The following is a 223123-nucleotide window of genomic DNA, read 5'->3' on the forward strand; positions in this document are numbered from 1 at the left end:
TGACGTCGGTCAGCATGCCGTGCAGGGCATGGCCGAATTCATGGAACAAGGTCTTCGCCTCGTCCACCGACAGCAGCGCCGGCTCGCCCAGGGGCGGCTTGGCGAAATTCATGATGTTGTAGATGATCGGGCTCGCGCCGGGGCCCAGGCGGTAGCCTGATTTCAGTGCGCTCATCCAGGCCCCGGAGCGTTTCGACGGCCGCGCGAAATAGTCGGCCAGGAACAGGCCGCGCTCGCTGCCATCGGCATTCTTCACCACGAACACACGCGCGTCCGGATGCCAGGCGGCAATGCCTTTCCTCTCTTCGAAGGTGATGCCGAACAGTCTTGTCGCGACGTCGAAACAGGCATCGATGATCCGGTCGAGCTGGAGATAGGGCTTCAATTCCGCCTCGTCGAAGGCGAATTTCTCCGCGCGCAGCTTCTCCTGGTAGAAACGCCAATCCCAGGCGGCGAATTTTTCGTTGCTGCCGGCTTCCGCCGCCAGCCGTTCCAGCTCCTTTTGGTCGGCGGCGGCCTTTTCCAACGCCTTTTCCCAGACGGGATCGAGCAGGTCGTGCACCGCCTTGGGCGTCTTGGCCATGGTGTCGTCGAGCTTCAGCGCCGCGAAGGAGCCGTAGCCGAGCAGCTTCGCCTTCTCGGCGCGCAGCTTCAGCATGTCGCGCACCACGGCCGTATTGTCGGTCGCGCCGCCATTCTGGCCGCGCATGGTGAAGGCGCGGAAGGCGATCTCTCGCAAGTCGCGGCGCTCCGAGAAGGTCGAGAACGGCTCGTAGATCGAGCGCGACAAGGTGACGGCGTAGCGGCCTTTCTGGCCGCGCATCTCGGCGGCTTCGGCCATCGAGCTCTTCACGAAATCCGGCAGGCCGGCCAGGTCGGCCTCGTCGAGGAACAGCGCCCAGTCGCGTTCGTCGGCAAGCACGTTCTGGCCGAAGCTGGTGCCGAGCGACGACAGCTCCTCGTTGATCCCTGCCAGCCGCTTCTTGCCCTCGGCGTCGAGTTTCGCGCCCGAGCGGACAAAAGCCTTCCAGGTCTTTTCCAGAACCCGCAGCGTCTCGGCATCGAGCTTGAGCGTCTCGCGGCGCTGGTAAAGATCGTCGATGCGGGCAAAGAGCCTTTCATTCATCGAGATCGCCGAGAAATGCCTCGACATCCTTGGCGAGATGTCGCGCTCCAGCGCCTGGATGTCCTCGTTGGTGTGGGCCCCGGCACGGCACCAGAAGATCGACGAGACATGGTCGAGCGCTTCGCCGGCGAGCTCCAGGGCTTGAAGCGTGTTCTCGATGGTCGGCGTATCCTCGTTCGCGGCGATGGCCTCGATCTCGGCCTCATGCGCCTTCAGCGCCGCGTCGAAGACGCGTGCGAACTCATCGTCGCCAAATCGGGCGAAATCGGGCAGGCCGAGTGGCCCTTGCCACGTGGTCAGCGGATGGGCGGCGAGGTCGACGGCTTTCGTGGCGGGCATGGATTGTCTTTCGGGCTGGCAGGTCGGGAGGGGCTGAAATCACCGATGTAGGGCGCTCGTCAGGCGCGCGCAACAGCGCCGCTGGTCAGTAGGCTTCGCAGCTTTCCGCAAGCGCTTTCTGCGTGCTGGCCGTGATGCGGTCGCCCGCTATGGCGAAGGTCTCATGCATCAGCATGTCATTGTCGGGGAAGTCGTAGCAGGCGATCACCGTGGTGACGCCGCCTTCGTTCTTCTCGATCCGGTGTCGGATCGCGGCACCCGCAACCGCACCTTTCCATTCGTCGAGCGAGGCGATGAACTCCTGCTTTCCCTGCACGATGCCGAGGTCGTCGAGTTCGATGCGCACATTGTCGGCGAGCAGGTCGGAAAGTTCGGTACGGTCGGCGACCAGCAGGGCCGAATACCAGCGGCTGATGATGGCGCCGTCATCGGCGCGGGCGGCCATGATCGCCATCAGCAGTGCGGCGACGGTGAACATGACCGGCCGGATGTTCATTGCCTGGCGTGCCGTTTCGGTCACTCCAGCACCGGGCGCTCGAAATCGCCGGTTTCCTTGTTCATCACCCAGAGCTCGCCGGTCGAAATGTCGAACCAGGCACCGTGCAGCGACAGCCGCCCCTTGCCCTCAAGGATCGAGACGCAGGGAAAGGTCCTGAGATTGGCGAGGGAATAGCGGATCGAGATGCGCTCCAGCGCCGTCTGGCGCTCCGTCGCAGTCATGAAGGTGCTGGCCGACACGGTCTCGGCGGCCGGCGCGATCAGGCTCATCCATTTGCCGATGAAATCGCCCGGCGACAGTGGCGCGGAATTGGCGTCGAGCGCGGCACGGATACCGCCGCAGCGGCCATGGCCCATGACAACGATGTTCTTGACCTTGAGGCTCTGCACCGCGAATTCGAGCGCGGCCGAGGTCGAGTGGAACTCGCCGTCGGGCTCGTAAGGCGGCACCAGATTGCCGACATTACGCAGCACGAAGAGTTCGCCGGGCCCTGCGTCGAAGATCGCCTCGGGAGCCGAGCGGGAATCGCAGCACGCGACGATCATGGTTTCCGGCGCTTGCCCCTCCCGGGCGAGCTCGCGATAGCGGCCGCTCTCGGTGAGATAGCGACCGTTCATGAAATTGCGGTAGCCGGCAAGAAGGTGGTCGGGAAGGTGAAGCATGGGCGGCTTTCCGGGTTGGAGGCGGCAGCTCGTTGCGGTCGAGAAAACGCTCTAGCGGTAAAAGCCCGTCGCGAGCAATGCAGAATTGTGGGGTTGGTGAGAAATGCCCTGCGTCAGGCGCAAAGCTGGGCAATGTTGTCACGCCCAGATGGCGACCGGTATGCCAAAGCCGTCGGTAAGTGGCGGGTCGGGAAACGGCCGTGCCGTGCCGGCGGCGATGCGGCCGGCGATCAGCATCATCGCCGCCGCATCGAGGAAATCGTCGGCGGCCGCACCGCGCGGCGGCGCCTGATCGAGGAAGTCTATGGCATAGCCGTGCCGGCTAAGCAGCGCCTTGCGTTCCGCCATGCCGGCCGGATTGATGCTGCCCTTGACCTTCTTCGGCAGCAGCATGGCCTGCCCGCCGTTGAGCCGACAGAAAGCCACTTCCGGATGCGATTCGAAGACGCGGCCACGCAGTTCGGGCCGTGAGATCAGCAACGTATCGATCTCGCGTATTTTGCCAAAAATGCCGAATGCCTGGATCGAAACGCCGCGCCGCGGATCGGATGTCGTCCTGGCCACGTCGCTCGCCCGGCGATGCGCGGCGTACCAGGCTTCGATCGAAGTGAACTCGGCGGTATCGGCGTAAAGTGCCGCACGAGACGGGATCGAGAAGACGCTGGATTGGCGTGGCCCGAGCAGCCGCCTGACCTGTGCCTCCGGCCCGCGCCCGCCCTTGCTCGAAAATTCAGGCAGGCCGATCGGCATGTCGACGGCGACGATCGCGTCGTCGGGAACCGCCGACAGCAGCGCGGCGAAGCTGGCGAAGACCTCGACCGAAGGGGCCGCGTTCGGAGCCCCCCCAACGGCGACCCAGCCGGCCTTGCAGCCGTCCGCGCCGACCAGCACCCGTGCCGATGTCACGCGCGGCGGTCCCGCCCCGGATGCGTGAGATGGCGAAGCTGCACCATCGCCATCGGGTGCGACAGGCTCTGCGCATCGGTTTCGAGCTGCAATTCGTCGCCGCCGCGTTTGGCCGTGCGCGCCAGGATCTCGTAGACCGCCGCCGTCGTCGATTGCAGCGCCTTGATCGCCGGCTGGCCGGAGAGGATGCGCGCCAGGTAGACCGCCGCTGTCAGGTCGCCCAAACCGTTCGGCGGCTTGTCTATGACGCGGTGCTCGGCGAGCAGCGCCTGGCTGGCGTCGAGCAGAAGATTCCCAGTGCCGCCTGAAATCATCGACGGCGCCGAGGTGACCAGCATGGTTGAAGGCCCCGCATGGAGCGCCGCGGCCATCACCGACTTCAGGTCGGGCAACGGCACGCCGGCCATCCATTCCAGCTCATAGCGGTTAGGGGTGGCAATGTCGGCGATCGGCATCAGCCGGTCGCGCATGGCGATCGCCGTCGGCTCCGGCACATAGAGCCCGCCCGAATCGCCCATTACCGGATCGCAGATATAGACGGCGTCGGGCGTCCTCGCCTTGACCGCGGCGACCAGCGAGGCGACGGCTTCGGCCTGGCCGGCCTCGCCGAGATAGCCCGACAGCACCGCCCCGACCTCGCCCAGCCACGGCGCGCGCTCCAGATCGGCCATCAATGCCTTGAACTGATCGAGCGGCGGCACGATGCGGGTCGCGCGCCCATGGCCGGGATGCCACGGCAGGAGGATTGTCGGCACCGCCCATACCGGGAAACCCAGCGATTCCAGCGCAAAGACGGCGGCGCGATTGCCGACCGAGCCGCGTGCGACATGGCTGGAAATGACGATGACCGCGCGCGGCGCGTCGGCTTGCTCGGTGCTCATTGGAATCCTAACTGCCCCGGGTGAGGAAGAGCACGAGCCAGACCATCAGGCCCAGCGCCAGCAGCAGCCCAATTATCCTGCCAATGCGCGTGCCCCAGACTTCGATCGGATCGGCGCGGTCGGCATCGGCCGCCGCGACGTGGTCGCGCACGGCCTTCGCGGTCCGCGCCGCGAGCGAAGTGGCGGCCGGATCGGTTTCGCGCGCGACGCGCTCGAGGATACGGCGCGATTCGGTGTCGCTGTCCTGGCGCTGCGCCATGATGCTGTCCTGTTTTCGTGGCGAGCTTACCGCGTTCGCCCCGTCAATTACAGCGCCTTGCGACCGACCGTGATCCCATCGACAACCGTCTGCGCCGAGGTCGTTTTCTTGTGCGCCGATTGTGGTAATGCTTCGCATGCAACTTCTACCGAGGGGACCGATCATGTTTGCCCAGCGCCTTGCTTTCCCGACATTCCGCACGCTGCCCGCCTTGCTGGTGATGGCCGTCATGCTGCCGCTGCTTGCCGGCTGCGGCTACAACACCATCCCGACGGCGGAGGAGAACGCCAAGGCGGCGTGGAGCGAGGTGCTGAACCAGTATCAACGCCGCGCCGACCTCATCCCCAACCTGGTCGAGACGGTCAAGGGCTACGCCTCGCACGAAAAGGACACGCTCGACGCTGTGGTCGAGGCGCGCGCCAAGGCGACGCAGGTCACGGTAACGCCAGAAACGTTGAAGGATCCCGAAGCCCTCAAGAGGTTTCAGGACGCCCAGGCAGGGCTGACCAGCGCGCTGTCGCGGCTGCTCGCTGTGTCGGAGGCATACCCGGACCTGAAGGCCAACCAGAACTTCCTGGCGCTGCAGGCGCAGCTCGAAGGCACCGAGAACCGCATCGCGGTGGCGCGGCGTGACTACATCCAGGCGGTCAGGGACTACAATCTGACGCTGCGGACCTTCCCCTCGGTGCTGTGGGCGACGTTCTGGTTCCGCGGCAACGAGCCCTTCGCCAATTTCACGGTCGAGGAGGACAAATTGCAGACGCCGAAGGTCGATTTCGGCACGAAACAGGGCGGATGATTGCCGGATTCCGACGTGGTGATCCTGCTCGCCAATGAGGGACGACGCGCCATGTATCGCGTCGCTGTCCTGCTCCTCGTTCTTGTGCTGCCATTTGCGGCCCTCGCCGCCGAGCTCCCGGCGCTGACCGGCCGTGTCGTCGACAATGCAGGCATCATCGATGCGGCGACCAGGGCGGCACTGACGCAGAAGCTTGCCGATTTCGAGACGAAAGGCTCCGATCAAATCGTCGTCGCCACCATTCCCAGTCTCGGCGGCGAGGAGATCGAGCCCTATGCCAACCGGCTGTACCGGTTCTGGAAACTCGGCCAGGCGAAGGAGAACAACGGCGTGCTGCTTCTGGTCGCGCCGAACGACCGCAAGATGCGCATCGAGGTCGGCTACGGGCTGGAAGGCACGCTGACCGACCTGCACACCAAGCTGATCATCGAAAACGACATGGTGCCGGCCTTCCGTGCCGGCGATTTCTCCGGCGGCATCACCAAGGCCGTCGACGACATGATCATGGTGCTCAACGGTAATCCCGAGGAGCTGGAAGCACGCGGCAAGCGCAACCAGCAGGCGCCGTTCAATTCCGACGATTTGTTCTTCGCCATCTTCATCGGCATCTGGGCGCTCATCTTCTTCGGCAGCATAGCGGCCTCGGTGTTGCCGCCGATCTTCGGCCAGAAGATCGGTCCCGGCCGTTACCGCTGGCTCGGCATGACGTTCGAGCCGAGCCGGCGATCGTCAGGTGGCGGCTGGTCGTCAGGTGGCGGCGGCTGGTCGGGCGGCGGTGGCTGGTCCTCGGGCGGTAGCGGCGGTGGTTTCTCCGGCGGTGGGGGCTCTTCCGGCGGCGGCGGCTCTTCGGGAAGCTGGTGAGAGGGATCATGGCGATACGACCGATCAGTCCGCAGGACCATGAACGCATCGCCGGGGCGATCCGCGCCGCCGAATCAAGGACCGACGGCGAAATCTACTGCGTGGTGGCGCATGCCAGCGGCAACTACTTCTTTCCGGCTGCCTTCGTGGCGGCTCTCGCCACGCTGCTGGTCAGCCTCGCCGTCGCCTATGGGCTCGAGGCCTGGTGGCTCACCATCCGCCTGCCGCACTTCGTCATTGCCCAGCTTCTGGCGCTGGCCTGCTTTCTTTTGCTGTTATGGGCCTTTCCGGGGCTGCGCATCCATATGGTGCCGAGACGGCTGCGCTATCAGACCGCGCATGACAACGCACTGAAGCAGTTCCTGGCCCGCAACGTCCACCGCACGACCGCGCGCACCGGCGTGCTGGTCTTCGTCTCGGTCACCGAGCGCTACGCCGAGGTGGTCGCCGATTCAGGCATCGACGCCAAGGTCGGCCAGCATGTCTGGGACGATGTGGTGCGCGAGCTTACCGCACATGCCGGCGACGACCGGCTTGCCGACGGCTTCGTCAAGGCGATCCAATCGGTTGGAGCGGTGCTCGCCGAGCACTTCCCGGTGACGTCGGGCGACACCAACGAACTCGACGATCATCTGGTCGAGATTTGAGCTCCACCGACAGCCTCGAACGCGCATCGCGCAGGCGATGACGGCCTGTGAGAAAGCGTCCTCCGGACTGCCCGGACTCTTGCATTCGAGCGATGCGGGTTTATGGTTAACAAATCATGAATACGCTGAGCATCGATATCCGCAAAGCCGAATCGCGCGACGCCGCGGCGATCGCCGACGTGCATTTGCAGGCTTGGCGCGGCGCCTATAGCGGCATCATCCCGCACCGCACCCTGACATCGATGATCAACCGTCGCGGCGCCGACTGGTGGGCCAATGCCATCCGCCGCGCCGCTACCGTCCTGGTGATCGAGATCGGCGGCACGGTTGCCGGCTACGCCACGATCGGCAAGAACCGGGCCCGCGAACTCAAGCAGCAGGGCGAGATCTATGAATTGTACCTGCGGCCGGAATATCAGGGCATCGGGCTCGGCAGCCGGCTTTTCAAGGCGGCACGGGCGCGGCTTGCCGACCACGGATTGAAGGGCACGGTGGTGTGGGCGCTGGAAGACAATCAGAACGCGCTCGCCTTCTATTCCGGCGCCGGCGGCCGCGATATCGCCGAAGGCGTCGAGATATTCGAGCAGAAGGCGCTGAAGAAGGTTGCTTTCGTCTGGGAATGACCGGCGAGGAACGATCGCGTAAGCGGCGCGAAGCGCAACCTACGCAATCACGACACTGAAACATCTTCTGCTAATGATTGAACGCATTGAATGCCATTGCGTCTTGCTGGGCGTTCTTGAGCACCATTCGCCGCATTGCACCATTTTGCGCCGCCCGCTATCGGTCTGCCAATCGAGAGAGGGATAAGTCATGCGTATTGAAGCCATCGCCACCGGAAAGAATCCGCCCGAGGACGTCAACGTCATCATCGAGGTGCCGATCGGCGGCGAGCCGATCAAATACGAGATGGACAAGGAGGCCGGCACGCTGTTCGTCGACCGTTTCCTGCACACCTCGATGCGCTATCCCGGCAATTACGGCTTCGTTCCGCACACGCTGTCTGGCGACGGCGATCCGATCGACGTGCTGGTCTGCAACACGCGCGCGCTGGTGCCCGGCTGCGTCATCAATGTTCGGCCGATCGGCGTGCTGATCATGGAAGACAATGCCGGCCAGGACGAGAAGGTCATCGCCGTGCCGTCGCCGAAGCTGACGTTGCGTTACGAGAACGTCACCGAATACACGCAGCTGCCCGAGATCACCCGCGATCAGGTGCAGCACTTCTTCGAGCACTACAAGGATCTCGAACCCGGCAAATGGGTCAAGATCGAGGGCTGGCACGATTCCAAATACGCCAAGAAGATGATCGTCGACGCGATCGAGCGGGCCAAGGCAAGCAAGTAGGCCGGCCGGTCACCTCAGTTCGGCGCGGCCAGCGCCTTCTCGATCTGCGGCAACAGCAGCGTCCGAGCCGTCTCGGCCGTCAGCGGGCCGACATGCTTGTAGGCTATTTTGCCGTCCTTGCCGATGACGAAGGTTTCCGGCACGCCATAGACGCCCCAGTCGATCGCCGTGCGGCCGGCCTCGTCGACGCCGATCGCCTGGAACGGATTGCCGAGATCGCCGAGGAATCGGCGGGCGTTTTCCGGCCGGTCCTTGTAGTTCAGCGCCGCCATGGTGAAGCGCCTGTCCTGCGCCAGCCCCAAAAGCACCGGGTGCTCTTCGCGGCAAGGCGCGCACCATGAGGCGAAGACGTTGACCAGCGTCACCTTGCCGGCAAACGATTTCGAATCGAGTCCCGGCAGGTTCGTGCCGTCCAGCGGGGGCAGGTTGGTCGGCGGCGCCGGCAGGCCGATCAGCGCCGACGGCACCTCCGAAGTGTCGCGCCCCGACAGGAGCTGCGCCAGGAACAGCCCCGCCAGCCCGAGGAAGATCAGCAGCGGCAACAGCACGAACAGGCGGCGCCGGGCCGGCGCCGGCGTTGGCATATCCGTGCTCATGACACGCGCTCCCCGCCCTTGTCGGAGCGTCGGCGCACGCCCGCCGCCTCGAGTTCGGCCAGTTCGCGCTTGCGGGCCCGTTGATCGAGCAGGATCCAGCCGATCAGCCCGGCCAGCGCAATCGCCGTGACGGCATAGGCGGCGGTGACGTAGAGCGCATGCGGGCTCATGCCGGCTGCCTCGTCGGCATGCCGCCCGCCAATTCGATCCTTCCGCCGTGCTCGATCATGCCTTCCCTTAGCCCCGCGCCGGTGACCGCGCAATTGACCGCCGCGCCGCAGCCCTTGCCGGTCATGGCCGCCTCAATCCGTGCCATGGCGCAGCGCCAGCGCCGCCGCCAGCGGTCCGAGCACGGCAAGAAACAACGTCAGCGCGGCAAGAATGAGGAAAGGTTGCAGGAACGGGTCGGGATTGGCCGTCGCGCCATAACTCGCCGAAACCCCGAAGATCAGCACCGGGATGGTCAGCGGCAGCACCAGCACCGAAATCAGGAGCCCGCCGCGCGGCAGCGCCACCGCCACCGCCGCGCCGACGGCGCCGATGAAGGTGATCGCCGGCGTGCCGACCAGCAGCGTAAGCGCCGTGGCGCCGATGGCGATCGGCTCCATGTTCATGAACAGGCCGAGCAGCGGCGCGGCGACCACCAGCGGCAGCACGCTGCCCGCCCAATGGGCCAGGCATTTGGTGAGCACCGTCAGCGCCAGCATGTGGCGGTCGTTGCCAAGCACCAGGAGATCGAGCGAGCCGTCCTCGCGGTCGGCCTGGAACAACCGGTCGAGGCCGAGCAAGCAAGAGAGCAGTGCTCCGATCCACAGGATCGCCGGGCCGATGCGGGCTAGCAGTCTCAGGTCCGGCCCGACGCCGAAGGGAATGGTGGCGATCACGGCGAGGAAGAAGATCACGCCCGTCAGCGCCCCGCCGCCGGCCCGAATCGAAAGGCGGATATCGCGGAGGAGGAGGGCTAGCATGATATGAGATACTCGCGCTTGAGCGCCCCCCTCTGTCCTGCCGGACACCTCCTCCGCAAGGGGGGAGATCGGATGTCACCCCGGCCTTCGCCGATTTTCAACGTTGGAAAGCGGGCGAGGCGCCGAAGCTGCCAATCTCCCCCCTCGAGGGGGAGATGTCCGGCAGGACAGAGGGGGGCGCCGTAGAGTGCCGTCATCAAAAGGCCTGCCCCATCCTCAACGTCTGCGCTCCCTCGATCCCGAGCGGCAGATGCGTTGCCGCGACGACAATCCCACCATCCGCACAATGCCCCCTCATCAATCCCGCGAATCGCGCCTCCGAATCCTTGTCCAGACCCGCCGTCGGCTCGTCGAGCAGCCAGATCGGCCGTTGGCTGACCAGCAGTTTCGCGATCCCCGCGCGTCGTCTTTGCCCGGTCGAGAGATAGCCGAACGGCAGATGGCCGATGCCGCCCAGTCCGACCGTCTCCAGCGCCTCCTCGACGCCGACGGATCCACCGCCGTTGAAGTCGCGCCAGAAGCGCAGGTTTTCCGTCACGCTGAGCGCCGTTTTCATTGCGTTCTGATGGCCGAGATAGTGGCAGGCCGAAGCGATCGACGGAAATTCATCGCCGCCGCCCTCGATCAGCAAATTGCCTTCAGCCTTCGGCAGCAGTCCGGCGACGATCCTGAGCAAGGTCGATTTGCCTGATCCGTTCGGCCCGGTGACGACAAGCGCCTGGCCTTGATCGAGGTCAAAGCCAATGCCCGAAAACACCGTCTCGCCGCCGCGTTCGCCGCCCAGATTTTCGGCGATAAGCCGCATCCCTCGCCCGCCCTGAAACAATCCGCCTCGGCCCCTGCCGCATCGCACAAATTTGCTTTTTAACTGTCTAGAACTATTCCAGAAAATTCTCTATATGCGGTGCATCCGTGCCAGCGGTCGGCGCGGGAACAGAACTAGCGCCGAACCAGCGCACGCGCCGCCTTGAACGGCTCGGGTTGCTTGGGAGCGGACAGCGGAAATGGCCGTACCCGCACCTTTGCGCGTGATTGCATGCCATCGGCGTCCGTTCCCTTTCAGGCTGAACAGACAAGGACGGATCGCACGTGTCAAAATCCCTCGACAGTTTCAATTGCCGCCGCACGCTGAAAGCGGGCGACGCCGAATATACCTATTTCGACCTCGTCGAGGCCGAGAAGAACGGCCTCATCGGCATCGCCCAGTTGCCTTATTCGATGAAGGTTCTGCTGGAGAACCTTCTGCGCAACGAGGACGGCCGCTCCGTCACCAAGGACTCGATCAAGGCCGTCGCCGGCTGGCTGACCGACAAGGGGACGGCCGGCGTCGAGATTGCCTATCGCCCTGCCCGTGTCCTGATGCAGGATTTCACCGGCGTTCCGGCGGTGGTCGACCTGGCGGCGATGCGCGACGCCATGGCCTCGCTCGGCGGCGACCCGCAAAAGATCAACCCGCTGGTGCCGGTCGACCTCGTCATCGACCATTCCGTCATTGTCGACGAGTTCGGCTCGCCGATGGCCTTCGCGCGCAATGTCGAGCTCGAATATGAGCGCAACGAGGAACGCTACAAGTTCCTGAAATGGGGCCAGCAGGCGTTCCGCAATTTCCGCGTCGTGCCACCCGGTACCGGCATCTGCCATCAGGTCAACCTCGAATATCTCGGCCAGGTGGTGTGGACCAACACCGAGGACGGCGAAACGACCGCTTATCCCGACACCTGCGTCGGTACCGATTCGCACACCACAATGATCAACGGCCTCGGCGTGCTCGGCTGGGGCGTCGGCGGCATCGAAGCCGAGGCGGCCATGCTCGGCCAGCCCGTCTCCATGCTTTTGCCCGAGGTCATCGGCTTCCGTCTCACCGGCAAGCTGAAGGAGGGCGTCACCGCCACCGACCTCGTGCTCACCGTCACCCAGATGCTGCGCAAGAAGGGCGTCGTCGGCAAGTTCGTCGAATTCTTCGGCCCCGGTCTCTCCAATATGACGCTGGCCGACCGCGCCACCATAGGCAATATGGCGCCTGAATATGGCGCCACCTGCGGCTTCTTCCCGGTCGATAGCGAGACCATCCGCTACCTCACAATGTCGGGCCGCGAGGAAAGCCGCATCGCGCTGGTCGAAGCCTACTCCAAGGCGCAAGGCATGTGGCGTGACGCAGGCTCCGCCGACCCGGTCTTCACCGACTTGCTGGAGCTCGATCTCGGCGACGTCGTGCCGTCGATGGCCGGCCCGAAGCGCCCAGAGGGCCGCGTCGCGCTGGAAGGCATCCCGGCCGGCTTCGTCAAGGCTATGGACACCGAATACAAGAAGGGGGCTGAAATCTCGAAGCGCTACGCCGTCGAAGGAACCGGCCATGATCTCGGCCATGGCGACGTCGTCATCGCCGCCATCACCTCCTGCACCAACACCTCGAACCCGAGCGTGCTGATCGGCGCCGGCCTGCTCGCCCGCAACGCCAATTGCCTCGGCCTCAAGCAGAAGCCCTGGGTGAAGACCTCGCTGGCGCCAGGCAGCCAGGTGGTCGCCGAATATCTCGAGAAATCCGGCCTGCAGAAGGAGCTCGACCAGATCGGCTTCAACCTGGTCGGCTTTGGCTGCACCACCTGCATCGGCAATTCCGGCCCGCTGCCGGCGCCGATCTCCAAGACCATCAACGATAAGGGTTTGATTGCCGCCGCGGTGCTTTCCGGCAACCGCAACTTCGAGGGCCGTGTCTCGCCCGACGTGCAGGCCAACTATCTCGCCTCGCCGCCGCTGGTCGTGGCGCACGCGCTGGCCGGCACGGTGACGAAAGACTTGACTACCGAGCCGCTCGGCGAGGACAGGAACGGCAAGCCGGTCTACCTCAAGGATATCTGGCCGAGCTCGGCGGAAATCCAGGAATTCATCGAGAAGAACGTGACGCGCGAGCTGTTCGCCCGCAAATATGCCGACGTCTTCAAGGGCGATGAGAACTGGCAGAACGTCAAGGCGCCGGAAGGCCAGACCTATGCCTGGGACGACAATTCCACCTATGTGCAGAACCCGCCCTATTTCGCCGGCATGACCACGGGCTTCGGCAAGATCGGCGACATCAAGGGCGCCCGCGTGCTGGGCTTGTTCGGCGACAAGATCACCACCGACCACATTTCGCCAGCGGGCTCGATCAAGGCCGCCTCGCCGGCCGGCAAATACCTTACTGAGCATGGCGTCGGCGTTGCCGACTTCAACCAGTACGGCACGCGCCGCGGCAACCATGAGGTGATGATGCGCGGCACCTTCGCTAACATCCGCATCCGCAACCACATGCTGGGCGAGAACGGCAGGGAAGGCGGCTACACCATCCATTACCCGTCGAAGGAAGAGGAATCGATCTACGACGCGGCGATGCAATACAAGAAGGAAGGCGTGCCGCTGGTCATCTTCGCCGGCGTCGAATACGGCAACGGCTCGTCGCGCGACTGGGCGGCCAAGGGAACGAACCTCCTTGGTGTCCGCGCGGTCATCGCCCAGTCCTTCGAGCGCATCCACCGCTCCAACCTGGTCGGCATGGGCGTCATCCCCTTCGTCTTCGAGGAAGGCACCTCATGGGCTTCGCTCAACCTGAAAGGGGATGAGCTGGTCGAGATCGACGGCCTGGACGCCCTCAAGCCGCGCCAGAAGATGGAAGCCAGGATCACCTATGGCGACGGCACGGTGAAGAAGGTGCCGATCATTTGCCGCATCGATACGCTTGACGAACTCGACTACTTCAAGAACGGCGGCATTTTGCAGTACGTGTTGCGCGATCTTGCCGCGTAGCGGCAAGGGAGTAGGGCTTAGGCAGTAGGAAATAGGACCTACTGCCTACTGCCTCGCTGTGGCGCGCCGTAGCGCGCCGCGGCGGCCAGCAGCACGCCCAGCATCAGCCCGTTGAGCAGGTGCCAGAGGAAGTGCGTGCCGAGCGGGAAGCTGGTGCAGACCAGCGGATCGACCATGCGGCAGATGACCGACAGCACGAAGATCGCCGATCCGGCCAGATTATACCAGCCGGCGCGATTGCCGCTGGCCGTCACCCAGACACCGAAGAAGGCGAGCGCCAGGAACGGCGGCAGGTAGCCTGTGGTGCCGTTCGACGCCTGGCGCAGCCAATCCGGCACGGCCAGAGTTATCGCTCCGACAACGGCATAGAAAACGACGAAGATCGCGATCGCCTTGCCCCATTCCAGGCGCAGGAAGCGGCGCAGGTTGAACAGCGTGTAGGCCAGCGTGAAGCCGGCGATCGGCACCACGTCGGCCCAGACCGTTCCCTTGGTGGCGAAGATGTGAAAGATCGTCGAGCCGACGCCGATCGCCACCACCCACCAGGCCAGGACCTCGGCGAAAATGCCGGTCCTGCATCGCCGCACTTCGCGGACGCCCCATAGTCCCGCGGCAATGAAAGCCAGGTTGGTCAAAGCATTCACCGGCTCGGCCCAAAGTTCAGGACCCGTTCGCTCGCAATAAAGATCGACTGGAGCCAGGAAACTTTGCCACATGATGATGATCCCGCCCCCGAATCGAACCGCCGGTTGAAATGCAGTGGCTTCTCCTATTGCCGCCCTACCCAGGCTTGCAATGGCAAAATTTCACCGCAACGTGACTTCCCGTTGACTTCCGGTTCTGCCACATATTTCAGCCAATCAAAACAAAGCCGGCATCACCGGCGGGAATTGGAATGGTCATGGCCTCGCGTAGATCATTGTGGCTGGCAGCGTTTGCGCTGGCCATCTCGGCGTTCGCCGGTGCCGGGCACGCCGGCGAATCCGGCGGGCTCCTGGCCGACAAGCCCCAGGGCGACAGGCCCGTGGGCGTGGTCGAGCTGTTCACCAGTCAAGGCTGCAGTTCCTGCCCGCCTGCCGACGCCTTCTTCTCCGAACTTGCCGCCAGGCAGGATCTTGTCGCGCTCTCCTATCACGTCGGCTACTGGGATTATCTCGGCTGGCGGGACACGCTGAGCAGCAAGGAAAACACCGAGCGGCAATATGAGTATATGCGGGCCTTCGGCAACCGCTCAGTCTATACGCCGCAGGCGGTCATCAACGGCCGGGTCCATGTCAACGGCGCCAATCGCGGCGAGGTCGATGGCCAACTCGCCCGCATGGCAAGGATCGGCGAAGACATGCGGGTCGCCATCAAGATCAGCCGGACCAGCGACCGCGTCATGATCGATACCGGCGATGGCGGGACCGGTCCCAGCGATGCCCATGTCGTCATCGTCTATTTCGAGCCGCCGCAGACGGTCACGATCGGCCAGGGCGAGAACACGGGCCGCAAGATGACCTATTGGAACGCGGTGACCGGCATCCAGACAGCGGGCATCTGGCACGGCAAGGCGCAGCGCTACGAATTGCCGATGAGTGAGATTTCCAAGAAGGGCGGCTGCGCCGTGCTTTTGCAGTCCGTCGGCAAGGACGGCCTGCCAGGGCCCATCCTGGGCGCCGCCTTCATTCACCGCCCCGGTTCCGATGCGCCGTTCGATCGAAGGCTCTGAAGCGCGCCGCCGAAAACGGAAATGATGCGACGCGCTGTCGGTCTCCATTCATGCCTGTCGACCAAACGGAATCGCGTTTGAGTGACCTGCCTCAATGGCCGGTCAGGCGATCAGCGAAAGCGGCGAGGCGCGACGTCCGCCCCAGGCCGTTTGCCTCCCGCCGGTCGGCGATGCGGTAGAGCTGGTACATGGCGTGGACGCCGAGCCAGCGCAGCGGCTCCGGCTCCCATTTCTTCACCGTGCGGTTGACCCAGGGCAACCGGGTCAGCTCCGTGTCGTGTCCGAGCACCAGGTCGCGCAAGGTGCGGCCGGACAGGTTCGAACTGGAAACGCCGAGCCCGACATAGCCGCCGGCCCAGCCCATGCCGCTTTCGCGATCGAAGCCGCACGTCGTGCACCAGTCGCGCGGCACGCCGAGCGTGCCGCACCAGGCATGGTCGAGCCGCACGCCTTTGGTCTGCGGCAGCAGCCTGGTCAGGATCTCGTGCAGCTGGTCGATGGTCGCCTGTTGTGTCTTGCCGCGCGTGTCGGTGCGCGATCCGAAGCGGTAGGGCACGCCCCGGCCGCCCATGGCGATCCGGCCTTCCCGCGTGCGCTGCGCATAGCAGTAGGTATGCGCGGCATCGCCCAGCACCTCGTAGCCGCTCCAGCCGATTTCGTCCCAGAGCTTCTGCGGCAGCTTCTCGGTCACCACGATGGCGCTGTTCAGCGGCAGCCAGAGACGCTCGTAGCCGGCAATGCCGGCGGTGAAGCCCTCGGTGGCGCGCACGATCTTTTCGGCGCGCACGACGCCGCGGTCGGTGGTGACCTTGCCCTTCTCGAGCGCCAGCACCTGCGTCTGTTCGTAGATGGCGACGCCGAGCCGCGCGACCGCCGCCGCCAGACCCTGCACCAGCTTGGCCGGCTGCACGCGCGCGACGTCGCGCACGACGAAGGCGCCCAATACATTGTCGATGGCGATGCGCTCGCGCGCTTCCTGCGCACCGAGGAAGGCCAGCCGCTCGGGCGGCATTTCCCAGTGCCGGGCCTCTTCGTACTCGGCTTTGGCGCGCTCAAGCTGCGCGGCGTTTGTTGCGACGGTGATGTTGTCGACGCGGCGGATATCGGCGTCGATCGCTTCGGCAGCGGCAATCGCGATCACCTCGTCGACCGTGCCGGACATGGCGCGCTGCATGTCGATCACCGCCCCGCGCGAGGAGGTTTTTGCATATTTCTCGCGCGACCAGCTGAAGCCGCCGGACAGCCATCCGCCATTGCGGCCCGAGGCGCCGAAGCCGGCGAACTCCTTTTCGACGATGGCGATGCGCAGCGCGGGCTTCGCCTTCTTCAGATAGTAGGCCGCCCAAAGTCCGGTATAGCCGGCGCCGACGATGCAGACATCGGCCTCGATGTCGCCGGGCAAGGGTGGGCGGCTGGCCGGCGGGCCACCTATGTCGGCATACCAGAACGACACGTCGCCATTGCGCTGGGCTTGCATCTTGTGATCCGTTCTCCGTGCGATTCCAGGAAAAGTGTGGAGCGGTTTCCCGTCCGGAACTGCGTTAAACACCAAGAGAGGAAGCGGCCCCGTCGTTTTCCATGGAAAGGCGAGGCCGCTTTGTTTCAGGTAAGCGTCAGGTCGGCCTTGTCGTCATCGGCGAGCAGCTTCACGTCGCCGCCGGCGAAGAGGACGTCGACCTCGTCTCCAATGGCAAAAGTGTCCGCCTCGAGCGTCGAGCGCACGATGGCTTTCGAGCCGTCGGCGAGCTCCACCTCGTATTTGGAGCCGGAGCCGAGATAGATGGCCTCGCCGATACGCCCGGCGAGCCGGTTGCGGCCATCCCCGCCGCCGCCGCGACGAGCAAGCGCCAGCTTTTCGGGACGCAGCAACATCACCGGCTTGCCGCCATCGGCGAGACGCTTGGCGGTCGCCACTCTCTGGCCTGATATCTCGATCGCCGTCTCGTTGCCCGAGGTGGCGGCGGGGCCGCGCAGCACGGTGGAATCGCCGATGAACTTGCCGACGAAAAGCGTCGCCGGCTCGTCGTAGAGTTCGCGGCCGGTACCGATCTGCTCGATGCCGCCGCGGTTGAACACGGCGATGCGGTCGGAGAGCACCAACGCCTCCTCCTGGTCGTGCGTCACATAGACGAAGGTGGTGCCGAGTTCGCGGTGGATGCGCTTGATCTCGAGCTGCAGCCATTCGCGCAGTTTCTTGTCCAGCGCGCCGAGCGGCTCGTCCATCAGCAGCAGCGGCGGATCGAAGACGATGGCGCGGGCCAGCGCCACGCGCTGCTGCTGGCCGCCCGAAAGCTCGTTTGGGAAGCGGTGGGCGAAATCGGCCATCTTGACCATGTCGAGCGCGTGGCGGACGCGGCGTTCGCGTTCTGCCCCGGTGACGCCGCGCAGCTTCAGCGGATAGGCGACATTGCGGCCGACCGTCATGTGCGGGAATAGTGCATAATGCTGGAAGACCACGCCGATGTTGCGCTTGTGCGCCGGCACGCCGACCACGCTCTTTTCTCCGACCAGCAGCTTGCCGCTGGTCAGGTCGGTAAAGCCGGCGATCACGTTCAGCGTCGTCGTCTTGCCTGAGCCGCTCGGGCCCAACAGCGTCATGAATTCACCCGGCTCGATTCGCAGCGACACGCCGTCGAGCGCCTTGAAGGAACCATAGGCCTTGCTTACCGACTCCAGGTCGATCGCCGCACCGCGATTTTCCGCTTTCTGATTCATAAGCCTCCCTTCCGCTCACGGCCAAGAAGCAGCATGCCGCCGCCGATCAGCAGTGTCGTTGCGCATAAGAGGATCGTGCCGACGGCCGCGACCGTCGGGTCGGCGTCGCGCGTGATGGAAGCGAAGATCTGCACCGGCAACGTCTTGAGATAGGGATTGGTGATGAACAGCGACACGACGATCTCGTCGAAGGAGGTGGCGAAGGCGAACAGCAGGCCTGACAGTACCCCGGGGGCAATCAGCGGCAGCGTCACCGTGCGGAACGTGGTGAGCGAACCTGCGCCCAGGCTCGCCGCGGCTGTCTCCAGCCGCTTGTCGAACACTTCGAGATTGGCCGAAACGGCGATCAACACGAAAGGCAGCGCAAGGATGGTGTGGGCCAGAACGAAGCCGAGCAGCGTGCCGACAAGCCGCGTGTCGAGATAGACGGCGTAGATGCCGATGGCCAGGACCACGCCCGGCACCACCATCGGCGTCAGCATCAGCATGCGCAGGAGATTTGCCGGCCGCGCCTGCATGCGGTCGAGGCCGAAGGCGGCAAGGGTGCCGAGCACGGTTGCCAGAACCGCAACGATCGATGCGACCTTCAGCGAATTGAGGAAGCTGGTCGACCAATCCGGATTGGTGACGAAATTTTCGTACCATTGCCAGGAGAAGCCCTGGGGTGGAAATGCCAGCGATTTATTCTCGTTGAATGACATCGGCACCACGACGAGCGTCGGTGCCACCAACCATATGGCTACCAGCAGGCAGACAAGGCCCAGCACGACGCGGGTAAGCGGCTTCATCTCCATCAGGGCCGCCCCGCTTGCCGATGGCTGGACCGCATCACGGGCGCGGCAAGCGCCAGCAGCACGAAGGTCGTGACCAGCAGAACCACGCCCATGGCGCCGCCCCTGCCCCATTGCAGGAGGCTGAGCACCTGTGTCTGAACCAGCGTGGACAGCATCGTCGAGCGCGGTCCGCCGAGCAGGGCCGGCGTGATGTAGAAGCCGAGCGCCAGGATGAAGACGATGATCGCGCCGGCATAGACGCCAGGCAGAGACAGCGGCAGATACACCGTGAGGAACGCGCGCGAGGGTCTTGCCCCGAGGCTCCGCGCGGCTTGCACCAGCCTGAGGTCGATGCCTTTCATGACCGAATAGAGCGGCAGGATCATGAAAGGCAAAAGCACCTGCGCCATGCCAATGACCACGCCCGTCTGGGTGCGGATCAGCCTGATGCCGCCGAACCCGAGCGCCCGCAGGATCGAGTTGATAACCCCCGAATCCTGCAGCAGTATCACCCAGGACAAAGTGCGCACCACGCCGCTTACCCAAAACGGGATCAGCACACAGAGCAGCAGCACCAAGCGCACGCGTGGTCGGACCGCGGTCATCAGATAGGCATAGGGATAGGCGCAAACCACGCAGACCAGCGTGACCCACGCTGAAATGAGGAAGGTCCGCTGGAGCACGGCTAGGTTGATGGGCGCGCCGAAGAACCAGATATAGTTCTGCAGGCCCCACTGCGGTTCCGACAGGCTGCGCACGACGATGGTGAGCAGCGGATAGCCAATCACCGCGAAGAGCAGGACCAGCGCCGGCAGCGCGAGCGCGAACGGCCGCCACGCCCGGCGCCTTTCGGCGGCCGGAATGGTTGGCTGGGACGCGCTCACGGCTTTTGGTCTCCCTCAGCCGGTCAGTTGCCGGACATCAGCGCGGACCACTTCTCCTGCGCCACCGCGAAGTTCGGGACCCAGAACTTGAAGTTCTGCTTGTAGCCCTGCTTCTGGCGTTCGGGCGTGTTGGTCAGGAAAGCGGAGACGGAAGCGTCGACCTTGGGCTGCGCTTCACTGTTGATCGGCGTGTAAGACGTTTGCTCCGTCAACACCTCCTGCGCGTGCTTGCCAAGATAGGCGTTGAGCAGCGCGTAGGATGCCTCCGTGTCCTTGGCGCCGACGGGGATCGTCATCTGATCCATCACCACCAGCCAGTCCTGCCAGGCCGGTGCGTATTTGGCGCCGTTCTTGACCGCGGTCATGGCGCGGCCTGTCCACATCATCAGCATGTCGGCCTCGCCGGATTCGGCGAGTTGCTGCGATTCTGCACCCGTCTTCCAGAAGATGGTATCGGGGCCGAGCTTGCGAACCACATCGATGGCCTTGTCGATATCGGCCACCGTCATCGCCTTGGGGTCCCCGCCGGCAACCTTGAACGCCTGTTCCAGCAAGCCACCGGTCGGGCTGCCGGAGCCGTCGATTCCGCGCACGCCGGGGAATTTCTGCGTGTCGAAGAAGTCGGCCCAGCTCTTGGGCGGATTGTCCTTGTACTTTTCGGTGTTGTACATCAGCACGACGCCGTAGTTCATCGCCGGCACCGAGCACTCGCCGACCTGGCCCTCGGGAATTTTCGAGACGTCGAGTTTGGTGAAGTCCAGCTTCTGGAACAGTTTGCCGCAATAGACATAAGGCGGCAGATCGTCGGTATCGACAACGTCCCATGTCACATTGCCGGACTCGACCTGCGCCTGCAGCTTGGCGATCTCGGTCGGGCCGTCATTGAGCAGCTTGACGCCCGACTTGTCCACGAACTCCTTGAGCGCCGCCGCCTGGCCATCCTGGTAGATGCCGCCATAGGACACGAAAGTCAGGGTCTTGCCCTTCAGCGAGCCTTCGGCCACCTCTCCGGCAACCGGCTTCGATTGCGCGAGCGCGGCCGTCGCCGCCAGAAGCACGCCCAGGCACGCCGCATGTGCAAATTTCACTCTCATGTTCAACTCTCCCATTCCAGAACTCGCATTTGTTCTCATTCACCCGGATGCGAGCGGTTTCCGGGCCTGTACTGATCGAGTTCCAGCGCGCCGGCGGTCGGCGGCGCGATGATCCAGAGCACCTCCGCCGGTGTGTCGCCGACATTGACCGTGCGGTGCGGCACCGAAGTCGCGTATTCGACGCTGTCGCCTTCGCGCATCAGATGGCGCTCGTCGGCAAGCGTCAGTTCGACGGTTCCCTTGAGCACCATGAACATCTCATGCTCGCCGCCATGCACATAGGCGTCGTCGCCGGTCGAGCCGCCGACCTCGAAATGCCCCGCATAAACCTCGAACTGATGGATCGGCCGCCGCGACAAAAGCATCTTGCGGCCTCGCACGCCGACGGGAACGACAGGCCGTTCCTCGCGCCTCAGCACCTTGTGCAACGGACGGCTGCTGCCCTCGAACAGGTCGTTGATGCCGAGATCGAGAGCGGCGGCGATCCTGAGCAGCGTGCCTGTGTTGGCGCCGCACAGATTGCGCTCGAGCTGGCTGATGAAGCTCGCCGTCGTGCCGGTCATGTCGGCCAACCGGCGCAGCGACACGCGCCTTGCCATGCGCAGCGCCTTGATGCGGGGACCGACGCCGCCGGCCTCAGGGGTGGCCGCGACCGTGCCATTCACCTCTTTCACCGTGGAGTCCGATACGCGTGGCATTGCCGCTCCCGTTTCACTTAACACCTTATTAAGTGGTGATGGCGTTGGCAAGCGCGGACGGCATGCCAAGATTTCGGCGCCCATCGATCCTGCCGGTCGCACCGGATCGGGCTGAAAACCGTCCATACGGCGGGAAATCCGCATTAGCGGCGATCCAGGCATGAAAAAACCGACGTCAGCTTGCTTCTGACGTCGGTCATTTAGGTTTTGGGATCGTCGCACCCGGTCTTTCCGAGGAAAAACCGAGGTTGGTTCGATCCGACGCAGACCCGTGGGCGGGGGGCTTGGGGTTTACGAGCCGGTGCCGGACCGAACCGTCTCAGGCAACGCCGGTAAATTCGTCGGACATTGGGGCATGAGCGCGGATAAAAAATGGCGAGAATGTGGCGGAGCATCACCAATTCCAACATGTCGTTTGCAAACGTGACTGGACGCGACGGAAATGGCGCGGGTCCGCACCGCTTCGCCGGCACTTGCAATTCGATGGCGAAAGCGCCAACTTTGGTTGGCAAAGATTCATTTTTGAAGGATCGAGGCATGACCGATCACGGCGGCGGGACGGAGGATGGCGACGCATCCGCGATACTGATCCCGCTCCACGAGGCACGCCGTGCGCGCCTCGACCAGCCGGTGCGCTTCGAGCGGCGCGAACTGGACCAGATCCTGAAACTCTACGGGCGCATGGTTGCCGCCAATGAATGGCGCGACTACGCTATCGATCATCTCACCGACAGGGCCGTGTTTTCAGTGTTCCGCCGGGCCAGCGAGGTGCCGCTGTTCCAGATCGTCAAGGACCCGAAACTGGCACGCAAACAAGGCGCCTTCGCCGTCATCGCCGCGGGCGGCCGTATCCTCAAGCGCGGGCAGGAGCTTGGCCGTGTGCTCGGCGTCTTCGACAGCAAGTTGAAGCTGGTCGAGGCCTGAAACAGCGGCGCAATTGCTTCGGTTGGCCTCAGTCTTGGGCTCATCTAAGCCATTACTTTTCTTGACGGAATTTCCGCTCCGGCAATGATTCCGGATCGGGCGGGGCGGATGCCCCGCCGTTCAGCGCCAGTTGCATGAACACCGTGTCCAGCCAGCGGCCGTGCTTGTAGCCGGAGCCTTCGAGGCGGCCGGAATGACGAAAGCCGAGCTTTTCGTGCAGCTTGACGGAAGCGCTGTCGGGATGGCCATCGCCGATCACCGCGACGATCTGGCAAAAGCCCGCAGCCTCGGCGGCCGCGATCAGGCTTTGCATCAGTTTGAGGCCGACACCCTGGCCCTTGGCATCAGGCGCGACATAGACGGAGTCCTCGACGACAAAGCGATAGGCCGGGCGCGGCCGGAAGGGACCGGCATAGGCATAGCCGAGCACGGCGCCATCCTTTTCCGCCACAAGGTAAGGGAAGCCGCCGGCCTGGAGCGTGTCGAATCGCGTGCCCATTTCGGCGCGACCTGGCGGCTCCAGCTCGTAGCTCGCCGTGCCGCGGGTCACAGCGTCGGCATAGATTTGCGTAATGGTGTCGAGGTCGGCCGCGCGTGCGGCCCGTATAACGATAGTGCTCATTCTTTATGCAGGCCTCTTTGTCTGCCTGCAATAACAGCAAAGGTCGGCGCAAAAGAAAAGGGCGGCCGTTGGGCCGCCCCTTCCAAACCCGATGGTCCAGTCAGACCATGACGCGGACCAGCCCTCAGCGGCGGTCGCCCATGAACTGGAGCAGGAACATGAACAGGTTGATGAAGTCGAGATAGAGCGTCAGCGCGCCCATGATGGCCTTGCGGCCAGCGACGTCGGAGGCGTCGCCCTCGAAATACATCTCCTTGATCTTCTGCGTGTCGTAGGCGGTGAGGCCGGCGAAGACCAGCACGCCGATCGCCGAGACGGCGAAGGACAGCGCCGACGACTGCAGGAAGATGTTGATGACCATCGCGATGATGATGCCGAACACGCCCATGATCAGGAACGAGCCCATCGCCGTCAGGTCGCGCTTGGTCGTGTAGCCGAACAGCGACAGCGCGCCGAAGGCCGCGGCGGTGGCGAAGAAGGTCTGCGAGATGCTGGCGGTGGTGTAGACCAGGAAGATCGACGACAGCGACAGGCCGACCAGGCCCGCATAGACCCAGAACGTCGTCTGCGCCGCCGACACGCTCATCGACTGGACGCGGAACGACAGGAACAGAACGGCGGCCAGCGGGGCCAGCATCACCAGCCAGCGCAGCGGCGAGCCGAAGATCGCGTAGCCGAACGAGGTCAGCATCTCGCCGCTCGGCAGCGTCGCGACAGCCGAGGCCGGATCGGTGGTTGTGGCCAGCATGATCGTGCCGACGGCGGCAAGACCAGTGATGAGGAGACCAAGCCCCATCAAATTGTAGACCTTGATCATATAGGCGCGCAGGCCCTGATCGATGTCGACGGCGGCGCCGGGCACGGCGCGCGTCTGATAGTTGCGAATGGGTTCAGCCATTGTGGTCCTCTATTGCTTCTGCCCCGTCCGGTGTCGGGTCCACCCGGACCCAGGCGCCGCTGGCGGGACTCCAGCATGCGTGCGGCGAAATATGATGGTTATTCGCGTCAAGAACAAGACCGTAACCGGGTGTAATGCTTCGTGAGGCACGCATGGCGCGGTTTTCCAGCCCTTTGGCCGCGAAACATTACGTCGATTTAACCAAATGCCGGCCGTCGGCGGGGTGGAACCGATGCGGACTCAGAGGTTTCGCAGCACGGGCGCTGCCTTGTGGCCGAGCACCCGCCAGGTGCCGGCGAGACCGATGCCGACGGTGATGACCAGCGCAAAGAGAATGGTCGCCACCGCCACTTCCGGCATGAAATGCGACGGCAATGTCATGATGCGGGCGACGACGAACCATGCGGCGGCACTGCCGGCGGCGAGCGCGAAGACCGCCGTGGCGAGGCCGATCAGCATGTATTCGAGCGAGAAGGCCGATATCAGCGTCAGCCGCGTCGCACCGAGCGTCTTCAGCACCACCGCGTCATGGATGCGCGCCCGGTTGCCGGCGGCGAGTGCGCCGGCCAGCACAAGCACCGACGCGATCAGTGCCACGCCGGCCGCCGCCCTGATCGCCGCGCCGAGCTGTCCGACCAGACGGTTGACGATGTCGAGCGCGTCCTTGACGCGGACCGTAGTGACTGCCGGGAAGGCGCGGGTGACGGCATTGAGGATGCGGGCGTCATCAGCCGCGGTGGCGCTCTTTTCGGTCAGCGTCGCCACCCAGCCATGCGGCGCGCCGGCAAATGTGTTGGGCGAGAACACCATGACGAAGTTGATGCCCATCGTCTCCCATTCGACCTGGCGGAAATTGGCGATCCTGGCCGTGACATTGCGGCCGAGCACGTTGACGGTGACGGTATCGCCGAGCTTCAGCCCGATTTCCTTGCCTTCCTTGTCGGAAAACGAGACGAGCGGCTCGCCGGTATAATCGGCCGGCCACCAGTTCCCCTCGGTCAGCGTCGCGTTGTCCGGCTGCTTGGCCTCATAAGTCAGGCCGCGGTCGCCGCGCAGCACCCAGGCGCCCTCCGCCGGCACCTTGACCTTGTCGACGGCGACGCCGTTGAGCGCCATCACCCGGCCGCGCAGCATCGGCACCTTGGCCAGCGTCCCCTGCGGGGCCTCCTTGCTGATCAGACTGGAGAAGCCGTCGACATCGCTGCTCTGGATATCGACGAAGAAGAAGTTCGGCGCCCGCTCAGGCAGGCTGCCGGAGATCTGCCGCCGCAGATTGCCGTCGATCAGCGCCAGCGTCACCAGCAGCGTCAGGCCAAGCCCCAGCGACAGCACCACCGACGGCGTCAGCGCGCCTGGCCGATGGATGTTGCCGACGGCGAGCCTGAGCGCCACGAAGCGCACGCGCGGGCTCTTCCTTGCCGCCCATTGCACCAGCGCACCGACCAGGCGCAGCACCAGGAAGGCGAAGATGGTGGCCCCGACGAAGATCGAAGCGATGCGCTGGTCGCCCGAAAACAGGATGGCGAGCGCTGCAAGAAGCACTGCGATGCCGAGCGCCGAAACGACATAGATAGCGCGTGGAAAACCGCGGCCTTCCAGTCCCATCTCGCGGAACAGCGCGGTCGCCGGCACATCGCGGGCGCGACCGAGCGGCAGCAGCGCGAAGGCCAGCGTCACCAGCAATCCGAACAGCGCCGCCATGCCGAGCGCGCCGGGATAAAAGCCGCCTTGCGCCGGCACCGGAATGACGGACTGAAGCGCGGCGCTCGCGGCGAAGGGCATCAGCGCACCGAGCACCAGACCGGCGGCGATGCCGAGGGCCGCGATCATCAGGATCTGCACGAGGTAAACGGCAAAGACGAAGCCGCCCGATGCGCCCAGGCTCTTGAAGGTGGCGATGACGCCGCGCTTGCCGTCGAGATAGGCGCGCACCGCGTTGGCGACGCCGACGCCGCCGACCACCAGCGCCGTCAGCCCGACCAAAGTCAGGAATTGCGAAAAGCGTTCGATGTTGGAAGAGAGCGCCGGGGCCGCATTGCTGCGCGTGCGGATTGACCAGCCGGACTCCGGGAAATCCTTGGCAGCCTTGTCCTGGATGGCCTTGAGCCGCGCCTCGTCGGCGTCGAGGGCCAGCCGGATCTTGTAGGAATTCTCGACGAGGCTGCCCGGCTGAACCAGCCCTGTCGCGACCAGGCCCTCGGTCGAGATCATCAGGCGCGGCGCGAAACCGAAACCTTCGGACACGGCATCGGGCTCGGTGACCAGCCTGGCGCGCAGTTCGAAGGTGGCGGTTCCGAGCTTCAGCCGATCGCCGAGCTTCACATGCAGCCGCTCGAACAGCAAGTCGGGCGCGGCCGCGCCGAAAACACCGAACTGCTCGCCGAACAGTTCCTGCTTCGTCAGCGCCGGCTCGGTTTCCAGCGCACCGTAAAGCGGATAGGCCTCGTCGACGGCCTTGGCCTCGACCAGCGCCTGATCGGAGCCGTCGGCAAGCCGCGCCATCGAGCGCATGCTGGCGGTTCTCGACACCGTGCCCAGCCCATCGAGGAAGCCGCGTTCGGCTTCGCTTGCGTCGCGCTGGTTAAGCTGGAAGCGCAGATCGCCGCCAAGCAGCGTCTGGCCCTGGTTGGCAACGCCGCCACTGATCGAGCGGGCCACGGAATTCACGCCGCCGATCGCCGCGACGCCGAGCGCGATGCAGGCAAGAAAAATCAGAAAACCGGACAGGCCGCCGCGCATCTCGCGCAAGGAGAAGCGGACGGCGAGCTTCAACGTCCGCGCCGGTGACATCAGGCGATGGCCTTGGTCGGCGCCGGTGCCTCGATCCTGCCGGAGCGCATGGAGACCTGGCGCGAACAGCGCGCCGCGAGCGCCTGATCATGCGTGACCAGCACCAGCGTCATGCCGCGCTCGGCCGCCTTGGCGAACAAAAGGTCGGCGACCTGCTTGCCGGTCGCCTGGTCGAGATTGCCGGTCGGCTCGTCGGCGATGAGGATGCGCGGCGACGGCGCCAGCGCCCGGGCCATCGCGACGCGCTGCTGCTCGCCGCCCGAAAGTTCGCCGGGATAGTGCGTGACGCGGTCGCTCAAACCCATGGCCGCCAGCTCGCGTTCCGCCACCGAGAACGGATCGGCATGGCCGGCCAGCTCCAGCGGCACGGCGACATTTTCGAGCGCCGTCATATTGGGGATGAGATGGAAGGACTGGAACACGATGCCGATGTTTCGTCCCCGAAACGATGCGATCTGATCCTCGCTCTTGCCGTTGAGCAGCTCGCCGGCGATTCGTACCGTGCCCGAATCGACCCTTTCCAGACCGGCGAGAACCATGAGCAGCGTCGACTTGCCCGACCCCGACGGCCCGACGATGCCGGTCGCCTCGCCGCGCGCCACATCGAGGCTGACGCCCTTCAGCACATGGACGGACGAGGCGCCTTCGCCCAATGTCAGCGATACGTCTTTCAGCTCGATGACGGCTTCTGTCAAAATGAAAGCGTCCTATATGGAGATGAGGGCTTCGCCTGCCGGGCCGTCGCCGGAAGAATTCTCTGTCATATGGGACCTGCCGCATGTCTTTCCAACGCAGAATTGCCGCAGGCCTGATCGTTTTCCTCGCCATTTGCGGCGCCATTTCGTCGGCACGCGCCGAGCCTTTCAAGATCGTCGGTTTCGGCGACAGCCTGATGGCCGGCTTCGGCCTCGGACCCGACGAAGGTTTTACCGACAGGCTGCAGGCGGCGCTGCGCGCCAGGGGCAGGGATGTGACCGTCGCCAATGCCGGCGTTTCCGGCGACACCTCCAGCGGCGGGCTGGCGCGGCTCGACTGGTCGGTGCCGGACGGCACACAGCTTGTCATCCTCGAACTCGGCGCCAACGACATGCTGCGCGGCGTTTCCCCCGACATCACCCGCAAGAACCTGGATACGATGCTGGCCAAGCTGAAACAGCGCAAGATCGCCGTTCTGCTGGCCGGCATGCGCGCAGCGCCCAATCTCGGCGCCGATTATCAGAACGCCTTCGACGCCATCTTTCCGGAACTGGCCGCAAAATACGGCGTTACCTTGTACCCGTTCTTTCTCGACGGCGTAGCCGGCCGGTCCGCCCTGCAGCTTGAGGATGGCTTGCATCCGAACGCCAAGGGGGTCGCCCAGATGGTCGAGCGCATCCTGCCTGCGGTCGAGAAGGCCATCGCGGCGGTGCCGGGAGGATCGTGAGACGGGATAGGCCCTTTCCGTTGGGGAAATCTTTTTGACGAGACCTGTGACCAACAAACCTCTTGCCCCGTTTGATTATCGATGATTCGCTGGGGGCACAGTTCGATTCGAGGAAGGGAGGCTCTTCATGCCGCGTCTTTTCACCGCCCTCGAAATTCCGCGTGACGCCGCCCTTTCGCTGTCCCTGCTCAGGGGCGGCCTGCCCGGGGCCCGCTGGATCGACGTCGAGAACTATCATCTGACGCTGCGCTTCATCGGCGATGTCGAAGGCCATGTCGCCGACGAGATCGCCAACGCGCTCGACCGCGTCCACCGCCCCTCCTTCCCGCTGACGCTGTCGGGCGTCGGCGCTTTCGGCCAGAAGAAACCGCATGCCGTATGGGCCGGGGTCTCTGCCTCGCCGGATCTCTCGGCGCTTCAGGCTGAAATCGAGCGCATCTGCCAGCGGCTCGGCATTCCGGCCGATCCGCGCAAGTTCATGCCGCATGTCACACTGGCCCGCCTGCGCAATTCGAGCCCGCTGGACGTCGCCCAATATCTTTCGGCGCGCGGCAATTTTTCGACATTGCCGTTCCGCATCAGCCGGTTCGTCTTGATGTCGTCGCGCGATTCGGTCGGCGGCGGCCCCTACATCGTCGAGGAAGCCTGGCCGCTGTCGGGCGCCGATACGCGCGCGGCAAGCCGCGTCGCCAGCGCCTCCGACGCTTCGCGGATCATGCGGTAGACCTCGGCGAAGGCTTCCTCGCCGTCGTGATAGGGATCCGGCACGTCGCGCGCCTTTCCCTGCGCAAATTCCAGGAACAGGTGGATGCGGTCGCGCACGCCGGCGGGCGCCAGCGTCTTCAGGTCGGCGACGTTCGACCTGTCCATGCCGAAGATCAGGTCGAAACGCGAGAAATCCTCGGGCGCGATCTTGCGTGCCCGCAGTTCCGATATGTCGATGCCGTGGCGCGACGCGATGGCGATCGAACGCCGATCAGGGGCGGAGCCCGCCTCCCAGTCGCTGGTTGCGGCCGAATCGAGCACTATGTCCCGGCCCAGTCCACGTTCCGTCAGCACGGAACGAAGCACGCCTTCCGCCAGCGGCGAGCGGCAGATGTTGCCCAGGCAGACGAACAGAATGGATTTTATGGGCTTCGTGCTCATCGATCCGGCGCTATGGTGAAAGTCATCTTCGAAATAGCACAGGAACCGGACATGACGAGAGAGAAACTTGGCAAGGAAGCCATCGTCGCGGCGCTGACAGACCTCGAAGGCTGGTCGCTGGCTGCGGATGGCGCTTCCATCAAACGGACGTTCACCTTCAGGAATTTCTCCGAAGCCTTCGCCTTCATGACCCGCGTCGCGCTTGCGGCCGAGAAGATGGACCATCATCCCGACTGGTCGAATGTCTACAAAACCGTCGACGTGACGCTGAACACGCACGATGCCGGCGGAGTCACGGCGCTTGACATCGAGTTGGCGAAGAAAATGGACCGCTTTGTTGGCTAGGGTAATTCATAGGTGCGGCAACCCCGGCTTCGTCAGCCACGGGCGGAGCGGGAGCGAAGCGGACGCGCAGACCCGAGGATCCATGCCGCGACGTTGACCAAGGGGTGCAGTCGAGCAGAATTCAGCACCGCTGCGTCGCTCTTGAGTCGCGGCATGGATTCTAGGGTCTGCGCCGTGTCGCTTCGCTCCTTGCTTCGCCCTAGAATGACGACGGGAGGTGCGTTTGCCGCCGAACTCCAAGGGAGGACGACTGCCAGTGGAGTGTCCGCTAGGCCGACATCACCTGATCCGCAGGACAGCACGGTAAAGATTGATCCGATTTTCAGGCCAGCGATCTCCCAAGCTCTTGCAGCAAGCGTCGGGTTTCACCACATTTTGCCCCGCGGCCATGCGCAGGCAAGCGCATGAGCCGCAAGGAGAAATTGATGGCGCAAAAATCCGGTTTTGATTTCTTCGGCTTTGGCGACAGGCTGGGCGGTGAGGGCGAGGTGCGCGAGAAATTCTGGCGCACGGCCAAGAAGGCCGCGCGGCAGATCCCGTTCATGGAAGATGTCGTCGCGGCCTATTACTGCGCCATGGACAAGAACACGCCGCTGCGCGCAAAAGGCATCCTGGTGGCGGCACTCGGTTATTTCGTCCTGCCGGTGGATATGGTCCCCGACTTCATCCTCGGCCTCGGCTTCACCGACGATATCGCCGTGCTCACCGCCGCGATCACCGCCGTCAGCGCCCATATCACGCCGGCGCACCGGCAGGCCGCCAAGGACGCCATATCGGACAAGGGCTGAGCCCTGGAACCGGCCTTCGCGCGCGCTGGACACCAGCGTTCAGGGGGCTTGTGGAAAAGTCAAACTCTTGCCGCTTTCATGCCCTCCAAGTCGCCGAAGGGACATCGCGCCAGCCGCTTGAAAGGCGGCGGCGCGAAGACGGCGGCGGTTTCCTGGGGTGAGCGTCCTTTTCTCAGAGGTAATTCACCGTTTGGTAACCCAGATTAAATCAAAATGAAGCGACGGCAGGACGCCACGCGGCCCGCCTCCGCACCATTTGGAATACGGGAAAAACGATGCGCGGATTGATTGCTACAGTTTCGAGCCTGGTCCTGGTGGCCTTCGCAGCGCCGGCGATGGCGCAGCAGGCGACCAAGATCGGCCAGCACAATGCCTGGGGCACCTACAGCTACCAGGCATCGGGCGGCAAGGTCTGCTATGTCCTCACCGTGCCGACCGACAAGCAGCCGCCGACGCTCGACCATGGCGACATGTTCTTCTTCGTCAGCCAGCGGCCCGGCCAGCAGGTATCCTACGAGCCGCAATTCATCGCCGGCTACACTTTCCAGGAAAACTCCAAGGCCACCGTCACAATCGACAAGAAGACGTTTTCGATGTTCACGCGCGGCAAGTCGGCCTGGGTCGAGAACGCCGCCGAGGAGCCGGTGCTGATCGCCGCCATGAAATCCGGCACCGACATGAAGGTGCAGGCCAAGTCCGGCCGCGGCAACACCACCTCCTACGTCTTCTCGCTGAAAGGCATCTCGGCGGCGCTGTCGTCGATCGCCAACTGCAAATAGTCGAAATTTCGCTTTGAACAGAGAGGCCGGACCGCTGGGTCCGGCCTTTGTTTTTCACGCCGGACCTGGTTCCGGCGCCGCCTCCGCCCTGCGCCGGCGGATCGCTTCCGCGATGAAGACGCGCGACAGCGCATGATAGAGCGGCTCGCGCGAGATCATGCGCGCCGTGCCGTAGCCCAGCATCGAGGCCAGCATCAGCGCGATGACATTGTCGTGATTGCCGGTCATCTCCAGGATGATGACGAAGGCCGTCATCGGCGCCTGCACGACGCCGGCGAAATAACCGGCCATGCCGAGCAACGCGGCCGCACCCGTGCTGGCGCCGAAGACGAGGCCGAGCGAGCTGCCGATGCCGGCGCCGACCGAAAGCGAAGGCGCAAAGATGCCGCCCGGAATGCCCGAGACCATCGACAGCAGCCCGGCAAGGAACTTCTCGGCGAAGAAGAACCAGGGCAGCGGCGTGCCTTCAACGGCGCCGCGCGCCTGCGCGTAGCCGGTGCCGAAGGTCAGGCCGCCCGAGGCGATGCCGATCGCCGCGACGCCGAGCCCACAGATGGCGGCGACCAGCAGGACGCGCCGCAAGGGCTGCCCCGTGTTCCAGCGCCGGATCCGGCGCGTCGCCTTCAGCGCCAGGAGCGAGAACAGCGCGCCGAGGCCGCCGCCGATGACGCCGCAGGCAATCACAAGCGGCCACTCGGCGGCAAACGAGATCGTCTCCTTCGAGACACCGAAATAGGTGTAGTTGCCAAGCAGGCCGAGCGAGGCGATGCCGGCCAGGATCACCGCCGTCAGCACCAGCCCGTTGGTCCGCGCTTCGTAGGTGCGGCCCATTTCCTCGATGGCGAAGACGATGCCGGCCAGCGGCGTGTTGAAGGCGGCCGCGATGCCGGCGGCCGAGCCGGCCAGGATCAGGCCGCGCGCCTGCGCCATGCCGCCCCAGCGTGCCGCCTGCAGCATCAACGACGCGCCGACCTGCACGGTCGGTCCCTCACGGCCGATCGAAGCGCCGCAGAACAGGCCGACCAGGGTGAGCGCGATCTTGCCCGCGACCAGCTTCAGCGACAGGATGTGGCCACGGTCGTCGTCGTCGCGCAGATGCCGCGCCGCGATCGCCTGCGGAATGCCGCTGCCTTGCGAGCCCGGGAAGAAGGCTTGCGCCAGCCAGGCACACAGCACGAAGCCGAGCGGCGTGATCGCCAGCGGCAGATAGAAACGCCAGCCGCCGTCATCGCCGGTCATGGCATGGAACAGCGCCTGCGCCTTGTCGGCGAGCACCGCGAACAGCACGCTGATCACGCCGATGCAGATCGCGCCGGCCCAGAACACCAGCCGCGGCTGCCACACCCGGCGAGAGCCCCACATCGCGCGCGAACGCCGCAGCAAGGGGTATTTTCGCACTGTACCGTTCATGTGTGTCCTCTCGACGGAGCCCCAGCCCTAACACAGGCATGGCCTCGATCAAGCGTTCGCATCAAACGTGAAATGGAAGACGGACGTGGAGCAAAAGTCCATGGCTGCGGTTTGGCACCATGAACAAGGAACCATGAGTTATGCCGGTTCGGCGCAATGATCGTCGTCTCCGCATTGATCATGAGACACCCTCAACACCGACAGGTGGATATCTCGACCTGCGTGTGCTGAGTGGTCTGCGGGAACAAGGCTCGGATGGGCTCCCGCCGACCTTCGAGCCGGCGGGAATATCGATCGACGGCAGGCCTCACATGGCCATTTTTTCGCATTCCGCCTGAGCCTTCTTGGTCGACGTGTCGATCATGAAGGCTTTGCCCTTGGCGTCGGTCATCATCATCATGCAGTGCTTGATCGGCTTTGCCATCTTCATCATCTCGGCACTCATTTTCGCGTCCGGCGTCATGGTGCCCATATGCCCGTCCGGCATGATTGCCGTGACTTGCCCTGCCTTCATCATGGTCATTGTGCCCATCGCGTCTTCGGCAAATGCCTGCGAGGCTGAAAGGCCGACGAAGCCGGCAATGACGGCGAGCTTGATAGAGTTCATCGTGCGTACTCCCATTTGTCAGGGCATGGTTGCCCCATTCAGGGTTCGAACACGCGGTGAGAACCGTTACTTCAACACGATCAAGTGATCCGTTTTCGGGCGAAAAGCACGGACCGCAGGTCTGACCGGCCGGCGCATCTGTCAATCGGTCGGCACACGGATCGCCTCGCCATCGCATGACTCCGCCGCCAAGCTGTGCTATGGGCCGCGCTTCATATCCGGCCGATGGATGAAATCGGCAGCAAACCGCTTATATCAGTGCAACCATGACCCTTTCATTCGACCTCACCGCCGAAGGCGCCCGCGACGCGTTGCGCGCCCGCGCGATACAGCCGGAAAAGCCGTCGCTGATCGGCCTGACGCGCGCCGAACTGGGCGAGGCGCTCGTCGCGTCCGGCATCGTGCCGGAGCGCCAGGCAAAAATGCGTGCACAGCAGCTCTGGCACTGGATGTATGTGCGCGGCGTCTCCGATTTCGCCGGCATGTTCAACATCTCCAAGGATCTTCGCGCCGAACTCGACAAGCATTTCACCGTGGCGCGGCCCGAGATCGTCGAGGAGCAGGTCTCCGCCGACGGCACGCGCAAATGGCTGTTCCGCTTCCCGCCGCGCGGCGCCGGCCGCCCGGTCGAGATCGAGACCGTCTACATCCCCGAGGAAGGCCGCGGCACGCTCTGCATCTCCTCGCAGGTCGGCTGCACGCTGACCTGCTCCTTCTGCCACACGGGCACGCAGAAGCTGGTGCGCAACCTGACTGCCGAGGAAATCCTCGCCCAGTTGCTCACCGCGCGCGACCGGCTCGGCGATTTCCCCGACCGCGACACGCCCGACGGCGCCATCGTGCCGGCCGAGGGCCGCAAAGTGTCCAACATCGTCATGATGGGTATGGGCGAGCCGCTCTACAATTTCGAGGCGGTCAAGAAGGCGCTGCTGATTGCTTCCGACGGCGACGGCCTTTCGCTGTCGAAGCGCCGCACTACCCTGTCGACCTCAGGCGTGGTGCCGGAGATTTTCCGCACCGGCGAGGAGATCGGCGTCATGCTCGCCATCTCGCTGCACGCCACCAATGACGATCTGCGCGACCTTCTGGTGCCGATCAACAAGAAATATCCGCTCAAGGAGCTGATCGCCGCCTGCCGCGCCTATCCCGGCCTGTCGAACGCCAGGCGCATCACCTTCGAATATGTGATGCTGAAGGACGTCAACGATTCCCTCGACGACGCCAAGGCGCTGGTCAAGCTGCTCAGGGGCATTCCGGCCAAGATCAACCTGATCCCGTTCAACCCCTGGCCCGGCACCAACTACCAGTGCTCGGACTGGGAGACGATCGAGAAATTCGCCGACTACATAAATAACGCCGGCTATGCCTCGCCGATCCGCACGCCGCGCGGCCGCGACATCCTCGCCGCCTGCGGCCAGCTCAAATCGGAATCGGAGCGCATGCGCAAAGTCGACCGGCTGGCGCTGGAAGCCATGATGATCGCGGGGCACGGCGAGGCGTGAGGCGTCTCGTCGCCGGGCTCAAGCGCTTCGTCTTCATAGCAGTCGGCTATATCGCCGCCGTGCTGACCTCGATCCTGGTGCCTGTGCTGCTGATCGCTCTTCTGGAAGGGCTCGAATATGGCAACTGGTCCATCGTTTTCGCATTCGACTGGCTGGTTTCCTTCCCGCTCGCGGTAGCGACGGTGGCGGTCTGCGCGCTGTTGATCGTCGGCCCCGCGATCTTCATGGCCGAACGCTTGTCGCTTCGGGGCTGGTTCTACTTCGCGGCCACGGGCGCGATCACGTCCATCGCATTCGGGGTTCTTGTCCCGGGCTCGGCCGGAGGGTTTGTTTTCAACCCGGGCTTTCTCGGGTTCCTGGCCACCGCCGGCATTGCCGCCGGTTCGGTCTACTGGTTTCTGGCCGGGCGCAAGTCCGGCCATCCCTTACGCCGGGATTCGCAATGACCCGTCTCGTCGCCTATATCGTGCGCCTTGCCGTCATCCTGTTCGGCTATGCCGTCGCCGCGCTGGCGGCCAGCGCGTTCCTCAATGTCCTGTTCCTGGCCTCCCTCGGCTACACGCCGGCGCATGCGGAGCCGGCGGCGACCGCCTCGCTCTATTTCTCGATCCCCTTCGTCGCGCTGTTTGCCGCCTATTTCGCCTTCATGCCGGCGGCCCTCGTGATTCTGATCGCCGAGATTCTCGGCCGGCGCGATTGGCTGTTCTATGCGCTGGCCGGTGCGATCGTCGCCGCCGTCTTCGTCGGCTTCGCCGACCAGATGGGCGACACGCCATTCGCCGTCACCGAGCCGCGCGCCATGGCCGCCGTCATCGGCGGCGGCATGGTCGGGGGCATCTTCTATTGGCTCAGCGCCGGGCGCTGGGCCGGAACCTGGTGGAAAGCCGAACCCTGACCTCGAACCGAGCGCCCACGTAAGCAGGGAGCTTTGCTGACCTCCGGTTCGGAAGAGATCAGCAGCGAACAGCAAAATCCTACTTCGCCTGGGCAGTCAGGATTTTGAGCGCGAACGCGGAAAACACGCCGGCGAAGAGATAGTCGACCACCCGCGTCACGCGCGGGCTGGCCTTCATCGCCGCCGAGAATTTCTCCGCCGCCAGCACCATCGGGGTCGTCACCGGGGTCGAGAGCACGACGAACATGGCGCCGAGGAAGAACAGCTTTCCCGGCGCGTGCGGATCATGCGCGGAGACGAATTGCGGCAGGAAGGTCATGAAGAACAGGATGATCTTCGGGTTGAGCAGGTTGACGCCCAGCCCCACCATCCAGCTCCGGAACAGCGAGATTTGCGGGCCCGTCTTCTTCTCCGGCGAGAAGGCCGAACCCTTGGTGATCGCCTGCCAGGCCAGGAAGACGAGATAGCCGGCGCCGAAGATCTTCAGCACGAAGAAGGCCATCGGCGAGGCGACGATCAGCGCCGAGACACCGACCACCACCAAGGTGGTGTGGATCAGCGTGCCGCACAGCGCCCCCGCCATCGAGGCGAAGCCGGCGGCGCGGCCCTGGCTCAGTGTGCGCGAGACGAACAGCGTCATGTCCGGTCCGGGCGTGATCGCCAGGATGAACGTGGCGATGGCGAACTGGATCAGCGTTGCGGTGTTGGGAATGAAGGACATGGGCAGTCCGTTGGCTCTAAAGACGCTGCTATAACGAATGGCTACTGCCGTTGCCAGCGGCTGTGCGACGGAAAGAATGATCCAGCTGTCCCGGATGCCTGTTTCTCCGCGCCTTGCCCCGTTCATCCCTTGCAGTGACCGGAAACGGCGTGATACCTCGCCGGCCGAGAACTCTTGTCGCGGAAACAGCAAATGTCGAAAACAAAAGACGTCAAGAAGGTCGTGCTCGCCTATTCCGGCGGCCTCGACACATCCATTATCCTGAAATGGCTGCAGACCGAACTCGGCGCCGAGGTCGTCACCTTCACCGCCGACCTCGGCCAAGGCGGCGAATTGGAGCCGGCGCGCCGCAAGGCCGAGATGATGGGCATCAAGGACATTCGCATCGTCGACGTGCGCGAGGAATTCGTTGCCGACTTCGTCTTCCCGATGTTCCGCGCCAACGCCGTCTACGAAGGGACCTATCTGCTCGGCACCTCGATCGCCCGGCCGCTGATCTCGAAACACCTCGTCGAGATCGCAAAGGAGACCGGCGCCGACGCGATCGCCCACGGCGCCACCGGCAAGGGCAATGACCAGGTGCGCTTCGAGCTTTCGGCCTATGCGCTCAATCCCGATATCAAGGTCATCGCGCCCTGGCGCGACTGGTCGTTCAAGTCGCGCACCGACCTCATCAACTTCGCCGAGCAGCACCAGATTCCGGTGCCGAAGGACAAGAAGGGTGACGCGCCGTTCTCGGTCGACGCCAATCTCCTGCATTCCTCTTCCGAGGGCAAGGTGCTTGAGGACCCGTGGAGCGAGCCGCCGGAATTCGTCCATCAGCGCACCGTCTCGCCCATGGACGCGCCGGACAAGGTCACCGAGATCGAGATCGAGTTCCTGAAGGGCGATCCGGTCGCGCTCGACGGCAAGAAGCTGTCGCCGGCAACCATGCTCGCCGCCCTCAACGATCTCGGCCGCGACAACGGCATCGGCCGGCTCGACCTCGTCGAGAACCGCTTCGTCGGCATGAAGTCGCGCGGCGTCTACGAGACCCCCGGCGGCACCATCCTTATCGCTGCCCACCGAGCCATCGAATCGATCACGCTCGACAGGGGAGCTGCCCACCTCAAGGACGAGTTCATGCCGCGCTACGCCGAACTCATCTACAACGGCTTCTGGTTCGCGCCCGAGCGGCTGATGCTGCAGACGATGATCGACAAGAGCCAGGAGGATGTCGAAGGTACGGTGCGTCTGAAGCTCTACAAGGGCAATGTCATCGTTACCGGCCGCAAGTCGAAGAAGACGCTCTATTCCGACGCGCTGGTGACCTTCGAGGACGACCGCGGCGCCTACGACCAGAAGGACGCCGCCGGCTTCATCCGCCTCAATGCGCTGAGGCTGCGGACCTTGGCGGCGCGCAACCGCCGGGACTGACCGCTCTACCGGTCAGCGAACAGGAAACCCGGCAACGCGGCCGGGCTTTCTGCTGAAAAGCAATTCCAGGAAAGTGTGTACGGTTTTCCCGAGAAAAGCGCGCAGCGCTTTCCCTTGGGAATTGCGCAAAAACAAAGACATGAGCGGTTCGCCGTTTCCGTGAAACGGTGAACTGCCCTAACGATCACTCGCCATCGATCGCCGTGGCGATACGGGCGATGGCCTGTTGATAGACACTCGCCGAGTTCCAGCCGGCAATTGCACCCATATTCGACTGAGCACTCGCGCCGGCCTGCCAACCGTGCGCCTTGAGGAAGTTGGCCGTGGATGCCAGCGCGGTGCTCTTGTCGCGCAGGTTTCCGCTGCCCACCCCATATTTCAGGACATTTCCGGGCAGGAACTGCGTGTGGCCGATCTCGCCATGCATGGCCCCGACCGACGAGGCGGTCAACGTTCCGCGATCGACCAGCTTCAGCGCCGCAATGGCATGCGGCTGAAAGTAATCCGGACGGCGGCAGTCATAGGCAAGCGTCAAAATGGCGGACACCGTGTTCTGGTTGCCCATGGAGGCGCCGAAGCCCGTCTCCATGCCCCAGATGGCAAGCAGCACGCCCGGCGAGACGCCGTAGGTCCGTTCGATCTTGTCGAACAGCGCCGCATTCGATTTCTTCAGCGCCCGGCCCCTGGAAATGATCGCCGCCCCGCCGCGGCGCTTCATGAAGGCTTCCACCGAGCCGCTGAAAGCCTTGTGGATGGCGCGGTCCGCGGAAATGGTCCTGGTCGCGTAGGTCGCGCCGGCCAGGGCGGCCAGTCCTCTCGAACCCACGCCCTCGGCCCTGGCCTCCGCTGCGAAGTCCTGCTTCCAGGCATCGAAGCCGGCTCCGGTCTTGCCACAGCTGGCCGCCGCCTGTGCGCCCGTCGCCAGCGCAAGCATCGCCACCACAGTGGCCGCTGCAAACATCTTACCTTTGGCAAGAAATGCCATGTTGTTCTCTCCTGGTTGCCTGAATCACGTCCCGGCCGGAATTTGCCAGTGAAACGCGCACTTGTCACTGTCGCGCGCGCAAGCTGGCCAATGGAAGGGAATTTGCCTACGATCAAGCAAATATTGTGGCAAGAACCACCCATGGCCTGACGATCCTTGCGCCATGTTGCTCAATGACGTCACAGTCGGGAACGACGTCTGTCGGCCGGCGTTTTGCACGACGCGCCTTCCCCTGTTCCCTGGTCCGAGACCGAGATGAAACTCTTCGACTGTCCTCATTGCGGCCATCGTCTCTATTTCGAGAACGCCCGGTGCCTGAACTGCTCCAGTGCCGTGCTCTATGATCCGCAGCGCGCCTGCTTTGCCCTGTCCGGTGCCGACGGCGGCTCCCCATGCGCCAACGCCGACGAATGCGCCTGCAACTGGATGGCCGAGCCGGGACAGCCCTTCTGCCGCGCCTGCGCGCTCAACCAGCTGATCCCGGACCTCTCCGTCGACGGCAACCGCCGCCGCTGGATACGCGTCGAGGCGGCGAAGAAGCGCGCGGTCTATTCGCTGCTGGCTTTCGGACTGCCGGTGACGCCCAAGCGGAACCCCGCCGACGAGGCCGGCCTTGCCTTCGACTTCCTTGCCGATCCGATCGGCGGCGGCCCGGGCGGCGAGCGCATCCTGACCGGCCACGACAATGGCCTGATCACCCTCAACGTCGCCGAAGCCGACTCCGCCGAGCGCGAAAGGCGGCGCGTTGAAATGGGCGAGAATTATCGCACCTTGCTCGGCCATTTCCGCCACGAACTCGGCCACTACTACTGGGACCGGCTGATCCGCGACGATCCGCAAAGGCTTGACGCCTTCCGCGCGCTGTTCGGCGACGAGCGCACCGGCTACGAGCAGGCATTGAAGAACCACTATGCCAATGGTGCCCCACCCGACTGGCAGCAACGCCACATCTCGCCCTATGCCACCTCCCATCCCTGGGAGGATTGGGCCGAAAGCTGGGCCCACCATTTGCACATCACCGACACGCTGGAAATGGTCCATGCGCTGAACTTCCCGCTCGGCCGGCTGGAGACGGTGGAAGCCAACGAATTGCCCCAGGGCGACACCGGGGGCATGCTGCAACCAGCGCCGTCCGAACCGACACCCGCTCCCGAACCGTTCGAAAAGATCCTGTCGCGCTGGCTGGTGCTGTCGGAAGCCTCCAATTCCATCAATCGCTGCATGGGTCTGCCCGACCTTTACCCCTTCGTCATCTCGGATGTCGCGGCGCGCAAACTGGCCTTCGTTCACGACCTTCTGACCGGCCTGCCGCAAGAAACGGGAACAAATCGTGAGTTGGCTTCAACATTTTAGCTGGAACGCATGCGCCGCTCTCCCGTTTTCGCTGCCGAGGGACCATGAAACGGAGAGAAACCATGAAATCCGTATTGTTTCCCGCGGTCGCCGGAATGCTCGCGCTCTTCTCGGGCGCCGCCATGGCCGACACCCCCGTCTCCGCGATCACCGATCTCAATGTCCGCGCTGGCCCGGGCCCGCAATATCCTGTCATCGGCGTGCTCGCCGCCGGCCAGTCGGCGACGCTCAATGGCTGTATCGAAAACAGCAAATGGTGCACCATCGCCGAAGCCGGTGGCCAGGGCTGGGTCTATTCGGACTATGTGACGGCTGATTTCGGCGGCAACCGGGTCGTGTTGACGCGACGTCCGCTCGGCTCCAGCGTCGCCGTCGTGTCGCCGCCCGAGGGCTATTCCACCGACTACACCGGCTCGATCATCGCCGGCGAACCGGTCGAGGACGCCATCCCGCAGCCTCCCGCCGAAGTCAGGACCTATGTCGACACGCATCGCGTCGACCCTGTCTATCTTGAGGGCGAGGTGGTCACCGGGGCCGTTTTGCCCGAGAGTGTCGAACTGCGCGAGATCCCCGATTACGATTACCGCTACGTCTATGTGAACGGCCAGCCGGCGCTGATCGACCCGCAGACGCGGCGCATCGTGTATGTGGTGCGTTGAGGCGGATAGGACACGGGGTTAATCATCGGAGCATGCCTTTCGCCTGCCGGCAGGCAGGCGAGGGCGGCGCGAATGCGCCGAAGGCTGGCGGGGCGTATCGAACAGGAATGATTGCGCAGAACCGCCCGATCCCATAGATCATGCGACGCGAAGCACCAGCTTGCGAGAGAGCGTGATATCGGACCCTGCCGCCTTCGAGCACTATCGAAACACAGCCAACGAAAAGACGACCCTGCCGCGCCTGCTTCTCGGGACCGGGATCGTCGTCCTGTTCTGGGCCGCGTCGACGGGGGTCGTGCTGCTGGGCGGCACCTATGCCTTTTTCGCCTGGCGGACAGCGCAAGGCGCGGCTGCGCCCGCCGGCGGCATGCAGGGTTTCCTTGCGTCGCCAGTCGGCATTCTCACCGCGCTCGCGTCTTTCGCCGGCATCTGGATCGGCTTGTGGATCGCCATGCGCTGGGTGCATGGCGAGAAGCTGTCGGCGCTCCTCGGCAACAGCCGTCGCATTTCGCGCTCGGGCTTCGTCAAGGGGCTGGTCGCGGTGTTGGTCACTTCGCTCGTGTCCGAGGTCCTGCTCTACCTGATGCAGCCCGAGATCGCGCGCGGCTCGATTGCCCTGTCGTCCTGGCTGCTGTTCCTGATCCCGATCCTCGCGCTCACTTTTCTGCAGACATCATCGGAAGAGGTACTGTTCCGAGGCTACCTGCTGCGCGGTCTTGCCTACCGGTTCAGGAGCCCGTTCGTCTGGGCGCTGCTGCCGGGCCTGCTGTTCACCTCGCTGCACTGGAGCGCGAGCGCCTCGGCCGCCATCAATGCCTGCGTGCTGGTCTCGATCGCCGCTTTTGCACTGCTTTTGACACTTGTCGTCTATGCCACCGGCAACCTCGGCGCGGCCCTTGGCGCCCATCTCGGCAACAATCTGACCGGCTTCCTGCTGATCTCGCATCAGGAGAGCTACAATTCCTTCGCCCTGTTTACCGCCAGACCACTCGAAGGGCCGGGCTGGGCGACGTCGGATGCGGTCCTCATCGCCACGATCGGCATCGCCTGCAGCCTGCTGACGATACTGCTGCTTTTGCATCCGCGCTCGCCGCTGAGCGTCTCGGCCGAACCTGCAGACGCAACGAAGGCGACTTGATTGCTGCGCAGGGAGACCGGCGGAACGGTCCTTGTCTTGACTCCGCGGCCGTTTTCCTGTCTACAGCCCCGAATTCCGCGACGAGTATCCCTCCGAGCAAGCCGACCAGGACGCCGAAGCCTCTTTGAGGCCAAGTGCTGTAAACAGATTCTGGAGGCCAACACCCGGCAGCGCTGTGCGCCCCCGGGTGCTTTTTGGTTTTGGCTTTTGCTTGCCACGAGACTTGGACACTTGGCGCGAACGCATTACCTCTCGGGCACCATCCGGTTGCCAGGGAAAAGGAAACAGAATGTTTGAATCACTTCAGGAGCGCCTTGGCTCCATCCTGAACGGCCTGACAGGCCGCGGCGCGCTGTCGGAGGCGGATGTCTCGGCGGCACTCCGCGAGGTGCGCCGTGCGCTGCTCGAGGCCGACGTGGCGCTGGAAGTGGTGCGCTCCTTCACGGACAAGGTGCGCGAGAAGGCGGTCGGCGCGGCGGTGCTGAAGTCGATCAAGCCCGGCCAGATGGTAGTCAAGATCGTGCATGACGAGCTGGTCGACATGCTCGGCGCCGAAGGCGTCGCCGTCGACCTCAACGCACCGGCGCCCGTCGTCGTCATGATGGTCGGCCTGCAGGGTTCCGGCAAGACGACGACCTCGGCCAAGATCGCCAAGCGGCTCACCGAGCGTCAGAACAAGAAGGTCCTGATGGCCTCGCTCGACACGCGGCGCCCCGCCGCGCAGGAGCAGTTGCGCCAGCTCGGCGAGCAGGTCAAGGTGGCGACGCTGCCTGTCGTGGCCGGCCAGAACCCGGTCGATATCGCCAAACGCGCCGTGCAAGCGGCCAGGCTCGGCGGTCACGACGTGGTCATCCTCGACACTGCCGGCCGCACCCATATCGACGAGCCGCTGATGGTCGAGATGGCCGACATCAAGAAGGTGTCGGGCCCGCACGAGATCCTGCTGGTCGCCGACTCCTTGACCGGCCAGGACGCCGTCAACCTCGCCAAGAGCTTCGACGAGCGCGTCGGCATCACCGGGCTGGTACTGACCCGCATGGACGGCGACGGCCGTGGCGGCGCCGCGCTGTCGATGCGCGCCGTCACCGGCAAGCCGATCAAGCTGATCGGCACCGGCGAGAAGATGGACGGGCTGGAGGAATTCCACCCCAAGCGTATCGCCGACCGCATCCTGGGCATGGGCGACATCGTTTCGCTTGTCGAAAAAGCCGCCGAGAACATCGACGCCGAGCAGGCGGCGGCGATGGCCAAAAAGATGCAGTCGGGCAAGTTCGACCTGAACGACCTCGCCCAGCAGCTTCAGCAGATGTCGAAAATGGGCGGCATGGGCGGCATCATGGGCATGATGCCCGGCATGGGCAAGATGAAGGACCAGATGGCCGCCGCCGGTCTCGACGACAAGATGTTCGGCCGCCAGCTCGCCATCATCTCCTCGATGACCAAGGCCGAGCGCGCCAACCCCGACATTCTCAAGCACTCGCGCAAGAAGCGCATCGCCGCCGGCTCCGGCACCGACGCGGCCGAGATCAACAAGCTCTTGAAGATGCATCGCGGCATGGCCGACATGATGAAGGCGATGGGCGGCAAGGGCAAAGGCGGCGGCCTGATGCGCGGCATGATGGGCGGGCTCGCCTCCAAAATGGGCCTCGGCGGCATGATGCCCGGTGGCATGGGCGGCATGCCTGACCTCTCCAAGATGGATCCCAAGCAGCTCGAAGCCTTGCAGAAGCAGGCGCAGGCCGCCGGCATGAAGGGCCTGCCCAGCGGCCTTACCGGCGGCGGTGGCCTGCCCGGCTTGCCCGGCGGCATGAAGCTTCCCGGGCTTCCCGGTCTCGGCGGCGGTGGCCTGCCTGGCCTCGGCAAGAAGAAGTGAGGACGCGATGAACGAGGAAAAGGACATGGCGGACGCCCGCACCATCCTGGCCGGCTACCGTGCTTCGATCGACAACATCGATGCCGCCCTCATCCACATGCTGGCCGAGCGCTTCCGCTGCACCAAGGCGGTCGGCCTGCTCAAGGCCGAGCATGGCTTGCCGCCGGCCGACCCGGCGCGCGAACAGCAGCAGATCGCCCGTCTTCGCCAGCTGGCGGACGATGCGCATCTCGATCCGGATTTCGCGGAGAAATTTCTCAATTTCGTCGTCCGCGAAGTGATCCGCCACCACGAACAGATCGCCGCTGCCAACGGCGTGACGAAAACCGGCTGAAGACAAAGGTTTAGCCGCAACCCCACCAACGAAATCAGAGCTTTTAGGAGATAAGAAATGGCACTGAAGATCAGACTGGCCCGCGCTGGCTCGAAGAAGCGTCCCTACTACCACGTCGTCGTCGCCGACGCGCGCTCGCCGCGCGACGGCCGTTTCATCGAGTCGCTCGGCTCGTGGAACCCGCTGCTGCCGAAGGACGGCGAGCGCGTCAAGGTTGACGCCGAGCGCGTCAAGCACTGGCTGTCGCACGGCGCCCAGCCGACCGACCGCGTGCTGCGCTTCCTCGATGAGGCCGGCCTCGCCAAGCGCGACGCCCGTTCCAATCCGAAAAAGGCCGAGCCCGGCAAGAAGGCACAGGAGCGCGCCGCGCTTCTGAAGAAGGCGCAGGACGACGCCGCTGCCGCCGTCGCGGCGGCTGCGGCCGCGCCGGCCGAGGCGGAGCCTGCCACGGCCGAGTAATCGATCACCGATTGTCTTTTTCGAACGGCGGGCCCTTAGCCCGCCGTTTTCTATTTCGAATTCATTGGGCGGATGCTGCCGCTCAATAGCCGCTCGGGCAGCGATCGACATAGACGTGGCCGCGGCTGTCGCGATAACGGCAGCGGCCCGGTTCGCTGGCCCGCCCGATCAGCGCGCCGGCTACGGCACCGACCGCGCCGCCGACCACGGCGCCCTGGACGGGATCGCCCGCCACCGCCGCGCCGACCGCTGCTCCGCCCAGGCCGCCGACGGCCGCGCCTTTTTCCGTCTGCGAACAGGCGCCAAGCGCTGCCGTCAGCACCAGAATGGTCATGATTTTCTTCATTGTCGTTCCTCTCTCACGGGGATCGCCGTCCTCGCCGCCATGTTCCTAACTCCCAGGCGGCCGATTTGATCCCTAGACATTGAAGGCCGGTGCTTCGCCGCGCCTGCCAAGGCCATGCCGATCTCTGGCAAGCATTTGAAATCGTTGATGTTCTCACGTCGCAGCGCAGTTCTCTCGCCGGGTTGTCCGTGCAGCGCGCCGGCGTGGCTATCGGCCCGCTTCGGTCGCGTATATGAAGAGCCGGCGGGCGTGGCCCCTCAGACCAAGAGCAGGCAATATGGCCGGAGAGACAGATCTGAAGACATTGCTGGCGTCGATGACGCCGCAATTGATTGCCGGCATCCATGTCTTCGCCACGCTGCCGGCGGGTGTATCGGTTCCGGAAGGACTCGAAGCGGTCATGCTGTTTCGCGAACGCGAAGGCACGACACTGATTCTGCTCGAAGACGAGGCGCAGGCAGCCGGACTGGAAGCCGTTTTCCGCTGCCGCATGATAACGCTGAACATCCATTCGTCGCTGGAAGCCGTCGGCTTCCTCGCCGCCATCACCGCACGCCTCGCCGCCGCCGGCATGGGCGTCAATCCCGTTTCCGCTTTCTATCACGACCATCTGTTCGTGCCGGCCGACCGGGCAGAGGAAGCGATGAGGTTGCTGCGGGAACTGGCGGCGGAAAATCGGACATAGGCCAGCGCCCCCCTCATCCGCCTGCCGGCACCTTCTCCCCGTATAAGGACGGGGGGAAGGTGAGCTAACGGCCGAAGGCCGAGCCCGCGACTGCGGGCCGCCGGTCGTCCGGCGCCTCGCGGAGGGCCAGCCGCGTAAGCGGCGGTGCGGCCCGCGAGCGAAAGCCAAACAGCCGTCAGGCCGCCTTCTTCTTCGGCTGGATCAGGCCGCGCTCGACCAGCAGCTCGGCGATCTGCACCGCGTTGAGGGCGGCGCCCTTGCGCAGATTGTCGGAAACGATCCACATCGACAGGCCGTTGTCGATGGTCGAATCCTCGCGGATGCGCGAGATGAAGGTGGCGTCCTCGCCGGCCGATTCCAGCGGCGTGATGTAGCCGCCGTCCTCGCGCTTGTCCAAGACCTGACAGCCCGGCGCCTCGCGCAGGATGTCACGCGCCTCGTCGGCGGTGATCGGCTTTTCGAACTCGATGTTGACCGCTTCTGAATGGCCGATGAACACCGGCACGCGCACGCAGGTCGCCGTCAGCTTGATCTTGGGATCGAGCATCTTCTTGGTCTCGGCGACCATCTTCCACTCTTCCTTGGTGAAGCCGTCATCGAGGAAAACGTCGATATGCGGGATCACGTTGAAGGCGATGCGCTTGGTGAACTTCTTGACGTCGACCTGGTCGGCGACGAACACGGCGCGGGTCTGCGTGAACAGCTCGTCCATGCCTTCCTTGCCGGCGCCCGACACCGACTGGTAGGTGGCCACGACGATGCGCTTGATGGTGGCCGCGTCATGCAGCGGCTTCAGCGCCACGACGAGCTGCGCCGTCGAGCAGTTCGGGTTGGCGATGATGTTCTTGCGGGTGAACAGCGAGATCGCATCCGGGTTCACTTCCGGGACGATCAGCGGCACGTCGGCGTCGTAGCGGAAGGCCGAGGAATTGTCGATGACGACGCAGCCCTGCTTGCCGATCTTGGGTGACCATTCCTTCGAGACATTGCCGCCGGCCGACATGATGCAGATGTCGGTGTCGGAAAAGTCGTAGGTGTCGAGTGCGCGGACCTTCAGCGTGCGGTCGCCGAACGACACTTCCGTGCCCTGGCTGCGGCGCGAGGCAAGCGCCACCACTTCGCTGACCGGAAAACCGCGCTCTTCCAGTATGTTGAGCATTTCGCGGCCCACATTGCCCGTGGCGCCAACTACCGCAACCTTGAAACTCATAAAGATCTCCTATCCCTCTCCGCTTGGTTGTTGGAGAAAACCCGCCGGCCAGGTGCGGGTTCCGTCCCCCGGGCCGAACCCGGGAGAGGGTGGTCAGGCCAAGGGAATCACACCGTTTTGGTGGTGGTTTTGGCCGTTACTTTGCTGGAACGGGGGGACGCGCCGAAACGCCCGGCGCAATGATGCTCATTGCGGCTGGGGGCATCGAATGCAAGAAGAGCCATCAAAAGGCCGCGCATCGAAAAACGATCCCGTTCGAAGCGGGCTTTTACGCGGTTTGCGGCAGGAGTCAATCAGTGGTGTTTCTTCCTTCCCTCCTTGCGGGAGAAGGGAAGGCGGTGCCGCCTGCCCTGTACAAGAGCGGCGCCAGCAAGTACGAACGGGCGAGATCGTCTGGCTGGCGCTGCGCCAGCCCTGTATGTGCTCCATGATGAGCGCAAGCCCTGAATTCCGAAAGAGCGAGATGTCCAACTTCGAAGCACTTGTTCCTGCGCTGGCAAAGGCGCTGGAAAAACGCGGCTATGCCGAACTGACGCCGGTGCAGAAGGCGGTCCTGGAACTTGGCCAGGCCGACGCGCTGGTGTCGGCGCAGACCGGCTCCGGCAAGACGGTGGCCTTCGGCCTTGCCATGGCGCCGACGCTCCTCGGCGGCGCCGACCGCTTTGCCCATGCCGCGGCCCCGCTGGCGCTGGCGGTGGCGCCGACGCGCGAGCTGGCGCTGCAGGTGACGCGCGAACTGGAATGGCTCTACGAGCTGACCGGCGCCACGGTCGCCTCCTGCGTCGGCGGCATGGACATGCGCACCGAACGGCGCGCGCTGGAGCGCGGCGCCCATATCGTCGTCGGCACCCCCGGTCGGCTGCGCGACCACATCACGCGGAACTCGCTCGACATGTCGGCGCTGAAGGCGGTGGTGCTGGACGAAGCCGACGAGATGCTCGATCTCGGTTTTCGCGAGGACCTGGAATTCATCCTCGACGCCGCCCCCGCCGAGCGCCGCACGCTGATGTTTTCGGCCACCGTGCCGCGCTCCATCGCAACCCTCGCCCAGGGCTATCAACGTGACGCCGTGCGCATCTCGGCCGCCGGCGAGGAGAAGCAGCATCTCGACATCGAATACCGGGCGCTCAGCGTCGCCCAGGCCGATCGCGAGAACGCCATCATCAATGTGCTGCGTTTCTACGAGGCGAAAAACGCGCTGGTGTTCTGCAACACCCGTGCCGCCGTCAACCATCTCACCGCACGCTTCAACAACCGCAATTTTTCAGTCGTCGCGCTCTCGGGCGAGCTCAGCCAGAACGAACGCAGCCACGCGCTGCAGGCGATGCGCGATGGCCGCGCCAAGGTCTGCATCGCCACCGACGTCGCGGCGCGCGGCATCGACCTGCCCAATCTGGAGCTGGTCATCCATGCCGACCTGCCGACCAACCCGGAAACGCTGCTGCACCGAAGCGGCCGCACCGGACGCGCGGGTCGCAAGGGCGTCAGCGCGCTGATCGTGCCCAACAGCGCCCGCAGGCGAACCGAACGCCTGCTGGCGAGCGCAAAGCTGACCGCGACATGGGCAAGTCCGCCATCCGCCGACGACGTGATCCGCCGCGATGACGAGCGCATCCTTGCCGATCCCACCTTCGATGAACCGGTGAAGGACGACGAACGCGGCTTCATCGACGCGCTTCTCGCCAAGCACGGCGCCGAGCAGGTGACGGCCGCCTTCGTGCGGCTGTGCCGCTCGAGCCGCTCGGCGCCAGAGGATCTGATGGACGTCGCGCCGTTCACGCCGTCGCGTGAAAGACCGGCGGGCGAAAACTTCGCGCGCCGCGACGAGGCGCCCAGCCGCCGCGACGATTTCGGCGCCAGCGTCTGGTTTTCGCTGTCGGTCGGGCGCCGGCAGAATGCCGAGCCACGCTGGCTGATTCCGATGCTGTGCCGCACCGGCAGCATCACCAAGCGCGAGATCGGCGCCATCAAGATGCAGCCGGAAGAGACCTTCGTGCAGATCGCCGCCGACTGGGCCGACCGTTTCCTCGCCGCCGTTGGTCCCGACCGCAAATTGCAGGGTAACATCGTGGTGAAACGGCTGGACGGCATGCCGGACCTGTCGCGCGCCGGCTACCAGCCGCCAGGTCCGGACAAGAAACCGCATCGCGGCAAGGCGCCGTTCGACCCGAACGCGCCGAAGCGCAAATTCGAGAAGCGCGCGCCGGCTGGCGACCAGCGCCCCGCCGCATCTGACGCGAAGCCCTGGGCGAAAAAGCCGGGCAAGCCGAAATTCGACAACGCCGGACCGCCGAAACCCAAGAAGGCGAAGAAGCGGCCGAGCTGAGATCTCCCGGCCATGTCGTCACGATGGCTGCCGCGCCAGCCGTCGCATTTTCATGCTGCCCCTTGCGATCCGCCGGAACTTTGAACAGTCTGGTCGGGCGTTCGGGGGATCGGGGCATGCGCGGCGAAGTTCTTCACTATGACGAGACCCAGGGCTTCGGCTTCATCACCGGGGCGGATGGTGAGCGCTATACTTTCGCGCGTGAGGATCTGCGCCGCGAAATCGCAATTGCCCGAGGCACGGCCGTTGAATTCCAGCCCGGCGGCGGCCAGGCGCGCGACATCTTCCCGGCCGGCGCCCAATCCGCGCCTCCAACCGGCGTGGCCGCCGGCGCCCATGCGCGAACCGGCGCGTCCGTCTCTTCCGCTGCTCAAATCGCACAGCCGCGGCATTTTGGCCGCGCCGCCAGCACCGGGCCGGCCGAGCCCGGCCTGTGGGGTTATTTCTGGCGCGGCATCACCGAGAATTATTTCAACTTCACCGGCCGCGCCCGCCGCAAGGAATACTGGGCCTATTGCCTGTTCTGGTTCGTCGCGCTGCTGGCAGTGACCGGCATCGGCATTTTCGCCGATGCCGCGATGGGCAATCTCGACGACGCTGAAATGCCGGCGGTGACGATTGGCCTGTTCGGCCTTTTCCTACTTGCGACCTTTCTGCCTGGCCTCGGCATGACCGTGCGTCGCCTGCACGATATCGGCCTGACCGGCTGGCTTTTCCTGGTGATCCTGATCCCCACCATCGACAGCCTGATCATCCTGGTCTTCGCGCTCATCCCGACCCAGGCCCGGGAGAACCAGTGGGGACCGGTGCCGGCGGGCGCCAGAACGTAGCCCTGCGTGCGTATTGCAATTACATGCAACTTTAAGTAGCGTCTCGCGACGCAATGTGAAATGGGGCAGAGCATGCGCGGGACGGTGTTCCACTATGACGAAGGCCAGGACTACGGTTACATCAACGGAACCGACGGCAAACGCTACATCTTTTCCCGTATCGATTTCAGCCTGGAACTGCCCCTGGGCAGGGGTACCCTCGTCGAGTTCCAGCCGGGCGACGGCACGGCGCACCACATTGTCGCCACGGCCTCGGCCGCATCGTCGTCAACCACCAGTCAGCCACGGCAGACCAGCCGTTCTGCCCGAAGCCGGCCCGCCTACTCCACGGGGCTGTGGGCTTATTTCTGGCGCGCGGTGATCGCGGATTATGGCAATTTCACCGGACGCTCCCGCCGCAAGGAATTCTGGGCCTTCTGGCTATTCTACACCCTCGGGGTGCTCGCGCTTTTCGGCTTCGGGATACTTGTTGAACTGGCGATCAACGGCTTCGAAACCAACGCGGACAGGACGCCGATGGGGTTCATAGGGTTCATACCCCTACTGGTGTTCTTTTCGGGATTGATCCTGCCTTGCATTGCGCTCCTCGTACGGCGTGCGCATGACGCCGGCCTGAGCGGCTGGTTTGCCCTGCTTTGCTTCATCCCGCTCATTGGCGGCATCGCCGTGCTAGTCTTCGGGCTTATGCCGCCTCAGCTGGGCGAAAATCCTTGGGGACCGGTGCCGGCGGGCGTCAGGGTCTGACCGCCCCCAGCGCCTCGCCCGAAAGCCTGAGAAAGATCTTCTGGCCGTGGCGTTCGGCGCCAAGCCGGTCGTAGAAGCGCAGCGCGCCTTCGTTCCAGTCCTCGGTGGTCAGGTCGATGCGGCCGATGCCGTTGCGCCGGCAATGGTCGGCGAGAAAGCCGACCAGCGCCCGGCCGACGCCGGCGTTGCGAGCCTTGTCGTGCACGAACAGATCCTTGAGGAACAATAGCCGCTCGAGGTCGATGCCGGGATGCGCGATCGCTACCGACGCCAGGCCGCTGATCTCGGCCCCGACGAAAGCCAGCGCGAAATGCGGATAGGCCGGGCTTTCCTCGCCCAGCCATTTGCGTGCCGCCGACAAGGCGCGCTCGTGGTCGAGCGGCGGCTGCCGGTAATGCACCGCCATGTCGCACAGCATTGTGGCGAGCGCCGTCGCGTCGCCGGCCGTCGCCCAGCGGACGTCGACCGTCATTGGGGTCAGCCCAGGAACTTGGCGATGATCGCGTCGCCCATCTCGACGGTGCCGACCTCGGTCATGCCAGCCGAGAGGATGTCCTTGGTGCGCAGCCCGTCGTCGAGCACGGCGGCGATTGCCGCTTCGAGCTTGTCGGCTTCATCGACCATGGCGAAGGAATAGCGCAGGCACATGGCGAAGGAAGCGATCATGGCGATCGGGTTGGCGATGCCCTTGCCGGCGATATCGGGCGCCGAACCGTGCACCGGCTCGTAAAGCGCCTTGCGCTTCTTGGTCTTGGCATCAGGCGCGCCGAGCGAGGCGGAAGGCAGCATGCCGATCGAGCCGGTCAGCATGGCGGCGATATCGGACAGCATGTCGCCGAACAGGTTATCGGTGACGATGACGTCGAACTGCTTTGGCCAGCGCACCAGTTGCATGCCGCCGGCATCGGCCAGCATGTGGTCGAGCTTGACGTCGGAATATCGGGCCTTGTGGGTCTGGGTGACGACCTCGTTCCACAACACGCCGGACTTCATGACGTTGCGCTTTTCCATCGAGGTGACATGGTTCTTGCGCGTGCGCGCCAATTCGAAGGCGACGCCCGAAATGCGCTCGATCTCGAATGTGTCGTAGACCTGGGTGTCGATGCCGCGCTTCTGGCCGTTGCCGAGATCGATGATCTGCTTGGGCTCGCCGAAATAGACGCCGCCGGTCAGTTCGCGCACGATCAATATGTCGAGGCCTTCGACCACCTCTTGCTTCAGCGAGGAGGACGCCGCCAGCGCCGGATAGCAGATCGCGGGCCTGAGATTGGCAAACAGCTCCATGTCCTTGCGCAGGCGCAGCAGGCCGGCCTCGGGGCGAACCTCGTAAGGCACGGCATCCCATTTCGGACCGCCGACGGCCCCGAACAGCACGGCGTCGGCGGCAACAGCCTTTTCCATGTCGGCATCGGAAATCGCGGCACCATGTGCATCGTAGGCGCAGCCGCCGACCAGCCCCTCGTCGGTGGCGAAGCCGCTGCCGAGCTTCTCGTTCATGGCCGCTATCAGCTTCTTGACCTCGGCCATGGCCTCGGGGCCGATGCCGTCGCCGGGAAGCAGGAAGAGATGTTTCGAAGCCATGGAGAGCCGTCCCAGAAAGAATGCGTTTCGATTTGCACAGCATCCTTCGCGCGCCAATGAGGCGCGCGGCGCTGTGCGACCGCGGCCTTGCTAACCGCCAAGCGGTTGCGACGCAAGGAAGAACAATTGGCGAAGGCGGCTAAGTGCGTAATCTCCCCCCCTTGAGGGGGAGATGGCCGCCAGGCCAGAGGGGGGCGCTGTCCCGCCAGCATGTCCAGGTCAGCAGTCGCCTCGGCGCTTTGCAGATGTTTCACCGATGCGAGAGAATGTTGACCAGCCGGTTGAAAGGGTCGCGCACATAGAAGCGCCGCACGCCCCAGGGCTCGTCGGCCGGCCCGTATTCGATGGCGAAGCCGGCTGCCTTCATGGCGTCGAGTGCGGCATCAACGTCGTCGACCTCGATCGACAGGTCCGGCACCGGCGTGCCCGACCCGCCTTGCGCCATGAAGCTGACCTGTACCTGCATCCTTTCCTCGGACCCGTAGGTGACGATCCAGCCTTGATCCATGAGCACATCGAGGCCGAGCACGTCATGGTAGAAGCGCCTCGCCGATGCCGCGTCCTTTGTTTCGATATTGGCTACGATACGCCGCACTGCCATGGCATTGGCCTCCTCAGTCTGTGCGCCGAAGCGCCGTCACCTCGATTTCGATCTTCATCTCCGGTCTGTTGAGCTGGCACACGATCATCGTTGCCGCCGGCCTGATCTCGCCGAACGCTTCGCCGAGAATGGGGAACACCACGTCGACGAAGGCCTGGTCGGTGATATAGTAATGCGCGCGCACCACATCTTCCATGTCGAAGCCGCCGTCCCGCAAGGCACTGGCGATGGTTGCCAGGCAATTGCGCGTCTGCGCCTCGACCGTTTCCGGCATCGTCATCGAGGCATAGTCATAGCCGGTCGTTCCGGACACGAAACACCAGTCGCCCTGCACCACGGCGCGCGAATAGCCGGCGGTCTTCTCGAAGGGCGAACCGGTGGAGATCAGCTTTCGCATGGCATCCTCGCAAGGGGTGTTCGCAACCACTTTGCGGGCAAAGGCCTCGCACGGCCATAGGCCAGACGGAGCTGGCCGTTGTCCCGAGGGCCTTGGCCGTCCGCTGGGGCGCGTCAGCTCGCCAGCCGGCTGACCATCTCGTGCTGGGCGTAGGCACGGCCGAAGCGGTTGGCGAGGAAGGCGTCGAGCGCGATGTCCTCCTGCTTGACGAAGCCGGTCGCCGGCAAGGTGCCGTCGGCCAGCATGTCGAGCACGGCGCAGATTCCCGATGCCGTGGTGATCTGGATGGCGCTGCGCACCGTCTGGCCGACCCGCTTCGAATAGATCTTGTTGGCGTAGGTCTCCTGCAGCAGGCGGCCGTTCTTGCGCCCCGAGACGGTGACGAAGACGATGACCACGTCCTGCAGCGTCGCTGGCAGCGCGCTTTCGAAAATGTCCTTCAGCACCTCGCGGCGGTGGCGCAGGCCGAGGTCGTTGAGCAGCGCCTTCATGATGGCGGCGTGGCCGGGATAGCGGATGGTGCGATAGTTGAGCGTGCGCACCTTGCCCTTCAGCGTCTCGGCCAGCGTGCCGAGCCCGCCGGAGGTGTTGAAGGCCTCGTAGGTCACCCCGTCGAGCGAGAATTCCTCACGCTCCTCCAGCGGCGGCACCTCGACCAGCTCGCCCTCGACGATCGCCTCGCAGGGCTCGCAATATTCGTTGATGACGCCGTCGGTGCTCCAGGTCAGATTGTAGTTCAGCGCGTTCGAAGGATATTGCGGCAGCGCGCCGACCCGCATGCGCACGCTCTCCAGCGTATCGAAACGGCTGGCGAGGTCGTTGGCGACGATCGAGATGAAGCCCGGCGCCAGCCCGCATTGCGGGATGAAGGCGTTGTTGGCCGAACGCGCCAGTTCCTTCACGCGCCGGGTCGAGACGACGTCCTCGGTGAGGTCGAGATAATGCACGTCGGCGCTTGCGGCGGCTTCGGCGATGCGCGTGGTCAGATGGAAGGGAGCGGCGCTGAGCACCGCGAATTTTCCGGCGAGCGCAGCTTCCAGCGTGCCCGCGGCCGCGATGTCGAGTTCCAGCGTCTCGACCCCGTCAGGCAGTTCGGCCGCGGCAAGCTGCGCGGCCGAGCGGTCAACGAGAGTGACGTGATAGTCCCCGGTTGAAAGCAGCATCTCGGCAATGGTCGAGCCGATCTTGCCGGCGCCGACGACAACAATTTTCTTCATGACCCGGTTCCCTCGCCCGACAGTTGATTTGTCCCGCTACAATCGCGGCTTGCCGGACGAAAGGAAGCGTGGAATTGTACGAAATGAAGTACCCTTTTTGCCGATATGCCGACCAGGTTCGTTGAAATGCTGAGTGATGCCGACCAGGCCCTGCTTGTCCTGTTGCGCGAGAACGCCCGCGCCTCGACCGCCGCTCTGGCGCGCCGGCTCGGCGTGTCGCGCACCACGGTGCAGAGCCGCATCGAACGGCTGGAGCAGCGCGGCATCATAGCCGGCTACGGCGTCAAGCTTGCGCCCGATTATGAACAGGGACTGGTGCGGGCGCATGTGCTGCTCACCGTAACGCCCAAGCTCGCCGACAAGGTGGTGCGCAGCCTGCGAGCCCTGGCGCCGGTCAGGACGCTGCATTCGGTGAGCGGCAATTTCGACATGATCGTCATCGCCGACGCGCCGTCGATCAAGGACCTGGACACGCTGCTCGACCAGATCGGCGCCCTCGAAGGCGTCGAACGGACGTCGTCATCGATCATCCTGTCGACGCGGATCGATCGGTGATCACCGGTGAAAAACCGGGCCGCAGGCGGACCGGTCGTGCCGCCTTTACTTGGCAGGCTGGATGTTCGAGACCAGCGATTTGCCGGATTTCGTCGAATAGGTGACGATCACCTTCTTGCCGGGCTTCAGCGTCTCGACCTCTATGCCCTCCGGCAGGTTCAGCGTCTTGCCGTCGGCCAGCGTGATGGCGTCGCCCTTTGCATCGACATTGACGATGGTGCTGGTAACCGTCCTTGCAAGGGCTGCCGTCGAGGATGCGGCCGCCAGCACTGTCGCGGCGGCGATGACGAATTTCCTCATGGTCTTTTCTCCTAACGCTTGTTGTGGTGCCGAAGTGGTTCGGCATCGAGGGGTCGGAACGATTACAGTTGCCGCCCCGCTTCCCCCGGATCGAGAGAAGATCGGTCGATCCTAGCGAGGCGAGTTGTCGGGCAGCTGGCCGGCGCCTTACGGATCCGTAAGACCGGGATGACGGACAGAGGATCCAGGTCTATCGCCGGCTAACCCGACGCCAGCGGGAAACTCACCATCACGGCGAGACCCGGCCGGCAGTCCTCAAGCGTGATCGATGCGCCGTGCAGGTCGGCGATGGCCCTAACGAGGCTGAGGCCGAGGCCGCTGCCTGGCGTCGAGCGGCTGTGGTCCAGCCGGTAGAGCCGCTGGAACACTTTTTCACGCTCGTACGCCGGGATGCCAGGACCGTTGTCGGCGACTCTGGCCAGGATATGCTCGTCCCGGCGTTCGGCCGACAATTTGATCGCGGTGCCGGGCGGGCAATGGCGCAGCGCATTCTCGACCAGGTTGGCGAACATCTGCATCAGCAGCTCGCGATCGCCATGGACCCGGTCCGTCGTCCCGTCCAGCCGCTGCGACGACAGCGACTTGCAGTCGTCCTCTGCCACCTCGGTGTAGATCTCGGCGATGGTTTGCAGAATCTCGCCGAGATCGACATCGGTAAAGCGCGCCTTGCGCGCGCCAGCCTCGATCTGTGCAATTCTAAGCAGCGCGTCAAAGGTCTCGTTGATCTGGTGACCCTCCGCGCGCGCGTCGGCCAGGTCGCCGGAGACATCCTGATCCTGCGCCGCCTTGTCGGCCGCGCCCTCCAGAATCATCTGCAGCCGATTGAGCGGCGTCTTCAGATCGTGCGCAATGTCGGCGCTGACCTGCTTCATGCCTTCGACCAGCGCCGACAGACGATCAAGAGCCGCATTGACCTGATTGGACACGACGTCGATGTCGTCGCCATTGCCGGTCAGTGGAATGCGGGTATCCAGCCGGCCATGCGAGACATCCACCATAGTGGCGGCAATGCCGTCGAGCCGGCGCTGAACGCGCGAGGCGAGCAAGGCGCCGCCGGCCACCGCCAGCCCGGCGATGATCAGCGTCGCCCAGCCGAAGCTCATCAGTATGATAGTTTCCAGTTCCTCCGTCTCGGACAGGCTGAAGGCGATCGTCAGATTGTTGCCGCCAATCGAGCCGGAATAGGCACGGTATTGGGCACCGGCCGGCACACCGGGCATTTTTGCGTCGAGCATCGAGAACCCGTCGGGAACTCCAGCCGCGGTGAAGTTGCCGGCCAGACGGTTGCCGGCCGCGTCGGTCAGCGAAAAGAGCTGTTCCTTCTTGGAGCTGAGCTGCGAATGACTCTCGACCGTGGCGATCAGGTCCTCGAGGTCGCTCTCGGTATACGTTGCGGCGACGACCGAGTAGGTTTCCCTGATGGTTTCGTCGAGCCGTCCCGCAAGATCGGCGCTCATCATCCGGTAGACGATGGCGCCGGACAGCACGAAAGCCAGCATGAACAGGAAGGCGAACGTCAAGGCGAGCCGGAACGGCGTGCTGCGCGGCAGCCGGGACCATGTCGCGGTCATGGTGAAAGCGGTGCGTGCAGGCTGTAGCCGGTATTGCGGACCGTATGGATGAGCTGGGTTTCGAAAGGCCTGTCGATCTTGGCCCGCAAGCGGCTGATATGGGTCTCGACGACGCTGGTCCTGGGATCGAAATGGAAATCCCAGACGCGCTCCAGGAGCATGGTGCGGGTGATCACCCGGCCCTCGCCGCGCATCAGCACTTCCAACAGGCTGAACTCACGCGGTTGCAGGTCGATCGGCTGGCCCTGCCTGGCAACGCGGCGCATGATCAGGTCCATTTCGAGGTCGGCTACCCGCAGAACGGTCTTCTGCTCCAGTGCGGCCGGCCTGCGGCCGAGCGCATTGATGCGGGCAAGCAATTCGGAAAAGGCGAAAGGCTTGACCAGATAGTCGTCGCCGCCAGCCTCGAGGCCCTCGACACGGTCGTCGATGCCGCCGACGGACGTGAGAAAGATCGCCGGCGTGCGCACGCCCGCCGCACGGACCGCCTTAACCATCGACAGGCCGTCGAGGCCTGGGATCATCCGGTCGGCCACGATCACGTCATAGCCGCCGCTGGTCGCGGCGAAGAGCGCGTCGTGCCCGTTGCGCAATAGGTCGCAGACATGGCCGGCCTCGGTCAGGCCCCTGACGATGTAGTCAGCCGTCCTGTGGTCATCCTCGACAAGAAGAAGTCGCATCGCTGTTCCGGTTGATTGCCGATGTTGGGAACAGGCTAGCACCGGCGTGGGTCCGTTCCTAGGATGGCACGTGGCCGGTAAGCTCGGCTGCGCTTGTCCGGCGTCAGTCCGATTCCAGCAAGATCTCGTCGGCATCGTCTGCGGTCTTCTTCAGCGTCATGTAGAGAACCAGGGCAATGATGCAGCCGAGGAAGATCAGGCTGGTGAAGGTGGTGCCGAAACCGAGGCCGCCATATTCGACTGGCTGCGACAGCAGATCGCCGAAGGAGGCGCCAAGTGGCCGCGTCAGGATATAGGCGAGCCAGAAGGCGAGAATGCCGTCCAGATGAAGCAGGTAATAGGCACCCGCGATGACCGCGATTACGCCGCCGAACAGCAGGCCGGTCGTCAGGTAGCCCATGTCGAAGCTCTCGGCGACGAGATCGCCGGCGGCGGTGCCGAGCGAGAAGGTGAACAGGATCGCCAGCCAGTAGAAGATCTCGCGCCGGGTGGTGAAGATGGTGTGGATCGACAGCGTCCGCTCGCTTGCATACCAAACAGCGAATGTGGCGGCGAGCATGACGGTGAAGGCGATCGTGGTCGTTTCGAGACGCACGCCGAAATTGTCGACCAGATTATCTGATATCAGCGTGCCGACGACGCTGATCAGCACCACCGCCAGCCAGTAAGCCCAGGGCACGTAGCGTTTCTGGGCGAACTGGAGGGCAAGGGCAACGACTAGGACGCCGGTCATGATCAACGACGTGGCGGTCAGCCCAAGGCCAAGGTTGACGGCGAGATAGTCAGCCGCCGTCTCGCCCATGGTCACCGCCATCAGCTTGATCAGCCAGAAATCGGCGGTGACGTCCGGGACCCTGTTGTGGGTCGATCCGGCGGGCTTTTGCGCGTTGGAAGTGAGCATGGCGGATGTCCTGCGGTTTGTGATTCGCGGACTTACTTGCCTATGACCTTCATGGCCTGGGCGAAGAAGTCGTCGGCGCGCTTATCATCGTCGGCATTGCAGCGTTCGATGCCCTGGGTCTCCAGTTCCGAGACCTTCGCCTTGTCGGAGGCGCCGAGCTTAACCGTAGCCTCCGCCGCGCGAAGAGCCTTCAGTGTGTCCTCGCAAGGTGCGGTGGCGGCGAAAACGGGCGAGATCGAAGCCGAGACAGCGAGGCTGCCCACCGCAATGGCAAGTGCAAATCTTCTCATGAAACCAGTCCCTGTCCGATGCCGGTGGTCCGGCGGCCATAGTTGATGTCGGCCCATGGCGGACCGGCATCGCAATGATATGGAAGCGACTTCACTCCAGCCTGTCCGCCGGCATACAAATTCGTAAGGTTGGACCTGGTTGGCGCAAAAAGGCTTTACGAACGTCGTGCGCTGCTTTGATAGAAAGCGATTGCCTTGTATCCGCCATCAATGGCGTGCCCGAGTGCACGCGGGCCTCGCCAGCGCCCCAGGAAAACACGAATGACCTACGCTTCCCTCAAGCCGGTCTCAGAGGCCTTCGTCCAGCGCAAACGGCTGATTTTCGTGCGAGTGGCGGCGGTGTTCGCGGTCCTGCTTCTGTTCCTCACCAAGCCTGGGCTCAACGAGGGCTCGCAAGGCCACGAGACGCTCGAATTCCTCGGCTTCTGTCTGGTGCTCGCCTGCGTCGCCGGCCGGCTCTGGAGCATCCTCTATGTCGGCGGCAAGAAAAACGAGGAACTGGTCTCGATCGGACCGTTCTCGATAAGTCAGAACCCGCTCTATTTCTTCTCGACGGTGGGCGCTGTCGGTATCGGACTGCTCTACGGCTCGGTTCTGGCGGCCGTGGCGCTGGGCGCTGCCAGCTTCCTCATCTTCCGCGTCACGGCGCGCAAGGAAGCCGAATACCTCCTGGGCAAATTCGGCCCGGCCTATCTCGCCTACACCAAGGCCACGCCGCGCTTCTGGCCGAACCCGCTGCTCTACCGCGACAATGACGAGTTGCAATTCTCGACGCGCGCGCTGAAGCGCACCTTCTATGACGGGCTCTATTTCCTGGCCATTTTCCCGGCCATCGAGCTGATCGAATATCTCCGGGAGAGCGGGCTGCTGTTCCCGGCCTTCGTGACGCTCTACTGATCGTCGGATCGGTTGCAAAAACCGACCGCCCTCGACAACAGGCGCTATCAGCCTCCCAGCGGATAGGGCATGTAGCCGACGAAGCCCGCGATCTTCCAGCTGCCGCCGACCTTCCTGCAGAAATACAGCGTCTGCCATTTCAGCCGATCGACGCCGCCATCCGCCTTGGCGACGGTGCCGTCGAATTTCTTGTGCAGCACGGCGCGGTCGCCGTCGACATCGATGTCGCGCAGGTTGGTGACGCGGAACAGCGCCTCGCGCAGCGGCTCGGCGAATTTGGTCGCCGCCGTTTCCTTGGCCTGGCGCAGCCACTCGTCGCGATAGATCTCCAGCCGCGGGAACTGCAGCCGCCAGGCGTCGGCGTTGGCAAGAAAATGCGCGTGCATGCCGAAGAAGCTTTCGGCGACAAAATCGTCCTCGACCATGGACCAGTCCTGACCGATGAAGGCATCGATGTCGCGCCGCACCAGCATCTCCCAGAGGGCGTGGCGGTCGGCATCACCTGATGGAAACGGGTTCTTGTCGAAGGTCATTCTCGGTTCTCCGCTCTGGAAATGCGCCCGTCCGTTTCAAGCCCGGCCGGCGAGCGCGCACGATGCAAGCGCTTCTGTAATAAAGCAACATGATTTCCAGGAATGTTGCTTTCCAACAAGACCTCTATCGGGATCGCCTCGATCGGGGTAAATCTCGGCCGAAGCGGGCGCTCCCATCGTGTCCCGTCATAGCATCAGAGGAGGTCCGCTCTTGCCCAAGCAATGTTTTGGAACGTCGCATGTCCCGCTGTCACCCGCGGTGCGGGCCGGCGACTTCGTCTATATCTCGGGCCAGGTGCCGGTCGGCGGCGACGGCATCGTGGTCAGGGGCGGCATATCCGAACAGACGGAGCAGGTGCTTTCCAACGTCAAGGCGGCGCTGGCGCAGGCCGGCTGCACCATGGACGATGTGGTCAAGACCACCGTCTGGCTGGAGGACGCGCGCGACTTCGGCGCCTTCAACACCGTCTATGCCAGGCATTTCCCGAAGAACCCGCCGGCCCGCACCACGGTCGAATCGCGGCTGATGATCGACATCAAGATCGAAGTGGAAGCCGTCGCTTACCGGCCGCTCTGACGGCCGTCGGCGAGGATGGGACGAAGCGGAGGCGCGCCCGATGCAATTTGATCTTCTGTTCAAGGGCGGGCGGCTGATCGATCCGGCGGCCGGGCTCGACGCGCCGCGCGATCTTGCCATCGCCAATGGCCGCGTCGCCGCCATCGACGCCGACATTCCCGCCGACCGCGCGGCCAGCGTCATCGATGCCAAGGGCTGCATCGTGGCGCCCGGCCTCGTCGACCTGCACAGCCACGTCTATTGGGGCGGCACCTCGCTCGGCGTCGATGCCGACCGGCTGGCGGCTAAGAGCGGCACCACCACCTTCATTGATGCCGGCAGTGCCGGCGCCGGCAATTTCCTCGGCTTTCGCCGTCATGTCATGGAGCGCTCGAAGGTGCGCATCCTGGCCTATGTCAATATCTCCTTCGCCGGCATTTTCGGCTTCTCGCAGACGGTGTCGGTCGGCGAGTGCAGCGATCTCAGGCTCTGCGAACCGCGCGAAGTGGTGGCGGCGGTGCGCGAGCACGCGGACGTCGTCGTCGGCGTCAAGGTCCGCTCCGGCAAGCATGCCGGCGGCACCAGCGGCATCGCGCCGGTCGATCTGGCGCTGGAGGCGGCCGACAAATCCGGTCTGCCGCTGATGGCGCACATAGACGAGCCCCCGCCCGGGCGCTCGGAAGTGCTGCCGCGCCTGCGCAGGGGCGACATTCTCACCCATTGCTTCCGGCCGTTTCCCAACGCGCCGGTCTTCGCCTCCGGCGCCGTGCGGCCCGACATGCGGCTGGCGCGCGAGCGCGGCGTCATCTTCGATCTCGGCCACGGCATGGGCTCGTTCGACTTCGAGGTCGCTCGCGCCATGCTGGCCGAAGGGCTGGCGCCCGACGTCATCTCGAGCGACGTGCATCTCTACTGCGTTGACGGTCCGGCCTTCGACATACTGGTGTGCATGTCGAAGCTGCTGGCGCTCGGCATGCCGCTGGTCGAGGTGTTGCGCGCCGCCACCCAAGCGCCGGCGCAGGCGATCGCGCGGCCTGATCTGGGCACGCTCAAGGTCGGAACCGCCGGCGACGTCGCGCTGCTGCGGCAGCATTCCGGCCGCTTCACCTTCATCGACGCGGTCGGCGCCTCGCTGGTCGCCGACCAGCGGCTGGTCTGCGAAGGCATCGCCATCGGCGGCGCCTGGTGGCCGAACGAGACGATGAACGATGCCGGCGACACCGAGCGCTTCGAGGCGCATGTGGGGCATACGCATGTCGAGGTCGCGGCCAGGCATTTTGGGCACCGGCATGATTGATTGATCTCGGTAGCACTGCGCCGCCTGTCTTGCCGCGGCTGCGCGTTTGGCGAATGCCTTCCCCCACTCCGTCGCTGCTCCGCAGCGCCACCTCTCCCCCCTCCGGAGGGAGAGGAAGGGAGCCTCCTGGCATAAGCTCGCGCCCTTCCTCTCCCCCGTCGATCGGGGGAGAGGTGTCGAGCGAAGCTCGACGGAGTGGGGGTCGACCTTCCCTTGAAGCAACGCTTCCGCTTCACCGTCGCGCGTTGCTGACCGCCCCATAAACCGGCGTATCAATCCCCTCCATCCGCGCCTTGATCTGCAGCGCCACATATTTCGAATAGAAGCGCGAGAGCGCCAGATTGCCGCCGTGGAACCACAGCGCTTCCTGTGCCGTCGGTTTCCACATGTTGCGCAGTTCGCCCTGCCATGGCCCGGGGTCGCCCTTGACGCCGGAGCCGAGGCCCCAGCACGGGCCGACCCTGTCGGCGACCTCGCGCGAGACGATTTGCGCCACGGTTTCGTTCATCGACTGATAGCCGGTGCAGGCGATGATGGCGTCGGCTTCAAGCTCGCTGCCGTCCTCGAAGAGAATGCCTTTCGCGGTCAGCGACTTGATCGCCACGCCGCTGCGGATGCCGATCTTGCCGTCGATGATCAGGTCCGAAGCGCCGACATCGATGTAGTAGCCGGAGCCGGTGCGGTAGGCCTTCATCAGCAGGCCGGTCTCGTCGTCACCGAAGTCGAGGGCGAAGCCGGCGGCGGCGAGGCGTTCGTAAAAAGCCGCGTCGCGCGTGCGGATGACGTCATAGAGCGCCCGCTGGCCCTTGGGCACCAGCGCAAAGGGCGTCGAAGCGACGATCATGTCGGCCTTTTCGGTGGTGATGCCGCGCGCCAGCGCGTTCTCCGAAAAGATCTCGAAACCGACTTCCATCAGCGTGTCCGACTTGACCACGGTCGTCGGCGAACGCTGGATCATGGTGACCTCGGCGCCGCTTTCCCAGAGATCGACGCAGACATCGTGCCCGGAGCTCGCCGCGCCGATGACCGCAGTCTTTTTGCCGCGGAACTTCTCGCCGCTGGAATACTGGCTGGAATGCAGCAGCTCGCCCTTAAAGTCACCGGCGCCCGGCAGGTCGATCGGCCGCGCCGGACCGTAGGCGCCGGTGGCGAAGACGATGTGCTTGGGCTTCAGCGTGATGTGCTGGCCGACGCGGTCCACGACCACGGTCCAGACCTTCTCGGCCTCGTCATAGTTGGCGCTGACGCATCTGGTGGCCACCCAGTAGTTGAGCTCCATGACGCGCGTGTACATTTCCAGCCAGTCGCCCATCTTGTCCTTGGGCGTGAAGACCGGCCAATTGTCGGGAAACGGAATGTAAGGCAGATGGTCGTACCAGACCGGATCGTGCAGCACGAGGGTGCGGTAGCGCTTGCGCCAGGAATCGCCCGGCCGGGCATTCTTCTCGATGACGATCGAGGGCACGCCGAGCTGCCTGAGCCGCGCGCCCAGCATGATGCCGCCCTGGCCGCCGCCGATGACCAGGCAATAGGGCTGCTCCGAAGCGCCAAGCTCGCGGGTCTCGCGCGCGCGCGCCTCCGACCAGGTCTCGCGCTCCGGGTCGGCCTTGTGGCGCACGCCCAGCGGCCGCGTCGCGCCCTTGCGCTCCTCGAATCCTTTCAGGTCGGTCATTGCCGTGAACAATGTCCGGCAGCGGCCGTCGCGCAGGCGCATGATGCCCTGGCCCGAGGCCACGGCGGTCTCGAAGGTGAACCAGGCCTCGATTATCCCCTCGTCCGAGGTGGCTTCGCCGGTGAGCTGCCATCTTGCCGGCCGCGTCGCTGCCAGCGTCGCCTTCAGCATGTCGGCGATCGCCTCGCGCCCTTCCATCGTGGTGACGTTCCAGGTGAAGGTCAGGAGGTCACGCCAGTAGCAATCGTCGACGAACAGGTTGGCCGCGGCCGCTATGTCACCGGCTTCGAGCGCCTTGTCGAAAGCGCCGAGCCATGCGGCTGCCTGTTGCGATGGTGCTATTTCGAGCATTTGTTTCCCTCTTTTTCGCGTTGGCGCTGTCCGGTGTTCCCTTCTCCCCTTGTGGGAGAAGGTGGCCTCGCGGAGCGAGGTCGGATGAGGGGTGCTCCAGCTCGGGACGGCCGGCACTCCGTCACCCACCCCTCAACCGTCTCGGCGCTGCGCGCCGATCCACCTTCTCCCACAAGGGGAGAAGGGAAAAGCCTCCTAATCCCCGAGCGGCTCCATCTCCTTGCCGGTGCGGTGGATCTGGGCATTGTATTTGATGCGGCGGACCGTCTCGCGGGCCGAGCCGTCGAGCTTGTAGGCGGCAGCCACCGCCATGAGGTCGATCATGGCCAAAAAGGCGAAGCGCGATGCCGTCGGCTTCAGCGTATCGGGATATTCCGGCACCGCTACGGTCAGCCTGACGTCGCCGACGCGCGCGAGCTCGGTGTCGGGCGCCGTCACGCAGATGGCATTGGCGCGGTAGTGCTTGGCGAGTTCGACCGCCTCGATCACCTCGCGCGTGCGCCCCGTCGCCGAAATGGCGATCACCAGGTCGCCGGGCTTCAAGGTCGAGGCGGTCATGCGCATGAGATAAGGGTCGCATTGCGCGCTGATCGATATGCCGTAGCGAAACAGCCGGTACTGCGTTTCCTGCGCCAGCGCCGAGGAACTGCCGCCCAGTCCGAACACCGTAACCTGGCGCGCCTTGGCGATCAGCTCGGCGGCCTTCTGCAGCTGGACCGGATCGAGCTGCCGCTCGGCCTCCTGCAGCGCCCGCCGCGCTTCGCCGAACACCGCGTTCCAGAACGGCATGCCGGTGTCGTTCTCCCTGGCTGGCGAAGTGTCCAGATAGAGCGCGCCGACGACGAGGCTCTGCGCCAGCTTCAGCTTGAAATCACGCACGCCCTCGCAGCCGATGGCGCGGCAGAAGCGGGTCACCGTCGGTTCGCTGACGCCGGCACGCTGGGCAAGGGCGGCGTTGGAGGCATCGACCGCGTATTTGACGTCGTCGAGCACGACATCGGCGACGCGGCGCTCGGCCGGACGCAGCTCGGCATAGGTATCCTTGACCAGCGAGATGATGTCGGGAATGCGCCGCACAGGCTCACCCCCGTCCGCCTCGCCATCCGTCATCAGGTTTTCCCGGCTGTCAGCTTCGGTCATGAAGTGGCCTTCCCTGGTCCCTTGTCGACCTCTTACCATGCTTGCACGCTGTCGTTCCATGTGCACGGCCCCGCTGCAACTGCTGCGTGCCGTTGCGGCATGCCACCCGGCTTTGCCCATCTGCAACGCCGCCTTGTTGTGCCACTTTTCCCGAGTATGTAGGAAAGCAACACGCATTTCAAGATAAAGAAAAGACAATGAAAGCAGACATATAGGGGAATAGGCGGCTCTCAACGACGGAACGATCGCGCTCTTCGCTTGACACCAAAGTAGGATAGTTACACACTGACTTTGGCAGTCGATTGGACGCACTCTCCGAGGGGCGGATGAACGCGGGCGAAACAACAGCGCCGAAGCTTGGTGTGCAGGCAGCGACCAAGATCTATCACACCGCATCCGGCGACCTCCTGGCGCTGGACCGCTGCAGCCTCGACATCCACGCCAATGAAATCGTTTCGATCGTCGGCCCGTCCGGCTGCGGCAAGACCACGCTTTTGTGGTCGATGTCGGGCTTGCACAGCCTGACCGGCGGCGAGATCCGGCTCGACGGCGTCAAGATCACCGGGCCGCATCCCGACATCGGCATCGTGTTCCAGGAAGCGAACCTGCTGCCTTGGCGCAATCTCGATGCCAACATCCGCTTTCCCTTCGAGATCAAGGGCGAGAAACCAGACCGCGCATGGATCGCGCATCTGCTCCACCGCGTCGGGCTCGACGGTTTCGGCGGCAAGTTCCCGCGCGAGCTTTCGGGCGGCATGCAGCAGCGCGCCGCGATCGTGCGGGCGCTGGCGCCAAAACCCTCCGTGCTTTTGATGGACGAGCCGTTCGGCGCGCTCGACAGTTTTACCCGCGAGGAGATGAACCGTCTCGTCGAGGAGATCTGGCTCGACACCAAGACCACCATCGTCTTCATCACCCACAGCATTGAGGAAGCAATCTTTCTCTCCGACCGCGTGGTGGTGCTGAGCGCGCGGCCCGGCCGCGTCGCCAGGGAGTATCGCGTGCCGTTCGCGCGACCGCGCTCGCTGGAGATCATGGCGACGAAAGAGGTTTTCGACCTCACCAACCGGATCAAGATGGACATCGTCGGCGAGCGCGCCAGGCCCAAGGCACCGGAACAGGAACGCGCCAGCGCCGAGATCGTGAGGATCAGGCCGTGAGCGACGCCATCCCGGAATTCTCCAAATCCAAATCGGGTGCCAAGTCCGGCGATGGGCAGGACGTCAGCCTGACCAATCTCTCGGCCTTCGCCAGCGGCCCCGGCATCAAGTCGGGCAAGGAGGTGGCGGCGATCATAGCTGTCGCCGTAATCATAATCGGCGGCATCGAATTGGCGCTGCGCCTGTTCCATGTGCCGCTCTACATCATGCCGCCGCCAAGCTCGATCGCCTACGCGCTGTTCGACGAGTTCCCGCTGATTGCGCCGCATCTCGGCTATACGCTGGTCGAGCTGGTTTCCGGCTTCGCCATCGGCGCCGTCGTCGGCCTGGTGCTGGCCGCCGTCATCACCCAGTTCCCCTTCGCCGAAAAGATCGTCGCGCCCTACATCCTGCTTCTCGTCACCACGCCGATGCTGGCGCTGGTGCCGCTTTTGATCCTTCGCTTCGGTTTCGGCTACACGCCGCGCATCATCGCGGTGGCGCTCGCCGCCGGGCCGATGGTGATGATAAACGCGGCCACCGGCTTTCGCCGCGTCGACAGCGCCAAGATCGCGCTGGCGCGCTCCTATGGCGCCAGCACCTTGCAGATATTCTGGAAGATCCGCGCGCCGATGGCGCTGCCGATGATCCTGGTCGGGCTGATGATCGGCGCCATCTTCGGCCTGCTGACCGCCGTCGGCGCGGAGATGGTCGGCGGCGGCTTCGGCCTCGGCAACCGGCTCACCACCTATTCGTCGATGATCCAGATGCCGCAATTCTTCGCCGTGGTGCTGATCCTGTCGACGCTCGGCATCCTGATCTACGTGCTGTTCTTCCTGATCGGCAAGAAATGGGCGAGCTGGGAGGCTTGAGCACGAGATCATGAACGCCCCGGAGCGGGCGAGGAGCGGGCGAAAGGCCATCGATCAACAAGAAGGTCAATCAACAAAAGGGGAATGCCATGACCGACCAGAACTCATTCCAGACGGCGACAAGAACGGGCATCAGCCGCCGCACCTTCCTGCAGGTGACGGCAGCCGGCGTCGTGACCGCCACCGCGCTCGGTGCATCGGGCTTGAAGGCCAGGGCGGCGGCCTATGAAAAATTCACCTGGATCTCGCCGCGCGGCACGCTCGAAGTGCTCGACGACTATCCTTATTGGGCAGCCAAGAAGGCGGGCTATTTCGACGGGCTCAGCACCGACATGCAGCCAGGCCCGTCGGACGGCACAGCGACGGTGAAGTTCGTCGATGTCGGCCAGGCCGATATGGGCTTTCCCTCGCCCGGCGTGTTCTCCTTCGCCATCCAGAACGGCATGAAGCTGAAGTCGGTGTTCCACATGGGCGCGCGCGACACGTTCTCCATCGCCTTCCGCAAGGGCGAGGGTACGAACGACCTGAAGAAGCTCGAAGGCAAGACCATCCTGCTCGGCTCCGCCGCCTGGCAGTCGATCACCGATCCGCTGCTCGCCGCGCAAGGCGTCGACATCAAGAAGGTCAAGTATGTCGAGGCCGGCTGGCCGACCTGGGGCACCGCGCTCGCCGGCGGCCAGGGCGACGCTGCCTTGTCGTGGGAGGGGCTGCGCGCCGAATGGATCGCCAAGGGCCTCGACTTCGAATACTGGCTCGGCGTGAAGAATTCCAAGCTGCCGGCCAACACCTTCGTCGTGCGCGCCGCCGATCTCGAAGATCCCGACAAGAAGGCGTTCCTGGAAAAATATCTGCGCGGCTGGGCGATGGGGCTGGAGTTCGGCTACCAGAACCCGCGCGCGGCGGTCGAAGCGGTGTTCGAGCAGTTCCCGACATTGGCCAAGAACCTCGGCCCCGAGCTCGGCACCACCTCGATCCTGCAGCAGATCAACGTCTTCCGCGGCGACATGGACAAGCGCGGCGGCTGGGGCTCGCACGACATGGCGAGCTGGCAAGGCTTCTTCGACGAGATCCACAAGATCGGCCAGATCACCAATCCGGTGAAGGCCGAGGACGTCTGCACCAACGAGCTGATCCCGGCCGCCAACGACTTCGACAAGGCCAAGGTCAAGGCCGATGCCGACGGCGTCAAGCTGACGGGGGGCTTTGCCGCGCTCGATGTCGAGAAGATCAAGGCGCATCTGTTCGATTCGGCGGTGAAGTAAGGGCTGCAAAAGAGGTCGTTCATTGCCCTGTCTTGGCTCCTTTCCTCTCCCTCCGGACAGGGGAGAGGAAAGGGCAGGCGGATGAGGGGCGGCGCCAACCTGAAGTGATTGTTCTGGATGCCCAGGCGCGGCAGCAGCTCGCCAGGTCCTATCAAAAAATTGGGAGGCTGAATTGGCCGACAAAATAAAAGTGCTGGTTGTGGGTCTCGGCAATATGGGCGCCTCGCATGCCAGCGCCTATCACCGCTCGGACGGCTTCGAGATCGTCGGCATCATGAGCCGCTCGATCAAGAGCAACAAGAAAATCCCCGCCGAACTTGCCGGCTATCCGCTCTACGAGGGTTTCGACCGGGCGCTTGCGGAGACCAGGCCGGACGCCGTGTCGATCAACAGCTGGCCCAACACCCATGCCGAATACGCGCTGAAGGCGATAGCGGCCAACTGCCACGTGTTCATGGAAAAGCCGCTCGCCACCAACATCGAGGATGCCGAAAAGGTCGTCGCGGCAGCGCGGGCGAAGAACCGCAAGCTGGTGCTTGGCTACATCCTGCGCGTCCACCCGTCCTGGATAAAATTCATCGAGGTCGGCAAGACGCTGGGCAAGCCGCTGGTGATGCGCCTCAACCTCAACCAGCAGAGCAGCGGCAGCGCTTGGCACTGGCACAAGAACCTGATCGATTCGCTGATCCCGATCGTTGATTGCGGCGTGCACTATGTCGACGTCATGTGCCAGCTCACGGGCGCCAGGCCGGTGCGCGTGCACGGCATCGGCGCGAAGCTCTGGGCGGAAGCCGACAAGCAGAATTACGGCCATCTCCACGTCACCTTCGATGACGGTTCGGTCGGCTGGTACGAGGCAGGCTGGGGCCCGATGATGAGCGAGACGGCCTATTTCGTGAAGGACGTGGTGGGGCCGAAGGGCGCGGTGTCGATCGTCGCCGGCCAGGAGACGAGCAGCGCAGCGGAAGCGGCGGAGGTGTCGAACTCGGCCGACATCGACCGCCACACCAAGACCGACGCGCTGAAGATCCATTATGCGGCGGTAGACGCCGACAAGAACTTTGCGAAACCCGACGAGATCGTCAGCATGGAAGACGAGCCCGGCCACCAGGAGCTCTGCGACCGCGAGCAGGCCTTCTTCCTGCGCGCCATCCGCGAGGATCTCGATTTGACCGAGCAGATGGACGCCGCCGTCAACAGCCTGCGCATCGTGCTCGCCGCGGAACAGAGCATCGAATTGGGGCGCACCGTCGAGCTGGCGTGAGACAAGCGCGCTGCTGGGGGCAGCAGTTTCAGGTCGGTGCCCCTCACTCAGCCCTCTCCCGAGAAGAACGGGAGGCGGTCGCCAGCATCAGTGCGCTTTCCTTCTCCCCGTCATGACGGGGAGAAGGTGCCGGCAGGCGGATGAGGGGCGGCGCCAACGTCGGCCCGAAGCGATAGTTCGGGCGCGGCGCGAGGCAAAGACTAGGAGGAGAGATATGGTCACCGACAGCCTGCTGAAAACCTATGCGAACTCCGATGCGCTGGACCTTGCTGACTTGGTGCATCGGGGCAAGGTTTCACCTGCGGAACTGGTCGAGGCGGCGATCACGCTGGTCGAGCAGCTCAACCCGGCGCTGAACGCGGTCATCCATCGCCTCTACGACATGGCGCGCGCCCAGGCGCAGACGGTCGACAGATCAGCACCTTTCGCCGGCGTGCCGTTCCTGCTCAAGGAACTGGCCTCGTCCTGGACCGGCGCGCCGAACACCAACTCTTGCCTCTACCTGAAAGATGTCGTCGCCGATTTCGACACCGAAGTCGTGCGCCGTATGAAGGCGGCCGGGCTGGTGCTGGTCGGCAAGTCGAACGCGCCCGAAAACGGCTGGTCGATCACGACGGAACCGAAGCTCTACGGCACGACGAAGAACCCGTGGAAGGAAGGCATCACGCCAGGTGGCTCGAGCGGCGGCGCGGCGGCGGCCGTCGCTTCGCGCATGGTGCCGATCGCCGAGGCCAGCGACGGCGCCGGCTCGATCCGCATTCCGGCCTCCTGCTGCGGCATCGTCGGGCTGAAGCCGTCGCGCGGCCGCGTCAGCCTGGCACCGTTCGGCGACTATTGGTATGGCGGCGCCTACTTCCTGTGCTGCTCGCGCAGCGTGCGCGACACGGCGGCCTATCTCGACGCGGTGGCCGGCGCCTTGCCGGGCGACCCCTATACGCCGCCGGTCCCCGACGCCTCCTGGCTCAGCCTGTCGGCACAGGCGCCGAAGAAACTGCGCATCGGCTTCACCGTCACCCCGCCCAACGGCACGGCCATCGATGCGGAAGTGAAGGCCGCCGTGCTGGCCACCGTGGCGGCGCTGGAGCGGCTGGGACATGACGTCGAGGAACACGACATGCCGCTCGATGCCGATGCCATGTGGACCACCTACACCAACATGACCTGCGTACAGACGGCGGCGACCTTCGACTATCATGAAACGGTGATCGGCCGGCCGGTGACGCCTGATGATGTCGAACCGGTGACCTGGGCGATCATCGAACGCGGCCGTGCGACCAGCGGCACCAGGCACATTTCCGATGTCGAGCAGCTCAGGCAGGTCGGCCGCGACATCGTCGGCGACCTTTCGCCCTACGATCTCCTCATCACCCCGACGCTGACGCAACTGCCGCGTCCGTTCGGCTATTACGATATGTCGGAGACCGACATCGACCGCTACAACGCCAAATGGACGGATGCGGCGTTCGCCTTCCCCTTCAACATCTCAGGCCAGCCGGCCATCTCGCTGCCGCTCGGCTGGTCGAAAGACGGCGTACCGATCGGGGTGCAGCTTGTCGGCCGCTACGGCGACGAGGCGACGGTGCTGGCCGCGTCGGCGCAGCTCGAGCGGGAAATGCCGTGGAGGGACAGGCGGCCGCCGGTGAGCGGTTAATCGCTCGCGGCAGGGCACCCATCGCCGAGTTCTGTGGCGCCCCCCTCTGTCCTGCCGGTCATCTCCCCCTCAAGGGGGGAGATTGGAAGTTTCGGCGCCGGCTCATCTTGTTCTTGCAACCTTGAAAAATGGCGAAAGCGGGAGCGATAATCGATCTCCCCCCTTGAGGGGGAGATGCCCGGCAGGGCAGAGGGGGGCGCCGTAGGGCGCTGACAGTGACACCGTCACGATCCCGCCCTCGCTATCCTATCCTCTCCAACCGCCTCGGCAGCCGGTTCATGGCGACGGGCCCGTTCGGCGTGATCAGGAATTGGTCCTCCAGGTTGAAGCTGGCGAGGCCGTCGATGTAGAGCGGGATCTCGAAGGCCAGCACCATGCCGGCTTCGACCACGACATCGCTCTCGGCCGCGATGAACGGCCATTGCTCCGAAAACACAGACTGCCCGACACCGTGGCCGAAATGCCCCCGGCGGTAGGAGCGCAGGCCTTGCCGCGTCAGGCTGTCGGTGGCGGCGCGGTGCACATGGCCGAGCGAATTTCCCGGCACGAGTGCCGCCAGCCCGTCCTCGAAAGCGCGCTCGGCGATCGCGTGCAGTTCGACCTGGTCGGCGGAAGCGGGGCCGAAAGTGAAGTTGCGCGACATGTCGGAGGCATACCCGCCGACCGTGCAGACCATGTCGCATTTCAGCGGATCGCCGGGCATCGCCTTGGCATCGGCACCTTTGGCCCGGGCGCCGAGCGTCACATATTCCGCCGTCGCGACCGGATGGGAGAGGCCCGCCGCCGCCGCGGCCACGCCTTGCCGGTAGAGCGCGACGAGATCGGCCTGGCGCATGCCGGCCATCGCATCCACCTGCAGCCGCTCCAGCCCTGCTTCAGACAGGATAATGCCTTGCTGCAGGAGCTCGATCTCGCGTTGCGACTTGATCGCCCGCAGCCGATCCAAGACCGACGAGCCGTCGACCATCCGGCAATGCGGCAGCAGCGCCTGCATGGCCGCGAAATCGGCGGCCGGAACAAAGTCGAGGTCGACGCCGAGCGTTGCGCGCTCCAGTCCGAATTCGGCAAGCAAAGCTTGCAACTGGCGCACCGAGCCGGCGAGATCGAAGGTGGCGGGGCGCGCGAAATCCGGCGCGCGGGCAAGCGAGACAAGGCCGGCCTCGATGCGCTCCGCCAGAAGAAGGCCGCGGGTTTCCGTCTCGACCGGCGCGAATTCGATCCAGATCGGGTGCGAATGCACAACCGCTCCGGGCGCGGCGATCCGCAACTGTCCCGCACTGAAATCCGCGACGACGACGCCGATCGGCAGGTCCTGCCGGGCCGGGATGACAACGAAGCCGGCGCCGGCACGCCGGAACAGCCCCGCCGGGCCGATCGACGCACCGGTCGCATAGTGGAAGGCCTCGGGCGCTGAGAGCACCAGCGCCTGCAGGCCGGCGCGTTGCATCAGTTGCATCGCGCGCTGGCGGTCGACAAAGCCGGTCATGGTTCTCTCCGGATGGCTGAAGCGACATCGGAGCATTGCGGAAGCGGACAATCAAGCGGCACGATGCCGTAGTCTCCGCCACGAGATGGAACTTGTCGTGGCCTGGAGCATTGCCCGGCGACGGCGGCGGGGGAGCGCGGCGAGCCCGCTACTTGATCGATTCCAGCTTGGCGATTGCCGCGGTGAAGCCGGCCAGCGACACCGGGATGGTGACCGGCTTGCGAGTCACCGATTCCATGCCGATGTTGAGATTGGTTCCCGATTTCATCGCCTTGACCAGCTCCGGCGGCAGCGGCGTGGCGGCATAGGCGCCGTTCTGGTCGCTGGTCTGGATGGCGATGGTCGTCTTCTGGCCCTGATCGATCTGGTAGCTGGCGCCGGAGGGCAGGAACAGCCCGTGCGGCAGGGCGAGCAGCATGGCGAGGGAGCCGTTGCCGTTGTCGCGGCGCACGGTCACGGTCAGCACGCGCTGTCCGGTCTTGGCTTCGGTCAGGTTCTGCGACACCTGGCATTGAAGCTCGCTGTTGGCCGCGCCGCTTGAACAGTTCACCGCCCATGGATTGGCGTCGGCCGGCTTGGATTGAGCGGCCGGGGGCTGCGCCGGCTTGGCGTCCTCGGCAAGCGCCAGCCCGGTGACCGATGCGATCAGCCCCAGGGCGCCCAGTGCTGCGGCCAGATTTAACAGATTAGCACGCGCTAAAATGGCTGCCATGTTCTTCATGCCCCGCATTTTTCTCGAAACGGCAGGTATTTTCCCACCGGCGGCTTGATACAATACTCCTGACTGTTCCGGAAGCCGCGCACAGGCGAGGAGAGCTGGCAAAATTACTGTTGCGGTATTGCAACAAGTCAGAACTTTACGGCGCAACAACAGCAGTCGCGACGTTGGGGACTCGCTATACAATGGAATTCGCGCAAGGATTGGTGCGGGGGCGAGCAGTCCCCAAAGGGCGGCCAGGGATGGGAACTACCGAGACGTCTCGGCAGGTTGGGGAGATGGCGGCGCGCGGGGAGGATTTCCGCGCGCGCGTGGCCTATGGTCGCTCGCGTTTTGCAAGGCATCTCTGGAAGACGACGGCGCTTTCGACGCTGGCGCTGGCGTTGTCAGGCGTGGCCGCCTATGGCGACGACGCCCTCTGGCAGCCGCAGATACGCGCCATCATTGGCGCCGACAACAATGGCGGCAACGCCGCGCTCGAAGGCTTCATCCCGATCAAGCAGACCGCCGAATCGGTGCTGTTCCTGGATGTCAGGGCTAAGCACGATTTCAAGGACGCGTTCGGCCAGGATGTCGGCCTGGGCATTCGCCGCATCGTCAATCCCGACCTGATGCTCGGCGGCTACGCCTATCTCAACGTCGAGAACTACAACTCCAACCAGTTCACGTCAGCCACGCTCGGCGCCGAGGCCATCACCCCGCATTTCGACGCGCATGTGAACGTCTTCGTGCCGATCAAGGGCGACACGACGGACCATTCGGTCTCCTCGACCCTGTCGATGGTCTCGAACCAGTTGATCGAGCAGATTTCGGTGCTCGACCATCGCGACTACGCGGCCTGGGGCATCGAGGGCGAGATCGGCGCGCGGGTGCCGCTCAACCTTCCCGACAAGCATTCACTGCGGCTCGACATAGGCGGTTACCACTTCGAGGATCCGCATGGCGACGACAGCGGCGTAACCGGGGTCAAGGCCGGCATCGAATATGAGATCGGCGATATCTTCGGCACCGGAACGGCGCTGACCTTCACCGGCGAGGTGCGCAACGACAATCGCGACGACACCCAGTTCGCCGGCAGCGTGCGGCTGAGCATCCCGTTCAATCCCGGCCAAGGCGGCGCGGACAGCGGGCCGGAGCCGGTCTATCCGGTCAGCGAAGGCCTGCGCAAGCGCGTCAACGAGCGGGTGCGCGGCGACATCGGCGTCAGGATCCAGAGCCATGAGCTGCCCGGCGGCTCGACGACGCGCGTCGCCATCAACGCCGCCACCAATGCCGCCTTCGGCAAGTTCTACTACGCCGATGGCGGCCTGGCCGGCGCCGGCACGCTGGCCGATCCGACGACGCTGGACGACGCAGTGACCAAGGCCGGCACCGGGGGTTTCGTGGTGGCGCTGGGCGGCAACGGCAACATCACCACCACCGGCACGACGCTCGGAGACGGCCAGGCCGTCATCGGCGGCGGCCAAAGCGTCACCGCGAGGCTATTCGGCGGCGGCACCGGCACCTTCAATCTGGGCGGCAGTAACGGCACCATCCAGGGCACCAGCGTGGCCAACAACGTGATCACGCTCGGCAACGGCGACACGCTGAACGGCATCACCATCACCGGCGGCGCCGACGGCATCTTCGGCAACAACATCACCGGCGCCACGCTGACCAATGTCACGGTGACAGGCGCCGGCGGCAACGGCGCCGCCTTCACCGGCAACTCGACCGGCATCACCGGTTCCAATTTCACCGCCACCGGCAACGGCCTTGACGGCCTGCACATCGAAGGCGACGGCACCTACAATTTCGCCGGCACGACGCTGCTCCAGGGCAATAGCGACGACGGGCTGGATGCCACCGGCCATGGCACCTATACATTCGCGACGCTTAGCGCGAAGGACAATGCCGACCGCGGCATAACCGTTCAGGGCACCTCGACATCAGGCAGCTTCGCCACCACCGGCGGCACCGTGTCGGGCAATGGCGGCGTCGGCGTCTTCATCGATCCGATCACGGCGCATGTGGTGCTGGATTCGATCGACCAGACCGGCGGTCCGTCGGGCGTCGTGCTCGATCACGTGGCGGGCAGCTTCGCCGTCACCGGCGCCACGACCATTTCGGACACCACCGGACCGGCGATCGCCATTTCCAACTCACCGGCGGCGATCCGCTTCGGCGATATCGACATCAGCGCTCCCGCCGGCGACGGCATCTCGTTTACCGGCGTCAACGCGGCGGTGGTGGCAGGCGACATCGTCATCTCGGGCCTCGGCGTCGGCACTGGCCTCGACTTCTCCGGCAGCCATACGAACTTCACCGCCCAGTCGCTCAACATCGCCGGCACGGGTGCGGCCGGCTCGATCGGCATCGACCTCGCCTCGCCGACCTCGGGCGGGGCATCGATCGTCATCACCGATGGCGGTGCGATCACAGGCGTCGGCACCGGCGTGCGCTTCGGCATTTCCGGCTCGCTGCTGAACTCGGCCAATGCCGAATTCTCCTTCGGCGGCGGTTCCATTGCCGGCAGCACCGCCTCGCTCGACGCGCGCGGCCTTAACCAGACGCTCGGCCACTACGCCTTCGGTTCGACCACCTTCAGCGGCCCGCAACTGTTCGACCAGCAGAATGTCATCTTCGTCGGCGCGGCCGCGACCGGCTCGGGCACCGGCTCCTCGCTGCTCGACCTTGCCTCGATTGCCGACGCCGATGCCAACCCCGACGGCACCGCGATCTTTGTGCTGGTCAATCGCGGCACCATCGACGACACCGACGGGTTCTCGCTGAGCGCCGGACAGACGCTGGCTTCCTTCGGCAACGGCCGCACATTCTCGCTCGGCGGCATCCCGGTTAACGTAACGGGCGACAACATCGCGCACACCAGCGCCATCTCGGACGGCGCGGGCGCGGCGACGCTCACCAGTTCGGCCGGCGCGGACACTGTCACGCTGGCCAACAACAGCGCGCTGCTCGACTTCAACGTCTCGAACGCCAATCCGGGCGGCGGCAACGGCATCCACGGCAACAATGTCACCGGCGTGACGATAAGCGGCATGAATGTCAGCGGCGCCGGCCTGGACGGGCTGCTGTTCGAAGGCGCCAGCAATGTCGCGGCCAACAATGTGACCTCGACGAGCAACGCCAGCGAGGGCCTGCATATCGACGGCGACGGCAGTTATGCCTTCACCGGCACGACGACACTGTCGAACAATGCCGGCAATGGCCTGTTCGGCGGCGGCGACGGAACATATGCATTCCAGACGCTGAACGCCTCCGACAATTCCGGCTTCGGCGTCAACGTCCTCTCCACCACCGGCACGTTCAGCACCACCGACGGCACGATCTCCGGCAATGGCGCGGCCGGCGTCGCCTTGCTTGGCGCTAATCTCGACGTCAAGCTGGCCAGCCTGACGCAGGATGGTGGCCTGTTCGGCGCGACGTTGGCAGGCGTATCGGGAAATTTCGCCGTTTCCGGCGCAACGACGATCAGCAACACCTTCGTCGGCGGCCTCGGGATCTTCGACAGCACCGCCGATTTCATGTTCGGAGCCGTCGATATTTCGGACATCACCGCCCCCGGCGGCATCGGCATCGACGTCCAGAATTCCGGCGGCGCGGTCACCTTCGGCGGGCCGGTCATTCTGACCCATATCGGCAGCGAGGGCATCCTCGCCACCAACAACACCGGCACGCTCACCTTCAGTGGCCCGGTGAGCATGACCGGCCCCGGCGAGGGCGTCTGGCTGGAAAACAACACCGGCGCCGTTTCGTTCGGCGGCGCCGTCACCATCGACCAGCCGCTCGGAAGCGGCATCGACGTCGTCGGCAGCAACGGCGTCATCAGCTTCGACGACATCGACATCACCGGCCTGTGCAATTGCTCCACCGCGCTCGACCTCTCGGGCAGCACGTCGACCTTCACCGCCGCCACGCTCGACATCAGCGGCAGTTCCGGCGGCTCCTCGATCGGCGTCGACCTGTCCGGCACCAATGGCGGCTCGGTGACCATCGGCAGCGGCGTCATCACCGGTGTCGACACCGGCGTCCAGATGGGCACCAACGGCCTGGCCGGAACCACCGCCAGCACGGCGTTCTCGTTCGGTGCGGCCGGCGGCGCATCGATCACCGGCGTCATCGCCTCGCTCGACATGCGCGGCCTGCTGCCCGGCAGCGGCACCTATGCCTTCAACGGCACGCATCTGGTTGGACCGCAGCTGTTCGATGCAGCCAACGTCGTCTTCGTCGGTTCGAGCAGCACCGGAACGGGCGACGGCTCAAGCGTCGCCAACCTGATCGATGCCGCCGCGGCCGACGATCTGACCACCAATGCCAACACGACCTTCGTGCTGGTCAAGACCGCGGCCGTGCAGACCACCGACACCGATGCCAACGGCTTCACGCTGGCCAGCGGCCAGTCGCTGGTCTCCTTCGCCAACGGCGCCACCATCAGCCTGGGCGGGCCGCCGGCCAATGTCACCGGCACGGCGGTCGTCACCGGCGCGACACAGGCCGATCCGTTCGGCTTCGGTGGCGCGACGCTGAACAACGGCGGCGGCAACACCATCGACCTCGCCAGCGGCAACACCGTCTCCAACCTCAGCGTCAACAGCTCGTTCCTGGCGATCGACGGCACGGCGTCGATCAACGGCCTCACCAGCACTGGCGTGACGATCGTGGGCGGGACCATCGGGCTTTACCTCGGCAGCGCGTCGGGCGCGATCACTGTCAACGATCTGACCATCCAGGGGTCGGTGCCGACCGGCGTCGTGCTGGCCAACACATCCGCGACGGTCGACTTCACCGGCACCACGACGATCGCCGGCGGCAGCAATATCGCGCTGCTGGTCAATAATTTCGGCGGCACCGCCAATTTCGCCGATCTCGACATATCAGGCGGCAGCGGCCTCGGCATCGTGATCCTCAACGGCTCGAGCGGAAGCCTGACCTTCGGGGCGGCCAGCTCCATCGCCAATACCGGCGCCAGCGCGATCGTTATCGGCAGTTCGTCGGCCGACGTCACCTATGACGGCACGATTAGCCAGAGTAGCGCGGCAAAAGCCGTCAGGATCGACGGCACCACCGGCGGCCTGATCACATTCGGCGGCGCCATCACTTCGACCGGCACCGGCGGCCTCTTCGATATCGGGGAGATAACCGCTCCCACCGACACCGCGATCCGCTTCACGGGTCCGCTCACGGCGACCGGCGGCGGCGGCGCGTCGATCACCAGCCTTGGCGCCGACTCGACATTCGAGGTCAGCGGCACGCTGTCGATCACCGGCACGACCGGCGCCGCGCTGTCCATCTCGAATGCGGCCGGCAGCGCCACCTTCGGCACGACCAATGTGACGCTGGGCGCGACCAGCACTACCGGCATCGATTTCTCCGGCACCAACAACGATGTCAGCTTCGGCACGACCACCGTCAGCGGCCTCGGCGCGGGCGCCAGCCAGACCGCCATCGACTTCTCCGGCTCGGCCACGACCGCCGATTTCGGGCTGACGACGATCACCGGAAACGACGCCGCGAGCTCGCGCGGCATCGACCTGACCTCGACCACGGGCAACCGCACCATCACCTTCCTGACCGGATCGTCGATCTCAGGCGCCGGCATCGGCGTCGATCTGTCGTCCGGCCAGACGGCGGCGACCAGCGCCAACGCCAGCTTCACCTTCGGCGACGGCGAATTCGCCGACGCCAACGGCCGCAATTCGACGATCACCGCGGCGGCGGGCAATTTCACCGTCAACACCGTCGGTCTCGCCGCGCTCGGCAATTATGATTTCGATGACGTGCTCTTCACCGGCAGCGCGAATCTGGCCAGCGCCGTCGGCGGGGTGTTCATGGTGTCGCAAAATGGCGGCGTCATCGCCGCCGGCTCATTTGGGCTCAGTACGTCAGTCAATACCATCTCGGTTGCCGATGCCGATCTGAAGACCGGCACCCAGACCTTCGCCTTCGTCGGCACGGTCGACCTCAGCGGCACGCCGTTCACGCTCGATTCCGGCCAATCGATCACCGGCTTCGGCAACGGCAACGCCATCACCACGACCGGCACCATCCAGCCGGTGAACGTGCAGGGCAATCTCGGCGCCACCGGCGGCGACGTCACCGGCGACGAGGGCGTGGTCAAGAGCACGGGCAGCGATACCCTGCATCTGCTCGGCAGCAACCAAGTGCGCAACACCGCCTTCGACTTCACCGGCGGCAGCGGCTCGGTCTTCACCATCGACCAGAGCGCGGGCAGCTTCAACAATGCCGGCGGCATCGTCATCGAAGGCGTCACGGTCGGCAATGTCGGCGCCGGCCAGACGGCGTTCAAGGTCGCCGGCCTCGACAGCAATTTGTCGATCACCAACAACAACGTCAACGTCGCCGGCACGCTGCTCGACGTCGACGGCGGCGCCGGCAACATCACCGTGACGCGCGGCATCTTGCCCAACAGCGGGCCGGCCGGCACGCTGACCGGCGGCGGCATCTCGATCGCCAATCACGGCGGCGGTCTGATCAATTTCACCGACAAGGTGACTGTTGGCGGCAACGGCGTCTCGCTCACCAACAACGCCGGCACCGTCAACTTCACGGATGTGGACATTTCCACGAACGGCGCGACGGCGTTCAGCGCCAGCGGCGTCGGCACGGTCAATGTCCTGACGGGTACGGTCAATGCCACCAACGCGCAGGCGGTGGCCCTCGACGGCATCGCCGGCAATATCGATTTCGCCTCGACCAGCGCGTCGTTCGGTTCCGGCAGCGGCATCGACCTGCAGAACCTCAGCGGCACGTTCAATTTCGGCACCGGCACGCTGACCAACACCGGTTTGGGCACGGCCTTCAATGTCGGCTCGGGCACCAATGCGAGCGGCGGCAACGCGAACATATCCTACGCGGGCGCCATCGTCAGCAACGGCACCGGCGCGGCGGTCTCGATCCAGGAACTGACCGGCGGTTCTGTGACGCTGTCGGGCAACCTGACCGATGGCCTTGCGGGCGCCGGCGGCAATATCGTCGTTGCCGGCATCGACAACGGCACGGCGGCGACCGTGACCTTCTCGGGCGCGACCAAGCAGATCAGCTCGGGCGCGACGGACGGCGTCAGCCTGATCGGCAACCCGAACGCCACGATCGGCTTCGGCAATGGCGGCCTTGACATAACGACGACGGCAGGAGCGGGTTTTGGCGCGGGCTCCGGCGGCACGATCAGCATCTCCGGCACCGGCAACACCATCACGACAACGACTGGAACCGCGCTCGATCTCGACGGCGCAACGGTCGGCGCGGGCGGCGTTATTTTCGATTCCGTTTCGGTCAATGGCGCGGCGACCGGCGTTTCGCTCAACAATATAGTCGGCGGCGCCATCGATCTCGGCGCGGTCGACCTGCAGAACATCACCTCGCGCGGTGTCGACATATCCGGCACGCTCGGCTCGACCTTGGGCTTCGACAGCCTGAACATCGGGCTCAATGCAGCCAATGCGGTCGGCTTCGACCTCAACGGCGCTGCGCTCGGCACGAGCAACATCAAGGCCGGCGATTTCGACGTCGACGGCGGCAGCTTCGCCGGCACTATCGGCATCGACATGGCCGGCACGACCGGCACCGGCACGATCCAGCTCGGCGACACTGCCAACAACAATCCGGCGGGCCAGACCTCGAAAATCGAAAATGTCGGCTATGGCGTCCAGTTCTCCAGCGCCACCAACGCCAGGCTGGTGTTCGGCGACGGCGCTGGCCTGGCCGAATCGACGATCGCGACCACCGGCGGCCAGGCCATCCATGCCATCGACACCCTGCCGACCAATGGCGACTACAATTTCAACGACGTCACCTTCACCGGCGACACGTCGAATCTGTCCGCTTACAAGGTCTACTACGTCACCACCGACGCCACCGGCGGCGGCGACGGCAGCTTCGTCAATCCAGGCACCTATGCCAACGCCCAGGCGTCCACGGCCAATGTCATCGTGCTGATCGACAAGAACGGCACCGGTAGCCAGGAAACGATCGACCTGAGCGGCACGTCGTTCCAGCTCGATGACGGGCAGGTGTTGCTCGCCTTCGGGCAAAACGATACGGCCATCGATGTCTCGCAGCTCGGTGTCGACACCAGCAGCGGCGCGTCGGCGGCATTCCACTTCACCACGGTGCAGAATTCGCCGATCATCGCCGCACCGGCCGGCATCGACACGCTGCGGCCGATCCTGCAGAGCAACACTGCCGGGTCGGTGATCACCCTGGCGACCAGTGGTACCAGCCCGATCACCGGCGGCATCGAGAATCTCATCATCCGCAACACCGGCACCGGCGCCGGTGTTGCCGTCGATGCGTCGGCCGCGTCGAGTTTCTTCCTCCGCAACAATGACATATCAGCCGGCGGCAGGGCGCTCGACTTCTCCACGACCGGTGCGGCGGCCAACACGCTGCTGCTTTCGATCGACGGCAATACGCTGCGATCGACGGGATCTGCGCTGGCCGCGTCCTTCGCCGGCCAGAACATCAGCGCGACGGACAATTCGATCGCCATCCGCTCCTTCGCCGGCAACACGGTGCTCGGCGGCACCGGCGGCGGCATTGCCTTCGACAATGTCACGTTCGACTCCACTGGCGCCGGCGGCACGGTCAGCGCCGGCACGCTCGACGTCGGCACATCAGGCGCGCGCGTCCAGGGCAACGGCCTTGCCTTCACCAGCACCAGCGGCACGCTCGATCTCGGCACGTTCACCACGTTCAATGATGGCGGCACTGGCGTCCTCGTCGACACCAAGGGCCCCCCGGCCACAACCTTTGCGCTGAACAGCAGCGGCGGCACCGTCGACACCATCAACGGCGTGGCGTTCAATCTCGATCCGCTGACCGTCAGCATGATCGTAAACAGCGTCAACGCCAGCGGCGGCGCCAGCGGCATCATCTTCGACGGCGTCGCCGGCACGTTCACGGTCACGGGCGCGACCACCGTCACCGGCACGACGGGTGCCGGCATCAATGCCACCAGCACCAATACAGGCACCTTCAGTTTCAACGAGGTGACGGTGAACAACACCGCCTCGACGGGCGGCGGCATCGGCTGGGAGAGCGGCACGCTCAACGTCGGCGGGCTCGCCGACATCGATACGACCAGCGGGGCCGGCCTGTTCCAGAGCGGCGGCACGACCAGCTTCAATGGCGGGCTGACAATCGACACCACCACCGGCGCCGGCATTACCGGCCCCGGCGGGACGATCAACATCATCGCCACCGCCGGCAGCGAAACGGTGAATTCCACCAGCTACAAGGCGATCGATCTCACCAATGCCGCCCTCGACGTCGCGCTCGACTCGACGTCGTCCGGCGGCGGCGGTGTCGTCCTGACCAATGTCACCGGCACCGCCAGCCTCGGCACCGGCACGCTGAGCGGCGGCGGTGGCACGGCATTCAGCGTCGGCGGCGGCACCGTAACCACCACCTATGGCGGCAACATCACCCAGGCGGGCAACGCCGCCCTGGTGTCGGTTTCAGCAGGCCATACGGGCACGCTGACCTTCTCGGGCACGCTGTCGGCGAACAACGGCACCGGCCTGCAGTTCGACAATGCCGACGGCACCTACAATTTCAACGGCACGACGACGTTGAATGGCGGCGACGCCGGCATCGATATCGTCAACAATTCGGGCGGCACGTTCAACTTCGGCGCCGGCACTTCGATCACCAACCCGAACAGCACGGCCTTCAACGTCGACGCAAGCGCGGCGAACATCACCTATAGCGGCAACATCACCCAGGCCGGCAATGCCGCGCTGGTCGCCATCGCCGGCCACACCGCGGGAACGATCACCTTCCAGACGGGCACGCTGTCGGCAACCGACGGCCCCGGCCTGCAGTTCGACAATGCCGACGGCATCTACAATTTCAACGGCACCACGACGCTCAATGGCGGCAATGCCAGCGTCGACATCCTCAACGATTCCGGCGGCACGTTCGGCTTCGGCGTCGGCACCTCGATCACCAGCCCGAACGGAACCGCGTTCAGCGTCGATGGCGGTAACGCGACCGTTACCTATGCCGGCACGATCACACAAGGTACCGGCGGCCAGCGCCTGATCGTCGTCGCCGACACCACCGGCGGCGCGGTGAACTTCACCACCGCCCTGGCGAATGGGCTCAACGACACCAGCGGCACCGGCATCGTGGTCGACGGTGTCGCCGGCAACGTCACCGTGAACAACGCCAGCCTGACCGGGACGACCGGCATCACCATCCTTGGCGATGTGGCGAACAACGCGACCGGTACCTATACGTTCAACAACGTCGCTATCGACACGGTTGCCGGCGCGCTGACGAACCATGCGTTCGCCGTCGACGGCGACCAGGGCACGTTTACCAACGACGACGTGAGCGCCACGATCAATCTCAACAATGTCGACATCACCAACCCTGGCGGCAACGTCGCCAACATTCGCGGCATGGCTGGTGGCTCGGTCAATTTCGACAACGCCAGCTCCATCACCCGAAACGATGGCGGACTGGGCATCGTCGCGCTCAGCAATTCCGGCGGCACGATCAATTTCGGCGGCGCGTCGAAAACGCTCTCGACCGGCGCCAACGCCGCCGTGCTCCTGACCAGCAACGCCGGCGCGACCATCAACTTCACCAATGGCGGCCTGGCGATCACCACCACGAGCGGCATCGGCATCGGCGCCTCGGGCGGCGGCACGGTGAGCGTCACCGGCTCCGGCAACACGATTTCGACCGGCAGCGGCGCTGCGGTCGACATGGACGCCGTCGCTATCGGCGCCGGCGGCATGACCTTCGCTTCCACGAACACGAGCGCCGGCGGCGGCAGCGCCGTGATCCTCGACGCTGTTACCGGCGGACCGGTCAACCTCGGCGGTGGCGCGCTGGTCGGCGGCGGCAGCGCCACGATTCGCATCGGCGACGGCGCCGGCAGCGCCAACACCGGCGGCACGGCGGCTTTCACCTATGCAGGCACCATCACCAGCGGAACCGGCCAGGCGGTCAATATCCAGGATCGCGCCGCCGGCGCCGGCAACATCACGCTGTCGGGCAACATCAGCCACAATGTGGCCGGCCAGACCGGCGTCCTCCTCGACGACAACGCCGCCGGTACCATCACTTTCTCCGGTGCCTCCAAGTCGATCACGTCGGGCAGTTCGGCCGGTGTCAACCTGACCGACAACACCGGCGCGACGATCAACTTCACCAATGGCGGGCTGGTCATCAACACCACCAGCGGCACCGGCTTCGGCGCCACGGGCGGCGGCACGGTGACGGTGACAACCGGCGCCAATCCGAACACGATCACATCCGGTACCGGCACCGCGCTCAACGTCGCCAACACGACGATCGGCGCGAGCGGTCTGACATTCCGGAGCATTTCGGCTAACGGCGCCGCCAACGGCATCGTGCTCAACAACACCGGTGCCCTTGGCGGGTTGACGGTGACCGGCGATAGCGGCGGCGCCAACAACGGCTCGGGCGGCACCATCCAGAATTCGACGGGTACCGGTGTCCTGCTGAATTCGACCAGTTCGGTCAACCTCAGCTACATGAATATCATCAACAGCACCAATGACGGTATCGGTGGCACATCGGTGACCAATTTCTCGCTCAACCGGTCGACGCTGTCCAACAATGGCACCGCGGTTGAGGATGCGGGTATCGATTTCGGCGGTGTCAGCACTGTAACGCCCAGCGGTCTGTTCGGCACAGCAAGCATCACCAATTCGACTGTCACCACCTCATTCGCAAAGAACGTCTCGATCCGCAATTCGAACGGGACCTTGTCGCTGACGGTCAACAACAGCAAGTTCAGCAACAATTCGTCCAAGACGCAGAGCGATGACGGCCTGTTCGTTGAGGCCGACGGTACCGCGACAATTTCGGCCACAGTCACCAGCAGTACATTCACGGCCAATCGCGGGGATCATTTCCAGGCGGCTGCGGCAAACTCTGGCAACCTCAATATCGTGTTCTCCGGTAACACGCTCACAGGCGGTCATTCGACAGCTCTTGGCCAAGGCATCACAATCAACGCCGCAACGGGCCTGGCGTTCGGCGGCTATACCGGCACGGTCAACTACGATATTGACAACAACACGATCAGCGGCGCGATCTCGAGCGCAATCACCGTCAACTTGGGCACGTCGGGTTCCGCCGCACTGTTCAACGGCTTCATCCGCAACAACGATATCGGCACGGTTGGCGTTGCCAATTCCGGGTCGGCGCAAGGCTTCGGCATCGACCTCGAAGCTCATGGCAACGGAACCCATACCGCATCTGTAGCCGGAAACGTCGTGGTGGAAGCATTCGACCGCGCGATGAATGTGTTGGCAAACGACGGCAATGGCGTGCTCAATCTAACTGTGCAGAGCAACCAATTCTCCGTCGGAACCGATCCGGCTGGCTCGCGAGAAGCTTTCTTCCTCAACGCGGGGTCAACATCGGCGAACGTCTTTGGCGTCACCGACAGCCATACGGTGCGCCTCAATCTCGGCGGCGCCGGCGCTTTGCAGAATACCTTCGCCCACGGCGTCGGCAGTGTCGACGATTTCCGCATACGGCAACGGTTCGACACCCGGGTCGAGATGCCGGGTTACGCCGGTGCGCCGTTCGACCCGGCTGGGGTCGTCAGTTATATTCAGGGACGCAATATCGGCAGTGGCGGCGGAAGTGCCACGGTCAACGATTCACCGTCGGTGACGACCGATGGCTTCTTCAGCGGGACAGTGCCGTTGCCAAATCCGTTCTAATGCTTATCGCTCAAAACCGAGCTCTGTTCGTGACGTGCACAAACAAAGATTTCGTATGAACTTGGGTCGTCGCGATGTAGTTCTGGAGCACATTGAACGAAATCTGCGCAGCGATTTTCCTTACGGATTTTCGTAAATTCTTAGAAAACTGCCATACTGCTGTTTTCTTTCTATCCTTTCTCGGAAGCCATATCTATTCGACCTGGATTTTAGTTGGAAATCATGCAAATCTAGGCGCGCCAAGGGGGAAGTGCTTATGGCCGAACCGTTTCTGTCTGAAATTCGGATCATGTCATTTGGCTTCGCTCCCAAGGGCTGGGCCTTGTGCAATGGGCAGCTTATGCCGATCAACCAGAACCAGCCGCTGTTTGCATTGCTTGGCACCACCTTTGGTGGCGATGGGCGTGTTAACTTTGCACTTCCCGACTATCGCGGGCGCATTCCCATTCATGCTGGATCGGGCCATTCGCTTGGCGAGCGCGGGGGTGAGCAAGGCCATACGCTCTCGATAGTGGAGATGCCTACTCATACCCATCAATACATGGCGTCTTCGACCAATGCCGGCACGCCTATAGCGACTGGCAACCTGCTCGCGGCGACCAATAATCTCTATGCCGCGCCGACCAATTTGGTGCCTCTCACGCCTTCATCGGTCGGCGACATCGGCGGCAGTCAACCGCATACAAACATGCAGCCATTCCTGACGCTCAATTTCTGCATCGCGCTGCAAGGCATCTTCCCCTCCCACCCCTGACGGAGATACCATGCCACAGCCCTTTGTTGGTGAGGTGCGCATATTTGCCGGCAATTTCGCGCCAGCCGGCTGGATGTTCTGCGAAGGACAATTGCTGCCGATCTCTGAAAACGAGACTTTGTTCCAGCTGATCGGCACTACCTATGGCGGCGACGGCCAAAGCACATTCGCACTGCCCGACCTGCGCGGGCGCGTACCCCTACATCAAGGCAGCGGGTTCATTCTCGCCGAAATCGGAGGTGTTGAGGCGGTCACACTGACGGCGCAGCAACTGCCTGTCCATAGCCATCAATTCATGGCGTCGAGCAGCCCGGGCAGTTCGGTCAACGCGCAAGGCAACGCGATTGCGGAGTCGCCCAACATTTCGATCTATATAGAAGACGTTGCGGGAATAAACCTCAGCGCCACCGCTATTTCGCCGATCGGCGGCAACCAACCGCACGAAAATTTCCAACCCTATCTCTGTGTCAATTTTATCATCTCGCTGTTCGGCGTTTTTCCGTCGCAGACTTGAAAAGGGACCGTCATGTCCGATCCGTTCGTCGCTGAAATTCGTATCTTTCCGTTCAATTTCGCGCCTACGGGCTGGGCGTGGTGCGATGGACAATTGCTGCCGTTATCACAAAACACGGCGCTGTTTTCGTTGCTTGGCACCGTCTATGGCGGCGACGGCAAAAGCAACTTCGCACTACCTGACTTGCAAGGCAGTGCACCGATGCACCCCGGACAGGGACCCGGCCTTTCGCTTCACGATCTTGGGGAAACGGGCGGATCAGAGACGGTAAGCCTCTTGGAATCGGAAATTCCAAGTCACTCTCACTTTTCCCGTGCGGCATCAGACGACGCAGACTTGAAGGCGCCAACGCCGGCGCGCTCCCTCGCCCGCTCGCAAGGGGGCTTTGCCTATATCTCGAGTACGCCCAACGCGCAGATGGCGGATCAGGCACTCGCCCCCGCCGGCGGTGACCAGCCGCACAACAATTTGATGCCTTATCTCACCTGCTACTTCTGCATCGCGCTGCAAGGCGTCTTCCCGCCGAGAGGCTAAATTCCCCGCCAACAGGGCAGGACCAATATCATGGCCAAGACAGCAGAACCAAAATCGAAGGCCCCCACGGCCAAGACGCCGGCAGCAGTGCCAAGGACCGCCTCCAAGGCCCGCGAGAGCGCTCGCTCGCGGCGACCCGGTACTGCGCCGGCCTACCAGCACATGCCCGCCGGAGCGTCGTTTTTCGAATTGTCGCGGCTGATGGTCGTCGGCATCGATTCGGCCAAGGGACAATTGATCCAGAAGGCACAGACATCGCCGAACGGACCATGGCCGTCGGCCTGGTCTGTCATCGCGCCCGGCGCCTGGGTGATCATGACCGCGGGTCTCACCAAGGATGGTCGCGTCGCCGTGGTCGCGCAGCCTTCGGGCACCACCAGCCTGTCCTTCATCACCGAGGACGCCAACCAGATCGGCCCGATCGACAAGTGGACCGCGCCGGTCGGCATCGGCGCGCCGCCCGGCGCCTTCAGCTACCAGAAGCTTTCCATGGCGCGCGATGCCGATGGCCGCATCGAGATCTTCCTCACCGACAATCTGGGCCGCGTCTGGTGGATCTACCAGAACCCGGATGTGATCGTGCAGGTGCAGAAGACCATCACGCCGCCCGGCACGACGACACCGATCGTCGTCACCGTCGACGAGCTCAGGCCGCCTGCCCAGCCGTGGAGCGCCTGGATTCAGCTCACAGGCCAGCTTGTGGCGATCACCGCATTGCGCCAGGCTGACGGCCGCATCACCCTGTTCGGCATCAATTCCGGGCTCAACCTCTACCGTTGCCAGCAGGCCAAGGCCCAGGCGCTGACGGTCGCCGACTGGACGCCATGGGTGCAGATCGACGCCGGCTACCCCTTCACGGAAATGGCGCCTATCATCGGTCCGCTGGGCGGCACCAATCTGTTTGCCATGACGCAGCAGGGCCAGGTCCTGCACACCAAGCAATTGCCGGCAGGCTCCGACACCTGGACGGCCTGGGCGACGCCCGGCTACAGCAGGGTTCCCAAATATACGCTCTGCGCCGGCATCCAGGGCGACGGCGACATGCTGCTGGTCGCCTCCGACCAGCAGCATGTTCACTCCTTCAACGCCCAATACGACGCCGCCACCCAGAACTGGTCGGGATGGCGCGATTTCAACGCCTCCGGCGCCAACACCCGCCTGTCGCTCGACTACAATGCCGATGGCCGTCTTGCCTTGTTCTCGATGATGATCCAGAACGACGGCACGAATGGTCTGTGGACCATCAATCAGATGGCCATGGACAGTTCGGAATGGGAGTGGACCTGGACGGCGCTGGCCACCAGCAACCTCAAGCAGATTACCGTGGTGCGCGACCTGACGCCGCCGGTGTGACGTCAGGCAGCGTGACAGAAGCGAAACAGGCGCAGCGGCTCCCGGCCTGGCCGCGGTCGCGGCAGGCCGGCCTCGCTTTCCGCCCCGCCGCGGAGGCCGACATGCCGTTCCTGGCGCGGCTCTACGCCTCGACGCGCATGGAAGAGCTCGCCGTGACGGACTGGAACGAGGCGCAGAAAGCCGCCTTCCTCGACATGCAATTCCAGGCGCAGCACGCGCATTACCGCAAGCATTATCCCGAGGCCGACTGGCTGGTGGTGGAGCGGGCCGGACAGCCCATGGGCCGCCTCTACATCGAGCGCTGGCCGAGTCAGCACCGCATCATCGATATCGCCTTGCTGCCGGCCCATCGCCGCAAGGGCCACGGCGCCGCCCTGCTGCGCGACCTCATCGACGAGGCATGGTCATCGGGCAAATCGGCATCGATCCATGTCGAGAAGAACAATCCGGCCAGGCGGCTCTATCTCGAGCTCGGCTTCGCGGTGATCGAGGACAAGGGCGTCTATGATCTGATGGCGTGCGCGCCGCCGCGGGGTGGCGCAGACAGTGGGTGAACGGGGACGCCATCCGCTTCGTCATTCCCGGGCCGAGAATCCTGTTCCGGTCGTCGCACAATTCGGCGGTGCTTGTTCGGTATCGATCCTTCGCGCCAGCGTCTCACAAATCGCACCGCTGCTGCGCTCACGCCTGCTTCCAAACTCTAATTGAACACCGCCTCATACAGCCGCCCCGTAGCGTCGGCGGCCACGGGCACGATGAAGATATCGTGGGTCGCGCCACTGCCGGCGAAGCGGTAAGTCGCCTGCGGCAGCGCGGTTTCGCGCGGGCCCTTGAACAGCAGCGAAAAGCCGCCCCCCGGGCGCGGGCTGGAAGCGATGCGGTTGACCGCGCTCAATTCGAGCGCGATCTGCCTGCCGCCGGCCTCGACGGTGAATGCCTGTCCGACCGCCTGTTCGAAATCCGATGCCGACGCCATGCCACCCCGCCTCAAAGCGCTTGCTGAGCGGGCGGCCAAGGGCAGACCCGCTCCGGTTCCTCATATCCTCGCAATTTCCGGACGCAAGACCGCTACGGCTCCCGGATTTTGCCATGCGAGGCCACTGTCGCCGCTTCGCGGCAAGCTGTCCATAGAGCCATTCCAGGAAAAGTGTGTACGGTCTTCCCGGGAAAAGCGCGCAGCGCTTTCCCTGGGGAATTGCGCAAAAACAAAGAGATAGCGCGGCTCGCCGTTTCCGCGAAACGGTGAACCGCTCCAGGGCCGGCATGGTTGCGGGCGTCCCGCAAGGCGATTAGGGCGCAAACGCCAAAATACAGCAGCGCGTGTCCTTTTATGCGCGCCGGCGACGCTGTAGTACTTTGTCCCTGCGCAGGATTGCTTCGAAGCAAGGCCGGCGCGACAAGAACAGACCCCGCTTTGGGAATTCAATGCTGGACGGGCCGGCCTGGTTGGCCGGCGCGAGGAGGAAAACGGACACATGGCTGACAGCGGTGCGAAGACGGAAACGGCGGGCGAGGCCTTGCCGCTGTTCTATTCCAGGCCCGAGGCGCTCAATCCGGCGCGGCACGGTTCACTCGGCCTGACGGCGCGCAGCGATTTCTCCTTCGCCCGCTCGGCGCATGCCATCCCGGTGGTGGCCTCGGAAATGCCGGCGGCGATGCGCTCCTACCCGATCGTTTTCATCGGCACCGCCAAGGCGCCCGTCATCATCACCGGCCTGCGCCAGGACGAGAACCTGTTCGTCGACGCCGACGGCAACTGGGCCGGGCCGCACTACATCCCCGCCTATGTCCGCCGCTATCCCTTCATTCTCGCCGACGATCCCAAGCAGCCCGGCCGGCTGACGCTGTGCGTCGACCGGGCGAGCGAGCGCGTCATCGACCAGCTGCTGGCGCCGTTCCGCGACGACAAGGTGCTGCCGTTCTTCAGCGGTAACGAAGCGACCGAGGCGACGAAGCAGGCGCTCGCCTTCTGCAACCAGTTCCAGATCGACTTCAGGGAGACCCGCGAGATGGTCGACAAGATCGACGCGCATGCCCTGTTCGCGCCGCGCCAGAGCAAGGTGACGCTGGAAGGAGGCGAGGTGCTGAACCTCACCGATTTCCAGGTGATAGACGAGGCTGCCTTCAACAGATTGAGCGACGAGGCCTTCCTCGACCTGAGAAAGTCAGGCGCGCTCAGCCTGCTCTACTGCCACCTTGCTTCGACCAACAGCTGGACGTCGCTGGTGCATCAGGCGTCGCTGCGCAAGGCGGAGGGGGCGAAGAGCGCCTGAACAACCCACGCCGAGATCCTTCGCGGCGCGGCTGGGGAACAAGGTTCGGTGCTAAGCCGCGGCCCGCCTGTCGTGCCGCCCTTCCCTGATCTCCTCCGTGAGCTTGTCGCAGAAGGCCTCGAGATCGCCGGGATTGCGACTGGTGACCAGCCCCTGGTCGGTGACGACCTCGCTGTCTTGCCACAGGCCGCCGGCATTGATCACGTCGGTCTTGATCGACTTGTAGGATGTGACGCGGCGGGCTTTGATGATCCCGGTCTCGACCAGAAGCCAGGGCGCATGGCAGATCGCGCCGACGACCTTGTTGGCCGACCAGAACGAACTGATGAAATCCAGCGCCTTGCGCTCGACCCGCAAGAGGTCGGGATTGATGACGCCGCCGGGCAGAACGATCGCATCGTAGGCATCGGCGCGGGCCTCGTCCAAGGTCTTGTCGACCGGAATTTCGCGGCCCCAATCCTTGTGGTCCCAGCCCTTGATCTTGCCGCTTTCGAGCGACACGATTTCGACCTCGGCGCCGGCCTGGCGCAGCTTGTTCAGCGGTACCTCAAGCTCGGACTGTTCAAAACCATTCGTCGCAAGGATGGCGACGCGCTTGCCGGAAATATCCTGCATCGTTTTTCTCCATGATTGGATTGGATGCAGGGCTAACGAGCCTGAACCGGTACCGTTCCTCGCTGTAACCTTATGTGACCGGAGGGATCTGTGGTGCGCTGTACTGCACCACGGGTCTCCTTTCCTCATCAGCTCTCCTTAGTGAAGGACTGTTACCCTTTTCGTGTCTCAGACTCGGGGTGCACTACGGAATTCTGCTCGCGGATCGCAGCCGCGCGGCAAACGTACAGGCCGCCCGCCGCATCCGGTTTTCTTCCTAGAAGCGGGGGCAGGCAGGCGGCCCTTCATGCCAGCGGCTTACTCGATGACGCGGGCTTCACCGACATCTGCGGCCGACGGATCCAGCCCGTAAGCCTTGAGCGCTTCGGCGATAGCGCCGTTCTTGCGGTAGACATCGAGCGAAGCGTCGACCGCCTTAACGAAGCCCTCATTGCTCTTGTCCAGCAGGAAGGCGGTCTGCGACGGGTTCATGGTCGCATCGATGCGCGGATCCGGCTTCAGGACATGCACCTTGTAGTTCTGCCCTTCGTTCTGAATGACAGCGGAGCCGAAGCCGTCGAGCGCCGCCTCAATACGACCGGCATGAAGGTCCTGAGCGAGGTTCAGCGACGATGGATAGGTCTTGGAGCCTTCGTAGAGCTTCTCCATGTCCTGGACCCACAGATATCCTTCCACGGTGCCGACCTTCTTGCCCAGCAGACCGTCGACGGTATCAATGCCGTTGGTCGAGGTGACGGACAGTTGGTCGAGATAGACCGGCGTGGACAGAGCGACGACCTTCGCGCGGGCGGCGGTACGATAGAAGCCGCCAAGCGCGATGTCCGCGCGCCGCGACTGAACTGCGGAAACCGCGCCTGGATATGTGAAGATCTCATAAGCGATCTCCAGGCAGTTCTCCTTGGCAAAACGCTTCACGAGATCGCCGTCGATACCCGCGATGCCGCCGTCTTTTTCGAGCGAATACGGAGCGGTGTTGGTGAGCGCGACGGTGAGTTTGCCCGCCGACACGGTTTCGAAAGCATGCTGCGGCTTGCAATCCTGTGCGGACGCGACGCTGGCACCCAAGGCCGTGGCAATGGCTGCGGCCGAGATGATCTTACTCCAATTTTTCACTTTGCTCTCCTCTGACATTGATGGTTTTTGATTGCAGGTCAGCCGAGATGGCTGCCCAGCCTACGTTCGGTGTACGAGACCAGCCACCCGAACGGGACGGTGATGGCGAGGTAGAACAGGCCCGCCAGGATCAGGACATCGAGGTAGAGGTAGGTGGCCGCACCCACGCGATAGGCGCGCGCCAGAAGTTCGGGGATGGCGATCGTGTATGTAAGGGCCGTCGCCTGGAAGATGAGAATGGCAAAGCCCATCAGCGCGGGTATTGCGAACAGGATTCCCTGGGGGACCACCACGAAGCGCAGGATGTCCCGGCGGGTCATGCCGAGCGCCAGGCCCGCCTCGATCTCACAATGCGGAACCGCGTTCAGACCGGCCCGAAGGATCTCGCTGGTGTAGGCGCCTGTCGTTAGCGCCAACGCAATCACGCCAGAGGTGAAGGCACTTACGGTCATCCCGGAAGCAGGCAATCCATAGTAGACCATCTGCAGGACGACGAGTGCAGGCGCGCCGCGCCCGATCTCGACCAGTACCACCGCGAAATAGCGGACGAGCCTGTTTCCAGAGGAGGAGGCAAGCGCAAGAACGAGACCGATAGGCAATCCGAACAGCAGCGCCAGGCCCGCCAACTGGAGACTGACAAGAACTCCTTGGAAAAGCTGGGGGGACCAGTCCAGCCAGTTGGCCAGCATCTCGCTCATTTCGCTTGCCCCCTTGAGCGCAGCCGCTCGTCCACGGCGCGTGCCAACACGACAACGGGTATCGACAGCGCGATGTAGAGAAGCGCCGCGAAAATGAACGGCATGAAGCTGCCGCCTCCGCCTTGAGCCTGCTGCGATGCGTACATCATCACGTCGCGGACACCGATCGTGGAGGCCACGGTCGTGTCTTTGAGCAGGCTGACAAGAAAGGTCGCCATGGGCGGAACCGAGACGCGCAGGACCTGCGGCGCCAGGATGTAGCGCAGCGTATCCAGGCGCGTCATACCGAGCGCCGTGGACGCCTCCCGCTGGCCCTTCGAGAGGGCCAGGAAGCCACCCCTGTAGATTTCAGCGAGATAGGCCGTTGATACCAGCCCCATACCCAGGATGGCAGCCTGATAGGAACTGAGAACGATCACTCCGCTGCCCAATCCGAAGAAGATAATGAACAGCCAGACGATCGGCGGGATTCCCCGGACAACGTCGATGTATATGCGCGCCGGCATGCTTAGAAGGAGCCACCGGGAACGTCGCATCAGCACCAGCGGCACGGCTGCGATGGCCCCGACTGCGAAAGCGCCGAAGGTCACCAGCAGCGTGCCCGGAACGCCTCTGAGCAGTGAAACCAGCAGGTCGATCATCTGCGATCGACCACGGCACGGAAGAACTGCCGCGTGCGCGGCGACGACGGGTTGCGGATCACGGCATCAGGCGGACCCTGCTCGATGATCTCTCCATTGGCCATGACGATCACGCGGTCGGCGACGTCTGCGGCAAAGGCGATCTCGTGCGTGACGATGATCATTGTCATGCCTTCCTGGGCGAGCTCGCGCATCACGGCCAACACCTCAAGCCCGAGTTCGGGATCCAGGGCGCTCGTGGGTTCGTCGAAGAGCATCACCTTGGGGTCAAGAGCCAGGGCGCGTGCGATCGCGATACGCTGCTGCTGGCCACCCGACAGGCGCGCCGGGTAGGAGTGCGCCTTGTCCGTAAGGTGTACGCGTTCGAGCAATTGGGCGGTGCGCGCGTCCGCCTGCTCCCTGGTGCGCCCCAGAACCCGCATCTGCGGCAGCGAAATGTTGCGCTGCACGGTCATGTGCGGAAACAGGTTGAAGGACTGGAAAACCATCCCGGTGGAACGTCGGAGCCTCAACAGCTCTCCGGCGGACAGATTGCGGTCGACCGAAAACCGGATGGCGCCCACTTCGAGGGTACCGGATGACGGCTGTTCGAGCATGTTGATCGCACGCAGCAGCGTGCTCTTCCCCGCGCCGCTGGGTCCGACGATCGCCACGACCTCGCCGCGCGTAATGTCGAGCGAGACGTTTTTCACGGCGTGATGGCCGCCATAGATCACGTTGATGTTCTTGATGCGGACGATGTTTTCTGCCTCGGGCATGGCTTCTTTGTCCTTGCGCTAACGCCGGTGTCCTACTGGTCAAGCCGCCGCAGTATGTACGGCGGGGACGTTTCTTTCCGGAGTTGGAGCGAGACTCTCGGTGCCTGGGATCGATGCGGGAGAGCCCTTGAGCACCCAGTCCGCGACGATCAGGCCTATCACCGGCGCGAGCTGGATCCCGTAGCCGCCCGCACCGGCCGCGGTGATCAGACCGGGCTCGGACTGATCGACTGGTCCGACATGGGGACGGTGGTCGGCGGTGACAGGGTAGAGGCCTGCCCAGCCCCGGCCGAGCCGGGCGCCCGGCAGATCAGGCACGCGCTCGATCAGCATCTCGGCCAGCATGACCTTGGACCCTTCCTCGCACTGCTCGTTGTAATTGTCCGGATCCTCGGGCGAGGGCGAACTTACCTTGTGTATCTCGGCGATGAGCTCGCTCGCTTTCTCGTGCCGAAAGTTGAGTCCGGTGCCCTGCCCGTTCACCAGATCCATGACCATCGGCATTGTGTAGGGGAGCGGCGCGTCCAGGTGGATTGTCAGCGCCTCGTGGCGCTCGGGGTGGATGTGAAGCGTCTGTCCAAGCATCTCGGCAACGCGTGGCGCCCAGGCGCCTGCCGCGTTCACGACGAAGTCGCAGCCGATCGGACCCTTGCTGGTGTCCAACCGATAGCCACCGGATGTCCGCGCGACACCAAGCAGCTTGCGGAACTGGAAAACCTCGGAGCCGAGCTTCTTCACCTCTTGCGCCAGCAACGTGCACATTTCGTGGGGATCGAGGAAGCCGTCGTCCGGCCCGAAGATGCCGCCTTCGAGCCCATCTGAACTCAAGTGCGGCACGAGCTGCTGGAGCTCGTTCGCCTGGTAGACCCTGGACCTGAAGCCGGCATCGCGCTGGATCTCCACCGAGCGGGCGAACAGTTCCATCTGCTCGGAGGTGCGCGCCAGACGCAGATAGCCGATAGGGTTGAAGCCGAGACCGAGGCGCTCCTGCCATCGACGGATGCGCTGCACGGATTGCATGCGCAGCTGGATCTCGAACGAATCCGTCAGCTGTGTGCCAACGACGCCGACCGAGCGGCCGCTGGATCCTGACGCAATGGATTGTGCGTCGATGACGGTGACGCGAGCGCCCTGTTCCGCGAGCGCGTGCGCAGAGCACATGCCGAGGGTGCCTGCACCGATGACGACGACGTGAGGAGAAGCTGTCATGTGACTTCCATCTGTTGCTGCGTCGTCCCGTGCCGGATGGATCCGGCGCCGGACGCGCTACGTCATTGCTTCGCCGCGATTGCCGCGAGGGCGCCGTCGATTGCGGAAAGGATTTCGCGTGCGTCTTCCTCGGTCATCGAGGTGGAAAGCGCGAAGAGTCCGTAACTCGCCGAAAGCACGCCGCGGTCGAGCAGACCCTTGTGGAACAGGTCGAGCTTCGTGCGTTCGGACGCACCCGGATAGACCGACCGATAGTCCGTGATCGGCAACGCCGTGAAATGGACTTTGAAGAGCGAGCCGAGACCGACGCACTGCCCGTTGAGGCCGTGGCGAGCAAGCGAGGCCGTGATGCCGTCGCGAAGCAGGCTGCCGATAGCGTCCAGATGCGCGAAGCTGGCCGGGGTCAACGCGCGCATCGCCGCCAGACCGGCTCGCATCGTCACCGGGTTCGCGGTGAAGGTGCCGCCATGCGGCAATGCAGGCTTGCCTCGCGTTGGATCGAACACCGCCATCACGTCGGCGCGGCCGCCGACGGCGCCGACCGGGAACCCTCCGCCGATGATCTTGCCGAGAGCCGTCAGATCGGGCGTGATGCTCCACAGGCCCTGCGCCCCCGAATAGCCAAGGCGGAGCGAGATCACCTCGTCGAAGATCACCAGCGAGCCGGCGGCATGAGCGATCTCGACCATCGCGTCGAGATAATCCTTCCGCGCGGGAATAAGTCCGGCGCGGTTCGGCATCGGGTCGATCAGAACACCCGCTATCGAGTCTCCATGCGCGTCGAAGACGGCACGCAGCGCCTCCGTATCGTTGAACGGCACCGCGATGACGTCGTCGAGAACTCCCTTCGGCGTGCCTTTCGCGTATGCCGTCGAGGCAGGCATGTCGCCCCAGTTGGCGGGCGAGCTGTCCAGGCTGACTTCCGCGAAGTCGTAGGAGCCATGGTAGGCACCTTCGATCTTGACGATCTTCGGCCGCTCAGTGAACGCCCGAGCCGCCTTGATCGCCATCATGACGCCTTCCGTGCCGGAGTTGGCGAAGCGAACCTGCTCGACCGACGGGAGGCGCTCCACCAGCAGTTCAGCAAGATCAAGTTCGCTCTCGGTGGGCGCTCCGAAAGCCGATCCCCGGGGCATCTGGTCCACCACCGCCGCCGTGACGGCGGGATGGCCGTAGCCATGGATCATGGCCGTGAAATTGTTGATGCAGTCGTAGTAGACGTTTCCATCGACGTCCCAGACGCGGCAGCCCTCGCCGCGCTGGGCATAGATCGGAAACGGGTCGATGAAGACCGTTGTCCGGGTGTTGCCTCCCGGCATGACCTTGCGGGCCCGTTCGAACATCTCGCGGGATTTCGACATTGAATCTGGATAGTGGCGCATAATCTTGTAAACCGATGAAGGAGACAGCCTTGGATGGCCGCGGCGAAGAGCGCGACCTCTTTCGATCACCTGGTCATGATCGTGTGGCTCTGCTCGCGCAGGTACTGTGGCAGGAACCACGAGCCGAGACCGCCCTTGCCGCTGACCCCGGTGCCCTTCCAGCCGCAGAATGGCTGCGCGCCTGGCCATGCACCCGTCGTCGCGCCGCTCGCACGGTTGGCGTAGAGAACCCCTGCTTCGGCGGTGTCGAGGAAGTGACGCAACTCTTCCTGGTCGTTGGTAAACATGCCGGCGGATAGTCCGTAGGCGATGTCGTTGCCCTCTTCGATCGCGGCATCGAGACTATCGAAACCGCGGACGACCACGAAAGGCATGAAGAGTTCGTCGCGGGTCAGCCGGCCCGGACCATCAAGTTCGACGACCGTCGGCAGGACGTAGTTGTCCGCAAAGCCCTGGCCCAGGGCGGCGCCCCCAAAATGCACCTTGCCTTTGCCCTCGACTTCCGACAGTGCGGCCTGGAAAAGGGCGACTGTGGCGTCGCCATAGACAGGGCCCATAAAGGTCTCGGCCTTGCGAGGATCTCCGACCACCAGCTTTGCGGCGAATGCTACCAGCTTCTCGATGAATTCCGCCTTGACCTTCTCGTCGACATACACGACCGAGCATGCGGAGCACTTCTGGCCTTGCAGGCCAAAAGCGGAGCGCGCCACTCCCTGCGCCGCACGGTCGAGATCGGCCTTGCTGGTCACGTAGGCAGGGTTCTTGCCACCCATTTCGGCGATGACGGGCTTCATGTGGGGCAGCGTTGCCATATGACGGAAGATGCTCATGCCGGTCTTATGGGAGCCCGTGAATGCAACGCCGTCGATGCCGTTGTCGGTGGCAAGAAGGCGCCCCACCTCTCCATCGCCAAGCACGATGTTGAAAACACCTTCGGGCAATCCCGCCTTGCGAAGCGTTTCGGCAATCAGCAGTCCGGTCAGCGCGCAACCCGGCGACGGCTTGTAGACCACCGCATTGCCTGTCAACAGCGCACCCGAGACCATGCCGATCGACAAGGCGAGCGGAAAGTTGAAAGGAGCGATGACCGCGAAGACGCCATAGGGCTTCATGACGCTGGTAGCGGTCTCGTTTTCGACCAACATGTTCATCGGCCGGACGAACCCGTTGTTCGCCTTCATCTCCGATGCGTAGTACTCGACCATGTCGAGGCATTCCTCGGCTTCGCCGACTGCCTCGAGGCGGGACTTTCCGATCTCGTATAGCGCCGCCAAACCAAGGTCATACTTCCGCTCCGCCAGCGCCTCTCGCCAGCGGGCGCCGAATGCAAGGCGATCGTCCAGCGTCGAACGGTTCCAGGCCTTCGCGCCGGCTCGGGCAGCCTGGATCGCCGACTTGACGTCTGACGGGGTTGAAGCCGGGAACTTGCCGAGAGAGATCTTCTTGTCGATCGGGCTCAGGATCTCTTTCCGAGCGCCAGTCGCAAACGGCGTCGACCACTCGCGACCCAGTGTGTTCTTCTCGAAATCCGGGATCATTGCGTCGAGGTGAGCGTGAACCGGGGAAAAATCCACTCCGATGTTCGAGTAGGTCACACGCGGGAGTTCAGCCATTTCAAGTTCCTCCGAAAATCGGTATTTAGTCCGATAATCAGGATTTGGCTTGCGAGTCAATCGAGGGGACCATAAAATGGGGATAATACCGAATTTCGGAATTTGCGAGGACATTTCCGGATTCGGGTACTAACGGAGCCCGATTGATCGAGGGCGTGCGGCCGTTCGGCTATTCTACGGAGACCCCGGGCTCAAGGCGCGGCGGAATAACAAGGGACCGACCTTGCCCCTCATGTCTGTTTTGAACGATAACCTTCTTGCAGTTGCAATTGTCAGATCGGCGTAGGTGCCCTTGAATACGAAGTCGAAGAAGCCGGGCGCCAAGGACAGCCCCCTCGAGCGCTACATCTCGATCATGGAGACGGTCGCGCCGTTCGAGCATGGCCTGACGGCGATCGAACTCGAAACGACGCTTGGACTGCCCAAAACCACGATCAACAGGCTGCTGCACGCCTTGATCGAAAGCGGGATGATCACCGCCGAGAGCGTTCGCAATCGGACATACCGTCTCGGCGATCGCCTGTTGCAGCTGCTACAGATGTCTCCGGATAGCGGCTGGCTGACGACGCTCGCGCAGCGACCGCTTCAGGATTTGGCCGACCGCACCGGCCAGTCGGCGTTCCTGTCGAAGTTCGACGGTATCGAAGTGCGCTCGGTCACCTGCGTCGCGCCCGACACTCCGGTCCGGACCTATGTCATGCCGGGCATGGCCATGCCTGTAAATGCGACCGCTTCGGCCAAGGCGATCCTTGCGTTTCATCCGCAGGAGACCGTGAAGAGGATCCTGGCGACGGAGCTGCGCAGCTATACCGATCGGACGAAAACGAAGATCGCGGAGTTGACCAGGGAATTGGCCGAGGTTCGGGAGCAGGGTTACGCCATGGACCTGGCCGAGCATGTTCCGGGCCTTGGCTCGATCGCATTTCCGATAAGGCCGACGAGCGGTGAGGTGATATACGCGGTGGGACTTACGGGACCCTACGGTCAGATCATAGAGCAAAACTTCAAGCAGCATTGCGCAGCGCTCGCGGAGGCCGCCCAGCGCATGGCGAAGCTGGCGCAGATGCACGCCTACAACGGATCGGCTATGGCCGCAAAGAATGCCGCAGCGGATCAGCGACAGGGCGGTGCGTGAGCGGCCGGTCACTTGCGCGAAGAAACGTCGCGCTTTGAACCGAGAATGTAGTTTCGCGATCTCCGTCTCGACGGCGGCGAATGTCCGGCTCCCACCCTCCGATCCGCGACCTTGATCTTCCATCGACAAGCTCATGGGTGGGAACATGCTCTCCTATCTCGAGCGACTTGGACGCTAATTCCCTCCATGGCAGCGCCCTAACGCAGCACTGCCCGCAGTTCAGCTTGGAGTGCACGCAACGGCTTCAGGTAGAGCGCAACGAGATTGCCGACACCCACTTGTGTCGCCGCAACGCCAACGTTCACGGCTGCGATCACCGTCCCGCGCACGGTCATCAACGGCACGGCGATCGAGCGCAATCCGAGCTCGACCTCCTGATCGATCAACGCGAACCCTTGCGTCCGCACCCGCCCCAACTCCGCAAGGATGGTGTCGGGGTCAGTCAAGGTGTGAGCAGTCCGCGCCGGCAGGGCATGGGAAGATAGAAGATGTGCAGCGCGTTCCGGAGGCATGGCTGCCAGGAGCACGCGCCCCATGGAAGTGCAGTATGCCGGAAGCCGCGAGCCGGGCATCAGCGCGATCGACATCACCTTTCGCTGCGCCGCGCGCGCGACGTAAACGACGTCGGTGCCGTCCAGAATCGAGACGGACGAGCTTTCGCCGAGCCGCTCCGAAAGGTCATCCAGCAAAGGCTGCACCAGATGCGGCAGCGGCATGGTTGCCAGACAGGCTGTCCCGAGCCTCAACACGCGCGGAGTGAGCGTGAAGAACTTTCCGTCGTAGTCGGCGTAGCCGAGATGGGAAAGCGTAAGGAGACAGCGTCTGGCTGTCGCCCTGTCGAGACCGGACGCATTCGCGACGTCCGTGATCGACTGCCGTGGCCGTTCCACCGTGAACGTCTCTATGACGGACAACCCCTTGGCCAAGCCACCCATCGTGTCTCGTTCGGAAATGGGCATCCATTCACCTTGTGCGATATGTCAACAAACGAATGATATCGCACAAGCCGGCTTGCCGAAAGATCTCGTCTGCCGATACGTGTGGCGGCGAAATCCATCTTGGTGCCGGGAAAGGCAGGTTACGTGGACAAGACAATCGCGAGCCTCGCGGAAGCAGTGGCAGTCGTCCAAGACGGCATGACCGTCATGATCGGCGGCTTCGGCGGCGCAGGTGCTCCGATAGAGCTGATCCACGCCCTGATTGACCATTTTCGCGCTACCGGCGCCCCGAAAAACCTTACGATCGTCAACAACAATGCAGGGAACGGACGGATCGGCATTGCCGCCATGATCGACAATGGCATGGTCGCCAAGATGATCTGCTCGTTCCCGCGCTCGTCCGATCCGCGGGCATTCACCGAGCGGTACCTCGCCGGGAAAATCGCGCTCGAACTGGTTCCACAGGGGACCCTGGCCGAACGAATCCGCGCCGGTGGCGCGGGCATCCCGGCTTTCTACACGCCGACGAGCTACGGGACCGACCTCGCGGCCGGCAAGCCTGTGGCCGAGTTCGAGGGGCGCCACTATGTGCAGGAACGTTGGCTGAAGGCGGATGTGGCCCTCATCAAGGCGGAACTTGCCGACCCTCATGGTAACCTCACCTACAGGAAGGCGGCACGCAACTTCTCGCCGCTGATGGCGATGGCCGCACGCACGACCGTCGTTCAGGCGCGCCGGATCGTCCAGCCCGGTGCGATTGATCCTGAGCTGGTCGTGACGCCCGGGATCTTCGTGGACCAGGTGATCGAGGTCTCGAACCCGATGCAGGAAGAGACGCTTATCCGCCAAGGGGTCGCATACGCATGACAGTCAAGCTGACCAACGCGCAGATTGCATGGCGCGCCGCGCAGGACATTGAGGACGGCGCTTATGTGAACCTCGGCATAGGCTTTCCCGAGATGGTGGCGAGCTTTCAGCCGCATGGGCGCCGGGCGATCTTCCACACCGAAAACGGCATCCTCAATTTTGGCGAAGCCCCGGCGGCAGGCGACGAGGACTGGGATCTGATCAATGCGGGCAAGAAGGCGGTCACGCTCAATCCGGGCGCTTCGTTCTTCCACCATGCCGACAGCTTCGCGATGGTGCGTGGCGAACATCTCGACGTTGCCATTCTCGGCGCCTACGAGGTGGCCGAGACCGGTGACCTTGCGAACTGGAGCACAGGACCCAAGGGCATACCAGCGGTCGGTGGTGCCATGGATCTGGTGCACGGAGCAAAACGCGTGGCCGTCATCACCGATCACGTCACCAAGGACGGTCGTCCGAAACTGGTGAAAGCCTGCAGCCTTCCCCTGACCGGCGTGCGCTGCGTGACGAGGGTCTACACGAGCCTTGCGGTCATAGACATCATCGATTGTCGTTTCGTGCTGCGCGAGAAGCTGCTTGCGATGAGCTTCGATGAATTGCAGGCGCTGACCGGCGCAGAGCTTAAGGTCGATGGCGAAATCAAATCCTTGGCGGCACCGGAGCTCTGAATGACCGAGGCCTTCATCTGCGACTACATCCGCACCCCGATCGGCAGGTTTGGCGGTTCGCTGTCCTCGGTCCGGGCCGACGATCTCGGCGCGGTGCCGCTGCGAGCGCTGCGGCACCGCAATCCAGGCCTGGACTGGTCCGCGGTGGATGAGATCATCTTTGGCTGCGCCAACCAGGCAGGCGAGGACAACCGCAATGTCGCGCGCATGTCATCGCTGTTGGCTGGACTGCCGATCGAAGTCCCCGGCAGCACCGTCAACCGCCTGTGCGGTTCTGGAATGGACGCCGTGGGCATCGCTGCACGGGCCATCAAGGCCGGCGAAGCCGACCTGATCATCGCCGGTGGCGTCGAATCCATGAGCCGCGCGCCGTTCGTGCTTCCGAAGGCGGGCGAGGCGTTCTCGCGCAACGCCGAGATTTACGACACCACGATCGGTTGGCGCTTCGTCAATCCATTGATGAAGAAGCAGTACGGCGTCGATTCGATGCCGGAGACGGGTGAAAACGTTGCGGAAGCCTTCAAGGTCAGCCGCGCCGATCAGGATAGCTTCGCCGCACGCAGCCAGGCCAGGACCGCCGCCGCTCAGGAAAATGGCCGGCTGGCGCTGGAGATCACGCCGGTGACTGTGCCCCAGCGCAAAGGCGATGCGATCATGGTCGATCGCGACGAACATCCACGCGCCGGAACGACAACCGAGTCGCTCGCCAAGCTTCCAGCGCCGTTCAAAAAGGAAGGCGGCACCGTCACCGCGGGCAACGCTTCTGGCGTGAACGACGGAGCGGCAGCGCTGATCATCGCGTCCGAAGCTTCCGTGAAGGCATTCGGGCTCACACCGATCGCCCGGATTCTGGGCGTCGCGACGGCCGGGGTTGCCCCACGGATCATGGGGATCGGCCCGGCTCCGGCGACACGCAAGCTTGGCGCGCGCCTCGGCATCGCGCCTTCGGACTTCGACATCATCGAGCTGAATGAAGCATTTGCCTCCCAAAGCATCGCCGTGCTCCGCGAACTCGGTATCCCCGAGGACGCGGAGCATGTGAACCCGAACGGCGGAGCGATCGCGCTCGGGCACCCGCTTGGGATGTCGGGCATTCGCATCACCGGCACTGCCGCGCTTGAGTTGCGGTCCCGAAAAGCACGACTGGCCCTGGCCACGATGTGCATCGGTGTCGGACAGGGTATCGCGATCGCTCTGGCCAGTGCGTAGCGGAGATGGTGCGACAGTCCGAGTCAGGCGGATTGCATCGATCCGCAGCAAAGCAATCACGGGTATGGATCGGTTGACGTTTGTCAGCTTGTCGATTCGCTAACAGACCAGAGCTATGGCGAGCCGACAAAGATCGTGCCCTGGCTCGCCAAGTCGTGGGAGATATCTATGACCTACGGGCAAAAAAGAAGCGCCGCACTAGGCGGCGCTTTTCTCTTAATTGCTTAATTCCCCAAGAGGAAACTGGAGCGGGTGAAGCGATTCGAACGCTCGACCCCAACCTTGGCAAGGTTGTGCTCTACCCCTGAGCTACACCCGCTCGCGCGGCTTTGGGCCGCAAGCCGGGCCTATATGGCTGAAGAGCGCGGCGATTGCAACAGGGAAATCGCAGGCTTTTTTCAATGCGCCGGACGAGGCCGGCAAGGCCGCCGGCGGCAGCCGGAAGGATTCAGCGCCGCGTCGCGCGGTGGTCTTGTCTCGACCATGTCATTGGCCGTAAACGGCATGGCTGGAAACCAGCCGAAGACGAGAACCCCATGCCCAGGACCGAAGCCGAGCTCTTTGCCTTTCTTGCCGAACTCGGCATCGCCGTTTCGACGAAACGCCATCCGCCGCTCTATACGGTCGCCGATTCGCAGGCGCTGCGCGGCGAAATCGCCGGCGGCCACACCAAGAACCTGTTCCTGAAGGACAAGAAGGACGCCTTCTTCCTGGTCACGGTCGGCGAGGACGCTGTCGTCGACCTGAAGCAGATCCATCATGTGATCGGCGCCGCCGGCCGCGTTTCCTTCGGCAAGCCGGAGATGCTGATGGAGCTTCTGGGCGTCGCCCCGGGCGCAGTCACGGTGTTTGGCCTGATCAACGACACGCAGCACAGGGTCAGGGTCGTGCTCGACGAGGCGCTGATGCGGCATGCGGTGATCAACGCGCATCCGCTGACCAATGAGGCGACGACGTCGATCGCATCGGGCGACCTCGTCAGATTCGTCGAGGCAACCGGGCACGATGCTGCTATCTTGAAAGTCTCGGCATGATCGCCACATGGATGGCGAAACCGGTTTCCAACCAAGGACAGTGCGCCGATCCGCTGGCGCCACCGAAAGGGCGACGACATGAGTGACAACAATCCGTTTGGCGGCTCCTTTGGCAACAGCGGCGGCCAGTATGCCACGACGGTGCAGTATGGCGGCGGCGCGGAACCGCAGAAACCTGCGGCCGGCGCCGCCCCCGCCGGCGACGTCATCAAGGATACGACCACCGCGGCCTTTGCCGCCGACGTCATCCAGGAATCGCGCCGCCAGCCGGTGCTGGTGGATTTCTGGGCGCCGTGGTGCGGGCCGTGCAAGCAGCTGACGCCGCAACTGGAAAAGGCGGTCCGCGCCGCCGGCGGCAAGGTCAAGCTGGTCAAGATGAACATCGACGACCATCCCTCGATCGCCGGCCAGCTCGGCATCCAGTCCATTCCCGCGGTCATCGCCTTCAAGGACGGCCAGCCGGTCGACGGCTTCATGGGCGCCATCCCCGAGAGCCAGATCGCCCAGTTCATCGACAAGGTCGGCGGCAAGGGCAATGGTGCGGCTGATGTAACCGAGGCGCTGGCGGCGGCGGCCGAGGCGCGCGCGGCCGGCGACGTGCAGACGGCGGCCGACATCTATGACGCGGTGCTCGAGCAGGCGCCGGAGACGATCGAGGCGATAGCGGGGCTAGGCGAATTGCTGTTCGAGGCCGGTGATACCGAAGGCGCCGAGGCGATGCTGGCGCGGGCGCCGGAGGCCAAGGCCGATGCGCCGCCGCTGGCCGCGCTGCGCGCCAGGATGACCTTGGCCGCGCAAGCGTCCGAACTCGGCAACCCGGCGGAGTTCGAGCGCCGGCTGGCTGAGAATCCCGGCGACCACCAGGCCCGCTTCGATCTGGCCATGGTCCAGAACGCCAGGGGCGAGCGCGATGCGGCCGCCGACAATCTCCTGGCCATCATCAAGGCTGACCGCGGCTGGAACGAGGACGGCGCCAAGGCACAATTGCTGCGCTTCTTCGAGGCCTGGGGCATGACGGACGAGGCGACGCTTGCCGCGCGGCGCAAATTGTCGTCGCTGCTGTTTTCCTGAGCCGGCGCGGCCGAATGGTCGCGCGGGGCTTGCACCCGGCGCCGGCCGCGCCAGATAGGACGAATCCGGCCCGCCTTTCCCTCGGGAAGCCAACAACCCCGGGCAGCGACAGGCGGATCGCGGCATGGAGGCGCTTCCCGGGCGAAGCGATCGGAGGAACGAGGTGCAAGCGGGAAACGCTCACTACCGGCTCGCCAGGGATCTGCCGTCGACCATCCCGGTCTTTCCGCTCGAGGGCGCGCTTCTGCTGCCGGGCGGCCGCATGCCGCTCAACATCTTCGAGCCGCGCTACCTGCAGATGGTCGACGAGGCGATCGCCGGCTCCCGGCTGATCGGCGTCATCCAGCCCAGCCTCGACGGCGCCTTGCGCGACGATGGCGAGCCGGAACTCTGCAATGTCGGCTGCGCCGGCCGCATCATAGCGCTTTCCGAGACCGGCGACGGCCGCTACCTGATTTCGCTGCAGGGCGTGTGCCGGTTCCGTGTCACCCATGAGCTGACGGTCAAGACGCCGTTCCGCCAGGGCAAGATCGCCCCCTTTCTCGCCGATCTCGACGACGACCAGGCGGCCGCCGAGGTCGACCGGCCGGCGCTGCTGCGGGCGTTCCGCTCCTATCTTCAGGCCAACGACCTGGAGGCCGACTGGGAAAGCGTCAGCCGGGCCGAAAACGCCATGCTGGTCAACGCGCTGTCGATGATGGCGCCCTATGGGCCGGCCGAGAAGCAGGCGCTGCTCGAAGCGGCCGATCTCAAGACCCGCGCCGAAACGCTGATCGCCATCACCGAAATGGCGCTGGCGCGCGAGAACGAGGATTTTGGCTCGAGCCTGCAGTAGGATGTTGAGAGAGGACACGATGGCGGCGGATGGGCGTGACGGAAAGAGAGCGAATGTCGACCCCAGGATGCTGGAGCTGCTGGCTTGCCCGCTGACCAAGGGGCCGCTGGCCTGGGATCCCGAGCGCGGCGAACTGATCTCGCGGGTCGCCAAGCTCGCCTATCCCGTGCGCGACGGCATCCCGATCATGCTGCCTTCGGAGGCACGGAGCATCTCGGCGGAAGACGTGCTGCCGCCGCGGCTGGGCGGGCCGGCCGGCTCGACGTGAAAATTATCGGTCGGCATTCTACGGCGCCCCCCTCTGCCCTGCCGGGCATCTCCCCCTCAAGGGGGGAGATCGAATGTCACCTCCGCCTTCGCCAATCTCCATTGTTGCAGGAATTGGCGGAGCGTTGAAACTGCCAATCTCCCCCTTGAGGGGGCGAGGAGTGGTCCATGAAGTGGACGCAAAGCCAATTGCTTGGCTTTGCGAACGAAGAGCGCCCGAAGCGACAGCGAAGGGCCGGGTCCGGCAGGCGAGAGGGGGGCTCGCCCGCCAGCGTCAAGTTTCGCACCGCTGCGGTGCGGAGACGTCGCGGCATGAATCCTCGCGCCGCGTCGCTTCGCTCCTTGCTCCGCCGGTGGATGACGAAGGCATTGATGTGTCTACTGAAAATTGCGGCCCCTGGGCATGACGCTTTCCGCTTCTTCCGACAGTGTTGCCAAATCCTGCCCGGCCGGTGGGTTCCGCATCGCGGGCCGGCCGGGACGATCCGGATCCTCCCTCGAGGCATGCCCCTGAGAACCGGCCCCCGGCAAACTGGCCTGGTCGACCTTCTCCAGCAACACCGTCAGCCAGGGCGTCAAATCCTCGATCTTCTCGGCGACGATGTGGACGACATCCGATTCCGACTGCAATTTGCCGGTGACCTTGACGAAGCGCGCGCCCATGACGATGGGACGGAAGCGGTCGAAGGTCCGCTGCCAGAAAATGACGTTGGCAACGGCCTCGTCATCCTCCAGCGTCAGGAAGACCGCATTGCCCTTGCCGGGGCGCTGCCGCACCAGAACGAGCCCGGCGACCGAGACGCGCCGTCCGTCCCGCACCGAGCACAGCCTGGCATTGGGCGTCACGCCGGCCCGGTCGAGCCGTTCGCGCAGGAAGGCGACCGGGTGCGCCTTCAAGGACAGGCCGAGCGAGCGGTAATCGTGGATGACATGCTCGCCGAGCGGCATTTTCGGCAGCTTCGTCTCCGGCTCCAGCTCGCGTAGCCGCAGCGCCGGCTGGTCGAAAAGCGGCAGCTTTTCGGCGGCACTCTTGCCGTCGAGGGCGCGCACCGCCCAAAGTGCGGCGCGGCGGTCCAGGCCGAGCGAGCGGAAGGCATCGGCCTGCGCCAGTCTTTCGATCTCGGCGACATCGAGGCCGGAGCGCAGCCAGACATCCCGGACGGATATGTAGCCTGAACCGCGTCGCTCGACGAAGGCGTCCATGCGCTCCTTGGAAAGTCCCTTGATCTGCCTGAAGCCGAGCCGCACTGCGTGCTGCGTCGCGATGACGCCGCGCATGTCGGCATGGCGCGGCAGGATGTGGGCCGGGTCGAAAGTCGCCTGTTCCAGCGTGCAGTCCCAGACGGAGAAATTGACGTCGACCTCGCGGATGTCGACGCCATGATCGCGTGCATCACGAACAAGCTGGGCCGGCTGGTAAAACCCCATGGGCTGTGAATTCAGGATCGCGGCGCAGAACACGTCGGGATAGAAGGTCTTGAACCAGCAGGAGGCATAGACCAGCAGCGCGAAGGAGGCGGCATGGCTTTCGGGAAAGCCGTATTCGCCAAAACCCTCGATCTGCTTGAAACAGCGTTCGGCGAAATCCCGGGTGTAGCCCTTGCCGACCATGCCGTCGATCATGCGCCGGCGGTAATTGCCGATCGTGCCGGTGCGCTTGAAGGTGGCCATGGCGCGGCGCAACTCGTCGGCCTCGCCAGGCTTGAAGCCACCGGCCACGATGGCGATGTTCATCGCCTGTTCCTGGAACAGAGGAACGCCCAGCGTCTTGTGGAGGATCGCCTCCAGCTCCGGTTTCTGATACTCGGGCTGCTCCTTGCCTTGCCGGCGGCGCAGATAGGGGTGGACCATGTCGCCCTGGATCGGGCCGGGCCGCACGATCGCCACCTCGATGACAAGGTCATAGAATTCTTTTGGCTTGAGACGCGGCAGCATCGACATCTGCGCGCGCGATTCGATCTGGAAGACGCCGATCGTGTCGGCGCGACCGATCATCTTATAGACCGGCTTCGCCTCTTCCGGCAGGGTGGCAAGGACATAGGGCTGCCCGTAAGGGTCTCGCGCCTGCGGATAATGGTCCGTCAGCAGAGTGAAGGCGCGTTTGAGACAAGTCAGCATGCCGAGCGCCAGCACGTCGACCTTGAGGATCTTGACCGCGTCGAGATCGTCCTTGTCCCATTCGACCATCTTGCGTTCCTCCATCGCCGTCTTGACGATGGGCACGATCTCGTCGAGCCGGTCCCTGGTGATGACGAAGCCGCCGACATGCTGGGAGAGGTGACGGGGAAAGCCCATGATCTCGTTGGCACGCTCCATCACGTGCCGCGATATGGGGTCGGCGCGATCGAGGCCGCCGGCCCGGGCTTCCTTCTCGCCGAGCTCCGAGGTCGACCAGCCCCAGATCGAGCCGGAGAGCGATGCCCTGACATCCTCGGACAGGCCCATCGCCTTCGACACTTCGCGCAGCGCCGAGCGGCCGCGATAGCTGATGACGGCGGCGGCCAGCGCGGTGCGCTTGGAACTGTATTTCTCGTAGATATATTGGATGACCGTCTCGCGCTTCTCATGCTCGAAATCGACGTCGATGTCGGGCGGTTCGTTCCTCTCCTCGGAAATGAAGCGTTCGAACAGCGTGTCGATTCGCTCCGGCCCGACCTCGGTGATGCCGAGGCAGAAGCAGACGACCGAATTGGCGGCCGAACCGCGCCCCTGGCAGAGAATATCCTGGCTGCGGGCGAATTTGACGATGTCGTGGACGGTCAGGAAATAACGGGCATAGTTCAGGCGCTCAATAAGGGCGAGCTCTTCCTCGATGCGCCTCGTCACCGATTGCGGCACGCCCGAGGGATAGCGCCTGGCCGCCCCCTCCCGCGCCAACCTTTCCAGCTCCGCCTGCGGGCCGAGCCCTGATTGCGTCGGCTCGTCGGGGTAATTGTACTGAAGGTCGCTGAGCGAGAAAGTCAGCTCCTGCGCGAAGCGCAGCGTTTCGGCCAGTGCCTCCGGGTGCCTGCGGAACAGGCGCGCCATCTCCAGCGGCGGTTTCAGATGGCGCTCGGCATTCGCCGTGAGTTCCAGCCCGACCTCCGAAACGGGAATGTTGAGACGGATCGCGGTCAGCACGTCCTGCAGCGGGCGGCGTTCGGCCGTGTGGTAGAGGACGTCGTTGGTCGCCATCAAGGGCAGGCCGGCCAGCTCCGCCATCGCCGCCGCCTGCTCGATCCTGAAGCGGTCGTTTCCCGCGTAGTCGGGCGAGACACCGAGCCGCAGGGCCCCGCCGAAACGGTCCTTGAGCTGGCGAAGCAGGGCAAGGCTGTCTTGCGCGCCTGTCGCCAGAGCGGGCAGGACCGCCAGCGACATCAGTTCGCCCCATTCGAGAAGGTCGTCGCGCCGCAGAAGGGTCGCGCCCTTTTCGTTCTCCTCGCGCAGATTGGCTTGCGTGAGCATGCGGCACAGATGTCCCCAGCCCTTGCGGTTCCGCGGATAGGCGAGAATATCAGGCGTGCCGTCGCAAAAAACCAGCCGGCTGCCGGGGTGGTAGGCAAGCGTCTCGACCTTGGCCTGCTGCCAGGCGCGCACCACGCCCGCCACCGTGTTGCGGTCGGCGAGCCCGATCGCGGAGAACCCCATGAGCTTGGCCGCGACCACCAGCTCCTCCGGCTTGGAGGCGCCGCGCAGGAACGAGAAATTCGACTGGATGCCGAATTCCGCATAGGGAATGGCGGTCAGCGCGTTCATGCGAAGACCCCGTGCAGGAACCAGCGCGGCGGGATTTCAGAGCCGCCATAGAGACCTTGCCGGTAGAGCCAGTAGCGGCGGCCGTCGGCATCCTCGATGCGGAAATAGTCGCGTGTCGACGCCGCTTCGTCGCTCGAAAATTCACGCCACCATTCCGGCGCGATGCGTTCAGGGCCTTCGGCGCGGGCGACCCTGTAGAGCGCACGCCGCCAGCGGAAATTCAGCGGCGGTCCCTCGGGCATTTCGGTGGCCGGCACCTCAATCGGCTCGGGCGAGCGGAAAAGCCGGATCGGCCGCTCCGGCGGGAAGATGGTCATCGGCGCCTGCATCCTGTCCGGTTTCTTCGGCGGCGTGATGCGGCGCGGGGTTTCCGTGAAGGGGATGGTGGCGACGGCACGCTCGGGCAGATGGCTTTCCACGACGACCGGCTTGAGAACCGCGCCCTCGCCGAGCCGGGCGCGGATGCGGTCGGCGAACAGCGCGATATCGGCGCCGTCGTCGGTCGTTTTGCCTGTCAGGTCGGCCTGCGGCATGTCGAAGGCCGCCGCCGCCAGCACCGAAAGCCGCACCAGGTCGAAGCCATAGCCGGCATCGATATGCTGCTCGAGGGCGGCCAGCCGCTCATGGAACAATTTCTGGATCAGCCGGGGTTCGCGCATCGGTCGCGACGTGCCGAGCGCGATGCGGCTGACGGCGCCGTCGACGCGGAACAAGAGCAGCGCCAGGCTTCTCGCGCCTTCGCCGCGCCGCTCGAGGTCGATCTTCAGGGTCGTCGCCAGCATGCCCACCAGCCGTTCTATGTCCTCTGTCAGCGTGACGGGCTCGGCCAAATGGCGTTCGACCGAAAGCGGCGCGACGGGCAGGCGCGGCGACACCGCCTCGTCGAGACGGCCGAGCGCCTGGTCGAGGCGCAAGAGCAGGGAGGCACCGAAGCGGCGGGCGAGCGGCGCGCGCGGCGCGGCCATCACCGCGCCCGCCGTGCGCAGGCCAACACTTTCCAGGCTGGCGCGGGTTTCCGGCGCGATGCGTAGCGCCGCCAGCGGCAAGGGCGCCAGGAGCGCTTCCTCCTCGCCGCCGGCAACGATGCGGTCGCCGCAGAACCGCGCCGCCGCCCAGGCGGCGCCGGGTGTCGCGGCAAGGCCGGCACGGACGTCGAAGCCCTGATGGAAGAAGCGCGACAGGATCTCGTCCAGCATGGCGCGTTCGCCGCCGAAAAGATGGGTGCAGCCGGTGACGTCGAGGAACAGGCCGTCGGTCCCGTCGAGCGCCACCAGCGGGGTATAGCGGTCGCACCAGTCCGCAAGGCCTTCGAGCAGGCGCCGGTCGGCTTCGGCATCGGCCTCCATTATGTCGATCGACGGATGCATGGCGCGCGCATCGGCGATGCCCATGCCGGGCTTCAGATGCAGCGCCTCAGCCCGCTCGTCGAGGGCTAAGATGCGCTGCGCGTTGCTGTCGCGATGGCTGATCACCAGCGGCCGGTGATCCGATGGCCGGGAACGCCAGGACCGCCCCAGGCGCTGCCGCAGGATCCGTTCGGCCGCGAGATAGGGAAACCACAGGGACAGGATTCTTTGCTCGTTCTTCCCCAATCCGTCTTTCATCGAATATGCGTTCATCGGGGTTCCACTCCAATATGAATTGTCCTGGCAGGGCCGTGCGGCTCTTGCCGATGCTGATGGTGAAGGCGGGGCGGCCGATCGAGCCGGCAAGCGGCCCGGCGACCGTGTCGCGCGGCCCTGCCGGCGCCGGCGAGACGATGAGGCGGACGGGCGCCGCCGTCGGTTCGGGTTCGGCCGCCTGCCGCAGCAGGAAGACCGGCCGGCCGGCGCTCTGCGCGCGGGCGTGCAGCCGGCGCGTCGCGGTCAGGTCCAGCCGCTGCGGATTGCCGCGGACTTCAAGGATGACGGCGGCGAGCGCCGTCATGCGGGCCGCCTCCTCGGCGACCCACAGCGCATCGGCGAGCCTTGGCGCCTCGGAAAACAGCAATTGCTCCGGCTCGATGCCGAAGGCGGCGTGAAGGCCCCGGGCATAGGGAAAGCCCGCCTCGCGAAAAACCTCCTGGGTGCCGATCCACAGCACCGGCAATCGCGGCCCTTGCTTGAGGATCAGGCTGGGCTTGAGGATCAGGCTGGCGAGCGACAGGGCGAAGCCGGCGACCGCTCCGGCATCGCGGGTCTCGACGCCATGGATTTCGCTCAAGGCCGCTTTCGGCAGGCCGCCGCCCAAATCGCCGCCCCAATCGCCACCGAGGGCGGCATCGAGCCGGCCGATGCCGGTGCGCAGGAAAGCATCCGGCCTGGCTACGGCGATGCCGCGCCGGACCACGGTGCGGTCCGCGGCGGCCATGCCGGCGTCGGAAACCGCGCCGGCCGGCGCCTGCAGGCGCTCGGGCAGCGTTCCCTCGATCTTCGCGATCTGGCGGCGCAGGGCAAAAACAGTCTCCCGCGCCACGGCGCTCATCGCCATGACGGTCAGTGTCCACTCACAATTGTTCCTGTTATGTTCTTATAGATTCCAGAGGCGACCCGAAGAGTCAAGCAGACTCATGGGGGAATTTATTCCTCTCCGATAAGAGGGCCAACATGGGTCGGACAGCCGACCGCCCCTCAAGCCATGCGAAACGGCTCCCGGTGCCGTAAGCAATCCTGGGGTTGGCCGCCGCGTCATTTGCCGATTGTGGCCCAAAAGCCTATATGCCGGGATCAAAGGACAAAGCATGGCCCGCATCTACAAGACCCGCATTTGGCACGACCAGCTTTCGCCGTCGATGGACGAGATCGAGTTCCTGGCGCTGGAGGCCTACGCCCATCTGCCCGAGGATTTTCGCAAGCTGACCGGCGAGATCGTCATCCAGATCGCCGAATTCCCGACCGACGAGATCATGGACGACCTGTCACTGGAAACCCCCTTCGACCTGCTCGGCCTGTTCGAGGGACGCGGCATCGCCGAGCGCTGGAACCCGCAGACCGGCGAAGGCCCGAACCGCATCACGCTCTACCGCCGCGCCATCCTCGATTACTGGGCCGAGAACGAGGAGACTTTGGGCGACATCGTCACCCATGTGCTGATCCACGAGATCGGCCACCATTTCGGCCTCTCGGACGACGATATGGAGAAGATCGAAGAGGCAGCCGAGTGACCGGTTCCACGTCAGGCCGTCATTTCACAATGAGTGTGACGAAATGTTTTAATACGTTCTGCACAGTCTGCTCCCCGGTATGTCCTGCCACTGCCCATTGCGCAAAATGTCCATCAATGTACATGCGTGCGAGCCCGTAGACGAGCGCCCTCGCGGCTATCTGGGTCTCTGCCATGTCGTCCGACCGGAGCATGTTTCGTCGCTGTGCTTCTGCCATTGACGCTTCCATCAGCGAACGCACCGCTTCGTTATCGTGACGCAGCGACTCTGAAGCATCCCAATCAATAAGATTGCGTGTCGAGATGATCTGGAAGTGGGTGGGGTTTCGAATTGCCCAGCGCAAATAGGCGATTCCAACAGCGGCAAAGCGTTCGATCGGATCGTCCGTCGCAACCTTCTCGACCGCATTCGTGATCTCCGAGCGGAATCGGCTCATTGCCTGCTCCGCGACAGCCGTCATCAACGCGGTCTTGTTGCTGAAGTGACGGAATGGCGCGCCAGGGGAAACGCCGGCACGTTTTGCGGCTTCGCGCACGCTCACATTGTCGGGGCCGCCTTCCTCGACCAGTTGAACCGCGGCATCGATCAGGACCTCCCGCAAATTGCCATGGTGGTAACCAGTGCGATGAGGCGCCTTGGCTTTTGCCATCTCTTTCCCTTCGTTCCGTGGAGCAGCTCCCCGCCTCTGTAGCATGATTCCGCGATTTATGTAATCGCCGTTTACAATTCCGGCCAGAGGATGTAAGCAGTGATTACTGATGGGATCGGAACAGGCCTACGGTCTTCGCGGCTCCCGAACTCCCAGCTGAGGAGACGAACATGCTCGCCAGAACAGCCCCACCCCGCTCGCAATCGGTCATTTCGCATCAGAGTCCAGCCGAAGAATTTCAGCAGGAGAATTTCGCGATTGTTCAGTCGAGCGCGACTGTGCCCAGCCTCACGCTTTATCGGCTTGCCGCCGTTGCCGGGATGGGAAGCGCGCTTATTCTTCTGGTCAACGCGGCTAAACGCAGCTCGCTCATCGCGACCACCGATCTGACGCAACTTCTCGCACCAGTCGCCGAGATATTGGCGCTTGGCCTCGTCGTGGGCCTGTTTCTTGCGTTTGGCCGGCGCGCGGGGCTGTTCGGCACTATCGCGTTTGTCATCAACTTCGTTGCGTTGGCAAGTTTGGTAGGCGTGGAAGCAGTGATCAATCTGGTATTTTCGAAGCTTCCGCTCACAACCATCGTCGAGCTGCGAGCCGGACCGCTCGGTCTGGCTCTGGTCGCCAGTTCGGTTCTTTTTCTGGTTGGAACGCTCGCGTTTGTAATCTCTCTCGCCGTTGCAAGAGGCGTGCCGCGCATTCCTCTCGCTCTCTATCTCATTGGCGCGGTGCCGATCGCGCTTCGTGCGTTCGTTCCGGAGCTGGCTCTTGACCTGGGCTTGGCGATGCTTGCGGCATCGATCGCCTGGCTGGCGGCGTGGCTGTGGATGCGAGGGGCTACCACTCGCTGAGCTTGGTGTCCGGCCCGTATTCCTGGCCGTCGACATCCTTCACCACGGCCTGGCCGCAGCGCATGGTCTTGGTCTTCTTGTCGTAGGCGTAGGTGGGGGAGCCGAACAGGTGCCAGCCCTTGTTCAGCGCCGCCGTCACCTTGTGACAGAAGCTGGCGTCGTCCGGAGCGGTGAGAAAGCGGTAGAGTTTCATCATTCAATTCCTGTCGTCAGTCCATCGCCCGCGATCGGCAATCCAACACGGCACATCATGCGCCGACGGCCGCCGCCTTCGCCAGAAGTTTTTCGGCCTGCGCAAGGTGCAGCCGTTCGACCATCCTTCCCTCCAGCGCAATCACGTTCTTGCCGGCATTTTCCGGAAGCGCAAAGGCCTGCTTCACCGCGCGGGCCTTGGCCACCGCCTCCGCCGACGGCGCAAAGGCGCGGTTCGCCGCCTCGATCTGGGCGGGATGGATGAGCGTCTTGCCGTCGAAGCCCATGGCGGCCGCTTCCGTGCATTCGCGGCTGAAAGCATCGAGCGCGCGAAAATCGTTGAAGACGCCGTCGACGATATCGAGATCGCCGGCACGCGCCGCCAGCACCATCTGCATCAGCCACGGCAGGAGATAACGCCGGTCCGACGTCGCCATAATGCCGGTGTCCTTGGTCAGGTCATTCGTTCCGGCAACGAAACAATCAAGCCGCGAGGCAGGATCGCGGCCAAGTTCGGCGATGGCGCCGACATTGAGCACGGCCTTCGGCGTCTCGATCATCGCCCATAGTTTCACGCTGTCGGGGGCGGAATTGTCGTCGAGCACGTCACCCGCCTCGAGCACGTCGCGGGGCGTGTCGACCTTGGCCAGCAGGATGCCGTCCGGCTCCGCCTTCGCTGCCGCCAGCAGGTCGGCGCCGCCCCATTCGCTCGAGAGCGCATTGATGCGCACCACCATCTCGCAGCGCCGGCCACTATGGTTGGTATCAGGACGATTGCTGAAGATGCCGGCCAGCCTTTCGCGCGCCGCGGCCTTGTCGGCCGGGGCGACGGCATCCTCCAGATCGATGATGACGGTGTCGCAGGCAAGCTGCGCCATCTTGGCCAGCGCCTTGTCGTTCGAGGCCGGGACATAGAGCACCGAGCGGCGCGGGCGGTAGAGATCGGTCGTCATGCCAGATCTATGCCGCCTGCCGCGGGTTGAGGCAAGGGAGCAGGCGGCATCGCGCGGTGCTCTACCGGGGGCACCGGCATGGGGCTCGGCATCGTGCTGGCCCTCCTGAAAGCGCAGGATGGCACGATCAGGCTGGTTGACTCCGAGCGCGGCACGCGCTTCGAGATTGTCTTGCCGGTCGCGTAAGGACGCCGGCAGCGGATCGGAGAAAAAAGTGCGCTACGACATCGTCATCATCGGCGGAGCCATCGTCGGCTCCTCGATCGCCTATTATCTGCGCGAGGAGGGCTTTTCCGGCAGGATCGCGCTGGTCGAGCGCGACCCGCAATTTTCCCACGCGGCGACAACGCTATCCATGGCCTCGATCCGTCAGCAATTCTCCATTCCGGAAAATATCCGCCTGTCGCAATTCACGCTGAAACTGTTCCGCCGGCTGAAGGAAGAATTCGGCGCCGACGCCGACATCGGTTTTCGCGAGGGCGGCTATCTCATTCTCGCCGGCGAGGCCGGGCTGCCGATCCTCAGGGCCAACCACGAGGCACAGCTTGCCGAAGGGGCCGACATTTTACTGGAGGATGCCGAACAGCTCGTGCGCCGTTTTCCATGGCTGTCGGCTGAGGGCATCACCGCCGGCGCCTATGGCCGCAGCGGCGAGGGCTGGTTCGACGCGCATGCGATGCTGATGCTGTTCCGCAAGGCGTTGCGTGAGAAGAAGATCGACTTCATCAATGCTTCGGTCACCGGCATCGAGCGGCAGGGTGACCGCGTTACCGGCGTCAGCCTCGACAATGGCGAACGGCTCGAGGCCGGCATCCTTGTCAATGCCGCAGGGCCGAATGCGGGCAAGGTCGCCGCACTCGCCGGGCTGGCGCTGCCGGTCGAGCCGCGCAAGCGCAACGTCTTCGTCTTCGAGGCGCGCGAGAAATATGCCGACATGCCGCTGCTGGTCGACCCGTCCGGCATCTATGTCAGGCCGGAAGGCTCGGTCTATCTCACCGGCGGCGCCGAGCCGGAGGAGGGCGACGGCCCGGCCGATCCCGCCGATTTCGACGTCGACTGGCCGCTGTTCGAAGAGGTGATCTGGCCGGTGCTGGCGACCCGCATCCCGGCCTTCGAGGCGATCAAGCCGACGCGCGCCTGGGCCGGTCATTACGACTACAACACGCTCGACCAGAACGCGGTGATCGGCCCGCATCCCGAAGTCGGCAATTTCCTCTTCGCCAACGGCTTTTCCGGCCACGGCCTGCAGCAGGCGCCCGCCGTGGGCAAGGCGCTGGCCGAGCTGATCGTCCATGGTGGCTACCGCACGATCGATTGCTCCCCCTTTGGCTACGAACGCGTTGCCGAAGGGCGGGCGTTCCGCGAGTTGAATGTGATTTGAGCCGAGTCAAGGTCCCTCTTTGACGCTGACATCAAAAGGGTCTGCACCGCCACCAGTCGGCTAAGCCGCCACTCGGCTTCCCGCACCCAAATACGCCTGTAGCCAGCCCAGCACGCGTCCCCAGCCCTCGGCATGTTCGGCCGCCGCTTCGGCCAGCCCGGCGAAGCCGCCATGGCAGATGGTGAGGCGCGTGCCCGCGGCGGTTGGTTCCAGCAGCCAGGCGACCGTCGTTTGCCGGCGGCCAAGCGTCGGGTGATCCCAGGCATAGAGCCTTGTCTGCACGATCCGCCGCGGCACCTCGATATCGAGGAATTCCCCGTTGGCCGGCAGCTCCCTGCCGTCGGCTTCACGGACCGTGACGGCCCATCGGCCGCCGGCGCGAAGGTCTGCCGACCATTTCACCATCCGGTAGGTGTCGGCGGACCCCCACCATTGTTCGACCTCGTCGGAGATCAGCGCGCGGAAGACGCGCTCTGCCGGCGCGTCGATCTCGGCCTGGGCCATAACGGTCTCGCCATTGGTCATGCTCTGCACGGCTGAAGTTGGCACTGGAACATGCATCATGGATGCCTCCGGATGATTGTTTCGGCTCGGAACCGATGATTTTCAGCCTTTCGACGCCGGCCGAGACAGGCCCTGCCCGGTTTCGAGCAGGCTTTTCAGGCTCGACAGGACGAGCGGCCAGCCCTTGCCGACATGCTCCAGCAGCTTGTGCGGGCCGTCGGCCGCATGGGTGACGGCAAGCTTCACCATGTCGCCCTCCTGCTCGATGACGAAGGTGCAGGTGGTGTAGCCATCGGCCTTCACGTCCGGCATGAACTCGTTGCGCCATTTGATCACCAGGCGCCTTGGCGGATCGATCTCGAGGATCTCGCCGCTGTCGGTCACCCGGCCGTCGGCATAGACCATCTTCCACGCGGAGCCCTTTCTCCAGTCGCTCTGCATGCGGGCGCCGAGAAAATATTGCTCGTGGAATTCCGGTTCGGTCAGCGCCTGCCAAAGCTTGTCGGGCGTGGTGCGGATGTAGGTCACATAAACGAAGGCGTTGCTCATCAGTCTTCCTTTTCGAGGCGTCTCTTCAGATCGCCGAGGGCGGAGAGCCGCCCCCGCTCGAATTTGCCGATCCAGCGCTCGGCGATCTCGTTGATCGGAACCGGGTTGAGGTAGTGCTCCTTCTCGCGCCCCTTGCGGATTGTGGTGACAAGGTTCGCCTCCTCGAGGATCGCCAGGTGCTTGGTCACCGCCTGGCGGGTCATATCCATCTCAGCGCACAGCCCGTTCAGCGTCTGCCCGTTCCTGTCATGAAGGCTGTCCAGCAATTGCCGGCGGGTCGGGTCGGCCAAAGCGCGAAAGACGGCGTCCATGCTCATGGCTCTAATATGCAACCATTTGGTTGCATGTCAAGCACAACATGTCATGCCAACGGCTGCTGGATCCGGCCACAGGAGAAAAAATGTCAGCGCGTGCGGGAGAACCAGAAGGCGTCGGCCATGCGCATCATGCCGATGCGTTCGTAGAAGCCGGCGGCGTCGGGCACGGAAACCAGGCTGATGGCGACGGACGGGCCGAGCTGCCGCCGCGCCTCGTCCATCAGTCCCTTGCCGATGCCGAGCCCCTGCGCCGATCCGGAAACGGCGAGATCGGAGATGTAGCAGACCCAGGAGAAGTCCGTCATGGCCCTGATGACGCCGACCAGCGGCTTGCCTTCGGTATCCAGCCGCGCGGTGAGCACCAGATTGGCGCCCGACAGCATCGCCCGCAGCCTGTCGGCATCATCGACGGGACGGATCTCGCCAAGGCCGGAGTCCACCAGCACGCGGCGGAATTCGGCGACGTCGAGCGCGGGTTCGCCGGCATAGAGGATTTTTTCAGCCATCACAGCCAGACTGCACCATCGGGCCGCGAATTCGAAGCCGTTTGTGCGGCACCCGTGCCGACGCGCGAACACCTGCCTTTTATTTGTCGCCGGCTTTGTGTAAACCGGGCGCCAGCGATCCCCCGCAATGCCAGGAAGACGGGCAAAGACCATGGAAAAATTCACCAAGCTCACAGGCGTCGCCGCGCCAATGCCGATCGTCAATGTCGACACCGACATGATCATCCCCAAGGATTATCTCAAGACGATCAAGCGCACCGGGCTCGGCAGCGGCCTGTTCGCCGAGATGCGCTACAAGGACGACGGTTCGGAGAATCCGGATTTCGTGCTCAACAAGCCGGCCTACCGCAAGGCGCAGATCCTCGTCGCCGGCGACAATTTCGGCTGCGGCTCCTCGCGCGAGCACGCGCCGTGGGCGCTGCTCGATTTCGGCATACGCTGCGTCATCTCGACCTCCTTCGCCGACATCTTCTACAACAACTGCTTCAAGAACGGCGTGCTGCCCATCACCGTCAGCCCCGAGGATCTCGACAAGCTGATGGACGACGCTTCGCGCGGCTCCAACGCCACTTTGTCGATCGACCTCGAGGCCAAGGAGATCCGCGGGCCCGACGGCGGCGTGGTCAAGTTCGACCTCGATGACTTCAAGCGTCATTGCCTGCTGAACGGCCTCGACGATATCGGCCTGACGATGGAGAAGGCCGGCGCCATCGCTTCGTTCGAGAAGAAGAACGCCGAGCTGCGCCCCTGGGCCTGAACGGCGCGGCTGACGATATCGGCCCGGCCGTCGCTGGCCGGTCTTGCGGCGGCTGAAGGAGGAACAGTCATGACACGCCCGCTTCTTGCCAGCGCCTGCGCCCTGGCCATGACCGTGGCGGCGCTGGCCGGCGCGCATGCGCAGGCCGAGACGCCAGAGGCGCAGCCACCGGCGGCAAGCGAGACGCCGGCCACGGATCAGGGAGCCGCCGACGTTTCCGACGACGACAAACAGGCGCCGGTGCCGTTCGAGGGCGGCCAGTTCACCATCACCCAGCAGGAACAGTATGGCGAGAAGGTGCTTGCCTATGACGGCAAGCAACTGGCCAGCAATTATGACGTCTTCTTCGACAAGATCGTCGAGGTCGGCGGCGTCAAGGTGGCGCTGTTCGACGTCGGCGACGGCGGCAATCAGTGCGGGCCGGCGACGGTGATCGTCTGGAAACCGGAAGGCGCGGAGATCCAGAGCACCACCGTCGAGCAGGACGAGTGCGGCGCGCCGCCTACGGCCGTCTCCGACAGCGCCATCTGTTTCGTGCCCTATCTCCTGCCCGGCGATTCGAAACCGGCATTGCAGTGGTCGCCGACATCGGGGCTGACGATCTCCGGCAATCTGACCTACATGCCCGAACCCGGCACCGACTGGAAGGACATCGATCCGTCGAAATACGACAACATCATCGACGCCTTCCACAATGAGGCCGTCTACAAGGCGGCCGAGGCGCTGCTCGGCAAGGACATGCCCGACATGGCGACCAGCCTGCTGGTCGGCGGCGGCACAGAAAAGACCGCGTCCGGCGCCTTCTACGCCAGCGGCTGCGTGCCGCATGATTGCGGCGGCAATGACGGCTTCATGGCGGTCGATCCGGGCCAGCACAAGCTCTATTTCGCCCGCCGCGGCGACAACGGCCAGCCGGACGCCAAGCCCCCGGTGAAGACCTGGCCGGCGGACGTGAAGGCAGCGCTCGACAAGGCGATGAGCGCGGCGAATTAGAGCAATTCCGGGAAACGGTTTTCAGTCCGGAATTGCGCACCGGTGGCGGGCTAGCACCCCCCTCTGTCCTGCCGGACATCTCCCCCTCAAGGGGGGAGATTGACAGTTTCGGCGCCCCGCTCACTTGGCTACGTTGGGAAATTGGCGAAGGCAGAGGTGACGGCCGATCTCCCCCCTTGAGGGGGAGATGCCCGGTAGGGCAGAGGGGGGCAGTGCCCCGCCAACATCACCAGTTTTTGCTGTCGCGCTCTAAATATGCAGCGCGTGTCCCAGCGCCTTCAGGGCCGCTTCCTGGAAGCCTTCGCCCTGCGTCGGGTGGGCGTGGATGGTGCCGGCGATGTCCTCCAGCCGCGCGCCCATTTCGAGCGCCAGGCCGAAGGCCGTCGACAGTTCCGACACGCTTTGGCCGACCGCCTGGATGCCCAGCACCAGATGATTGTCCGCGCGGGCGACGACGCGGACAAAGCCGTCCTCGCCAAGCCTGGTCATCGCGCGGCCATTGGCGGCGAAGGGAAACATCCCGACCTTGATTTCGCCGCCGAGCGCCTTGGCCTCTTCGGGCGACAGGCCGACGGTGACCAGCTCCGGATCGGTGAAGCAGACAGCGGGGATAGCCCGCTTGTCCCAGCCGCGCTTATGGCCGGCGACGATTTCGGCGACCATCTCGCCTTGCGCCATCGCGCGGTGCGCCAGCATCGGCTCGCCGGTGACGTCGCCAATGGCAAAAATGCCGCGCATCGAGGTGCGGCACTGCTCGTCGATGCGGATGAATCGCCCCGCCATGTCGAGGTCGATCTGGTCGAGCCCCCACCCTTCCGTCACCGGCTTGCGGCCGACCGTGACCAGGATCTTGTCGGCGGCGATCCTCGCATCCTTGCCGTCCGGGGTCTCGACCAGCAGCGCGTCGCCCTTCGTCGACAGGCCCTTGGCCTTGGCGCCTGGCATCATTTCGATGCCGAGCGCCGCCAGCCGCTTGACCACCGGCCGCGTCAGTTCGGCGTCATACTGCGCCAGCACGCGCGGCAAGGCCTCGACCACGGTCACCGCCGCGCCCATCTTGGCGAAGACAGTGCCGAGCTCCAGGCCGATATAGCCGCCGCCGACCACCGCCAGCCGCTGCGGCACCTCCTTCAGCGCCAGCGCTTCCGTCGACGAGATCACCGGCCCGCCGAACGGCAGGAACGGCAATTCGACCGGCGCCGAGCCGGTGGCGATCACCACCGCTTCGGCGCGGATCACCTGGCTTCCCGTCTCGGTCTCGACCGCGACGGTCTTGCCGTCTCGAAACGTCGCCCAGCCCTGCACGGTCTTCACCCCGGCCTTCTTGAGCAGGCCGGCGACACCGCTGTTAAGCCGACTAACGATGCCGTCCTTCCAGGCGACCGTCTTGCCCAGATCCAGCGCCGGAGCGGCCAACGAAATGCCGAGCGGGCTGTTGCCGCCCGCCATCTGCGCGACCTTCTCGAACTCCTCCGCTGCATGGATCAGCGCCTTGGAGGGAATGCAGCCGACATTGAGACAGGTGCCGCCCGGCTTGCCGGCCTCGACGATGACGGTATCGACGCCGAGCTGCCCGGCACGAATAGCGCAGACATAGCCGCCCGGCCCGGCGCCGATGACCAGCAGCTTGCAGGAGATTTCTTTCATGACGTGACCCTTCGATCCGAGGAAACGCTCCGTCGAGATTCTTCGCGCCCCCCTCTGTCCTGCCGGACATCTCCCCCACGAGGGGGGAGATTGGAGGCTTCGGCGCCTCGCTCAATCCCGCAGCGCTGGTGATTGGCGAAAGCCGGCGTGACATCTGATCTCCCCCCTTGTGCGGGAGATGCCTGGCAAGGCAGAGGGGGGCGCTCTCCCGCCATCATCTCGAATGATCCGCCCTCAATCCACGAAAATCAGCGCCGGCGTTTCCAGGAGCGTCTTGATGCGCTGGATGAACACCGCCGCGTCCCAGCCGTCGATGACGCGATGGTCGAAGCTCGACGACAGGTTCATCATCTTGCGCGGGATGAACTGGGTGCCGTCCCATACCGGCCGCACCATCATCTTGTTGACGCCGAGGATCGCCACTTCCGGGTGGTTGATGACCGGCGTCGTCGCCACGCCGCCCATGGCGCCGAGCGAGGTGATGGTTATGGTCGAACCGGAGAGCTCGTCGCGCGTCGCGGTTCCCGACTTGGCCGCCTCGGCCAGCCTGGCGACCTCCGCGCCGCATTCCCAGATGTCCAGCGCCTCGGCGTGCTTGACGACGGGCACGACCAGTCCCGACGGCGTCTGCGCGGCGATGCCGATATGAATGCCGCCATGCTGGTGGATGATGCCGGCCTCGTCGTCGAACAGCGCATTGAGGTTGGGCTGGTCCGCGATCGCCCTGACCATCGCGCGCATCAGGAACGGCAGCAGCGTCAGCTTTGGCCTTTCTACCCCCTTGGCCGCCCGCTTCTCCTTGTTGAGCGCGGCGCGCAGATCCTCGAGCGCGGTAACGTCGACCTCCTCGACATAGGTGATGTGCGGGATGCGCGACGTCGCCAGCGTCATCTTCTCGGCGATCTTGCGCCGCAGGCCCACCACCTTGATGTCCTCGACGGCATCGTTGCGGGCGAGGCCGGATGCCTTTGCCATGTGCGGCCCGCGCGCCAGGAACGCCTCGATGTCCTCATGGCCGATGCGGCCGGCCGGGCCGCTTCCCTGGACCTGCCTGAGGTCGATGCCCGCTTCCTTCGCACGCAGCCGCACGGCCGGCGAGGCCAGCGGCCTTTCACCTTGCGCACGCGGCGCGCTGTTGACCTTCGACCTGGCGCCGTCATCCTCGGGCTTGTCCCGACGATCTACCGACCTTCCGGAACTGGTCGCATCATATCCGTGTGGGACGGCGGATCCTCGGGACAAACCCGAGGACGACGGCGCCAGATTGGGTGATGACGGATTCAGGCTCGACACCGGGCGAGCCCCCGTATCATCGGAGGTACTTTCAGCCGTCACTTCCGCCGGCATCGCACCGCCAACGACATTGCCCTCGCCGGCCACCTTCAGCCGCACGATGGGCGAGCCGATCGCCACGGTGTCGCCGATCTCGGCACCCAGCCACAGGATCTCGCCATCGACGGGGGAAGGGATTTCGACCGTGGCCTTGTCGGTCATCACGGCGGCAAGCATCATGTCCTCGCGCACAATGTCGCCGACCTTGACATGCCATTCGACGAGTTCCGCCTCGGCGACGCCCTCGCCGACATCGGGCAGCTTGATGATGTGTTCGCCCATGTCGGGCCTCCCCGTTCTAGGCTTCCAATGTTTCCGTAAGCGCCCGGCCGACGCGGGCCGGATCGGGGAAATAGTCCCATTCCTGTGCATGCGGATAGGGCGTGTCCCAGCCGGCGACGCGGGCCACCGGCGCCTCCAGATGGTAGAAGCAGTTTTCCTGCACAAGCGCGACCAGCTCCGCTCCGAAGCCGGAGGTCAGCGTCGCCTCGTGCACCACGACGCAGCGTCCGGTCTTCTTCACCGACGCCACGATGGTGTCGAGGTCGAGCGGCAACAGCGTCCTGAGATCGATGATCTCGGCATCGATGCCGGTCTCCTCAGCCGCCGCCTGCGCGACATAGACCATGGTGCCGTAGGCGAGCACCGTGACGGCGGAGCCGGCCCGGCGGATCGCGGCCTTGCCGAGCGGCACGGTGTAGTGGCCGTCGGCGACCTCGCCCAGTTCGTGCTTCGACCACGGCGTCACCGGACGGTCGTGATGGCCGTCGAACGGACCGTTGTAGAGCCGCTTCGGCTCAAGGAAGATGACCGGGTCGGGATCTTCGATCGCCGCGATCAGCAGTCCCTTGGCGTCATGCGGGTTCGAGGGCACGACGGTCTTCAGCCCCGACACATGGGTGAACAACGCTTCCGGGCTTTGGCTGTGCGTCTGGCCGCCGAATATGCCGCCGCCGGTCGGCATGCGCACCACGATCGGGCAGGTGAAGTCGCCGTTCGAGCGGTAGCGCAGCCTCGCGGCTTCCTGGGTCAGCTGGTCGTAGGCCGGGTACATGTAGTCGGCAAACTGGATCTCCACGCACGGCTTCAGACCATAGGCGGCCATGCCGATGGCCGAGCCGACAATGCCGGATTCATTGATCGGTGCGTCGAAGCAGCGGCTCTTGCCGTATTTCGCCTGCAGGCCTTGCGTGCAGCGGAACACGCCGCCGAAAAAGCCGACATCCTCGCCGAACACCACCACTTTCTCGTCGCGCTCCATCGACACGTCCATGGCGTCGCGAATGGCCTCGATCATGGTCCGCCTCGGCATGGCTCAGACCCCCGCCTGCTGGCGCTGGCGCCTGAGATGCGGCGGCATCTCGGCATAGAGCCCCTCGAACATGTCGCGCGTCGACGGCTTGCCGCCGGCGTGCAGCGTGCCGTGGCTTTCGGCCTCCTTCTGCGCCGCGATCACCGTATCGAGGATTTCCGCTTCGGCCTGCTTGTGCCGCTCCTCCGACCAGACGCCGAGCCGGATGAGATGGTTCTTCAGCCGCACCACCGGGTCGCCGAGCGGCCAGGCATCGGATTCGGTTTTCGGCCGGTAGGCCGAGGGATCGTCCGAGCTCGAATGGGCGCCGGCGCGGTAGGTGACATATTCGACCAGCGTCGGCCCCAGGTTGCTGCGCGCGCGCTCGGCCGCCCATTTCGCCACCGCATGGACGGCGAGATAGTCGTTGCCGTCGACGCGCAGCGCCGGGATGCCGAAACCCAGCCCGCGCGCGGCGAAAGTGCCCGCGCCGCCGCGCGCTATGCCTTGAAACGTCGAGATTGCCCACTGGTTGTTGACGACATTGAGCACCACGGGCGCCTTGTAGGTGGAGGCGAACACCAGCGCCGAATGGAAGTCGGATTCCGCGGTCGAGCCGTCGCCGATCCAGGCCGCGGCGATCCTTGAGTCGTTCGAGATCGCCGAGGCCATAGCCCAGCCGACCGCCTGGATATACTGCGTCGCCAGATTGCCCGAGATCGAGAAGAAGCCGTGCTCCTTCGACGAATACATGATGGGCAATTGCCGGCCCTTCAGCGGGTCGGCCTCGTTGGAATAGATCTGGTTCATCATCGTGACCATCGGGTAGCCGTCGGCGATGAGCAGCCCGGCCTGCCGATAGGTCGGGAAATTCATGTCGCCGGGGGCGAGCGCCTTGCGGAAGGCGCAGCTCACCGCCTCTTCGCCCAGATGCTGCATGTAGAAGGAGGTCTTGCCCTGCCGCTGCGCCATCTGCATGCGCGCATCGAAGGTCCTCAGCGTCATCATGTGGCGCAGGCCTTCGAGCAGTTCCTCGTCGGAGAGCAGCCCCGCCCACGGCCCCACCGCCTCGCCGGCGCGGTTCAGCACCCGGATGATCGAGAATGCCATGTCGCGGATGGCGCGTGGATCGACGTCGATTTCGGGGCGCGGCACCGAGCCGGCGGCGGCGATGGTCACGTTGGAGAAATCAGGCGTGCCGCCCGGCCGCACCTCGGGCTCCGGAACATGGAAGCGCAACATCCCAGCATCGGCCATGACCTTCGTCCTCCATGTCGCCCGGCACCGATATTTGCATATCCGCGCCGCCAGTGCGAATTCACCGGGCAAGCCTCCGGGCATCGGGCCGGCCAAGCCGGCCGATACAGCCTGCCGCGCACCAAGATGAAGATATGTCGGCGAAATTTCTTGTCGATGTTGGGCGGCGCCGCGCAATTAGGCGCAAGGTCGCGTGAGGTTTGTCGCCAGATAAGGTGATTGTTTGGCAAGCTTGGCTGCCGCGCCCACTTCACGCCTGCGGAAGGAGAGGAGAATCGCGGGTCCGCCAAACGTGGCGCCCTTCCTCTCCCCCGTCGATCGGGGGAGAGGTGTCGAGCGAAGCTCGACGGAGTGGGGGTCGACCTTCCCTCGAAGCATTGCTTCCGCTTGATTACCCGGTTTTCTTCCTCGCCGGTCATTGCGCGTGTCTTGGAGCGGCGGCGCGTTTGGCAAACGGCTTCCCCCACTCCGTCCCGGCTGCGCCGGGCCACCTCTCCCCCCTCCGGAGGGAGAGGAAAGGCGCCAACCTTGGCGAACTCGCGCCCTTCCTCTCCCCCGTCGATCGGGGGAGAGGTGTCGAGCGAAGCTCGACGGAGTGGGGGTCGACCTTTCATCGAAGCGATGCTCCGCCTGATTGCCTGGGTTTTCTTCCTCGCCGGGGTTGCGCGTGTCTTGGAGCGGCGGCGCGTTTGGCAAACGGCTTCCCCCCACTCCGTCCCGGCTGCGCCGGGCCACCTCTCCCCCTCCGGAGGGAGAGGAAAGGCGTCAAACTTGGCGAGCTCGCACCCTTCCTCTCCCCCGTCGATCGGGGGAGAGGTGTCGAGCGAAGCTCGACGGGGTGGGGTCGATCTTCCCTCGAAGCAGTTCTTCCGAGGTGAACTGGAAAACGTTCACTCCGCCCCAACATCATGCTAACCACCCTCGATGGCACAGAAGAAAGCATACGAAGTGGATTCCTGGCTCGCGAAGCCGGACCCGCGCATGGCGATCGTCCTGCTTTATGGCCCCGATCGGGGCCTCGTCTCGGAGCGCGCCAAGGCTTTTGCCGCCGCGACCGGCCTGCCGCTCGACGACCCCTTCTCGGTGGTCAGGCTCGACGGCTCCGAAGTCGAGCGCGACGAAGGCCGGCTGCTCGACGAGGCGCGCACCGTGCCGATGTTTTCCGACCGCCGCCTGCTGTGGGTGCGCAATGCCGGCGGCCAGAAGGCGCTGGCCGACGACGTCAAGGCGCTGACGGCGGAGCCCGTGCGGGACGCGATCATCCTCATCGAGGCCGGCGATCTCAAGAAGGGCGTCGGGCTGCGCGCCGTCGTCGAGGCGGCCGACAACGCCATGGCGCTGCCCTGCTATGCCGACGAGGCCAGGGACATCGATGCCGTGATCGACGACGAGCTGCGCAAGACCGGCGCGACGATGACGCTTGAGGCAAGACAGGCGCTGCGCCGCAATCTCGGCGGCGACCGGCTGGCCTCGCGCGGCGAGATCGACAAGCTGCTGCTTTATGTCCATGGCCAGAAGGAAATCGGCCTCGACGACGTCAGGGCGATGTCCGGCGACGTGTCCGGCGCGTCCTTCGACGATGCCGTCGACGCGCTTCTCGAAGGCAAGGTCGGCGAGTTCGACACCGCCTTCACCCGCCATTGCCAGGCAGGCGGCCAACCCTTCCTGGTGCTGTCCTCGGCGATGCGGCAGTTTCAGGCGATGCAGTCCATGCGCGGCCAGATGGAGGCCGGCGGCCGCAATGCCGCGTCGGTGGTGGCGGCGGCGCGCCCGCCGGTTTTCTTCTCGCGCCGCAAGCTGGTGGAGAAGGCGCTGGAACGCTGGAGCGTCGAGGCGCTCGGCCGCGCGCTGACCCGGCTGCAGACCGCCGTGCTGCAGACGCGGCGAAGGCCGGACCTGTCGGTGGCGCTGGCAAGGCAGGCGCTGCTCGGGATCGCGGTGGAGAGCGCGAGATTGGCGCAACGTTAGGCCCTTTGGCGCCGGGCGCTGCCTCCGTTGGTCAATTCATTGTCATGGCGCCTACCGGCTCAAAGGTCGGCAGCGCCTGTGGAAAGACCAGCACCGCCGCGCCATAGAGCAGCAGAGCGATCCCCGACAGCTTCGCGATCCCATTTCCAGACGGCAGGGTCTTTTCCGCGAATATCAGCAAGGTGACCACGGCCATTGCGGCAACGTTCATGATCCCGAGAGGAAAGAGGGCGAGAAACAGAAGCCAGCAGCAGCCCAGGCAGAAAAGTCCATGCTCCAGACCCATGCGAACCGCGCCCCAGTAACCATCGCGCCATGAGGTCAGGATGAAGCCGATCGGTGTGCGGCATTTGGCCAGACACAGATCCTTCAGTGGGGAAAGTTGGTAGGCGCCCCCAAGCATCAGCAGCGCGCCGCCGAAACGCGCGGCCGTCGCCGTGGACAATCCCACATGCCCGGCGAGCATCTCCGCACCCGCCGCGCCGGCAAAGGCGATAACGCCCATCACGCCCCAGACTAGCATGTACCCGGCCACGAACACCCAGCTCGAGACAAAGGTCTCGCCCCGGCCCCGTTTGCCCGCCTGGACCCGGTGAAATGTCAGGATCATGGGTGCGGCCGTCGGAAACATCATGGCAATCATCATGATCATCCAGACGGCAAGAAACAGCGGCGCCTTCATGCCCATTGTGAGGGAGTACATTTCCATGCGCATGTCCGCGCCCATGCCCGCCTGCTGCCGGATGAGCAAGGTCCATGCCGCCGCCGCGATAGCGATCAGCAGCGCGAGAATGATGTATCGCTGCAACGTCTGCACCATGGACGAAGTACGTCCCGTACCATGCGGCCAACGGCTACTGCTGGCCAGACCAGTTGATCGGGGCGTAGTGTCCGTTTCGGCGGGAATTGTCCCAGCTCATGCCATGGTCGCTGAATGTACTGCCTTCCGCCCCCATCGCCAAGGCGAGCCAGTCGGGATTGACGGGATGGCCGGTGGCCGCCCACATCTGCCCGTCCTCGCGCATCGTCGGCAGCGGCTCGACCGCCATCCGCATGACGCCGGCAATCTCCGCCGACCGCTTCTTGCCGTCTATCCAGTAGCTTATCGGCACCTTCTTGGCGCCGAGATTCGTGCCGATCAAGGGTGCCAGCACCGCCATCGGGCCGCCCGCGACGCCAGTGAAGATGGCGCCTAGCGCCTCTGTCTGCCTGTCATCGGCCCGTTCGTCGATATAGGCGGCGGCCGTCCAATTGCCGTCTGCCATCGGACCCGGCGTGTGGGCAACCATGGCGACGCTGAGCCCATCCAACCGGACGTCGCCGTAACTGCCCGTATCGATATGAAAGACCAGGCCGACGTCGCAAAAGCCTTTCGTCGGCCTTGATGTCAGCTGCGCGTTGGTGGACAGCAGGCAAGGACACACGACATCGCAGCTACAGTTTTCGAAGTAACTTCCGGACAATTGCCAACGGACTGCCATTTGCACCTCCCATTTGCGTCAGGCGCGCGTCGGCATATTGCTTTGGCGAGGCGGTGCCATTTCACGCCTGTTGCAGGAATGGCAGATAGCCCTCGCCGCGACTGACCGGCACGCTAGGGCAATTAATTTAAGCCTTGTCTAATAGAGGTTACGCCGTTGCCGGGCACTGTCAAGCCGCGAGCGCGGCTGGCGACGGATGCCGATGGCGCTGCTTTTTCGCCAATCGCCAGCGCTTCAAACGAAAGGGCTGGCGGACAGCCAGCCCTCGTTTTCCCTGCGTTGTAGCTTCCGCTTTGTTGAAGTTCGCCGGCTAACTACCGCTCTTGTTTCAATCTCCGACACAGCTCGTCAAGCTGCTCCAGCGTCCGGTACGCCACGCGAATCTCGCCGCCTTTGTTCGTGTGGTCGATGGTCACGATCATGCCGAGCGTGCCGGTCATCAGCTTTTCCAGCGCCAGCGTGTCGGCGTCTTTTTCCGGCGCGCTTTTCGCCTGCTTCGGCTTCGCCGGGGTCGGACCGGCCGGCATCTGCGCCAGCGCTTCGGCCTGGCGCACCGAGAGCCCTTCCTCGACGATGCGCTTGGCAAGCCCTGCCGGGTCCTCCGCCGTCACCAGCGTGCGGGCATGGCCCGCCGACAAGGCCCCGTCGACCAGCATGTCGCGGATCACGTCGGGCAGTTTCAGCAGCCGCAACGTGTTGGCGACATGGCTGCGGCTTTTGCCGATGACCTGGCCGAGATCGGCCTGGGTGTAGCCGTGATCGTCGATGAGCTGCTGATAGCCGAGCGCTTCCTCGACCGGGTTGAGGTCGGCGCGCTGGACGTTCTCGATGATTGCCAGTTCCAGCGCCGTGCGGTCGTTGACCTCGCGCACGATGACCGGGATCTCGGTCAATCCGGCGCGTTGCGCGGCACGCCAGCGCCGCTCGCCGGCGATGATCTCGTAGCGCCCGGCCTGCGACGGCGAAGGCCGCGCCACCACCGGCTGCACCACCCCATGCTCGCGGATCGATTGCGCCAGGTCGGTCAACTCGGCGTCGCCGAAATGTCGGCGCGGGTTCTTCGGATTGGGCGTCAGGAACTCGATCGGCACCTTCCCGTCGGCACTCATCCCAGGCTTCTCCGGCGCGCTCGGACGGTCGATCTCGCCGATCAGCGCCGCCAGCCCGCGGCCTAGTCTCTTTCTCGAAAGGTCTTCGCTCATTTCGGTTCCAGATTGTTTCGGTATCGAATCGGTTTTTGCTCCATGCGCGGCCGCTTGTTAAGCGGCGCGCAATTTACGCTCGCGGCGGATCACTTCCGACGCAAGCTGCAGATAAGCCTGGCTGCCGGAGCATTTGAGGTCGTAGAGGATCGCCGGCTTGCCGTAGGACGGCGCTTCCGACACCCGCACATTGCGCGGAATGATGGTCTCGTAGACCTTGTCCCCCATATGCTCGCGCACGTCCTGCACCACCTGGTTGGCGAGGTTGTTGCGGCCGTCATACATGGTCAGCACGATGCCCTGGATGGTGAGATCCGGGTTGATCGAGCGGCGCACCTGCTCGACGGTTTCGAGCAGCTGGCTGAGACCTTCCAGCGCGAAGAACTCGCATTGCAGCGGCACCAGAACGGAATCGGCTGCCGCCATCGAATTCAAGGTCAAAAGATTGAGCGACGGCGGACAGTCGATAAGCACATAGCCAAACCCGGCCGAACGCGCCGATGCGGCGCGCAGGGCGTTGCGCAGCCGCAGCACCCGGTCCGGCGCCGAGGCGATCTCCATCTCGATGCCGAGCAGGTCGAGGGTCGACGGCACGATCGACAGGCCGGGCACCGCCGTCGGGATCGCCGCCTCCTCAAGCTCCAGCTCGCCGGTCAGCACGTCATAGGACGACACCGTGCGGTCCTTGCGGTCGATGCCGAGGCCGGTGCTGGCATTGCCTTGCGGATCGAGGTCGACGATCAGCACCTTCTCGCCGATCGCCGCCAGCGCGGTGGCCAGGTTGATGGCAGTGGTGGTCTTGCCGACACCGCCCTTCTGGTTGGCTACGGTGATGATTCGAGGGCCGTTCTTCATCATGGGTCTATGCCAGGAATTCATTTTGGGTCGCCAACACGGATTCGGACAGGTCTTTGTTCAGACAGGTCGCACATTGGACAGTTCAAGGATGACGCCGCCAGGGTCGGTCATGCTTGGATGTTCTACCAGATCGAAGCTCCAGCGGTTAACGCTTTCTTGCACTTCGGCGCGGTAATCCCGGCCTTTGTGGAACAGCCCGCGCGCGCCTGATGTCAGCCACGGCCCCGCCAGCTCAAGCAAGGTCGAAAGCGGCGCCAGCGCCCGCGCCGTGACGATTTCCGGTGCCGCGACAAGCGCATGGCTGTCGTCGATGCGGCGCGCGACGACACGCGCCGGCAGACCGAACTGGCCGACGACGGCTTGCAGGAATCCCGCTTTCTTGCGATTGCTTTCGACCAGGTCGATGCTGGCGCCGTCACGCTCGGCAAGCAGGAACGCCAGGACCAGTCCCGGAAATCCGCCGCCCGAGCCGATATCGACCCATCGCAGCGCTTTATCCTCGATTCGCCAGAGCTGCGCGCTGTCCAGTATGTGGCGTTGCCAGACATCGCCGGCCGTGGATTGCGCGACCAGATTGATGCTGCGGTTCCATTTCTGGAACATCTCTTCGAACGCCACCAGGCGATCGAATGTTTCACGTGAAACGGGACCGGCGGCGTTGCGCAGGCTCTCCCAGGAGGCAGCGCTCACGCGACGTCCCTTTGCGCGCTCTCGGAATGCCTGATATGAGCGACGATGATGGCCAGCGCCGCCGGCGTCATGCCTTCCATGCGCTGCGCGTCGGCAACCGAACGCGGTCGCCGCGCATGCATCTTCTGCTTCAGCTCGTTCGATAGTCCCGGCACCTCGGCGAAGTCGAGCGACTCGGGGATGAGCCGGCTTTCCTCGTGCCGGATTTGGGCGACGTCGCTCTTCTGGCGATCGAGATAAACCGAATATTTCGCTTCCGTTTCGAGGCGCTCCGCCGTCCTGGCGTCGATCGTCCCGAAATTCCTATCGATTCGGGCCAGCCAAGCCACGTCGACGCCGGGATAGGCGAGCAGTTCATAGGCGGATCTGCGCACGCCGTCGCGATTGACCTCCAGCCCGTGGCGCGCCGCCTCGTTGGGTGTCAGCTTTACGCCGAGCGCCAGCCGGCGCGCTTCGGCGAGGCGCTGCTCCACCTCGCCGAACCGCCGCATCCGCCGGGCTGACGCTATACCCAGCCTTGCAGCCAGCGGCGTTAGCCGCTCGTCGGCATTGTCGGCGCGCAGCGAAAGCCGGAATTCGGCGCGCGAGGTGAACATGCGGTAAGGCTCGCTGATGCCGCGGCTGGTCAGATCGTCGACCATGACGCCGATATAGGCTTCGGTGCGGCTGAGCACGACCTGCTCGCTGCCCGACGCCCGCCTTGCGGCATTGAGGCCCGCGAGCAGGCCTTGCGCGGCGGCCTCCTCATAGCCGGTCGTGCCGTTGATCTGCCCGGCGAGGAACAGGCCGCCGACGCGCTTTGTCTCCAGCGTCGGATGGAGCTCGCGCGGGTCGACATGGTCATATTCGATGGCATAACCGGGCTGCAGCATCACCGCTCGGTCCAGCCCCGGGATGGTCTTCAAGATTTCGAGCTGAACCTCCTCCGGCAGCGAGGTCGAGATGCCGTTGGGATAGACCGTGTCGTCGTCCAGGCCTTCCGGCTCGAGAAAAATCTGGTGGCCTTCGCGGTCGCCGAACTTGACGATCTTGTCTTCGATCGACGGACAGTAGCGCGGCCCGACGCCTTCGATCGAACCCGAATACATGGCCGAGCGCCCGAGATTGGCGCGGATCAGTTCATGCGTGGCCGCGGTCGTGCGCGTGATGCCGCATTCGATCTGGGGCGTCTCGATGCGGTCGGTCAGCAGCGAGAACGGCACCGGTTCGTCATCCGCCGCCTGGCTTTCCAGCGACGCCCAGTCGATGGTGCGCCCGTCGAGGCGCGGCGGCGTGCCGGTCTTCAGGCGGCTGAGCTTGAAGCCCGCGCGGCTCATCGTCGCCGACAGGCCAAGGCTCGCCTGTTCGTTCATGCGGCCGGCGACGATCTTCTTCTCGCCGATATGGATCAACCCGCGCAGGAAAGTTCCGGTGGTCAGGACCACCGCGCCGCAGGCAAGGCGCCGGCCGTCGGCCAGGAGAACGGCGCGCAGGCACCCCGAATCGTCGATGTCGAAGTCGAGCACCTCGCCCTCGATCACATCGAGACCGCCCTGCTGCCTGACCGCCTCCTGCATGGCGAGCCGGTAAAGTTTCCGGTCGGCCTGGGTGCGCGGGCCGCGCACGGCTGGCCCCTTGCGTCGGTTGAGCAGGCGAAACTGGATGCCGGCGGCATCCGCCACCCGGCCCATCAGTCCGTCCATGGCGTCGATCTCGCGCACCAGATGGCCCTTGCCGAGCCCGCCAATGGCCGGATTGCAGGACATCACGCCGATCGTGTCGAAACGCAGCGTCACCAGCGCTGTCCTGGCGCCCGCACGCGCAGCCGCGCTGGCCGCCTCGCTGCCCGCATGGCCGCCACCCACCACAACCACATCATAGTGATCGGTCATTTCAAAACGCCCTGGATTCGAAGTTTGGTGGAGAGATGTCCCCGCAGCGGGACGGTGTCAAGAAACTTCGCGGGAGTTTCACGTGAAACAGGACGGCGAGCCTCATTGTAGTGTTTCACGTGAGTCACGTGTATCGACCGCCGGCGCCGCCCCCCGGCGCCGTGTCGGCACTTCTCCCTGGCACAGGGAGACAGCGCTGACCGCAAAGCCGGCACCTTCATTTACAAGGCTGATAATTGCCGAAACTGGAAATAACAGCGCGCCCTCTCCCCGTCCTTATAAGAGAATGCCGGATAAGAGAATGCCGGCAGGCAAGTGCGGGGTAGCGCCGACGCTGGCGATTGACCCCGGCGCAGCCGTTTCACGTGAAACAACGTCGGTCGGAGAGCCCTTCTGTTTCACGTGAGTCATCGGCCGGGCCCGTCGTGATAGAAGCCGAGGTCAGCGCTGCCCCTCATCCGCCTGCCGGCACCTTCTCCCCGTATAGTGACGGGGAGAAGGGAGGCTTGACGGCGTCCGCGCCCCGACAATGTTCCACGTGAATCATTTCCCGATGCAGAACTGCGAGAAAATCACATCCAGCATGTCCTCGACATCGACAGCGCCGACGATCCGGCCGAGCCGGTCGGCGGCCAGCCGCAGATCCTCGGCGCGCAGTTCCTGCCCGGCGTCCGGGCTCTCGGCCGCGCGCAGCAGGAAGCGGTTGGCATCGCCTAGCAATTCAACGTGGCGAAGCCGTGAGGGCAGGATGTCGCCCGCTTCGCCGACCTGCGCGGCCGCGAGCCTGGCGATCTCGGTCAACAGCTCCGCCACGCCGGTCCCGTCCTTCGTCGAGATGGCGCGATCATAGCCCCCGGCAGCGGCTTGCCCGTGCACCAGATCGAGCTTGGTGCCCACGCGCAGGGTCGCGATCCCCTCGCGTTGAAGAGCAACGGGATGCGGGTCGGCCATATCCACGAGGATGAGCAAGAGGTCGGCGCCATGCGCCTTGGCTCGCGCCTTCTCGATGCCGATCGCTTCCACCTTGCCGGCCGCATCGCGCAGGCCTGCGGTGTCGGTCAGCCTGACCCGCAGGCCTTCGAGGTCAAGTACGATCTCGAGCAGGTCCCGCGTCGTGCCTGGCTCATCCGTTACAATAGCTGCATCGCGCCGCGCCAAAGCGTTGAACAGGCTCGACTTGCCGGCGTTTGGGGCGCCGAGGATAACGACCTCGAACCCGTCGCGGAGGATTTCGCCGGCACGAAACCCGGCAATGTGGCGGTCGATCTCCCCAATCATCGCCGAGACGTCAGACCAGACCGTGTCCGAAACGGACCCGGGAATATCGTCCTCGTCGGCAAAGTCGATCTCGGCCTCGATCATGGCGCGCGCATGGATCAGCCGCCGCCGCCAGCTCAGATAAAGCTCGGCTTGCGCGCCCTCGGCATTCTGCACCGCGAAGCGCCGCTGCGCCTCGGTCTCGGCGTTGACCAGATCGGCCAGCGCTTCCGTCCTTACCAGATCGACCTTGCCATTAAGGAAGGCCCGGCGCGTAAACTCGCCCGCTTCGGCGTGCCTGACGCCTTCGAAACCGGCGATCGTCTCCAACAGCCTCGCCACCACGGCGCGGCCGCCATGCACCTGGAATTCCGCCACGTCCTCGCCGGTGAAGCTGCCGGGGCCGGGGAAAAAGATCACCAGACCACTGTCGAGCACGCCGCCATCGGGCGCCCGCAGCTTGCGCAGGCTGGCCACGCGGCCCTTAACCATACCGCCGGCGATCGTTTCGACAACGAATCGAGTCTTTGGCCCCGAAATGCGGATGACGGCGACGCCGGCGGGCAGGCGGCCGCTGGAAAGCGCGACGATGGTGTCGGCCGAAATCATTTGCCCGCCTTGTTGGACCGCCCTAGCTTCACTATCCAACCCCTGTTTCGCCGGACCGCTCATCGTGACACTGCCTGCGCAAAATCTGCTTGCCGACGAAGCCAGCCCCTATTTGCAGCAGCACAGCGGCAATCCCGTGCATTGGCGGGCCTGGTCGCCGGCGTCGCTTGACGAGGCGAGGGCGCTGGATCGGCCGATCCTGCTGTCGATCGGCTATGCCGCCTGCCACTGGTGCCACGTCATGGCCCATGAAAGCTTCGAGAATGACGACGTCGCCGCCGTCATGAACCGTCTGTTCGTCAATATCAAGGTCGACCGCGAGGAGCGTCCCGACATCGACCAGATCTACATGGCGGCGCTGTCCTCGATGGGCGAGCAGGGCGGCTGGCCGCTGACCATGTTCCTGACCCCGGACGGCAAGCCTTTCTGGGGCGGCACCTATTTCCCGCGCGAGCCGCGCTATGGCCGCCCGGGCTTCATCCAGGTCATGGAGGCGATCGACAAGGCCTGGCGCGAGAAAAGAGCAAGCCTGAACCAGAGCGCCGACGGGCTGACTTCGCATGTCGAAACCCGGCTCGCCGGCGCGCATGCCCGCACCGCGCTCGACCGCGACACGCTTGCCGCGCTCGCCAGAGGCATAGACGGCATGATCGACAAGGATCTCGGCGGCCTGCGCGGCGCGCCGAAATTCCCCAATGCGCCATTCATGCAGACACTGTGGCTGTCGTGGCTGCGCGACGGCAATGCCGGTCACCGCGACGATGTCCTCCTGAGCCTCGAACGGATGCTGGCCGGCGGCATCTACGATCACGTCGGCGGCGGTCTCAGCCGCTATTCCACGGACGCGCAATGGCTGGTGCCGCATTTCGAAAAGATGCTCTACGACAACGCGCAGCTCATCCGTTTTTGCAACTGGGCCCATGCCGCGAGCGGGAAGTGTTTGTTCCGGGTCCGAATCGAGGAGACCATCGGCTGGCTGCTGCGTGAGATGCGCCTCGATGGCGGCGCCTTCGCCGCCAGTCTCGATGCCGACAGCGAGGGCGAGGAGGGCCTTTTCTACACCTGGAGCCGGGAAGAGATCGAGGCCGCGCTCGGCGACGATTCTCCGTTGTTTTTCAACCGCTTCATGCTCTCCAGCCCACCCGGTTGGGAAGGCAAGCCTGTCATCCACCAGACGCTGGCCCAGCAGGGGCAAGGCATTGCCGAGCAACCGCTTCTGGCCGCTCTCAAGGCAAGGCTGCTGGCGGTCCGGGAATGGCGCGTCAGGCCCGGCCGCGACGGCAAGGTCCTCGCCGACTGGAACGGCCAGATGATCTCGGCACTTGCCGAGGCCGGCCGCTCGCTGGCGCGGCAAGACTGGATCGACGCGGCCAAGACCGCATTCGACCAGATCGCCTCTTCCGCCGAGGGCGGACGGCTGCCGCATTCCATGCTCGGCGCCAAGAAACTGTTCCCGGCCCTGTCGAGCGACTATGCGTCGATGACCAATGCGGCGATCGCCCTGTTCGAAGCCACCGGCGACTGGAGCTACGCCGATCGGGCCCGGCAATTCGTCGAGCAGCTCGACCGCTGGCACGCCGATGCCGACGGCACCGGCTATTATCTCACGGCATCCGACAGCACCGACGTGCCGATCCGCATCAGGGGCGATGTCGACGAGGCTATTGCGTCGGCCACCGGTCAGGTCATCGAGGCGCTCGTCCGGCTCGCCGCGCTGACCAGCGATCTCGACCTGCAGGAGAAAGCGACGAAAGTCGCCGAACATGCCGCCGGCCGCGCGGCGCACCAGGCCTATGGCCAGGCCGGCATCCTCAACGCCTCGGCGCTCGCCATAGAGCCGCTAAAGCTGGTGCTTGTGGACGATTTGACAAATCCAACGCTCGTTCCGGTAGCGAATCGCAATCCCGATCCGCGCCGGGTGGATATTGTGGTGGCGCTCGGCACGCAGGCGAATCGACCGCTGTTGCCGGGCGGGATCCTGCCTCCCGCCGACAGGCCGGGCGCGTGGCTGTGCACGGGGCAGGTGTGTTTGCCGGCGGTGAGCGATCCGGATGAATTGGAAGGGCTATTGCGACGAAGACCACAGAGTTCGTCATCCTAGGGCGAAGCTCCGTCGCGGAGACCCTAGGATCCATGCCGTGACTTTCGAGCGCTGCAACAGGTGGAAGATCCAGTCCGCCGCGCTCTTTGGCCGAGGCCATGGCATGGATCCTCGGGTCAAGCCCGAGGATCACGAAGAAGTGGAGTTCGCTCTGCGAACTACGTATTCATCGAATCGAAGAAGTCCGCGTTGGTCTTGGTCTGCTTCAGCTTGTCGATGAGGAACTCGATCGCGTCGGTTGTTCCCATCGGCGCCAGGATGCGGCGCAGCACGAAGATCTTCTGCAGGTCAGCGCGCGGCACCAGCAGGTCTTCCTTGCGGGTACCCGACTTCAGAATGTCCATGGCCGGGTAGATGCGCTTGTCGGCCACTTTGCGGTCGAGCTGGATTTCGCAGTTGCCGGTGCCCTTGAACTCTTCGAAGATAACTTCGTCCATGCGGCTGCCGGTATCGATCAGCGCGGTGGCGATGATGGTCAGCGAACCGCCTTCCTCGATGTTGCGGGCGGCACCGAAGAAGCGCTTCGGCCTTTGCAGGGCATTGGCGTCGACGCCGCCGGTCAGCACCTTGCCGGAGGACGGCACCACGGTGTTGTAGGCGCGGCCGAGGCGGGTGATCGAATCGAGCAGGATGACGACGTCGCGGCCATGCTCGACCAGCCGCTTGGCCTTCTCGATGACCATTTCGGCGACCTGCACGTGGCGCACCGCCGGCTCGTCGAAGGTCGAGGAGATCACCTCGCCCTTCACCGAGCGCTGCATGTCTGTCACTTCCTCCGGCCGCTCGTCGATCAGAAGCACGATCAGGTAGCATTCCGGATGGTTGGCGGTGATCGAGTGGGCGATGTTCTGCATGAGAACCGTCTTGCCGGTACGCGGCTGCGCGTTGATCAACGCGCGTTGGCCCTTGCCGATCGGCGCCACCAGATCGATCACGCGCGGCGAGATATCCTTGGAGGTCGGGTTGTCGATCTCCATCTTCAGCCGCTTGGTCGGATAAAGCGGCGTCAGATTGTCGAAGTGGATCTTGTGGCGGATCTTTTCGGGATCGTCGAAATTGATCGTGTTGACCTTGAGCAGCGCGAAATAGCGCTCGCCCTCTTTCGGGCTGCGGATCGGCCCCTCGACCGTATCGCCGGTCTTGAGCGAAAAGCGCCGGATCTGCGAGGGCGAAATATAGATGTCGTCGGGACCCGGCAGATAATTGGCGTTGGCCGAGCGCAGAAAACCGAAACCGTCCTGCAAGACTTCGACCACGCCGTCGCCGATGATCTCGATGTCCTGGGCGGCCAGCTTCTTGAGGATTGCGAACATCAGCTCCTGCTTGCGCATGACGCTGGCGTTCTCCACCTCGAGCGATTCGGCATAGGCGATCAGCTCTGGCGGTTTCTTGTTCTTGAACTCGGTGAGTTTCATTTCTTGCATTAGGATAGACTCTGGGTAGGCTTTTGGGAGGAAATCGGCGGGATGCGATAAATGCCGGGCGCGGCCAAAAGCAATGAAGGGCGGCGCATGACGGGAAGGAAGACCCGTCTTTTATCGTCGGCCGGCTGAAAGAGCAAGCCGCCTTTTAGCAGGTCGTGAGAGAGGTCTGAAGGTTCAGAACGGCTTGACGACGACCAGGATCACGATAGCGATCATCAGCAATGTGGGGATCTCGTTGACGATCCGCCAGTGCCTCGCGGGTTTTTCGTTACGATCCTCAGCGAATTTTCGCACAGCGCCGGCCAGATAGCCGTGGATGCCCGACAGAACCAGCACCAGCGCGATCTTGCCGTGCAGCCAGCCGCCCTGGAAACCGAAACCTTTCCAGGCCAGCCATAGGCCGAATACCCAGGTGACGATCATCGCCGGGTTGATGATGCCGCGCAGCAGCCGGCGCTCCATCACCTTGAAAGTCTCCGACTGCACCGAACCCTTCTCGGCATCAGCGTGATAGACCAGCAGCCGCGGCAGATAGAGCATGCCCGCCATCCACGAGATGACGGCAAGAACGTGGATCGCCTTGGCCCAGAGATAGAAGCCGTCTGGGGCCGCCAGAAACAGCAGCGCGGTGAGCACGACCAGGGCCACGATGCCGATCACCATGCGCATCATCGCCTGGCCCGTGCTGTTGGTGTTGCTCATCCCGGCCATCAGCGTGTCGCGCTCCTCACCAGTTTCACCATCGCCTCGACATGCGCAATCGGCGTTTCCGGGGTAATGCCGTGGCCAAGATTGAAGATCAACGGTCCGCTTCCCAGGCTCTCCAGGATCGCGCTGACGCCGTCGGCCAGCACCTTGCCGCCGGCGACCAGCCGCAGCGGATCGAGATTGCCCTGGACGGCCCCTTCCCGCTGCAACGCCTTCGCTGTCTCCAGCGGCACCGTCCAGTCGATCCCCAGCCCCGTGACGCCGGTCTTCTCGCGATAGCTCCGGTAGCGCGCACCGGCGCCCTTGGGAAAACCGATGATCGGCACATCGGGATGGACCGCTCGAACCTGCCTGACGATCTCGGCCACCGGCTCGACGCAGAACAGCTCGAAACAAGCATCGTCGAGCACGCCGGACCAGGAATCGAATATCTGCACCACATCGGCGCCGGCCTCGATCTGCCTGATGAGATAGGCGGCCGAATGATCGGCCAGCACCTTGAGCAGCCGACGAAACGCCGCCGGCTCGCGATAGGCGAACAGCCGCGCCGGCGCCTGGTCCGGCGTGCCGTGCCCGGCGATCATGTAGGTCGCCACCGTCCATGGCGCGCCGCAGAAGCCGATCAGCGTGATTTCATCGGGCAGTTTCGTCCGCAACCGGCGAACCGTCTCGTAGACCGGTTCGAGATTCACGTGAAACACCGTGCTGTCCAGGGCCGCGATTTCAGCCGCCGTGATCGGCGTCAGCAGCGGCCCTCGCCCCTCTTCGAAGCGCACGTCGCGGCCAAGCGCATGCGGAACGACAAGGATGTCGGAGAACAGGATCGAAGCGTCGAAGCCGAAGCGCTCGATTGGCTGCATGGTCACCTGGAAGGCAAGGTCGGGATCATAGCAGAGGTCGAGGAATGAACCTGCGCGTCGGCGCGTCTCGCGGTATTCCGGCAGATAGCGCCCGGCCTGGCGCATCATCCAGAGCGGCGGCGGAAACACCGTCTCACCCTTCAGCACGTCCAGCATGATCCGTCTTGCAGGCATAGAGCGCTCGCCTCTCCCGGCTTTCTCTTTAATCAAATATCTTATTTTAAAGAATCTTCTGATTCTAAGAGTCTGTTGGTTGTGGTGGTTGTCACCTGTCCCGCTTTGGCCGTCAAAACACCAGCAAGCATATTGTCGCGCATTTCCAATCGCCGCTTGCATGGTTCTGGGGACGAGCCGGAATCTTCCATTGGACTCAACACGCTAGAGCAGCGATCCTGCAGGTACGTCCTGTGGACAGACAAAAGGCAGAAATCTTCGTCCACGGACTTGTCCCCAGCCGCCCGACGAAGCCTACAGCGCATCGAATTGTGGACAAACCGGCATCTGATACAGTCGCTCCGGCCGGCGGGTTTTCCGAACCCTGCTTTATCCACATCCGCCCACAGCCCTAGGTAAACCCTGTGAACAAACCCCAGAGCTTCTTCCACCTGCACCTGATCTCCGACGCCACCGGCGAAACGCTGCTCGCGGCCGGCCGTGCGGCTTCGGCGCAATACAAGGATGCGCGCGCCATCGAGCACATCTACCCGCTCATCCGAACCGAAAAACAGGTGGCCAAGGTGTTCGAGGACATTGAGGAGGAGCCGGGCATCATTCTCTACACCGTCGTCGACCAGAAGCTGGCGCGCGGCATCGACGAGCGCTGCGCCGCCATGGGCCTGCCCTGCGTCTCCGTGCTGGAGCCGGTGCTCACCGTCTTCCAGTCCTATCTGGGCACGCCGGCCGGCCGCCGCGTCGGCGCCCAGCACGTCCTCGATGCCGAATATTTCCGCCGCATCGACGCACTCAACTTCACCATGGAACATGATGACGGCCAATTGCCGGCCAATATGGACGATGCCGACATCGTGCTGGTCGGCATTTCGCGCACGTCCAAGACGCCGACCAGCATCTATCTCGCCAACAGGGGCATCAAGACCGCCAACATTCCGATCGTGCTCGGCGTGCCGGTGCCCGAAAGCCTGGTCAACGCCAGGACGCCGCTGATCGTCGGCCTTGTCGCCACCGCCGAACGCATCTCGCATGTCCGCCAGAACCGCATCCTCGGCAACAGCAGCGCCTATGTGCCAGGCGACTATGTCGACCGCGCCGCCATCAGTGAGGAGCTCGCCTATGCCCGCCAGATCTGTACCCGCCATGGCTGGCCGATGATCGACGTCAGCCGCCGCTCGATCGAGGAGACGGCGGCGGCAATCGTTGCCCTGCGGGGGAAGACGCGGTAGGTGCAGATGAGAGAAGTGAGGGGTGCGCGATGGAACGCCAACCCTGGGTGAACCAGCATGACCGAAAAAATCATCCTCGCCTCCGGCAGTCCGTTCCGCAAGGCGATGCTCCTCGGTGCCGGCATCGACGTCGAGGCGGTTGCGCCTGATGTCGACGAGCGCGCGCTCGAGGCGCCCCTGCAAGGCAGCGGCGCCTCGCCCGAGGATGTCGCGCTGGTGCTGGCCGAAGCCAAGGCCACCGAAGTGAGCGGGCGCAGGCCCGGCGCGCTGGTGCTCGGCTGCGACCAGACGCTGTCGCTCGGCGACGAGGTGTTCCACAAGCCGGCCGACATGGAAGGGGCGCGCCGCCATCTGCTGGCGCTGTCGGGAAGGACCCATCAGCTCAACAGCGCCGCGGTCCTGGTCCGCGACGGCCAGGTGCTGTGGCGCCATGTCGGCATCGCCAGCCTCACCATGCGCAAGCTTGACCCGGCCTTCATCGGCCGCCATCTGGCGCGCGTCGGCTCAAGGGCGCTGTCGAGCGTCGGCGCCTACCAGGTCGAAGGCGAAGGCATCCAGCTCTTCGAGAAGATCGAGGGCGACCACTTTACCATTGTCGGCCTGCCGCTGCTGCCGCTGCTGGCCGAACTGCGCACGCTGGGAGCGATCGATGGCTGAGGCGACCAAAAAGGCCTTCGTCACCGGTCACCCGATCAAGCATTCGCGCTCGCCGAAGATCCACGGCCACTGGCTGGCCAGATACGGCATCGACGGCAGCTACCAGGCGATCGATGTCGCGCCGCAGGATTTCGCCGAATTCCTGAGCACATTGCAGGCGAACGGCTATTTCGGGGGCAATGTCACCATCCCGCACAAGGAGGCCGCCTTCGCCCTGGTCGAGCACCTTGACGAGGCGGCCCAGCAGATCGGCGCGGTCAACACGCTGTGGCTGGAGGACGGCCAATTGTGGGGCGGCAACACCGACAGCCATGGCTTCGCCGCCAATCTCGACGATCACGCGCCGGGCTGGGCATCCAATGGCCCGGCGGTGGTGCTCGGCGCCGGCGGCGCCTCGCGCGCCGTCATCCACGCGCTGAAGCAGCGGGGCATCCACGATATCCGCATCGTCAATCGCACGCTTGCCCGGGCGGCGGAGTTGCGCGACCGGTTCGGCGTCGGTGTCTCGGCGCACGGCATGGCGGTGACCGGTGAACTGCTTGCCGATGCCGGCCTGCTCATCAACACCACGGCGCTCGGCATGCAAGGCAATGAGGGTCTCGCCGCCGACCCGGCCCTTTTGCCGGACCACGCGATCGTCACCGACATCGTCTATGTGCCGCTCGAGACGCCGCTGCTTGCCGCGGCAAGCGCGCGCAAGCTGAAGACGGTGGACGGTCTCGGCATGCTGCTCAACCAGGCGGCGCCGGGTTTCGAACGCTGGTTCGGCGTCCGGCCCCGTGTCACACCCGAATTGCGCGCGCTCGTCGAAGCCGATCTGGCGCCAAAACCATGATCGTGCTCGGCCTCACCGGTTCGATCGGCATGGGCAAGTCGACCACCGCGAAAATGTTTGCCGAGGCCGGCGTCCCGGTCCACGATTCCGACGAGACGGTGCATCGCCTCTATGCCGGCAAGGCAGCCCCCCTGGTCGAGGCCGCCTTTCCAGGAACCACCGGCGCCGGAGGCGTCGACCGGGCAAAGCTCGGCGCTCGGGTGCTTGGCGATGCGGCCGCGCTGAAAAGGCTGGAAGCGATCATCCATCCGCTGGTGCGCGCCGACGCCGACGCGTTCCTGGCGCGCAACCGCGCCGCCGGCGCGCCGCTTGCCGTCCTCGACATTCCGCTCCTGTTCGAAACCGGCGGCCGCGACCGCGTCGACAAGGTCGTCGTCGTCACCGCGCCGGCCGAAGTCCAGCGCCAGCGCGTGCTGGCGCGGCCCGGCATGAACGAAGAGAAACTCGCCTCCATCCTGGCCAGCCAGGTGCCGGATGCGCAAAAGCGCCGCCAGGCCGACTTCGTCATCGATACCAGCCGGGGCCTGGATGCCGCGCGGGCTGAGGTCAAAGCTATCATCGCGGATTTGAGAGGTTAGATCGGCGCCTCTTTTCCGTCTCCCACAGGGGGAGAAGGAAAAAAGTCATTGCCCATTGCCATTTTGTTCCGCTCTCACGATTCTGCTCACCAGGAGCGACTGATTCGATGCGTGAGATCATTTTCGATACGGAAACCACCGGCCTCGACATGCGCGACGACCGCATCATCGAGCTTGGCGGCGTCGAGCTGGTCAACCGCTTTCCAACCGGCAAGACCTTCCACCACTACATCAACCCGCAGGGCCGCTCGATCCACGCCGAGGCGCAGGCCGTGCACGGCATCAGCATGGCGGACCTGCAAGGCAAGCCGTCCTTCGCCGAGATCGTCGAGGAGTGGATCGCCTTCACCGACGGCGCCAAGCTGGTCGCACACAATGCCACCTTCGACATCGGCTTCCTCAATGTCGAGTTCGGCCGGCTCGGCCATCCGGCCGTCGACATCGGGCGCGTCGTCGACACGCTGGCGCTGGCGCGGCGCAGGCATCCGATGGGTCCCAATTCGCTCGACGCGCTCTGCCGGCGCTACGGCATCGACAATGCGCGGCGCACCAAGCACGGCGCCTTGCTGGATTCGGAGCTGTTGGCCGAAGTCTATATCGAGCTGATCGGCGGCAAGCAGACGGCTCTGATCCTGGACACCGTTTCAGTGCAGATGAACGGCGCGGGCGAAGTGGCAGACATCGATATCTCGGTCGGCGCGCGGCCGATCGCCCTGCCCCCGCGCCTGAGCGAAGCCGAGCGCGCTGCGCATGCCGGCATGGTCGCCACGCTTGGCGAGAAGGCGCTTTGGCTGAAGGTGATGGGCGCCTAGGACGCGTCGTTCTCCTCGCCTTCGTCATCGTACGGCGGAGCAGGAGCGAAGCGACGTCGCGGAGACCCTAGGATGACGAGGTCGGGGGCTCTGCGGCCAAACCGGCCGCACCAGCCTCTAAAACGAAAAACCCGGCGCGAGGCCGGGTCTTTCTGCAATATTCGTACGAGCCGGAATCAGCTCACCTGGACCTTCGACGCTGCCTGGTCCTCGGCCAGCTTCTGCTGGAACATTTGCGCGAAATCGATCGGGTCGAGCATCAGCGGCGGGAAGCCGCCATTGCGCGTCGCCTCGGCGATGATCTGCCGGGCGAACGGGAACAGCAGCCGCGGGCATTCGATGAACAGGATCGGCAGCATGTGTTCCTGCGGGAAGCCGCTGATGGCGAAAACGCCGCCATAGACCAGCTCGACATTGAACAGCACTTCCTGGTCGAAGGACGCCTTGGCGTTCAGCGTCAGGTTGACGTCGAACTGCTTGTCGGAGAGCGGGTTGGCATTGACGTTGACGTTGATGGCGATGCCGGGCGCCTTGTCGCGGCCGCGCAGCGAGTTCGGCGCGCCGGGGCTCTCGAAGGAAAGATCCTTCACATACTGGGCAAGGACGTTGAGCGAGGGCTGCGCCGTGTTGCCGTTTCCGTTGGCGCCGACCGGCGCGTCATCTTTGCTGGCCATGAGCCTTGTGTCCTTTTGCCTGGGCAGCATTGCTGACCGAATTGAAATCGGGCGTTCGCTACCATGGCCGGCATGACAAGACAAGGTTTGCCGCCTTGCGACCGGAGGGGATCCAGACTGCGTCGAGATTCAGGTCAGGCCGGCATCACCTGAACATCAATATAGCCTCAGTCGTCCTTCAGCCGGCGCCATGGCGAATTGTGGTCCGGCCCGCGCTTGAAATCGTCTTCGCGCGAATAATCGCCGTCGTCGAGGTCGATGACCCTGTCGCGCGGCCGGCCGCGGAAGCCGCCGGCCGAGAAATTCGTCGCTACCACGATGCGGCCCTTGAGCCTGCGCCAGGCAAGGTCGCGCACCGGCGGCAGGAACAAGAGAATGCCGAAAATGTCCGATATGAAGCCCGGGATGATCAGCAGGATCGCGGCGAGCACGATCATGGCGCCGTGCGCGAGCTGACGGCTCGGATCGCGGCCGGCGCCCATCTCGGTGCTGATGCGGCTCATGACGCCAAAACCCTGATGCCTGAGCAGCAGCGCCCCGGCGATGCTCGACGCGAGCACCAGGCCGACCGTCGCCAGCGCGCCGATCTGGCGCCCGACGATGACGAAGCCGGCGATCTCCAGCAGCGGAAGCGCCAGAAGAAAAACGGGAAATAACGAAATGCGCAAGTCTTGCCGATCCTTCCGATCGTTCTGGCGTTGGTCTGCTTTGCCTGCCAGCGGCCGCCGGCCGCTGGCGCCGAGGCTGTTAGATAGGTATGGCTGCCTTTGATTTGAATGATTGCGCCTTGCGTTCTATATGGTTTGCATGTTGAACGCTATGCGACCGCTGCCCTGTTGGCCGGGCGGTCCGGCCGAGGGCAGGATTGATTGGCGGAAGATATGGGTTTCTTCGACTTCGGCACGATTTTCTTTCTGATTGCGGCAGTTGTGATCTTTTTCCAGCTGCGCAATGTGCTGGGCCGTCGTACCGGCAGCGAACGGCCGCCTTTCGATCCCTACACCGCCGCCCGCACCGGCGACAAGGATGCGCAGAAGTCCGAGAACGTCGTGTCGCTGCCGCGCAAGCGCCAGCCCGGCGAGCCGACCGGCGAGGTCTATGCGGCCATCGACGCCTTTGCCAAGCCCGGAACCGACCTCAACAAGGGCCTGCGCACGATCAAGGACAACGATCCGTCCTTCGACCCGAAGGGTTTCGTCGACGGCGCCAAGATGGCTTACGAGATGATCGTCATGGCCTATGCCGACGGCGATCGCAAAACGCTGAAGAACCTTCTGTCGCGCGATGTCTATGACGGTTTCGTCGCCGCGATCGGCGAGCGCGAGGCGCGGTCGGAAAAGATCCAGTCCTCCTTCGTCGGCATCGACAAGGCCGACATCGTCTCGGCCGAGATGAAGGGCGGCGAGGCGCATGTCACGCTGCGCATCATCAGCGAGCTGATTTCGGCGACGCGCGACAAGGCCGGTGCGGTCATCGACGGCGACCCCGAAACCGTCGCCGAGGTCAAGGACGTCTGGACCTTCGCCCGCGACACGCGCTCGCGCGACCCGAACTGGAAGCTCGTCGCCACCGAAGAAGAAGATTGAATCCCTGACCGCGGCGGGCCTGTCGTGTCCTTCCATCAGGCATTTAGCGAAAGATCCTTCGGCGCTCTGCCCGGCTGGGATGACGACGACCATCTGGCGGCCTTGGAGGCCTTTCGCCGCTCCGCCTTCCATGTCCTGGCCAAGCCCTATCGCAGCGGCGCGCTCGGCGTCGACTTCGACGCCTTTGCCGGTGCCTATGCCGAGGCGCGCGCGGCCCCTCCTGCCAGCCGGTCGGAGGCCCGCGCCTTCTTCGAGCGTCATTTCGTCCCCATGCAGGTGCGTCCAGAGACCGGCGCCGGCCTCGTCACCGGCTTCTACGAACCGGAGGTCGAGGCCTCGCCGGTGCGCACGGAGCGTTTTGCCGTGCCGCTTCTGTCGCGTCCCGCCGATCTCGTCGATGTCGACGACGCCAACCGGCCCGACGGAATGGACCCCTATCTCGCTTTCGCGCGCCGGACGCCGGACGGGCCGGCCGAATATTTCGACCGCGGCGCGATCGAGCGCGGCGCGCTCGCCGGCAAGGGCCTGGAGATCGCCTGGCTGGCCGACAAGGTCGATGCCTTCTTCATCCATGTGCAGGGCGCGGCGCGGCTTCTCATGACCGACGGCCGGCTGTGCCGCGTCACCTATGCCGCCAAGTCCGGCCAGCGCTTCACCGGGCCCGGCAAGGTGTTGAGCGAGTTCGGCGAGATCCCGCTGGAAAACGTGACGATGCAGTCGATCCGCGTCTGGTTCAGGGCGCATCCGGGCCGCGTCGACGAGATCCTGTGGCGGAACCGTTCCTATATCTTCTTCCGCGAGGCCGCGGTCGAGGACGCAACGCTCGGGCCGATCGCCGCCGCCAAGGTGCCGCTGACGCCGGGCCGCTCGATCGCCGTCGACCGGCTGCTGCACACATTCGGCACGCCCTTCTACATCGATGCGCCATCGCTGACGGCTTTCGAGGCAAAACCGTTCCGGCGCCTCATGATCGCGCAGGACACCGGCTCCGCCATCACTGGGCCGGCGCGCGGAGATCTCTTCGCCGGGTCGGGCGATGCCGCCGGCGAGATTGCCGGCGTGGTGCGCAATCCGGCCGATTTCTACGCACTGGTGCCGCGCCCGCTCGTCTCGGGGTCCAAGCCATGACCCGCCGCAGCGACAGATTGAGCGAGGACGACCGGGTGCTGTGGAACCTGGTGGCGCGCACGGCCAAGCCGCTGAAGGGCAAGGCCGCCGTGCCTGTCCCGGATTTCGGCATCGAGGCGAAGCCGGCGCCGACGCAACAAGCCCGGCCCGTTGCCGGTCCGGCAGGCGCGGCGAAGCCGAAGGCCCAGCATGTCTCCCATGTGCTCGACGAGCCGACGCTGGACAAACTATCGAAAGGCCGGCTGCCCATCGAAGGCCGCGTCGACCTGCACGGCATGACGCAGGACGAAGCCTATTCGCTGCTGTTTTCCTTCCTGCACCGCGCGCATGCCGGCGGCATCCGCTATGTCCTGGTCATCACCGGCAAGGGCTCTTCGTCGGGCGGCGACGGCGTGCTGCGCCGCGCGGTGCCGGCCTGGCTCTCAACGCCGGCGTTCCGGCCGCTGGTCTCCAGTCACGACCACGCCGCGCGCAACCATGGCGGCTCGGGCGCGCTCTATGTCAGGCTGCGGCGGGTCCGGTCGTGAGGATGGGCTCGTGACCCCGTTAGGCGAGAGGCTGCGAGCGCTGAGGGCCGAGCGCGGCGTCACCCAGAAGGACATGGCCGCCGCCATCGGCGTCAGCGCCGCCTATCTGTCGGCGCTCGAGCATGGAAGGCGCGGCGCGCCGACCTGGACGCTGATCCAGAAGATCATCGGCTATTTCAACATCATCTGGGACGACGCGGAGGAACTGGCGCGACTGGCCGAAGGCTCGCATCCGCGCGTCAGGCTCGACACGTCGGGCCTGAGCCCGGCCGCGACCGAGCTTGCCAACCTCCTGGCCGAGAACATCGAAAAGCTCGACGAGGAGGAACTGCGCGGCATAACCTTCTCTATCCGAGCGGCGCTGGGACGACGGCGGTAGGCCGGGTTTGCCCGGCTCTCGCGGCGGCTGAGCTCCCGATCGCGAAACGGCGGCCCGCCAGCAGCAGCCGGCGGGCCGCCGTGATGAGATCAGTTCTTGCCGGCCGTGCTGCCGCCATTGCCACCGCGGCCGTGATCACCATGGCCGCGGCCACCATTGCCGCCGCCAAGGCAGTCCGATGCGCCGGCGGCGCCGCAACAGCGGCCGCTCCACAGGTCGTTGAGATTGGTGTTGGCGCAGCTTCGAATGGTCTGATCGGCGAGAGCGGATCCGGCCATGCCCAACACCGCGACGGCGGCGAGAAGGGTGTTACGCAGGAAAGCAGTCATTTGAAGTCTCCATGGTTGGTTTCGGTTCACGGCTGTGTGTCGCCGGCCGGGCCGAAATGGTTCATGGAGGGTGGGAATTTTTTTGGGGAGTGCGCGAGGCGCGTGACTGCAACGTCGGCGCCGCCCCTGATCCGCCTGCCGGCACCTTCTCCCCGTATAGGACGGGGAGAAGGGAGACAGCCGCGCCCTTGGCGTATTTCTTGCGACGTCGGCAATTGGGGAAATCGTCGATGACAGCGTCTTTCTCCCCGTCACTATACGGGGAGAAATGCCCGGCAGGGCAATGAGGGGCGGGGCCGACATCCGGCGGTTGGGCGCGCCGCCCGCCGCAGTCCCTACTCCACGGACCCCACCAGCACCTGCTGGCCGCCGCGGATCGAGACCCAGCGGCCGGTGTTGTCGATCGCCTGGCGCTTGAGGAAATGGTAGCCGGTGTCGTCCCAGGCCTTGACCTTGTCGGTCAGATTGTCGAGCACATAGTCGCCCCTGTCGGTGCGCACCGTCAGCACCGAGTGCCCTTCGCCGTCGGGTTTGCGCACCACGGTGATGAGAAGATCGGCAAGCGATATACCCATTCGGGACAGCAGGCGCCGTTTCTCCAGCACATAGTCCTCGCAGTCGCCGACGCCCTTGGCGGGATAGGCCCAGACCTCGTCCTTGCCATAGATGTCCATGTCGCTCATCGGCTTGACGGCGGCATTCACCCTGGCGGTGACCTTGGCCAGCTTGCGCCACAATCTGTCCGTCATCGCGGCTGGCGCAAGATTGCCGGGACGGATCGCGCATTCGCGGGCATTGAGCCTGCAGAAATCATAATGGCCGATCGGTTGCGACGCGACGCCGCCGGTCGTCATCGCTCCGGCCGCCAGGGCCGGTGCCACCCAGCCTCCCATCATTGTCGCCAGTCCGGCTACTGCGCACGCACGAAGCGCTCGCGCCATTGGTGAGGAATTCATTGTCCCCGCTCGCCCTTGTTATTAATGAAAGGTTAAGGGCGATCTACAGTCCGTGTCAATTACCACGATTGGGTGATTTGCGACATGGTTACCCGCGAGACGCATGGCAGCGGCACCCGTGCGACAGGCCTGCCCGGCCTGTCCGGCGCTATCGGGCCGGCAATGCAGGCTGCCTATCTTTTGGCGGTGCGGACCAGCTTCGGTTTCACGGCGACCCGGTTCTGGCGGCCATAGCTGGTGATGAAGTCGACGATGCGCGGCACGATCTCGGCGCGGAAGCGCGAACCGTTGAAGACGCCGTAGTGCCCGACCGCGGGCTGCATGTAATGCGCCTTCCTGTCGGCGGGAATGTTGACGCACAGATCATGCGCCGCCCGCGTCTGGCCAAGGCCCGAAATGTCGTCGTTCTCGCCCTCCACCGTGAACAGCGCGACATTGCGGATGGCCGAGGGATCGATCGGCGTGCCGCGATGCGTCATCTCGCCCTTGGGCAAGGCGTGCCGGACAAACACCGTGTCGACCGTCTGCAGGTAGAACTCCGCCGTCAGGTCCATCACCGCCAGATACTCGTCGTAGAAGTCGCGGTGCTTCTCGGCGCTGTCGCCGTCATGCTTCACAAGGTGCATGAAGAAGTCCTTGTGGGCGATGATGTGGCGGTCGAGGTTCATGCTCATGAAGCCCGAAAGCTGCAGGAAGCCTGGATAGACCTCGCGGCCGAAGCCCGGCACCGGCCAGGGCGCGCGCATCACGACATTGTCGCGGAACCAGTCTATGCCCTTCTCCTCGGCCAGAAGGTTGACCGCGGTCGGGTTGCGGCGCGTGTCGATCGGCCCGCCCATCAGGGTCATCGTCGCAGGAACGAAGGGGTCGCCGCGCGTTTCCATCAGCGCCACGGCCGCCAGCACCGGCACGGAAGGCTGGCAAACAGCCATCACATGCGTGTCGGGGCCCAGCACATGCAGCATGTCGACGACATAGTCGATATAGTCGTCGAGATCGAATTGGCCGTCGGCCGTCGGCACCATGCGGGCGTCGATCCAGTCGGTGATGTGCACGTCGGCATGGGGCAGCATGGCTTCGACCGTGCCGCGCAGCAGCGTCGCATAGTGGCCCGACATCGGCGCCACGATCAGAAGCTTCGGATCGCGCCGCCGCCCGGCGGGAACGGCGCGCTCGAAATGCACCAGGTTGCAGAACGGCCGCGACCAGACGGTCTTCTCGGTCACTGCCACGCTCTTCCAGTCGACCACCGTCTTGTCGAGGCCGAATTGCGGCTTGCCGTAGCGGCGCGTGGTGCGCTCGAACAACTCGGCGCCCGCCGCGATCGAGCGGCCCCAGGACGTGTGCGAGAACGGATTGAGCGGGTTGGAATAGAACAGCCGCACCGCATCGGCATAGAGACGGGCCGGCTGCAGGGCGGCGTGGTTCATTTCATAGAGCTGGTAGAACATCCGTTTACCCCGCTGCGGCCTGCGACCGAAGGGGCGGCGAGCAGTGCCTGACCCTAACTGTCTCGCGGGGAAGTTAACAACTAATTGCTGCGATGCAATACGTCACGTGGCGTGATCTATACGCATTCTTGGTCCAAAGCGTTGGAAATCAGCCTTGGACGGTACAAGCCGGCTCATTGTGCAGGTGCGAAGGCCCGCCAGGCGGCCCGGCCCTCGGGCCGGGCAGTGGTGGTCAGACGCGCGCCATGCAGACCGCGGTGTGGCCCGAACCGATGAAGCCGAGCTGGCCGGCGGCACCCTTCGACAGGTCGAGCACGCGTCCCCGGATGAACGGTCCGCGATCGTTGATGCGCACCACGACGCTGCGGCCATTGTTCTGGTTGGTGACCCGCAGCTTGGTGCCGAAAGGCAGCGTGCGGTGTGCGGCGGTCAAGGCCGAAGGGTTCATCCGTTCGCCCGACGCGGTCCTGGAGTGCAGGGCGTACCAGGAAGCGCGGCCGCATTGACCGGCGGCGGAGGCGGCTGGAGTGGCGGAGGCGCCGACCATCAGGCCAGCAGCGATCGTCACCGCGGCAAGCGCGGTCCGGTTGTTGTTATTCATATTTGGGGGAAGGCTCCGTTTTTGACAGGCCCCAGCCGTTACGGAGACAATAAGGCACGAAATGCGGCAATCATCTGGCGGTTCCATGGCGCCGGCACACGTTTGGAGTCGCCCGGTAACAGTCTGTCAGTGATTTCCCGACGGTCAGCGATCAACTCACGATGATGTTCCAGCGGATATCCATGTCTTGTTTGACAAGATCGAGCGGCAACATCCAAGTAGAAGATGCTGCTGCCGAACCGATTCCTTTGCCTCTTTCATCGCGACGGCGACGACGCGACCGATCAACTTCGGAAGGGAGAATCCGGCAATGAGACTGATCAAAAATCTGCTGACGTTGATTGTGCTGGCCGTCGGCGCGCTGTGGTCGCTGCAAGGCATCGGCGCGATCGGCGGCAGCTTCATGACCGGCCAGTCGCAATGGCTCACCATCGGCATCATCGTCATGCTGGTCGGTCTCGCCGGGCTCGTGTGGGCGAACCGTTCGCGCGGTTGAGCCGCTCTCACTGCGACCAGTACTGCCAGGCCCAGTAGAAGCTTTCGTCTCGCGGCGGCAGGCGGTCACGCCCGGCCGGGAGTCGGACGGGCGCCGGCGAGCGCGGACCGTCCTCCCTTGTCGCCTTGTCCTCCTCTATCGCCTTGCCATCGGATGTCAGGCCCAGCAGCCAGGTGCCAAAATGGGCGAACAGCATGGCGGTGGAATGGGTCATCGTCATCTCCGTTTCCCGATCATTCGCGTCCCGCCCACGGCACGAGCGCGCGCTCGATCCTGCGGATGGCGAATTCGAGCACGAAGGCGATGGCCGCGATCACCAAAATGCCCATGACCACCACGTCGGTGACCAGGAACTGCGCCGCCGACTGGATCATGAAGCCAAGCCCGCGCGTCGCCGCCACCAGTTCGGCGGCGACCAGCGTGGACCACCCGGCGCCGAGAGCGATGCGCAGTCCGGTCAGGATCGACGGCAGCGCGCTGGGCAGGATCACGTGGCGGACCACCTGGCGCCTCGTCGCGCCAAGCGAACGCGCGGCGTTGATGCGCTCCTGCGAGACGCCGCGGACGCCGGACGCGGTCGACAAGGCCACCGGCGCCAGCATGGCGATGGCTATCACCAGGACCTTGGACGGCTCGCCGATGCCGAACCAGATGATGACCAGCGGCAGATAGGCGAGCGGCGGGATCGGCCGCAGGAATTCCAGCAGCGGATCGAAAATGCCGCGGCCGACGGTGCTGATGCCGATGGCGAGGCCAACCGGCACGCCGACGAGGAGCGCCGCGATGAGCGCGGCGAACACCCGCCCCAGGCTGGCGGCGATATGCTGGACGAGCGTTGCGTCGACAAAGCCGTCGCGGGCGACGATGATGAATTTGTTCCACACCGCGACAGGCGAGGGCAGGAATACCGGCGACACCAGTTGCAGGCGGGCCGACAGCGTCCACAGCGCCAGCACCAGAAGAATGGTGGCCGCGCTGACCATGCGCGCCGAAACGCCCTTGCGCTTCGGGACCGGGCGCGACCATGGCACCGACAGGCCGTCGGCCTCTTCGGTCCTGGGGCCGGAGCGTTCGGTGTAGGAGGAAATGGTCATGCCGCCTCTCCCTCGAAGATCGCGTCGGTCAGTTCGCCGCGCGCCGCGGCGAAGCCAGGATCGGCCTTGATGGCGCGGATGGCCTCGCCCGCTGCGTAGCGCCTGGAGAAGCCCGGCTCCAAGGTCCGCACCACCCGGCCCGGCCCGGGCGCCAGCACCACGATGCGGGTGGCGAGCACCAGCGCCTCGTCGATGCCGTGCGTGACCATAAGCACGCCGACCTTGCTTGCCGTCCACAGGTCGAGCAGCGTCGTCTGCATGCGCTCGCGCGTCAGCGCATCGAGCGCGCCGAGCGGCTCGTCGAGCAGCAGGAATTGCGGCTCGGCAGCCAGCGCCCGGGCAAGGCCGACGCGCTGGCGCATGCCGCCGGACAGCTCCCAGATGCGCTTGTCGCCGGCATCGGTGAGCTTGACCAGGCCGAGCAATTCGTCGGCGCGGCGCGCCCGCTCGGATGGCCCGACACCGCGCAGCCTGAGCGCGAAGGCGACGTTCTCGCGCGCCGTCAGCCAAGGAAACAGCGCGTCGTTCTGGAACACCACCGCACGGTCCGAACCGGGTGCTGCGATCGGCCGGCCGTCGATCGCGGCCGTGCCGCGTGCCGGCGCGACAAAGCCGGCGGCTACATTGAGCAGCGAGGTCTTGCCGCAGCCGGAACGGCCGACAAGGACGACGAAGTCATCGCTGGCGACGTCGATCGATACCCGCTCGACGGCGGGTGCGGGCTGGCCGTCATAGTGGATCGAGATTCTGTCGAGCACGAGATGCGACATGAGCCCTCGCAGGAGTTCGTTGAAGTGCGCCTGCCCGAAGCCGCGCCTCGTCAGCGGCTCCGGGACAGACGACACGCGGCGTCAGGAAAGCCGCGCGCGTCTCATCGGGGCGCCACCTGCCCGTCGTGGCATGGGGCGCTCCAACGCTCGGGTCAGTTCGAGGCCAGCGCCTCGGTGACGTATTTCGATGTCACATATTTCGAATAGTCCGGCAGCACGGCGTCTACCTTGCCCTGCTCCTTGAGGAAGGCGGACGCGGCCGCGATCGCCTTGACCGTGCCGCCGCCGAGGAACTTGTCGGAGGCCTGTTCTTCGAGTGTCGGGAAGACGTAGCCCTTGAGCAGTTCAGGCACTTCCTCGACCTTGGCGCCGGTCAGCTTGGCGATCTCGGCCGCCTGCGGCGACGCTGCCGACCAGGCGTCGGGCTTAGCCAGGTACTCGGCATAGGCCGCACCCGTCACCTTGACGAAGTCGCGCACCGCTTCCGGGTTCTTTTCGGCAAAGTCGGTGCGCACGATCCAGGCGTCGAAGGTCGGCGCGCCCCAGGCGGCGACCTGGGAGGAATCCAGCACCACCTTGCCTGATGTCTTGACCTGGCCGAGCGCCGGATCCCAGACATAGGCCGCATCGATATCGCCGCGCGAAAAGGCAGCGGCGATTTCCGGCGGCCTGAGATTGAGGATCTCGACCGATTTCGGGTCGACATTCTCATGTTTCAGCGCGGCAAGCAGGCTGTAATGCGTCGTCGAGACGAAGGGCACGGCCACCTTCTTGCCGGCGAGGTCGGCGACCTTCTCTATGCCGGCGCCGTTGCGTGCGACCAAGGCCTCGGATGGCCCGATCAGGCCGACGACGAAGATGGTCTGGACCGGCAATTCGCGGCTCGCCGCCGCCGCCAGCGGGCTCGAACCGACATAGCCGATGTCTACCGAGCCGGATGCGACCGCGGCGATGACATCGGCGCCGGAATCGAATTTGCGCCAGTCGATGGCGGCGTTGGTAGCCTTTTCATAGGCACCATCGGCCTGCGGCACCTTGGAGGGTTCGACCACCGTCTGGTAGCCGATGGTGATCTTGAGGTCGTCGGCAAAAGCCGGGCCGAGGAAGGCGGCGCCGGCAAGTGCGGCCGTAGACAGGAGAAGGATGCGTCGCGAAATGGTGGTGGACATCAAGGGCTCCATGAAACAGGGGAAAACCGGATTGCTTCATGATAGTCCGCTAATTCTACGGTTCTTGTAGAGTTAAATTCTTCTAGCGGGGCTGGATTTGTTGGAAAAAGCTGCCGGTGCCGAGGTCCCCAGGCGGATTTGGCGGCTATGGCGCTTCAAGAGTGGCGAGATCATCACGTTCGGGAAGCTCCAGCCACCGCTACGGCCTCCGATCGCGAACGAGAATTCACGTTGCAGCCGCTTGAAAGGCAAATCCATGCTTCAGATGGATTGGAATTTAAAAACGTGTTCCGCCTGTTCGCGTTTAAGTATAGTAAACTTATCAACATAGAGACTTGGAGGCGACGATGAGAGGTCATACCCATCCGTATCGCGGCGATCGCCGGTGGCACCGGTCTCGGGCCGTCGCGCCACGGTTTGTGTCCCCGGCATCACAAGTCAGGTCCAAAATCGCCGCAATGGCTTGAAAATCAAGCAAGATCAATCGCGATTGGCTTGTATATCATGCCGGTAGAATTTATGTCATGGATGCTTGAGCGCGGCGGGAGGCACGCCAGGCGTTTCGCAACGGATGGCCTCGAGCCATCGCATGACAGAGAAACGTTCGGATCATGCTCACCAAGAAAGGCAAGTACGGCCTCAAGGCGCTCGTCCATCTGGCGCGGATGCCGGCCGGGCAGCTTGCCTTCGTCAACGACATCGCGACCGGCAACAACATCCCGAAGAAGTTTCTCGACGCCATCCTGGGCGAACTGCGCAATGCCGGTTTCGTGCAGAGCCGCAAAGGCAAGGATGGCGGCTATCGCCTGGCGCGGCCACCGGAGGAAATCAGGGTCGGCCATGTCGTGCGTGTGCTCGACGGCCCGCTGGCGCCGATCCCTTGCGCCAGCCGTACCCAATACCAGCGCTGCGAAGACTGTAACGAGGCGACATGCCAGGTTCGACATCTGATGCTGGAAGTCCGGCAAGCGATCGCCGAGGTGCTCGACCAGCGCAGCCTCGCCGAGATGCGCGACATCGGCCTCGACGACCTTGGGGTCGCAAGGGGCCTCGACGACCTCTCGGTCGCGAGCGACGATCTGCCGGTTGCGGTGAAGGCCTGACGCCGGCGCGTCGCACGGGGCTGGCATGAGCGGCCGCGGCAACTCGATCATCATCGTCGGCGGCGGCGCCAGCGGGGTCGTGCTCGCCGCGCATCTGCTGAGACAGCCCAATCCCGACCTTCGCGTCACGCTGGTCGAGAAGCGCCCGCATTTCGGCCAGGGCATCGCCTATTCCACATTGCTCTCCGCGCATGTGCTGAACGTCAGCGCCGCCGGTATGAGCGCCTATGCCGACGATCCCGGCAATTTCTGGCGCTGGCTGCTGGAACGCGACCTGGCAACGCCCGAGCAGGCGCCGGTCTACGCGCCGCGCAGCATCTATGCCCGCTATCTCGGCGAATTGCTGGACGATCTCGAGGCGCGCGAGAGGGAGACCGGACGCCTCCGGCTGATCCATGAGGAAAGCCTGTCGATCTCGCCCACGGCCTCGGGGGTGGAAGTGGCGCTCGCCAACGGCACCAGCGTCGTCGCCCATCTGGCGGTGCTCGCCACCGGCCATGACGAGGTGCCGGCCATGGGGCAAGGCCATGCGGTTCGGATGGGGTCTGAGGCCGACACCGCGCTCGATCCCGACCGGAGCGTCATGGTGCTGGGAACGGGCCTCAGCATGGTCGACGCGTTCCTCGCCCTCGAACAGCGCGGCCACCGCGCCGAGATCGTCGCGGTGTCGCGGCGCGGCCTGCTGCCCTCGCCGCACCGCAAGGGCAATCCGATCAAGCTCGACGTCGCCGATATCCCGCTCGGCACCCAGCTTTCCTATTTCGTCGGCTGGTTCCGCGATTTGATCCGGGAAAACCAGAAGGCCGGCATCGACTGGCGCGACGTCGTCGACGGCCTTCGCCCGTTCAACCAGAAGATCTGGCAGAACTGGCCGGCCTCCGCCAAGCGTCGTTTCGTCGAGCACACCAAGGCGTGGTGGGACATCCACCGCCACCGCATGGCGCCCGAGGTCCATGCCCGCGTCACGCAAGCCGTGCAGTCCGGCCGCATCCGCCTCGTCGCCGGCCGTGTCGTCGACATCGCGGCGGGCGGCGAGTTCACGGTCCAGGTCCAGTCGCGCCACACCAAGCGGCTGGAGAGGTTCGAGGTCGCCCGCATCTATGATTGCTCCGGTATCGTCAGGGACATCTCGGCCTCGTCGAACAGCGTGGTGCGCTCGCTGGTCGACCGCGGGCTGGCGCGGCCGGATCCGCTGCGCATCGGCCTCGACGTGACGACCAATTGCGAGATCATCGCCGGCGACGGCACGGTGTCCAGGAAAATCCTCGCCGTCGGCCCGCTGACCAGAGGCACCTTCTTCGAGATCGACGCCATTCCGGATATTCGCGTCCAGTGTGCGAGGCTGAGCAAGCAGCTGCTGGGGTAAAGTGTTGACGTCGGCGCTCTACGGCAGGCCAGAGGGGGGACGTGCCGCACAGTCCTGCAGCCGTTGCGCGTCGCAACCCGGAATTTCATTCTCCATCTAGCCGGTCGATTGGCACGATTTATCTTCTTTCCCACTGCAAAGGGCTGGAAAAGAGGATACGCTGCCGCCCTGCACGAGGCGGCCGCTTGATCATGGAGCATCGATATGAGCAGGCACAAGATCGCGCCCTCGGATAGCGCCCCTTTGGAAAGCGCCGCTTCGGAAAACGCAACGTCGCGCCTGCGGCCGCCTTACGGATCGGTGCTCGACCTGATCGGCCAGACCCCCGTGGTCGAGCTGACCCAATTCGACACCGGCAAGTGCCGGCTGTTCATCAAGCTCGAAAGCCAGAATCCCGGCGGCTCGATCAAGGACCGTATCGCGCTGTCGATGATCGCGGCGGCCGAGAAGGAGGGCAGGCTGAAGCAAGGCGGCACGATCGTCGAGGCGACGGCCGGCAATACCGGCCTAGGCCTCGCGCAGGTAGGCATCCCCAAGGGATACCGCATCATCCTGGTCGTGCCCGACAAGATGTCGCGCGAGAAGATCCAGCACCTGCGCGCGCTCGGCGCGGAAGTGCGCATGACGCGCTCCGACGTCGGCAAGGGCCACCCCGAATATTATCAGGACATGGCCGAAAAGATCGCGGCCGAGCTGCCCGGCGCCTTCTACGCCAACCAGTTCGCCAATCCGGCCAACCCTGAGGCGCACGAAACCACCACCGGTCCGGAAATCTTTTCGCAGCTCGACGGCGATGTCGACGCGGTGGTGGTCGGCGTCGGCTCCGGCGGCACGCTGACCGGCCTTGGCCGGTTCTTCGCCAAGGCATCGCCGAAGACGGAAATGGTGCTGGCCGATCCGGTCGGCTCGGTGCTGGCGCCGCTGATCAAGACCGGCAAGATGGTGGAGGCCGGCAGCTGGACTGTGGAAGGCATCGGCGAGGACTTCGTGCCGCCCAATGCCGAGCTGTCGCTGGTCAAGAAGGCCTATTCCATATCGGACAAGCAGAGCATGCTGGCGGTGCGCGATCTCCTGTCCCGGGAAGGCATCCTGGCCGGCTCGTCTTCGGGCACGCTGCTGTCGGCCGCCTTGCGCTATTGCCGCGAGCAGACGTCGCCCAAGCGCGTCGTCACCTTCGTTTGCGACAGCGGCAACAAATATCTGTCGAAAGTCTTCGACGATTTCTGGCTGGCCGAGCAGGGGCTGGCCGAGCACGAGCAGCATGGCGACCTGCGCGACCTGGTGATGCGCACGCACCGCACCGGCGACACCGTCTATGTCGGTCCGGACGAGAGCCTGCTCAACGCCTATGGCCGCATGCGCCGCTCCGATGTCTCGCAGCTGCCGGTGCTCGACGACGGCAAGCTGGTCGGCATCGTCGACGAAAGCGACATTCTGGCCAAGGTCGACGGCCCCTATGAGGGCCGCTGGGAGCGCTTCAACGCGCCGGTACGCACGGCGATGACCTCCAATCTGCATACTTTGCAGGCCAGCCAGACGCTGGACGCGCTGCTGCCGGTATTCGACCGCAACGAGGTCGCCATCATCTTCGACGGCGACGAGTTCGTCGGCCTGATAACCCGCATCGACCTGATCAACCATTTGAGGCGCCGTGCACGATGACCGCATCCGGAAAGAACCGCCTGGCCTTCTCCACCCGCACCATCCATGGCGGCCAGAGCCACGATCCCCTGACCGGAGCGGTGATGGTGCCGATTTACGCCACCTCGACCTATGGCCAGCAGTCGCCCGGCGTGCACAAGGGCTTTGAATATGCCCGGAGCCAGAATCCGACGCGCTTTGCCTTCGAGCGCGCGGTGGCCGATCTCGAAAGCGGCTCGGCTGCCTTCGCCTTCGCCTCCGGGCTGGCGGCGATCGCCACCGTGCTGGAACTGCTCGATTCCGGCGCCCACATCGTCGCCACCGACGACATCTATGGCGGCTCCTTCCGCCTGATGGAGCGTGTGCGCAAGCGCTCCGCCGATCTCAAGGTGAGCTTCGTCGACTGCACCGACCTTGCGGTTATAGAGGCGGCAATCCGCCCGGAGACGAAAATGCTCTGGGTCGAGACGCCGACCAACCCGCTGCTGCGCATCGTCGATCTCGAAGGCGTCGCAGCCCTTGCAAGGCGCAAGGGCATCCTCTCGGTCGCCGACAACACATTCTGCAGCCCCTATTTGCAGCGGCCGCTGGAGCTCGGCATCGACGTCGTGGTGCATTCGACGACGAAGTACCTCAACGGCCATTCCGACATGGTCGGCGGCGTGGCTGTTGTCGGCGACAACAAGGATCTGGCCGATCGCCTGAAATTCCTGCAGAACGCCATCGGCGCCATTTCGGGCCCGTTCGACAGTTTTCTCGCCCTGCGCGGCCTCAAGACATTGGCGCTGAGGATGGAGCGGCACTCGTCGAACGGCCTCAAGATCGCGCAGTGGCTGGAAGCCCGCAAGGATGTGCGCCGGGTCATCTATCCCGGCCTCGCCAGCCATCCGCAGCATGCCGTTGCCGTCCAGCAGATGCATGCGTTCGGCGGCATGATATCAGCCGTGCTCGACCGCGACCTCGCCGGCACGAAACGCTTCCTCGAACGCACGCAATTGTTCACGCTGGCCGAAAGCCTCGGTGGCGTGGAGAGCCTGATCGAGCATCCGGCGCTGATGACGCATGGATCGATCCCGGCGGAGAAGCGCGAAGAGATCGGCATATCGGATTCGCTGGTGCGGCTGTCGGCGGGCATCGAGGATGGCGACGATCTGATCGCGGACCTGGAGCAGGCGCTGGGGGGCTGAGCGGCGGCGCTCCCGCTGAGACGAGCCAGTCTCCAAGCCAGCGCTGCCCCTTACCTGCCTGCCGGCATCCTCCCGTATAGTGACGGGGAGAGGGGCGCTGTGTCTCGATTTGCGCCAATTATCAACGGCGGCAAGAGGGAGCCGGGGTTGCGGTATCTCCCTTCTCCCCGTCACTATACGGAGAGAAGGTGCCGGCAGGCGGATGAGGGGCAGCGCCAACTTCGCAGAAAGCCAGCCACAACCCCGTTGACCCCAAATCCCATCTGCCCGAGATGTAGCGCCTATGGCCACGCGCGACACATCTCCAGACGCTCCCCTCACTTTCGCGGTGCTGGTCTTCCCCGGCTTTCCGATGATGGCGTTCAGCTCGGTCATCGAGCCGCTGCGCGCGACCAATGTGCTGGCGAAGCGGGAATGCTATCGCTGGATCATCGTCGGCGCTACCCAGGGCGTGGTCGAGGCCTCGAACGGCGTCGTCATCCAGCCGCGCTTCTATGCCGGGGATGCGCCGAAGGTCGACCGCATCGTCGTCTGCTCAGGCGGCGATGCCGATCATCTCGTTGCCGAGGATGCGGCAAGCTGGATCCGCCGCAGCTTGCGCAGTGGCGCCCATATCGGCGCGGTGGCGGACGCCGCCTTCTTCCTCGCCCGCGCCGGCCTGCTCGACGGCCATGCCTGCACCTTGCACTGGACCAGCCAGGCGGCCTTCACCGAGGCCTTTCCCAATGTCGAGCTGAGGCGCGACCTCTATGTCATCGACCGCAAGCGTTTCACCTCGGCCGGCGGCGTCGGCAGCCTCGACATGATGCTGGAGATCATTACCCGCGACTACGGCGCCGAGCTTGCGGCCGGCGTCGCCGAATGGTTCGTGCACAGCCAGCTGCGCTCCAGCGTCGACCGCAAGCTGATGCCGCTGCGCCTGCGTACCGGCGTCCGGAACGAGCTGGTGCTGTCGGCCATCGCCATCATGGAGGACGCGGTCGAGGAGCGGCTCGGCATGGCGGAGCTCACTGCGCGGCTCGGCGTGTCGTCCGACAAGCTCGAACGCTCCTTCCGCTCCGAACTCGCCATCTCGCCCAATGGCTACTATCGGCGGCTCAGGCTGAAACGCGCCGCCGATCTCCTGGCGCACTCGACGCTCGCCGTGCGCGACGTGGCGCTCGCCTGCGGCTTTGCCTCGATGTCTAGCTTCGCGCGTGCCTTTCGCGAGGAGCACGGCCATCCGCCGAAGCTGGCGCGACGGCATTAGAGGTCCTGCTGGCACTGAGAGACGTTGGCGGGACAGCGGGGGGCGACTGGCACCTGCATCTCTCATTACCCCAGCGGCATCCCGCACAACCCACGCGGTTTTCCGCACAATTCCCCTGCCCCTCCTGCGCCATGGTCTGATCTTGCAAACCACCCAAGGTCAGCCCCCATGAGCATCGTCGTATTCGACCCCGACAGCACTGAAGACGTCGACTTCAAGGACCGCATGCGCCACCCCGCGGCGGCCGATTCGGCGGGCGGCATGTGGCTGTCCGACACCGAGCCGTCCTTCATCGATGCCGACGCCCTTCGAAAAGGCCGGCTGGCCAAGCTGCGCGGCTGGATGCGCGAGGCCGGCTATGGCGGCGTGGTGCTGTTCGACCCGTACAACCAGCGCTACGCCACCGGCTCGCGCAACATGTTCGGCTATTTTCTGCGCAACTCGACCCGTTATTTCTTCATTCCGACCGAAGGGCCGATCGTGCTGTTCGAATATCCGCAGAGCTACCATGTCTCGATAGTGCTCGACACGATCGACGAGGCGCGTCCTTCCAAGCTCGTCTGGTCGTCGGTCTCGGGCCGCGACGACGAGACCGCCGGTCCCTTCGCCGACGAGATCACCGACCTCCTGAAGCAGCATGGCAGCGGCTCGATGAAGCTCGGGCTCGACCGCTGCAGCCACTTGCAGGCGCTGGCGCTGGAGAAGCGCGGCTGCGAGGTCCGGGATTGCCAGGGCGAGATCCTGGCGGTGCGCGCGGTCAAGACGCCGGAGGAAGTGAAATGCCTGCAGGTGTCGATGGCCGGCGCGGAAGCCGCCGTCTATGCGGTGCGCGAGGCGATCAAGCCCGGCGTTTCCGAGAACGAGCTGTTCGCCATCATGTATGGCGAGGTCATCCGCCAGGGCGGCGAGTTCATCGAGACGCGGCTCTTGACGTCGGGCCAGCGCACCAATCCCTGGTTCAACGAGGCGAGCGGGCGAAAAATCCGGCCGGGCGAATTGTTGGCGCTCGATACCGACACGATCGGCTGCTATGGCTATTATTCGGATTTCTCGCGCACCTTCCGCTGCGGGCCCGGCAAGCCGACCCCCTATCAGAAATCGCTCTACCGCATGGCGCACGACCAGGTTCAGCACAATATCTCGATCGTGAAGCCGGGCATGGCTTTCCGCGAGATCGCCGAAAAGGCGTGGAAGATCCCCGACCGCTTCGTCGACCAGCGCTACACCTCGGTCATGCACGGCGTCGGCATGCATGGCGAGACGCCCTTCATCGCGCACGCCATGGACTACGAGACCTATGGCCGCGACGGCCATATCGTGCCAGGCATGGTGGTGAGCGTGGAAAGCTATATTGGCGAGAAGGGCGGCCGCGAGGGCGTCAAGCTGGAGGATGAAATCCTGATCACCGAGACCGGCACCGAGCTCCTGTCGCGCTTCCCCTATGAGGATGAGTTTCTGGAGAAGCAGGTTTGACATCCACTGCCCGCCTCGGCGACGCATCGCAGCTGAAGAACGAGCGCCTCATTCCTTGGCGCCCCCCTCTGTCCCTCCAGCGTTTGGAAGTATCTTGGGGGCCAGGCGCATCCGCATGAAAAGCCCTATCTCCGTCAAGCGCGGCACCGTGGCCGCTGTCTTCATCGACCTGCAGGAAGAGCACCGGCAGGACCCGCGCTACCTGGTCGAGGGTTTTGACAAGATTCTCGCCAACGTCCAGCGGCTGCAGGCGGCGGCGCGGCAGAACAATGTGCCGCTCTATCACTGGGCCTACATTGTCGATCTCGACAAGCAGGAGCGGCCCTTTCACCCTGTTGGAACCGACGGCAAGTCGGCCTTCTCCGACAAGAGCGATCCGCTGACCGAGATCTGCCGTGAGGTGGCGCCTGCTGATGGCGAGGCGCTGCTGATCAAGGCCGAGGCCAGCGCCTTCCGCGCGGGACCGGCCGCCGATCGGCTCAAGGCTTCCGGCGTCGAATGGCTGGTCATATCTGGCGTGTGGACCGAGGCCTGCATCGATGCCACCGTGAAGGACGCCGTGGCGCGCGGCTTTCGCGTGCTGCTGGTCAAGGACGCCTGCGGCAGCGGCAGTGCCGCCATGCACCAGACCGCAATCCTCAACCTCGCCAACCGGCTCTATGGCGGCGCCGTCACCGACACCGACGGCGCCTGCCTGCTGCTGGCTGGCGAGAGCGTCGCCGTCTGGCAGGTCGAGGGCTCGGTGCCGCTGCGCTTCAGCTTTGAAAACGCGGCCAGGCTTTACAGCGAGCTTTGAGGCAATGCCTTCCGAAACCGTGGGCAGCACTGAAATGACCGGTCGCAGCAAATACGCGACGCGGCTCGACCCTGCGCTGTGGGCCTATATAGACGGCATCAACGCCTGGTATCCGCCCGAGACGATCGACCTGCCGATCGCCAAGCAGCGTGCGATCTATGACAGGATGTGCCGGGCGCTTCGCCAGCCCTATCCGCCGGGGGTGACGGCGAGCGACGGCCTCATCGCCGCCCCCGGCCGGAACATCGCGGTGCGGCACTACGGGATGGCAGGCACGGCCGCGCGGGCCACGGTGCTTTATTACCATGGCGGCGGCTTCATCCTGGGCGGGCTCGACAGCCATGACGACATCTGCGCCGAGATCTGCGCCGGCACCGGCTTTGCCGTGCTCTCGGTCGACTATCGGCTGGCGCCCGAACATCTCCACCCCGCCGCCTTCGACGACGCTCTGGCCGCCTTCGAATGGGCGGCGGCTAGAGCGAACGGGCCACTGCTGCTGTCCGGCGAGAGCGCCGGCGGCAATCTGGCGGCGGCGGTCAGTCACGCGACGCGCGCTCGCGCGAAGAGGCCGACCGGCCAGGTGCTGATCTATCCCGGCCTCGGCGGCGACGAGACTGCCCGCTCCTACATCGAGCATGCCGAGGCGCCGCTTCTGTCGACCGGCGACGTCGCTTTCTACCGCCACGTCCGCTCGGCCAAGAGACAGGCGCCGGACGATCCGACCTTCTCGCCGCTGCGCGCCGCCGACTTCTCCGGCCTGCCGCCCACCATTGTCGTTACCGCCGAATGCGACCCGCTGTCGTCGGACGGCGAGGCCTATCGCGACCGCATCCTGGCCGCCGGCGGCAAAGCGAGCTGGCACGAGGAGAAGCGCCTCGTGCACAGTTTCCTGCGCGCCCGCACCACCGTGCCGGCTGCCGCCGAGGCGTTCCGGCGCATAATCGCGGCGATCGCGGCACTTGGCGCGGGCGAATGGCCCGTCGAACACTGAACCCGAGCGACGCAGCCCTCAATTGCGCCCGTAAAACGCGTTCGGGACATGCACCGGCCAGCGCCATGGCAGCACGGCGATCATGTCGAACCGCATCGACAGCCTGCCGTAATCCGGCTGGCGCGACAGCCAGATGTCGGCGGCGCCTTCGATGCGGCGCTCCGATTCATGGGCGATCGCCTCCATCGCTTCCATCAGCGTGCGGCGCGCCTTGACCTCGACGAACAGCACCAGGTCGCCGCGCCGCGCGATCAGGTCGATCTCGCCGAAACGGGTGCGATGGCGGCGCGCCAGGATCCGGTAGCCTTTCAGCACCAGCGCCGCCGCCGCCAGCCATTCGCCGCGATGGCCGCGCCGGTAGGCCTTTTGACGGCTGACGCTCGGGAGCCTAGCCACGGTCCTCTCCAGAGGCATCCCTGAGTTCCAGCAGCCGCCGGTAAAGCGCCTGCTTCTGGCCGCCGGTCATCTTCGCCGCTTCCGCCGCCGCCTTCGAAGCCGGCATTTCGGCGGCGAGCGACAACAGCATCCGGTCGATATCGGCCGGCTCGTCCGCCCTGGCCTCGGCCGGACCGACGCACACCACGATCTCGCCCTTCGGCGTATCGGCCGCCGCATAGTGGTCGGCCAGCGCCCGCAGCGTGCCGGTGCGCATCTCCTCGAAGGTCTTGGTCAATTCCCTGCCGATCGCTGCCTTGCGCTCGCCGCCAAGCGCTTCGGCCATCGCGCCGAGAGACTCGGCCAGCCGGCGCGGCGATTCGAAGAAGATCAGCGTCGCCGGCACCGCTTTAAGCGCGTCCAGCCGCGCCAGCCGCTGCCCCGCCTTGACCGGCAGGAAGCCGGAGAACAGGAAGGCATCCGAAGGCAAGCCGGATGCGGTGAGCGCGGCAAGCGGCGCGGACGGACCGGGGATGGGCACGACGCGAATGCCCTGGTCGAGCGCCTCGCCGACCAGCCGGTAGCCGGGATCGGAAACCAGCGGCGTGCCGGCATCCGAGATCAGCGCCACGCTCTGCCCCGACTGGAGCGCCGCTATCAATTTTGGCCCGGCCTCGCCGGCATTGTGCTCGTGATAGGCCGTGGTGCGGCGGCGGATGCCGTAGCGGTCGAGCAGCACGCGCGACACGCGCGTGTCCTCGCAGGCGACCATGTCGGCGGCGGCCAGCGTCTCAAGCGCGCGCAGCGTGATGTCGGCGAGATTGCCGATCGGCGTCGCCACCAGATAGAGCGCGGGTTCGAGCGGCCGGGCCGCGATCTCGGTCTGCCCGATCACATAGCTGCGCTTTCCCGTCTCGCCAGTCACCGGTGCCTTCTCCGTCAGCGGCGCGCCCGCGTCCAGATGGAGCCGCGAAGGACGTTCCGAAATTATCCGCCCTGTTTGGCACGGCCCGCGCCGGGTTGCAAAAGCCGCTGTAATGCAAGGCGAGCGCCATTCCTTCGCCACAGTAGGGAACGAAACCGTCTTTCGCAGATTTAGCCCCTGATTCCCCCGGGAGGACAGGATGGACAGACTGACCATACAGGACGCTTTCGAGCCTTACTATGCAGGCCGCAAGCGCTTTGCCGCGCAAGGAGACGGGAAGCCGCCCGCCACCACGGACGGCAAGCAGGGGCCCGCGCGCCGCCCGCCACCAGAGATCAAGCTACCCGATAACGAACCCGACAGCACGACGGAGCACTGACCGGACGATGCCCAATCGCTTCGATATTTTCATCACCCGTCTCGAAACCAAGAACGCCCGCCACGGCGCAGCACTACCCTCGATAAGCGACCAGCACCGCGCCCGCCGCGATAAGGGCGACGCCAAGCCAGTTCGCACCGGTGAGCCGCTCGCCGAGAAAGACCGCGCCAAACACCGCCACAAGCACGACGCTTAGCTTGTCGATGGGCGCCACCTGCGCCGCATTGCCGATTTTCAGCGCGCGGAAATAGCAGAGCCACGAGGCTCCGGTCGCCAGTCCCGACAGGCTAAGGAAAAGCCAGGTCTTCCCGGAGATCGAGGCCCACGATTGGAATTGGCCGCTGGCGGCGAGGATCGCCGCAAGCACGACCAGGATGATGGCTGTCCGGATGAGGGTGGCGAAATCGGAATTGATGGTCTCGATGCCGACCTTGGCGAAGATCGCCGTCAGCGCCGCGAAAGTCGCCGACAACAGCGCCCAGAATTGCCAGGAGAGCGGCAGGTTCATTCGGATAGCCTCACCGGTCGGGTCTCAACTCAGATACCGCGAAACAGCCGCCTCCAGAAGCGTAATCTTGGCTTCGAGATTGGGAGCAGCATCCCAGCCTACCGTGCCAGATCGGCCACCACGGCGTCGAGCACGATCATGCCGGCGGGCGTGGCGCGCAGGCGGGCGTTGCCGATCGGCGCCACCAGCCCTTCGCCTTGCAGCACCGACAGCCGCGCGCTCGACAGGCCGCGCCCGGAAAACGCTTCGTAACGCGACAGGTCGATGCCTTCCGCCAGCCTCAGTCCCATCAGCAGGAACTCGTCAGCCTCTTCGGAGCGCGTCAGGGTCTCGCCGCCGGTGACGCCATGGCCCTTGGCCTCGACCAGATTGGCCCAGGTTTCCGGCATCCTCTCCGCGATGGTCACGACGCGGTGGCCGTTCTCGACGAAGCGGCCATGCGCGCCAGGGCCGACGCCGACATATTCGCCATAGCGCCAGTAGGTCAGATTGTGCCGGCTTTCGGCACCCGGCCGGGCGTGGTTTGAGATCTCATATGCCGGCAAACCATGGGCTGATGTCACCTCTTGCGTCAGCGCATAAAGGTCGGCGGCGTGGTCGTTGTCGGGGATGATGAATTTCTTCGCCGCGTGCAGCGCGTGGAACGGCGTGCCTTCCTCGATGGTCAGCTGATAGAGCGACAGATGGTCGGCGGCGTGGCCGATCGCCTGTTCGAGCTCCGATGCCCAGGCCTCCGGCGTCTGGCTTGGCCGTGCGTAGATCAGGTCGAAGGAGAGCCTTGGGAATATCTCCCGCGCGAGCCCGATCGCGTGCAGCGCCTCGTCCACATTGTGCAGCCGGCCAAGGAAGCGCAAATCCTTGTCGTTCAGCGCCTGCACGCCGAGCGAGACCCGGTTGACGCCCGCAGCGCGATAGCCGCGAAAGCGTTCGGCTTCGACCGAGGAGGGATTGGCCTCCAGCGTCACCTCGATGCCGTCGGGCACCGTCCAGTTCTTCGCCACGGCGTCCAGGACCCTGGCCACCGTTTCCGGCTTCATCAACGACGGCGTGCCGCCGCCGAGAAAGATGCTGGTCACCTCGCGTGGGCCGGTGCGCTGGCGCATCGTCGCCAGTTCCGCCTCGAAGGCGGCGGCAAAGCGCTCCTGGTCGACCGGCTGGTGGCGGACATGGCTGTTGAAGTCGCAATAGGGGCATTTGGCCGCGCAGAACGGCCAATGCACATAGACGCCGAAACCGGGGCTGCGGTCGAGCGGCATGGTGGCGCCGGGCCTGATCATGCCGAGCCTAACCGGGCCAGACCCAATCGGGCTTGGGCGAATTTCTGGAAGGCGCGGGCGCGGTGCGACAGCGCCGTGGCCTGGCCGGGTTTCCAGCCGTGTTTTTCCTCGGCGGTCATCTCGCCGAAGGTCTTTTCGAAGCCGTCGGGCAGGAACACCGGGTCGTAGCCGAATCCGAGCTCGCCGCGCGGCGGCCAGACCAGCGTGCCTTCGGCCTCGCCGCGGTAATATTCGGCCTCGCCGTCGGGAAAGGCGAGGCAGATGACGGCGACGAAGCGACCCTTGCGCTGCTCGGCCGAGGCGGCGCCGACTTCCTGCAGCGCCACTTCGGTGCGCTGCATGGCGATGCCGAAATCCCTGCTGCCATCAGGCGTTTCGGCCCAGTTGGCGGTGTAGACGCCGGGCGCGCCGTCGAGCGCGTCAACGCACAGGCCCGAATCGTCCGACAGCGCCGGCAGGCCCGTCGCCTTGGCCGCGGCGAAGGCCTTGATATAGGCGTTCTCCTCGAAGGTTGTGCCGGTCTCCTCGGGTTCGGGCAAGCCATAGTCCTTCGCCGATTTCGCCTCGAATCCGAATGGCGCCATCAGATCGGCGAATTCGCGCAGCTTGCCTTCATTGTGGCTGGCGACGACGATCTTTTTTCCGTCGAGAGAATGCATCAAAGTCCCCAGATTCTCGGCTCGGCGAATTCGATCGAATTGCCGGAGGGATCGCGGATATAAAGCGAGCGGCCGCCTTGCGGCCATTCGAATTCGCTTTCGACAGCGATGTTCTTCGCCTTCAGATGGGATTTCCAGCGGCTGATTTCATCGGCGGTCGCCGCAAAGCAGAGATGGCCTTCGCCCGATGTGCCGTGTGGCGGCACTTTCAGCCTCGCGTCGGGCGCAGGCGGGATCCTGGTCGCCTCGGCGTTGAAGACCAGCAGCACGCCGGCTCCGCAACGGAAGAACAGATGGCGGCCCTCGACCTTGCCGAGAGGAGTGAGGCCGAGGATGTCGGTGTAGAAGGCTTCGGCAGCGGCGAGGTCGGTGACGTAAAGAGCGGATTCAAGAATTGCAGAGGGGATCACGAGGCACCCCCCTCTGGCCTGCCGGCCATCTCCCGCGCAAGGGGGGAGATTGGCGGCGTGAGCGCCGGCTCATGGTATTCTATTCTGATTATTGGCGAAGCTCGAGACAACAGCCGATCTCCCCCCTTGCGGGGGAGATGCCCGGCAGGGCAGAGGGGGGTGCCCAGGCTCCGCATGAATAAACTACGCCACCGCCATCTGCTGCAAACTCACCAGCCTCTGGATGCCTTTCTTGGCCAGGCCCATCAGCTCGGCGAACTGCCCTTCCGAAAAGGGCTCGCCCTCGGCCGTGCCCTGGATCTCGACGATGCCGCCCTTGCCGGTCATGACGAAATTGGCGTCGGTGCCGGCGGAGGAATCCTCGAGATAGTCGAGGTCGATGACCGGCTGGCCGTCATGGATGCCGCAGGAAATCGCCGCGACATGGTCCTTCAGCACCTTGGCGACGCTCACCATCTGCCGCGCTTCCATCCAGCGCAGGCAATCGTAGAGCGCCACCCAGCCGCCGGTGATGGAGGCGGTGCGGGTGCCGCCATCGGCCTGGATGACGTCGCAGTCGACGGTGATCTGCTGCTCGCCCAGCGCCTGCAGGTCGACCACGGCGCGCAGCGAGCGGCCGATCAGCCGCTGGATCTCCAGCGTGCGCCCGCCCTGCTTGCCGGCGGAGGCCTCGCGGCGCATGCGCTCGCCTGTCGAGCGCGGCAGCATGCCGTATTCGGCCGTCACCCAGCCTTTCCCGGAATTGCGCATCCAGCCCGGCACCTTTTCCTCCAGGCTTGCCGTGCACAAGACATGCGTGTCGCCGAACTTCACCAGGCACGAGCCTTCGGCATGTTTGGAGACGCCGCGCTCGAAGGAGATGGCGCGCATTTCGTCGAACTGGCGTTTGGAGGGGCGCATTCGGCCTGCTTTCTTGTCAGCTTTTTTGAATCTTGGCCGGCTTTTAGACGCATGCGGGGCACGGCGTAAAGGAAAATGGACCGGCGGCCGCAAACGCGGCGACACCGGGGCGATCGCGCAACACGACACCGGGGTGATCGCAAGTGCGACACCGGCTGATCGCGCAACGCGACACCGGGTTGCGCGCAGCGCCGCGAAGTCTATATCCTTGAACCGGAGGTTATGGCCGCAATGACCAAGGCAGTCGATCCCGCTTCGCAGTCGCTCGCTCTTCACGCGCCGGCACTTCAGGCGCCCGCACTTCAGGCGCTCGACATGCGTTCGCGCGACATCTTCCGGCGTATCGTCGATTCCTATCTGAGGGACGGCGAGCCCGTGGGATCGCGCAGCCTGTCGCGCATCCTGCCGTCCTCGCTGTCGCCCGCCACCATCCGCAACGTGATGAGCGATCTCGAACATCTCGGCCTGATCTACGCGCCGCACATCTCGGCCGGTCGCCTGCCGACGCAGGCCGGCCTGCGCTTCTTCGTCGACGCCTTCATGGAATTGGGCGACCTCTCCGACGAGGAGCGGCGCAGCATCGAGGCGCAGGTGCGCGCCTCCGGCTCGGGCGCCACGCTGGAACACATGCTGACCGAGGCCAGCCAGATGCTGTCGGGCATGTCGCGCGGCGCCGGCCTGGTGCTGGCCGCCAAGAACGAGGTGGCGCTCAAGCACATCGAGTTCATCCAGCTCGAGCCCACCAAGGCGCTGACCGTGATGGTGTCGCAGAACGGCGACGTCGAGAACCGGGTCATCGATCTGCCGGCCGGCATCACCGTCTCGCAATTGCACGAGGCCTCGAATTTTCTCAACGCCCATATTCGCGGCCGTACGCTGGCCGAGGCGCGGGCGGAGGTCGAGCGTATCAAGGAAGAGACAAGGGCAGCGCTCGACACGCTGTCGCAGGACCTGGTGGAGAAAGGGCTGGCGGTGTGGGCCGGCGCGGAAAGCGGCCTGCCGGCGCGCCTGATCGTGCGCGGCCGCGCCAATCTGCTCGAAAACGTCACCGCCCAGGCCGACATCGAACTCCTGCGCCACCTGTTCGAGGACATGGAGACGCAGGACGGGCTGATCCAGCTGCTCGACCTCGCCGAGGCGGGACCGGGCGTGCGCATCTTCATCGGCTCGGAAAATAAGCTTTTCTCGCTCTCCGGCTCGTCGCTGGTCGTGGCACCCTACCGCGACAAGGACGCCCGCGTCGTCGGCGCGCTCGGCGTCATCGGCCCGACCCGGCTCAACTATGCCCGCATTGTCCCGATGGTCGACTATACGGCGCAGCTGATATCGCGCATGCTGCGCTGAGAGCTGGGATCGATCCAGACGGCCGAGGAGAGAAAAGATGGCGCTGGAATCGTTCAAGGCCCAGATCAGCCTGCTGCTGGAGGAGATGGTCAACCAGCCTGAGGATGTGCGCGAAGTGCAGGAGCAATTGCGCGAGAAGCTGCGCGAAATCCGCGCCATGGGCATGCCGCTGCCGGCCGATCTCGTCGAACTGGAAAAGAACCTCGACGCCGATCTCGATCTCGACGCGGATAGCTGACCCGAATTCCTTCAACTCCCCGTGTCGTCCGGAACGACTGCCGAGCCCGCCCGTTCCCTTGATGCATGTGACTTCGGTCTTGGGACAACGACATGCATGAAGAAGCGAGAAGCTGGAGACTGGGATGATCCGACTTGCCGGCGCCGTGGTAATCGCTGCTGCCTTGCTCTTCGCCGCGACGGCATTGGCCCAGCAGGAAGAGCCGGTGCTGAAGGGCGCGGCCGCATTCGGTGACTGGCGGGCCGATGCGCCGGGCGTGCGCCGGTTGATCAGCCCGCAAGACCAGCCCAGGCCCTATGTCACCAGATCCGCCTCGAACGGCGCCGGTCCGGTGCAAAGGCCGCAAGGCGCCGAGCCGCGGCTGCCGGCGGGCTTTTCGGCGGAACTGATCGCTTCGGGCATCGACAATCCGCGCGTCGTGCGCGTCGCGCCCAATGGCGACCTGTTCGTCGCCGACAGCGAGGCCAACCAGATCCGCGTCTACCGTCTCGGCGAGGGCAGCGCGAAACCTGTCAGGGACGGCATCTTCGCCCGCAATCTCAACCAGCCCTACGGCATCGCCTTCTACCCGCCTGGGGACAACCCGCAATGGGTCTATGTCGCCAACAGCGACAGCATCGTGCGCTTTCCCTACCGCGATGGCGACCTGGAGGCCTCCGGCGAGCCGGAAACCATCGTCCGCGATATTCCGGCCACTCATCACTGGACCCGCGACATCGCCTTCTCGCCGGACGGCAAGACGCTGTATCTCTCGGTCGGCTCCGGCTCGAACGCCGCCCAGGACATGGCAAGGAAACCGCGGGGCGGGCTCGACGCCTGGGCCAGGTCGAAGCCGCTCGGCGCCACCTGGGGCGCGGAGGAAGGCCGCGCCGACGTCAGGGCTTTCGACCCGGACGGTAGGAATGGGCGCATCGTCGCCACCGGCCTGCGCAACTGTTCGGGCATGGCCATCCAGCCGGCGGCGGGCGCGCTGTGGTGCGTGGTCAACGAGCGCGACGCGCTCGGCGACAACGTGCCGTTCGAATATGCGACCGAAGTGAAGGAAGGCGCCTTCTACGGCTGGCCCTGGTACTATATCGGCGACAATGAGGATCCGCGCCACAAGGGCGCGCGTCCCGACCTTGCCGGCAAGGTCACCGTCCCCGACATTCTGATGCAGGCGCATTCGGCGCCGCTCAACATCGCCTTCTACGACGGCAGGAATGTCCGCGCAGGATCCGGTTTTCCGGCCGAATACAGGGGCGACGCCTTCGTCGCCCTGCACGGTTCGTGGAATCGCGGCAACAGGACTGGCTACAAGGTGGTGCGGCTCAAGTTCAAGGACGGCAAGCCGACCGGCGAATATGAGGATTTCATGACCGGCTTCGTCACCTCCGGCGGCGAGGTCTGGGGCCGGCCGGTCGGCGTGGCGGTGGCGAGCGACGGCGCGCTGATCGTCACCGAGGACGGCAACGGCACCATCTGGCGCGTGACCTACGGCGACGGCCGGTCCTGATCCGCTGGGAGGCCTCGAGCACGGGGCATGCCTGGTGCAACCAAATCCGGCTCCAGGCAATTCCCGCCCGCGAAACTCTGTGCGACAAGGCGCCGTCCCAGCAGTTTCGCGGACGCAAGGCTCGATCCATGACCCTCACCGGCTTTCTCGCCTACAGCGCCGCCCTCGGCTTGGCCGCGGCCATTCCCGGCCCCGGCATCACCGCGCTTGTGGCGCGCGCGCTCGGTTCCGGCTTCCGCTCGTCGCTGGCCATGTCCTTCGGCCTGATGCTCGGCGACCTCCTTTATCTCACCGCCGTGGTGCTTGGGCTTGCCTTTGTCGCGCAGACCTTCGGCCTGGTGTTCCTCGCCGTCAAATGGGCCGGCGTCGCCTATCTCGCCTTCCTCGGCTGGCGCTTCTGGACCGCCGGCATCACGCCCGAGACGGTCGAGGCCAGGAAAGGCAAGGGCGGGCTAGCGTCGAGCTTCCTCGCCGGCCTGACGGTGACGCTCGGCAATCCGAAGACGATGATCTTCTATCTCGCCATCACGCCGACCATCGTCGACCTCAAGACCATCACGCTGGCCGACTACGGCATCCTCGCCGCACTCACCGTCCTCGTCCTGTTCGTGGTGCTGGTGCCTTATCTGGCGCTGGCGGCCAAGGCGCGCTGGTTCCTGCGCTCGCCGCGCGCCCTGAAGGCGCTGAACCGCACCGCGGCCGGTTTCATGGTCGGCGCGGCGGCGGCGATCGCCGCCCGCCAATAGGGCCATTTTTGCCAAGGCATTCCGCCGGACTGGCTTTTGCGGGAACGCTTTTCCGAGGCCGAGGCGTTTTAGACACGGGCCCCACTCGGATATTTTCGGGCGACGGTCTATCTTGCGTCCGTGGAAGGCCTATCTTGGCGGCCATCCGTCTGAGATCAGTTCCATCCGCCTGACATTCTGGGAGCCAAACCAATGAACAAGTTCGCCGCCTCCGCTCGTGTTCCCGGCCGTGGCCGCATCTACAATTCCATCACCGATACGATCGGCGACACGCCACTGGTGCGGCTCGACAAATTCGCCAAGGAGAAGGGCATCGTTGCCCATCTCCTTGCCAAGCTCGAATTCTTCAACCCGATCGCCTCGGTCAAGGACCGTATCGGCGTGGCGATGATCGAGGCGCTCGAGGCATCGGGCAAGATCGCTCCCGGCAAGACGACGCTGATCGAGCCGACTTCGGGCAATACCGGCATAGCGCTTGCCTTCGCTGCCGCCGCCAAGGGCTACAAGCTGATCCTCACCATGCCCGAGACCATGTCGGTCGAGCGCCGCAAGATGCTGGCGCTGCTCGGCGCCGAACTGGTGCTGACCGAAGGGCCGAAAGGCATGAAGGGCGCCATCGCCAAGGCCGACGAACTGGCGGCCACCATCCCCAACGCCATCATCCCGCAGCAGTTCGAGAACCCGGCCAATCCCGAGATCCATCGCACGACGACTGCCGAGGAGATCTGGAACGACACCCATGGCGAGGTCGACATCATCGTCTCCGGCATCGGCACCGGCGGCACCATCACCGGCGTCGGCCAGGTGCTGAAGAAGCGCAAGCCTTCGCTGCATGTCGTCGCGGTCGAACCGGAAACCTCGCCGGTGCTGTCGGGCGGCCAGCCTGGCCCGCACAAGATCCAGGGCATCGGCGCCGGCTTCGCGCCAAAAATCCTCGACACCACCATCTATGACGAAATCGTCACGGTCTCGAACGAGGATTCGGTCGCCAATGCCCGCCTCGTCGCCCGGCTGGAAGGCGTGCCGGTCGGCATCTCCTCGGGCGCCGCTTTGCAGGCGGCGATCGTCGTCGGCTCGCGGCCGGAGAACAAGGGCAAGAACCTGGTGGTGATCATCCCGTCCTTCGCCGAGCGCTATTTGTCGACGATCCTGTTCGAAGGGCTGGGCGCTTAGGGTCTTCGTTGGGCGAAGCGATACGACGCGTCGCCTGTCAAGTTTCGACACGCCCCCTGCCGAGCGCCTAACACAAAGGTGCTTAGCCTGGCCCGCTGAAAAAACCCGCCGTGGCGGATGCCACGGGCTTGAGCAGCGCCCTGCTTCCGGTTCATATCGCCCCCGGCCCCCGCAGGGCCGGCGGAGGACCTCATGTACAAGCTCTACACCCGTCCCGGCAGCGGCGGCTTCGTTGTCGAGGCGGCCCTGGCGCTGGCCAAGGCGCCGTTCGAGCAGATCGACGTACCGAAATCCGATCGGCCCGATCCCGCTTTCCTCCACATCAGCCCGCTGAACCAGGTGCCGGTGCTGACCTTGCCGGACGGCCGCTCGCTGACCGAATCGGCGGCCATCTGCATCCTGCTCGCCGAACGCCATCCGCGGGCCGGGCTGGCGCCGGCGGCCGATGAACCGGCCCGCGCCGACTTCCTGCGCTGGATGGCGTTCATGTCGTCCGCCCTCTATCCGGCGGTGCTGCGTTTCTACTACGCGCCGCGCTACACGGCCGACGCCGACGGCGCCAAGGCCGTCAAGCAGGCGGCCGTGGCCGAGATGGACCGCGGCTTTGCCGTCGTCGATGCCGCCTTGCGCGGCCGCGACTGGCTGGCAGGCGAGGCGATGTCGGTGGCCGATATCTATTTGGCCATGCTGGTGGCCTGGCATCCCGACAGCGGCAAGGCACGCACTGCCTGGCCCGACATCGAACGCCTGTGGGCCAGGCTTCGCGAGCACCCGCTGATGAAGACGCTCAACGCATCGCACGAAATGTGGCCGGGCTGAACAATTCATCGGCAAAGCACCGCGCTCAGGCATTTCAATGCCTGAGCGTCGCGCGTTTTCCCTGCAGGAAGCGGCGTACCGCCGGATCGCTTTCAAGGCCGATCGCACGGTCATAGGCTTCGACCGCCTGCGGCACCTGGCCGAGCCTGGCCAGAAGGCCGGCGCGCGCTGCCCAATAGGGCTGGTAATCATTGAGCCGCTTGTCGTCGCCAAGCACGTACAGCGCCGCCAGCCCCGCCACGGCGCCCTCGGCTTCGGCGATCGCCACCGCGCGGTTGATCGCCACCACGGGCGATCGTGCGATCGAAAGCAACGCGTCGTAGAATTCGCGGATCGCCACCCAGTCGGTCTCGCCGCTCAGCCGCCGCGCCGCGTGAACGGACTGCACGGCCGCCTCGAGCTGGTAGCGGCCGATCACGCCCATGGAGGCGGCGCGGCCGAGCAGGGTTTCCGCCTCGTCGATCAAGGCATGATCCCAAAGCGCATGATCCTGCTCGGCGAGCGGCACATAATCTCCGGACCCATCGCGGCGCGCGGTACGGCGCGCCTCGGCGAACAGCATCAGCGCAAGCAGGCCCAGCGCCTCCGGTTCGTCCGGCAGCAGCGAGGCCACCAGCCTGCCGAGCCAGATCCCTTCGGTGGCCAGGTTCCGGCGCCGCGTCTCTGTGCCCGCCGGGTCGGACCAGCCCTCGGCGAAGGTCGCGTATATGGCCTCCAGCACGGTATCCAGGCGCTCGCCGAGTTCGGCCCGCTCCGGTACGCGGAACGGAATGCCGGCTTCACGGATGCGGGCCTTGGCCCGCACCAGGCGCTGGCCCATTGTCGCCGGCGGAACCAGGAAGGCGGAGGCGATCGTCGCGGCGTCGAAACCAAGCACGGCCTGCAGGATCAGCGGCGCGCGCACGCCAGGTTCGATCGCCGGATGCGCGCAGGCGAACATCAGCCGCAGCCGTTCGTCGGGCAGGTCCTGGTCGGTCATGCACGCCTCCGCCTCCTCGGCAATCAGCTTGAGATGGTCGCGGCCGGCTTCGCTGGTGAGCCGCCGCCGCACCGCGTCGACACGCCGCCGCCTTGCCACGGCAAGCAGCCAGGCCTCCGGCTTTTCGGGCACGCCGGTTCGTGGCCAGCGTTCGAGCGCCGCTGCAAAGGCGTCGGCCAGCGCGTCCTCGGCGGCGGCCACGTCGCGCGTGGGCGCCGCGAGCCAGGCGACCAGCTTGCCGTAGCTTTGCCGGGCGGCGGCCTCGGCGGCTGCCCGGGCAATCTGCGAGCTGCTGTCCATCACATCGTCATTTCTTGGGCATGTATTCGGCCATTTCCCAAATCGGCCGCAACTCGACCGTGCCTGTGCTGGCCGCCGGGCAGCGCGCCGCCCATTCGATGGCGGTATCGATGTCGGCCGCTTCGATCATGTAGAAGCCGGCAAGCTGCTCCTTGGTGTCGGCATAGGGGCCGTCGATCACGTTGGTCTTGCCGTCGGTGATCCGCACCGAGGTGGTTGCCTGAGTCGGGCGCAGCCTTTCTCCGGCCAGCCACGCGCCGGATTTCTTCAACGCTTCGGTATAGGCGCCATAGGCCGCGCTCATCTGTTGAGCCTTCTCGATCGGCGTATTCGCCAGTGCGGCTTCGTCGTTGTTGATCAAAAGCATGTATCGCATGGGTCTTCTCCCGTGGTTTCGTAGGCCGCGTCCTTGCGAGCCGGACATATGTCGCGCGGCAAGGGCCGATTTCGACAGGTGCCGGAAAAAATCTTTCGGCCACGGTCGCGTCCCGCGCAAGCCGGGAGCTGTTTCCGCATCCATTCAACCGTTCGTCTAATGAATGCAATTGCGGGTTGGCATTTGCGGCCCGCCGTCTAAACTTGGCCGGTTCGCATCGAGGAGGTGGTGCGGCAGCCAATATTTCAGGGAGGAAACCGGATGTTCCATTTCAGAACGAAGTTCGTTGCGGCCGGCGCAATGGCGCTATCGCTTGGACTCGGCATTGCCTCGGCCAGGGCACAGGAATTCATCAACGTGCTGACCGGCGGCACGTCGGGCGTCTACTACCCGCTCGGCGTGGCGCTGTCGGAAATCTACAGCAAGGGCATCGCAGGCGCCCGCACCCAGGTGCAGGCCACCAAGGCTTCGGTCGAGAACCTCAACCTGCTGCAGCAGGGCAAGGGCGAGATCGCCTTCGCGCTCGGCGATTCCGTCAAGATGGCCGCCGAAGGCAATGCCGAGGCCGGCTTCCCCGGCAAGCTCGACAAATTGCGCGGCATCGCCGCCATCTACCCCAACTATATCCAGATCGTCGCCAGCCAGGAATCCGGCATCAAGACGCTGGCCGACCTCAAGGGCAAGAGCCTGTCGGTCGGCGCGCCGGCCTCCGGCACCGAGCTCAACGCGCGTGCCATCTTTGCCGCCGCCGGCCTGAAATACGAGGATCTCGGCCGGGTCGAATACCTGCCCTTCGCCGAATCGGTCGAGCTGATCAAGAACCGCCAGCTCGATGCCACGCTGCAGTCGGCCGGCCTCGGGGTCGCCTCGATCCGCGATCTCGCCACCTCGGTGCCGATCAACGTCGTCGCGGTGCCGGCCGAGGATGTCGCCAAGATCGGCGCCCCCTATCTGTCGGTGGTTATCCCCAAGGGCACCTATGAGGGCCAGGCCGAGGACGTCGCGACCGCGGCCGTCGGCAATTTCCTCGTCACCCGCGCCGATGTTTCCGACGAGACGGCCTATCAGATGACCAAGCTGATGTTCGAGCATCTCGACCAACTAGCCGCCGCCCACGCCGCCGCCAAGGCGATCGACCCTGCCAAGGCGCTCGACGGCATGCCGGTGCCGCTGCATCCGGGCGCGGAACGCTATTACAAGGAGAAGGGGCTGCTGAAGTAGGCGGAGGACTATCTGAGATGTCTTCGCACTGTCATTCGCTCATTTTGGAGTGCATCGGATGAGCGAAACAACGCATGGAACGACAGCCGACGGCAAATCCTCCACCTTCCATCTCCCCGTCGCCGAAGAGCAGGTCGAAGGCTTGCCGCCGGGCTTTGGCGAGGGCATCGCCGGCAAGGCTGCCTTCCTCATCGCCGTCGCCTTTTCCGTGTTCCAGATCTACGTCGCCGCCTATGGCAGCATCCCGAGCCAGGTGGTGCGGGCCATGCATGTCGGTTTCCTGCTGCTGCTCGGCTTTGGCCTGATCGCCAACCTGCGCGCCCGAAGCCTGCCGGCCAAGGCCGTGTTCTGGGCGTTCGGCGTGCTCGGCTTCGGCACCGGCCTCTACAATTGGGTGTTCTACACCGACCTCATCCGCCGCTCCGGTTTCCTCACCACGCCGGATCTTGTCGTCGGCGCGGTGCTGGTGGTGCTGGTCTTCGAGGCGGCCCGGCGGCTGATGGGACTGCCGCTGGCGATCATCGCTTTCATCTTTCTCGCCTATTGTTTCGTCGGCAACCATCTGCCGCCGCCCTTCATCCATCGCGGCTACGATTTCGCCCAGCTCGTCGACACTTTCGCCTACGGCACCGAAGGCATATACGGCACGCCGGTCTATGTCTCGGCCGCCTATATCTTCATCTTCGTCGTCTTCGCCGCCTTCCTCGAACGCGCCGGCATGATCGCGCTGTTCAACGATTTCGCGCTCGGCCTGGTCGGCTCGTGGCGCGGCGGCCCGGCGCAGGTCTGCGTTTTGTCCTCGGCGCTGATGGGCACCATCTCCGGCTCCGGCGTTGCCAATGTCGTGGCCAGCGGCCAGTTCACCATCCCGCTGATGAAGCGCTTCGGCTTCCGCTCGGCCTTCGCCGGCGCCGTCGAGGCGACCTCCTCGATGGGCGGCCAGATCATGCCGCCGGTGATGGGCGCGGTCGCCTTCATCATGGCCGAGACGCTGAACATCCCCTATGCCGAAGTGGTCAAGGCGGCGATCATCCCGGCGCTGCTCTATTTCGGCGCCTGTTTCTGGCAGGTGCATCTGGAAGCCGGCAAGGCCGGCCTGCACGGCATGGCCAAGGCCGAACTGCCCAATCCCTGGGATGCCGTGCGCCAGCACTGGCCGCTGGTGCTGCCGCTGGCGGCCCTCATCTATCTCCTGTTTGCCGGCTACACACCGATCTTCGCCGGCACGATGGGGCTGGCGCTGACCATCGTGCTCATCCTCGGCACCCCACTGGCGGCCCTGATCGGACCGCTCGCCTTCCGCGTCGTCTTCTGGCTGGCGCTCGGGCTTGCCGCCGCCTCGTTCATGCGCTTCGGCGTCAACATACTCGGCCTCGTCATCGCCGCTCTCGTCGTCGCCTGCTTCGCCTTCAAGGGCGGGCGCGAAACGCTGCGGATCTGCGTGGATTCACTTGCCGAAGGGGCTAAGAACGCGCTGCCGGTCGGCATCGCCTGCGCCATCGTCGGCATCGTCATCGGCACGCTGACGCTCACCGGCATCGCCTCCACTTTCATCGGCTGGATCATCTCCATCGGCCAGGACAATCTGTTCCTGTCCCTGGTGCTGACCATGCTCACCTGCCTGGTGCTTGGCATGGGCATCCCGACCATTCCCAACTACATCATCACCTCCTCGCTGGCCGGCCCGGCGCTGCTGTCGCTCGGCGTGCCGCTGGTGGTCAGCCACATGTTCGTCTTCTACTTCGGCATCATGGCCGATCTCACGCCGCCGGTGGCGCTGGCCGCCTTCGCGGCCGCCCCGATGGCCAGGGAAAGCGGCCTCAAGATCGGCATCCAGGCGACCAAGCTTGCCATTGCCGGCTTCGTCGTGCCGTTCATGGCGGTCTACACGCCGGCGCTCATGCTGCAGGATCCAGGCCCGATCGCCGCCCAGTTCGGCTACCCCGTCGAGGTCGCCTACATCGTCGTCAAGGCGTGCATGGGCATCGTGCTGTGGGGCGCCGCCGCCGTCGGCTTCCTTGCCAGGCGCATGGCGTGGTGGGAACGGCTCATCGCCTTCTGTGCCGGCGTGCTGCTGGTCGCGGCGATCCCGCTCACCGACGAGACAGGCTGGGCATTGTCGTTTGCCTGGATCGGCTGGCATTTCTGGCGTGCGCGGCGGGCGACGGCCCAAGCATGAGCCTGTGTATCCTTGCCGCCGGCAAGACGGTGACGCTGGCGGCCGCCGCCTTCACCCTCTCCTGGACGCACTCGGTGGAGCGCACGCGCTGGGAGGAACACTGGAAGGTGATGCCTTCCGGCCTGCAAGTCACCGAGGCGCGCATAAAGGGCTCGGGCGCCGGCATGGAACCACCGGAGGGCGCGGTGCTGCGAGACGGCTGGTGGGTCTATGCTCCGAAGGTCGGGCCGCAGCGAAGCCTTATGCTCGCCGCCTCCGGCGCGACCGGTGATGGTTGGACACTGTGCGCAGATCAGGGTTGCCGAGAACTCGGCAAGGTGGCCGGCGGCACGATCGTGCTGGAGCCGTGTGCTCCGGACGGCACGAGCCTGCCGCGGTAGCGCACTATCATCCCGGCTGGAGCCAGCGCCGTCGAAGACGGTCAGCGGATGGCTTGCATCGAAGGGTATTCAGAAGGACGGCTTGGACTGGGCCCGACTGGACTGGGGCCGACTGGGCTGGAGAAGGTCGCTCACGCGGGCCTCGGCGGCTCGTGTCCTGAGACATTAAGCCGGCGAAGGCGGTCTCAAAGCCGCGGCGATGTCGCACGCCGCCGATCGGCGAAGGCCGGGCGCTCGGCGCGATAGGTGGTGGCGCGCGACTCGGCGTCAGGCCTGCAGATGCGGCTGTTGTGTCGGCTCTCGAAAGTCATGGTCAGTGCGCGCCCAGCGAGGTGCCGCGACGAGCGCAGGCCGGGCCCGGCCCGCGCATGTAGTAGCGCTCGGGCCGATAGGTCGGCGCGACGAATTCGCGGATGGCTGCGGCATAGCCGATGAGGTGCGTGAGGAAGTTCATTTTACCTGTCCCTGTCCCGACTTTCGGGTGTCCCTTCCGAATTGCGGAAATCATAGCGTCGAGGCGTGAATAGTCGGTGAACGCGATGTTAATTTCTGGTCGAAAACCCGTCGCTTCATGGCCGGAATGCGGCTGATTCGGGGTCTTTCCACGCCTTTTGTCGCCATTTCGGCGTGTGTGACTTTTGCATCACATATGTTTCGTTTGGATGTCGCCTGGGTGCGGTTGCGTTTCAGCTTTCGCCCTGGCGGGAGAATTTTCCTTGCTCGCCGCCGCAAGTCCGGAACCCGGCCTGGGACGAGACGTTGATTCTTCGAGCCGGCATGGCCGGCCCATGGGGCCGCCGACCTGCGGCCCCACGCTAACCCGCAACCGCAAGAGCAAAGGAAGGGCCGCAATCATGGGCTTCTTTTCGAAGGACATCAAAACCCTGGACGACCTCTTCGTGCACACGCTGCGCGACATCTATTATGCCGAAAAGCAGATCGAGAAGGCATTGCCGAAGATGATCGACAAGGCGACGGATCCGCAGCTGAAGGCCGGCTTCGAGAAACATCTCGAGCAGACCAGGGGCCATGTCGAGCGCGTAGAGCAGGTGTTCGAACTGCACGGCGTCAAGGCCAAGGAGGTCAACTGCCCGGCCATAGACGGCATCCTCGAGGAAGCCGACGACGTCAGCGGCGACGTCGACGACAAGGAGGTGCTGGATGCGGCGCTGATCGCCTCGGCGCAAGCGGTCGAGCACTATGAGATGACCCGCTATGGCACTTTGATCGCCTGGGCCAAGCAGCTTGGCCGCAGCGACTGCGCCAACGTGCTGGCCAAGAACCTCAAGGAAGAGCAGGCGACGGATCGAAAGCTGACCGAAATAGCGGAAAGCAAGATCAACCTGCAGGCCGCCGAATAGGGGCTGAAAGAGCCGGGGCCGGTGGCAATCGCGCCGGCCTTGGCTCGACCGGATTGGAACCGTTGGGGTCGTCGTCCGTTCCAGCCAGGTCTTTCTCTACAGGAAATCATCATGGCGCCGCGTCCCGCCTGGAGAGGCTATCTGAAGCTTTCGCTGGTCACCTGCGCCATCGAACTGACCAATGTCGTCACCCATGCCGAGAAGGTCTCTTTTCGCATCCTCAACCGTGAGACGGGCAACACGGTGAAGCGGATCTATGTCGACGCCGAAACCGGCAAGCCGCTTGAGGATGGCGACGAGATAAAGGGCTACGAGGACGACGATGGCAAGTTCATCCACATCGAAGAGGACGAGATCGAGGCCATCCAGATCGAGTCCTCGCACACAATGAGCCTCGACGGCTTCGTCGACAAATCCTCCATCGAGCAGATCTATCTCGATACGCCCTATTACGTCGCGCCGGCCGACAAGGTCTCGCAGGACGCTTTCGCCGTCATCCGCGACGCGATGGCCGGCAAGAAGATGGCGGGCCTGGCGCGCATCGTGCTCTATCGGCGCGAACGTCCCGTGCTCATCGAACCGCTCGGCAAGGGCATGGTGCTGACGACGTTGCGCTACGACAACACGGTGCGCCAGCCGGACACCGTCTTCGGCGACATCGAATCGGTAAAGACGGATCAGGAGATGACCGATCTGGCCGAGCTCATCATCGACAAGAAGAAAGCGAAGTTCGATCCCTCGAAATTCGAGGACAAATACGAGGATGCGCTGCTCGAATTGATCCGCGCCAAGAAGGCGGGCCGCAAGGCGCCGAAGGCCAAGGCGGCGCCCAAGCCGTCCAATGTCGTCAATCTTTTCGATGCGCTGAAGAAGAGCCTTTCGTCGGATGGCGGATCGGGCGAACGTCGCGGCAAGGCCTCGGCGAAAGCCAAGCCGGCGGCCAAACGCGGCAAGCCTAAAGAAGCCGCGCCCAAGCGCAAATCGGCGTGAGGACACGTAGCGATGGCCAGCCTCGAACAATATCATGCCAAGCGCGATTTCAGGAAAACCGCCGAACCCTCCGGCAAGGTCGCCCGCGGCAAGAAGAGCGAGGCCGGCGGCATCTTCGTCATCCACAAGCACGCCGCGACCAGGCTGCATTACGACCTGCGCCTCGAACATGCCGGTGTGCTGTGGAGTTGGGCGGTGACGCGCGGGCCCAGCCTCGATCCGCACGAGAAACGGCTCGCCGTGCATGTCGAGGACCATCCGATCGACTATGCGCCGTTCGAGGGCACCATTCCCAAGGGCGAATATGGCGCCGGCTCGGTCATCGTCTGGGACGAGGGCACATGGGTGCCCGAGGGCGATCCGGCCAAGGCGATGAAGAAGGGCCATATCAACTTCGAGCTCAACGGCCACAAGCTGCACGGCCGCTGGCACCTGGTGCGGCTGAGACCGCGCCCCGGCGAGAAGCGCGACAACTGGCTGCTGATCAAGTCGGACGATGGCGCGGCGCGCCCGGGCGAGGATATTCTGGAGGAAGCGCCGAAATCGGTGAAGTCGGGCCTGACGATCGAGGAGGTCGGGGCGGGCAAGGCCGCGAAAGGGGAGAAGGCGAAAGTCTGGCACTCCAACAAACCGGCCGCCGCCCAGGCCAAGGCCGGACACGCAAAGCGCCTCGACTTCATCGAGCCGCAACTGGCCACGCTCGAGCGGGAAGCGCCGCCGGGCGAGGACTGGCTGCATGAGGTCAAGTTCGACGGCTATCGCATGCAGGCGCAGATCGCCGGCACGGACGTGCGGCTGCTCACCCGCACCGGCCTCGACTGGACGAAGAAATTCGGCGACGCGATCGTCGCCGAGCTCGCCGGATTGAAATGCAGCGACGCCATCATCGACGGCGAGATCGTGGTGCTGGCCGACAGCGGCGTCTCTTCCTTCGCGCTTTTGCAGGCCGACCTGTCGGCGAAGCGCACGGATCGCTTCATCTACTACGTCTTCGACCTGATGCGGCTGAATGGGCGGGACCTGCGCCGCGAGCCGCTGGTCGAGCGCAGGCAGGCCTTGCAGGAATTGCTGGCCGGCCAGCCGGAGGATTCGGCGGTCCAATTCAGCGACCATTTCGCCGAGCCCGGCAAGGTCATGCTCGAGCATGCCTGCCGCATGGGACTGGAGGGCGTCGTCTCCAAGCGCGCCGACGCGGTCTACCGCAGCGGGCGCGGGCCGTCCTGGGTGAAGTCGAAATGCACGCTGCGACAGGAGTTCGTCATCGCCGGCTACCTGCCGTCCGACAAGACCGGGCGCGGGCTGCGTTCGCTGCTGCTTGGCTATTTCGAGGCCGGCAAGCTGCACTATGCCGGCCGCGTCGGCACCGGCTTCTCGACCGGCGGCGCCAATGCCCTGAAGAAGAAGCTCGATGCGCTGCAAACGAAGTCGTCGCCCTTCGACAAGGCCGTGCCGAGGGGCAAGGGCCTGGTCTGGGTGAAGCCGGAGCTTGTCGGCGAAGTGGAGTTCCGCAGTTGGACCTCCGACCGTATAGTACGCCACGCCTCGTTCCAGGGGCTGCGCGAGGACAAGCCGGCGGAGGAAGTCGTGCAGGAAAAGCCGAAGGCACCGACAGGCAAAAGCACGGCCCGGGCCAAGCCGGCGTCAAGCGGCGCAACGCCGGCAAGGGCGGCAACCACCACGGTGAAGCTGTCCCACCCAGAAAAGCTGCTGTGGCCCGACGAAAAGATATCCAAGCAGGGGCTGCTCGATCATTACGCGCTGGTGTGGCCGCGCATGAAACAATTCGTGGTCAACCGCCCGCTCAGCCTGGTCAGGGCCCCCGACGGGGTCGGCGGCCAGCGCTTCTTCCAGAAGCATGCCTCGCCAGGCATGCATGACAAGATCGAGAAAACGAGGGATCCCACGGATGGCGAGGAAATCCTGTTTATCCGTGACTTCGACGGCGTCGCGGCACTTGTCCAGCTCGGCGTGGTCGAGATCCACATCTGGGGTTGCACCATCGACGAGCTCGAACGACCTGACCAGATCGTCTTCGATCTCGACCCCGATGAAGGCGTCGACGTGAAGGCGGTGCGGGCGGCGGCACTCGACATAAGGGGCAAGCTTGACGAGCTGTCGCTGCCCAATTTCGTCAAGACGTCGGGTGGCAAGGGCTTTCATGTCGTCGTGCCGCTGAAGCCGTCGGCCAACTGGGAGGAGGTGAAAGGCTTCGCCCATGATTTCGCGCGCGCGCTGGAACAGGGCGCGCCCGACCGCTACACAGCGACGCTGTCCAAGAAGGCGCGCACCGGCAAGATATTCGTCGACTATCTGCGCAATGGCAGCGGCGCGACCACGGTGGCGCCCTACTCGTCGCGGGCCAAGAAGGGTGCCACGGTGTCGATGCCGGTGACCTGGGCCGAGATCGAGGCCGGCCTGCCGCCGAACGCATTCCCCATCGGCGACAAGACGACGCTGAAGCAACTCGCGGAAGCCGATCCGTGGAAGGATTTCTTCAAGAAGGGGAAGGTGTTGAAGCGGGGGTAATCCTGCCCGCATTTGCAGCGCGGCGATCCTTCGCGCCTGTCCCGCCGACGAATCGATGCTGGCAACAGCGCCGATAGCTCAAGCCAAAAACACCTTCTCGAACGCCTGTTTGCCGGGCGGCGAAAAAATCACGGCGCGGCTGTCCTTCTCCCGGCGCGCCCATTTCTCGGTGAGGATCTTGTCGAGGATGGCGGCGCCCAGCGTGCCGGCGAGATGCGAGCGCCGTACGCTCCAGTCGAGGCAGGCGCGGCACACCGGCCGCCGGGCCTTCGCCTCCACATCGATCCCTAGCGCCGCGAAATGCGAGGCGGCCGAAGGCGCCAAGCGGATTTCGCCGTGGTCTCGCAGCAGCAGTCTCCGGTCGATGAGGCGGTCGAGCATCGCCACCGCCTGCTCGCCGGCAAGATGATCGTAGCAGACGCGCGCCACGCGCATCGCCCCGTCGCGCGGGCCCGGCCGCACGCGCCTGGGGCCGATGGTTTCGGCGACGCCGGCGATGGCTTCGATCATTTCAGCCACCTGCGGCCCGGCGAGCCCGTAATAGCGATGCCGGCCCTGGCTTGCCACGGTCAGCAGCCCGCCTTCCATCAGTTTCGACAGATGCGAGGAGGCGGTCGGCATCGAGACGCCGGCCTCAAGCGCCAGTTCGCTTGCCGTCAGCGCCGTGCCGCCCATCAGTGCGTTGAGCATGTTGGCGCGGGCCGGGTCGCCGATCAGGCTGGCGATGCGGGCAATGTCGGGTCCTTCGCGCATAGTTTCATCCCTATCGAAGCATTCTCGCCAGATAATCACTATCCTTCGCTGAGCTCAAGGAGCGCTGACGATGCTCCTGACAGGAAACTGCTTAGCACACCGGCGTAGGCGACGTTTCGACAGAGATCGAATTATCTGTGCGTCAAATTCAGGGAGACCGAAATGACCATCACCTGCTTCATCCGCTACGAGATCGATCCGTTCGGCAAGGCCGCGTTCGAGGAATATGCCCGCAACTGGGGCCAGGCCATTCCGCGCTGCGGCGCCGACCTGATCGGCTACTACGCGCCGCATGAAGGCTCGGCCACGACCGCCTATGCCGCCTACAACATAGAAAGCCTGGCTGCCTATGAAGCCTATAGGGCCCGGCTTGCCGCCGACCCGGCCGGCAAGGCAAACTACGAATTCGCCCGCCGTGAAAAATTCATCCTCAAGGAGGACCGCATGTTCCTGAAACTGGCGTCCGGCCCGCACGCGAAGCTGGTGCTGCCGTGATCGCCGTCATCTTCGAGGTCGAGCCGGCTGCGGGCAGGCGCGATGCCTATCTGGACATCGCCGCGCAGTTGCGGCCGCTGCTTGAAAGCATCGATGGCTTCATCTCGGTCGAGCGCTTCCAGAGCCTCGCCAATCCGGACCGCATCCTGTCACTATCGTTCTGGCGCGACGAGGAAGCGGTGAAGGCCTGGCGCAACACGCAAGAACACCGGCAGGCCCAGCAGGCCGGGCGCGGCGGCATCTTTGCCGGCTACCGCCTGCGCATCGCGCACGTCGTGCGCGATTATGGCTTGAGTGAAAGGCAACAGGCGCCGGTGGATAGCCGGGCGGTGAACGGGTAATCGGCAGGTCCTTCCTTCTCCCAAAAGGGGGAGAAGGAAGAACCCTATGCGTTCCCGATCAGCACGCCCGCCGCGAACACCAGCGCGCCGCCGAGCACCACCTGGAAGGCCGCGCGCAGGAAGGGTGTCTGCATGTAGCGGTTCTGGACGAAGGCGATGGCCCAGAGTTCGAAGAACACCACCACGGCGGCAACCGCTGTCGCCGTCCAGAAATGCGGGATGAGGTAGGGCAGTGCATGGCCGAGGCCGCCGAGCGTCGTCATGATGCCCACGGTCAGGCCGCGCTTGACCGGCGAACCGCGGCCCGACAGCTTGCCGTCGTCGGAGGCGACCTCGGTGAAGCCCATCGAGATGCCGGCGCCGATCGAGGCGGCGAGGCCGACGAGAAGCGTCTGCCAGGTGTCGTGCGTGGCAAAAGCGGCGGCGAAGATCGGCGCCAGCGTCGATACCGAACCGTCCATCAGTCCGGCCAGTCCCGGCTGCACATAGGTGAGGATGAACTGGCGCTGCTCGGCCGTCGCCTCCTCGACCTTCACGGTGCCCGGCACGTGCTGCTGCTCCAGCCGCTGCGCCATGCTCTCATGGCTCTGTTCCGCCGCCGCCAGTTCGTCGAGCAGCTTTCTGGTCGAGGCATCGGTGGTGCGCCTGGCCGCCTCGACATAGAACAGGTAGGCCTGCCGCTCCATCGCCTCGGCCTGGCGGCGTACCTGCTCGATGCCGAGCGGCTTGACCAGCCAGTCGGGCTTGCGCTCGTAATAGCCCTTCACATGCTCGCGCCGGATCAGCGGAATGCGCTCGCCAAAACGCCTGCGGAAAAGCTCGATCAGCGCGTCGCGATGACCGTCCTCCTCCTCGGCCATGTCCTCGAACATCTTGGCCGATTGCGGAAAATCCTCCGCCAGCCCATCCGCATAGGCGCGGTAGATGCGACCGTCGTCTTCTTCCGACGAGATGGCAAGCGCCAGGATCTCCTGTTCGGAGAGCGAATCGAAGGAGCGGCGGCCGAAGCCGAAAACACGGGAAAGCATGAGGAAATCACCCTAGTTTAGAATTGTTCTAAACTAAGGTTTGCTGCCGCATCGGTCAATCGTGCGCCTGGGCGGCAGTCAAGATTTGTTGAAGCAGCCATTCGGCGCCGGCCCTTCATTATCGGCAAATGTTCACTTATATGACGGAACTCCAAGCCAACAACCGAGGAAGCCGCCGATGACTGCAAAGCCGCACGCCCATCACTTCGACCCGAAACCCGTCCTCGACCTCATAGCCAGCATCGAGGCCGATCTGCAGCGCCTGAAAGGTCTGGTCGAGCAGCAGATCGAGAAGTTCGATCCCGCCAACCCGCACAACAAGACCCTCGACGGCAAGCTGACCGAGGAAGGCGTCGAGTGCTGCTACCGCATGTTCGACGAAGGCAAGTCGCGCTATTCGGTCTCCCAGCAGATGAAGATTTCCTTTGCCGCCGCCACCCATCGCTTCAATGCCTGGCGCAAGGCCGGCGGCAACAAGCGGCAGCGGACGTTGTTGGGGTGAGGGTTGAACTGGACGGACCGGCAGGCAGGTGACTGCCAGCACTGCCGGCCGTCGTGATCCCAAACCTTGTGACGGTTACATTTTTTTGTTGGCCTCGCGCGGCCCTTTGCGTGCACCATGGCCGGACCACATCTTACAGGACCCGCCATGACCACGCCTCCCGGCATCGCCGATATCCACGCCGCCGCCGCCCGGCTCTCCGGCCTTATCGTCGAGACGCCGCTGATCGAATCGCCCGAGCTCAACAGCCGCTTCGGCGGCCGCATCCTGTTCAAGCCGGAAACGCTGCAGCGTACCGGCTCGTTCAAGTTCCGCGGCGCCTACAACAAGCTGTCCTCGCTCTCGGCCGAGGAGCGCGGCCGCGGCGTGGTCGCTTTTTCCTCGGGCAATCATGCGCAAGGCGTTGCCGCTTCCGCCGCCATGTTCGGCGTCAGGGCGGTCATCGCCATGCCGTCGGACGCACCGGCCATGAAGATCGGCAATGTCCGCAAGATGGGCGCCGAAGTGGTCGCCTTCGATCGCGTCCGCGAAGACCGCGTGGCCGTGGTTCGGCCTTACGTGGAGAAGGGCATGGTCCTGGTGCCGCCCTATGACGATCCCGCCATCATCGCGGGCCAGGGCACGATCGGCCTCGAATTGCTGCGTCAGGCCAAGGCGCTTGGCGTGAGCCTCGACGCCGTCATCGTTCCCTGTGGCGGCGGCGGGCTGAGCAGCGGGATTTCGATCGCGGTCAAGGACGGTTCGCCCGCCACCGCCGTCTGGGCGGCAGAGCCGGAATTTTTCGACGACACCAGCCGGTCGCTGGCCAAGGGCGCCAGGGTAGCGAACGAGCCCGGCCACACCTCAATCTGCGACGCGCTTCTCGTCGCCGAGCCGGGCGCGCTCACCTTCGAGATCAATCGCAGGACGCTGGCCGGCGGCATTGCCGTCTCGGAGGAGGCGACGAAGCAGGCCATGCGCGACGCCATGGCCCATCTCAAGCTGGTCGTGGAGCCCGGCGGCTGCGTCGGGCTGGCGGCGCTCTCGTCGGGCAGGATCGACTTGGCAGGCAAATGCGTGGCCGTGGTGCTCTCTGGCGGCAATGTCGATTTCGACGCCTATGCCAAGATCATGGCTGCTGCCGCCTGACGCCCGCCCCGCGTGGCAGGGCGGGCAGCCTTTGTTGTTTCGCAATTCCGGATGGAAACCGCTGCGCACTTTTCCTGGAATTGCCCAGTGCCCGTCAGCTGATGACGGTGCCGTCAGTCGATGACTTTCACGATGCGACGGGTTCCGGGATCGACGAGGACGGTCTGACCGTTGACGACGACATAGCGGTACTGCACATCAGGAACATCGATCGCATGCAGCTCCACAGTGTCCGGCAAGGTCGAGCCGATGGCCAGTTGGACGCCCAGCAGGTCGACCGAGGCGATCGGCTTCTTGTGCACATATTCGCGGATGACGGTCTCCTGCTGCGGCTCGATGATCACGTCCTGAGCAGCGGCGGCACCGATGCCGGCGGCTAGCAGAAGCCCGGCCGCGGTGGCGGAAAGATACAGTCTCATCATTGCCTCCATTGCTGGTCGATAGAGCGCAATACACTTGCAAGTCTGCGCTCTATCCCGTTGTTTTGATGGCATTCCGCATCCCGCCAGATGATCCGGCCGGACTCGAGATGCCAAGGGCTTCGCTTGCACTGAGGGGGCCGTCTTGGCCCGCAAGTGGCAGCGGCGAGGCTGATCGACAACGCCGGGGCAGAAGCATGGTTCCAACGGGAGGGTCCAGGGCTCGATGGAACCCTGGACCCTCTCAGGGGCTGTTTTTCAGTCCAGCGTGCGGCGGAAGCGGACCAGGGCGACGCCGGCAAACAGCGCCACGAACACCACCAGCCAGCCGATCTCCACGGCCACCGCCGGCAGCTGCGCGCCCTTCAGCATGACGGCACGGGTGATGCGCAGGAAATGCGTCAGGGGAAAGATCTCGCCGAAGATCTGCGCCCAGCCCGGCATGCCGCGATAGGGAAACATGAAGCCTGAAAGCATGATCGACGGCAGGAAGAAGAAGAAGGTGAGCTGCAAGGCCTGCATCTGCGTGCGCGCGACGGTCGAAATCGTGTAGCCGAGCAGCACCAGGGACAGCACGAACACCAGCACCGCCGACAAGAGCAGCGTCATCGATCCGGTGAAGGGAATGGCGAACAGAAGCTTCGACGCCGCCAGCACCACCACGACCTGCACCGCGCCGACCGCCAGATAGGGCAGCACCTTGCCCAGCATGATCTCGAGCGGGCTCGACGGCATGGCGAGCAGGTTCTCCATCGTGCCGCGCTCTGTCTCGCGCGTCAGCGCGATCGAGGTCATCATCACCATCGTCATCTGCAGGATGACGCCGAGCAGGCCGGGGACGATGTTGTATTGCGAGATGCCCTCCGGATTGTAGCGCCGGTGCACGACCACATCGAGCTGGCCCCGGGCGGCCTCGGCGGCGGCCTCCTGCATGCCTTGCGCTCTGAGCAGCGCCTGGCCGGCGACGGTGCTGAGCGTCGAGATGGCGCCGCTGGCAACCGCCGGGTCGGTGGCGTCGGCCTCGATCAGGATCTGCGGATTGTCGCCGCGCTCCACCCGCCGCGCGAAATCGGCCGGAATGGTGACGACGAAGGCGACGTCGCCGCGCGCCATCAGGAATTCGGCCTCCTCGGCACTTTGCGCCACATGGTCGAAACGGTAGTAGCCGGTGGTCTGCAGCGCCGAGACCATGGCGCGCGTATAGGGATCGCTGCTCGTCGCCACGAGTGCCGCCGGCAGGCTCTTCGGGTCGTTGTTGATGGCGTAGCCGAACAGCACCAGCTGGATCAGCGGCACGCCCAGCATCATGGCGAAGGTGATGCGGTCGCGGCGCATCTGGATGAACTCCTTGATCAGCAGCGCGCCGAGCCGGGCGAAGGAGAAGACCGCGTTCATGCCATGTTGTCCTTCGAGCCGGACATGAACTGGATGAAGACGTCCTCGAGGCTGGTTTCGCCCGGCGCCACCGTCACGCCCTTGTGCTCCTTCTCGACATCGGCCAGCGCCGCCTCCAGCTTCTTCTTGTCGGCTCCCACGACATGCAGCGTCGCGCCGAACGGCGCCACCTGGTCGACGCCCGGCCGGCCTTCGAGCGCTTGCGCCACCTGGTCGAGGCGCGGGCCCTGCAGGACGAAAGTGGTCAGGCCGGCATTCCTGACCACCTCGGCGACGGTGCCCGTCGCCAGCATCTTGCCGTAGGAGATATAGCTGATGCGATGGCACCGCTCGGCCTCGTCCATGTAGTGGGTGGAGACCAGCACGGTCAGCCCGCCGCTCGCCAGCCGGTGGATCTCGTCCCAGAACTCGCGCCGCGCCTTGGGGTCGACGCCGGCCGTCGGCTCGTCGAGCAGAAGCAGCTTGGGCTTGTGCATGATGCAAGCGGCCAGCGCCAGCCGCTGCTTCCAGCCGCCCGACAGCGTCCCGGCGAGCTGGTTGCGGCGTGTCGTCAGGCCGAGTTCCTCCAAGGTCCTGGCGACATGCTCCTCGACCGGCTTCAACCGGTAGAGCCGCGCCACGAATTCGAGGTTCTCGCCGATCGTCAGATCCTCGTAGAACGAGAATTTCTGCGTCATGTAGCCGACCTCGCGCTTGATGCGCAGGCTGTCGGTGAGGATGTCGAAACCCAGCACCGTGCCTTCGCCCTCGTCCGGGGTCAGCAGGCCGCACATGATGCGGATGGTGGTGGTCTTGCCCGAGCCGTTGGGGCCGAGGAAGCCGACGATCTCGCCTTCCGCCACCGTCATCGTGACATGGTCGACGACGGTCTTGTCGCCGAAGCGCTTGACCAGGCCGTGCACGTCGATGACGTTCATTTCCCTGAAACCGCCAGCTCGACGTCGACGATCTGGCCCGGCTGCAAGGCGCCGGCGCTGCCCTCCGGCCGCGCCTCGACGAGGTAGACCAGCTTCTGCCGGTTCTCCAGCGAATAGATCACCGGCGGGGTGAATTCCGGATCGGGCGAGACATAGCTGACGCGCGCCTTCACATCCGGGCCGCAGCCGTCGCAATGGACGCGGAGCAAGGTGCCGACCTTGACCGAGGAGAAGGCGGCTTCCGGTATATAGACGCTGAGCTTCACCGCGCCGTCGGGCAGCACGGAGATGACGGGCGCGGTCGGACCTGCGGTGTCGCCCGGATTGCGAATGACGTCGCTGACGCGGCCCGGAGAAGGGGCCGCCAGGGTGCGCTTGGATAGCCGCCACGCCGCTTGGTCGAGCGCGGCCTGTGCCTGCTTGACCTGACTTTCGGCGGCCTTGATCGTCTCGGGACGCGCCGGCAGGCCGCCCGCGGCGAGATTGGCCTGCGCCTGTCCGACCTGCGCGTTGGCCGTCTCCAGCGTGGCCGAGGCGGTGTCGTAGTCGGCCTGCGTGCCGGTGCCGCGCTTGAAGAGGTCGGCAGCGCGGTCGTATTTGCGTCTGGCATCGTCAGCCTGCGCCTTGGCCATGTCGACCTGGGCCTTGAGGGCGGCGATTTCTTCCGGCCGCTTGCCTACCTGCAGATCGGCAAGCTGCGCCCGCGCCTGGGCGAGACTTGCCGTGGCCTGTGCGACCGCGATTTTCGCGTCGGCGTTTTCCAGCGTCACGATCGTGGTGCCCGATGTGACGCGATCGCCGCGCTTGACCGCGACGGTCTCGACCTGCGCCACCTCGATCGGCGCCAGCAGCACATAGTCGCCTTCGACATAGCCGACGGCCAGCGGCGAAGCCGGTGCGCAGGCGCCGAAGAGTTGAGCGGCAAGCGGCAGCGAACAAAGAAAGCTCATCGTCTCGATCCCTTACGGGCGGCCAGTATGGCGCCGAGGTTGTCCGATGTGACGGCCGCCACCTTGGCGGCCTCGGCGGCGCCGATCTCGCGCCAGCCCATGCGGCGCATGACCGCCTCGCGGCCGATGCGGAAATAGATGACCTGTCCGATCAGCGTGAACACGGTGAGCCGGGTCGCCTCGCTCTCGGCCGCCTCGCCGGTCGCCTGTTCCCAAAGCAGGCACAGGCGCCGATGCGTCGGCTCGAACACGCCGTCATAGATGCGGTCGAGCGCCGCGGTCGGGTGCGAGAGCTCGCGCAGCACGAACTGCACGATCTCACCGGCCTGCGGCTGCGCCACGACGAATGCCACCATCCGCTCCAGCGCCGCGAACAGCTGCGCGCGCGCCGTCTCGGGGTTCGCGATTGCCGGCGCCCCCGCCTCGCCGAGTGCCTGGCCGGCGACCGATTGTATGGTGTCCACGATATGGTCGGCGGCGGCGAGGCGCAGCCCCTCCTTGCTGCCGAAGTGATAGGCAATGGAACCGATATTGGCCTTGGCCTCCGCCGCGATCTCGCGCGTGGAGGTGCCGTCGAAGCCTTGTCGTCCGAACAGCTTGAGCGCCGCGCGGACCAGGGCTTCACGCGTCATCTCCGCGGCGGGCGGCTCGCGGCGAGGAGTTCGGGCTTCGGGCGGCTTGATCATGCGGCAGACTTTAATCAATCGATTGATTAAAGTCAAATCCGATCCCGGACATGGCTTGCCATGCCGGCCCGCGCGGGCTTTAGTGCGCGGCCATGGGCAAGGAAGTCGAGCGCAAGTTCCTGGTCTCCGGCACGGCATGGCGGGATCTGGTCGAGGCGGACATCCGCATCCTCCAGTTCTATCTCGCCGCCGCGCCGGGACGCACGGTGCGCGTGCGCATCAGTGACGGCGCCTCGGCCAGGTTGACGCTCAAATTCGGCAGCAAGGCGCGCGAGCGCGACGAATTCGAATATCCCATTCCGCTGGCCGACGCCGTGGAGATGCTCGGCTTCGCCATCGGGCGTGTCATCGAGAAGACACGTCACCATGTTAGGCATGGCGGCTATCTCTACGAAGTCGATGTCTTCGGCGGCGCGCTGGCGGGGCTTGTGATGGCCGAACTCGAGACACCGGACGATGTCCCGGACGAAATGCTGCCAGACTGGCTCGGCCGCGAAGTGACTGGCGAACAGAAATTCTACAACGCGTCGCTCGCCCTCGGGGGGATTCCGGAGATCGCCGCATGAGCTTTCGCATCGATCCGCGCCTGCCGCTGACCGGCGAGGTCAGGCGTATCCTGGCCGAGGAAATCGGCAAGGCGCTTGCTCATCTCGACACGGCGCATGACAGGCCGGAGCAGGGACTGCACAAATCCCGCAAACGACTGAAGAGCGTGCGCGCCTTGTTACACCTCGTTCGTTCCGGTGACGAAACATTCTGCCGTACGGAGAACGAGTGCTACAAGCAGGTCTCGGCACTGCTCGCCGGACCGCGCGAGGCGACCGCCTTGATCGAGACGATCGACCGCCTGGCCGACGCCTTTCCGGGGCAAAGCGCCGGTCACGGCCTCGGCCCCGCCCGCGATCGCCTGGTGATGCGCCAGCACGCGCTTCATGCCGGCGCCGGTCTCGATGCGGCCATAAAAGCTGCCATCGCCGCCTGCCAGGAGGGCCTCGAACGCGTCGACAGCCTGTCCTTGCCGGACCAGCCGGAGCGGGCCGCCGACATTCTGGCCGAGGGCGCCCGCGCCACATTGCGGCGCGCGCGCAAAGCACTGGACAAGGCGGCCTCGAGCGGCGGGGCCGAGGATTTCCACGACCTGCGCAAGGCGGCCAAGACCCACAGCATGCATCTGTCGCTGCTCGGCCGCCTGTGGCCGACGCCAATCAAGGCTCGTCGCAAGGCGGTCGACAAGCTCGCAGAGCAACTCGGCGAACTGCACGACGTCTTCGTCATGCGGGCGATGCTGGAGGCCGGCGGCGAGCCGCTTGGACCGCCCGGGGATACGAAACTCCTTGGCAAACTCCTGAAGCATTCCGAAAAGAGCCTGAGGAAATCCTGCCTTGCCGAGGCGGCCGAACTGTTCGGCGACAGTCCCAGGCGCTCGACGAAGAAGCTGGCCCGCAAGGCGCGCGACGATCTTGCCGGCGCTCCGCCCGCGGAGGAATTGGCGGCGAGGTGACGCGAGGGCATTAATCGCCGGTCATGCGGTCATTCGCCTTGGATGGCTCGCGGGCAGGGGCTGGCCCTCCATTCGCGCACCGGCATCCGCACCGACGGCAAGTCGATCCTCTATGCCCCCCTGATGAACGAGGGCGAAGTCGCGGCGCTGAAGCTCGATTGAGAAGCCAGATATCCCGAGCGGACTCACGAGAGTCTTTGCCACATGGGCCGGGCGGATCTAAAACCAGCCGCCATGAGGATGGTCGTCCGCCGCCCGCTCGCCCGCTCGGAACTGCCGCACGATACGGCCGCTCTCGCGCGCTATCTCATCGGCAAGATCGTGGTCCGGGAATTGCCCGAAGGCATTGCCAGCGGCCGCATCGTCGAGACCGAGGCGTATGTCGCCGGCGATGCTGCCGGGCACGGCTACCGGGGAATGACCCCGCGCAACCGCTCGCTGTTCCTCGAGCGCGGGCATGCCTATGTCTATCTCGCCTACGGCATCTCATACATGCTGAATGTCTCGAGCGAGATGCCCGGCATCGGAACCGGCGTCCTGATCAGGGCACTGGAGCCGCTCGACGGCATTCCGATCATGCAGCTCAATCGCGGCATCGAGCGCCTGCGTGACCTGGCGCGAGGACCGGGAAGGCTCGCCATGGCGTTGCGGATCGACCGTTCGCTCGACGGGCTCGATCTTTGCCGGGAAGGCCCTCTATGGCTTGCAAGCGATGGCCGCGACCCCGGCGAAATCGGGCAGAGCGTTCGGATCGGCATTTCGAAGGATGCCGACCGCCTGCTGCGATTTTACGTCCGGGGAAGTCCGTTTGTCAGCGGTTCACGATCGCTCAACCCATGAGAGGTGCTTCCCGGCGCGTTGAAAGGAAGAAGAATGCAAGCTACTGCGCTGCCCTTTTTCCCTCCAACTGCGCCTGCGCTGCCCGGATCGAGGCGGCGTAGGTCACCAGCGGGCGCTTGAGGCCGTGGTTGATCAGCGTGCGTCTTGTCTGCGGCGAAGCGCCAGATATGACAAAGCGCACGCCGGCGCGCCTGGCCTTGTGCGCCGCACCCTCGATGACATTGGCCGCGGTCGAATCGAAGAACGGCACCGCCGAGCAGTCGAGGATGAAGTTCTTGCGCTGGTCGGCGATGCGGTCGAGCACCGCGCCGACGGTCGAAGCGGCGCCGAAGAAGAATGCGCCGGAGATGCGGTAGACGACGGTGTCGGCGTCGGTCGCGTCCCTGGAATCATAGACGCTCTCGCGGTCGGCGACGTCCTCAGGCACCAGCGTCTGGTCGGCCTCGACGGCGATGGATTTCGCCATGCGGTCGATGAACAGGATCGAGCCCAGCGCGAATCCGACGACGATGCCTTCGGTCAAGTCGCGGAAGACCACGATCAGGAAGGTGGCCATCAGCACCAGCGCATCGCCGCGCGAGGCGCGCAGCAGCGTGGCGAAAGCCTGCTTCTCGAACATGTTCCAGCACACCACCGCCAGCACGCCGGCGAGGGCGGAGAGCGGGATGTAGCTGGCGAGCGGCGCTGCCGCCAGCATCAGGACGAGCAGGATCATGGAGTGGATCATGCCCGAAACCGGCCCGTGCGCGCCGGCCCGCACATTGGTGGCGGTACGGGCAATGGTGCCGGTGGTGCAGATGCCGCCGAACAGGGCCGAGGCGATGTTGGCGAAGCCTTGCGCCACCAGTTCGCAGTTGGAACGGTGCCGGCGGCCGGTCATGCCGTCGGCGACGACGGCCGACAGCAAGGATTCGATGGCGCCCAGCAACGCGAAGGCGATGGCGTCCGGCAGCACGTCGATCATCCTGTCGAGGCTGACGGGGGGAAGCGCCGGCCATTGCAGGCTGCGCGGGATCCCGCCAAAGCGCGTGCCGATCGTCTCGGCCGGCAGCGCAAACAGCGCCACCGCGAGCGACGCCAGACCGATGGCGATCAACATCGCCGGCCATTTCGGCCGCCAGCGCTTCAGGAAAGCGATGGTTGCGATTGTCAGCACCGCCACGAAGGTCGCCGCGAGATTGATCGTGCCGGCCGCCTCGCCGATCGCCGTCAGCTTCGGCACCAGCGGGCCTGGCTCCTTGCCGGCGAGCTTCAGCCCGAACAGTTCGACGATCTGGCCCGAGAAGATGATGACGGCGATACCGGCGGTAAAGCCGACCGTCACCGGATAGGGAATGAACTTTATGTAGGTGCCGAGCCGCAGATAGCCGATGGCGATGAGGAAGATGCCGGCCATCATCGTCGCCAGCAACAGCCCGTCCACGCCGACCCGCGCGACCGTCGCCGCCACCAGCACGATGAAGGCGCCCGCGGGGCCACCGATCTGGAAACGGCTGCCGCCGAACGCCGAGATGATGAAGCCGCCGATGATCGATGTGTAGAGCCCGCGCTCCGGCGTCACCCCTGATGCGATGGCGATTGCCATCGACAGCGGCAAGGCGACGATGGCGACGGTCAGCCCGGCAATGGCATCGGCCCTGAGATGTTCGAGCCTGTAGCCTTCGCGCCAGACCGTCACCAGTTTCGGTGTGAACAGTTCGGAAAAAGTCGGCTTTGCCGGCCCATGGGTCGGTTTGCGCGCGGTTTCGTTGAGTGTCTGCCCGATCTCGTCCATGGACTGCTTCCGCACCTGAAAGGCGGCGGGATCGTCGGCAGGACTGTCGGCGGTCGCCGTCGCGACTTATGCCGGCTCAGCTTTCGGATTGGGCGGCACGGCAGGCTTGAGGCGCACGCCCCGGCCGCCGCGCTCACTGGGTTGATTCTCGCCGATCAGCTCCACCCCGGCCTCGTCGAGGGCCTGGATGACCTTCATCAGCGTATCGACCACACCCCTGACCACGCCGTCGCTCGCTTCCATGCGCTGGATGGTGGGAAGCGAAACGCCGGCGCGCTCGGCGAGCGTCTTCTGATCGATGCCGGCCAGCGCCCTCGCGGCGCGCATCTGCGCGGCAGTGATCATCGGCCGGGATCCCCGTCTGAGTCTGCGGATATGATGTATAATACGATCATTATGATGTTTCAAGCATCAGCATGCACGCTTGAGCCTTGATCATCATCGCTATCGAGCATTTTTCGGATACTTTCCGAGCATTGAGAGCTATGGTGTTCCATCTGGGGCAGGGGATAACGTGGTTGACCATTTTCAAGACATTGACGACATCGGCATGCCTGGTATCGGTGGTCCTTCTGCTAACGGGCTGCGGACACTTGATCAACCGGCTGATCTGACCGCTTCCCGGTCGAGCGTCGTCAGACGTCGTCACGCACCACCCTGCGCCGTTGCAGGACCCTTGCCGCCAACCAGCACAGCATGGCCCAGGCAAAGCCCGCGCACCAGCCGGCCAGCACGTCCGACGGCCAGTGGACGCCGAGATAGATGCGGCTGATGCCGACCAGCACCGTCGTCAGCACGGCGAGCGCCAGAACATAGATCTTCGTCGTCCGGCCCTGCAGGAAGCGCGCCGCAAGCGAGCCCAATGTGAGATAGGTCACCGCCGAAAGCATCGCGTGGCCGCTCGGGAAGGAAAGCGAGGTCTCGTTGACCAGATGCGAGACGAGCTCCGGCCGCGGCCGGTCGACGCCGAGCTTCAGCAGGCTCGACAGCATCTGGCCGCCCGCCACGGCGACGAAGATGAGAAGCGCGGTCCCGGGCCTGCGGATCAACAGCAGATAGATGATCGTCGCCGCCGTGATCAGCACCAGCACGCTGGTGCTGCCGAGGCTGGTGATGTCGCGCATCGCCCCTTCCATCCATGGCGGGCCGATCGGGATACCGGGTTGGCCGGCCTGGCGGAAGGCAAGCATGATTTCAGCGTCGAAGGCGTGCGGCGTGGTGGCCCGTGCCACCTCCATCAACTCCACGAAGCCCCACAGGCCGGCGGCGACGACAAGGCCGGCCAGCAGCACCGGGAATTCGACCCGGCTCAGCAGAGCCTTTGCCGCAGTTCTCATCGGACCTCGTTTCGCAACCATGGTTTGCCGGTCATCGCCCTTGCACATAGGGCCCGAGCGTGATCAGCGCCACGGCGGCAATCGCCAGCACGATGCCGGCCGCTTGCAGCGTATTGATGCGCTCGCCGAAGAATATCAGGGCCACCAGATTGACCGATACCAGCTGGATGACGGCCGACAGGCTGAACGACACCGACATGCCGAACTCGCGAATCAGCCGCAGCATGATCAGGTTGCCCAGCGAATAGAGCGCAAGCGTCAGCACGATCTTGCCCAGGCTGGGCGCCATCCCCCATTGCTTGGCGGCCGCCGCCGCCAGCAGAAAGATCACGGTCGAAAGACCGAGCTGAAGTAACCCCGAAAAACTCACCCTGCCCTCGATATTGATGCCGGTCGTCCGTGCCTTGTTTCGCAAGCGCGTCGGGACGTCAAGCAGCTGCCGTGGGACCAGGCTCTTGTGTCGGCAGGACCGAAGCGCCAAAGTCGCGGCCACTACCCTGCCCCTGCGGGTGGGGGCGAGGAGCGTGGCGTGCGATTTCTCGAAACCTTGTCGCGGCGCTGGAACGGGCTTACGCTGGCGCTGCAGTTCATCATTGCCGGCGGCTTCGGGCTGCTTGCGGTGATGCTGGTGGTCGGCTTCTGGGTCACCGCGCAAATCCGCGAAAGCGTGCTCCACAATTCGGCGGCCACGACTGCCCTTTATGTCGACAGTGTGATCGCTCCGCTGCTCCCCGATCTGCGCACGAACCATCAGCTCGATGACGCCGTCAAACGGGCGCTTGACGAGACCCTCGGCCAAGGCGCGCTCGGCAAACGGCTGTTTTCCTTCAAGTTGTGGCGTCGGGACGGCACGGTGCTGTATTCGAAGGACACGGCCTTGATCGGCCGGCAGTTCGGCCCGAGCGCCAACCTGCGTGCCGCCTTCGCCGGGAATGTCGTCGCCGAGTTCAACGAGCTAGGCGACGAGGACGACAAGGAGGAGAGGGCCGCGGGCGTGCCGCTGCTGGAAATCTACAATCCAGTCCGCGAACCCTGGTCGGGCGAGGTGGTCGCCGTCACCGAATTCTACGAGATCGCCGACGATTTCCAGGCGGCTCTGGCTTCCGCCTTGCTGTCGAGCTGGCTGATCGTGGCCGGCGCCACGCTGACGGCGCTGCTGCTGTTGTCGGGGATCGTCATACGTGGCAGCCGCACCATCGACAAGCAGCGCGGCGTTCTGCAGGGTCAGGTCTCCGAGCTGCAGGCGCTGGTTTCGCAAAACCGGGCGCTGCGCCTGCGCGTCCAGCAGGCGTCGCGCCGTGCCACGGCGCTCAATGAACGATACTTGCGTCGCATCGGCGCCGACCTTCACGACGGGCCGGCTCAGCTCGTCGCGCTGGCGGCGCTGCGTGTGGACAGCCCCGCCATTTCCGGCGAGGGTGCCTCCAGCGACAGCCGTAACGCCGAGATCGCCATGATCCGCATGGCGCTGGACGACGCGATGCGTGAAATCCGCGGCATCTGCAACGGCCTCGTCCTGCCGCAGATAGAAACGGCCGCGACCGGCGACATTCTGCGTCTTGCCGTCGACGAGCATCAACGCAGGACCCGCAGTTCCGTGGCGCTGACCCTATCCAGGCAGTTGCCCGAACTGGGCGCTTCGGAGAAGATCAGCATCTATCGCTTCGTCCAGGAGGGGCTGAACAACGCTTATCGTCATGGGCAGGGCAAGGATCAGGAGGTGAAGGCCGGGATGACAGGCGGCAAGTTCTTCGTTGAAGTGTCGGATGGCGGGCCTGGATTCGACCCAAGGCGAGCCGAGGGCCTGGGGCTCGCCGGCATCAGGGAACGTATCGAAAGCATTGGTGGCCAGTTCGAGACCACGACCGGGCCACAGGGAACACGATTGATGATTACGCTAGCCGTCGAGGATCAACCATGATCGGTACCATCCGTGTCGCCATTGTCGACGACCACCCGCTGTTTCGCGAAGGCGTTACCCGCAGCCTGTCGGAGATCGGCGGCTTCGAAATGGTGGCCCAGGGCGCCACGGCGCAGGATGCCGAACGCATCGCCTCGACTTTGCAGCCCGACATACTGCTGCTCGACATCAGCATGCCGGGTGACGGCCTTGCGTCGGTGGCCGGCATACTGGGTGCCAATCCCGGACAGAAGATCGTCATGCTGACGGTCTCGGAGGCCAATGCCGACGTGGCGCGGGCGCTGAACGCCGGTGTGCGCGGCTATGTGCTGAAGGGGGTCGGCTCGCGCATGCTGGCCGAAATCCTGCATGGTGTCGCGGCCGGCGAGACCTATGTGTCGCCGACCCTGTCGGCTCGCCTGCTTTCGGACCTGCAATCGCTGCAGCCGGCCAACGGCAGGACGGATCGCCTGCGTCAGCTCACCGGACGCGAGGCCGAGATCCTGCAGCTGGTGGCGGAAGGGCTGAGCAACAAGGAAGTGGCGCTGCGGCTGGCACTGCAGGAAAAAACGGTCAAGCATCACATGACCGGTGTGCTGTCCAAGCTCAACGTCCGCAATCGCACCGAGGCGGCGCTGCTGATGCGCGAAGCGCGGGATCGGGCCGGCAGCTAATCCTGGTCGGCCGCAAGGGATCCCCGGTTTGGGATAACGACACGCATAAATGAAAACCTGAAGCGCGGTGCAGCAGCGGAACGCTCCAGGGCAAAAAAGACGGCCCCTATACGGGGCCGGAGCGACAAGGTCACCTCCGCCGGGGGGCGGCGGAGGTGACACGTAAAGCGGGCGATGCCTATTGCCCGCTCTACAACCCCTTGAGGCGGCTTATATCCGCCGCCGTCGCAGGGCGCTCGACGATCGTGCGGCCCAGAGCGTCGGTCATTTTGAAGCGACCCTTCTCGATCTCTTCGCCGAAGCCGTTAGGGTGCTGCACCACGATCTTGTTGTCGCCTATTTCGACACGATCGCCGGTTGTTGCATTCACATGCTTGCCGGAGCTGTTGGCACCCTTCCCCTTGCCGTTGTTGCCGCCGCCATTGTTCCCGTTGCCGCCAGCGTTGCCATTGTTGCCGCCAGCGTTGCCATTGTTGCCTCCGGCGTTGCCATTGTTGCTGCCGCCGTTATTTCCATTGCCGCCATTGCCGTTACCGCCACTACCGCTGTTCCCACCAGGCTTGGCTTGGGCGCTGGACGCGACAATGCCTGCGGCGGAACCGTGAAAATCGAGGTGATAGGGGGCTATGGTCAGCGCCAGTGCCGGCACTGCTCTCAGGGCCAGCCAGCAACAATGAGCCATGATCGAGCTGCGCATCAGTCCCTCACTTGATCGGGCCGGCAAAATTCAGAGGCCATCTCGTGCAGGTACGCGATCATCGGCGACATGGCGTGTTCGTGTAAGTGGCCCACGACCGATGCCGCGGCAATCCGGACCTTCGCCCTGATCGGTTTAGGACCTTGGTCCGAGTTTCAAACCGGATGTGGCGCGAGGTTCGCGGTCAAGTTGGCGGGTGCACGAATGTCACGAAAGTGTGACCGATCGTCTATAAGGGGTCGAAACGCGTGACACGCTCCAGCCATCCAGCCAGAGGCAGACCCATGACCGACCATCGTTCGCCCGACGCCAGATTCCGCACCAGCCTGCTTGAGGAAAACGACGGTCCGGCGACCAACCCCACCGAAAACCGCACCATGGGCGAAATCATTGCCGAGCGGTTCTCCCGCCGCGCCTTCCTCAAGTGCTCGCTGGCCGTCTCGGCCATCGCCGCCACCGTCAGCCCGCTGGCGCTCGTGGCCGCCGACGATGCGCGTGCCGCCGAGGGTTCGGCTTTCTCGTTCGATGAACTCGAAGCCGGTATCGACGACAAGCACCACGTCGCGCCGGGCTACGATGCCGACGTGCTGTTGCGCTGGGGCGATCCGCTGTTTGCCGATTCGCCGGAGTTCGACCCGGCCAGACAGTCGGCTGAGGCCCAGGCAAGACAATTCGGCTACAACAACGACTATGTCGGCTATATCGGGATCGATGGCTCCGCGGAGCACGGCCTGCTGGTCGTCAACCACGAATACACCAATCCGCATCTGATGTTCCCGGGTATCGTCAAGATAGTCGAGAAGGACGGCAAGAAGGCGGCCGAACTCACGCCGCTCTCGAAGGAGCAGGTCGATGTCGAGATGGCGGCACATGGCGGCACCATCGTCGAGATCCGCAAGGAAGGCGGCAAGTGGCAGGTGGTGCGCGACGGCAAGTTGAACCGCCGCATCACCTCCAACACCGAAATGGCGCTGTCGGGCCCGGTCGCCGGCCATGACCGCGTCAAGACCAATGCCGACCCATCCGGCACCAAGGTCATCGGCACATTCAACAACTGCGCCGGCGGCGTCACGCCCTGGGGCACCTATGTCATGGCCGAGGAGAACATCCATGGCTATTTCTCCGGTGAACTGCCGGAAGGCCATAAGGAAGCCGCCAACTACAAGCGCCTCGGCATTCCGGAAGGCGCCTATGAATGGGGCGCGCATTACGATCGCTTCGACCTCGCCAAGGAGCCGAACGAGCCCAACCGTTTCGGCTGGATCGTAGAGGTCGACGTCAACGATCCGACATCCACGCCGAGGAAGCGCACCGCAATGGGCCGCTTTAAGCATGAAGGCGCCGAATCGATCATCGCCAAGGATGGCCGCGTCGTCTTCTATCTCGGCGACGACGAGCGCTTCGAGTACGTCTACAAATTCGTCACCGCGGGCCGTTTCGATCCGGACGACCGCGCCGCCAACATGAACCTGCTCGACGACGGCACGCTGCATGTCGCCAAATTCGCCGCGGACGGTACGGTGGACTGGCTGCCGATCGTCTTCGGCCAGGGTCCGCTGACACCTGAGAACGGCTTTGCCGGCCAGGCCGACGTGTTGATCGAGACGCGGCGTGCCGCCGACCTGCTCGGCGCCACCAAGATGGACCGTCCCGAGGACATCCAGCCCAATCGTATCAACGGCAAGGTCTATGTCATGCTGACCAACAATTCCAAGCGCAAGGCCGATCAGGTCGACGCCGCCAACCCGCGCGCCGATAACGCCTTCGGCCATATCATCGAGATATCGGAGGATGGCGGCGATTTCGCCGGCACCAGGGGCAATTGGGAGGTGCTCCTGAAATGCGGCGATCCAGCGGTTGCCGATGTCGGCGCCACCTTCTCCACCGCCACCACGGCCAATGGCTGGTTCGGCATGCCCGACAATTGCGCGGTCGATTCGGCCGGGCGCCTGTGGGTCGCCACCGACGGCCAGGGCCCGAAGACCACCGGCCGCACCGACGGCCTGTGGGCGGTCGACACCGAAGGGCCGGCGCGCGCGACGTCAAAACTGTTTTTCCGCGTGCCGATCGGCGCTGAAATGTGCGGGCCGCTGTTTGCGCCCGACGATCAGACCGCCTTCGTCGCCGTCCAGCATCCAGGCGACGGCGGCGAGGATTGGGAGGCGTTCGGCCGCCCGTCCTATTATGAGGATCCGTCGACGCGCTGGCCCGATTTCAAGCCGGACATGCCGGTGCGGCCGGCGGTCGTCGCCATTACCAGGCAAGGCGGCGGCAAGATCGCGATTTAGAGGGCAATTCCAGGAAAGTGGGGTTCCGTCCGACGCGTAAAACGAACCTCCAGCCCGGTTCAGGGGCCGGAATTGGCGATCCGCCGGGCAATCCGCTCGGCGATCGCCTTGGCCTGGATGGCGGCGTTGGCGAAGCAGCCGCGGATGCTCGGCCGCATGCCGGTGAACCAGAGGCCAGGCAGTTTCGGATCGGCATCCCCGCCATTGAACAGCGGAACGCCCTTGCCGTCGAGCACGCCGAGATCGCCGACCATCTGCTCAAGCCCGGTGCGGTATCCCGTCGCGGCAATGACGATGTCGGGATCGATCAGGCTGCCATTGGCCAGGATGACGCCGTCGCGGGTGAATTCCCGCACCGCCGGCACGACGGTGATCCTGCCCGAGCGGATGGCGTCGATCGCGCCCTCGTCGGCGGCGATCGCGGTGTAGTCGGTGGTCAGGCGGCTGGCGCCGCCCACCGGTGCCGGCGGCACGCCGAATTTCGTCAGGTCGCCGAAAACCAGCCGTTGCGTCAAGGCGATCACCGCATCGGCGACCCGCAAAGGCAACCGCGCCATCAGCGGCGACAGCCGGTGCACGGCAATCTTGCCGATGCGCTTGGGCAGGACCGACGGACCATTGCGGGCCGACAGCCACAGCGAGGCGGTGCTTGCCTGGGCCAGGTGGTTGAGCGCGTCTATACCCGAATTGCCGGCGCCGACGACCAGCACCTTCTTGCCGGCATAGTCCTTCGCGTCGCCGAAATCCGCCGAATGGATGATGCGGCCGGCGAAATCCCGCATTCCTTTCCATTCGGGGATGAACGGCTGTCTGTCGCGGCCGGTGGCGATCACGACGTGGCGCGCCAGGCGCTTCCCGGCGCTGGTTTCTATCGCCCAGTGGTCGCCCCGGAACAGGACCGCCTCGACGGCGACGCCGAGCTCCACCGGCAGCCGGTTCGCCTCGCTGAAATCGTTCAGATAGCGGATGACGGCGGTTCTGTGGGGGAAGGCGAGCGTGCCCTTCGGATAGGCAAGGCCGGGAAGTGCCGAAAGGTCGCGGTGAGTATTGAGGCGCAGCTGCTGGTGACGCCGATGCCATGGCTCCGCCAGCCGGCTCTCCTTTTCCAGGATCGCCGTCGCCACGCCGGCCTTTACCAAGGCCTGCGCTGCCGCGAGACCGGCGGCGCCGGCGCCGATGACGATCGCCGGTTCGATGGTTACCGTCTGGTGCGCTGCCGGTCTGATTGTCGTATCTGCCATTCGCTCACGAACCCCATTCCACCCTTGTGGCGCTTCCGCCGACACCGGCAGAACGCCCTCCCGCGCATGATCCATACAGCAGATCGGCCCCGGATTTCGAGGCCATGCGCCGCACCGCGGTTGCGTCCTATATGGCATATACGCGAGATCGGCGATAATCAGGTCGCGGCAATGTGATTGATTCGAGATCCGGGGGCTGGCGGATCTCTGTTACCGGTACAGGAATCCGAAGTCCTCGAAACGCTTTTTTCGGCTTCCTGTGCAAAATCAAGGCGCCACGGCGTATAGCGTACCCGGGTGCGCGCCGCAGATGCACGCGGAATCTCGACCCATGCCCTCCTTGCGGATCTATCTCGACAAAATCCTCGAGCGTGCCTCGCCAAAGGTCGAGCGCCAGGCGTTCACCCATGCCGAACGGCTGGCGCTGGTGCGCCGCCACGGCGACTTCTCACTCGCCTACTCCTCCGCCGTGCAAGGCAGGCTCTCCTATTTCGGCGACGCCGACGGCTACATCGCTTTCGGCACCAAGATGAAGCATCATTTCGCGCTCGGTGACCCGGTCGCCGATCCGGCCCATCGGGCCGACTACATCAGGCGCTTCGTCGAGACCGCCGGCAGCCCCTGGTTCGTGCAGATCGGCGAACAGTCGGCGCGGGTGCTGGCCGGGCTCGGCTACAAGGTCAACCGGCTGGGCATCGACACCCGTCTGCCGCTGCCCGAACACGATTTTTCCGGCAAGCGCAACGAAACCGTGCGCTACTCCGAGCGCTGGCTGTTGAAGAAGGGCTTTTCGTTCGCCGAGGACAAGCGGACGATCTTTCTCGACGAGATCTCCCGGCTTTCGGCGAACTGGCGCGGCGACCGCATCGTCAAGCGTTGGGAAATGGGCTTCCTCAACCGGCACTTCGCCGATCATGTGGGCGTCGACATGCGCCGCTTCGTGCTGCACGGCCCCGATGGCGAACTGGTCGCCCTGCTCGACTTCGATCCGCTGTTTCGCGGCGGCAAGGTCATCGGCTACACCACAGCCTTCAAGCGCAAGCACATCGACGCCTCGCCGCATGCCGAGGTCGGCCTGACCAAATTCGCCGTCGACCGCTTTCGCGAGGAAGGCATTTCGGTCGTCACGCTCGGGCTGTCGCCGCTGGTCGACGTCGGCCCCAGCGGATTCGCCGAAAGCGATTTCTGGCGCAACGCCTTCCAGCGCGCCTATGATTCGCCCTGGGTCAACCGCCGCCGCTTCAACCTGCAGGGGCAGGCGGCGTTCAAGCGTCGTTTCCACGGCATCGAGGAGCCGGTCTACGTCGCCTTCCGTAAGGGAACCTATGTCGAGATGCTGGGCCTGCTGCGGCTGGTGAAGGCGATCTAGCTCTGACCGCGGCTCAGCGTGGCTTCGCCCCTCAATTCCTCAGCCGGTAGCCGGTCCTGAATATCCAGGCGACGGTCGCCACGCAGATCAGCAGAAAAACCACGGTCATGCCGAGGCTGATGCCGACCGAAACGTCCGATTTTCCGAAAAAGCTCCAGCGGAAGCCGCTGATCAGATAGACGACCGGATTGAACAGCGTCACCGTGCGCCAGGCGCCCGGCAGCATGTTGATGGAATAGAAGCTGCCACCGAGGAAGGTCAGCGGCGTGATGATCAGCAGCGGCACCAGTTGCAACTGCTCGAAGCTCCTGGCCCAGATTCCGATGATGAAGCCGAACAGGCTGAAGGTCACCGCCGTCAGCACCAGGAAGGCCAGCATCCAGAACGGATGCTGGATCGAGAGCGGCACGAACAGCGAGGCCGTCGCCAGGATGATCAGGCCGAGGATGATCGACTTTGTGGCGGCGCCCCCGACATAGGCGAGGACGATCTCGAGATAGGAGACCGGAGCCGACAACAGCTCGTAGATCGAGCCGACGAATTTCGGGAAGTAGATGGCGAAGGAGGCGTTGGAGATCGACTGCGTCAAAAGCGACAGCATGATCAGCCCGGGCACGATGAAGGCGCCGTAGCTGATGCCGTCGATCTCGGTGATGCGCGAACCGATGGCCGAGCCGAAGACGACGAAATACAGCGACGTCGACAGCACGGGCGAGACGATGCTCTGCAAAACGGTGCGCAGCGCGCGCGCCATCTCCACCCGGTAGATCGCCCATACCGCGCGCAGGTTCATGGCTCTTGCCTCAGAAGATTGACGAAGATCTCCTCCAGCGAACTGTTCTGCGTGTCCAGGTCGCGGAACTGGATGTCGGCGGCCTCGAGATCGCGGATCAGCGACGCCACGCCCGGCCGGTCGCTCTGGTTGTCATAGGTGTAGGTGATCTGCCCGCCATCCGGCGACAATTCCAGGGCGTAGTGCGAGAAGGCGTCCGGAATGGCGCCGAGCGGGCTGCGCAGTTCCATCACCAGGCGCTTGCGGCCGAGCTTGCGCATCAGTTCGGCCTTGCCCTCGACCAGGATGATCTCGCCGCGGTTGATGACGCCGACGCGGTCGGCCATCGCCTCGGCTTCCTCGATATAGTGGGTGGTGAGAATGATGGTGACGCCGTCCTCGCGCAGCCGCCGCACCATCGCCCACATGTCCTGGCGCAGTTCGACGTCGACGCCGGCCGTCGGCTCGTCGAGGAACAGCACGCGCGGTTCGTGCGACAGCGCCTTGGCGATCATCAGCCGCCGCTTCATGCCGCCCGAAAGCGTGATCGCCTTGGCGTCCTTCTTGTCCCACAGCGACAGGTCGCGCAGCACCTTCTCGACAAAGGCATGGTTTGCCGGCTTGCCGAACAGGCCGCGGCTGTAGTTGACCGTCGCCCAGACGCTCTCGAAGGCATCGATGGTCAGTTCCTGCGGCACCAGCCCGATCAGGCCGCGCGCGGCGCGATAGTCTCTGGTGATGTCGTGGCCATCCACCGTGACGCTGCCAGACGAACGGTTGACGATGCCGCAGACGATGGAGATCAGCGTCGTCTTGCCGGCGCCGTTGGGGCCAAGCAGCGCGAAAATCTCGCCGCGCTCGATATCGAGATTGATTTCCTTCAGCGCCTTGAAGCCGGTGGCGTAGGTCTTGGTGACCCCGGAAATGGAGATGACAGGCTGCATGGCTGAAAACGGCTGCTTGAAAGAGGACCCCAGATATAGGACGAATGTCGCCGCATGCAACCGCAAGTCAATGCCGCTGCTGACAGTTCTCGACATTGCCGCCGCATGGCGCTGCGGCGTTCCGCCTCGCGGCGGGACGCCGCTTTGACCGGCTGGCCCTACAAGCCTATTCTCCGCTTATTAGAAGCAGCCGGAGCCCGCCATGGACCCGCTCATCCTTTCGCGCATCCAGTTCGGTGCGAATATTTCGTTTCATATTCTGTTTCCAGCCATCACCATCGCACTCGGCTGGGTGCTGCTTTTCTTCAAGCTCCGCTACAACGCGACCAATGATTCGGCCTGGATGCGCGCCTATTTCACCTGGGTGAAGGTGTTCGCATTGTCCTTCGCCATGGGCGTGGTTTCCGGCGTCACCATGAGCTTTCAGTTCGGCACCAACTGGCCGGGCTACATGGAAACGGTCGGCAACATCGCCGGGCCGCTGCTGGCCTACGAAATCCTCACCGCCTTTTTCCTCGAGGCAGCCTTCCTCGGCATTATGCTGTTTGGCTTCCGCCGCGTTTCCAACCGCATCCACACGCTGGCGACCGTGCTGGTGGCCGGCGGCACCACCGTGTCTGCCTTCTGGATCATCGCGCTGAACTCGTGGATGCAGACGCCGGTCGGCTTCGAGATGCGCGACGGCGTCGCCCACGCCGTCGACTGGTGGGCGATCCTCTTCAACCCCTCCATGCCCTACCGTCTCGTCCATATGCTGCTCGCCTCCGGGCTTACGGTATCGTTTCTCATCGCCGGCCTGTCGGCGCTGCGTTACCTCAAGGGCGACCGCTCGGAATCGATGTGGAAGGCGCTGCGCACCGGCGTCTTCACCGCCGCCATCCTCATCCCCATCCAGATCCTTGCCGGCGACCAGCACGGCCTGAACACGCTCGAGCACCAGCCGCAGAAGATCGCCGCCATGGAGGCCAACTGGAACACCGGCCCCAACGTGCCGCTGGTGCTGTTTGCCATTCCGGATGAAGCGGCCAGGGAAAACAGGTTCGAGGTGACCATTCCCGACGGGGCGAGCTGGATCCTGCGGCACAGCGCCGGCGGTGTGGTGCCGGGGCTCAACGACTATCCCGGCAACCATCCGCCCGTCTTCCCGGTGTTCTGGGGTTTTCGCGTCATGGTCGGCACGGGCCTGTTGATGCTCGCCGTCTCCTGGTCGGCCGCCTTCTTCCTCAAGCGCCGTCATGGCTTGCCGAGGCCGCTGGCGCTGCTCATGGTGCCGATGACCATCTCCGGTTGGGTGGCGACGCTCGCCGGCTGGTATACGACGGAGATCGGCCGCCAGCCCTGGCTGGTGACGGGCGTGCTGAGGACCGCCGACGCCGTCGGCCCGGTGGCCGGCAGCCATGTGGCGCTGACGCTGGCCGTCTATCTCGCTCTCTACGTGCTGTTGCTGATCGCCTATCTCGGCGTTCTGGTCCACCTGGCGCTGAAGGCGGCCAAGGACGGCGACACCTCGCCGCTGCCGGGCGTGCTCAACAAGCCGATGTCGCAGCCCGCGGCTGGCGAGTAGGAGAGAGAGAGAAATGACCTATGACTGGCCGATCCTGCTCCCCCTCATCTTCGCCGGCCTGATGGGCCTCGCCATCCTGATCTACGTCATTCTCGACGGCTTCGATCTCGGCATCGGCATCCTGTTCGCGGCGGCCGAGGACGCCGAGCAGGACACCATGATCGCCGCCATCGGCCCGTTCTGGGATGCCAACGAGACCTGGCTGGTGCTGGCCGTCGGCCTTCTGCTGGTCGCCTTTCCGATGGCGCATGGCGTCATCCTCAGCGCGCTCTATATCCCGGTGTTCGTGCTCCTGGTCGGCCTCATCCTGCGCGGCGTCGCCTTCGACTTCCGCGCCAAGGTGGCGACCGAGCGCAAGCACCGCTGGAACCGCATCTTCTTCCTCGGCTCGCTCATCGCCTCGCTGGCGCAAGGCTATATGCTGGGCGTCTATGTGCTTGGCCTCGACTTCGGCCTGGGGGGCATGGCGTTCGGCGTGCTGGTGGCGTTCTGCCTGGCGGCGGCCTACGCCGCGATGGGGGCGGCCTGGGTCATCTACAAGGCCGAAGGCGACTTGCAGAAGAAGGCGGTGCGCTGGCTGCGCACCACATTGGTGCTGACCGCGCTCGGCATGGCTGCCGTGTCGCTGGCCACGCCCTTCGCCAGCCCGCGCATCTTCGCCAAATGGTTCGTCCTGCCCGAAATGCTCTATCTGTCGCCGCTGCCGATCCTGTCGGCGCTGCTGTTCCTGTGGCTGTGGCGGCAGACCTCTCATCTGCCCAGGCCCGACGACCGCCATTCGCTGACGCCGTTCCTGACCTTGGCCGCCATCTTCGCGCTGGGCTTTGCCGGGCTCGCCTGGTCGTTCTATCCGTTCGTGGTGCCCGACAGGCTGACCATCTGGCAGGCGGCTTCCGCACCCGAAAGCCTGGCCATCATCCTGGCCGGCACCGTGGTCGTGCTGCCGATCATCATCTTCTATTCCTTCTATGCCTACCGCGTGTTCGGCGGCAAGGCGAGGGACCTGACCTACGATTGAAGGGCCAGGCGACGGCGCGAAATCATCGCCTCCGCCTGCCGCCTGTCGCCGGCCGGAAAGACAATATTCATCTTCACGCGCAATAACCTTCCGCGACATGCTGCGGCCTGATGGCAGCGGTCCGAGAAGAAGGGCAATGCAATGCGCGGTGTCCCGGTTGCCTCGATAGAACACGATCCGCAGGCGCGGCAGCGCTACGCATCTTTCCCAAGAAAATCGCTACGCCGCTTTCCTGGGGTTGCTCTGGTCCTGATCCGCCTGGTCACGCTGATCGCCGCGCTCGTGCTGGCCGGCCTGCTGCCTGTCATTCAGCCCGCTCATGCCCAGCAGACGGCCAACTGGGCCGGTGTCTGGGACACCAAATGGCGCGGCGGCGGCGCCCAGATCACCTTCGAGCAGGACGGCGCCGAGGTGAAGGGCGTCTATCCCCTGTATGACGGCCGCATCGAAGCCAAGGCCCAAGGCGAAAAGCTGTTCGGCCGCTGGTTCGAGGGCAGTCGCCAGGGCGAGTTCAGCTTCGTCATGGCGCCGGACGGCGCGAGCTTCATGGGCCGTTTCGAATCCGCCACCGCCGAATGGTGGACGGGCGTGCGCGTCGACGCCGCCGAGACCCTCAAGGTCGACCAGACCAGCCCCATGACGACGATGCGCTCATTCTTGCAGACCATGAACGAGAGCGGCGCCGACAATGTGCCGCGCGCCACCGGCGGCGGCATGGGCCTTGCCGCGCTGGCGGCCGGCCTCGTCGACGTCACGGAGGCCGATCGCGGCGGCCTCAACATGCCCGATTACACCAAGCTCCTGTTTTCGGTGATCGACAACGCCACCTTGCGCCTGTGGAACCTGCCGCATGATGCGATCCCCGGCGACGAGGTGACAGCCAGGCTGCAGCAATATGGCAGCAAGGTTTTCTTCGACGTCACCTTCCGCCGCAAGGCCGGCGAATGGTTCATCGTCGGGCCGCAGCTCGCCGTGCTGCAGGCCAAGCTCGCCGAGTTCCAGGCGGCGCGTGGCGAAGCCCCCGACATGGTCGACGATCCGGCCAAGCTCGCCTCGCCGCGCGACACGTTCAAGATGCTGCTCGGCGGCATCGCCGACCAGAATGGCGGTTCGACGCAAACGGCGCTCGACATGCGCGGTTACAATCCGGCGGTGCGGTCCGACGAGGCGGTTCTGCTCGAGAGCTATCTCAAGAAAGTCATCGACCGCATCGGCTACGTCTACTGGCAGGAAATTCCCGACGATCCCCAAAGCAACACGCCCTATGTGTATTTCGAGCACCCGGCCGGCAACATCGTCGTCGCTCCGGTGGGGACTGAGAAAGGCGGCAAGCTGTGGAAATTCACGCCGGAAACGCTGGCCAACATCCGCACGCTCTATGCCGATATCGAGGATGCGCCGGTGGCGCCGGAATTCACCGCCTTCGCCAGCAACGATCCCTTCTTCGCCACGAGGGGCCTTGCCCGTGAGATCAGCCCTGCCCTTTTGACCCGCGCCGGGCCGATCGAACGCTGGCAATGGCTGGGGCTCGGCATTGCCGTGCTTGCCGGCATCGCCTTCGGCTTCCTTGCCAACGCCGTCATCGTGTTCTTCGCCCGCCGCGGCAGGAGTTCGGGGCGGGCCGGCTTCTTCCGCGTCGTCGAATGGGCGGTGCGCTCGATCTTCCTCGGTCTGTTCCTGCTGTTTGCGCTGCGGCCGCTCGGCTTGCCGCAGGTGATCGCGGCATCCGCCAAGGCGGCGGCCTGGAGCCTGATCCTGATCGGCGCGGTTCCCGTCGTCTGGCACCTGATCGGCAAGATCGCCGAGCGCTACCGCGCCACCTTCAACGTGCCCGGCTACCACGAGACGCTGATCTCGCTGCTGACCGGCGTGGCGCGCATCGCCGCCCTGGTGGTCGCCTTCCTGCTCCTGGCCGAGGTGCTGGCGATCCCCTATCAGGGCGTGCTGGCTGGCCTCGGCATTGGCGGCCTGGCGGTGGCGCTGGCGGCGCAGCCGACGCTGCAGAATTTTCTTTCCGGCCTGACGCTCTATGCCGACCGGCCGGTCAGCGTCGGCGACTTCTGCAAATTCGGCAACCAGTCCGGCACCATCGAGCATATCGGCATGCGCTCGACCCGCATCCGCTCGGTCGACCGCACGGTGATCTCGGTGCCCAATTCCGACTTCGCCGGCATGCAGATCGAGAACTACGCCCATCGCGACCGCACCCGCTTCGCCACCACGCTGCAGCTGCGCTACGAGACGACGCCCGACCAGCTGCGCTACACGCTGGCGGCGCTGCGCAAGCTCCTGATCGCTCATCCGCGCGTCATCGACGACCCGTGCCGCGTGCGCTTCGTCGGCTTCGGCCCCTATTCACTCGACATCGAGGTCTTCACCTACATCACGACCGCGGATGGCTCGGAGTTTCTCGCCATCCGCGAGGACATATTGCTGTCGATGATCGCGGTGATGGACGAGGCCGGCGCCCAGTTCGCCTTCCCGGCGCAGTTGGAATACAGCGCCGCCGACCTGCCGCTCGACCAGGAAAAGCGCATCGCCGCGGAAAAGCGGGTCAGCGCCTGGCGTGAGGAGGAAAAACTGCCTTTCCCCGATTTCAGCCAGCTCGACAGGCTGGAGCTCAACGACAGCCTGCCCTATCCGCCGCCGGGCTCGGTGCAGTACCGCGAAGCCCAGGCCGCCCCGGCCATGGTCGAAGCCAAGGCCTCGCTGGAGAAGGCGCGGTGGAGCCTGCCGTGGCGGAAGAGGGTGTAGCCTTCTTCGCAGGAGAGGCCGCGATCCCTCGCGCCCCCCCTCTGGCCTGCCGGCCATCTCCCCCACGAGGGGGGAGATTGGATGTCGCGACGGCTTTCGCCAATTTCTAACGTTGACAGCGGGGCGGGACGGCGAGGCCGCCGATCTCCCCCCTCGTGGGGGAGATGCCCGGCAGGGCAGAGGGGGGCGCCGTCCCGCCGACCTGTCGTTCTTCTCACCCTGCGAAGACTCAATTGCTCGCCGACAGCACCAGCACCGGCTTGTCGCTGTAAAGCTGCGGGAACAGCGTCTTCAAATTCGCCACCTTGGGCAGGTCGTTGTAGACGATGTAGGGATAGGTCGGGTTGAGCGTCAGGAAGTCCTGGTGGTACTCCTCGGCCGGGTAGAAGGTCTTGCCGGTTTCGATCGTGGTGACGATGGGCTTGGAAAACAGCTTGGCCTGGTCGAGCTGGGCGATGTAGCTCTGCGCGATCTTCTTCTGCGCGTCGTTCTCGGCGAAGATCGTCGAGCGGTACTGCGTGCCGGAGTCGGGCCCCTGATAGTTGAGCTGGGTCGGATTGTGGGCGACCGAGAAATACACCTGCAGCAGCTGGCCATAGGTGACTTTGGAGGGGTCGTAGGTGATCTCGACGGATTCGGCATGGCCGGTGCGGCCGGTGCCGACCGTCTCGTAGACGGCGTCGTCCTTGGCGCCGCCGGTATAGCCCGAGACCGCCTTGGTGACGCCCTTGACGTGCTGGAACACGCCCTGCACGCCCCAGAAGCAGCCGCCGGCGAAGACTGCCGTCTCGCTGCCGCCCGCGGCCTTTTCATCCAGCGCCGGTGGCGGGATCACCACGGCGTCTTCCGCCGAAACCGCTGGGGTGAGCCAGAAGGCGGCGCCCGCGACGGCGAGCGCGAAAGCTGCGAGCGCGCCGCGGACGAAGCCGCTCGAACGGTTCTTGATGTCGGTCATGGTTGCACTCCTCATAGCTTGCATAGGGTCCAGTCTATTGAATTAGCGGAGCCGGTGCGATGCGCGAGTTGCGGCGGAGGCTCACATTCTCGTGCGGCCCCAGCGGGTGCCTAACTCTCCGCCGCGGCTTGACCTAGTTGGCAGGCTTCATCGCATCCGTCGCCGGCTTCATCGCGTCAGTCGCCGGTTTCATGGCGTCCGCCGGTTTCATCGCATCGGCGGCGGGCTTCATGGCATTTGTGGCCATCGGGTCGGCCGGCTTCATCGCATCGGTTGCCGGTTTCATCGCGTCCGCGGCGGGTTTCATGGCGTTGGTGGCCTCGTCGGCACGGGCGATGCCGCCGGCCAGCAATGCCGTCGAGCACAAAGCGAGCGCAAGCGCCGGCAGCGTCAGGCGGGAAAGAACGGTCATGATGGTCTCCTTGGTTGGGTGGCGCGCCCTCGCGGCGGCCGGCTGTTGCGGCGCCGCAGGCGCGGCGTTGCGCAATTTCTGATGGTCTCTCCCCGCAAACGGGAAGTTCCCGGAGGTAAGCTAATCGGCGGCGGCGGCCAGGATCGGCCCGCCGCCGGGCGACTGCACCAGCACGGCGGTGCTGAGGCCATCGGCGGCCGCCGGCACGTCGAGCGTCGTCGCCTCTCCGGTCCAGCTGCCGAGCTTCTTCAGCGCATGCACGACATTGCCGTGCGGCAAGGTGCGGCCGGTGTTCTCGCCGCGCGCCACGGGCACCTCGACGACGCCCCTGGCATAGCGCACCAGCCAGATGTCGGCTTTGCCGCCCGGCACGCTCCCCGCGCCGATGCTGGCCTTGCCGCGATCGAGCGACAGCGACGGTCCCTTGATGCGTCCGCTCGCCGCAATCAGCCGTTCGATCTCGCCGGGCGCGGCGCCGACCGCATCGGCACGGCCGTTGACCACCACCTGCGGCGTGAACGGCCCGTCACGGCCGAGCGGCGGCTCGTAGCTCACCTGACGTTGCGTGAACTCCTGCCGGCCGAAAATGTCCTTCCAGCCGAGATAGTCCCAGTAGGTGACATTGAAGGACAGCGCCAGCACGCCGGGCTGGTCCTTGACCTTGATCAAATTGGCATTGGCCGGCGGGCAGGACGAACAGCCTTGGCTGGTGAACAGCTCGACAACGGTAAGCGGCTGCGCCGCGGCCGCACCGAGCGACGCCGCGAGCGCAAGCGCGCCCAGGCTGGACACTGCGAGGAACCTGCTGCGTTTGGCTTGCGACATGGGATTGCTCCGTGGGCGACGGCGCCGCGATGCGCCGCTGATGTCCCCACTTCGCCGCCAATTATCGCTTCGTTACAGCGCTCACTGGTTTGTGATGAAGGTTGGTCGGACTCCAAGAGGCCGGAGATTGGCAAAGGCCGTCGCGACAGCCGATCTCCCCCCTCGTGGGGGAGATGTCCGGCAGGACAGAGGGGGGCGTCGTAGAGCACCTACCTGGACGCGGTTCGACAGCCGTTGTCGCGACGGCAAAGAGTAGGCGGCAGATCGGGAAAGTGGAGGACGAGTTCCGTGGACCCAGGCAAGGCCGGCGGGGCAGCGCCCCCCTCTGGCCTGCCGGCCATCTCCCCCACGAGGGGGGAGATCGGCAGCTTCGCCTCTACTGCGTCAGCACCGTTTGCGAGGGGCGCTGGTTGAAGTCGCATTTGCCCATCACGGTGTAGAAGAAGTCGGCGTTGACGACAGGCGCCGGCACGGCCGAGCCGCCGTCTTCCCAGGCCTGGTAGCCTGTCTGGCCGCACGGCACGGCGGTGAAGATATCGACGGTCTGGCCCGTGGCGATTTCGGGCATGTCGGTCGGGCTGGTGCCGATATAGAGCCGGTCCGAGGTTTTAGGGTCGTTCGACCTGAGCGTGGTCGGCTGAGCCGGTTTGGCCGTCGCGGCGGAAGGCACGTCCATCTCGAGATAGAGCTGGTCCATCTGGCTGACGTCGATGACCGCGCCGGTGCTGTTGGCCGGGCTGGTGGTGCAGACGGTCTGCCGCATGACGCCGTTGCCGTCGGTGCTGGTGATGGCGCCGGAGGGCGTGTTGTTGAAATTGGCGACCGTCGTGGTGTTGCACACCTGCTGCTGCACCTGGGTAAGCGTGGTGCCGCTGACGGTTGAGACGGTGGTGGTGCCATAGCCCTTGGGATCGCCGCCCTTGTTGTAGACATAGCTGATCTGCATCAGCTTCTGCTTCGTGGTCGAGCCGAATCGCGTGCCGTAGAGATACATGGTCTTGTCCCACCAGCCCGACGCCTTCTCGATCTTGAAGGTGGTCTGCACCAGGGCCGGCGCCTTGTTGACCGCCGAGGTGACGCCGACCGGCACGGTGTTGATCCTGGCGATCTGCATGAAGTCGGTCGGCATGGCGAAGCTTGCCGAGGCCTGCGCCGTGGCGGTGCCGTTGGCCGCGATGGTGAAGCTCACCAGCGTGGCTGTGCCTTGCCCGCCATTGGCGGCAAAGGTGTCCCGGAGCATCTGCTGGCGGGCCGCCAGCGCCGTCGTCTTCGGCAGCGTAGTGATGGCCAGCGTCGCCGCGTCGAGCGCCTGCTGCATGTTGGACCGGGTCTGGACCGCCGACGTATAATCGACCGAGAAGCCGACGACGGTGACCAGCGGCACCAGGCTGATGAAGAACAGCGGCATCATTGAGCCGCCGCGAGAGCGGGCGAACCTTCCTGCAAGCCCCGGCATTTTTTCTTACCCCAAAAACGGTTACCTGCGGGGGAACTAACATGCGCCGGCAAACCGGGGTCTAAGAGGATCGTTCAAAGTTTAAGCATCCGGCCGTGCCCGCCGGCCGTTTCGGGCTTTTCCGCCCGGCTCACCGCTTTGTGATGACCGGGGGGCGCCTTGCGCCGCAAGCCTTGCCGCAGCAAGCCGCCCCTGCTAAAGCGCGCGGCATGAGCACGCCCCTCGACCACATCAGGAATTTCTCCATCGTCGCCCATATCGACCATGGCAAATCCACCCTTGCCGACCGCCTGATCCAGCTGACCGGCGGCCTGGAGCTGCGCGACATGAAGGAGCAGGTGCTGGACTCGATGGACATCGAGCGCGAGCGCGGCATCACCATCAAGGCGCAGACGGTGCGGT

At 64.7% G+C, this 223123-nt stretch carries 221 protein-coding genes, 1 tRNA gene and 1 pseudogene (2 of these 223 running past the window's edge); 105 read left to right on the forward strand and 118 right to left on the reverse strand.

The annotated features are described in order from the left end of the window. From LB545_RS02490 to LB545_RS02515, 6 genes are all read right to left on the reverse strand, one after another. Nucleotides 1-1465 carry the 5' portion of a M3 family metallopeptidase gene (locus tag LB545_RS02490; RefSeq protein ID WP_224704362.1) on the reverse strand. Its footprint begins 590 nt before the window's first position, so 1465 of the gene's 2055 nt are visible here — the first part of the coding sequence; its start codon is at nt 1463-1465; the stop codon falls past the left edge of the window. Between the two features lie 85 nt (nt 1466-1550). Then, nucleotides 1551-1985: a nuclear transport factor 2 family protein gene (locus LB545_RS02495; protein WP_140563919.1), complete on the reverse strand. Its 435-nt coding sequence runs from the start codon at nt 1983-1985 to the stop codon at nt 1551-1553. Then, a complete protein-coding gene (locus tag LB545_RS02500) occupies nt 1982-2626 on the reverse strand; it encodes a carbonic anhydrase (RefSeq protein WP_224704363.1) in 645 nt (214 codons plus the stop codon). Before LB545_RS02500 ends, LB545_RS02495 begins: the two co-directional genes overlap by 4 nt. Before the next feature lie 138 nt (nt 2627-2764). Continuing rightward, the gene (locus LB545_RS02505) at nt 2765-3532 is read right to left on the reverse strand and encodes a DUF429 domain-containing protein (RefSeq protein ID WP_224704364.1); all 768 of its coding nucleotides are present in this window, start codon (nt 3530-3532) and stop codon (nt 2765-2767) included. Continuing rightward, the gene (pdxY, locus tag LB545_RS02510; protein ID WP_224704365.1) at nt 3529-4413 is read right to left on the reverse strand and encodes a pyridoxal kinase PdxY; all 885 of its coding nucleotides are present in this window, start codon (nt 4411-4413) and stop codon (nt 3529-3531) included. The genes LB545_RS02505 and pdxY overlap by 4 nt, the downstream gene beginning before the upstream one ends. A gap of 7 nt (nt 4414-4420) precedes the next feature. Next, entirely contained in the window at nt 4421-4672 is a 252-nt protein-coding gene (locus LB545_RS02515; protein ID WP_140514005.1) for a hypothetical protein, read from the reverse strand. A 163-nt stretch (nt 4673-4835) separates the two neighbouring features. Between LB545_RS02515 and LB545_RS02520 the strand changes: the two genes are divergently transcribed. The 5 genes from LB545_RS02520 (at nt 4836) to ppa (ending at nt 8326) form a co-directional block, all read left to right on the forward strand. Beyond that, the gene (locus tag LB545_RS02520; protein ID WP_140514006.1) at nt 4836-5471 is read left to right on the forward strand and encodes a LemA family protein; all 636 of its coding nucleotides are present in this window, start codon (nt 4836-4838) and stop codon (nt 5469-5471) included. Nucleotides 5472-5522: 51 nt separating this feature from the next. Then, nucleotides 5523-6332 (forward strand): TPM domain-containing protein, encoded by an 810-nt coding sequence (locus LB545_RS02525; protein WP_181174380.1) that lies wholly within the window; start codon nt 5523-5525, stop codon nt 6330-6332. Between the two features lie 8 nt (nt 6333-6340). After that, nucleotides 6341-6979 carry a TPM domain-containing protein gene (locus LB545_RS02530; RefSeq protein WP_140524615.1) on the forward strand — a complete coding sequence of 213 codons (639 nt, stop codon included), beginning with the start codon at nt 6341-6343 and terminating at the stop codon, nt 6977-6979. Nucleotides 6980-7095: 116 nt separating this feature from the next. After that, nucleotides 7096-7602, forward strand: a complete 507-nt coding sequence (locus LB545_RS02535) for a GNAT family N-acetyltransferase (protein WP_140492466.1) — start codon at nt 7096-7098, stop codon at nt 7600-7602. Nucleotides 7603-7792: 190 nt separating this feature from the next. Next, on the forward strand, nt 7793-8326 hold the full coding sequence (gene ppa / locus LB545_RS02540) for an inorganic diphosphatase (RefSeq protein ID WP_140492463.1): 534 nt from the start codon (nt 7793-7795) through the stop codon (nt 8324-8326). Between the two features lie 14 nt (nt 8327-8340). On the opposite strand, the gene LB545_RS02545 is transcribed toward ppa, so the two are convergent. The 5 genes from LB545_RS02545 to ccmA form a co-directional block, all read right to left on the reverse strand. Further along, complete coding sequence (locus LB545_RS02545) at nt 8341-8922, reverse strand: DsbE family thiol:disulfide interchange protein (RefSeq protein WP_224704366.1); 582 nt, start codon at nt 8920-8922, stop codon at nt 8341-8343. Continuing rightward, entirely contained in the window at nt 8919-9092 is a 174-nt protein-coding gene (ccmD, locus tag LB545_RS02550) for a heme exporter protein CcmD (protein WP_140492264.1), read from the reverse strand. Before ccmD ends, LB545_RS02545 begins: the two co-directional genes overlap by 4 nt. After that, nucleotides 9089-9238: a hypothetical protein gene (locus LB545_RS02555; protein WP_224704367.1), complete on the reverse strand. Its 150-nt coding sequence runs from the start codon at nt 9236-9238 to the stop codon at nt 9089-9091. The genes ccmD and LB545_RS02555 overlap by 4 nt, the downstream gene beginning before the upstream one ends. Further along, complete coding sequence (gene ccmB, locus LB545_RS02560) at nt 9225-9890, reverse strand: heme exporter protein CcmB (protein ID WP_140514012.1); 666 nt, start codon at nt 9888-9890, stop codon at nt 9225-9227. Before ccmB ends, LB545_RS02555 begins: the two co-directional genes overlap by 14 nt. A 196-nt stretch (nt 9891-10086) precedes the next feature. Next, nucleotides 10087-10695 carry a heme ABC exporter ATP-binding protein CcmA gene (gene ccmA / locus LB545_RS02565; RefSeq protein WP_140492258.1) on the reverse strand — a complete coding sequence of 203 codons (609 nt, stop codon included), beginning with the start codon at nt 10693-10695 and terminating at the stop codon, nt 10087-10089. A gap of 284 nt (nt 10696-10979) precedes the next feature. On the opposite strand from ccmA, the gene acnA reads away from it, so the two are divergent. Further along, nucleotides 10980-13670: an aconitate hydratase AcnA gene (gene acnA, locus LB545_RS02570; protein ID WP_224704368.1), complete on the forward strand. Its 2691-nt coding sequence runs from the start codon at nt 10980-10982 to the stop codon at nt 13668-13670. Between the two features lie 38 nt (nt 13671-13708). Here acnA and LB545_RS02575 read toward each other — a convergent pair whose 3' ends face one another. Further along, nucleotides 13709-14386, reverse strand: coding sequence for a ceramidase domain-containing protein (locus LB545_RS02575; RefSeq protein ID WP_140559230.1), 678 nt, complete (start codon nt 14384-14386; stop codon nt 13709-13711). Between the two features lie 179 nt (nt 14387-14565). On the opposite strand from LB545_RS02575, the gene LB545_RS02580 reads away from it, so the two are divergent. Further along, nucleotides 14566-15381, forward strand: a complete 816-nt coding sequence (locus LB545_RS02580) for a DUF1223 domain-containing protein (protein WP_140759146.1) — start codon at nt 14566-14568, stop codon at nt 15379-15381. Nucleotides 15382-15472: 91 nt separating this feature from the next. On the opposite strand, the gene LB545_RS02585 is transcribed toward LB545_RS02580, so the two are convergent. The 6 genes from LB545_RS02585 to LB545_RS02610 all read right to left on the reverse strand — a co-directional run bounded on the left by LB545_RS02585 (nt 15473) and on the right by LB545_RS02610 (nt 21545). After that, on the reverse strand, nt 15473-16858 hold the full coding sequence (locus LB545_RS02585) for an NAD(P)/FAD-dependent oxidoreductase (protein WP_224704369.1): 1386 nt from the start codon (nt 16856-16858) through the stop codon (nt 15473-15475). Nucleotides 16859-16983: 125 nt separating this feature from the next. Next, nucleotides 16984-18096, reverse strand: a complete 1113-nt coding sequence (locus tag LB545_RS02590) for an ABC transporter ATP-binding protein (RefSeq protein ID WP_224704370.1) — start codon at nt 18094-18096, stop codon at nt 16984-16986. Next, complete coding sequence (locus tag LB545_RS02595) at nt 18093-18890, reverse strand: ABC transporter permease (RefSeq protein WP_224704371.1); 798 nt, start codon at nt 18888-18890, stop codon at nt 18093-18095. The genes LB545_RS02590 and LB545_RS02595 overlap by 4 nt, the downstream gene beginning before the upstream one ends. Continuing rightward, complete coding sequence (locus tag LB545_RS02600; protein WP_224704372.1) at nt 18890-19753, reverse strand: ABC transporter permease; 864 nt, start codon at nt 19751-19753, stop codon at nt 18890-18892. Before LB545_RS02600 ends, LB545_RS02595 begins: the two co-directional genes overlap by 1 nt. 23 nt (nt 19754-19776) lie before the next feature. Beyond that, the gene (locus LB545_RS02605; protein ID WP_181165196.1) at nt 19777-20847 is read right to left on the reverse strand and encodes an extracellular solute-binding protein; all 1071 of its coding nucleotides are present in this window, start codon (nt 20845-20847) and stop codon (nt 19777-19779) included. A 35-nt stretch (nt 20848-20882) separates the two neighbouring features. Continuing rightward, the gene (locus LB545_RS02610; protein WP_224704373.1) at nt 20883-21545 is read right to left on the reverse strand and encodes a helix-turn-helix domain-containing protein; all 663 of its coding nucleotides are present in this window, start codon (nt 21543-21545) and stop codon (nt 20883-20885) included. 537 nt (nt 21546-22082) lie between these two features. Between LB545_RS02610 and LB545_RS02615 the strand changes: the two genes are divergently transcribed. Beyond that, nucleotides 22083-22469: a DUF2794 domain-containing protein gene (locus LB545_RS02615; RefSeq protein ID WP_140514020.1), complete on the forward strand. Its 387-nt coding sequence runs from the start codon at nt 22083-22085 to the stop codon at nt 22467-22469. A gap of 52 nt (nt 22470-22521) precedes the next feature. Here the strand turns inward: LB545_RS02615 and LB545_RS02620 are convergent, their stop codons facing one another. The 4 genes from LB545_RS02620 to LB545_RS02635 all read right to left on the reverse strand — a co-directional run bounded on the left by LB545_RS02620 (nt 22522) and on the right by LB545_RS02635 (nt 27474). After that, the gene (locus LB545_RS02620) at nt 22522-23091 is read right to left on the reverse strand and encodes a GNAT family N-acetyltransferase (RefSeq protein ID WP_140628263.1); all 570 of its coding nucleotides are present in this window, start codon (nt 23089-23091) and stop codon (nt 22522-22524) included. Between the two features lie 124 nt (nt 23092-23215). Continuing rightward, on the reverse strand, nt 23216-23989 hold the full coding sequence (locus tag LB545_RS02625) for a Bax inhibitor-1/YccA family protein (protein ID WP_140492223.1): 774 nt from the start codon (nt 23987-23989) through the stop codon (nt 23216-23218). Between the two features lie 240 nt (nt 23990-24229). Further along, nucleotides 24230-26779: an ABC transporter permease gene (locus tag LB545_RS02630; protein ID WP_224704374.1), complete on the reverse strand. Its 2550-nt coding sequence runs from the start codon at nt 26777-26779 to the stop codon at nt 24230-24232. Further along, a complete protein-coding gene (locus LB545_RS02635) occupies nt 26779-27474 on the reverse strand; it encodes an ABC transporter ATP-binding protein (protein ID WP_224704375.1) in 696 nt (231 codons plus the stop codon). Before LB545_RS02635 ends, LB545_RS02630 begins: the two co-directional genes overlap by 1 nt. Nucleotides 27475-27557: 83 nt before the next feature. On the opposite strand from LB545_RS02635, the gene LB545_RS02640 reads away from it, so the two are divergent. Then, nucleotides 27558-28202 carry an arylesterase gene (locus tag LB545_RS02640; protein ID WP_140897696.1) on the forward strand — a complete coding sequence of 215 codons (645 nt, stop codon included), beginning with the start codon at nt 27558-27560 and terminating at the stop codon, nt 28200-28202. A gap of 127 nt (nt 28203-28329) precedes the next feature. After that, nucleotides 28330-28926 carry an RNA 2',3'-cyclic phosphodiesterase gene (gene thpR / locus LB545_RS02645; protein ID WP_140524588.1) on the forward strand — a complete coding sequence of 199 codons (597 nt, stop codon included), beginning with the start codon at nt 28330-28332 and terminating at the stop codon, nt 28924-28926. Here thpR and LB545_RS02650 read toward each other — a convergent pair. Continuing rightward, nucleotides 28830-29348 carry a low molecular weight protein-tyrosine-phosphatase gene (locus tag LB545_RS02650; RefSeq protein ID WP_140492208.1) on the reverse strand — a complete coding sequence of 173 codons (519 nt, stop codon included), beginning with the start codon at nt 29346-29348 and terminating at the stop codon, nt 28830-28832. The genes thpR and LB545_RS02650 overlap by 97 nt on opposite strands. Before the next feature lie 51 nt (nt 29349-29399). Here LB545_RS02650 and LB545_RS02655 point away from each other — a divergent pair, with 51 nt between their 5' ends. The 3 genes from LB545_RS02655 to LB545_RS02665 all read left to right on the forward strand — a co-directional run bounded on the left by LB545_RS02655 (nt 29400) and on the right by LB545_RS02665 (nt 31260). After that, on the forward strand, nt 29400-29693 hold the full coding sequence (locus LB545_RS02655; protein WP_140625370.1) for a 4a-hydroxytetrahydrobiopterin dehydratase: 294 nt from the start codon (nt 29400-29402) through the stop codon (nt 29691-29693). A gap of 425 nt (nt 29694-30118) precedes the next feature. Beyond that, nucleotides 30119-30481, forward strand: a complete 363-nt coding sequence (locus LB545_RS02660; RefSeq protein WP_140492202.1) for a YkvA family protein — start codon at nt 30119-30121, stop codon at nt 30479-30481. 275 nt (nt 30482-30756) lie between these two features. Beyond that, the gene (locus LB545_RS02665) at nt 30757-31260 is read left to right on the forward strand and encodes an invasion associated locus B family protein (protein WP_140492199.1); all 504 of its coding nucleotides are present in this window, start codon (nt 30757-30759) and stop codon (nt 31258-31260) included. A gap of 54 nt (nt 31261-31314) precedes the next feature. On the opposite strand, the gene LB545_RS02670 is transcribed toward LB545_RS02665, so the two are convergent. Together LB545_RS02670 and LB545_RS02675 are read right to left on the reverse strand one after the other, a co-directional pair. Further along, complete coding sequence (locus LB545_RS02670) at nt 31315-32670, reverse strand: chloride channel protein (RefSeq protein ID WP_140492196.1); 1356 nt, start codon at nt 32668-32670, stop codon at nt 31315-31317. A 307-nt stretch (nt 32671-32977) separates the two neighbouring features. Then, a complete protein-coding gene (locus LB545_RS02675) occupies nt 32978-33277 on the reverse strand; it encodes a hypothetical protein (RefSeq protein WP_140492193.1) in 300 nt (99 codons plus the stop codon). A gap of 266 nt (nt 33278-33543) precedes the next feature. On the opposite strand from LB545_RS02675, the gene rlmN reads away from it, so the two are divergent. The 3 genes from rlmN to LB545_RS02690 are packed head-to-tail and all read left to right on the forward strand — an operon-like array spanning nt 33544 to nt 35674. Next, nucleotides 33544-34779 (forward strand): 23S rRNA (adenine(2503)-C(2))-methyltransferase RlmN, encoded by a 1236-nt coding sequence (gene rlmN, locus LB545_RS02680; RefSeq protein WP_224704376.1) that lies wholly within the window; start codon nt 33544-33546, stop codon nt 34777-34779. Further along, nucleotides 34776-35225 (forward strand): hypothetical protein, encoded by a 450-nt coding sequence (locus tag LB545_RS02685; protein WP_140580216.1) that lies wholly within the window; start codon nt 34776-34778, stop codon nt 35223-35225. Before rlmN ends, LB545_RS02685 begins: the two co-directional genes overlap by 4 nt. Next, complete coding sequence (locus LB545_RS02690) at nt 35222-35674, forward strand: hypothetical protein (RefSeq protein WP_140580217.1); 453 nt, start codon at nt 35222-35224, stop codon at nt 35672-35674. Before LB545_RS02685 ends, LB545_RS02690 begins: the two co-directional genes overlap by 4 nt. Before the next feature lie 79 nt (nt 35675-35753). Here LB545_RS02690 and LB545_RS02695 read toward each other — a convergent pair whose 3' ends face one another. Beyond that, nucleotides 35754-36395: a LysE family translocator gene (locus LB545_RS02695; protein ID WP_140728696.1), complete on the reverse strand. Its 642-nt coding sequence runs from the start codon at nt 36393-36395 to the stop codon at nt 35754-35756. 192 nt (nt 36396-36587) lie between these two features. On the opposite strand from LB545_RS02695, the gene LB545_RS02700 reads away from it, so the two are divergent. Further along, nucleotides 36588-37811, forward strand: coding sequence for an argininosuccinate synthase (locus LB545_RS02700; protein WP_140492178.1), 1224 nt, complete (start codon nt 36588-36590; stop codon nt 37809-37811). A gap of 184 nt (nt 37812-37995) precedes the next feature. Here LB545_RS02700 and LB545_RS02705 read toward each other — a convergent pair whose 3' ends face one another. Beyond that, nucleotides 37996-38796 carry a lytic transglycosylase domain-containing protein gene (locus LB545_RS02705; RefSeq protein ID WP_140514033.1) on the reverse strand — a complete coding sequence of 267 codons (801 nt, stop codon included), beginning with the start codon at nt 38794-38796 and terminating at the stop codon, nt 37996-37998. Between the two features lie 255 nt (nt 38797-39051). Here LB545_RS02705 and LB545_RS02710 point away from each other — a divergent pair, with 255 nt between their 5' ends. From LB545_RS02710 to rpsP, 6 genes are all read left to right on the forward strand, one after another. Continuing rightward, the gene (locus LB545_RS02710; protein ID WP_140492172.1) at nt 39052-40149 is read left to right on the forward strand and encodes a putative zinc-binding metallopeptidase; all 1098 of its coding nucleotides are present in this window, start codon (nt 39052-39054) and stop codon (nt 40147-40149) included. 62 nt (nt 40150-40211) lie between these two features. Further along, a complete protein-coding gene (locus LB545_RS02715) occupies nt 40212-40808 on the forward strand; it encodes a DUF1236 domain-containing protein (protein WP_140492169.1) in 597 nt (198 codons plus the stop codon). 172 nt (nt 40809-40980) lie between these two features. Continuing rightward, nucleotides 40981-41946, forward strand: coding sequence for a CPBP family intramembrane glutamic endopeptidase (locus tag LB545_RS02720; RefSeq protein WP_224704377.1), 966 nt, complete (start codon nt 40981-40983; stop codon nt 41944-41946). Between the two features lie 289 nt (nt 41947-42235). After that, entirely contained in the window at nt 42236-43819 is a 1584-nt protein-coding gene (ffh, locus tag LB545_RS02725) for a signal recognition particle protein (RefSeq protein ID WP_140625367.1), read from the forward strand. A gap of 7 nt (nt 43820-43826) precedes the next feature. Beyond that, nucleotides 43827-44153 (forward strand): chorismate mutase, encoded by a 327-nt coding sequence (locus LB545_RS02730; RefSeq protein ID WP_140492160.1) that lies wholly within the window; start codon nt 43827-43829, stop codon nt 44151-44153. Between the two features lie 57 nt (nt 44154-44210). Beyond that, the gene (gene rpsP / locus LB545_RS02735) at nt 44211-44612 is read left to right on the forward strand and encodes a 30S ribosomal protein S16 (protein ID WP_140492156.1); all 402 of its coding nucleotides are present in this window, start codon (nt 44211-44213) and stop codon (nt 44610-44612) included. 82 nt (nt 44613-44694) lie between these two features. Here the strand turns inward: rpsP and LB545_RS02740 are convergent, their stop codons facing one another. Further along, nucleotides 44695-44958: a YMGG-like glycine zipper-containing protein gene (locus LB545_RS02740; RefSeq protein ID WP_140492153.1), complete on the reverse strand. Its 264-nt coding sequence runs from the start codon at nt 44956-44958 to the stop codon at nt 44695-44697. 277 nt (nt 44959-45235) lie between these two features. Between LB545_RS02740 and LB545_RS02745 the strand changes: the two genes are divergently transcribed. Further along, nucleotides 45236-45643 (forward strand): ACT domain-containing protein, encoded by a 408-nt coding sequence (locus LB545_RS02745; RefSeq protein WP_224704378.1) that lies wholly within the window; start codon nt 45236-45238, stop codon nt 45641-45643. A 175-nt stretch (nt 45644-45818) separates the two neighbouring features. On the opposite strand, the gene LB545_RS02750 is transcribed toward LB545_RS02745, so the two are convergent. Then, nucleotides 45819-46853: an aspartate-semialdehyde dehydrogenase gene (locus LB545_RS02750; RefSeq protein WP_140550592.1), complete on the reverse strand. Its 1035-nt coding sequence runs from the start codon at nt 46851-46853 to the stop codon at nt 45819-45821. Between the two features lie 463 nt (nt 46854-47316). Between LB545_RS02750 and LB545_RS02755 the strand changes: the two genes are divergently transcribed. From LB545_RS02755 to LB545_RS02765, 3 genes are all read left to right on the forward strand, one after another. Beyond that, nucleotides 47317-49179, forward strand: a complete 1863-nt coding sequence (locus LB545_RS02755; RefSeq protein ID WP_140514040.1) for a DEAD/DEAH box helicase — start codon at nt 47317-47319, stop codon at nt 49177-49179. A 116-nt stretch (nt 49180-49295) separates the two neighbouring features. Continuing rightward, the gene (locus LB545_RS02760) at nt 49296-50009 is read left to right on the forward strand and encodes a DUF805 domain-containing protein (protein WP_224704379.1); all 714 of its coding nucleotides are present in this window, start codon (nt 49296-49298) and stop codon (nt 50007-50009) included. Nucleotides 50010-50081: 72 nt separating this feature from the next. Next, nucleotides 50082-50753 carry a DUF805 domain-containing protein gene (locus LB545_RS02765; RefSeq protein WP_140759129.1) on the forward strand — a complete coding sequence of 224 codons (672 nt, stop codon included), beginning with the start codon at nt 50082-50084 and terminating at the stop codon, nt 50751-50753. Here LB545_RS02765 and LB545_RS02770 read toward each other — a convergent pair. The 5 genes from LB545_RS02770 to LB545_RS02790 all read right to left on the reverse strand — a co-directional run bounded on the left by LB545_RS02770 (nt 50743) and on the right by LB545_RS02790 (nt 54549). Continuing rightward, nucleotides 50743-51225, reverse strand: coding sequence for a GNAT family N-acetyltransferase (locus tag LB545_RS02770; RefSeq protein WP_140759127.1), 483 nt, complete (start codon nt 51223-51225; stop codon nt 50743-50745). The two genes, LB545_RS02765 and LB545_RS02770, sit on opposite strands and share 11 nt — an antisense overlap. A 5-nt stretch (nt 51226-51230) precedes the next feature. Beyond that, nucleotides 51231-52334 (reverse strand): 3-isopropylmalate dehydrogenase, encoded by a 1104-nt coding sequence (gene leuB, locus LB545_RS02775; protein ID WP_140492129.1) that lies wholly within the window; start codon nt 52332-52334, stop codon nt 51231-51233. Nucleotides 52335-52584: 250 nt separating this feature from the next. Further along, entirely contained in the window at nt 52585-52935 is a 351-nt protein-coding gene (locus LB545_RS02780; RefSeq protein WP_140559208.1) for a VOC family protein, read from the reverse strand. A gap of 13 nt (nt 52936-52948) precedes the next feature. Then, a complete protein-coding gene (locus LB545_RS02785; RefSeq protein ID WP_140524557.1) occupies nt 52949-53332 on the reverse strand; it encodes a RidA family protein in 384 nt (127 codons plus the stop codon). Between the two features lie 113 nt (nt 53333-53445). After that, nucleotides 53446-54549, reverse strand: coding sequence for a saccharopine dehydrogenase family protein (locus LB545_RS02790; protein ID WP_224704380.1), 1104 nt, complete (start codon nt 54547-54549; stop codon nt 53446-53448). Nucleotides 54550-54675: 126 nt separating this feature from the next. On the opposite strand from LB545_RS02790, the gene LB545_RS02795 reads away from it, so the two are divergent. After that, nucleotides 54676-55104, forward strand: a complete 429-nt coding sequence (locus LB545_RS02795; RefSeq protein WP_140559207.1) for an Lrp/AsnC family transcriptional regulator — start codon at nt 54676-54678, stop codon at nt 55102-55104. Nucleotides 55105-55149: 45 nt separating this feature from the next. Here LB545_RS02795 and LB545_RS02800 read toward each other — a convergent pair whose 3' ends face one another. The 5 genes from LB545_RS02800 to LB545_RS02820 form a co-directional block, all read right to left on the reverse strand. Further along, on the reverse strand, nt 55150-55404 hold the full coding sequence (locus LB545_RS02800; protein ID WP_140492115.1) for a DUF1344 domain-containing protein: 255 nt from the start codon (nt 55402-55404) through the stop codon (nt 55150-55152). A 200-nt stretch (nt 55405-55604) separates the two neighbouring features. After that, a complete protein-coding gene (locus LB545_RS02805; RefSeq protein WP_140563898.1) occupies nt 55605-56975 on the reverse strand; it encodes an ATP-binding protein in 1371 nt (456 codons plus the stop codon). Further along, nucleotides 56972-57655 (reverse strand): winged helix-turn-helix domain-containing protein, encoded by a 684-nt coding sequence (locus LB545_RS02810; protein ID WP_140492109.1) that lies wholly within the window; start codon nt 57653-57655, stop codon nt 56972-56974. The genes LB545_RS02805 and LB545_RS02810 overlap by 4 nt, the downstream gene beginning before the upstream one ends. A gap of 103 nt (nt 57656-57758) precedes the next feature. Further along, nucleotides 57759-58556: a hypothetical protein gene (locus tag LB545_RS02815; protein ID WP_140492106.1), complete on the reverse strand. Its 798-nt coding sequence runs from the start codon at nt 58554-58556 to the stop codon at nt 57759-57761. Nucleotides 58557-58588: 32 nt separating this feature from the next. After that, nucleotides 58589-58846: a hypothetical protein gene (locus tag LB545_RS02820; protein WP_140492103.1), complete on the reverse strand. Its 258-nt coding sequence runs from the start codon at nt 58844-58846 to the stop codon at nt 58589-58591. A 261-nt stretch (nt 58847-59107) separates the two neighbouring features. Here LB545_RS02820 and LB545_RS02825 point away from each other — a divergent pair, with 261 nt between their 5' ends. Then, the gene (locus LB545_RS02825; RefSeq protein ID WP_140492100.1) at nt 59108-59743 is read left to right on the forward strand and encodes a methyltransferase family protein; all 636 of its coding nucleotides are present in this window, start codon (nt 59108-59110) and stop codon (nt 59741-59743) included. A gap of 47 nt (nt 59744-59790) precedes the next feature. On the opposite strand, the gene LB545_RS02830 is transcribed toward LB545_RS02825, so the two are convergent. After that, nucleotides 59791-60276 (reverse strand): hypothetical protein, encoded by a 486-nt coding sequence (locus tag LB545_RS02830; RefSeq protein ID WP_140492097.1) that lies wholly within the window; start codon nt 60274-60276, stop codon nt 59791-59793. A 211-nt stretch (nt 60277-60487) separates the two neighbouring features. Between LB545_RS02830 and LB545_RS02835 the strand changes: the two genes are divergently transcribed. Both LB545_RS02835 and LB545_RS02840 read left to right on the forward strand, forming a co-directional pair. Next, nucleotides 60488-60853 (forward strand): RidA family protein, encoded by a 366-nt coding sequence (locus LB545_RS02835; protein ID WP_140492093.1) that lies wholly within the window; start codon nt 60488-60490, stop codon nt 60851-60853. Between the two features lie 40 nt (nt 60854-60893). Continuing rightward, nucleotides 60894-62129 (forward strand): amidohydrolase/deacetylase family metallohydrolase, encoded by a 1236-nt coding sequence (locus LB545_RS02840; RefSeq protein ID WP_140492090.1) that lies wholly within the window; start codon nt 60894-60896, stop codon nt 62127-62129. Nucleotides 62130-62361: 232 nt separating this feature from the next. On the opposite strand, the gene LB545_RS02845 is transcribed toward LB545_RS02840, so the two are convergent. Together LB545_RS02845 and LB545_RS02850 are read right to left on the reverse strand one after the other, a co-directional pair. After that, nucleotides 62362-64152 (reverse strand): NAD(P)/FAD-dependent oxidoreductase, encoded by a 1791-nt coding sequence (locus LB545_RS02845; RefSeq protein WP_140492087.1) that lies wholly within the window; start codon nt 64150-64152, stop codon nt 62362-62364. 195 nt (nt 64153-64347) lie between these two features. Then, entirely contained in the window at nt 64348-65292 is a 945-nt protein-coding gene (locus LB545_RS02850) for a MurR/RpiR family transcriptional regulator (protein WP_140492084.1), read from the reverse strand. A 326-nt stretch (nt 65293-65618) separates the two neighbouring features. On the opposite strand from LB545_RS02850, the gene LB545_RS02855 reads away from it, so the two are divergent. The 5 genes from LB545_RS02855 (at nt 65619) to LB545_RS02875 (ending at nt 71480) form a co-directional block, all read left to right on the forward strand. After that, on the forward strand, nt 65619-66452 hold the full coding sequence (locus LB545_RS02855) for an ABC transporter ATP-binding protein (protein WP_140492079.1): 834 nt from the start codon (nt 65619-65621) through the stop codon (nt 66450-66452). Further along, nucleotides 66449-67303 carry an ABC transporter permease gene (locus tag LB545_RS02860; RefSeq protein ID WP_140492076.1) on the forward strand — a complete coding sequence of 285 codons (855 nt, stop codon included), beginning with the start codon at nt 66449-66451 and terminating at the stop codon, nt 67301-67303. The genes LB545_RS02855 and LB545_RS02860 overlap by 4 nt, the downstream gene beginning before the upstream one ends. A gap of 89 nt (nt 67304-67392) precedes the next feature. Then, on the forward strand, nt 67393-68565 hold the full coding sequence (locus LB545_RS02865; RefSeq protein WP_224704381.1) for an ABC transporter substrate-binding protein: 1173 nt from the start codon (nt 67393-67395) through the stop codon (nt 68563-68565). Between the two features lie 172 nt (nt 68566-68737). Further along, nucleotides 68738-69829, forward strand: a complete 1092-nt coding sequence (locus LB545_RS02870) for a Gfo/Idh/MocA family protein (protein ID WP_140728703.1) — start codon at nt 68738-68740, stop codon at nt 69827-69829. Between the two features lie 214 nt (nt 69830-70043). Beyond that, nucleotides 70044-71480, forward strand: a complete 1437-nt coding sequence (locus LB545_RS02875; protein WP_224704382.1) for an amidase — start codon at nt 70044-70046, stop codon at nt 71478-71480. A gap of 241 nt (nt 71481-71721) precedes the next feature. On the opposite strand, the gene LB545_RS02880 is transcribed toward LB545_RS02875, so the two are convergent. After that, entirely contained in the window at nt 71722-72966 is a 1245-nt protein-coding gene (locus tag LB545_RS02880; RefSeq protein WP_224704383.1) for a M24 family metallopeptidase, read from the reverse strand. A 148-nt stretch (nt 72967-73114) separates the two neighbouring features. Next, entirely contained in the window at nt 73115-73687 is a 573-nt protein-coding gene (locus LB545_RS02885) for an invasion associated locus B family protein (RefSeq protein ID WP_224704384.1), read from the reverse strand. Between the two features lie 275 nt (nt 73688-73962). On the opposite strand from LB545_RS02885, the gene LB545_RS02890 reads away from it, so the two are divergent. From LB545_RS02890 to LB545_RS02915, 6 genes are all read left to right on the forward strand, one after another. Further along, entirely contained in the window at nt 73963-86415 is a 12453-nt protein-coding gene (locus tag LB545_RS02890) for a beta strand repeat-containing protein (RefSeq protein ID WP_224704385.1), read from the forward strand. Between the two features lie 256 nt (nt 86416-86671). Next, nucleotides 86672-87169, forward strand: coding sequence for a phage tail protein (locus LB545_RS02895; RefSeq protein WP_140492058.1), 498 nt, complete (start codon nt 86672-86674; stop codon nt 87167-87169). Between the two features lie 10 nt (nt 87170-87179). Next, nucleotides 87180-87683 carry a phage tail protein gene (locus LB545_RS02900; RefSeq protein WP_140492055.1) on the forward strand — a complete coding sequence of 168 codons (504 nt, stop codon included), beginning with the start codon at nt 87180-87182 and terminating at the stop codon, nt 87681-87683. Between the two features lie 12 nt (nt 87684-87695). After that, nucleotides 87696-88217, forward strand: a complete 522-nt coding sequence (locus tag LB545_RS02905) for a phage tail protein (protein WP_140492052.1) — start codon at nt 87696-87698, stop codon at nt 88215-88217. A gap of 30 nt (nt 88218-88247) precedes the next feature. After that, the gene (locus LB545_RS02910) at nt 88248-89570 is read left to right on the forward strand and encodes a hypothetical protein (protein WP_224704387.1); all 1323 of its coding nucleotides are present in this window, start codon (nt 88248-88250) and stop codon (nt 89568-89570) included. Between the two features lie 11 nt (nt 89571-89581). Further along, the gene (locus LB545_RS02915; protein ID WP_224646171.1) at nt 89582-90124 is read left to right on the forward strand and encodes a GNAT family N-acetyltransferase; all 543 of its coding nucleotides are present in this window, start codon (nt 89582-89584) and stop codon (nt 90122-90124) included. Between the two features lie 146 nt (nt 90125-90270). Here LB545_RS02915 and LB545_RS02920 read toward each other — a convergent pair whose 3' ends face one another. Beyond that, nucleotides 90271-90546 (reverse strand): DUF6916 family protein, encoded by a 276-nt coding sequence (locus LB545_RS02920; protein WP_140492044.1) that lies wholly within the window; start codon nt 90544-90546, stop codon nt 90271-90273. 499 nt (nt 90547-91045) lie between these two features. Between LB545_RS02920 and LB545_RS02925 the strand changes: the two genes are divergently transcribed. Next, complete coding sequence (locus LB545_RS02925) at nt 91046-91843, forward strand: SapC family protein (protein WP_140563890.1); 798 nt, start codon at nt 91046-91048, stop codon at nt 91841-91843. Between the two features lie 51 nt (nt 91844-91894). Here LB545_RS02925 and LB545_RS02930 read toward each other — a convergent pair whose 3' ends face one another. The 8 genes from LB545_RS02930 to LB545_RS02965 all read right to left on the reverse strand — a co-directional run bounded on the left by LB545_RS02930 (nt 91895) and on the right by LB545_RS02965 (nt 99872). Beyond that, the gene (locus tag LB545_RS02930) at nt 91895-92458 is read right to left on the reverse strand and encodes a type 1 glutamine amidotransferase domain-containing protein (RefSeq protein ID WP_224704389.1); all 564 of its coding nucleotides are present in this window, start codon (nt 92456-92458) and stop codon (nt 91895-91897) included. A gap of 297 nt (nt 92459-92755) precedes the next feature. Beyond that, complete coding sequence (locus LB545_RS02935) at nt 92756-93571, reverse strand: substrate-binding periplasmic protein (RefSeq protein ID WP_181165194.1); 816 nt, start codon at nt 93569-93571, stop codon at nt 92756-92758. A 38-nt stretch (nt 93572-93609) separates the two neighbouring features. Further along, nucleotides 93610-94269: an amino acid ABC transporter permease gene (locus tag LB545_RS02940; protein WP_140492032.1), complete on the reverse strand. Its 660-nt coding sequence runs from the start codon at nt 94267-94269 to the stop codon at nt 93610-93612. Beyond that, nucleotides 94266-94910, reverse strand: a complete 645-nt coding sequence (locus LB545_RS02945) for an amino acid ABC transporter permease (protein ID WP_224704391.1) — start codon at nt 94908-94910, stop codon at nt 94266-94268. Before LB545_RS02945 ends, LB545_RS02940 begins: the two co-directional genes overlap by 4 nt. Next, nucleotides 94907-95668: an amino acid ABC transporter ATP-binding protein gene (locus tag LB545_RS02950; RefSeq protein WP_263483292.1), complete on the reverse strand. Its 762-nt coding sequence runs from the start codon at nt 95666-95668 to the stop codon at nt 94907-94909. Before LB545_RS02950 ends, LB545_RS02945 begins: the two co-directional genes overlap by 4 nt. A gap of 39 nt (nt 95669-95707) precedes the next feature. Beyond that, the gene (locus tag LB545_RS02955) at nt 95708-96877 is read right to left on the reverse strand and encodes an NAD(P)/FAD-dependent oxidoreductase (RefSeq protein WP_140514070.1); all 1170 of its coding nucleotides are present in this window, start codon (nt 96875-96877) and stop codon (nt 95708-95710) included. Nucleotides 96878-96939: 62 nt separating this feature from the next. Beyond that, nucleotides 96940-98238, reverse strand: coding sequence for an aspartate aminotransferase family protein (locus tag LB545_RS02960; RefSeq protein WP_224618152.1), 1299 nt, complete (start codon nt 98236-98238; stop codon nt 96940-96942). A gap of 86 nt (nt 98239-98324) precedes the next feature. After that, entirely contained in the window at nt 98325-99872 is a 1548-nt protein-coding gene (locus LB545_RS02965) for an aldehyde dehydrogenase family protein (RefSeq protein WP_224704393.1), read from the reverse strand. 292 nt (nt 99873-100164) lie between these two features. Between LB545_RS02965 and LB545_RS02970 the strand changes: the two genes are divergently transcribed. Beyond that, entirely contained in the window at nt 100165-101007 is an 843-nt protein-coding gene (locus LB545_RS02970) for an IclR family transcriptional regulator (protein ID WP_224704395.1), read from the forward strand. 197 nt (nt 101008-101204) lie between these two features. Here the strand turns inward: LB545_RS02970 and LB545_RS02975 are convergent, their stop codons facing one another. Continuing rightward, on the reverse strand, nt 101205-101966 hold the full coding sequence (locus LB545_RS02975) for an IclR family transcriptional regulator C-terminal domain-containing protein (protein ID WP_224704397.1): 762 nt from the start codon (nt 101964-101966) through the stop codon (nt 101205-101207). A 123-nt stretch (nt 101967-102089) separates the two neighbouring features. On the opposite strand from LB545_RS02975, the gene LB545_RS02980 reads away from it, so the two are divergent. Genes LB545_RS02980 through pcaF form a run of 3 tightly spaced genes read left to right on the forward strand, consistent with a single transcriptional unit; the run spans nt 102090 to nt 104689 of the window. Beyond that, nucleotides 102090-102812, forward strand: coding sequence for a 3-oxoacid CoA-transferase subunit A (locus tag LB545_RS02980; RefSeq protein ID WP_140559188.1), 723 nt, complete (start codon nt 102090-102092; stop codon nt 102810-102812). Then, complete coding sequence (locus LB545_RS02985) at nt 102809-103480, forward strand: 3-oxoacid CoA-transferase subunit B (RefSeq protein WP_140559187.1); 672 nt, start codon at nt 102809-102811, stop codon at nt 103478-103480. The genes LB545_RS02980 and LB545_RS02985 overlap by 4 nt, the downstream gene beginning before the upstream one ends. Next, nucleotides 103481-104689, forward strand: a complete 1209-nt coding sequence (gene pcaF, locus LB545_RS02990; protein ID WP_140559186.1) for a 3-oxoadipyl-CoA thiolase — start codon at nt 103481-103483, stop codon at nt 104687-104689. Between the two features lie 244 nt (nt 104690-104933). On the opposite strand, the gene LB545_RS02995 is transcribed toward pcaF, so the two are convergent. Beyond that, nucleotides 104934-105008: transfer RNA gene (locus LB545_RS02995), tRNA-Gly, on the reverse strand. Nucleotides 105009-105225: 217 nt separating this feature from the next. On the opposite strand from LB545_RS02995, the gene LB545_RS03000 reads away from it, so the two are divergent. From LB545_RS03000 to LB545_RS03015, 4 genes are all read left to right on the forward strand, one after another. Next, a complete protein-coding gene (locus LB545_RS03000; protein WP_140524511.1) occupies nt 105226-105723 on the forward strand; it encodes a prolyl-tRNA synthetase associated domain-containing protein in 498 nt (165 codons plus the stop codon). A gap of 78 nt (nt 105724-105801) precedes the next feature. After that, a complete protein-coding gene (gene trxA / locus LB545_RS03005) occupies nt 105802-106794 on the forward strand; it encodes a thioredoxin (RefSeq protein ID WP_140559185.1) in 993 nt (330 codons plus the stop codon). Nucleotides 106795-106957: 163 nt separating this feature from the next. Next, the gene (locus LB545_RS03010) at nt 106958-107629 is read left to right on the forward strand and encodes an LON peptidase substrate-binding domain-containing protein (protein ID WP_140514078.1); all 672 of its coding nucleotides are present in this window, start codon (nt 106958-106960) and stop codon (nt 107627-107629) included. A gap of 19 nt (nt 107630-107648) precedes the next feature. Beyond that, a complete protein-coding gene (locus tag LB545_RS03015) occupies nt 107649-107897 on the forward strand; it encodes a Trm112 family protein (RefSeq protein WP_140514079.1) in 249 nt (82 codons plus the stop codon). A 377-nt stretch (nt 107898-108274) separates the two neighbouring features. Here LB545_RS03015 and LB545_RS03020 read toward each other — a convergent pair whose 3' ends face one another. The 3 genes from LB545_RS03020 to LB545_RS03030 are packed head-to-tail and all read right to left on the reverse strand — an operon-like array spanning nt 108275 to nt 114100. Continuing rightward, complete coding sequence (locus LB545_RS03020; protein ID WP_140559184.1) at nt 108275-111631, reverse strand: error-prone DNA polymerase; 3357 nt, start codon at nt 111629-111631, stop codon at nt 108275-108277. Continuing rightward, on the reverse strand, nt 111628-113103 hold the full coding sequence (locus LB545_RS03025) for a DUF6504 family protein (protein ID WP_140491985.1): 1476 nt from the start codon (nt 113101-113103) through the stop codon (nt 111628-111630). Before LB545_RS03025 ends, LB545_RS03020 begins: the two co-directional genes overlap by 4 nt. After that, on the reverse strand, nt 113045-114100 hold the full coding sequence (locus LB545_RS03030; RefSeq protein WP_140514081.1) for an ImuA family protein: 1056 nt from the start codon (nt 114098-114100) through the stop codon (nt 113045-113047). The genes LB545_RS03025 and LB545_RS03030 overlap by 59 nt, the downstream gene beginning before the upstream one ends. Before the next feature lie 250 nt (nt 114101-114350). Here LB545_RS03030 and LB545_RS03035 point away from each other — a divergent pair, with 250 nt between their 5' ends. After that, a complete protein-coding gene (locus LB545_RS03035) occupies nt 114351-114773 on the forward strand; it encodes a metallopeptidase family protein (protein ID WP_140491980.1) in 423 nt (140 codons plus the stop codon). 19 nt (nt 114774-114792) lie between these two features. On the opposite strand, the gene LB545_RS03040 is transcribed toward LB545_RS03035, so the two are convergent. Continuing rightward, complete coding sequence (locus LB545_RS03040) at nt 114793-115422, reverse strand: TetR/AcrR family transcriptional regulator (protein WP_140514082.1); 630 nt, start codon at nt 115420-115422, stop codon at nt 114793-114795. A 170-nt stretch (nt 115423-115592) separates the two neighbouring features. On the opposite strand from LB545_RS03040, the gene LB545_RS03045 reads away from it, so the two are divergent. Beyond that, on the forward strand, nt 115593-116270 hold the full coding sequence (locus LB545_RS03045; protein ID WP_210239496.1) for a hypothetical protein: 678 nt from the start codon (nt 115593-115595) through the stop codon (nt 116268-116270). On the opposite strand, the gene LB545_RS03050 is transcribed toward LB545_RS03045, so the two are convergent. Together LB545_RS03050 and LB545_RS03055 are read right to left on the reverse strand one after the other, a co-directional pair. Then, nucleotides 116257-116463, reverse strand: a complete 207-nt coding sequence (locus tag LB545_RS03050) for a DUF1737 domain-containing protein (protein WP_140559183.1) — start codon at nt 116461-116463, stop codon at nt 116257-116259. The two genes, LB545_RS03045 and LB545_RS03050, sit on opposite strands and share 14 nt — an antisense overlap. A 55-nt stretch (nt 116464-116518) precedes the next feature. Beyond that, the gene (locus tag LB545_RS03055; RefSeq protein WP_140625341.1) at nt 116519-117415 is read right to left on the reverse strand and encodes an HpcH/HpaI aldolase/citrate lyase family protein; all 897 of its coding nucleotides are present in this window, start codon (nt 117413-117415) and stop codon (nt 116519-116521) included. Nucleotides 117416-117469: 54 nt separating this feature from the next. On the opposite strand from LB545_RS03055, the pseudogene LB545_RS03060 reads away from it, so the two are divergent. Both LB545_RS03060 and LB545_RS03065 read left to right on the forward strand, forming a co-directional pair. Continuing rightward, a pseudogene (locus tag LB545_RS03060) lies at nt 117470-117601 on the forward strand (two-component sensor histidine kinase); the annotation flags it as partial. Between the two features lie 28 nt (nt 117602-117629). Beyond that, nucleotides 117630-118796, forward strand: a complete 1167-nt coding sequence (locus tag LB545_RS03065; protein ID WP_140670559.1) for an NAD(P)/FAD-dependent oxidoreductase — start codon at nt 117630-117632, stop codon at nt 118794-118796. 60 nt (nt 118797-118856) lie between these two features. Here LB545_RS03065 and LB545_RS03070 read toward each other — a convergent pair whose 3' ends face one another. The 4 genes from LB545_RS03070 to LB545_RS03085 all read right to left on the reverse strand — a co-directional run bounded on the left by LB545_RS03070 (nt 118857) and on the right by LB545_RS03085 (nt 120672). After that, entirely contained in the window at nt 118857-119360 is a 504-nt protein-coding gene (locus LB545_RS03070) for an SRPBCC domain-containing protein (RefSeq protein ID WP_140628332.1), read from the reverse strand. A gap of 42 nt (nt 119361-119402) precedes the next feature. After that, on the reverse strand, nt 119403-119849 hold the full coding sequence (locus tag LB545_RS03075) for an SRPBCC family protein (protein ID WP_140628335.1): 447 nt from the start codon (nt 119847-119849) through the stop codon (nt 119403-119405). After that, on the reverse strand, nt 119849-120160 hold the full coding sequence (locus LB545_RS03080; RefSeq protein ID WP_140524680.1) for an ArsR/SmtB family transcription factor: 312 nt from the start codon (nt 120158-120160) through the stop codon (nt 119849-119851). Before LB545_RS03080 ends, LB545_RS03075 begins: the two co-directional genes overlap by 1 nt. Before the next feature lie 92 nt (nt 120161-120252). After that, nucleotides 120253-120672 carry a GNAT family N-acetyltransferase gene (locus LB545_RS03085; RefSeq protein WP_140759093.1) on the reverse strand — a complete coding sequence of 140 codons (420 nt, stop codon included), beginning with the start codon at nt 120670-120672 and terminating at the stop codon, nt 120253-120255. 151 nt (nt 120673-120823) lie between these two features. Here LB545_RS03085 and leuD point away from each other — a divergent pair, with 151 nt between their 5' ends. Together leuD and LB545_RS03095 are read left to right on the forward strand one after the other, a co-directional pair. Next, on the forward strand, nt 120824-121429 hold the full coding sequence (leuD, locus tag LB545_RS03090) for a 3-isopropylmalate dehydratase small subunit (RefSeq protein WP_140491959.1): 606 nt from the start codon (nt 120824-120826) through the stop codon (nt 121427-121429). A gap of 69 nt (nt 121430-121498) precedes the next feature. Beyond that, complete coding sequence (locus tag LB545_RS03095) at nt 121499-122422, forward strand: hypothetical protein (protein WP_224704399.1); 924 nt, start codon at nt 121499-121501, stop codon at nt 122420-122422. 249 nt (nt 122423-122671) lie between these two features. On the opposite strand, the gene lpdA is transcribed toward LB545_RS03095, so the two are convergent. From lpdA to LB545_RS03115, 4 genes are all read right to left on the reverse strand, one after another. Beyond that, entirely contained in the window at nt 122672-124069 is a 1398-nt protein-coding gene (lpdA, locus tag LB545_RS03100) for a dihydrolipoyl dehydrogenase (protein ID WP_224704402.1), read from the reverse strand. Between the two features lie 234 nt (nt 124070-124303). Beyond that, nucleotides 124304-125683: a dihydrolipoamide acetyltransferase family protein gene (locus LB545_RS03105; RefSeq protein WP_224704404.1), complete on the reverse strand. Its 1380-nt coding sequence runs from the start codon at nt 125681-125683 to the stop codon at nt 124304-124306. 16 nt (nt 125684-125699) lie between these two features. Then, nucleotides 125700-126713 carry an alpha-ketoacid dehydrogenase subunit beta gene (locus tag LB545_RS03110; RefSeq protein WP_224704405.1) on the reverse strand — a complete coding sequence of 338 codons (1014 nt, stop codon included), beginning with the start codon at nt 126711-126713 and terminating at the stop codon, nt 125700-125702. A 3-nt stretch (nt 126714-126716) separates the two neighbouring features. Further along, complete coding sequence (locus tag LB545_RS03115) at nt 126717-127949, reverse strand: 3-methyl-2-oxobutanoate dehydrogenase (2-methylpropanoyl-transferring) subunit alpha (RefSeq protein WP_140514092.1); 1233 nt, start codon at nt 127947-127949, stop codon at nt 126717-126719. A gap of 924 nt (nt 127950-128873) precedes the next feature. Between LB545_RS03115 and holA the strand changes: the two genes are divergently transcribed. Beyond that, the gene (holA, locus tag LB545_RS03120) at nt 128874-129917 is read left to right on the forward strand and encodes a DNA polymerase III subunit delta (RefSeq protein WP_140524492.1); all 1044 of its coding nucleotides are present in this window, start codon (nt 128874-128876) and stop codon (nt 129915-129917) included. A 31-nt stretch (nt 129918-129948) separates the two neighbouring features. Here the strand turns inward: holA and LB545_RS03125 are convergent, their stop codons facing one another. The 7 genes from LB545_RS03125 to mnmE form a co-directional block, all read right to left on the reverse strand. Further along, a complete protein-coding gene (locus tag LB545_RS03125; RefSeq protein WP_140524490.1) occupies nt 129949-130737 on the reverse strand; it encodes a DUF2182 domain-containing protein in 789 nt (262 codons plus the stop codon). A gap of 34 nt (nt 130738-130771) precedes the next feature. Next, entirely contained in the window at nt 130772-131398 is a 627-nt protein-coding gene (locus tag LB545_RS03130; RefSeq protein ID WP_224704407.1) for a DUF1326 domain-containing protein, read from the reverse strand. Between the two features lie 314 nt (nt 131399-131712). Further along, nucleotides 131713-132600, reverse strand: a complete 888-nt coding sequence (locus LB545_RS03135; protein WP_140491933.1) for a ParB/RepB/Spo0J family partition protein — start codon at nt 132598-132600, stop codon at nt 131713-131715. Nucleotides 132601-132657: 57 nt separating this feature from the next. Continuing rightward, nucleotides 132658-133458 carry a ParA family protein gene (locus tag LB545_RS03140; protein WP_140491929.1) on the reverse strand — a complete coding sequence of 267 codons (801 nt, stop codon included), beginning with the start codon at nt 133456-133458 and terminating at the stop codon, nt 132658-132660. Nucleotides 133459-133515: 57 nt separating this feature from the next. Continuing rightward, nucleotides 133516-134148, reverse strand: a complete 633-nt coding sequence (rsmG, locus tag LB545_RS03145; protein WP_140559174.1) for a 16S rRNA (guanine(527)-N(7))-methyltransferase RsmG — start codon at nt 134146-134148, stop codon at nt 133516-133518. Beyond that, the gene (gene mnmG / locus LB545_RS03150) at nt 134145-136019 is read right to left on the reverse strand and encodes a tRNA uridine-5-carboxymethylaminomethyl(34) synthesis enzyme MnmG (protein ID WP_224704410.1); all 1875 of its coding nucleotides are present in this window, start codon (nt 136017-136019) and stop codon (nt 134145-134147) included. Before mnmG ends, rsmG begins: the two co-directional genes overlap by 4 nt. 543 nt (nt 136020-136562) lie before the next feature. Next, complete coding sequence (gene mnmE, locus LB545_RS03155) at nt 136563-137885, reverse strand: tRNA uridine-5-carboxymethylaminomethyl(34) synthesis GTPase MnmE (protein ID WP_140559172.1); 1323 nt, start codon at nt 137883-137885, stop codon at nt 136563-136565. Nucleotides 137886-137949: 64 nt separating this feature from the next. Between mnmE and LB545_RS03160 the strand changes: the two genes are divergently transcribed. Next, nucleotides 137950-139986, forward strand: a complete 2037-nt coding sequence (locus LB545_RS03160; protein ID WP_224704412.1) for a thioredoxin domain-containing protein — start codon at nt 137950-137952, stop codon at nt 139984-139986. Between the two features lie 158 nt (nt 139987-140144). Here the strand turns inward: LB545_RS03160 and rho are convergent, their stop codons facing one another. From rho to hemE, 3 genes are all read right to left on the reverse strand, one after another. After that, complete coding sequence (gene rho / locus LB545_RS03165) at nt 140145-141410, reverse strand: transcription termination factor Rho (protein WP_140491913.1); 1266 nt, start codon at nt 141408-141410, stop codon at nt 140145-140147. 174 nt (nt 141411-141584) lie between these two features. Further along, nucleotides 141585-142121, reverse strand: a complete 537-nt coding sequence (gene hemJ / locus LB545_RS03170; protein WP_140524481.1) for a protoporphyrinogen oxidase HemJ — start codon at nt 142119-142121, stop codon at nt 141585-141587. Next, a complete protein-coding gene (gene hemE / locus LB545_RS03175; protein WP_224704413.1) occupies nt 142121-143152 on the reverse strand; it encodes a uroporphyrinogen decarboxylase in 1032 nt (343 codons plus the stop codon). The genes hemJ and hemE overlap by 1 nt, the downstream gene beginning before the upstream one ends. A 404-nt stretch (nt 143153-143556) precedes the next feature. Between hemE and LB545_RS03180 the strand changes: the two genes are divergently transcribed. From LB545_RS03180 to dnaQ, 5 genes are all read left to right on the forward strand, one after another. Next, on the forward strand, nt 143557-144378 hold the full coding sequence (locus tag LB545_RS03180) for a pyruvate, water dikinase regulatory protein (protein WP_140728725.1): 822 nt from the start codon (nt 143557-143559) through the stop codon (nt 144376-144378). A gap of 57 nt (nt 144379-144435) precedes the next feature. Continuing rightward, entirely contained in the window at nt 144436-145035 is a 600-nt protein-coding gene (locus tag LB545_RS03185) for a Maf-like protein (RefSeq protein ID WP_140524478.1), read from the forward strand. After that, nucleotides 145028-145870 carry a shikimate dehydrogenase gene (locus tag LB545_RS03190; RefSeq protein WP_140728726.1) on the forward strand — a complete coding sequence of 281 codons (843 nt, stop codon included), beginning with the start codon at nt 145028-145030 and terminating at the stop codon, nt 145868-145870. The genes LB545_RS03185 and LB545_RS03190 overlap by 8 nt, the downstream gene beginning before the upstream one ends. Next, entirely contained in the window at nt 145867-146448 is a 582-nt protein-coding gene (gene coaE, locus LB545_RS03195; RefSeq protein WP_140728727.1) for a dephospho-CoA kinase, read from the forward strand. The genes LB545_RS03190 and coaE overlap by 4 nt, the downstream gene beginning before the upstream one ends. Before the next feature lie 107 nt (nt 146449-146555). Beyond that, a complete protein-coding gene (dnaQ, locus tag LB545_RS03200) occupies nt 146556-147260 on the forward strand; it encodes a DNA polymerase III subunit epsilon (protein ID WP_140514104.1) in 705 nt (234 codons plus the stop codon). Nucleotides 147261-147436: 176 nt separating this feature from the next. Here the strand turns inward: dnaQ and secB are convergent, their stop codons facing one another. Together secB and LB545_RS03210 are read right to left on the reverse strand one after the other, a co-directional pair. Beyond that, entirely contained in the window at nt 147437-147934 is a 498-nt protein-coding gene (gene secB / locus LB545_RS03205; protein ID WP_140491875.1) for a protein-export chaperone SecB, read from the reverse strand. Nucleotides 147935-148101: 167 nt separating this feature from the next. Further along, nucleotides 148102-148602 carry an FxsA family protein gene (locus LB545_RS03210; RefSeq protein WP_140491873.1) on the reverse strand — a complete coding sequence of 167 codons (501 nt, stop codon included), beginning with the start codon at nt 148600-148602 and terminating at the stop codon, nt 148102-148104. Nucleotides 148603-148815: 213 nt separating this feature from the next. On the opposite strand from LB545_RS03210, the gene LB545_RS03215 reads away from it, so the two are divergent. Genes LB545_RS03215 through LB545_RS03230 form a run of 4 tightly spaced genes read left to right on the forward strand, consistent with a single transcriptional unit; the run spans nt 148816 to nt 151554 of the window. Next, nucleotides 148816-149520 (forward strand): Tim44/TimA family putative adaptor protein, encoded by a 705-nt coding sequence (locus LB545_RS03215; protein WP_224704414.1) that lies wholly within the window; start codon nt 148816-148818, stop codon nt 149518-149520. Nucleotides 149521-149544: 24 nt separating this feature from the next. Further along, nucleotides 149545-150648, forward strand: a complete 1104-nt coding sequence (locus tag LB545_RS03220) for a murein transglycosylase A (protein WP_224704415.1) — start codon at nt 149545-149547, stop codon at nt 150646-150648. Then, entirely contained in the window at nt 150645-151175 is a 531-nt protein-coding gene (locus LB545_RS03225) for a Smr/MutS family protein (RefSeq protein ID WP_140625316.1), read from the forward strand. Before LB545_RS03220 ends, LB545_RS03225 begins: the two co-directional genes overlap by 4 nt. Before the next feature lie 10 nt (nt 151176-151185). Then, the gene (locus LB545_RS03230) at nt 151186-151554 is read left to right on the forward strand and encodes a helix-turn-helix domain-containing protein (RefSeq protein WP_140625315.1); all 369 of its coding nucleotides are present in this window, start codon (nt 151186-151188) and stop codon (nt 151552-151554) included. Between the two features lie 89 nt (nt 151555-151643). Here LB545_RS03230 and LB545_RS03235 read toward each other — a convergent pair whose 3' ends face one another. From LB545_RS03235 to LB545_RS03250, 4 genes are all read right to left on the reverse strand, one after another. Next, the gene (locus LB545_RS03235) at nt 151644-151883 is read right to left on the reverse strand and encodes a hypothetical protein (RefSeq protein ID WP_224704416.1); all 240 of its coding nucleotides are present in this window, start codon (nt 151881-151883) and stop codon (nt 151644-151646) included. A 335-nt stretch (nt 151884-152218) separates the two neighbouring features. Continuing rightward, nucleotides 152219-152839, reverse strand: a complete 621-nt coding sequence (locus tag LB545_RS03240; RefSeq protein WP_140491861.1) for a transglutaminase-like cysteine peptidase — start codon at nt 152837-152839, stop codon at nt 152219-152221. A gap of 173 nt (nt 152840-153012) precedes the next feature. Further along, nucleotides 153013-154290, reverse strand: coding sequence for a polyhydroxyalkanoate depolymerase (locus LB545_RS03245; protein ID WP_140514109.1), 1278 nt, complete (start codon nt 154288-154290; stop codon nt 153013-153015). A gap of 232 nt (nt 154291-154522) precedes the next feature. Beyond that, nucleotides 154523-154891 carry a septal ring lytic transglycosylase RlpA family protein gene (locus LB545_RS03250; RefSeq protein WP_140491856.1) on the reverse strand — a complete coding sequence of 123 codons (369 nt, stop codon included), beginning with the start codon at nt 154889-154891 and terminating at the stop codon, nt 154523-154525. Nucleotides 154892-155201: 310 nt separating this feature from the next. Between LB545_RS03250 and LB545_RS03255 the strand changes: the two genes are divergently transcribed. Beyond that, nucleotides 155202-155387, forward strand: a complete 186-nt coding sequence (locus LB545_RS03255; protein WP_224704417.1) for a hypothetical protein — start codon at nt 155202-155204, stop codon at nt 155385-155387. A 7-nt stretch (nt 155388-155394) separates the two neighbouring features. Here LB545_RS03255 and LB545_RS03260 read toward each other — a convergent pair whose 3' ends face one another. The 4 genes from LB545_RS03260 to tauA all read right to left on the reverse strand — a co-directional run bounded on the left by LB545_RS03260 (nt 155395) and on the right by tauA (nt 158420). After that, on the reverse strand, nt 155395-155601 hold the full coding sequence (locus LB545_RS03260) for a hypothetical protein (RefSeq protein WP_140491853.1): 207 nt from the start codon (nt 155599-155601) through the stop codon (nt 155395-155397). Between the two features lie 19 nt (nt 155602-155620). Continuing rightward, the gene (locus tag LB545_RS03265) at nt 155621-156481 is read right to left on the reverse strand and encodes an ABC transporter permease subunit (protein WP_140524466.1); all 861 of its coding nucleotides are present in this window, start codon (nt 156479-156481) and stop codon (nt 155621-155623) included. Beyond that, on the reverse strand, nt 156478-157251 hold the full coding sequence (locus tag LB545_RS03270) for a taurine ABC transporter ATP-binding protein (protein ID WP_140524464.1): 774 nt from the start codon (nt 157249-157251) through the stop codon (nt 156478-156480). Before LB545_RS03270 ends, LB545_RS03265 begins: the two co-directional genes overlap by 4 nt. A 152-nt stretch (nt 157252-157403) precedes the next feature. Continuing rightward, nucleotides 157404-158420 (reverse strand): taurine ABC transporter substrate-binding protein, encoded by a 1017-nt coding sequence (gene tauA, locus LB545_RS03275; RefSeq protein ID WP_140524462.1) that lies wholly within the window; start codon nt 158418-158420, stop codon nt 157404-157406. A gap of 611 nt (nt 158421-159031) precedes the next feature. Between tauA and LB545_RS03280 the strand changes: the two genes are divergently transcribed. The 8 genes from LB545_RS03280 to LB545_RS03315 all read left to right on the forward strand — a co-directional run bounded on the left by LB545_RS03280 (nt 159032) and on the right by LB545_RS03315 (nt 168226). Beyond that, nucleotides 159032-159523: an RrF2 family transcriptional regulator gene (locus LB545_RS03280; protein ID WP_140491847.1), complete on the forward strand. Its 492-nt coding sequence runs from the start codon at nt 159032-159034 to the stop codon at nt 159521-159523. A 25-nt stretch (nt 159524-159548) separates the two neighbouring features. Further along, entirely contained in the window at nt 159549-160889 is a 1341-nt protein-coding gene (locus LB545_RS03285) for an FAD/NAD(P)-binding protein (RefSeq protein WP_224704418.1), read from the forward strand. Between the two features lie 204 nt (nt 160890-161093). Then, the gene (locus LB545_RS03290; RefSeq protein WP_224704419.1) at nt 161094-162551 is read left to right on the forward strand and encodes a pyridoxal-phosphate dependent enzyme; all 1458 of its coding nucleotides are present in this window, start codon (nt 161094-161096) and stop codon (nt 162549-162551) included. Continuing rightward, complete coding sequence (locus tag LB545_RS03295) at nt 162548-163717, forward strand: trans-sulfuration enzyme family protein (RefSeq protein ID WP_140554727.1); 1170 nt, start codon at nt 162548-162550, stop codon at nt 163715-163717. The genes LB545_RS03290 and LB545_RS03295 overlap by 4 nt, the downstream gene beginning before the upstream one ends. A gap of 283 nt (nt 163718-164000) precedes the next feature. Then, complete coding sequence (locus LB545_RS03300) at nt 164001-164966, forward strand: GlxA family transcriptional regulator (RefSeq protein ID WP_140685333.1); 966 nt, start codon at nt 164001-164003, stop codon at nt 164964-164966. 168 nt (nt 164967-165134) lie between these two features. Continuing rightward, on the forward strand, nt 165135-166439 hold the full coding sequence (locus LB545_RS03305) for a M24 family metallopeptidase (protein WP_140491837.1): 1305 nt from the start codon (nt 165135-165137) through the stop codon (nt 166437-166439). Nucleotides 166440-166554: 115 nt separating this feature from the next. Then, complete coding sequence (locus LB545_RS03310; RefSeq protein ID WP_140491835.1) at nt 166555-167235, forward strand: isochorismatase family protein; 681 nt, start codon at nt 166555-166557, stop codon at nt 167233-167235. A gap of 34 nt (nt 167236-167269) precedes the next feature. After that, the gene (locus LB545_RS03315; RefSeq protein WP_140685332.1) at nt 167270-168226 is read left to right on the forward strand and encodes an alpha/beta hydrolase; all 957 of its coding nucleotides are present in this window, start codon (nt 167270-167272) and stop codon (nt 168224-168226) included. Nucleotides 168227-168244: 18 nt separating this feature from the next. Here LB545_RS03315 and LB545_RS03320 read toward each other — a convergent pair whose 3' ends face one another. Together LB545_RS03320 and rsmI are read right to left on the reverse strand one after the other, a co-directional pair. Next, entirely contained in the window at nt 168245-168622 is a 378-nt protein-coding gene (locus LB545_RS03320) for a YraN family protein (protein WP_181165189.1), read from the reverse strand. After that, nucleotides 168615-169526, reverse strand: a complete 912-nt coding sequence (rsmI, locus tag LB545_RS03325; protein ID WP_140563839.1) for a 16S rRNA (cytidine(1402)-2'-O)-methyltransferase — start codon at nt 169524-169526, stop codon at nt 168615-168617. Before rsmI ends, LB545_RS03320 begins: the two co-directional genes overlap by 8 nt. A gap of 199 nt (nt 169527-169725) precedes the next feature. Here rsmI and LB545_RS03330 point away from each other — a divergent pair, with 199 nt between their 5' ends. Next, nucleotides 169726-169905 (forward strand): hypothetical protein, encoded by a 180-nt coding sequence (locus tag LB545_RS03330; RefSeq protein ID WP_140491829.1) that lies wholly within the window; start codon nt 169726-169728, stop codon nt 169903-169905. A 73-nt stretch (nt 169906-169978) separates the two neighbouring features. On the opposite strand, the gene LB545_RS03335 is transcribed toward LB545_RS03330, so the two are convergent. The 5 genes from LB545_RS03335 to rph form a co-directional block, all read right to left on the reverse strand. After that, nucleotides 169979-170413 carry an EamA family transporter gene (locus tag LB545_RS03335; protein ID WP_140491827.1) on the reverse strand — a complete coding sequence of 145 codons (435 nt, stop codon included), beginning with the start codon at nt 170411-170413 and terminating at the stop codon, nt 169979-169981. Nucleotides 170414-170511: 98 nt separating this feature from the next. Then, a complete protein-coding gene (gene hemW / locus LB545_RS03340) occupies nt 170512-171690 on the reverse strand; it encodes a radical SAM family heme chaperone HemW (RefSeq protein ID WP_140655116.1) in 1179 nt (392 codons plus the stop codon). Next, nucleotides 171687-172349 (reverse strand): RdgB/HAM1 family non-canonical purine NTP pyrophosphatase, encoded by a 663-nt coding sequence (rdgB, locus tag LB545_RS03345; protein ID WP_140554722.1) that lies wholly within the window; start codon nt 172347-172349, stop codon nt 171687-171689. Before rdgB ends, hemW begins: the two co-directional genes overlap by 4 nt. After that, nucleotides 172349-172759: a VOC family protein gene (locus LB545_RS03350; protein ID WP_140554721.1), complete on the reverse strand. Its 411-nt coding sequence runs from the start codon at nt 172757-172759 to the stop codon at nt 172349-172351. Before LB545_RS03350 ends, rdgB begins: the two co-directional genes overlap by 1 nt. 183 nt (nt 172760-172942) lie before the next feature. Continuing rightward, nucleotides 172943-173659 carry a ribonuclease PH gene (gene rph, locus LB545_RS03355; RefSeq protein ID WP_140491814.1) on the reverse strand — a complete coding sequence of 239 codons (717 nt, stop codon included), beginning with the start codon at nt 173657-173659 and terminating at the stop codon, nt 172943-172945. Between the two features lie 231 nt (nt 173660-173890). Between rph and hrcA the strand changes: the two genes are divergently transcribed. From hrcA to LB545_RS03385, 6 genes are all read left to right on the forward strand, one after another. After that, the gene (gene hrcA / locus LB545_RS03360) at nt 173891-175003 is read left to right on the forward strand and encodes a heat-inducible transcriptional repressor HrcA (protein WP_140491812.1); all 1113 of its coding nucleotides are present in this window, start codon (nt 173891-173893) and stop codon (nt 175001-175003) included. Between the two features lie 37 nt (nt 175004-175040). After that, nucleotides 175041-175241, forward strand: coding sequence for a hypothetical protein (locus LB545_RS03365; RefSeq protein ID WP_140491810.1), 201 nt, complete (start codon nt 175041-175043; stop codon nt 175239-175241). 124 nt (nt 175242-175365) lie between these two features. Beyond that, the gene (locus LB545_RS03370) at nt 175366-176736 is read left to right on the forward strand and encodes a PQQ-dependent sugar dehydrogenase (protein ID WP_140491808.1); all 1371 of its coding nucleotides are present in this window, start codon (nt 175366-175368) and stop codon (nt 176734-176736) included. Nucleotides 176737-176864: 128 nt separating this feature from the next. Next, on the forward strand, nt 176865-177482 hold the full coding sequence (locus tag LB545_RS03375) for a LysE family translocator (protein WP_140514131.1): 618 nt from the start codon (nt 176865-176867) through the stop codon (nt 177480-177482). Between the two features lie 192 nt (nt 177483-177674). Beyond that, the gene (gene cysK / locus LB545_RS03380; protein WP_140514132.1) at nt 177675-178655 is read left to right on the forward strand and encodes a cysteine synthase A; all 981 of its coding nucleotides are present in this window, start codon (nt 177675-177677) and stop codon (nt 178653-178655) included. A 192-nt stretch (nt 178656-178847) separates the two neighbouring features. Then, entirely contained in the window at nt 178848-179474 is a 627-nt protein-coding gene (locus tag LB545_RS03385) for a glutathione S-transferase family protein (protein ID WP_140514133.1), read from the forward strand. 34 nt (nt 179475-179508) lie between these two features. Here the strand turns inward: LB545_RS03385 and LB545_RS03390 are convergent, their stop codons facing one another. Together LB545_RS03390 and LB545_RS03395 are read right to left on the reverse strand one after the other, a co-directional pair. Continuing rightward, on the reverse strand, nt 179509-180753 hold the full coding sequence (locus LB545_RS03390; protein ID WP_140559153.1) for an RNA polymerase sigma factor: 1245 nt from the start codon (nt 180751-180753) through the stop codon (nt 179509-179511). A 7-nt stretch (nt 180754-180760) separates the two neighbouring features. After that, on the reverse strand, nt 180761-181129 hold the full coding sequence (locus LB545_RS03395; protein ID WP_140491798.1) for a YciI family protein: 369 nt from the start codon (nt 181127-181129) through the stop codon (nt 180761-180763). Between the two features lie 261 nt (nt 181130-181390). On the opposite strand from LB545_RS03395, the gene LB545_RS03400 reads away from it, so the two are divergent. The 3 genes from LB545_RS03400 to LB545_RS03410 are packed head-to-tail and all read left to right on the forward strand — an operon-like array spanning nt 181391 to nt 184909. Then, nucleotides 181391-182350 (forward strand): TAXI family TRAP transporter solute-binding subunit, encoded by a 960-nt coding sequence (locus LB545_RS03400; RefSeq protein ID WP_140514134.1) that lies wholly within the window; start codon nt 181391-181393, stop codon nt 182348-182350. Nucleotides 182351-182408: 58 nt separating this feature from the next. Continuing rightward, a complete protein-coding gene (locus LB545_RS03405; protein ID WP_140524415.1) occupies nt 182409-184529 on the forward strand; it encodes a TRAP transporter permease in 2121 nt (706 codons plus the stop codon). Further along, on the forward strand, nt 184526-184909 hold the full coding sequence (locus tag LB545_RS03410; RefSeq protein WP_140524413.1) for a DUF1850 domain-containing protein: 384 nt from the start codon (nt 184526-184528) through the stop codon (nt 184907-184909). The genes LB545_RS03405 and LB545_RS03410 overlap by 4 nt, the downstream gene beginning before the upstream one ends. A 313-nt stretch (nt 184910-185222) precedes the next feature. Here LB545_RS03410 and LB545_RS03415 read toward each other — a convergent pair whose 3' ends face one another. Further along, nucleotides 185223-185363, reverse strand: coding sequence for a hypothetical protein (locus tag LB545_RS03415; protein ID WP_013892047.1), 141 nt, complete (start codon nt 185361-185363; stop codon nt 185223-185225). 400 nt (nt 185364-185763) lie between these two features. On the opposite strand from LB545_RS03415, the gene LB545_RS03420 reads away from it, so the two are divergent. The 3 genes from LB545_RS03420 to ligD all read left to right on the forward strand — a co-directional run bounded on the left by LB545_RS03420 (nt 185764) and on the right by ligD (nt 189786). Then, the gene (locus LB545_RS03420) at nt 185764-186270 is read left to right on the forward strand and encodes a ferritin-like domain-containing protein (RefSeq protein WP_140491790.1); all 507 of its coding nucleotides are present in this window, start codon (nt 185764-185766) and stop codon (nt 186268-186270) included. A 111-nt stretch (nt 186271-186381) separates the two neighbouring features. After that, nucleotides 186382-187260 carry a Ku protein gene (locus tag LB545_RS03425; RefSeq protein WP_140649511.1) on the forward strand — a complete coding sequence of 293 codons (879 nt, stop codon included), beginning with the start codon at nt 186382-186384 and terminating at the stop codon, nt 187258-187260. A gap of 12 nt (nt 187261-187272) precedes the next feature. Then, on the forward strand, nt 187273-189786 hold the full coding sequence (gene ligD / locus LB545_RS03430) for a DNA ligase D (protein ID WP_224704422.1): 2514 nt from the start codon (nt 187273-187275) through the stop codon (nt 189784-189786). 78 nt (nt 189787-189864) lie between these two features. On the opposite strand, the gene LB545_RS03435 is transcribed toward ligD, so the two are convergent. After that, entirely contained in the window at nt 189865-190539 is a 675-nt protein-coding gene (locus LB545_RS03435) for an ArsR/SmtB family transcription factor (RefSeq protein ID WP_140554711.1), read from the reverse strand. A 162-nt stretch (nt 190540-190701) separates the two neighbouring features. Here LB545_RS03435 and LB545_RS03440 point away from each other — a divergent pair, with 162 nt between their 5' ends. Together LB545_RS03440 and LB545_RS03445 are read left to right on the forward strand one after the other, a co-directional pair. Then, nucleotides 190702-191034 (forward strand): NIPSNAP family protein, encoded by a 333-nt coding sequence (locus tag LB545_RS03440; RefSeq protein WP_140491782.1) that lies wholly within the window; start codon nt 190702-190704, stop codon nt 191032-191034. Then, complete coding sequence (locus LB545_RS03445; RefSeq protein WP_140554710.1) at nt 191031-191375, forward strand: antibiotic biosynthesis monooxygenase family protein; 345 nt, start codon at nt 191031-191033, stop codon at nt 191373-191375. The genes LB545_RS03440 and LB545_RS03445 overlap by 4 nt, the downstream gene beginning before the upstream one ends. A 44-nt stretch (nt 191376-191419) precedes the next feature. Here the strand turns inward: LB545_RS03445 and mbfA are convergent, their stop codons facing one another. After that, on the reverse strand, nt 191420-192403 hold the full coding sequence (gene mbfA, locus LB545_RS03450) for an iron exporter MbfA (protein WP_140491779.1): 984 nt from the start codon (nt 192401-192403) through the stop codon (nt 191420-191422). Nucleotides 192404-192581: 178 nt separating this feature from the next. On the opposite strand from mbfA, the gene LB545_RS03455 reads away from it, so the two are divergent. Further along, nucleotides 192582-192905 (forward strand): hypothetical protein, encoded by a 324-nt coding sequence (locus LB545_RS03455; RefSeq protein ID WP_140491777.1) that lies wholly within the window; start codon nt 192582-192584, stop codon nt 192903-192905. A 147-nt stretch (nt 192906-193052) separates the two neighbouring features. Further along, complete coding sequence (locus LB545_RS03460) at nt 193053-194033, forward strand: threonine/serine dehydratase (protein ID WP_140649524.1); 981 nt, start codon at nt 193053-193055, stop codon at nt 194031-194033. Nucleotides 194034-194146: 113 nt separating this feature from the next. Here the strand turns inward: LB545_RS03460 and LB545_RS03465 are convergent, their stop codons facing one another. From LB545_RS03465 to LB545_RS03485, 5 genes are all read right to left on the reverse strand, one after another. Beyond that, nucleotides 194147-194452: a DUF1236 domain-containing protein gene (locus tag LB545_RS03465; RefSeq protein WP_140491773.1), complete on the reverse strand. Its 306-nt coding sequence runs from the start codon at nt 194450-194452 to the stop codon at nt 194147-194149. Nucleotides 194453-194710: 258 nt separating this feature from the next. After that, nucleotides 194711-195847, reverse strand: a complete 1137-nt coding sequence (locus LB545_RS03470; protein ID WP_140559144.1) for an ABC transporter permease — start codon at nt 195845-195847, stop codon at nt 194711-194713. After that, nucleotides 195844-196764: an ABC transporter ATP-binding protein gene (locus LB545_RS03475; RefSeq protein WP_140563813.1), complete on the reverse strand. Its 921-nt coding sequence runs from the start codon at nt 196762-196764 to the stop codon at nt 195844-195846. Before LB545_RS03475 ends, LB545_RS03470 begins: the two co-directional genes overlap by 4 nt. Then, nucleotides 196761-197714, reverse strand: coding sequence for an HlyD family secretion protein (locus LB545_RS03480; protein WP_140728742.1), 954 nt, complete (start codon nt 197712-197714; stop codon nt 196761-196763). Before LB545_RS03480 ends, LB545_RS03475 begins: the two co-directional genes overlap by 4 nt. Continuing rightward, nucleotides 197711-198400 carry a CerR family C-terminal domain-containing protein gene (locus LB545_RS03485; RefSeq protein ID WP_224704424.1) on the reverse strand — a complete coding sequence of 230 codons (690 nt, stop codon included), beginning with the start codon at nt 198398-198400 and terminating at the stop codon, nt 197711-197713. The genes LB545_RS03480 and LB545_RS03485 overlap by 4 nt, the downstream gene beginning before the upstream one ends. A gap of 92 nt (nt 198401-198492) precedes the next feature. Between LB545_RS03485 and LB545_RS03490 the strand changes: the two genes are divergently transcribed. From LB545_RS03490 to LB545_RS03500, 3 genes are all read left to right on the forward strand, one after another. Continuing rightward, nucleotides 198493-198966 carry a CYTH domain-containing protein gene (locus tag LB545_RS03490; RefSeq protein ID WP_140625294.1) on the forward strand — a complete coding sequence of 158 codons (474 nt, stop codon included), beginning with the start codon at nt 198493-198495 and terminating at the stop codon, nt 198964-198966. Next, complete coding sequence (locus LB545_RS03495; RefSeq protein ID WP_224704426.1) at nt 198963-199901, forward strand: CHAD domain-containing protein; 939 nt, start codon at nt 198963-198965, stop codon at nt 199899-199901. The genes LB545_RS03490 and LB545_RS03495 overlap by 4 nt, the downstream gene beginning before the upstream one ends. Before the next feature lie 234 nt (nt 199902-200135). After that, the gene (locus tag LB545_RS03500; protein WP_411971062.1) at nt 200136-200741 is read left to right on the forward strand and encodes a DNA-3-methyladenine glycosylase; all 606 of its coding nucleotides are present in this window, start codon (nt 200136-200138) and stop codon (nt 200739-200741) included. Nucleotides 200742-200781: 40 nt separating this feature from the next. On the opposite strand, the gene LB545_RS03505 is transcribed toward LB545_RS03500, so the two are convergent. The 4 genes from LB545_RS03505 to LB545_RS03520 form a co-directional block, all read right to left on the reverse strand. Beyond that, complete coding sequence (locus LB545_RS03505) at nt 200782-202515, reverse strand: SulP family inorganic anion transporter (RefSeq protein WP_140491759.1); 1734 nt, start codon at nt 202513-202515, stop codon at nt 200782-200784. A 66-nt stretch (nt 202516-202581) separates the two neighbouring features. Beyond that, nucleotides 202582-202860 carry a helix-turn-helix domain-containing protein gene (locus LB545_RS03510; RefSeq protein ID WP_140491757.1) on the reverse strand — a complete coding sequence of 93 codons (279 nt, stop codon included), beginning with the start codon at nt 202858-202860 and terminating at the stop codon, nt 202582-202584. Between the two features lie 290 nt (nt 202861-203150). Beyond that, nucleotides 203151-203852, reverse strand: coding sequence for a phosphatase PAP2 family protein (locus tag LB545_RS03515; protein WP_140563805.1), 702 nt, complete (start codon nt 203850-203852; stop codon nt 203151-203153). Nucleotides 203853-203883: 31 nt separating this feature from the next. Next, complete coding sequence (locus tag LB545_RS03520) at nt 203884-204222, reverse strand: hypothetical protein (protein WP_140493450.1); 339 nt, start codon at nt 204220-204222, stop codon at nt 203884-203886. 159 nt (nt 204223-204381) lie between these two features. Here LB545_RS03520 and LB545_RS03525 point away from each other — a divergent pair, with 159 nt between their 5' ends. Both LB545_RS03525 and LB545_RS03530 read left to right on the forward strand, forming a co-directional pair. After that, nucleotides 204382-205773 (forward strand): sensor histidine kinase, encoded by a 1392-nt coding sequence (locus LB545_RS03525; protein WP_140491753.1) that lies wholly within the window; start codon nt 204382-204384, stop codon nt 205771-205773. Further along, nucleotides 205770-206426, forward strand: a complete 657-nt coding sequence (locus LB545_RS03530; RefSeq protein ID WP_140491751.1) for a response regulator — start codon at nt 205770-205772, stop codon at nt 206424-206426. Before LB545_RS03525 ends, LB545_RS03530 begins: the two co-directional genes overlap by 4 nt. A gap of 190 nt (nt 206427-206616) precedes the next feature. On the opposite strand, the gene LB545_RS03535 is transcribed toward LB545_RS03530, so the two are convergent. Next, nucleotides 206617-207123 carry a hypothetical protein gene (locus LB545_RS03535; protein WP_224704429.1) on the reverse strand — a complete coding sequence of 169 codons (507 nt, stop codon included), beginning with the start codon at nt 207121-207123 and terminating at the stop codon, nt 206617-206619. 284 nt (nt 207124-207407) lie between these two features. Between LB545_RS03535 and LB545_RS03540 the strand changes: the two genes are divergently transcribed. Continuing rightward, nucleotides 207408-209411, forward strand: a complete 2004-nt coding sequence (locus LB545_RS03540) for a PhoX family protein (RefSeq protein WP_224704430.1) — start codon at nt 207408-207410, stop codon at nt 209409-209411. Nucleotides 209412-209470: 59 nt separating this feature from the next. Here LB545_RS03540 and LB545_RS03545 read toward each other — a convergent pair whose 3' ends face one another. Then, complete coding sequence (locus LB545_RS03545; RefSeq protein ID WP_140625289.1) at nt 209471-210652, reverse strand: flavin-containing monooxygenase; 1182 nt, start codon at nt 210650-210652, stop codon at nt 209471-209473. Between the two features lie 331 nt (nt 210653-210983). Here LB545_RS03545 and LB545_RS03550 point away from each other — a divergent pair, with 331 nt between their 5' ends. Continuing rightward, nucleotides 210984-212021 (forward strand): phosphatidylglycerol lysyltransferase domain-containing protein, encoded by a 1038-nt coding sequence (locus LB545_RS03550; RefSeq protein WP_140491743.1) that lies wholly within the window; start codon nt 210984-210986, stop codon nt 212019-212021. Between the two features lie 31 nt (nt 212022-212052). Here LB545_RS03550 and LB545_RS03555 read toward each other — a convergent pair whose 3' ends face one another. Continuing rightward, complete coding sequence (locus tag LB545_RS03555) at nt 212053-212814, reverse strand: ABC transporter permease (protein WP_140491741.1); 762 nt, start codon at nt 212812-212814, stop codon at nt 212053-212055. Next, entirely contained in the window at nt 212811-213737 is a 927-nt protein-coding gene (locus LB545_RS03560; protein WP_140655140.1) for an ABC transporter ATP-binding protein, read from the reverse strand. Before LB545_RS03560 ends, LB545_RS03555 begins: the two co-directional genes overlap by 4 nt. 202 nt (nt 213738-213939) lie before the next feature. On the opposite strand from LB545_RS03560, the gene LB545_RS03565 reads away from it, so the two are divergent. The 3 genes from LB545_RS03565 to LB545_RS03575 all read left to right on the forward strand — a co-directional run bounded on the left by LB545_RS03565 (nt 213940) and on the right by LB545_RS03575 (nt 219073). Beyond that, nucleotides 213940-215301: a cytochrome ubiquinol oxidase subunit I gene (locus tag LB545_RS03565; protein ID WP_140672357.1), complete on the forward strand. Its 1362-nt coding sequence runs from the start codon at nt 213940-213942 to the stop codon at nt 215299-215301. A 13-nt stretch (nt 215302-215314) separates the two neighbouring features. Beyond that, complete coding sequence (locus LB545_RS03570) at nt 215315-216319, forward strand: cytochrome d ubiquinol oxidase subunit II (protein ID WP_140672356.1); 1005 nt, start codon at nt 215315-215317, stop codon at nt 216317-216319. Nucleotides 216320-216460: 141 nt separating this feature from the next. Further along, nucleotides 216461-219073 carry a mechanosensitive ion channel family protein gene (locus LB545_RS03575; protein WP_224704431.1) on the forward strand — a complete coding sequence of 871 codons (2613 nt, stop codon included), beginning with the start codon at nt 216461-216463 and terminating at the stop codon, nt 219071-219073. Nucleotides 219074-219302: 229 nt separating this feature from the next. On the opposite strand, the gene msrA is transcribed toward LB545_RS03575, so the two are convergent. The 4 genes from msrA to LB545_RS03595 form a co-directional block, all read right to left on the reverse strand. Next, a complete protein-coding gene (gene msrA / locus LB545_RS03580) occupies nt 219303-220028 on the reverse strand; it encodes a peptide-methionine (S)-S-oxide reductase MsrA (protein WP_224704432.1) in 726 nt (241 codons plus the stop codon). A gap of 133 nt (nt 220029-220161) precedes the next feature. Continuing rightward, the gene (locus LB545_RS03585; protein WP_140559132.1) at nt 220162-220440 is read right to left on the reverse strand and encodes a hypothetical protein; all 279 of its coding nucleotides are present in this window, start codon (nt 220438-220440) and stop codon (nt 220162-220164) included. Between the two features lie 120 nt (nt 220441-220560). Then, nucleotides 220561-221265 carry a DUF1223 domain-containing protein gene (locus LB545_RS03590; RefSeq protein ID WP_224704433.1) on the reverse strand — a complete coding sequence of 235 codons (705 nt, stop codon included), beginning with the start codon at nt 221263-221265 and terminating at the stop codon, nt 220561-220563. Between the two features lie 376 nt (nt 221266-221641). Continuing rightward, nucleotides 221642-222676, reverse strand: a complete 1035-nt coding sequence (locus LB545_RS03595; protein ID WP_318012524.1) for a TadE/TadG family type IV pilus assembly protein — start codon at nt 222674-222676, stop codon at nt 221642-221644. 254 nt (nt 222677-222930) lie between these two features. On the opposite strand from LB545_RS03595, the gene lepA reads away from it, so the two are divergent. After that, on the forward strand, nt 222931-223123 hold the 5' end (the start) of the coding sequence (gene lepA / locus LB545_RS03600; protein WP_140514160.1) for a translation elongation factor 4. It continues 1613 nt past the right edge of the window; 193 of the gene's 1806 nt are visible here — the first part of the coding sequence; its start codon is at nt 222931-222933; its stop codon lies off the right edge, out of view.

This window comes from Mesorhizobium sp. BR1-1-6 (assembly GCF_020165355.1).
Taxonomy (GTDB): Bacteria; Pseudomonadota; Alphaproteobacteria; order Rhizobiales; family Rhizobiaceae; genus Mesorhizobium.

What these genes read in the sequence shown, in the direction of transcription:
- LB545_RS02500 (WP_224704363.1), bottom strand. Translation starts at nt 2,626, where the DNA reads ATGCTTCACCTTCCCGACCACCTTCTTGCCGGCTACCGCAATTTCATG.
- pdxY (WP_224704365.1), bottom strand. Translation starts at nt 4,413, where the DNA reads ATGAGCACCGAGCAAGCCGACGCGCCGCGCGCGGTCATCGTCATTTCC.
- LB545_RS02515 (WP_140514005.1), bottom strand. Translation starts at nt 4,672, where the DNA reads ATGGCGCAGCGCCAGGACAGCGACACCGAATCGCGCCGTATCCTCGAG.
- LB545_RS02520 (WP_140514006.1), top strand. Translation starts at nt 4,836, where the DNA reads ATGTTTGCCCAGCGCCTTGCTTTCCCGACATTCCGCACGCTGCCCGCC.
- LB545_RS02525 (WP_181174380.1), top strand. Translation starts at nt 5,523, where the DNA reads ATGTATCGCGTCGCTGTCCTGCTCCTCGTTCTTGTGCTGCCATTTGCG.
- LB545_RS02530 (WP_140524615.1), top strand. Translation starts at nt 6,341, where the DNA reads ATGGCGATACGACCGATCAGTCCGCAGGACCATGAACGCATCGCCGGG.
- LB545_RS02535 (WP_140492466.1), top strand. Translation starts at nt 7,096, where the DNA reads ATGAATACGCTGAGCATCGATATCCGCAAAGCCGAATCGCGCGACGCC.
- ppa (WP_140492463.1), top strand. Translation starts at nt 7,793, where the DNA reads ATGCGTATTGAAGCCATCGCCACCGGAAAGAATCCGCCCGAGGACGTC.
- LB545_RS02545 (WP_224704366.1), bottom strand. Translation starts at nt 8,922, where the DNA reads ATGAGCACGGATATGCCAACGCCGGCGCCGGCCCGGCGCCGCCTGTTC.
- ccmD (WP_140492264.1), bottom strand. Translation starts at nt 9,092, where the DNA reads ATGAGCCCGCATGCGCTCTACGTCACCGCCGCCTATGCCGTCACGGCG.
- LB545_RS02555 (WP_224704367.1), bottom strand. Translation starts at nt 9,238, where the DNA reads ATGGCACGGATTGAGGCGGCCATGACCGGCAAGGGCTGCGGCGCGGCG.
- ccmB (WP_140514012.1), bottom strand. Translation starts at nt 9,890, where the DNA reads ATGCTAGCCCTCCTCCTCCGCGATATCCGCCTTTCGATTCGGGCCGGC.
- ccmA (WP_140492258.1), bottom strand. Translation starts at nt 10,695, where the DNA reads ATGCGGCTTATCGCCGAAAATCTGGGCGGCGAACGCGGCGGCGAGACG.
- LB545_RS02575 (WP_140559230.1), bottom strand. Translation starts at nt 14,386, where the DNA reads ATGTGGCAAAGTTTCCTGGCTCCAGTCGATCTTTATTGCGAGCGAACG.
- LB545_RS02580 (WP_140759146.1), top strand. Translation starts at nt 14,566, where the DNA reads ATGGTCATGGCCTCGCGTAGATCATTGTGGCTGGCAGCGTTTGCGCTG.
- LB545_RS02585 (WP_224704369.1), bottom strand. Translation starts at nt 16,858, where the DNA reads ATGCAAGCCCAGCGCAATGGCGACGTGTCGTTCTGGTATGCCGACATA.
- LB545_RS02590 (WP_224704370.1), bottom strand. Translation starts at nt 18,096, where the DNA reads ATGAATCAGAAAGCGGAAAATCGCGGTGCGGCGATCGACCTGGAGTCG.
- LB545_RS02595 (WP_224704371.1), bottom strand. Translation starts at nt 18,890, where the DNA reads ATGGAGATGAAGCCGCTTACCCGCGTCGTGCTGGGCCTTGTCTGCCTG.
- LB545_RS02605 (WP_181165196.1), bottom strand. Translation starts at nt 20,847, where the DNA reads ATGAGAGTGAAATTTGCACATGCGGCGTGCCTGGGCGTGCTTCTGGCG.
- LB545_RS02610 (WP_224704373.1), bottom strand. Translation starts at nt 21,545, where the DNA reads ATGCCACGCGTATCGGACTCCACGGTGAAAGAGGTGAATGGCACGGTC.
- LB545_RS02615 (WP_140514020.1), top strand. Translation starts at nt 22,083, where the DNA reads ATGACCGATCACGGCGGCGGGACGGAGGATGGCGACGCATCCGCGATA.
- LB545_RS02620 (WP_140628263.1), bottom strand. Translation starts at nt 23,091, where the DNA reads ATGAGCACTATCGTTATACGGGCCGCACGCGCGGCCGACCTCGACACC.
- LB545_RS02625 (WP_140492223.1), bottom strand. Translation starts at nt 23,989, where the DNA reads ATGGCTGAACCCATTCGCAACTATCAGACGCGCGCCGTGCCCGGCGCC.
- LB545_RS02630 (WP_224704374.1), bottom strand. Translation starts at nt 26,779, where the DNA reads ATGTCACCGGCGCGGACGTTGAAGCTCGCCGTCCGCTTCTCCTTGCGC.
- LB545_RS02640 (WP_140897696.1), top strand. Translation starts at nt 27,558, where the DNA reads ATGTCTTTCCAACGCAGAATTGCCGCAGGCCTGATCGTTTTCCTCGCC.
- thpR (WP_140524588.1), top strand. Translation starts at nt 28,330, where the DNA reads ATGCCGCGTCTTTTCACCGCCCTCGAAATTCCGCGTGACGCCGCCCTT.
- LB545_RS02650 (WP_140492208.1), bottom strand. Translation starts at nt 29,348, where the DNA reads ATGAGCACGAAGCCCATAAAATCCATTCTGTTCGTCTGCCTGGGCAAC.
- LB545_RS02655 (WP_140625370.1), top strand. Translation starts at nt 29,400, where the DNA reads ATGACGAGAGAGAAACTTGGCAAGGAAGCCATCGTCGCGGCGCTGACA.
- LB545_RS02660 (WP_140492202.1), top strand. Translation starts at nt 30,119, where the DNA reads ATGGCGCAAAAATCCGGTTTTGATTTCTTCGGCTTTGGCGACAGGCTG.
- LB545_RS02665 (WP_140492199.1), top strand. Translation starts at nt 30,757, where the DNA reads ATGCGCGGATTGATTGCTACAGTTTCGAGCCTGGTCCTGGTGGCCTTC.
- LB545_RS02670 (WP_140492196.1), bottom strand. Translation starts at nt 32,670, where the DNA reads ATGAACGGTACAGTGCGAAAATACCCCTTGCTGCGGCGTTCGCGCGCG.
- LB545_RS02675 (WP_140492193.1), bottom strand. Translation starts at nt 33,277, where the DNA reads ATGAACTCTATCAAGCTCGCCGTCATTGCCGGCTTCGTCGGCCTTTCA.
- rlmN (WP_224704376.1), top strand. Translation starts at nt 33,544, where the DNA reads ATGACCCTTTCATTCGACCTCACCGCCGAAGGCGCCCGCGACGCGTTG.
- LB545_RS02690 (WP_140580217.1), top strand. Translation starts at nt 35,222, where the DNA reads ATGACCCGTCTCGTCGCCTATATCGTGCGCCTTGCCGTCATCCTGTTC.
- LB545_RS02695 (WP_140728696.1), bottom strand. Translation starts at nt 36,395, where the DNA reads ATGTCCTTCATTCCCAACACCGCAACGCTGATCCAGTTCGCCATCGCC.
- LB545_RS02700 (WP_140492178.1), top strand. Translation starts at nt 36,588, where the DNA reads ATGTCGAAAACAAAAGACGTCAAGAAGGTCGTGCTCGCCTATTCCGGC.
- LB545_RS02705 (WP_140514033.1), bottom strand. Translation starts at nt 38,796, where the DNA reads ATGGCATTTCTTGCCAAAGGTAAGATGTTTGCAGCGGCCACTGTGGTG.
- LB545_RS02710 (WP_140492172.1), top strand. Translation starts at nt 39,052, where the DNA reads ATGAAACTCTTCGACTGTCCTCATTGCGGCCATCGTCTCTATTTCGAG.
- LB545_RS02715 (WP_140492169.1), top strand. Translation starts at nt 40,212, where the DNA reads ATGAAATCCGTATTGTTTCCCGCGGTCGCCGGAATGCTCGCGCTCTTC.
- ffh (WP_140625367.1), top strand. Translation starts at nt 42,236, where the DNA reads ATGTTTGAATCACTTCAGGAGCGCCTTGGCTCCATCCTGAACGGCCTG.
- LB545_RS02730 (WP_140492160.1), top strand. Translation starts at nt 43,827, where the DNA reads ATGAACGAGGAAAAGGACATGGCGGACGCCCGCACCATCCTGGCCGGC.
- rpsP (WP_140492156.1), top strand. Translation starts at nt 44,211, where the DNA reads ATGGCACTGAAGATCAGACTGGCCCGCGCTGGCTCGAAGAAGCGTCCC.
- LB545_RS02740 (WP_140492153.1), bottom strand. Translation starts at nt 44,958, where the DNA reads ATGAAGAAAATCATGACCATTCTGGTGCTGACGGCAGCGCTTGGCGCC.
- LB545_RS02745 (WP_224704378.1), top strand. Translation starts at nt 45,236, where the DNA reads ATGGCCGGAGAGACAGATCTGAAGACATTGCTGGCGTCGATGACGCCG.
- LB545_RS02750 (WP_140550592.1), bottom strand. Translation starts at nt 46,853, where the DNA reads ATGAGTTTCAAGGTTGCGGTAGTTGGCGCCACGGGCAATGTGGGCCGC.
- LB545_RS02755 (WP_140514040.1), top strand. Translation starts at nt 47,317, where the DNA reads ATGTCCAACTTCGAAGCACTTGTTCCTGCGCTGGCAAAGGCGCTGGAA.
- LB545_RS02760 (WP_224704379.1), top strand. Translation starts at nt 49,296, where the DNA reads ATGCGCGGCGAAGTTCTTCACTATGACGAGACCCAGGGCTTCGGCTTC.
- LB545_RS02765 (WP_140759129.1), top strand. Translation starts at nt 50,082, where the DNA reads ATGCGCGGGACGGTGTTCCACTATGACGAAGGCCAGGACTACGGTTAC.
- LB545_RS02770 (WP_140759127.1), bottom strand. Translation starts at nt 51,225, where the DNA reads ATGACGGTCGACGTCCGCTGGGCGACGGCCGGCGACGCGACGGCGCTC.
- leuB (WP_140492129.1), bottom strand. Translation starts at nt 52,334, where the DNA reads ATGGCTTCGAAACATCTCTTCCTGCTTCCCGGCGACGGCATCGGCCCC.
- LB545_RS02780 (WP_140559208.1), bottom strand. Translation starts at nt 52,935, where the DNA reads ATGGCAGTGCGGCGTATCGTAGCCAATATCGAAACAAAGGACGCGGCA.
- LB545_RS02785 (WP_140524557.1), bottom strand. Translation starts at nt 53,332, where the DNA reads ATGCGAAAGCTGATCTCCACCGGTTCGCCCTTCGAGAAGACCGCCGGC.
- LB545_RS02790 (WP_224704380.1), bottom strand. Translation starts at nt 54,549, where the DNA reads ATGAAGAAAATTGTTGTCGTCGGCGCCGGCAAGATCGGCTCGACCATT.
- LB545_RS02795 (WP_140559207.1), top strand. Translation starts at nt 54,676, where the DNA reads ATGCTGAGTGATGCCGACCAGGCCCTGCTTGTCCTGTTGCGCGAGAAC.
- LB545_RS02800 (WP_140492115.1), bottom strand. Translation starts at nt 55,404, where the DNA reads ATGAGGAAATTCGTCATCGCCGCCGCGACAGTGCTGGCGGCCGCATCC.
- LB545_RS02805 (WP_140563898.1), bottom strand. Translation starts at nt 56,975, where the DNA reads ATGACCGCGACATGGTCCCGGCTGCCGCGCAGCACGCCGTTCCGGCTC.
- LB545_RS02810 (WP_140492109.1), bottom strand. Translation starts at nt 57,655, where the DNA reads ATGCGACTTCTTCTTGTCGAGGATGACCACAGGACGGCTGACTACATC.
- LB545_RS02815 (WP_140492106.1), bottom strand. Translation starts at nt 58,556, where the DNA reads ATGCTCACTTCCAACGCGCAAAAGCCCGCCGGATCGACCCACAACAGG.
- LB545_RS02820 (WP_140492103.1), bottom strand. Translation starts at nt 58,846, where the DNA reads ATGAGAAGATTTGCACTTGCCATTGCGGTGGGCAGCCTCGCTGTCTCG.
- LB545_RS02825 (WP_140492100.1), top strand. Translation starts at nt 59,108, where the DNA reads ATGACCTACGCTTCCCTCAAGCCGGTCTCAGAGGCCTTCGTCCAGCGC.
- LB545_RS02830 (WP_140492097.1), bottom strand. Translation starts at nt 60,276, where the DNA reads ATGACCTTCGACAAGAACCCGTTTCCATCAGGTGATGCCGACCGCCAC.
- LB545_RS02840 (WP_140492090.1), top strand. Translation starts at nt 60,894, where the DNA reads ATGCAATTTGATCTTCTGTTCAAGGGCGGGCGGCTGATCGATCCGGCG.
- LB545_RS02845 (WP_140492087.1), bottom strand. Translation starts at nt 64,152, where the DNA reads ATGCTCGAAATAGCACCATCGCAACAGGCAGCCGCATGGCTCGGCGCT.
- LB545_RS02850 (WP_140492084.1), bottom strand. Translation starts at nt 65,292, where the DNA reads ATGACCGAAGCTGACAGCCGGGAAAACCTGATGACGGATGGCGAGGCG.
- LB545_RS02855 (WP_140492079.1), top strand. Translation starts at nt 65,619, where the DNA reads ATGAACGCGGGCGAAACAACAGCGCCGAAGCTTGGTGTGCAGGCAGCG.
- LB545_RS02865 (WP_224704381.1), top strand. Translation starts at nt 67,393, where the DNA reads ATGACCGACCAGAACTCATTCCAGACGGCGACAAGAACGGGCATCAGC.
- LB545_RS02875 (WP_224704382.1), top strand. Translation starts at nt 70,044, where the DNA reads ATGGTCACCGACAGCCTGCTGAAAACCTATGCGAACTCCGATGCGCTG.
- LB545_RS02880 (WP_224704383.1), bottom strand. Translation starts at nt 72,966, where the DNA reads ATGACCGGCTTTGTCGACCGCCAGCGCGCGATGCAACTGATGCAACGC.
- LB545_RS02885 (WP_224704384.1), bottom strand. Translation starts at nt 73,687, where the DNA reads ATGAAGAACATGGCAGCCATTTTAGCGCGTGCTAATCTGTTAAATCTG.
- LB545_RS02890 (WP_224704385.1), top strand. Translation starts at nt 73,963, where the DNA reads ATGGCGGCGCGCGGGGAGGATTTCCGCGCGCGCGTGGCCTATGGTCGC.
- LB545_RS02895 (WP_140492058.1), top strand. Translation starts at nt 86,672, where the DNA reads ATGGCCGAACCGTTTCTGTCTGAAATTCGGATCATGTCATTTGGCTTC.
- LB545_RS02900 (WP_140492055.1), top strand. Translation starts at nt 87,180, where the DNA reads ATGCCACAGCCCTTTGTTGGTGAGGTGCGCATATTTGCCGGCAATTTC.
- LB545_RS02905 (WP_140492052.1), top strand. Translation starts at nt 87,696, where the DNA reads ATGTCCGATCCGTTCGTCGCTGAAATTCGTATCTTTCCGTTCAATTTC.
- LB545_RS02910 (WP_224704387.1), top strand. Translation starts at nt 88,248, where the DNA reads ATGGCCAAGACAGCAGAACCAAAATCGAAGGCCCCCACGGCCAAGACG.
- LB545_RS02920 (WP_140492044.1), bottom strand. Translation starts at nt 90,546, where the DNA reads ATGGCGTCGGCATCGGATTTCGAACAGGCGGTCGGACAGGCATTCACC.
- LB545_RS02925 (WP_140563890.1), top strand. Translation starts at nt 91,046, where the DNA reads ATGGCTGACAGCGGTGCGAAGACGGAAACGGCGGGCGAGGCCTTGCCG.
- LB545_RS02930 (WP_224704389.1), bottom strand. Translation starts at nt 92,458, where the DNA reads ATGCAGGATATTTCCGGCAAGCGCGTCGCCATCCTTGCGACGAATGGT.
- LB545_RS02940 (WP_140492032.1), bottom strand. Translation starts at nt 94,269, where the DNA reads ATGAGCGAGATGCTGGCCAACTGGCTGGACTGGTCCCCCCAGCTTTTC.
- LB545_RS02945 (WP_224704391.1), bottom strand. Translation starts at nt 94,910, where the DNA reads ATGATCGACCTGCTGGTTTCACTGCTCAGAGGCGTTCCGGGCACGCTG.
- LB545_RS02950 (WP_263483292.1), bottom strand. Translation starts at nt 95,668, where the DNA reads ATGCCCGAGGCAGAAAACATCGTCCGCATCAAGAACATCAACGTGATC.
- LB545_RS02955 (WP_140514070.1), bottom strand. Translation starts at nt 96,877, where the DNA reads ATGACAGCTTCTCCTCACGTCGTCGTCATCGGTGCAGGCACCCTCGGC.
- LB545_RS02960 (WP_224618152.1), bottom strand. Translation starts at nt 98,238, where the DNA reads ATGTCGAAATCCCGCGAGATGTTCGAACGGGCCCGCAAGGTCATGCCG.
- LB545_RS02965 (WP_224704393.1), bottom strand. Translation starts at nt 99,872, where the DNA reads ATGGCTGAACTCCCGCGTGTGACCTACTCGAACATCGGAGTGGATTTT.
- LB545_RS02975 (WP_224704397.1), bottom strand. Translation starts at nt 101,966, where the DNA reads ATGCCCATTTCCGAACGAGACACGATGGGTGGCTTGGCCAAGGGGTTG.
- LB545_RS02985 (WP_140559187.1), top strand. Translation starts at nt 102,809, where the DNA reads ATGACAGTCAAGCTGACCAACGCGCAGATTGCATGGCGCGCCGCGCAG.
- pcaF (WP_140559186.1), top strand. Translation starts at nt 103,481, where the DNA reads ATGACCGAGGCCTTCATCTGCGACTACATCCGCACCCCGATCGGCAGG.
- LB545_RS03000 (WP_140524511.1), top strand. Translation starts at nt 105,226, where the DNA reads ATGCCCAGGACCGAAGCCGAGCTCTTTGCCTTTCTTGCCGAACTCGGC.
- trxA (WP_140559185.1), top strand. Translation starts at nt 105,802, where the DNA reads ATGAGTGACAACAATCCGTTTGGCGGCTCCTTTGGCAACAGCGGCGGC.
- LB545_RS03015 (WP_140514079.1), top strand. Translation starts at nt 107,649, where the DNA reads ATGGCGGCGGATGGGCGTGACGGAAAGAGAGCGAATGTCGACCCCAGG.
- LB545_RS03020 (WP_140559184.1), bottom strand. Translation starts at nt 111,631, where the DNA reads ATGAACGCGCTGACCGCCATTCCCTATGCGGAATTCGGCATCCAGTCG.
- LB545_RS03030 (WP_140514081.1), bottom strand. Translation starts at nt 114,100, where the DNA reads ATGGCGATGAGCGCCGTGGCGCGGGAGACTGTTTTTGCCCTGCGCCGC.
- LB545_RS03035 (WP_140491980.1), top strand. Translation starts at nt 114,351, where the DNA reads ATGGCCCGCATCTACAAGACCCGCATTTGGCACGACCAGCTTTCGCCG.
- LB545_RS03040 (WP_140514082.1), bottom strand. Translation starts at nt 115,422, where the DNA reads ATGGCAAAAGCCAAGGCGCCTCATCGCACTGGTTACCACCATGGCAAT.
- LB545_RS03045 (WP_210239496.1), top strand. Translation starts at nt 115,593, where the DNA reads ATGCTCGCCAGAACAGCCCCACCCCGCTCGCAATCGGTCATTTCGCAT.
- LB545_RS03050 (WP_140559183.1), bottom strand. Translation starts at nt 116,463, where the DNA reads ATGAAACTCTACCGCTTTCTCACCGCTCCGGACGACGCCAGCTTCTGT.
- LB545_RS03055 (WP_140625341.1), bottom strand. Translation starts at nt 117,415, where the DNA reads ATGACGACCGATCTCTACCGCCCGCGCCGCTCGGTGCTCTATGTCCCG.
- LB545_RS03070 (WP_140628332.1), bottom strand. Translation starts at nt 119,360, where the DNA reads ATGATGCATGTTCCAGTGCCAACTTCAGCCGTGCAGAGCATGACCAAT.
- LB545_RS03075 (WP_140628335.1), bottom strand. Translation starts at nt 119,849, where the DNA reads ATGAGCAACGCCTTCGTTTATGTGACCTACATCCGCACCACGCCCGAC.
- LB545_RS03080 (WP_140524680.1), bottom strand. Translation starts at nt 120,160, where the DNA reads ATGGACGCCGTCTTTCGCGCTTTGGCCGACCCGACCCGCCGGCAATTG.
- LB545_RS03085 (WP_140759093.1), bottom strand. Translation starts at nt 120,672, where the DNA reads ATGGCTGAAAAAATCCTCTATGCCGGCGAACCCGCGCTCGACGTCGCC.
- leuD (WP_140491959.1), top strand. Translation starts at nt 120,824, where the DNA reads ATGGAAAAATTCACCAAGCTCACAGGCGTCGCCGCGCCAATGCCGATC.
- LB545_RS03095 (WP_224704399.1), top strand. Translation starts at nt 121,499, where the DNA reads ATGACACGCCCGCTTCTTGCCAGCGCCTGCGCCCTGGCCATGACCGTG.
- lpdA (WP_224704402.1), bottom strand. Translation starts at nt 124,069, where the DNA reads ATGAAAGAAATCTCCTGCAAGCTGCTGGTCATCGGCGCCGGGCCGGGC.
- LB545_RS03105 (WP_224704404.1), bottom strand. Translation starts at nt 125,683, where the DNA reads ATGGGCGAACACATCATCAAGCTGCCCGATGTCGGCGAGGGCGTCGCC.
- LB545_RS03110 (WP_224704405.1), bottom strand. Translation starts at nt 126,713, where the DNA reads ATGCCGAGGCGGACCATGATCGAGGCCATTCGCGACGCCATGGACGTG.
- LB545_RS03115 (WP_140514092.1), bottom strand. Translation starts at nt 127,949, where the DNA reads ATGGCCGATGCTGGGATGTTGCGCTTCCATGTTCCGGAGCCCGAGGTG.
- holA (WP_140524492.1), top strand. Translation starts at nt 128,874, where the DNA reads ATGGCACAGAAGAAAGCATACGAAGTGGATTCCTGGCTCGCGAAGCCG.
- LB545_RS03125 (WP_140524490.1), bottom strand. Translation starts at nt 130,737, where the DNA reads ATGGTGCAGACGTTGCAGCGATACATCATTCTCGCGCTGCTGATCGCT.
- LB545_RS03130 (WP_224704407.1), bottom strand. Translation starts at nt 131,398, where the DNA reads ATGGCAGTCCGTTGGCAATTGTCCGGAAGTTACTTCGAAAACTGTAGC.
- LB545_RS03135 (WP_140491933.1), bottom strand. Translation starts at nt 132,600, where the DNA reads ATGAGCGAAGACCTTTCGAGAAAGAGACTAGGCCGCGGGCTGGCGGCG.
- LB545_RS03140 (WP_140491929.1), bottom strand. Translation starts at nt 133,458, where the DNA reads ATGATGAAGAACGGCCCTCGAATCATCACCGTAGCCAACCAGAAGGGC.
- mnmG (WP_224704410.1), bottom strand. Translation starts at nt 136,019, where the DNA reads ATGACCGATCACTATGATGTGGTTGTGGTGGGTGGCGGCCATGCGGGC.
- mnmE (WP_140559172.1), bottom strand. Translation starts at nt 137,885, where the DNA reads ATGATTTCGGCCGACACCATCGTCGCGCTTTCCAGCGGCCGCCTGCCC.
- rho (WP_140491913.1), bottom strand. Translation starts at nt 141,410, where the DNA reads ATGCAAGAAATGAAACTCACCGAGTTCAAGAACAAGAAACCGCCAGAG.
- hemJ (WP_140524481.1), bottom strand. Translation starts at nt 142,121, where the DNA reads ATGGCCGGGATGAGCAACACCAACAGCACGGGCCAGGCGATGATGCGC.
- hemE (WP_224704413.1), bottom strand. Translation starts at nt 143,152, where the DNA reads ATGCCTGCAAGACGGATCATGCTGGACGTGCTGAAGGGTGAGACGGTG.
- LB545_RS03185 (WP_140524478.1), top strand. Translation starts at nt 144,436, where the DNA reads ATGACCGAAAAAATCATCCTCGCCTCCGGCAGTCCGTTCCGCAAGGCG.
- LB545_RS03190 (WP_140728726.1), top strand. Translation starts at nt 145,028, where the DNA reads ATGGCTGAGGCGACCAAAAAGGCCTTCGTCACCGGTCACCCGATCAAG.
- coaE (WP_140728727.1), top strand. Translation starts at nt 145,867, where the DNA reads ATGATCGTGCTCGGCCTCACCGGTTCGATCGGCATGGGCAAGTCGACC.
- dnaQ (WP_140514104.1), top strand. Translation starts at nt 146,556, where the DNA reads ATGCGTGAGATCATTTTCGATACGGAAACCACCGGCCTCGACATGCGC.
- secB (WP_140491875.1), bottom strand. Translation starts at nt 147,934, where the DNA reads ATGGCCAGCAAAGATGACGCGCCGGTCGGCGCCAACGGAAACGGCAAC.
- LB545_RS03215 (WP_224704414.1), top strand. Translation starts at nt 148,816, where the DNA reads ATGGGTTTCTTCGACTTCGGCACGATTTTCTTTCTGATTGCGGCAGTT.
- LB545_RS03225 (WP_140625316.1), top strand. Translation starts at nt 150,645, where the DNA reads ATGACCCGCCGCAGCGACAGATTGAGCGAGGACGACCGGGTGCTGTGG.
- LB545_RS03235 (WP_224704416.1), bottom strand. Translation starts at nt 151,883, where the DNA reads ATGACTGCTTTCCTGCGTAACACCCTTCTCGCCGCCGTCGCGGTGTTG.
- LB545_RS03240 (WP_140491861.1), bottom strand. Translation starts at nt 152,839, where the DNA reads ATGAATTCCTCACCAATGGCGCGAGCGCTTCGTGCGTGCGCAGTAGCC.
- LB545_RS03245 (WP_140514109.1), bottom strand. Translation starts at nt 154,290, where the DNA reads ATGTTCTACCAGCTCTATGAAATGAACCACGCCGCCCTGCAGCCGGCC.
- LB545_RS03250 (WP_140491856.1), bottom strand. Translation starts at nt 154,891, where the DNA reads ATGAATAACAACAACCGGACCGCGCTTGCCGCGGTGACGATCGCTGCT.
- LB545_RS03255 (WP_224704417.1), top strand. Translation starts at nt 155,202, where the DNA reads ATGAGACTGATCAAAAATCTGCTGACGTTGATTGTGCTGGCCGTCGGC.
- LB545_RS03260 (WP_140491853.1), bottom strand. Translation starts at nt 155,601, where the DNA reads ATGACCCATTCCACCGCCATGCTGTTCGCCCATTTTGGCACCTGGCTG.
- LB545_RS03265 (WP_140524466.1), bottom strand. Translation starts at nt 156,481, where the DNA reads ATGACCATTTCCTCCTACACCGAACGCTCCGGCCCCAGGACCGAAGAG.
- LB545_RS03270 (WP_140524464.1), bottom strand. Translation starts at nt 157,251, where the DNA reads ATGTCGCATCTCGTGCTCGACAGAATCTCGATCCACTATGACGGCCAG.
- tauA (WP_140524462.1), bottom strand. Translation starts at nt 158,420, where the DNA reads ATGTCCACCACCATTTCGCGACGCATCCTTCTCCTGTCTACGGCCGCA.
- LB545_RS03280 (WP_140491847.1), top strand. Translation starts at nt 159,032, where the DNA reads ATGCTCACCAAGAAAGGCAAGTACGGCCTCAAGGCGCTCGTCCATCTG.
- LB545_RS03285 (WP_224704418.1), top strand. Translation starts at nt 159,549, where the DNA reads ATGAGCGGCCGCGGCAACTCGATCATCATCGTCGGCGGCGGCGCCAGC.
- LB545_RS03290 (WP_224704419.1), top strand. Translation starts at nt 161,094, where the DNA reads ATGAGCAGGCACAAGATCGCGCCCTCGGATAGCGCCCCTTTGGAAAGC.
- LB545_RS03295 (WP_140554727.1), top strand. Translation starts at nt 162,548, where the DNA reads ATGACCGCATCCGGAAAGAACCGCCTGGCCTTCTCCACCCGCACCATC.
- LB545_RS03300 (WP_140685333.1), top strand. Translation starts at nt 164,001, where the DNA reads ATGGCCACGCGCGACACATCTCCAGACGCTCCCCTCACTTTCGCGGTG.
- LB545_RS03305 (WP_140491837.1), top strand. Translation starts at nt 165,135, where the DNA reads ATGAGCATCGTCGTATTCGACCCCGACAGCACTGAAGACGTCGACTTC.
- LB545_RS03310 (WP_140491835.1), top strand. Translation starts at nt 166,555, where the DNA reads ATGAAAAGCCCTATCTCCGTCAAGCGCGGCACCGTGGCCGCTGTCTTC.
- LB545_RS03315 (WP_140685332.1), top strand. Translation starts at nt 167,270, where the DNA reads ATGACCGGTCGCAGCAAATACGCGACGCGGCTCGACCCTGCGCTGTGG.
- LB545_RS03330 (WP_140491829.1), top strand. Translation starts at nt 169,726, where the DNA reads ATGGACAGACTGACCATACAGGACGCTTTCGAGCCTTACTATGCAGGC.
- LB545_RS03335 (WP_140491827.1), bottom strand. Translation starts at nt 170,413, where the DNA reads ATGAACCTGCCGCTCTCCTGGCAATTCTGGGCGCTGTTGTCGGCGACT.
- hemW (WP_140655116.1), bottom strand. Translation starts at nt 171,690, where the DNA reads ATGATCAGGCCCGGCGCCACCATGCCGCTCGACCGCAGCCCCGGTTTC.
- rdgB (WP_140554722.1), bottom strand. Translation starts at nt 172,349, where the DNA reads ATGCATTCTCTCGACGGAAAAAAGATCGTCGTCGCCAGCCACAATGAA.
- rph (WP_140491814.1), bottom strand. Translation starts at nt 173,659, where the DNA reads ATGCGCCCCTCCAAACGCCAGTTCGACGAAATGCGCGCCATCTCCTTC.
- hrcA (WP_140491812.1), top strand. Translation starts at nt 173,891, where the DNA reads ATGACCAAGGCAGTCGATCCCGCTTCGCAGTCGCTCGCTCTTCACGCG.
- LB545_RS03365 (WP_140491810.1), top strand. Translation starts at nt 175,041, where the DNA reads ATGGCGCTGGAATCGTTCAAGGCCCAGATCAGCCTGCTGCTGGAGGAG.
- LB545_RS03370 (WP_140491808.1), top strand. Translation starts at nt 175,366, where the DNA reads ATGATCCGACTTGCCGGCGCCGTGGTAATCGCTGCTGCCTTGCTCTTC.
- LB545_RS03375 (WP_140514131.1), top strand. Translation starts at nt 176,865, where the DNA reads ATGACCCTCACCGGCTTTCTCGCCTACAGCGCCGCCCTCGGCTTGGCC.
- cysK (WP_140514132.1), top strand. Translation starts at nt 177,675, where the DNA reads ATGAACAAGTTCGCCGCCTCCGCTCGTGTTCCCGGCCGTGGCCGCATC.
- LB545_RS03385 (WP_140514133.1), top strand. Translation starts at nt 178,848, where the DNA reads ATGTACAAGCTCTACACCCGTCCCGGCAGCGGCGGCTTCGTTGTCGAG.
- LB545_RS03390 (WP_140559153.1), bottom strand. Translation starts at nt 180,753, where the DNA reads ATGGACAGCAGCTCGCAGATTGCCCGGGCAGCCGCCGAGGCCGCCGCC.
- LB545_RS03395 (WP_140491798.1), bottom strand. Translation starts at nt 181,129, where the DNA reads ATGCGATACATGCTTTTGATCAACAACGACGAAGCCGCACTGGCGAAT.
- LB545_RS03400 (WP_140514134.1), top strand. Translation starts at nt 181,391, where the DNA reads ATGTTCCATTTCAGAACGAAGTTCGTTGCGGCCGGCGCAATGGCGCTA.
- LB545_RS03405 (WP_140524415.1), top strand. Translation starts at nt 182,409, where the DNA reads ATGAGCGAAACAACGCATGGAACGACAGCCGACGGCAAATCCTCCACC.
- LB545_RS03410 (WP_140524413.1), top strand. Translation starts at nt 184,526, where the DNA reads ATGAGCCTGTGTATCCTTGCCGCCGGCAAGACGGTGACGCTGGCGGCC.
- LB545_RS03415 (WP_013892047.1), bottom strand. Translation starts at nt 185,363, where the DNA reads ATGAACTTCCTCACGCACCTCATCGGCTATGCCGCAGCCATCCGCGAA.
- LB545_RS03420 (WP_140491790.1), top strand. Translation starts at nt 185,764, where the DNA reads ATGGGCTTCTTTTCGAAGGACATCAAAACCCTGGACGACCTCTTCGTG.
- LB545_RS03425 (WP_140649511.1), top strand. Translation starts at nt 186,382, where the DNA reads ATGGCGCCGCGTCCCGCCTGGAGAGGCTATCTGAAGCTTTCGCTGGTC.
- ligD (WP_224704422.1), top strand. Translation starts at nt 187,273, where the DNA reads ATGGCCAGCCTCGAACAATATCATGCCAAGCGCGATTTCAGGAAAACC.
- LB545_RS03435 (WP_140554711.1), bottom strand. Translation starts at nt 190,539, where the DNA reads ATGCGCGAAGGACCCGACATTGCCCGCATCGCCAGCCTGATCGGCGAC.
- LB545_RS03440 (WP_140491782.1), top strand. Translation starts at nt 190,702, where the DNA reads ATGACCATCACCTGCTTCATCCGCTACGAGATCGATCCGTTCGGCAAG.
- mbfA (WP_140491779.1), bottom strand. Translation starts at nt 192,403, where the DNA reads ATGCTTTCCCGTGTTTTCGGCTTCGGCCGCCGCTCCTTCGATTCGCTC.
- LB545_RS03455 (WP_140491777.1), top strand. Translation starts at nt 192,582, where the DNA reads ATGACTGCAAAGCCGCACGCCCATCACTTCGACCCGAAACCCGTCCTC.
- LB545_RS03460 (WP_140649524.1), top strand. Translation starts at nt 193,053, where the DNA reads ATGACCACGCCTCCCGGCATCGCCGATATCCACGCCGCCGCCGCCCGG.
- LB545_RS03465 (WP_140491773.1), bottom strand. Translation starts at nt 194,452, where the DNA reads ATGAGACTGTATCTTTCCGCCACCGCGGCCGGGCTTCTGCTAGCCGCC.
- LB545_RS03470 (WP_140559144.1), bottom strand. Translation starts at nt 195,847, where the DNA reads ATGAACGCGGTCTTCTCCTTCGCCCGGCTCGGCGCGCTGCTGATCAAG.
- LB545_RS03475 (WP_140563813.1), bottom strand. Translation starts at nt 196,764, where the DNA reads ATGAACGTCATCGACGTGCACGGCCTGGTCAAGCGCTTCGGCGACAAG.
- LB545_RS03480 (WP_140728742.1), bottom strand. Translation starts at nt 197,714, where the DNA reads ATGAGCTTTCTTTGTTCGCTGCCGCTTGCCGCTCAACTCTTCGGCGCC.
- LB545_RS03485 (WP_224704424.1), bottom strand. Translation starts at nt 198,400, where the DNA reads ATGATCAAGCCGCCCGAAGCCCGAACTCCTCGCCGCGAGCCGCCCGCC.
- LB545_RS03490 (WP_140625294.1), top strand. Translation starts at nt 198,493, where the DNA reads ATGGGCAAGGAAGTCGAGCGCAAGTTCCTGGTCTCCGGCACGGCATGG.
- LB545_RS03495 (WP_224704426.1), top strand. Translation starts at nt 198,963, where the DNA reads ATGAGCTTTCGCATCGATCCGCGCCTGCCGCTGACCGGCGAGGTCAGG.
- LB545_RS03500 (WP_411971062.1), top strand. Translation starts at nt 200,136, where the DNA reads ATGAGGATGGTCGTCCGCCGCCCGCTCGCCCGCTCGGAACTGCCGCAC.
- LB545_RS03505 (WP_140491759.1), bottom strand. Translation starts at nt 202,515, where the DNA reads ATGGACGAGATCGGGCAGACACTCAACGAAACCGCGCGCAAACCGACC.
- LB545_RS03510 (WP_140491757.1), bottom strand. Translation starts at nt 202,860, where the DNA reads ATGATCACTGCCGCGCAGATGCGCGCCGCGAGGGCGCTGGCCGGCATC.
- LB545_RS03515 (WP_140563805.1), bottom strand. Translation starts at nt 203,852, where the DNA reads ATGAGAACTGCGGCAAAGGCTCTGCTGAGCCGGGTCGAATTCCCGGTG.
- LB545_RS03530 (WP_140491751.1), top strand. Translation starts at nt 205,770, where the DNA reads ATGATCGGTACCATCCGTGTCGCCATTGTCGACGACCACCCGCTGTTT.
- LB545_RS03535 (WP_224704429.1), bottom strand. Translation starts at nt 207,123, where the DNA reads ATGCGCAGCTCGATCATGGCTCATTGTTGCTGGCTGGCCCTGAGAGCA.
- LB545_RS03540 (WP_224704430.1), top strand. Translation starts at nt 207,408, where the DNA reads ATGACCGACCATCGTTCGCCCGACGCCAGATTCCGCACCAGCCTGCTT.
- LB545_RS03545 (WP_140625289.1), bottom strand. Translation starts at nt 210,652, where the DNA reads ATGGCAGATACGACAATCAGACCGGCAGCGCACCAGACGGTAACCATC.
- LB545_RS03550 (WP_140491743.1), top strand. Translation starts at nt 210,984, where the DNA reads ATGCCCTCCTTGCGGATCTATCTCGACAAAATCCTCGAGCGTGCCTCG.
- LB545_RS03555 (WP_140491741.1), bottom strand. Translation starts at nt 212,814, where the DNA reads ATGAACCTGCGCGCGGTATGGGCGATCTACCGGGTGGAGATGGCGCGC.
- LB545_RS03560 (WP_140655140.1), bottom strand. Translation starts at nt 213,737, where the DNA reads ATGCAGCCTGTCATCTCCATTTCCGGGGTCACCAAGACCTACGCCACC.
- LB545_RS03565 (WP_140672357.1), top strand. Translation starts at nt 213,940, where the DNA reads ATGGACCCGCTCATCCTTTCGCGCATCCAGTTCGGTGCGAATATTTCG.
- LB545_RS03570 (WP_140672356.1), top strand. Translation starts at nt 215,315, where the DNA reads ATGACCTATGACTGGCCGATCCTGCTCCCCCTCATCTTCGCCGGCCTG.
- LB545_RS03575 (WP_224704431.1), top strand. Translation starts at nt 216,461, where the DNA reads ATGCGCGGTGTCCCGGTTGCCTCGATAGAACACGATCCGCAGGCGCGG.
- msrA (WP_224704432.1), bottom strand. Translation starts at nt 220,028, where the DNA reads ATGACCGACATCAAGAACCGTTCGAGCGGCTTCGTCCGCGGCGCGCTC.
- LB545_RS03585 (WP_140559132.1), bottom strand. Translation starts at nt 220,440, where the DNA reads ATGACCGTTCTTTCCCGCCTGACGCTGCCGGCGCTTGCGCTCGCTTTG.
- LB545_RS03590 (WP_224704433.1), bottom strand. Translation starts at nt 221,265, where the DNA reads ATGTCGCAAGCCAAACGCAGCAGGTTCCTCGCAGTGTCCAGCCTGGGC.
- LB545_RS03595 (WP_318012524.1), bottom strand. Translation starts at nt 222,676, where the DNA reads ATGATGCCGCTGTTCTTCATCAGCCTGGTGCCGCTGGTCACCGTCGTC.